The sequence below is a fragment of the Rhizobium sp. SRDI969 genome, from assembly GCF_025152725.1.
In the GTDB taxonomy this organism is placed as follows: Bacteria; Pseudomonadota; Alphaproteobacteria; order Rhizobiales; family Rhizobiaceae; genus Rhizobium; species Rhizobium leguminosarum_I.
The window spans coordinates 899,673-1,120,859 of the sequence record NZ_CP104035.1 but is presented as its reverse complement, the minus strand read 5'-3'; the positions used below and the strand labels follow the sequence as shown (position 1 = coordinate 1,120,859).

The window sequence follows — 221,187 nt, the reverse complement described above, 5'->3', positions numbered from 1 at the left end:
ATATTCGCGCTGGCGGTCGTTTTCGAACTTGCCGAAATATTCACCGATCAGGATATCGGAAAAACCGAGAATGGCGTTCAGCGGCGTGCGCAGTTCATGGCTGACGGCGGCGAGGAAGCGCGACTTGGCGTCGTTTGCGGATTCGGCATCGGCCGCGCGGTTCTGGGCCTCGTCACGCAGCTGCTGCTCGACGGAGACATCGCGCAGCTGGGCAATGATGGCGGCAAGCTCGCCATCGGCATCGCGCCGGGCGGTCATGTCCATTCTGAGATAGGCGAACTGGCGTTGATCGCGCGAGACCGAGGGCCGATCGAGGCGCAGATCGACGCTCTGAGCATCCTCGCCCCGGCGCAGGTCATCAAGCGCCTGCAGGAAAAGGATGCGGTCGGAGACATGCACCTGCTCGAGGAAGCCCCTGCCCTTGGGATCGCGCATCCAGGCAAGGAAATCGCGCCGGTCGCGGCCGCCGACCGTCGCCACACTGCCGTGCGGGTCCAGGAAGAAGACGAGGCCGGGGGTGGCTGCAAGGAAGAAATCCTCGGCCGACTGCGTGGCGACACCGGAAGACGAACCCTGACGGGCGAGCGCGATGCTGCCGACGGCGGAAAAGAGAAAGGCGGCGCAGACCACGGCGACACCCGCCGGCAGCGCGACGGCCGGACTTGTGACTGCCGAAAGGCCGATAGGAGCGGCAACGAGAGCGGCCGACGAGAACAGCACGAGGCGGCGCAGGATCGCGAGCTCGCGTTGGCGTACGGCTTCGCCGCCGCCCGTCCGGGAGAGCCAGCTTGTCGCTGCCCGGTCTACGAGGGCCGTCATCCAGCCGCCAATGTTACTCAATACACGCACGCAATACCCGCCCGAAAGGCTGTCGATCGATCCGGACAATAGGCCTTGGCGACTTAAAGAAAGGATAAGGCAAAAGCGCTGTTCACAGGCTGAAACGGCCGAAATTCCCGTTTTGAAGCATCTGGAAGGCTCTTTGCCTTTTGTGGTTAATAGCAGGTAAGCGACGGATTTTCCTCATATTTCAGCATTGCGTTAACTCTTGTGGCAAGGCGAGCTAGCAAAAGCCCTGCAATTGCAAGCAGGTGTTGCCCTGATGCTTAACGGCGATCGCTCGCATTCGACTAAAATGCGGCTCAAATACCGTTCGCTAAAATTTGAACTAAATTTGCCGCAAATGCGCGTGAGTTTCGAAAAGCGGCATTCGCAACTTGGCGGTAGGGTGAAAACACACCGGACAACCGGCCTGATTCGGCGACAAGAACCGGACGGGGAAAACAGGATGGGCGACGACAATGTGGTTTCTGATCAAAGGATCCTTCTGGTTTGGCCTCGTGCTCGTGCTTCTTTCCGTCTTCAGCACGGAGAGTTCCGACAAGTTGGCCAACGGCCCGCAATTGCAGCTTTCCGACGCGTTCACGGCGGCAAGCGGCGCCTATGACTATCTCACAGGCATGTGCTCGGAAAAGCCCGAGGTTTGTGCCAAGGGCGCCGAAACCTTCACCGCGCTCGGCTACCGGGCCCGCGAGGGCGCCCGCGTCGCCTACGAACTTCTCGACAGCCAGTTCAAGGACGAGGCGCCGGCGACCGCAAAGCTTGCCGAACCGCAGATGCCGGTGGCGCTCAACATGCCTTCGCTGGCAGCACCTGCTATCCAGGAAAAGGTGCGCGAGGCCAAGGCTGCGCTCAACCAGCCGATGCCTTACCGTCCGCCGGTCGAGGATGATGCCGCCCCTGAGACGGTGGTGACCGGCGCGATCCCGCTGCCGACGCCGAAGCCGGCGACCTGACGAAATTTCGCGGGCATTCGTCCGCAATGCCTTTCGGTTTTATAGCTTGCATCGGTCGTCCGCATGACGCGGAGAGGCCCCATGCCTGACGTGCCTGCCCTGTTTAATTCAGCATGTTGCTGCGCCGTGAGGATGCTCATCCCTCACGGCGTTTCTTTTTAGCGGTTCAAATCCGCCGGTCTTTCACCTATATGCAGTGTTAGAGCACTTCCTGACGCATTCCGGACGCAAAACCGCTGCGCACTTTTGCTGGAACTGCTTTAATAGTGAAAGGCTACCATGGCATCCCTCGACCAGATCATCGACGACTTCGCTTTCCTGGACGATTGGGAAGACCGCTACCGCTATGTCATCGAACTCGGCAAGGCGCTGCCCGACTTAGCCGAGGAGAAGCGCACCTCGGAGAACAAGGTGATGGGCTGCGCCAGCCAGGTCTGGCTGGTGACGCATACGACAGGCGATCCCGACAACCCGGTCATGAGCTTCGAGGGTGATTCCGACGCCCATATCGTGCGCGGCCTCGTCGCCATCGTGCTTGCCACCTATTCCGGCAAGACCGCATCCGACATCGCCGGGCTCGATGCCTTCGAGATATTCTCGAAGATCGGCCTGGTGGAGAATCTGTCATCGCAGCGCTCGAACGGACTGCGCTCGATGGTGAACAGGATTCGCGAAGAGGCAAGAGTCCGCGCCGCGGCTTGACTGGGATGATTGCTGATCGGAAGGGCCACAGCCGATCGAGCTGGACAGCGCCTGCCTTGGCACATCGAATACATTAACACTTGCTGATAGTATAGGAATACATTCTAAGCCTGTCGGCGAAGCATAAGACGGGGTCGCTCAGACTATCTTGGCGCCCGTCCGAATCATCTGCGAAAGGTTGGATCACCGGCGCGATTCAGCTTTTGATAGAAGCGCAGAACCGCTCCAACCTTTCGTTTACCCAACTCCCGGCAAAACCGCTTCGCGCTTTGCCGGGAAAACCATTTCGCACTTTCCTGGAATAGCCCCATCGAGATTATTTTCCATGCCTTGAAAAGGCACACAAAAAAGCCGGGCACAAGACCCGGCTTTTTGTCGTCGATGCTTTCGAAAAAGCTCAGCCGCGGCCGCGCTTGCGGCGTTGCCCGAGGCCCATCTCCTTTGCCAAGCGCGAACGCGCTTCGGCATAAGCGGGCGCTACCATCGGGTAATCGGTCGGCAGGTCCCACTTCTCGCGGTATTCTTCCGGCGAGAGGCTGTGATGCGTCATCAGGTGACGCTTGAGGGACTTGAAGTTGCCGCCGCATTCCAAACACGTGATCTGCTCGTCCTGTACGGACTTGCGGACAGAAACTGCAGGCTTCTGCTTTTCGACGATCGCCGCAGCAGGCTGCGGTACGGACGTGTTGCTCAGTGCCGAATGCACGTCGGAAATCAGATTGGCCAGGTCGCTGACCGGTACAACATGGTTGCTGACATAGGCCGCAACGATGTCGGCCGTCAGTTCCACAAGCAGCTCCGGCGCATTGCCGGTCGCTATATCCGTCATATTTTTTCTCCTGTTAGCATGCACAAACGGTCTTTGACCGACACGTCAAAGACCCGCCTCGTAGAAGCGAACAGCAAAAGCACCGGAAGCGATCTTCTGTTTCGAAAAACGCGAAATCCACCCCTAGATTCCGAAGAGCGAGACCTGTCCTTATACTGCCTGATTGGAAACCACTACGTCATGCTCCGGGCTATGGCCTCAGTTTAGACATTGAAAATCAAAACTGAGGGACTTGGAAGCAGTACGATTGCAATTCACAATCAGAACTCTACTTGCATTTTCAAATACCATCGTTTGACCAAAAGGCCAATTATTATTTGTCGTTTTTCTTGAGAAAATGTGACAGATGAAGAATTGAAGGACTTTCCGCCAAGCTTTACTCACAGCTTCCTGTGCATAAGTTTTGCATAAATCTGGTAATGTCGGCGAACAGCATAGGCTCAAAGATCTCTGATATCGTCACGGACCGAGAGTTCACCGAGATCATATCCTGAACGGTGGGCAGTTCTGGCAAGGAGATGGGCAGACACCGGCGCCGTCAGCAGGAAAAAGATAAAGCCGGCGATGGCGCGGGCGAGAATCGCCAGATCTTGCGAATAGAGGCCGGCGGCGAGGAGCAATAGGCCGGAGCCGACTGTCCCCGCCTTCGAGGCCGAGTGCATGCGCGTGTAGAGATCGGGCAGCCTGACAAGGCCGATTGCCGCTGCAAGAGCAAAGAGCGCTCCGACGATCAGCAGCAGGGCGGTGATGGCAGCCACGATATAATCGATCATCGCTTCTTGCCCCCTGCCCGCTTTTGCGTGTTGCCATTTGCCGCAGATGGCTTCGATTTGATGTTGCCGCGCGACAGCACAAAGCGGGCGAAGGCGACAGTCGCCAGGAAACCGACGAGGCCGAGCGAGATGGCGATATCGATATAGAGCGAAAAGCTGGTTTTGACCGCGATGACCGCAATGAAACCGATGGCGATACCGGTCAGCATGTCGAGGGCAAGAATACGATCCGGCAATGTCGGGCCGGCAACGACGCGCCAGACGGTGAGGATCAACGCCAGGCCGAGAATGACGAGTGCGGTCGAAGATGCGACCGCGATAATGGCGGCAGGCGTGATCACCGGAAAGCCTCCATGATCTTGCGTTCGAAACCGTTGGCGATATCACGCTTGGTGGCCTCAGGATCGGAACAATCGAGCGCATGGACATAGAGCATGCGGCGATCTGTCGAGACGTCGACCGAAAGCGTGCCGGGTGTCAGCGTGATCAGGTTTGCGAGCAAAGTGATCTCGAAATCGCTCGTCAGCGTCAGCGGGAAGGCGAAGATGCCGGGCTTCAGCTTCATATCGGGCGAGAGGACGGTGACCGTGACCTTCCAGGCCGACAGCGACAATTCCTTCAGGAACAGAATGGCAAGCGAGAGCACCGGGAGGACGCGGGGGATATGTCCCTTGCCGCCGAAGGATTCGCGGATGATGACCAGCGCCAGGGCGCCAAGCAGCAAGCCGAAGATGAGGTTGTGCGGTGAGGCACTGCCGGTGACGGCGATCCAGGCAACGGCCAGCAGCAGGTTGAAGAGAACGAAGATCACGGCGCGCCTCCTTCCGGGAAGACCGAGTGAAGATAGGCCTGGGGATCGGCAAGGCCGGCAGCTGCCGATTGCGACAGCGCCAGCAAGTGTTCCGGCAGGATGCCGAAGCCGACGACCAGCGCTGTCAGCGCGGCGAGCGGCAGACCGGTGCGCCACCTCGATCCGGACGGTGTCAGGACTGTCGGCGTCAGGGCTATCGCCGCCGGGCGCCAATAGGCGAGCAGGAAGAGGCGGCCGAAGGCAATCGTCGTCAGAAAACCGCCAACCAGGATCGAGGCCGCCAGCCACCAGGCGCCGAGATCGAGCGAGGCCTTGACGAGGATGACCTTCGGCCAGAAGCCGGAAAAGGGCGGCAGGCCACAGGCGGCAAGGAAGAGCACGAGGGAGAGCGCGGTGAAGCCACCGCTTTGCCTGTAGAGCCCGCCGAGGGCCGATAGCGAAAAGCCGCCGCCGCGGCGGGCGATCTCGCCGGCGGCAAGATAAAGCGCCGTCATCAGCACCATGGAATGGAGCGCATAGAAGACCGAGCCGCTGATGCCGCCAAGGCCGCCAAGCGCGACGCCCGCAAGCACGTTGCCGATGCCCGATATGACGACATAGCCGAACAGCCTGCGGATATCGTTTTCGGCAAGCGCGCCGAGAGCGCCGACGAGAATGGTCGCGGCGGCGGCGAGTGCGATCACCAGGCTCAATTCCTGCCGCTCCATCGGCAGCAGCATGACCATCACCCGGATCAGCGCGTAGATGCCGACCTTGGTCAGCAGGCCGGCAAACAGCGCCGACACGGTGATGCGCGGCGTATGGTAGGCGGCCGGCAGCCAGAAATTGACCGGAAAGGCCGCCGCTTTCATGCCGAAGGCGAGCAGGAAGAGGCTTGCCAGCGTCATCAGAGGCGCCGTGCCACGCAAATCCGCGGCTTTTGCAGCTATATCGGCCATGTTGAGGGTGCCGAAGGCGGCATAGAGGATGCCGACGCCTATCAGGAACAACGTCGTGGCGATGAGATTGAGTACCGCATATTTCAGGGCGCCGTCGATCTGTTGGCGCTCGGAGCCAAGGATGATCAGCCCGAAGGAGGAGATCAGCAGCACCTCGAACCAGACATAGAGATTGAAGACATCGCCGGTAAGAAAGGCGCCGGTGACGCCGGCCATCAGCAGCATCAGCAGCGGGAAGAAACCATATCGCCGGCCGCTCTCACCAATATCGGCCAGCGCATAGATGCCGCCGGCGAGCGCGGCAAGGGCTGCGGTGAAGGCCATCAGCGCACCGAAGAGATCGACGGTGAAGGCGATGCCGAAGGGCGGCAGCCAGCGGCCCATGACCATGGTGAGCGGCCCTTCGGCGGCGACCTTGGCGAGCAGTGCCGCATCGATCAGCGCCAGCGCGGCAAGGCCTGGGATGGCGAGCCAGGCCTGCAGGCGGGGATAGGCGCGCAGCATCAGCAGGACGGCACCCAGCGTAATGCAATGGGCGACCGGCAGGATGGCAAGCCAATGACCGATCGGCACCGGGACGGTGATCAGGGCGGCGGAGAGATCGACGGTAGAGGTTGGGGCGGCCATTAGATGGCGCCTCCGCTATCGCACGAGAGGGTTTGCCATGGGGTGAGCATCCGCACCAACATCCTTAATACCCCAATGGCGGCAGCGGCCGGTCGTCGGGCTCGGCGGCGCGCATGTCGCTGGTGTTGTCGGTGCCGAGGTCCTGATAGGCGCGGTAGGTCAGCACCAGCAGGAAGGCAAGGAAGGAGAAGGAGATGACGATCGCCGTCAGGATGAGGGCCTGCGGCAACGGGTTGGCCGTGCCTGCGGGCAAGCTGTCGAGACCCACCGGGATGATCGGCGGCACCTCGCGCGTCAGCCGGCCGCCGGTAAAGAGCAGCAGGTTGACGGCATTGCCGAGGATGGCGATGCCGAGCATGATGCGGATCGAGAATTTCGACAGCATCAGATAGATGGCGGCGGCAAAGAACAGGCCGACGAGGATCGCGAGAAGCGGCTCCATCATTCCACCTCCTTTTCTTCCAATGCCAGCGCGATCGAGGTGATGGCGCCGAGCACGACGAGATAGACGCCGACATCGAAGAGCATGACGCTCGACAGCGGCATCTCGGCGCCGAAAAGCTTCGGATAAATCCAGAGGCCGGTCATGAAGGGAACGGCAAAGAGGATGGAGAGAAGACCCGCCATGGTCGACAGGAGCAGGCCGAAGCCGGCAATCGACAGCGGATGGAAGTACAGCGCGCGGCGAACGGCGCCAACACCGCGGGCAATGCCGTAAATTGCCAGTCCGGAGGCAGCGATCAGCCCGCCGATGAAGCCGCCGCCCGGCTCGTTATGGCCGCGCAGCAGCACGAAGACTGAAAAAAGCAGCATCAGCGCGGTGAGAAACGGGGCGACGGTGCGGAAAATGAGGGTGTTCATGCGATCAGCCCTCCGCCGTGGGATCATTGGCGGCAAGCTTGCGCTCGCTGCCGGCGCGGATGCGGATCAACGCCAGAATGGCAAGGCCGGTGACCGCGACAACGGCAATTTCGCCGAGGGTGTCGGTGCCGCGGAAATCGACGATGATGACGTTGACGACGTTGGCGCCGTGGGCGATCGATTTGGAATAGGCGTTGAAGAAAGCCGTCAGCGCATCGTCGAACGGCGCCTCGGTCGCCCGCATCAGCAAAAGCATGAAGCCGAGGCCGCAGACAAGCGCCAGCGCACCATCGAAGAGCTTGCGGCCGAGCGGCCGCCGATCGGCGGGAGAAAGGCGGAGCCTGGTCATGACCAGCGCGAGGATGACCACCGAGAGCGTTTCCACCATGAACTGGGTAAACGAGAGATCCGGCGCGCCGAACAGCAGGAAGATGATAGCGACGGCGAAACCCTGGATGCCGAGCGAGACGATCGCCGTCAACCGGTCGCGGGCGACGAGCACGGCGGCAAGGCCGAAGGCGGCGATCAGAAAGACCGCCCATTCATAGAGCCTGACATCGGCCGGCCAGGCCGGAAGGCGCGGCAGTTCACCATAGACGACCGGGGGGATGATGAGGATGGCGGCAACGCAAAGGAAGCTGCAGGTGACATAGATCTCCAGCCGCCCCGGCTGGAGGACACGCATGAGGCGGCCCGAGAGGCGGACAAGGCCCGATATAGCGACATCAAAGCCATGGTCCGGCCCGGGTCCGGCCGCGCGCAAGAAGATGGCCATCAGGAAACGGGCGCGCGCCAGCTGCCAGTAAACGCCGACACCGAGCAGTATGGTCAGGGCGGAGAGCGCCAAGGGCAGGCCGATATGCGGCGTCAGCGAAATGTCGATGTCGACGGATGTCTGGCGGATGGCGGCTGCGAGCGGGGAGGACAGCACTGTATGGGTGAAGGTCGAGAAGATCGCCGCGAGCAGGCCGAGGACGGCGAGAACGGCCGGGCCGAGCCAAAGCAGGACGGGTGCTTCGTGCGGAGGTTTCGGAGTCTCCACCGGCCGTCCGAGAAAGGGTTTCAGCGCCACGGCGAAGGCGACGGCGAACATCAGCGCATTGCCGAAGACGGTTATCGCGATAAATGTGATCGCGCGGACATCGGCACCGACGAGTGCCGTGTAGATCTCCTCCTTGGCGAGGAAACCGAAGAAGGGCGGCAGGCCGGCCATGGAGAAGGCCGCCGCAAGCGCGATCATCCAGGTGAGCGGCATCGCCCGCATCAGGCCACTGAGCCTGGTGATATCGCGCGTGCCGGTCTCATGATCGATGATGCCGGCGACCATGAAGAGCGCGCCCTTGAAGAGAGAATGCGCCACCAGATAAAGCGCCGCCGCCTCGACCGCATGGTCCGAGCCAAAGCCGATCAGCAGGACGAGCAGGCCGAGCGAGGAGACAGTAGTATAGGCAAGCTTGAGCTTCAGGTCGGTCTGGCGGATGGCGAGTGCGGTGCCGACCACCAGCGTCAGTCCGCCGAAAAAGGGCAGAAGGATTTCCCAGGGAGGCGTTGCCCCCATGACGGGATTGAGCCGCATCAGCAGATAGACGCCTGCTTTCACCATGGTGGCCGAATGCAGATAGGCCGAAACCGGCGTCGGCGCCTCCATGGCGTTCGGCAGCCAGAAATGAAAGGGAAATTGCGCCGACTTGGTGAAGGCGCCGCCCAGGACCAGAAGGAGGGCTGCGAGATAGAACGGGCTTTCGCGCACGACATCGCCCGCTCCGACGAGCCGCGACATCTCTGTGACGCCTGAGATATTCCAGAGGATCAGCAGGCCGGCCAACAGGCAGAGCCCTCCCCCGCCGGTCACAACAAGTGCCTGCAGGGCAGCGCGGCGAGCCGCCGCACGCTCGTGATCGAAGCCGATCAGCAGGAAGGACGTGATCGACGTCAGCTCCCAGAAGATGAAGAGCATCAGGAAACTGTCGGAAACGACGACGCCGAGCATCGCGCCCATGAAGAGGAAGATGAAGGAGAAGAAGCGCCCCTGATCCTTGTGTCCCTTGAGATAGCCGCCGGCATAAAGCACGATCAGGGTGCCGATGCCGGTGATCAACAGCGCGAAAGCCAGCGATAGGCCGTCGAGGAACCAGGAAAAGGAGAGATGAAAGCTCGGCACCCAGGAATACCCGCCGGTGACGACCTCGCCGAGCGCGATCTTGGGAACGAAACGCAGAAAATGCAGGAAGGCAAGCAAGGGAGCGATCGCCAGGAGCCAGGCACCGTTTGCGCCGAAAATGCGGATGACGAAGGGAGCGGCAAGAGCGCCGACGAGCGGCAGACACAGGGCCAGAAATGTCAGAGCCGTGACATCGGCCATGTCTCCTCCTCCACTGCATAATTCAAAATATTACAGTCCTTTGCACGTCCGACAAGACACGCGGCGCTGTAAAGGCAACAGACGAAAAAGCCGAAGAAAACCGGCCCGTGTTCTGGCTTAGGCGAAATGGGGGAGCGTCTCAAGCGATTTCGGCCGCAGGCCGCACTGCATTACGATGTTCGAAGCCGATCAGGCCATCGGTCGGGAAAGGCGCGTCAGCAGCCGGGTGATGCAACCATGCAGGATAAAGACCAGAAGCGTCAGCGGCCAGAGCAGGCAGGCGAAGAGCCCGGCGAGACGATGGAGCGTCAAGCCGGCATGGTTGGCCCAGCCTTCCAACAGCGTGACCGCCATGGCGGCCACGGCCACCAGGCCGTAAAGCAGGACGATTGCCGCCTCAAACACCAGTGATTCTCCAATGCACGTAACATTAACCCTAACAGAAAACCCCTAACGGATGTAAAAGCAAGCGTCTTACTCCAATTGCGGTATGCCGCCAATCTCATGGCGCGGCGCTGGAGACTTGATGAAGTGAACGCGGCGCACCACATTTTGCGCAAACGGAAACGCCCCTCGGCGAAAGGAGCACCTCATGTCCGAAACTGCGACCACCGCCAAGATCCATAAGACCGATGCCGAATGGAAAGAGCAACTCACCCCCGAGCAATACCGCATCACGCGCCAGCACGGCACCGAACGCGCCTTCACCGGCCCTTACTGGGATTCGTTCGAGACGGGGCTTTACCGCTGTGTCGGCTGCAACGCGCCGCTTTTCCGCTCCGACACGAAATTCGATGCCGGCTGCGGCTGGCCGAGCTATTTCGAAGCGGTATCGCCCGGTGCGGTGACCGAACATCGCGACACGGCCTTTGGCATGCTGCGCACAGAAATCCGTTGCGGCAGCTGCGAAGCCCATCTCGGCCACGTCTTTCCGGATGGTCCGCCACCGACCGGCCTGCGCTACTGCATCAACGGCCACTCCATGGTGTTCGAGCCCGGGAAATAGGCCTGAACCTGCGATCGGCATCTGCCGATCCAGCGGCCATGAGGAGACTAAGCGCGACGGAAATTTCCGTGCCGCCATCGACGACATGGCAGCGGCGGCCGCCAGGTGGTCGGCCGCCGCGCACTCGTTTCGATCAGCTTCTGATGGCGATGCGCTTGACCTGTGACTGCGCCTTTTCGGTCTTGGGCAAGGTGACAGTCAGGACGCCATTCTTGAAGGTGGCGTCGACCTGATCTTCCTTGACCTCGGTGCCGAGCGGGATGCGTCGCTCGAAGCCGCCATAGTAGCGCTCCGAGAACTGCTTCTCCTTGTCTTCCGTCTCCGAACGCTTTTCACCCTTCAGCGTCAGAACGCCGTCATCGAGGAGGACATCGATGTCCTTTTCCTCAAGGCCGGGGACTTCGGCGGTCACCTTGATATCCTTATCGGTGTCGGAGATCTCGACACTCGGCCAGCCGGCACCGAAACCGCTGGCGCCACGCAGTGACGGCAGGCCAGCGCCGAAGCTGCGGAAAGCATCGTCGAACAGGCGGTTTACCTCGCGATGGAGCGACAGGAAAGGATCATGGTCGTCCTCGCAGAGGAGACTCGGAACTTGGTGGCCGTTGCTGCGGCCCCAGGGAATCAAATCACGAACACTCATGGCTTACTCCTTTCTGGTGGTTCTTGGGCATTCCTGACGGTTCAGGCTGCCTGCGTCTCGGCCTCGATCTGCCGGGTCTCGGCCTTCGGCATTGCATTCCCAGTTCCGATCTCGATCTGGCGCGGCTTCATCTCTTCAGGAATTTCACGCTTGAGATCGATGGTCAGCAGACCGTTGACGAGGCGGGCATCCACGACCTTGACGTGGTCAGCCAATTCGAACCGACGCTGGAAGCTTCGACCAGCAATGCCGCGATGCAGGTATTGAACATCTTCGCCGTTGGCCTTCTGCCCTGAGACGACGAGCATGTTCTGCTCGTGGATGATCGCTAGCTCGTCCTGCGAGAAGCCCGCCACCGCCATGGCGATGCGGTATTCGTCCTCGCCGGTTTTGACGATATCGTAAGGCGGCCAGTTGTCGATTGTCTCGGCGCGGCTTGCAGCCTCGAGCGCGTTCAACATCCGCTCGAAGCCGACGCTCGACCGGATCAGGGGAGAGAAATCGAGGTTTGTCCTCATAGCCATATCCTCCTTACAAGCAACATGGATACAGGAAACGCCAAGAGCGACAGGCGTCTCCTGGAACTGTCGATCCCTGCTCGGCGATCGACAATACTGATATAATTCAGCAGTTTACCGTTTCAAGAAGACGGAATTTCTCAACGGAAAAATTGCTTTTCTTCGAAGGCGCCACCATATCTGGGCGTAGCTTGAGAGAGGAGCAATGGTTATGACAATGACTTCAAAGGACGTCATCGCCGTCCTCGGGCCCGCCGATGAAACGCTCGTGGCCGAGGTTATCGCGACAGGTGCCACCCAGGCTGAACTCGCCGAGGCATTTGCGTGGGCCAGCAACGACGAAGCCTTGATGAGTGAAGGCCGGCCCCTGCCAACAGGTAGGGTTGCTGCGCTTGTTGATCTGCTGAGTTCCGATGAAGAGGAGCCGGAATAGGAGAGGCGGATGACCCACCTCCCCCACTGATCCGTCATGCTGTCGTGAGCACCTGAACATTGCCGTGGCGATCCATCACATCCACCACGACCTGGCGTCCCGATCGGCGAATGGCGACGTCAGCCGAGCCATTGCCGATCAACAGGCGTCGTAAGATCACTTCGTCCAGGAACGGGGGAAGTTGCGGCACGTTGAAGCTGATGCGCAAGCCATTCGGGTCGAAGTCGAGGCCGAGACAGGATTGCAGCAGCGACAAAGGAGCGGCTGCCGCCCATGCTTGAGGCGAGCAGGCGACCGGATAGAAGGTCGGCCCCCGTGCCCGCTGGCGCGGCAGGCCGCAGAGGAGTTCGGGGAGCCGCCGCAGGTCGATATAGGTCGAGGCGGCAAACAATCCCTCGAATATCCGCGCGGCTTCGGCGCGATAGCCATAGCGGGCAAGGCCGCTGGCGATCAAGGCATTGTCATGTGGCCAGATCGAGCCGTTGTGGTAGCTCATCGGATTGTAACGCGGTTCCGTGGAGGGAATGGTGCGGATGCCCCAGCCACAGAAGGACGAGGCACTCATCAGAGTGCGGGTAATCTGTGCGACCCGTTCAGGATAAGCAATGCCGGCGAACAGAGCATGGCCGGCATTGGAAGATCGAACCCGGCAGGGCCGCTTGTCTCCGTCGAGGGCCAACACATATGTGCCAAGTTCCTCGTCGAAGAAGCTGATGTCAAAGGCACGGCGCAGTCCCTCCGCCCGCGCGAGAAAGCTCGCCGCTCGTTCCGGCCTGCCGGTCCGCCGGAAGATTTCGGCAGCACTTTGCCATGCGGCGTAGACATAAGCCTGGACCTCAACGATTGCGATCGGCCCCTTGGCCAATGTGCCGTCGGCATGGAAGACCGAATCGTGGCTATCTTTCCATGCTTGATTGATCAATCCTTCTTCCGTCAGCCGTCCATATTCAATGAAGCCGTCGCCGTCACGATCGCCATGTTCGTCGACCCATGTCAGTGCCGCTTCCAGATGTGGCAGGAGACGGTCGATCGTCGCAAGATCACCGGTTCGTTTGAGATATTCGCCGGCCAGTATTACAAACAGCGGCGTCGAATCGATGCTGCCGTAATAGCGCCGGAACGGAACCTCGCCAAGTTCGGCCATTTCGCCAAAGCGGATTTCGTGCAGGATCTTGCCTGGCTCGGCGTCAGAGGCAGGATCGATGTCCGTCGCCTGGTTGGCTGCCAGATGGCCGAGAACCCCGCGGGCGATCTCCGGATCGAGCCAAAGTGTCTGAAGCGCCGTGATCAGGGCGTCACGGCCGAAGACGGTGCTGAACCAGGGAATGCCGGCGTAGGGATAAGGACCTTCCGGCTTGTCGGTCATCAGCATGTAGAGGTCGGAGACGCTGCGCCGCGCGGCTTCGTTGAATATCTCGTTGGACGTTGCGATCGACGCCGCGCGCGAGGAAGAGGCTCGCAATGCACGCCGGGCATCCCGCAGGGCCAAGAAGAAGGAGCGGTTGCTCGGTGGATCGGCGGGGGTCTGATCGCAGCCGATCTTGATGAAGAGCGATTTTGTCTGCTGCGGCTCAAGATGGAGATCATAGGTGAGGAGATTGCTGCGGATTTCGGCCGGTTCCGGTACGAAGGAAAACCGCGTCGACCGCTTGCGGCCGTCCAGGCCGATATAGGAAAGCAGGACGCAATCCTGCTCTATGATGGCGGGAAGATGGCGCCCTCTCCTTGCTCTTACGGTTCCACGGACTTCGAAAAGGTCGGCGAAATCGGCTTCGAAGGCGATTTGGATTCGGACATGTTGCCGCCGGTCGTCGTAATTCCTCACGGCCACCCGCTCATAACAGCGAGCATTCCAGAGAAACCGTGACCTGCGCAAATGAATCAGGTCATGAGCCAGAGCCAGCTTTCCATTCTTATCGAATAGATCAGGATTGGTGAGATCGCAGGTCAGCGTGGCGTTGTCATCTCGCAGCGTCGACGACAGGAGCATCGGCCGTTGCCCATTGATCGTCAGGTAGAAATGCGAGAGATAACGGGTATCGCAATGGAAAAGACCTTCCGGGCTGCCGGGACCGGACAGAGCGTCGCCATTGTAATCGAAGACGGCGAAAGTATCGCCGTGCTTCAGGGTACGCGGCCGTCCCTCCTGCAGCGACGCGGCCGCCGGAATGAAAAACTGCGCGACCGGTGCCGCCGGGCCTGGCAATGCTGCGGCGGGGTTGCTGTCCGCAGAAATGTTCGACATGTCTCCTCCTTGACGTCAGGCGACAGCCTGCAGGTCGCGCGCTGGACCATTCGACCGACGGATAGGCGCGGCTTTGGTACGAACGCCCGGCAAGTTGCGATAGATGTCGAGATAGCCGCGCGCCATCCGTTGCGCGGTGAAGCGCTTTTCGAATGTGGCTCGCACCCTGCGCCGATCGAGGCGGAGCGCCCATTCGACGTTCTCGGCCGCTTCGGTGACGCTGTCGACCAGGATGCCGGAGATGCCGTTGTCAATCACCTCCGGGACGGAGCCACAGCCGAAAGCGATCACCGGCGTGCCGCAGGCCATCGCCTCGATCATCACCAGCCCAAAGGGCTCCGGCCAGTCGATCGGGAACAGCAGAGCGCCCGCATTTCCGAGGAAGTCAGCTTTCTGTTGTTCATTGATCTCACCGATGAATTCAACCTGCGGGTGCCTCCTCACCATGGGCTCTATAACAGCTTCCCAATAGGCCTTGTCGGCATTATCGATCTTGGCGGCGATCTTCAGCGGCATTCCGACCTTTGCCGCGATTTGGATAGCGCGGTCGGGGCGCTTTTCCGGGGAAATACGCCCAAGGAAGGCGAGGTAATTGCCCCTAGGGTTCTCGGTGAAGGGAAGAATATCGGCCGGCAAACCGTGATAGACCGTTCCGCGCCAATCGACCGGTGGCATCGGACGCCGCTGGTCGTTGGAGATCGACACGAGCGGAATATCCGGGAACGCCGTGTAGAATGGCTTGAGATCCGGCAGGTCCAGCCGCCCGTGCAGCGTCGTGACCGTGCGATCGGCGAAATCGCGGATCAGCGGAAAATGCAGAAGATCGATGTGGAAATGTAGCACATCGAACTCATCCGCCCGCCGACGGATCTCCTCCAGCATCACGACCTGATGCGGCAGATGGTCCTTGACCGCCGGGTTGAGCCGCAGGGCGACGTCCGCACACGCCACCAGCTTCGCCTGGGTGACGGAATCGCCGCTGGCAAAGAGCGTGACGTCATGTCCCTGTGTGACGAGTTCTTCAGTAAGATAGGAAACGATCCGCTCGGTTCCCCCGTAGAGCTTCGGCGGAACGCTTTCGGCGAGCGGTGCAATCTGAGCGATCTTCATCGGCAAAACCTCCTCTGTTGAGCAAAGAGTCGTCGGCAAAAATCATGCCTGCGTCCTCAAGAGGCACGCGGCAGGTAGAGAGAGGATCAGGTTTCGAATAGCTGTCGGCGGCGTTCTCCTTTCCAGTAGCTGCACAAGCCAAGGCCGGGGAGCCGGCGTGGCGGCAGCTTTCGACGGCGGATCCTGTGGGCACGCGAGGAAGCGGGCGAATCTTGGTTGCCAGATTGCTGGTCGCCCTTGTCCAACGTTTTCAGCGCTTCAACAATCTCGTCATAGGAGACGGCTGTTTCCGCACCGGGATAAAGGCGAAGGGCAGGTGCGGAATCGATCGCGAAAATATCCGATGCCCATGACGCGAGAATGGCGCGCTTCTCGTCATTGCCGATGTCGTCGGCGGTGAGCACGTCACGCGGGTGACCGAAATGTTTGGCCGGATAAAGCAGATGCGCCGCGCTGATAGCCGCCGTCGCTTCCTGCTGTATGGAATTGCTGATGCTTTCCTTTCTCATAGCTTGGCTCCACTGATGTTGACCGATGGAACTTGGTTCATTCGCTCGTGCGTGGGGAGGCCCGCCCTTAAGAGCAGGGCGGGCCGATCGCTTAGAAGTCCATGCCGGGGCCGGCGGGCATGGCCGGAGCGGCCTCCTTCTTGGGCTTCTCGGCGATCATCGCTTCCGTCGTCACCAGCAGACCGGCAACGGAGGCTGCGTCCTGAAGCGCCGCGCGCACCACTTTCGCCGGATCGATGACGCCCTGCGCATAGAGATCGCCATATTCGCCGGTCTGAGCGTTCCAGCCATAGGAGAATTCGCTCTTCTCCCGCAGCTTGCCGACCACGATCGAGCCTTCTGCACCGGCATTTTCGGCGATCTGCCGTACCGGGGCTTCGATTGCGCGGCGCACAATCTCGATGCCGACGCGCTGGTCCTGGTTGGCCACGCTGAGATTATCGAGCGCCTTGACGGCGCGCAGAAGGGCAACGCCACCGCCGGGCAAGATGCCCTCTTCGACTGCGGCACGGGTTGCATGAAGCGCGTCGTCGACGCGATCCTTTTTCTCCTTCACTTCGACTTCGGTCGAGCCGCCGACGCGGATGACGGCAACGCCGCCGGCGAGCTTGGCAAGCCGTTCCTGCAGCTTCTCGCGGTCGTAGTCGGAGGTGGTTTCTTCGATCTGGGCGCGGATCTGAGCCGTGCGACCGTCAAGCTCCGTCTTCGAGCCAGCACCGTCGATGATTGTGGTGTTTTCCTTCTCGATCGACACCTTCTTGGCACGGCCGAGCATATTGAGCGTCACGTTCTCGAGCTTGATGCCGAGGTCTTCGGAGATGACGGTGCCGCCGGTCAGGATGGCGATGTCTTCGAGCATGGCCTTGCGGCGGTCGCCGAAGCCAGGCGCCTTGACGGCGGCAATCTTCAGGCCGCCGCGCAGCTTGTTGACGACGAGGGTAGCAAGCGCTTCGCCTTCGACGTCTTCAGCGATGATGAGGAGCGGCTTGCTGGATTGGACGACGGCTTCGAGAACCGGCAGCATCGACTGCAGGTTGGAGAGCTTCTTCTCGTGGATGAGAATGTAGGGGTCCTCGAGTTCGACCCGCATCTTGTCCTGGTTGGTAACAAAATACGGGCTCAAATAGCCGCGGTCGAACTGCATGCCTTCAACGACTTCGAGTTCGGTTTCGGCGGTCTTGGCTTCCTCGACGGTGATGACACCTTCATTGCCGACCTTTTCCATCGCTTCGGCGAGGTAACGACCGATCTCGGAATCACCGTTGGCGGAGATCGTGCCGACCTGGGCAATTTCGGAATTGTTGGAGATCTTGCGGGCGTTGGTTTTCAGTTCTTTGACGACAGCGTCGACGGCCAGATCGATGCCGCGCTTCAGGTCCATCGGGTTCATGCCCGAGGCGACCGCTTTAGCGCCTTCCTTGACGATCGCCTGGGCGAGCACGGTCGCAGTCGTCGTGCCGTCGCCGGCGAGATCGTTCGTCTTGGATGCAACTTCACGCAGCATCTGAGCGCCCATGTTTTCGAACTTGTCTTCGAGTTCGATTTCCTTGGCGACCGAAACGCCGTCCTTGGTAATGCGCGGAGCGCCGAAGGACTTATCGATCACGACGTTACGGCCCTTCGGACCGAGCGTCACCTTCACGGCATTGGCCAGGATGTCGACGCCACGCAACATGCGTTCACGGGCATCGGTATGGAATTTGACTTCTTTCGCAGCCATTCTTTCACTCCTTCGATAGGCAGCTTTTCTTGACTAATGCGCTGAGAACGCCTCAGGCGGCGATCTTTTCGGCGGCCTGGGCCACGATAATGCCCATGACATCGCTTTCCTTCATGATCAGCAGATCTTCGCCATTGATCTTGATCTCGGTGCCGGACCACTTGCCGAACAGGATGCGATCGCCGACCTTGACGTCGAGCGCCTGGATCTGGCCTGCATCGTTGCGCGCGCCGGGGCCGACGGCGATAACCTCGCCTTCCTGCGGCTTTTCCTTGGCGGTATCAGGGATGATGATGCCGCCCTTGGTCTTTTCCTCGGAATCGACTCGGCGGACAAGAATGCGATCATGAAGCGGTCGGAACGACATGTTTTCCTCCAATGGACAAACAATGATGACGTTGTTCCCCTGGCCGGACCGGATGACCGGTCCGGGCGGGTGCAAACCTCTGTCGAGCGTTTTGCGCGGAATGATCTGGTTTTGCGGTTTTTCCATTTCAAGGGGCTGGCGAAAAAAAATAGCACTCGCAATGGATGGCTGCTAACACACTGAGAAGGAACAACAAACACTGTTCCTGCGTTGAGAATCAGTTGATTGACGCAAAGATTTGCGCCACCTTCTCGTTGTCGTGAAACGGAGATGAAGCATGGAATTTTCATCGGACATAGAGCGCCAGCTCAACGGTTACGGTCTTACCACTGCGCACATCCTCTACCGCATGCCGGATTTCGAGTCGGTCCTGCAGACCTATGTCTGGCAGGATTACGATCTCGCCCCGGACTTTCCGGAAATGCACAGATTCCTGGATTTCTGGCAGTCCAAGCTTGACGGGCCGCTGCATTCCGTTCGCTATAGCCACCAGCGGCTGATCGGACCGAACGAATGGCGTCGCGTCGCGGGCGAGTTCCGATTGCACTAAATCGAATCCGACAGTCCCCAGCCAGATGGTTGTGTGCCCGCCAGCCATTGTTGCCCCCTAGGGCCTTACCAGCCGGTATGGCGCGAAGCCCAATCAATCGTGATCGGCAGGGCATGGCCAGGTCGAGGGTGCCGAAAGGCCGGCCGGCAGCTTGGTCGAGGCATCGCCGCAGGCAAGGTCGATCTGCGTCTGCTCGAGCCCGGCGGCGCCCGAGAGGTCGAGGCCTTCGATGCGGGTCAGGAACATGAAGGCGCGCTCGAAGTTCGCCGGGCCTTCGAAGGTGGCCTTGGAGAGATCGGCGCGGGAGAGGTTGGCGAAAGAGAATTTCACCCCCGTCAGCACCGCCTTGTCGAAATCGGCGCGGCCGAGTTCGGCCTTTTCGAAGCTCGCGCCGGCGAGCTGGGCGCCGGCGAAATTGGCACGCTGCAGCTCGGCGCCGGCAAAGGACGCGCCCTCGGCGGCGATATTGGCGAAGCTGGAGCGATAGGCCTCGATCTTGGCGAAGTTGGCGCCTTCAGCATGTGCGCCCTCCAATGAGGCACGCACCAGCGTCGCTTTCTCCAGATTGGCGGATTTGACATTGGCGCCGGCGAGATCGGTCAGCGAAAAATCGGTGCCGACGAGATTGGCGCCCTCGAGATCACTGCCCTGCAGCATCAGGTTTTTCTTGGTGCATTCCTGCCAGTCGAGCTTCGGCTCGGCCAGACTGCTGCAATCGGCGGCCCGTGCGGCAACTGGCGGAAATGCTAGAAGGACGAGGGCAAGGAGACCGAACGACGATCTTTGCATTGCCATGAACTGTTCACCCCCATGATGCTTTCAGGCCGCCTCCGGCGAAGCAGGCCGTCCACTTTCTTACACAGCTCAGACTACAATAAAAAGATGGCACGCGCCGTTCACAATGGCTTGCTGATCAGTCCGGACGATTGCCAGGCAGGCGGATCAATCCACCTTGCCGGGCAGGCGAAGTTCCATACAGGTGAGGTCCAGCCAGCGGCCGAATTTGATGCCGACCTCGGAAAATCTGCCGGCGATACGGAAACCGAGCTTTTCGTGCAGCCTGATCGAGGCCGTGTTCTCAGCCTCGATGCCGGCGATCATCACATGGACGTTCGCGGCTGCAGCACGCGCGATCAGTTCCCGCATCAACCGCTCTCCGATGCCCGCACCGCGGCAATCCTTGTCGACATAGACGGAATGCTCGACCGTGTGGCGGTAGCCGTCGAAGGCTCGCCAATCGCCGTAAGAGGCGTAGCCTGCGACCTTGCCCGATAGTTCGGCGACGACGACGGGAAAGCCGCGCGCCTTGCGCGCCCCGAACCATTCCAGCCGATTTTCGAGATCGACCAGCGTGTCGTTCCAGATCGCCGTCGTGTGCTCGACGGCGTGATTGTAGATATCGCGAATGGCGGAAAGATCGGCTTCGGTGGCGTCGCGGAGGAAGACAGCGTCTGTCATGATGCTCCGGTTCATATTGTTTGCGAAGGCGGGCATACGCCCCGCCTGAAAAGATGTAAACGACGGATGCGAACCAGGAACGACTTCGGGCCCATCAGTCGTTCAGAGGCCTGGTGGCGACAGGCTGAAACAGGTGAAGACGGCCGAATAATGCACCGCCGCGGCGGTGACGACGAAGCCGTGCCAGATGGCGTTCTGGAACCGCAGCTTCTCCCAGACATGGAAGATGACGCCGAGCGAATAGATGACGCCGCCGATGACGATCAGCAGCATCGAGGCGGCGGGAATGCGCGAGGCGACGGGCTCGGCCACCAGTACGCCGCTCCAGCCCATAGCGAGATAAAGCAGGATGGCAAAGCGGTCGTAACGCCCGGGAAAGACGCATTTCAGGATAATGCCGATGGCGGCGAACAGCCAGATCGCGACCAGCATGAACAAGAGCAGCGGATCGTCGGCGCCGCGTTCAAGGAAGGGCGTGTAGGTGGCAGCGATCAGCAGGAAGATCGCCGAATGATCGAAGCGGCGCAGATACCATTTGGTGCGCGAGACCGGCCAGGCATTGTAGGAAAAGGAAATGGCAAGCGTCAGCACCAGCCCGACGCCATAGATCCAGGCGGCGGCGAGCGCGCCGTAGGAACTCCAGACCGTGGCGTAGAAGATCAGCACAGTGGCGCCGATCAACGCCAGCACGAGACCGACGCCATGGACGATACCGTCGGCGATCAATTCGTATCTGTCATAAGCCCAGCGAATGCCGTTGAACTCGGCCATGCACGCCAATCCGTTTCATACCCCGATTGCAATCGTCGCATCGAACCGGCAGGCGCGCAACTGCGGCAAAGCGCACGGGCGGTAAATCTTCGTGACAGGCTGCAGTTGCGCAAGATCAAACCTTCTGCCGGTCGACCAGCACCGAGCATTTGGCATGGCGCACGACCCGGTCGGCGGTGGCGCCGATGAAGTAATTGGAAAAGTCGGGAACGTGAGAGGCGACGATAATCAGGTCGGCGCCGTGGCTTTCAGCCGCCGAGATGATGGCTTTGGCGGGCGGGCCGTTGCGGATCTCGACGGTTGCCGCAACACCGGCTGCGGCGATCAGCGCTTCCAGTTGCTCGCGGCTGTCCTTCATGGCGTCCTCGACCATATTGGCCGGCAGTTCGATCGCGACATAACTCGGCACATCCTCGACGACGTTGAGTGCGATGATCTCGCCGCCTGCGTCGAGCAAAGACGCGGCCTTGCGAAGGATTTTTTCTCCCTTGTCGATGCCGCCGAGCGCGATCGCTACGATGATCTTCCGGTACATGGCTTCCCTCCACGACTGAGATGCATAAGTTTCCTCTTAAGAAGATATGGGCGCATTGATCGCGATCAAGTGGACACAAGTCATCGTCAACAGCTGCTCAACGCTTCATCCTCAAAAGCGGATCTACTGTGAACAATCGGAATGCGCCATATAGGGATCAAGTACGGCGGCCGAGGTGCGCCTTTTATCTTACAGGCCAATTCAGAGGCAGGAGAACAATCCATGACGACCGAAACTTCCTATGCGCTGACGCGGCCCGCTTATATCGACCAGTCGCATCTCGTCGTGACCGACCTCGGTCTGGTTTCCGGCTTCTATCAATCGATGCTCGGCCTGAAGGTGATCGAGAAGACGGCGAGCGGCGAAGTGCTGGGTGTCGGCGATCTCCCTTTGCTGACGCTGACCACTGCAAAGAATGCCATGATCGCGCCGCGCAATGCCGCCGGCCTTTTCCACACCGCTTTCCTGATGCCGAACCGGACGGAGCTCGCCCACTGGCTGCGCCATGCGGCGCAGAACAATGTCGTCCTCGACGGCGCTTCGGATCATCTCGTCAGCGAGGCGATCTATCTGTCCGATCCCGAAGGCAACGGCATCGAGATCTATGCCGACCGGCCGCACGAACAGTGGAAATTTCATCAGGACGGCATGATGGAGATGGCGACCCTGCGTCTCGACCTGCAGGCGCTCTATAACAGCGCGCCGGGTGAGCGCTGGGACGGCATGGCTGCGGGGACGGCGATCGGCCACTTGCATCTGCAGGTCGGGGACATCCCGCAGGCAGACGCCTTTTACCGCGACGTGCTCGGCCTCAAGCTGATGGCGCGTTATCCCGGCGCGAGCTTCTTTGCGAGCGGCGGTTACCACCACCATCTCGGCGCCAATATCTGGAACAGCCGCGGCGCCATGGCTCGCGCCGGCAACATGACCGGGCTTTCGGACTATAAGATCCGTTTCAACGACAAGGCGACGCTGGATACGGCGGTCTCCAAGCTCGACGCGCTGGAGATCAACAGCGAGAAGCGCGACGGCGGCGTCTTCTTGAAAGATCCGTGGGGCATCGGCCTAACGCTGTCGGCCTGATCCGAAGAGGCTATCGGACCTTCTCGGCACCGGATGGTGTCGTCACCTGCGTCGGTCCACCCCCGTTTCCACTCGGCGATGGTGAACGGTCCACAGCTTCCGGAGGCCTTACCGGGCCGGAGGCAGGATCGTTGTTGAAGGTGCCAGGGCCCGATGGTTGCGCATTGATCGGATCCGGCTTGGTCGAGGCTGTCGCCGTTGGATCATTATTGCTGGGGTTGGGCCAGATCGCGACACTGACGCCGGCGATGATGAGGACTGCCAAGCCGGCCGCGATGATCCCCCAGACCCACCATCGCCGCTGGTCGGAGGCGTCAAGCGTCGCCTTGTCCGCATAGGGCGGCTCGGTGCGGTAAGTCTCGGTGGCATTGATCTGATCTCGATCTGCAGTCATGGCTGTAACTCCTTCCGAGCCCGAACTCCCGTGACCGAAAACTTGTTCCGGCGCGAAAGCCTCACATTCACATGATGACCGCTCGTGCGGTCGCAGGCTCCGGGTGCGACAATTGTGCGATAGCGGACACAGCGGTTCGATTGACGGCGGAACCGGAACCGCACCGGCGCGTTTCCGTCACGAAGCAATGGGGCTTCGGGGACCTCACCGCATGGGCATCGCCAATGGCATCCGCAAACACGCAAAGAAGATCGCCATCGGCGAGCGCCATACCAGCGCCTGGGCACAGTCATTGAAGGAGGCGGCCGAGGAGCTGCCGCCGCCACCGCTGCACCGGCTGGAAAAGGACGGGCTCGATGTCAGCATGGCCTGGGCGATCATCGGTATCTTCGGCATTCTCTTCCTTGCCGCCGTCTATCTGATGTCGCTGATCCTCATTCCGATCACACTTGCCGTCGTCGTCGGCATGATCCTCGGCATGGCGGCAGAAAAGCTCAGCAGGATGGGGGTTCCGCGGCTTGCCAATGCCTTCATCCTGTCAAGCAGCGTGGCGCTGGTGATCTTCCTGCTGATCAACTCGCTCGCCGACCCACTGACGACGCTTGCCAATGAGGGCCCGGCCTTTGCCGAGCGAACCATCAACCGCGTCATGCCTTATCTGGAGCGTATCAGATGGCTGCATATCACGCCGGCGACATTCGAAAGCGGGTCGATGTCGATCGGTGCGCTGCTCGAGAACACCGGCAACGTGCTGCACGTGGTGACCACCAGCCTGACGCCGGCGCTGGTGCAGGGGATGATCTTCTTTGCGGCGCTGCTTTTCTTCCTCGCTGGTCGGGTCAACCTGCGCAAGATGATCATCATGACCTTCCGCACCCGCACACAGCGCCTGGCGGCCATCCGTGTCATCAATGCCGTCGAGCAGGTGCTCGGCTTCTATTTCGCCACGGCCTCGCTGATCTATGTCGGGCTCGGCGTGGTCATGACTGTCATCGCCTATGCCGGCGGGCTATCGGCGCCGGTGCTCTGGGGCTTCTTTGCCTTCCTGTCGAGCTTCATCCCCTATCTTGGCATCACGCTGATGACACTTGCCGTCGCGGTCGCCGGGATCATCACCTACGATGACTTCATCATCGGCCTGATGCCGGCCGCGGCCTTCTTCACCGTCCATCTCCTCATGGAGAACCTGATCTTCCCGGCGGTGATGGGACGGCGGCTGGAAATCAATCCCTTCGTCGTTTTCCTCGCCATCCTGTTCTGGACGTGGATGTGGGGTGCCGTCGGCGCCATGCTGGCGCTGCCGCTCTCGCTGATCGTCATGACTGTTATCGAAGAATTGCTGATCGAGGAAAAGCCGCAGCCGCAGTTACCGAAATGATCAACCGTGGAGCCGTCAGTGGCATCTGATATCGATCTTGCCGAATCCGATCACGACCAGATGGTGAGTGGCCGCTCTCTCTGGGGCAAAAGCGGCATAGGGCCGCAATGGCGGCCGATCGGTCAGAGTTTTACCACCGACATCGCCGTCATTGGCGGCGGCATCACCGGCGCATTGGTTGCCGAACATTTGACGGCGCGCGGTTTTTCCGTTGTTGTCATCGACCGGGAGGAGCCCGGTTTCAGCAGCACCGCGGCGAGCACGGCGATGCTGCAATGGGAAACCGACAGCACGCTCACCGAACTCGAGGATTATTATGGCTTCGAGCGCGCCGCCGGCATCTATCGCCGCAGCGGCGCAGCAGTCGCCGGCCTTGCCAAGCTGATCGCCGCAAACGGCATCGCCTGCGGTTTCCGGCCGCGCAACACGCTCTATCTCGCCGCCAATCGCGAAGGCGCGCGGGACCTCTTGGAGGAGCGACAGCTCCGTCGCCGGGCGGGTCTGCCCGGCGTCTATCTCGAACATCCCGATCTCTTCACGCAGTTCGAACTCGACAGGGATGGCGCGATCTATTCGCCGGGTTCGGCGGAGGCCGATCCGCTGCTTCTGACATGGGCCTTGATCGAGATGGCGGTGCGGCGCGACGCGCGACTGGTGAGCGCCTCCGTGACCGCGCTCAACAGCGAAGGCGATCGCGTGACGGCGGAGACGGACAGCGGTCATCTCATCGACGCGCGTCATGTCGTGCTTGCGACCGGCTATTCGTTGCCGGGTGTCGACATGCCGAAGCTGCACCGCGTCAGTTCGAGTTGGGCGCTCGCCACAGTGCCGCAGGACCCGGCAAATTTCTGGCGCGACAGGGCACTGATCTGGGAGAACAGCCACCCCTATCTCTACATGCGAACGACGGCGGACAATCGCATCGTCGCCGGCGGCGAGGACGACGAGACGAGCGATGCGGCGGCGCGCGATCGCAAGCTGCCGGCCAAGATCATCGCAATCCAGGAGAAAATGAAGCGGCTGTGGCCGAAGGCGGATACGCGCGTTGCTCATGCCTGGTGCGGAACCTTCGGCGAGACGGCCGATGGCCTGCCGCTGATCGGCCCGGTGCCGGAGATACCGCATGTGTTCGCAGCCTGTGGCTACGGCGGCAACGGCATCACCTTTTCCTACCTCGCCGCACAGATGATCGGCGCCATGCTCGCCGGCATGCATCGCGACTGGTTCGAGGATTTCGCGCTCGACAGGGATGGGCCGGGTTTAGCACGCTTTCATTCTGGAATGTATAGAAACGAGACGGAAAGCCAAAGGCGCTAAAATTTCAGTCGTCTAGCTGGCTTGCTTTCTTGCACTCATTCGCAATTCTTCAACATGTTTAGCCACTTCGCGAACGTTTGAGATGCCGATAAAGGCGAATTTTTTGACGCTATCCCCTTCTCCCTCCCGACGGAAAGTGAGGGTTCCCGAGCGGTCCCATTTTTCCCGTACCTCCACGACGTTGATGGCCGTTGGTGCTATCGTCGTCGCTTGTCGTCTGATTAGATTTCGAACGATGAGAAGCCTGCGATCGGTGGCGGCGTAAGCGGTTCGGCCCGTAGCGATCATATCGAAAACCGCGCCCGCTATGGCCGCGACACCGGCCAGTAAAAAGACTCCGGGGAATATGATGCCCATTATTCCATCCGCCTTTTCGACGACGGCAAGCGCATTGTCAGCCGGCAGAAAGCCAACGCACCCGGAGATCACACAAATGAGGCCGATAATTAATTCAGGACACTTGGAAACGAAAGTTCCCCAGGCACCTGGTTGCCCTGTCCAGACAACAATTTCGGAGGGATGAAGCTCATTTTGAATTTCGCCTTCGACATTCCAAATCGCACGAGACATGCGCTCCCCTACGTTCCCGCAACCGAACAAACAAAAACAGCATTATTCGTTTTCCGGGGGTAAACAAGCAAGAGATTCGGACGCTCTATTCGGTCGTCTTGTCGTCACCGGTGTCCTCGACATCCTCGAGGCGGACGAACTCCGTGCCCTTGGCCTTGAGATCGACCAGCGCCTTCGCCACCCCCTCGCCGGCCGCATGGGTCGGCTGGTTGATGTGGGAGATGACGACGTCGCCGTCCCTGGCGGAGGCGATGCGCTTTTCGGTGATGACAGCCCCGAGCAGCGAGCCGCCGTCGCCGTTTACCGAATAACCGGCAATGCGATAGCCCATGGCGCGGATCGCGCCGATGGCGGAAAGATCATATTTGGCGGTCGAGCCGCGGAACCAGTGCGGCGCCGGGATGCCGGCCGCGACCATGGCGGCAGCGCCGCCTTCGACCTCCTGCCGCACCGCCTGCGGCGAGCCGGCAGAGGCGATGCCATAGACCAGCGTCGGCGTGTCGACGGCCGGAACATGGTTCTGGCCATGATTTTCGAGTTCGAAGAGATCGGGATTTTGCAGGAATACGGCAAGTGCTGCGGGATTGCGCTTCAGCCAGCGGGCGGTGACGAAGATCGTTGCCGGGATGCGTTCACGCACCAGCGTCGAAAGGATGCGCTCGTCCGCCTGCCCCATGCAGGCATCGAAGGTCAGCGCAATGCGGGGATGGCGGGCGACATTGGAACGGGCGATGTGCAGATGCGGCTCGACGAGCTTTGGCGCCGGCGCCTTCGGGGCCGGACTAACCGCAGCCGGTACCGGACTGACCGCGGTCGGCACGGCTGACGGAATTCCGTCCGCGAATGCAGCGGAGATGCTGACGACAAGGAAAGCCGACGCGAACAGGATGCGGTTCATATACTGGGTTTCTATGATTCGAACTGCCGATTTTAGCGGTAGCTCTCTCCCGGCGCCATGCGGCCGGATGTCACCGCAGCCGCTTGGGCGGACAGGGTCGTATCAGTCATAGAGATAATACTTGTCCCACTTCTCGCGCGGTACCTTCTCGCCGATCTCGTAGTCGAGTTCGCGCACGTTGATATGCTGCGGACCGGTGATGCAATTGTAGGAGAGATGGTACCAGTCGCCCTTGCTGCGGAAGACAGCACCCGGCGCGTCCAGCGAATTGTCGCCGGGGATCGGGTCCTTGAAGGTGTAAGCGATCACCTTGTCGGGCTTGAAGCCGGTGCTGTCATTGTTGATGCGGCTCATCGCCTCGGTGTCGCAGCTCTGTTCCAGCCGGGTCGAGGGATCGAGTTTTTCCAGTTGTTTCTTGATGGCGGGATCGACGGCAAAGGCGGGAGCAGCAAGGCTTGCGAGGGATACAAACAGGATCAGACGTTTCGGCATTGCGGAGAGAATCCCTTACTGTTCTGCAATTTCCACCCTACCGCCGACAGCTTGCCGGGAGCTTGGCACGTGCAAATTCACTGAGATAGCGGACTTTGTTAAATATTGTGGTGACATCAAGGCAAGGTGGGCTCGGAGTCCTCCTTGTCTGTGGAAGGGCATCTGCGCCCTTGCCGCACCCTTGCCGCTTGATCCAGCGGCGGCGCGCCTCTATCTCTTGCCAACCCGACATTCCCACCGGAGCCGTTCCTTGACCGTTTTTAAGAGCCTGCCGACACCGCCTGCCGCACCGAAGAAGCCCGTCTCCGATACGCGGCACGGCATAACCCGCACGGACGACTATGCCTGGCTGCGCGCCGACAACTGGCAGGCGATGTTCAAGGATCCGTCGATCCTCGACCCTGAGATCCGCCGCCATCTCGAAGCCGAAAACACCTATATGAACGCGGCGATGGAGGACACCAAACCGCTGCAGAAGGTGCTGTTTTCCGAAATGCGCGGCCGCATCAAGGAAGACGACAGCTCGGTGCCGATGAAGGACGGCGCCTATGCCTACGGCACCTTCTATGTCACCGGCGGCGAACAGCCGCGTTATTTCCGCATCCCACGCGACGGCAATGTCGCCGACGAAACGATCCGCACCGTGCTGCTCGACGGCGACAAAGAGGCTGCCGGCAAGGCCTATTTCCGTCTCGCCGGCCTCGACCATACCAGCGACCACAGTCGCGGCATCTGGGGTTATGACGACAAGGGCTCGGAATTCTTCACGCTGCAGGTGCGCGACCTGCAGACCGGGCAAGACCTTGCTGACCGGATCGAAAATACCGGCGGCGGCGGCGTCTGGGCGCCCGACGGCAAGAGCTTCTTCTATTCGGCGCTCGACGAGAATCATCGGCCCTCGAAGGTGTTCCACCATATTCTCGGCCAGCCGCAGTCGGAAGACCGGCTGGTCTATGAGGAAGCGGATGCCGGCTTCTTCATGGGCGTCGGCGGCTCGCTACTCGACGATTTCATCTATATCGACATTCACGACCACGAGACCAGCGAATACCGGCTGCTGTCGACCAAGAACCTCACAGCCGAGCCGAAGCTGGTGGCGGCACGTGAGGAAGGCATCGAATATTCGCTGGCCGAGGGCGGCGACGTCTTCTACATCCTCACCAATGACGGCGGTGCCAAGGATTTCAAGATCATGGAAGCGCCGGTCGACAATCCGGTCAAGGAGAACTGGCGCGAAGTGGTCGCTCACAAGCCCGGCACGCTTGTTATCAGCCACATGGCCTATGCCCGCCATCTTCTGTGGCTGGAGCGCAAGGACGGGCTGCCGCAGATCATGATCCGCGATCGGGCAACCGGCGAGGAGCATGCGATCGCCTTTGCCGAGGAAGCCTATTCGCTGGGACTGCAGGGTGCGGCGGAATACGACACGGATATCATCCGCTTCTCCTATTCGTCGATGACGACGCCGTCGCAGCTCTACGACTACAACATGGTGACGCGCGAGCGCACGCTGCTGAAGACGCAGGAGGTGCCGTCCGGTCACGATCCCGACGACTATGTCACCCGCCGCGTCTTTGCCCCGGCATGGGATGGCGAGAAGGTGCCGGTCACCCTGCTCTATCGCAGGGATACCCCACTCGACGGCAGCGCCCCCTGCCTGCTCTACGGCTACGGCGCCTACGGCATCACCATTCCAGCCGGCTTCAACACCAATTGCCTGTCGCTCGCCGACCGCGGCTTCGTCTATGCCATCGCCCATATCCGTGGCGGCAAGGACAAGGGATTTTCCTGGTACGAAGACGGCAAGATGGACAAGAAGACGAATACCTTCAAGGACTTCGTCGCCGCGGCCGATTATCTGAATCAACAGAATTTCAGCTCTTACGCGAAGATCATCGCCGAGGGCGGATCGGCCGGCGGCATGCTGATGGGCGCGGTTGCCAACATGGCGCCGGAGAAGTTCGCCGGTCTCATCGCCGCCGTTCCCTTCGTCGACGTGCTCAACACCATGCTCGACGACACTTTGCCGCTCACCCCGCCGGAATGGCCGGAATGGGGCAACCCAATCGACAGCAAGGAAGAATACGAGCAGATCGCCTCCTACTCGCCCTATGACAATGTCGGTGCAAAAGCCTATCCACCGATCTTGGCGCTCGGCGGCCTGACGGACCCGCGCGTCACCTATTGGGAGCCGGCCAAATGGGTGGCGAAGCTGCGCGACAAGACGACGGGCAACGCGCCGATCCTGCTCAAGACCAACATGGACGCCGGCCACGGCGGCGCCTCCGGCCGCTTCCAGCGGCTGGAAGAGATCGCGTTTGAATATGCGTTTGCGATCAAGGTGGCTGGGAAGATGTGAAGGGTTGGGGCGTGCCGTGTAGCACCCCCCTCTGCCCTGCCGGGCATCTCCCCCACAGGTGGGGAGATCACAAGTGGGTTGACCATCCTGCTCATCTACCGTTTTGCCGTGCTGAAGCATTAATTGTTTGGGGAAGCCGATGCGCCCAGCCAATCTCCCCACCTGTGGGGGAGATGCCCGGCAGGGCAAAGGTGGGGCGGCACGGCACACAGGCCTAGGGAGACACCGAAATGCCCGTCTATATCGCCCTACTCCGCGCGGTGAACGTCGGTGGCACCGGCTCTTTGCCGATGGCCGAGTTGAAGGCGATCTGCGAAGGCCTCGGCTTTTCCGACGTCAAGACCTACATCCAGAGCGGCAACGTGCTTTTCCGTTCGGATGAAGCGGAAAAGACCGTGGAGGAGCGGCTCGACGAGGCGCTCGGCAGGACGATGGGCAAGCGGCCAGGCGTGATGGTGCGCACCCGCAAAGAACTCGACGGGATCGTTGCCGACGTACCCTTTCCCGATGCCAAGCCGAACTTCCTGCTCGTCTATTTCCTGCCTGAAAAGGCGCCCGGCGATGCACTGGAGACGATGGTGGCGCCCGACGGCGAGGAGGCCAAGCTCGCCGGCCGCGAAATCTATGTGCATTATCCCAATGGTTCCGGCCGCTCGAAGCTGAAGCTGCCGGCGCTGAAGCCAGGAACGTCGCGCAACCTCAACACCGTGCGCAAGCTCGCGGACATGGCGGCGGCGATGGAAGACGGGGACTGAGGGGCAAGTCGTGGGGACCATGACGTCGTATAGAATTTGATTCAAGCGACGTGCTTCATCTCCTTGATTTCTTGCATATAGTCATCGCAGGACCGCCGCGCATCTGTGGCCGTATTCATCAGGTCGCCAGCATCTCTCCGGGCTGCCGGGAAAGCCTGCGTCAGCCTTTGGCGACGGCGCCTTTCGTCTGTTTGGCCTTGTAGCCGGTAATCTCCTCTCCGGCGGTCGGCGAGAAGCGCAGGTTCCAGAAGGTCGCGGTGATCGAGATGATCGTGACGACCACGAAGGCCGCCGAGAAATCGCCGAGGGCCGGCGTCTCAGTGCCTGACAGGGCCATGGAGCCGTGCAGCGCCAAGGCGCCGATGCAGATGCCGAGTGACAGCATGAGCTGCTGGAAGGTGGTGTAGAAGCTGGTGGCCGAGCTCATCCGCTCCCTGCTGATCTCGTCATAGGCAATGGTGTTATAGGCGGTGAACTGGAACGACAGGAAGAAGGCGCTGAGCACCAGGACGATAAAGATGAGCGGCATCGGCCAGTCCGGCCGGAAGGCGGCACAGAGGCCATAGCCGATCGTCCCGAGGATGCCGTTGAGGACGAGGCTTCTGCGGAAGCCCAGCCGGCGGAAGACAAACTTCGCCATCGGCTTCATGGCGAGAGCGCCAAGCGCGGTCGCGATGATGATCTGGCCGGCCGCAGCGGCAGACAGGCCGAAGCCGATCTGAAAGAGCAGCGGCAGCAGGAAGGGCTGCGCGCCCTGGGTGATGCGCGTCAGCGAACCGGCGATAACAGACGTGCCGAAGCTCGGTACCTTCATCAGCGAAAAATCCATGATCGGCGACGGGTGCTTGCGGGCATGTCTGAGATAGGCGATGCCGAAGAGCAGGCCGAGGGCGATCAGGAAGATCGAAAAGGCGCCCTCGCCTTCATGGCTCGACATTTCGAAGCCGAAGAGCAGCGAGCCAAGCGAGATGCCCGAGAGGACGAAGCCGATCGTATCGAACGGACCGCTTGCCTTGCCCTTTATCTCGTCGATGTAGGTCGAGACGAGGATCACGCCGATGATGCCGATCGGCACGTTGATATAAAAGATCCAGCGCCAGTCGAGATAGGTGACGATGAAGCCGCCGAGCGGCGGGCCGACGATCGGGCCGATCAGCGCCGGCACGAGCAGCCAGGACATGGCGCTGACCATATCCTTGCGGTCGACGCTGCGCATCAGCACCAGGCGCCCGACCGGCATCATCATCGCGCCGCCGATGCCCTGAAGCAGCCGCGCCAGCACCAGGAAGGACAGCGTCGGCGCCAGCGCGCAGAGGATGGAGCCGACGACGAAGACCGCGATGGCCGAGCGGAAAACGGTGCGGGAGCCGAAACTGTCGGCCATCCGGCCGCTTGCGGGAATGAAGATCGCAAGGCTCAGGAGATAGGAGGTCAGGGCGATCGACATCGCCGGGGCGCCGACGCCGAAATCGTGCGCCATGGTGGGCAGCGCGGTCGCGAGCACGGTCGCATCGATGTTTTCCATCAGCATCGCACTGGCGACAATCATCGCGATCACCCGGAAATTGGGCGTGGCGCGCCGAACCATCGGCGCCTGGTAGATCTGATCCGACATCGTCCGGGATCACTCGCGGTGGCGCGGCGGAGCACACAAGGCAGCAAGGCCGCGGGGGATGACATGGCGCGAAGCCAAGGGGAGACGATTTGCTATACGCCCGCGATCATGGCGGCGCTATGTCGTTTATGGCAAAGCTGCTTTGACGAGAGGTAAAGGCAGGTCACGATTCCTTGCATCGGGCTCGATCTTCGTGAAGGTCCGGCTTGCGCCGCGGGCACCCCGGCCCTACCTATGAACCATGACCTCCGCCCTGCAGAAAAACCGGCCCGGCGCGGCCTTTCCGTTCGACAACAGCTATGTCGGCTTGCCCCAGCGCTTCTTTGCGGCGCAAGCGCCGACCGCGGTGGTGGAACCCCGGCTGATCAAGCTCAACGAGCCGCTCGCCGCCGAACTCGGGCTCGACGTCGAGGCCTTGCGCCGCGACGGCGCTGCGATCTTTTCCGGCAATCTTCTTCCCGAAGGGGCCGAACCGCTGGCGATGGCCTATGCCGGGCATCAGTTCGGCGGCTTTTCGCCGCAGCTCGGCGACGGGCGGGCGATCCTGCTCGGCGAAGTGGTCGACCGCAGCGGCAAGCGCTACGATATTCAGCTGAAGGGCGCCGGACCAACACCGTTTTCGCGCCGCGGCGACGGGCGGGCGGCAGTCGGGCCGGTCTTGCGCGAATATATCATCAGCGAGGCGATGTTTGCGCTCGGCATTCCGGCCACACGGGCGCTGGCGGCGGTGACGACAGGCGAGCCGGTCTATCGCGAAGAGGTGCTGCCTGGCGCGGTCTTCACCCGCGTCGCGGCCAGCCATATCCGCGTCGGCACCTTCCAGTACTTCGCGGCCAGGGGCGACACCGACGGCGTGCGGGCTCTGGCCGATTATGTGATCGACCGACATTATCCCGCGCTGAAAGAGGCCGAGAACCCCTATCTCGCGTTGTTCGAAGCGGTCGCAGACCGCCAGGCGGCGCTGATTGCCTGCTGGCTGCATATCGGCTTTATCCATGGCGTGATGAACACGGATAATATGACCGTCTCCGGCGAGACGATCGATTTCGGCCCCTGCGCCTTCATGGATACCTATGATCCCGCCACCGTCTTTTCGTCGATCGACCAGCATGGGCGTTACGCCTATGCCAACCAGCCCGGCATCGGCCAATGGAACCTCGCAAGGCTCGGCGAAACGCTGCTGCCGCTGATCGACGCCGAGCCCGACAGCGCGGTCGACAAGGCAAATGTCGTGATAAAGAGTTACGGTGAACGCTTCCAGGCGCATTGGCTGGCCGGCATGCGCCAAAAGATCGGACTCTCCGGCGAAGAGGACTGCGACCTCGACCTGGTGCAGGCGCTGCTGTCGCTGATGCAGGCGCAGGGTGCCGATTTCACCCTCACCTTCCGGCGGCTGTCCGATCTTGTCGGCGATGACGCCGCAGGGCCTGAATTTGCGGCGAGTTTCCGCGAGCCGGATGCCTGCCGCGCGTGGCTCACGCAGTGGCGCGAGAGACTGTCCCGCGATCCGCAGACGGCCACGGAGCGCTCGACTGCCATGCGCAGCGTCAATCCGGCCTTCATTCCGCGCAACCACCGGGTCGAACAGGCGATCAAGGCTGCCGTCGAGGACGGCGATTTCTCGCTATTCGAGGCGCTGCTGACCGTGCTTTCAAAACCCTATGAGGACCAGCCAGGCTTTGCCGCCTATCGGGAACCGCCGAAGCCCGACGAACGGGTGCTTGCGACCTTCTGCGGAACCTGACGGGCGCTCTCGCCCGTTTTGTGCAGCAGTTATGCCATAGCGATCGCTTCCATCCGGCCCGACGCCCCGTTCGGTGCATCGGCACCCTGCGGCAATTGTGGCCGTTGAAAGGCATCTCCTTCGCGCTATCTGGCTGATCGGCGGGACTTTTCCGCCGATCCTTCACCCCGGCTAACCTCAGCGGGAGACAGCCATATGGCGATCGCCATCACCTCCATCTTCTTCATCATCATCGGGCTGGCACTCGGCGGCGGCGGCCTGTGGCTCGTCACGCTCGGCGGCAGCGTCTTCTATTTGTTCGCCGGGCTGATGTTCCTAATTACCGCCGGGCTGCTGTTGATGCGCAAGGCGGTGGCGCTCTGGGTCTATGCGGTACTCGTCGTCGCAGCACTCGCCTGGGCGATCTGGGAGGTTGGCTTCGACTGGTGGCAGCTGGGTCCGCGCGGCGGCATGATCATCCTGCTCGGGCTCTGGTTGCTGACGCCATGGATCCGCCGGCCACTCGGCCTGCGCAGTCCGACGGGCATCACCTATGCCGCGAACCCCTGGCCGCTCGCCGTGCCTGTCATCCTCGCCATCCTCGTCGCCCTTTATTCGATGACGACTGACCCGCATGATCTTGCCGGCGAGCTGCCCAAGGATACGGTTGCCGCCAATCTCGCCTTCGGCGGCAGCGTGCCGGATGGCGAATGGCATCAATATGGCCGCACGGCCTTCGGCCAGCGCTACTCGCCGCTCGACCAGATCACCGCCGAGAACGTCTCCACCCTCAAGGAAGCGTGGCGATACCAGACCGGCGACGTCAAGCGGCCGGACGATGTCGGCGAGACGACCTATCAGGTGACGCCGCTCAAGGTGAAGGACACGCTCTATCTCTGCACGCCGCATAACTGGGCGATCGCGCTCGACGCCAAGACCGGCAAGGAGAAATGGAAATACGATGCCAACTCCGGCATGAATCCCGACCGGCAGCATCAGACCTGCCGCGGCGTCACCTATTATGCCGATCCAACCGTGGCGGCCGGCCAGCCCTGCGCCGAGCGCGTCTACCTGCCGACCTCCGATGCCCGGCTGATCGCGCTCGATGCGGCGAACGGGAAGGTCTGCACCAGCTTTGCCGACCAGGGCGTGCTGCATTTGGAAACCGGCATGCGCTACAACCCGGCCGGCTATTATTATTCCACCTCGCCGCCGGTCGCGGTGGCGGGCAAGATCATCGTCGGCGGGGCGGTGAACGACAATTATTCGACCGAGGAACAATCCGGCGTCATCCGCGCCTTCGACATCAACACCGGCGCGCTGGTCTGGAACTGGGATTCCGGCAATCCCGATGTGACGACGCCGATCACCGGGGACCAGACCTACACGACCAACTCGCCGAACAGCTGGTCGGTCTTCAGCGTCGACGAGGCGCTCGGCATGGTCTACATCCCGCTCGGGAACCAGGTGCCCGACCAGATCGGCATCAACCGCAGCGACAATGTCGAGAAATTCTCGTCGTCGATCGTCGCGCTCGATATCGCCACAGGCCAGCTGCGCTGGGTGCGCCAGACGGTGCACCACGATCTCTGGGACATGGACGTGCCGGCGCAGCCGGCGCTGATCGACCTGACGAAGCAGGACGGCACCGTGATTCCTGCCTTGGTCGGCCCGACGAAGCAGGGCGATATCTATGTGCTCGACCGGCGCAGCGGCGAGCCGATCATCCCAGTCAAGGAAATCCCGGCGCCTGACGGAGCAGTCTCCGGCGATCATACCTCGCCAACGCAGCCGATCTCGGACCTTACCTTCTCGCCCGAACCGCTCCAAGAAAAGGACATGTGGGGCGTGTCGCTGTTCGACCAGATGGCCTGCCGCATCGACTTCCACCGTTACAACTATGAGGGCCGCTACACGCCGCCTTCGCTTAAAGGGACGATCGTCTATCCCGGCAATTTCGGCACCTTCAACTGGGGCTCGGTGGCGGTGGACCCGGAGCGGCAGATCATGTTCGGCATGCCGACCTATCTCGCCTTCACCTCGCGACTGGTGCCGGCCGCCGATATTCCGCCGAGAGGCCAGGACGAGAAGGGCAGCGAACAGGGGCTCAACCGCAATGACGGTGCGCCCTACGGCGTCTTCATGGGTCCCTTCCTCGGACTGCTCAAGATCCCCTGCCAGGCGCCGCCATGGGGTTATGTCGCCGGCGTCGACCTGCGCACCGGTAAGATCGCCTATATGCACAAGAACGGCACCGTGCGCGACATGACGCCATTGCCCCTGCCCTTCAAGGTGGGCGTGCCTGGCATCGGCGGACCGATGCTGACCAAGGGTGGCGTCGCCTTCCTGGGGGCTGCGGTCGACAACTACCTGCGCGCCTATGACGTGACGAATGGCCGGGAGCTCTGGCAGGGACGGCTTCCCGCCGGCGGCCAGGCGACGCCGATGACCTATACCACTGATGACAACAAGCAATATGTCGTCATGGTCGCCGGCGGCCACGGCTCGGTCGGCACCAAGGCCGGCGATTATGTGATCGCCTATACGTTGCCGTGACGCGAAGCTTCTCGCAAGCTCTGCGCAGGATTGCCGCGCCATTCTCTCCCTGTTTTTCGGGGTGAGTTTTTATGGAAATTTCCAGTAATATTCGCAATTATTACGGCATCGGCAGTCTTTTCGATCGGTCGGCCAAATCCAAGAATCAGCAGACGACGGACTTCGACAGCACTGCGCCCAATACCGCGCCCGGTCTCCAGACCAGCAGCACGCCGCCGTCGATCGCCAATACCATGTGGGCTCTTCAAAGCAGCGAAGGCCCCTATATCAACCCGCCTTCCGAGGAAGAAGTGGCGGCAAGGACGGCGCATGATTCCGTGGTCGACGAATTCTCCAAATGGGGCAACATGACGCCGGCGGAATATATCCGGGCTCGCTATCTCGAGCAGCACGATCTGTCCGAAGCCGATCTGGCCGCCATGCCGGCGGACCAGCGCGCCGCGATCGAGAAGGAAATCGCTGACCAAATCAAGCGCGAGATGGCCGGCATCGAGGATGACGGCACCGATACGGCGGACGACGTTCCGGCTGCTTGAGCGGGAGCATTTCGAATTGCCCGCGTTTGAGAAAGACCCCTCCCCAACCCCTCCCCACAAGGGGGAGGGACTGCCGTGTAGCGCCCGTTGCATTTCGTTCCTGACGATGCAACGTGTGGTAGCGTATTTTGGTGGCAGGATCTCGCCTCAGGTTAGTCCCTCCCCCTTGTGGGGAGGGGTTGGGGAGGGGTTTTCCGACGCGAACCGGACAACTGTCGATCACGCCGTTCGCCATTTCCTGATTCACACCATCTCGACGATCATCCGACCGACCTCCGCAAAGAGCGGGTTGAGTTCCTTCACCGGCACAGTCGCCTCGCTGATATAGACGGCGGCGACGATCGGGCCGCGATCCGGCGGCCAGATCACCGCGATATCGCCGAGAGAGCCATTCGGTCCGGTTCCGGTCTTGTCGCCGACCTTCCAATCCGCCGGCAGGCCGGCCCTGAGTCGCTCCTTGCCTGTCGTGCTCGCTACCAGCCAAGCGATCAGCCTGTCTGAGGAGGCCTCGGTCAGGACCGAGCCGAGCGTCAGGTTGCCGAGCGTGTCGAGCATCGCATCGGGGGTCGTCGTGTCGCGCGGATCACCCTTCCTGCCCTCGTTCAACGTCGGCTCGTTGCGGTCGAGACGCGTCGTACCATCACCGATCGAGCGCAGCCAATCGGTCAGCCCCGCCGGACCGCCGAAACTTTCGAGCAGCAGATTACCGGCCGTATTGTCGCTGACGGTTACCGCCGCCTCGCAGAGTTCGGCAAGGGTCATGCCATCGGTTCCGGCGTGTTTTTCGCTGATCGGCGAATAGTCGACGAGCTTGTCCTTGCCGTAGCTCACGCGCCGGTCGAGGTTCTCCTCGCCCTTGTCAGTCCGGGCAAGCACGAAAGCGGCCGCCAGCGCCTTGAAGGTGCTGCACATCGGAAAGGCCTCGCTGCCGCGATAGCCGAAGGAGATGCTCGTCTCGGTGTCGAGCACCGAGACCCCGAGGCGACCGCCGGTGCGTTTTTCCAAAGCGGCAAGGCGATGTTCAATATTGTCTTCGCCCTCGCCCGCACTCTCTTTGGCACTCTCCTTGGGCCCCTCCTCGGCATTGGCGGGAAGCGCCAGCGCGGCCAAGCCCATTGAAGCCAGACACAATGCCGAGCCCATCAGCATGCGGCGAGTCAAACTGAGATCCATGAAATCCTCCGGCGAATCAGGAGGACAGAGCTAAGCAGCGATTGCGGCGACTTGTCGTCCGCGCGCCTCGATCATGCGGCACGCGTGACCTCGACCGTCACGTGCGACAATTCCTCCAGCGCCGAGAGCCTGCCCTTGTAGAAAGCCGGATCGCGGGGCTGCGAGGTGAGGACGGCGACGATTGCGGCATGATGGCCAGGGCCGACCTGCCAGACATGCAGATCGGTGATCCGGTCGTCCTCCGTCTCGATGGCGCCACGGATCTCGGCCGGCAGCGTCTCGCCTTCGGAAATGACATCGAGCAGGACGCCGCCGGAAGATTTCATCAGGCTCCAGGACCAATTGGCGATCACCAACCCGCCGACGAAGCCCATCAGGGGATCGAGCCAGAGCCAGCCGTAAAGACTGCCGAGCGTCAGCGCCGCGATGGCGAGCACCGAGGTCAGGGCATCGGCGATGACATGCAGATAAGCAGCGCGGATATTGTTGTCGCTGGTCTTTGCGTGGTGGCCATGTCCGTGATGCGCATGATCGCCATGCGCGACGTGGCCTTCACCGGCCAGCAGCCAGGCGCTCACCAGATTGACCGCAAGGCCGACGACCGCGACGGCGATCGCCTGGGCAAAACCGATCGGCACGGGATTGGAAAGGCGCAGCAGGCTTTCCCAGGCCATCAGCAGGGCGATCAGCGCAAGGATGATGGCGCTGGCGAAGCCGGCGAGATCGCCGAGCTTGCCGGTGCCGAAGGTGAAGCGTGGATTGCGCGCCTGCCGGCGGGCAAAGAGATAGGCGAGTGCGGAAATCAGCAGAGCACTGGCATGGGTCGACATGTGCCAGCCATCGGCGACCAGGGCCATGGAGCCATAGACAGTGCCGGCGGCGATTTCCGCCACCATCATCACCGCCGTCAGCGCGATCACCAGCCAGATGCGCCGCTCGTTGCGCCTATGATCGGCGCCGAGGAAGACATGATCATGTTCCAGGGCATCAATTCCAGCCTTCTCGATTCCGGCACTCATTGCAGGCTCCTTCGCCACCGCTAAGCTTATGTTTCTCGGCAAAATCGCTTCACACTTTTCCTGGAATTGCTCTAGCGTATATAGGTTCTCAACACTTCCGATATTTCCTCGACCGCCTCCGCCCTTGCGGCATCGTCGGCCGCATTCAGCACATGCTCACGCAGATGATCGTCGAGAACCTCGCCGGTCAGCCCGGTCAGCGCGCCGCGGACGGAGGCGAGCAGTTGCAGGATCTCGCCGCAGGGGCGCTCTGCCTCGAGCGCGCGCTCGACCGCCTCCATCTGCCCCTTCAGGCGGCTGATACGGGCGACGAGCTTCTTTTTCTGCAGGGTGGTGTGGGACATGATGGACCCGCTTATAGTATAGGGGGGTATAGTATCAAGAGTGAAGCCCGAGCTCAATGCCTGTAATGGGCTTGAATCCGCCATTGACAAAGCCCGCGTTTCCGACGATCTATGATCCATGATCAAGAACGCGCACCAGAGCCGCTCGTATTTTTGGCTGTACCTGTAAAGGGCGGCCGGACAAGATCATATTGTCATCAAGCCGCCGTCAGGCGGCTTTGTTGTACCAGCAGCGTCCTGACGGCAGACTATCAAAGGACGCGAAGACCATGACCGAAATCGAAGACAGCGAAATTTCACTGATGCGCCCATCGGTGGTAACCATCCGCGCAGCCAAGCCGCGCGACCTGCCCGAACTCGGCGAGATGATCGCCCTGCTTGCCGCCCATCACGGCGATGCTGCTGCGACAACGGCAGAGCAGCTGGAGCGCGATCTGTTCGGCCCGCTGCCGTGGATCCATGCACTCGTCGCCGAGACCGACGAAGGGCTTATCGGCTACGCTATTCTCGTGCCGCTCTACAGGGCGCAGGAAGGCAAGCGCGGCATGGACCTGCACCATCTCTTCGTGCGTGACGGCCATCGCGGCCACGGCACCGGCCAGCTGCTCGTCGACCGGGCGCGCGAGACCGCCCGCAACGCCGGCTGCGGCTACCTCTCCGTCAGCGCCGCGACCGGAAACGTGCTGGCGCACCGCTTCTACGAACAGCTGGATTTCACCCCGCGTCCGGTGACCGGCATGCGCTACATGCAGTCGATCGCCTAAAGCGCGCCGCGATCTTTCAGATTCGCTTGATCGGCGCTTTAAGTCTTTATTTTTGTTAGGAGCTTTCATGCCTGATTTCAAACTTCATTGCTTCGCTCTCTCCGGGAACTGTTACAAGGTCGCACTCTTCTTTGCGCTTTCCGGCATCAAGTGGGAAAGCATTTTCGTTGATTATCTGGGCGGCGAAACGCGTACTGAAGAATGGCGAAAAACCATCAACGAACAGGGCGAGGCGCCTGTGCTCGAACATGGGCAAACCAAGATCAGCCAATCGGGGATTATCCTGGACTACTTGTCAGAGGTGACAGGCCATTTCGGGGCGCAGACGGCCGAAGAACGGCGCGACGTCATGCGCTGGATCCTTTTCGACAATCACAAATTCACGAGCTATTACGCGACGCTGCGGTTCATCTATGGCCTCCAGAAGAGCGGCGAGACGCCAGTCGTCGAGTTTTTAAGACTGAGGGCCAAAGCTGCCTATGCCATTGTTGACGAACACCTCGCCGGTCGGGCCTTCATGGTTGGCGACCGGGTGACGATCGCAGACCTCTCTCTGGCGGGCTACGTCTTCATGCCGGAGGAAACCGGGATCGATCATAGCGCCTTTCCGGCAATCGCAGCCTGGAAAGATCGTATCAGCAACATGCCCGGCTGGCGCCATCCCTATGACCTGATGCCAGGTCCCACCTCCCTGTAGATAGGGCGTGGGATCTTGCGAAGGTGCCAAGCAACCAAGTGACCGTGGCAGCAACCCTCGCGCGACTTCCATCGCTAACGGCCCGGTACCGCCTTCAGATAGGCGGCGATCGCCTCGCGGTCGGAGGCGGGCAGGCGGGCGATGTTCCGTTGCACATCAACCATCGAGCCGCCGACGGAATCGAAATCGGGGGTGAAGCCGGTTTCGAGGTAGCTGGCGATATCGGCCTCGCTCCAGGAGCCGATACTCTTGGAGGCCGGGGTGATATCGGGTATGCGGCCCTTGCCTTCCGGATTCGGCGCGCCGGCAAGCCACATATCGGCCTTGAAGCCGCCGAGCGCATCACGCGGCGTATGGCATTCGCCGCAATGACCGGGGCCTTCGACGAGATACTGCCCGCGCTTGATCTTGTCGTCGCCCTTGGCGAGAGCCACGCGCGGCTGATCGTTGAGATAGAGGAATTTCCAGCCGCCGAGCGCCAGCCGGATGTTGAAGGGGAACGGCAGCTCATGCGGAGGCGCGACATTTGTGCTTTTCGGCAGGGTTTTCAGGAAGGCGAAGAGATCGTTGACGTCCTTGTCGCTCATGCGGGAATAAGAGCCATAGGGAAAAGATGGGTAAAGATGCTGCCCACCCGGGCCGACGCCGCGTTTCATCGCGTTGCCGAACTCGGCAAGCGTCCAGCCGCCGATACCAGCCTTTTCATCGGGTGAGATGTTCGGCACGTGGAAGGTCCCGAAGGGGCTCTTCAGCGCCAGCCCGCCTGACAGCGTCAGCTTTGCATCGCCTTCGGAACCGGGTGCCGCATGACAGCTGACGCAGCCGCCTGCCCAGAACACCATCTGGCCGTTGGCCAGGTCCGGCGCGCCGAGACCCGCCCAATGGCTCTCCGGCAGCGGGTCGGGCGCAGTGACGAGATAGAAGGCGCCGCCGCCGAGCACGGCGACGCCGATCAGACAGAGCAGTAACCGGATGAACCTGCGGACCATGCGCCGCCTCCCCTTTTGCCAATGTTGCCGCCGTCGGTCCCACATAAAGCGATCCGCGCCGGCGGCAAGCCGGGCACGGATCGTGGATCCCCAGCATTCCATTTCCCCCGCGTCACGCGGAAGCAAGCCGCGCACCTTTGCTGGAGTTGCTGTCGTTTGTTGAGCAATTCCGGGCGCAAAACCGCTGCACACTTTTGCTGGAATTGCTGTCGTTTGTTGAGCAATTCCGGGCGCAAAACCGCTGCACACTTTTGCTGGAATTGCTCAGTCGGCCTATCACTCCTTGATACGATAGGCCTTGTGACAGCCCGCGCAGTTGGCGCCAAGCGTGTTGATCGTGGCGCCGACGGCGGCAGGATCGGCCGGAAGCTGGGCGAGCGCAGTTTCGGCGTCAGTGGAGAGCTTGGCGGCGCGCGCCTTGAAGTCATCCATGTTTTCCCAGATCTTCGGGCTCGCCTCTTTGTCGCCGGTCTCCGTGCCCGGCTTGAACTGATCGGGAAAAACCTTGGCCGTTGCGGCAATCTTCGTCAGCGCCGCCTTCACCGCCTCGGCGTCGTAAGGCTTCGTGCCCTTGGCGATGTCCGCCAGCGCGCCAGCCGAACCGCCGATCTGCTTCATCAAGGCAATGCGCGAATCATGGGTGCCGTCGGCGGCGGTCACCGAACCGAAGGCCATGCCGGCCATCGCTACAGCCGCAGCTATTGCTTTCCAATTCATATTCCTCTCCATTTTTCCTCGGCCAAGATGGCCGATGGCCAATCTGCACCGGGAGCATGACAAAATCCATGCCTCTGGGCAGTCACGTTTTGCCGGATCATCATAAAGACAATGTGATAGGCAGTTCTCTGCTTTTATGCATGTCGTTATCCCGAAACCGCTGCACACTTCCGGGCGACATGCAGTGGCGCTCAAGCGCTTTTCCACCCCTGCCAGAGGCTGAAGGCGGAGACCGCAACCAGCAGCAGTCCGGCGAAGCGGCCGACAAAGGCCGTGACGTCAGGGTTGGCGACGAGCAGGTCGCGGCTGCGGCCGGCCGTCATCGCCAGGGTGCCGTAGATGGCAAACTGGGTGACGACAGTCATGACGCCCATGATCAGCCCCTGCATCCAGATCGGGCCATATTCCGGTCTCAGGAACTGCGGATAGACGGCAAACATGAAGATATAGGCCTTCGGATTGACCAGACAGGTGACAGCGCCCTGGCGAAAAGCGCGCCAGCCGGAGCGTGCCGTTCCCGGCCCGACCGCCTCGACGGTGATCGAACTGCGGATCAGCGAGATGCCGATCCAGATCATGTAGGCAACGCCGGCAAAGAGCAGCACGTTGAAAAGCTGCGGCAGCATGGTGACGAGCACGCCGACGCCGGCCGCGCCATAGGCCGAATGCACCGCGCCGCCGGCCATGATGCCGCCGGTCGCCGCCAGCCCGCGTTTGACGCCGCCGGTCAGCGAATTGGCGAGCACGAAGAGCATGTCCATACCCGGCACGATGATGATGCCGAAGAGAAGGGTGAAGAAGAGCCAGAGGTTTTCATGGTAGTTCATGTCAGTTACCGCCTTCGGTTCTGCAGGCCGTTTTCAAAGACCCTGATTGATTTCAATCTGATAGGCGGGTCTATACGCAAACCCAACTGACAGTGTATTGTCAGGAGCGTTGGGATGGGAGGGGTAAAATGCGCAAGGCCTCCAGGCTTTTCGAGATCATTCAGATCCTCAGGCTGGCAAGAAAGCCGATGACGGCGGCGGCGATGGCCGAGACGCTCGAAGTGACCGTGCGCTCGATCTATCGCGACATCGCCGCGCTTCAGGCGATGCGGGTGCCGATCGAGGGCGAGCGCGGCATCGGCTACATCATGCGGCCGGGCTTCGACCTGCCGCCGCTGATGTTCTCGATCGAGGAGATGGAGGCGATCGTGCTGTCGCTGGCGCTGCTCGAACGCACTGCGGACGAGGAGCTGAAGCAGGCCGCGCGCCGGGTCAACCGGAAGATATCAGGCGCCGTGCCGGCGCCGCTGCGCCAGGCGATGGACAACAAGGCGCTTTATGCCTGGGGCTCGATTGCGCAGCCGGCAGGCTTCGACCTTGCTATCGTGCGCCGCGCGATCCGCGACGAACGCAAGCTGATGCTCGGCTACCGCGACGAACTCGGCCGCGCCAGCGAGCGGACGATCCGACCGATCGCGCTGATCTATTATTCGCAGACCGCCAATATCGTCGCCTGGTGCGAGTTGCGCCAGGCGATCCGCAATTTCCGCAGCGACCGGGTGGAGCACTGCGCGACGGCTGAGGATTTCTTCAAAGGCGACGGCGACCGGTTGCGGGAACTCTGGACCAGCGGTTGGACGGAGAAACCGATCGCCGTCTAGCCATTCGCCCAATCGCGATTATTCAGAGCGACATGCCGCCCGAAACCTCGATGCGCTGGGCGTTGACCCAACGGTTGGCATCGCTCAACAGGGAAGCGATCATCGGCCCGATATCGTCGGGCACACCGGCGCGGCCGAGTGCGGTCATAGAAGCGACTGCACGGTTGATCTCCGGATTGTCCCGCACCATGCCGCCGCTGAAATCGGTTTCGATGGCGCCCGGGGCGACGGTATTGACTGCAATGCCGCGCGGGCCAAGCTCCTTGGCCATGTAGCGCGTCAGCACCTCGACTGCACCCTTTATCGAGCCATAGGCCGAGGCGCCAACCATGGCCATTCGGGCGAGGCCGCTGGAGAGGTTGACGATGCGGCCGCCGTCGTCGATCAGCGGCAGGAGCTTCTGCGTGAGGAAGAAAACCCCCTTGAAATGCAGGTTGTAAAGCTTGTCCATCTCCGCTTCGGTCGTCTCCAATATCGAGGCGTGGTAGCTGGTGCCGGCATTGTTGACGAGAAAGTCGAAATGCTCACGCCCCCAACCCTTGAGGATCTCGCGTACACTTTCGACAAAGGCATCGAACGCCGCCACATTGCCGGCATCGAGTTGAAGTGCGGCGGCCTTGCGGCCGAGCGCCTCGATCTCGGCGACGACCTTCTCCGCCTCGTCGCGGTTCGAGTTGTAGGTCAAGATCACGTCGACGCCGCTCCTTGCCAGATTGACGACCGTGTTGCGGCCCAGGCCGCGGCTTCCGCCGGTAACGATTGCGACTTTCGAGGTTGAGTTCTGGTTAGGCATTTCATGTACTCCTGATGTTTTGACAGGCCAGTTTTATGCGCCGCAAGCCTGGAATCCTGAATGCCGAAATCCCGCAATTTCTTGCCTATTCCTCCAAACGCCTTGCCCAGGCGGGCTGAGGGATTAAGATCATCCTCACCGGCGCGGCAGACAGACCCGCGTTCACTGGAGGCGAAGATGTCCGCAGATCTGAAGCAGGAGCTCAATGGGTACATGGATGCACATGGCGGAGGTGACGGGCTCTTTGCCACCGCGATCGACGGTTTTTTCCTGATGCGTTCCAGCACTCTCTCCATGCCGAAACCGGCGATCTACCGACCGGCGCTCTGCATCATCGTCGATGGCGCCAAGCAGCTCATGTTCGGAGAACGCCTTTTCGATTACGAAGCGATGCAAGCGCTGATCATCAGCGTCGAGATGCCGGCCTTCGGACAGGTGACGAAAGCCAGTGCCGAACGGCCGATGATCGCCATCAACCTGGAACTCGACGTCACTATCCTGCGCGAGGTGCTGGAGGAGATGGATGCACCGCCGAAGCCGGCAGGCGACGGCGGGCCGGGTGTTTTCGTACAAGAATTCGGCCCGGAGTTGCAGGACTGCATACTGAGACTGATCCGGACGCTCGCGGCGCCCAAAGCGATCCCAATCCTTCATCCGGCAATCATGCGAGAGATCAGTTTCTGGTTGCTTTCCGGAAAAAATGGCGATGAGATCTGCAAGCTTGCATTGCCCGACAGCCATACGCGCCGCGTGGCCGAGGCCATCTACCTGTTGCGCGGTAATTTTGCGCACGCCGTTCGGGTGGAAAAGCTTGCGGCGGCAGCCAGGATGAGCCCTTCCTCCTTCCACCAGCATTTCAAAATGCTAACCGCGATGACGCCGCTGCAGTATCAGAAGCAGTTGCGGCTACTCGAGGCCCGGCGGCTGATGGTGACCGATGGGTTCAACGCCGCAAACGCGGCCTATCAGGTGGGTTACGAGAGCGCCTCCCAGTTCAGCCGCGAATATGCCCGCATGTTCGGGACACCACCGAAGCGCGACATCAGTGAAATGAAGGCGATGCCGGCTGAGCCGGCAATCAGCTAAATGGAAAGCGTGCGGCTCGGCTCCCGGCCGAAGCCCCGGATTTCGATGCTGGAGGCATGGACCTCGACGATCGCGAAGGCATTTTCCGTCTCGGTGTCGACCACGCCCTTGAAATTGACGAAGTGGCAGGCGCCGGCGATGCCGTAATTGCCGACGTGGTCGTGGCCGTTGAGATAGGCGACGACATTGCGCTCAGAGGCGAGCAGCGCGACGATGCGCTCGCTGTCCCACATGCCGTGCTCACTGGGCGGATGCACCGGATAGTGATTCATGACGATCACCCTCTCGCCGACCTCGGCCGCTTTTGCGAGTTCATCGCGGAGCCAGGCAAACTGCTCGTCGCTCAGCGCTGCATTCCAGCGATGGGCATTCCTGGCACCCTTGGCCTGCAGCTCCGCCAGCATCTCAGCGGCAAGCGCACGATGAGGATGGCCTTCGGGCGGCGCGAAGATGCTGACCTCATTGCCGTCAAGGACGATAAAGCGCCAGCCATGGCGGGAGAAGCTGTAATAGGGCGCCGGCATGCCGAGGCGCGCAGCGACGTCGGACAAGTGTCCTGCAGAGACCGAGAAATCGTGGTTGCCGAGCAGGAAGAGCGCCTCGTGCCTGAGCTTCTCGTAGACCGGCAGGATATCGTCGAAACTTGAAAAGCTCCGGTCGATGACGTCGCCGAGCGTCATCACGAAGCTCAATTCCCAGCCGTTGAAGACCTCGATCGCCGCGGCGACCTTGGCGAGGCTGTTGGCGTAATAGCGGTCTATCGCCACGTGCGGCGCGATGGCCGCATATTGTGGGTCGGCGATGATGCCGAAGCGGAACAGGGGAGAAACAGAAGAAGACATGGGGCGTGACCAGAGCATGATGCCGAAAAGTGTGCGCGGTTTTCGGACGACATCATGCTCTAACCATTTAATTAGAACAGGATTCAGACTTTAGGCCGACCCGGCCTAAAATCATCCTGTTCTAGGAGCGGCCGATGACAGGCATGTGACGGCTTCGCGTGAAAACAAAACACCCGGCGCTTTCGGAGCGCCGGGTGTGAAATTCAAACAGGCTGACGACATCGCCGCCATGGCGGCGAGTCTGATCCCGCTTACTTCGTGGCTTCTTCGTAGCGTTCCAGGACGTAGTCCCAGTTGATCAGGCTATCGACGAAGGCCTCGAGATATTTCGGGCGGGCGTTGCGATAGTCGATGTAGTAGGAGTGTTCCCAAACGTCGACGCCGAGGATCGGGGTGGCGCCGTGAACGAGCGGGTTTTCGCCGTTCGGGGTCTTGGAAATTTCGAGCTTGCCGTTCTTGACGGAAACCCAGGCCCAGCCGGAGCCGAACTGGGTGGCGCCGGCATTGGCGAAATCGGCCTTGAACTTGTCGTAGCCGCCGAGATCGGAGGCAAAGGCCGCTTCGAGCTTGCCCGGCAGCTTGTTGCCGCCGCCGCCCTTCTTCATCCACTTCCAGAAATGGATGTGGTTGTAATGCTGGGCCGCGTTGTTGAAGAGGCCGGCATTGGTGCCGAAGGACTTCTTGACGACGTCTTCGAGCGAAAGGTCCGAAAGACCGGCTTCGGCGGCGAGCTTGTTGCCGTTGTCGACATAGGCCTTGTGGTGCTTGTCGTGGTGGAACTCCAGCGTTTCCTTCGACATGAAGGGAGCAAGCGCTTCGTAATCATAGGGAAGTTCAGGCAATTCGAAAGCCATGTCAGATCTCCTCTTGGCAATAGATTGCGTCTCGGCAGGTGAGGCGGAACATAGGAGGGGAAAGGGGGAGAGGCAACCGGCGAATTATCAAAAAACGACCCGGCCGGAGGAAAATTTGCCTCAGTTGCGGATTGGAGTCGTGCGTAGAAATCGCCTGGGCAAATCATTGGGAATACCCACCCCGAAAACCACTTTGCCTGTTATGGAGATCAACGGAGCCCCGATATGAACAGGAATATAATCCAGCCTCTCGCCGCGGTCGCCTTGCTTTCGCTGGCAGGTGCGGCGCATGCCTCCTCCGATGACGCCTGGAAGCAGCTCGCCGCCGACGTCGAGGCCAAATGCAAGAAGGCGGCCGTCGCGATCGAAAAGCCCAGCGCCACCGTCGATCCCTTCGGCAGCTCGCATTACGGGCTTGCCCTGGTGACAGGCAAGCCGAAGGGCGCCAAGGGGCTGATCGCCCAGATCTGCGTCTACGACAAGCAAAAGAAAACCGTCGAGATCGGCAGCGAGCTGGATGTCACAAAGCTCGGGCTCACGCCGGCGAAATAGGCCGCTATGAGGTTACTCACCGTGCTGGTTTGTGCCTGCGTCACATTTCTGGGGAACCGAAGCCTACGCTCAGGAGTTGAAAGCCTGGGCTTTAGGGAGGTGCAGGCATGTCGGAGCTTCGCAGCAGGGCGGAAGATCAGCAGAAAATCTATCAGCGCTGGGCGCCGGTCTATGACCGGGTCTATCGCGGCATCCTGCGCGACGGCCACCGCAAGCTTGCTGCCCTCGCCGCCGCGGCCGGCACCGATATTCTGGAGATCGGCGTCGGCACCGGCCTGACGCTCGGGCATTACCCACGCCACTGCCGCGTAACCGGCATCGATATTTCCGAACACATGATCGCGCGGGCGCGCGAAAAGGCGAGACGCGAGAAGCTGCAGCATGTGCAGGCGCTTGATGTGATGGATGCGCATGCGCTCACCTTTGCCGACCAGTCTTTCGATGCTGTCTGCCTGCCCTTCGTCATCACGCTGATCCCCGAGCCCGAACGCGCGCTCGACGAATGCGCAAGAGTGCTCAGGCCGGGCGGCGAGATCATCCTTGCCAGCAAACTTGGCGACGGCGCCGGCCTGCAGGGCGTGATCGAGACGGCGGTGGCGCCGCTGGTGCGTCACATCGGCTGGTCCTCCGCCTTCCGTATTCACCGCATCGTCGCCTGGGCCGAGCGCCGCGGTGATTTCGCTCCTGCCGGTATTCTGCCGGTCTTTCCGAACGGCTTCTTCAAGATTATCCGGCTGAAGCAGCACGGAATTGCCGGCTGAGAACGGAAACTTTTTCCCGGCGTCGCGGGTTCTGCCGCATAATTCCTTAAACCGGAATCGACTTAAGGAGTTATGCGGCAATTCAAAGTGTTACAACGTCCTTTGCGCGTCTAAAGACGCGCGGCGCTGTAATGCTACCGTTTGTCTGAGGGGAATGCATGACATTGGATTTCTTCGTCTTCATCGTCGTGGGTTTCTGCGCGCAGATCGTCGACGGCGCACTCGGCATGGCCTTCGGCGTGCTGTCGACGACGAGCCTTCTCGCTTTCGGGGTGCCGGCCGCCAATGCCAGCGCCATGACGCATGTGGCGGAAATGTTCACGACCGCCGCTTCGGGCCTGTCGCATGCCTATCATCGCAACGTGGACTGGCGCCTGGTGGCGCGGCTTGCACCGGCCGGCATGATCGGCGGCGCAATCGGCGCCTATCTGCTTGCCAATATCGACGGCAAGGTGATCGAGCCCTTCGTGTCGGCCTATCTGATCGCGATCGGACTGGTGATCCTCTACAAGGCCTTTCGGCCGCCGCCGAAGCGGGATGTTCGCGACTGGATGGTGCCGCCCGTCGGCTTCTGCGGCGGCGTGCTCGATGCGATCGGCGGCGGCGGATGGGGGCCGATCGTCACTAGTTCGCTCGTCAGCCGCGGCCATGACCTGAAGCGGGTGATCGGCTCGACCAACTTCACCGAATTCGCCGTGACACTGACGATTTCCCTGACCTTCCTGCTGACGCTTGGCTGGTCGGAGCTCAATTCGGCGATCGGCCTGATCATCGGCGGCGTCATCGCTGCCCCCTTCGGCGCGATCCTCGTCAAGCGGCTGCCGGTGCGGCCGCTGATGGTGGCGGTGTCGATGATCATCATCGGCACTTCGGCGATGCGGATCCTGTGAAGATCTGCGTTTTAGGGTCACAGATTCCGGCCGAAATAGACATCCACGGATTCGATCTTGTCGCCGCGGAAGCGAAGGCTCTCGATATTGCGGAAGCTGCCGCCATCCCGTTTTTCGGCGCGGTAGCGGACAACCGCCTCGTCGCCGTGGATCGCCAGGAATTCGATGTCAAAACCGCGGAAGACCGGCTCCTTCGGCCAGCAGCGTTCGAAATAAGTCGCCCGGTCGATGTGGTCGTCACGCGGACTGGAGAAGGTGAAATCCTCGGTCAACATGGCGCCGACGATATCCTTGCGGTCGTCGAGATAGGCGGCGTAGAGATGACGGACGGTCTGTTCTCGGGATGTGCGCATGTCGCTCATGGCAATGTCCTCGGATTAACCGATTGCGTAATGCAATCGGTCTTCTTCTAGCACTTTTGCCTGAGAAGGTCCAGATTGCAGCGGCAATTTCCAAAAACAGGCCGCCGATCCCGGAAGCGCCGTCTTGAAGGACGGGCCACAGCGCGGCTATATCAGCGCGTGCCCGCCCTGGAACGACGGGCGCATCCGCCGCTAAGGCCCATGCGCTCGACATCGAAAGCTCGATCTCAGGACAGATTCACTGCGCCGATCTCCTCGCCGCGGTAAAGAACACATCGTTTCATTAGGCGCGGCGGAACTTCGCCTGCCGCATATTTCCTCAAATCGGAACCGATTTGAGGAAATATGCAGATTTCAATGTGTTACAGCGTCCTTTGCGCGCCTTAAAAGACGCGCGGCGCTGTAGAATCAATGCCGAGGCCGAGAGAATGACCGATACGCAATTGGACGCCGCTAGCGCCAGGCCGGGCTCGGTCTTCTGGAAGCGCAACCTTACCATCTCGCTGATCGGCTCCTTCACCACGATCGTGGCGATGACGCTGCTGCTTCCCTTCCTGCCGCTTTATGTCGAGGAACTCGGCGTCAGCGACCATGCTGACATCGTGCAATGGTCGGGCATCGCCTATGGCGCCACCTTCTTCGCCGCGGCTCTCGTCGCGCCGCTCTGGGGCCGGCTCGGCGATATTTACGGCCGCAAGCTGATGCTGGTGCGCGCCAGCCTCGGCATGACGCTGGCGATCTCGCTGATGGGCATGGCCGGCAACGTCTGGCAGCTGGTGGCGCTGCGCCTTTTCGTCGGGCTTGCCGGCGGTTATGCCTCCGGCTCGATGGTGCTGGTGGCGACGCAGACGCCGAAGGACCGTTCGGCCTGGGCGCTCGGCGTGCTCTCCTCCGGCATCATGGCGGGCAATCTCGTCGGGCCGCTGATCGGCGGGGCGCTGCCGCCCGTCATCGGCATCCGCGGCACGTTTCTTGCCGCCGGCGGCATGATCTTCCTTGCTTTTCTCGCCACATCCTTGCTGATCAAAGAGGAGAAGTCGCCAGCCCGCAAGCAGGCGGCTAAGGCCAGCGGCGGCTGGAAATCGATCGCCGACAAGCGGCCTGTCATCGCCATGCTGGCGACAGGCATGCTGCTGATGTTCGCCAATATGTCGATCGAGCCGATCATCACGGTCTATGTCGCGCAGCTCGTGCCCGTCGAATCCCAGGTGACGATGATATCGGGCATCGTCATGTCGGCGGCTGCCCTTGGCAGCATTCTGTCGGCCTCATGGCTCGGCAAGCTCGCCGACAGGATCGGCCATTGGCCGGTGATTGCAGGCGCGCTCGCCGTCGCCGGGCTGCTGCTGATACCGCAGGCCTTCGTCACCAGTTCCTGGCAGCTGATCATCCTGCGTTTCCTGATGGGTGTGGCGCTCGGCGGGCTGCTGCCCTGCATCGCCGCGGTCATCCGGCACAGCGTGCCGGATAGTGCGGCCGGCAGCATTCTCGGGCTTTCGATTTCCTCGCAATATGTCGGCCAGGTGGCCGGCCCCATCCTTGGCGGCTTTGTCGGCGGCCATATCGGCATGCGGGCGGTTTTCCTCGGCACCTCCGTGCTGCTTGTCGTCGGCGCGGCCTATGCCTGGATGGTACGGCCGCGGGATCCTAAGACATCCGGCTAAAGGGCTTTCCCACAGATCAGCTCGACGCCCGAGCGGGCAATCGCTTCCAGCGTCTCGCGGCTGTCGCCGGCACGGGCGCGGACGGCGAGCGAATGCATGACGGCGGAGGCAAGCCTGGCAAGCATCTGCGGATCGGCGCTTTGGGGAAGCTCGCCTCTTTCCATGCCAAGGCGCATGCGCTTTTCAATCTCGTCGTCGAAATCGTTGAGACTGCGGCCGAGCACCTCGCGGACCCGCTCATGCTGGACCGCCTCGGCCGATGCCGTGCCGATCAGCAGACAGCCGCGGGCCGCGGTTTCGCCATGCAGATAGATCGCCAGCGCACCGGCATAGACGCGGGCGATATTGTCGCGCAGCGGCAGTGACGGGTCGAGCGCCTCGGCGAGCGTATTCATGCCGTCCTGCCGATAGCCCTCCAGCGTATCGAGATAGAGATCCTCCTTGTCGCCGAAGGCGCCGTAAAGGCTCGGGCGGTTGAGGTTGGTCGCCGCACTCAGATTATCGAGCGAGGCGGCGGCAAACCCCCTGTCCCAGAAGACATCCCGTGCCTTGCCGAGCGCCGCCTTGGCATCGAAGGCCCGCGGGCGGCCGCGCTTCTTCTCGTCCTTCATATTTGTACCGTTTCGCATTAAATTCTTGACGAGGGTTATTTTATACGAAACAGTACAAATGTTCAACGCTATCGACGGAGTCGGCATCGACCGCCTCCATAAGGAGAGGAAACCGCAATGAAACTTTATATGCACGCAGCCGCCTGTTCGCTTTCGCCGCACATCATCTGCCGGGAGCTCGGGCTCGATATCGAGCTCGTTCCGGTCGACCGGCAGACCCACAGGACGAGCACCGGCGAGGATTATCTCGCGATCAACGGCAACGGATATGTGCCGGCGCTGATGCTCGACGATGGCAAAGTGCTGACCGAGGGGCCGGCGATCGTGCAGTTCCTCGCCGACAGTGTGCCCGAAGGAGCAGCCCTTTTGCCTGAGCTCGGCAATATCCGCCGCAACGAGGTGCAATCCTATCTCAACTTCATCACCGCCGAGCTGCACAAGCCGATGGTGCTGCTCTTCAATCCGATTTATTCCAGCGTTCATAGGGAGGTCCGCGCGCTGATATCGAAGCGGCTGACATGGCTGAACGGTCGTCTTGCCGAACCCTATCTCACCGGCGATGCATTCACAGTCGCGGATGCCTATCTCTTCGTCTGCCTGAACTGGTCGCCCTGGACCGATATCGATCTCAAGCAATGGCCGGCGCTGCACGGCTTCATGGCCCGTGTTGCGGCACGGCCGAAGGTGCGCGAGGCGCTGCAGGCCGAAGACCTCGAGGCCTTCGATGCCGACGGCGTCTATTTCGCGCCGCATGCCTATCTCGCTTCGTCAGGACGGACGGGCGAGCCGGTCAGGCCGTAAATCCAGGTCGCGTCCGCGCGCATCCCGCTTGGGCGACCGTCAGAGGGCGCTCACAGCCACCGGCAAAGCGCGCTTGTGGGCTGTCGCCCGATAGGCGGCGAGGATGCGGCGGCGGGCGATCTCGCCGACCGGCTTGCCTTCGAGGAAATCGTCGATCTCGTCATAGCTGACGCCATAGGCCTCCTCGTCGGGGCGCAGCGGCCGCTGGTCCTCGAGATCGGCTGTGGGCACCTTGAACACCAGTTCGTCCGGGGCGCCGAGCCGTTTTGCCAGCAGGCGGACGCGGCGCTTGTTGAGGCCGGCGAGCGGCAGGATATCGGCGGCGCCGTCGCCGAACTTGGTGAAGAAACCCATGACCGCCTCGGCCGCATGATCGGTGCCGATGACGAGGCTGCCAAGCGCCCCGGCAAGGGCGAACTGGGCAATCATCCGCTGGCGCGCCTTGATATTGCCGAGGATGAAATCCTGACGGCCAGCATCGGCAAAGGCGAGGCCGCCGTTTAGCGCAGCGGCAAGCATCGCATCCGCCGGCGCCTTGATGTTGACCACCATAGAGCGGTCGGCGCCGATCGTTTCCAGCGCCCTCACCGCATCGGCCTCATCCGCCTGGACAGCATAGGGAAGGCGCACGGCGATGAATTCGGCCGCATGGCCGCCTTCCCGCAGCTCGCGCACCGCCTTTTGAGCCAGCAGCGCCGCCGTCAGCGAATCGACGCCGCCGCTGATGCCGAGGACGTAGCCGCGCATGCCGGAGGCGACGAGATAATCCTTGAGGAAAGCGGTTCGCCGTTCGATCTCCCGCTCAGGGTCGATATCGGCGGCAACACCCAGTTCACGGATGATCTCGCCTTGTTCGTCGAACAGCACAGTCATAGGCCTCTTCCTCCCCGCTTACGGAATTTCGGTGTCACTATGGCGAAAAGATGGGGGAGGACGAAGCCGTTTTGGGCAAACCTGCCATGCATTTTATGCAAGTGGGCGTTGGGGGTTTGGGAATGAACTGCCTGACCTCACAGCAATAAAGCTGCCCCTCACCCTAGCCCTCTCCCCGTAAAACGGCTAGGGCATATACATATCTCGCAAAGCCCATCCATCGGCGACGGCTCGAAAGTATTTGAGGCAGTTGAAGAAGGTGATTGGGCCCGGCGGCTTGGCCGAGGCGTAGCCGTTCCAGCCGCCGAGCTTGGCGATGATCCAGGCGGCCCAAGCCAGCGAGGCCTTAGAGTGGGGATTGGACTGCAGCTTGGTTGTGCCCTTGAAACGGCTTTCGAGGGCGGCGAGGGTATCGATCTCGGCTGCCGTGAAGGTCAGGCTTGCCGGCTGGTGATCGCCGCCGCTGCGGGCTTGGACGAGCTGGAGGACGATTGCTGCGGCCTTGGCGGCGATGGCGACGAGCTTTTCCAGCCGTGCCGCCAGATGCAACTGGCTGTCCTCGATCTTGAAGCCTTGGTTCTTCATCACCCGAAAGAACTGCTCGATCATCCAGCGCTGCTTGTACCAGGCGACGATCTGCCAGGCATCGGCCGGGCTGCTGAGCCAATGGGTGGTCAGGAGCAGCCAGTGCAAGGGCTCGACACCGTCGGGGGCGGCCGGTTCAACGATCTCGACCCAGCTCAGCCTGACGCCATCGGGCAGGCCGGCCTCGCGCAGGTTTTGCGGCCGCCGGATCGTCGCTTCGCCGAAGCGCAGGCACACCGTCGCCTGCCGCGCCGGACGGTCGGCGCGCTCGCGCAGATCAATCGTCTGAGTATCGCAAAACGCCACCGTTTCGACCGCGCGGCGCAGTTTGGAACCGTCGATGAGCGCATGGTCATGCATGACGCGCGACAAAAGATCGAAGCGCCGATCGGGCAGGCGCGCCCACATGATGAAGAAGTCACCCTCCCGGTCGGCGATCGCCGTGACCCGGGCCGCACGCGAAAGCACCAGTTTGGCCGCCTCTGCCGTCTCCACCCAGCGCCGCGATTCCTTTTCGTTCAACGGCCGCTCGGCATGCGGCGTAAGCTCTTCGCTACCCCGCGTCCAGACCCGGCCGCCCACCAGGCCAAGGCAGCTGCCGGTGTCGGCATCGAGCGCCAGCATCGGATGCAGCAAAAGGCCAAAGCAATTGCCTTTTTTGATCTTGCCCAATTCCCGCCGGCTGTCCGGCGTCGTCGCAAACTTGATCTCGCTGGTGTCCTGCAGCGCCAGCACGTGGCGACCCTCAACCGCAGACCGGGTCTCCTGGCTCCAGCCGGCAATGATCTCTTCCACGCTCACCGCACTGTTGTTGAGAAAACGCCCGAACCGGATCTCCTGCGAATGGTTGCCCTCGGCCAACTGGCGAAGGCAAACCGTCTCGCGCAGCACAATGCGACGGAGCAGCACCGCCCCCCTTTATCGAGACGACGATCTCCAAACCGGCCCAACGAAAAATCATGCCCTACATCCATCGGCGACGCTCCCAAATCAAAACGTCGCCAAAACAATCATACGGCCCGCAGTAAAGGAATCCGACCCCCGCAAACCGAGTCAATCCGTCGCACCGACTTATGTATATGCCCTAGCGTTCTGACGGGGAGAGGGGACGTGCCTCAAGCAACGGTGGAAGGCAGTAGAGACGTCGCGGCATATCCCTTCTCCCCGCGAGCGGGGAGAAGGTGCCGGCAGGCGGAAGGGGCGGACCAGAAATCTGGATTCTGCCAGCTGGGTGGGCTCACCTACCGCACAATCGTGAACAGCTCGACCGCATCGGCAAAACCCTTCAGCCTGTGCGACCCGACCGACACCACATCCCCTGCCCGCGCTTCCTCACGGAACGGCGCCGACATCAGCAAGGCTTCTCCGAGTTCGCTGCAGGCGGTCTGGATGCGGCTGACCAGGTTGACGTCGCCGCCGATCAGGGTGAAGTCGAGGCGGCGGCCGGAGCCGACGTTGCCGTAGCTGACCTCGCCGTAGTGCAGAGCGATTCCGGCCTTCACGCCGATGCCCTCGTATTGGAAATGGTCGATCTCATCGAGGATGGCGCGGGCCGATGCCAGGGCCGCACCGCAGGAATGGGCGGCATCATAACCCGGGAAGAAGGCAAGCACGGCGTCGCCCATGAATTTCAGCACTTCGCCGCCCTCGCGGGTGATGGCCGGTACGATCCTGTCGAAATAGGCGTTCAGCAGCCCGAGCACGGTGCTGCCGGGCAGCCGGTTCGACAGCTCGGTGAAGCCGCGCAGATCGCAGAGCAGCAGCGCTGCCTCCATCGATTCGATCTCGTCGCGGCGGATGCGGCCGGCCAGGATGCGGCTTGCCGTCAGCGGGCCGATATAGGTATCGAGCAGGCTGAGCTCGACCTGGCGAAGGATGCGCAGTTCGCTGGTGTTGCGCAGCGCCGGCAAGATTCGCTCGATCACCTGACGCTCGGAGGCGGTGAAGCCGCCCGGCCGCTTCGTGCCGAAGACGGCGGCGCTGACCGGGCCGTCGACATTGCAGAGCGGCGCGATGACGAGCTGCATCAGGCCGCGATCGGCGAAGACATCGATATGCTGCCAGCGGCCATGCACGCTTTCGCCGGTATCGACGACCAGCGGCTCGCGAGTTTCCATGACCTTGCGCAGCGGCGTATTTGATATGGCGACGCGCGCGCCGTGTTCCCGATCATGGATCTCGACCGGTTCACCCGGCGCCCAGGCGATGGTGCGGCCGATGAACTCGGGATGCAGGGTCATCAGATGCAGCGTCAACCGGTCGATCGGAAGGCCAAGCGCCTGAAGCCGGCGGCCAAGGCCGGAGACGAGGCCGACTTCGTCGAGCGCGTGGCATTCGTCGCCGGAGAGCCATTCGATGATGGAGAGCAGTGCGCCGACACTGACGGCATAGCCGGCGGCCTTGGGCTGGAGCCTGTCGATATCGGGGGCATGGATCGCTGGCGTCATGGCTTTCTCCTCCTTGAGGGCCGCAAGGCGCTAGTGAGCGCCGCCGCCGGAGAGTTGACCGGGTTTCCTCAGAAGCAGGCTTGCAAGCAGGGCGACGACCAGGGCCACGCCGAGCAGGAAGAACGTGTCGCTGAAGGCCATGATATTGGCCTGCTTACGTATTTTGAGCGCGATGGCGACGACGGCCTTGTGGCTGGCAAGCGCCTGATCGCTGACGCCGTGGCTCATGAAATAGCCGGTGAGCCTGGCAATGCGATCGCGGGTGGCTTCCTCGAAGACCGAGACCGAATTGGTCAGGATATTCGAGTGGAACTGTTCGCGTTTCGACAGGAAGGTCTGCAGCGAGGCGATGCCGACGGCGCCGCCGAGATTGCGCATCATGTTGAAAAGCGCCGAAGCCGAGCCGGCATTCTCCTGCTCGATGCCTGCGGTGGCGATCGCCGAGAGGGGCGTGAAGACGAGCGCCTGGCCGATAGCTCGGACAATGTTCGGCCAGAACAGCTGGTCGCTCGCATAATCGCCGGTCATGTGCACGTTCATGAAGTTCGAGGCGGCGAAAAGTGCAAAGCCGATGATGATCAGCAGGCGCACATCGAAACGCTTCATCAGCCGTGGCACCAGCGGAATCAGCAGCAGCTGCGGAATACCGGTCCAGGCGAGAACCATGCCGATCTGCTCGGAATTATAGCCCTGGATGCGGGTCAGATAGATCGGCAGCACGAAGACCGAGCCGTAAAGCGCAATGCCGAGCAGGAAATTGGCGACGATGCCGAAGCCGAAGTTGCGGCGCACCAACAGGCGGAGGTTCAAGAGCGGATGGGCGGCATGCAGTTCGATGATCAGGAACAGCGTCAGCGAGACGGCAGCAATGACCGAAAGGCGGACGATGAAATCGGAGCCCAACCAGTCTTCCTTGTTGCCTTCTTCCAACACCGTCTGCAGGGCCGCCAGGCCGATCGCCATGGTGACGATGCCCGGCCAGTCGCCCTTGGCGAGCAGCTTCAGGTTCATCGGCCCGCGATCGAGCGAAGCCCAGAGCATGCCGACCATCAGCGCGCCGGGCACCAAGTTGACATAGAAGATATATTCCCAGCCCAAATTCTCGGTGAGGTAACCGCCGATCGTCGGGCCGATGGCCGGTGCGAAGGTGGCCGACAGGGCAAAGAGGGCAAGGCCGATCGGCTGCTTGGCCTTGGGCAGCAGCGTGATGATGATGGTAAAGGCCATCGGGATCAGCACGCCGCCGGAAAAGCCCTGAATGGCGCGCAGGATGATCATCTGCTGCAGATTGGCCGCGAAGGCGCAGGCAACGGAAAAGATCAGGAAGAGGATGGCGTTAGCAAGCAGATAATTGCGGACCGAGAAGACGCGCGCCAGCCAAGCGCTCAAGGGAATGACGACGATTTCGGCGATCAGATAGGAGGTGGAAATCCAACCACCGTCATCCGTGCCGGCGCCGATCGCTCCCTGGATATCGGCCAGCGAAGCATTGACGATCTGAATGTTGAGGACCGCCATGAAGGCGCCGAGCGTCGAGCCGACAACGGCTGCCCACATGCGCAGCGGGCTCAGCGCGGCAGGTGTCGCGGGCGCTGCGGCGGCGGGGCGCGCCAGCGCATTGCCGTTTGCGGCGATCTGAAGAGCGGCCATGACCTATCTCCTTCCGGCTCTTGCGGAAACTTTCTCATGACGGGGTTCGGGTGATCATTCGGGAATGATCGGGATAATTGGGCGAACAAGGGTAGGATCATCCAGCGTGGCTGGGTAATCCGGCTGTTCCAGGGGCTTGGGCAGGCTTGGTCTCGGCAGCTTCGGTCTGGGCAGCCTTGGTGTCGATTTCGGGCTCGACCGACATGCCCGAGCGCAACAGGCCGCTCAGAGCCTCATCATCAATGACGATCTTGACCGGGATGCGTTGGACGATCTTGGTGAAGTTGCCGGTGGCATTGTCCGGCGGCAGCAGCGAGAATTCCAGCCCGCTTGCCGGCGAAACGCTGTCGACATGACCCCTGATCGAGATATCGGGAAAGCTGTCGACCTTGATCTCGACCGACTGGCCGGGGCTGATATAGGTCAGCTGCGTCTCCTTGAAATTGGCGACGATATAGACCGCGTGCAGCGGCACGACCGCCATCAGCTGCGTGCCCGAGGTGACATATTGGCCGACTCGGATCGAGCGGGCGCCGACCGTGCCGTCGACGGCGGCGACGATGTCGGTATAGGAGAGGTTGAGTTCTGCCTGATGGGCGGCCGCCACCGCACGGTCACGCTGGGCAACCGTCTGTTCGCGCTCAGTCTGAAGCACCGGCACCCTATTCTGAGCCGTGACGAGGGCCGCCCGGTCGCGCTCGAGGGCGGCAGCGGCCTGGTCTCGGGCTGACTGGGTCTGCTCGGCGCGAGACTGGGTGCCGGCGCCGTTGGTGATCAGGCGGGCCGAGCGGGCGGCATCGGACACGGCGAAATCCAGCGAGGCCTGCGAGGCATCGATCGTCGCCTTGGCCTGCTCGATCACCGACTGCTGCAGGGCGATCTGGGCGTCGATATTGGTGATGGCGGCTTCGGCTGCCTTCACATCGGCCTTCGCCTGCGACAGTGCGGCCTGGAAGTCGCGATCATCGATGCGAGCGAGAACCTGGCCGGCCTTGACAGCGTCATTGTCGTTGACCAGCACTTGGCTGACATAGCCGGCGATCTTCGGGGCGGCGGTGGTGTAATCGGCCTTCACATAGGCATCGTTGGTGGATTCGATGAAGCGGCCGACCGTCCAGTAGCGGTAGCCGAAATCGCCTGCGAAAGCGACGCCGACAAGCAGGGCGGCGGCAAGGACGGCGCGCTTGACGATGCGGCGGCCGGTCTTTTTGGGAGTTTCCGCAACCGGTGCTTCGGTGGCCGGTGGTGCAGCAGCCGGCGCTTCGGAGACAGGCATGGGAGCCGCCTCGGCGGAAGGCGCCCTGGCGGCTTCCTCGGCCAGCATCTGCTCGGCTTGCCTCGCACTTTCGAAAACTTGCCTGTGGGGTAACTCGACCATCCTAACTCTCCTTCAGCGTTGGCCTCCTCTGTGAGAGGCCCCGTTCGATGCGAAGGAAAATGCACCCTGACATTCATTTTGATAATCTGCTTAAATCGGGAAGGATCATCAACTCTCAGCGGATAATCCGAGGGCAATATGGATCGGCTGACAAGCCTCACAGTCTTTGGCCGCGTGGTCGAATGCGGCGGTTTTTCCGCCGCCGCGCGCCGGCTCAACATGTCCGTCACGATGGTCGGCAACCACGTGCAATCGCTGGAGGACCGGCTCGGTGTGCGGCTGCTTAACCGCACGACGCGCAAGGTCAGCCTCACGGAAACCGGCAAATATTATTATGAGCGTTCGTCACAGATCCTGGCCGAACTCGATGAGGCGGACCGGACGGCGGGCGCGCTGAGCACGACGCCGCGCGGCACGCTGAAGGTCTACACCAGTAGCGCCATCGTGCGTTTCCTGCTGCCTGTCGTCAGCGAATTTATGGAGCTCTATCCGTCGATCGCACTCGATTTCAGCGTCGGCGAGCGGATGGTCGACATGATCGAGGATGGATACGACCTGGTGATGCGCACGGTACCACCGCCGGATTCATCGCTCGTCGCCCGCAAGCTGACGCCCTGGCGCCATATGCTCGTCTGCTCGCCGGCCTATTTCGAGAGCCATCCGATGCCGAAGACGCCGGCCGAAGTCGCCGATCACAATTGCCTGCAATATGCCTATTACCCCTATGGCGACGAATGGCGCTTCGAGGATGGCGAGGGCAACAAGGAGAGCGTCAAGATCAGCGGCAATGTCGTCTCAAACAGCGCCGAGATGCTGCGTTTCCTGACGCTGACCGGGCGCGGCATCTTCCTGGCGCCGAGTTTCGTGGTGTTCGACGACATCGCCGAGGGGCGGCTGGTGAAGATCATGCCGGACTACCGGCCGGTGGAATTCAATATCAACGCGGTTTATCCCAACCGCAGCCATCTGCCGACGAAGGTGCGGCTGTTCATCGACCTCTTGGCGGAGAGATTTGCGGAGCATCGGAAGTGGATGACGTGAAGGGTGCGTGTGGGTAGGCCTGCTCTTGGCGTCGGGCTCGGTGTAAGGTGGCACCCCCTCTGCCCGGCAGGGCAGAGGGGGTGGATGCGGATCTCAGTTCTGCGAGAGGCGGCCGCCCCGGCCCTGCGCTTGCGCTTCGGGCGTTCGTCGCTGCAATCGATTCACTGGATCGATTGCTTCGGCTTCGCCGAACCGCCCCTGCCCTGCGCTTGCGCTCCGGGCGTTCGTCGTTGCAATCGATTCACTGGATCGATTGCTCCCGCTTTGCGGGACCTCTCCTCACTCTTCACTCTCGCTGCGGCCGAAGGCCCAGTCCATGTAGAGTTCCAGCGCCTTGCGGGTGACTGGACCTTCCTGGAGGTCGCGGTCGTCGAGGCGGATGACGCCGACGACTTTGGAATAGTTGCCGGTGGTGAAGATCTCGTCGGCTTGCATGAAATCTTCAACGGAGAGCGTTGCTTCATGCACGTCGAAGCCGGCCTTGCGCAGCAGGCCGATGACGCGGGAACGCGTAATGCCGGCGAGGAAAGTGCGATTGGCGGCGGGTGTCATCACCACGCCGTCCTTGACCATGAAGACGTTCGACGAGGCGGTCTCGACGACGTTGCCGTTGAGGTCGCGCACCAGCGCGTTGTCGAAACCGCGGCTGCGCGCCTCGGCGATCATGCGGCCGCTGTTGGGATAGAGCGAGCCGGTCTTCGCCTCGGTCATCGCCGTTTCCGGCGACGGGCGGCGATAGGGCGAGACGGTGAGGCTGGTGCCGCCATGGCCGCCCATCGGCGCCTCGAACAGGCAGAGCGCGAAGCGGGTCGATTCCCCATCGACCGAGACGACGCTGCCCGGAGAACCGTGTTCGCCCCAATACATCGGCTTGATGTAGATCGGCGTGTCGCCATCGAATTTCGCAACACCTTCCCAGGCAAGTGCCACGATCTCCTCGGCTGATTTCACCGGCTTCAAGCCCATGGCGAGCGCCGAGCGGTTGATACGCTGGCAGTGCAGGTCGAGATCCGGCGCGATGCCGTCGAACCAGCGGGCGCCGTCGAAGACCGTGGAGCCGAGCCACATGGCATGCGAGGTCGGCCCGATCAGCGGCGGATTGCCGGGCAGCCACTCCCCGTCGACATGAGTCCAAGTGGTTGAACGGGGTGATGTATCGACGGCCATGATGGTTTCCTCCTGAAGGCGGAGAAGGAAAAACCGCCGCGGCAAGGCGGGTCAAGGACAAATCGGGACAAGAAACGCGGAAGCAAGAAAATGCCGGAAGCGGGTGCGATGCCGCAATATTCGTGCGCTATCACACGGGCTTCATCGATGGGTCCATCAGCAAAAATGATGGAATGGAATGTTGGAATGGCCGCTCGCCGCATGCCATGATGGGTGCAATCTCGGAATAAGCAGCAAGGGAAGACGCCGATGAAAGCCATGTTTTATGAAGCCTTCGAACAGGCGCCGGAGATCCGTACCGTTGCCGATCCGACGCCGGCCGAGGACGGTGTGGTCATAGCGGTCGGCGCCAGCGGGCTCTGCCGCAGCGACTGGCACGGCTGGATGGGCCACGACCCCGATATCCGGCTGCCGCATGTGCCGGGACACGAGCTTGCCGGGCGGATCGTCGCCACCGGCCGCGGCGTGATGCGCTTCAAGGTCGGCGACCGGGTGACCGTGCCCTTCGTTTCCGGCTGCGGCCATTGCAGCGAATGCCATTCCGGTAACCAGCAGGTCTGCCCGAACCAGTTCCAGCCGGGCTTTACCCATTGGGGGTCGTTTGCCGAATATGTGGCGATCGATTATGCCGACACCAATCTGGTGCACCTGCCCGATACGATCGACGATGCGACGGCGGCAAGCCTCGGCTGCCGCTTCGCCACCTCGTTTCGCGCCGTCGCCGACCAGGCGCGCACCGGGCGCGGCGAATGGATCGCCGTGCATGGCTGCGGCGGTGTCGGCCTGTCGGCAATCATGATCGCCACAGCGCTCGGGGCGAATGCGATCGGCATCGATATATCCAAGGAGAAGCTCGCCTTTGCGCGGGAGTGCGGGGCGGTGGCGACGGTCAATGCGTCAGGCGTCGCCGACGTGGCGGAGGCAGTCCGCGAGATCACCAAGGGCGGCGCGCATGTCTCGATCGACGCGCTCGGCCATCCCGTCACCTGCTTCAACTCGATCAAGAACCTGCGCCGGCGCGGGCGGCATGTGCAGGTGGGGCTGATGCTCGGCGAGCACGCTACGCCGCAGATTCCAATGGCGCAGGTGATCGGCCACGAACTGGAAATCTACGGCAGCCACGGCATGCAGGCCTGGCGTTACGACGCCATGTTGTCGATGCTTTCGGCCGGAAAGATCGCACCGCAGAAGCTGATCGGACGCCGCGTCAGCCTCGAGGAAGCCGTGCCGGCGCTGATGGCGCTCGACAAGGCTGAGGCGACGGGGATCAGCGTGATTACGCGGTTTTCGTGAGCGAGTTCCGCCCTGCCCGCTCGTGGCGAGTAGGGGAGGAGCAAAGCGCCGCCACTGTCCTCTTCTCCCCAGCGGGGAGAAGTGCCGGAGCGTTAGCGAGGCGATGAGGGGGTGAGCGGCAAAGCCGCGAATGCGCTGAGCGCAAGCGAAGGGCAATAGTAAATGTTCTGCCGTGCGGCCCCCTCATCCGCCCTACGGGCACCTTCTCCCCGAGGGGAGAAGAGGGAGCCAGGCCGCTTTGCAACAGACCTTATTCAGCCAGACCGATCGAGGCGAGATAGGCAGCAGAAGCCGGGATCTTCGACTTGTCCTTGATCTCGATGATGAGGCGCGGGTTGCTTTCGAGCTTGGCAAGGGCCGCGAAAACGGCATGCCAGCGGATCGTGCCTTCGCCGAGGCTCCAGTGGCGGTCGGCATAGCCGTCGGCATCCTGCAGGTGGACATGCTGGAGGCGATTGCCGGCGGCCTTGACGTAATAATCGACCGGCGGCGCACCGGTATAGCCATGGGCATAATGGGCGTGGCCGGTATCGATCGAGACGGCGACGGCAGGCGATTGGAAGCTCTCGGCAAGCGCCACGCGACTATGCGGATCCTTGTCCTCGATGTTCTCGATGACCATGGTGCAGCCGATATCCTCGGCGCGCCTGACGGCGTCGCGCAGGGTCACGTGCGTGCGCTCGGCCAACGCTTCACGGGCGCCGGCATTGTCGTCGAGATTGTTGTAGGACCAGGACGTATAGGGGCTGTGGATGACCATATGAGTCGCGCCGATGGCGGCGCAGACATCGAGGCCCTGCAGCAGGCGTTTTGTGACGATGGCGCGGATATCGGGATCTTCCGAGGCGATGGTGAAGCCCCAGAAGGGGCCGTGAATGCCGAGGCGGCCGCCATGACCGTCGAGAAGCCGCCTGGCGCGGGCGGCAAGCGGCGCCCAATCGCCGTTCAGAACCTCGGCATCGATGAAGCTCTGCAATTCGAGATCGCGGGACTTTTCGAAGAGCCACTCACGGTGAAGTTCGACTTCATCGAGCGTCATGGCGGCGCCGACGACGGGAAGAGAGGACATGGATGCGCTCCATCAATGTGAATGATCAATGTAAATGCCGGGACGGCGTGGAAGGACGGCCGCAGGGAAGGCCAAGAACAGCCGCCGCGTTCTATGCACCCCTTCTGTGTCGGCGGTATTACAGGCGCAGAACCTTTCGAACCCCTCCGGCCTCAGTCATTTCCGCATAGCTGATGTGGCATTGGCGGACTTGCGGAAACGCCCCGAAGTACCGATATCGGCCCCGACAGTCTCGTGACGCAGTGGCGCGCGAGCGGCGTTGAACCCTGGCAATGGAGCCGTTTGTTCAGCGCTTCGGCTGATATAGCGCGCTTCTATGAAAGCGCTCGGCGATGTTACCCCCAACGACAGGGCGGGTTGTCAAAGGCGTTGCAAAGGTCTAACGGCTGCGCCCGCAAGAAAAAGCCCGTAAGAAAAAGCCCGTAAGAAAAAGAAAGAGACATGATGTCCAACTCATTTGTGAAAATGCCAGCAAGCGACGAGGCCAAGCGGTTTTTCGTCCTCGGCGACCGGGTCGAGCGGCGGCTTAGGATCAGCGGAACCTGGCTCAATATATTCGATGTCACCGTGCCATCAGGCAGCCGAACGCCGAAACATGCGCATGCGAGCCCCGAAGTGTTCCGCATCATCGAGGGAAACCTAACGATCTGGCGCCTGAGCGACAGCGGCCCCGAAGAGATCGAGGCCAGCGCCGGCGACATCGTCACCATCCCGCCCTTCATGGTGCACGGCTATTCCAACCGCGGAACCGTACCCGTGGTCTTTTCCGCGGTCGTCGATCGAGATATGGCCGAGTTCATCGAAGCGGAAGGCGCGACCGAGCCCCCGAAGGCCAGCCCTTCGGCGGAAACCATTGCCCGCATGACGGCGGCGGCCAATGCATACGGGATTACTATTCTCGCGGCGTGACGGCGTGAGCGCATGATGCCGTTTTTCGGACGGCATCATGCGTTCCTTCGTCGGTTATGCTAGGCTTTTGGCAGGAGCCGATTTCAATCGGCTCACCAGTTCGTCCAAAACGGCGTCGACCGTTTTCGAAGCTGTATCGATGACGATTGCATCGTGCCATTCGTCATAGGCTCTTTCGGAAATCTCCTGCCATGTCGGCTTCACCAGACCTTCGACGTCGGTGAGGCGCGTTTCAGCACGCTTGCGGTGCTCGGCTTTGTCCGAGCAAACGATCTCGACCTCCGCCGCTGCCACCCCGGCAGCCTGCGCGACCGAACGCCATGCTGACCTGGTTATCCAGAGCGGATTGACGGAGTCGGCGATAACGGTCCTGCCGAGGGTCAGATTGTCTCCGGCAATACCATAAGCCGCGATATAGCCGGCAGGCCCGGCATCATCGGCTATTCCGGAGGCACGGATTGCCTGCTCGATGGTATCGACGCGCACATGGACCGCATTCAACCGCTCGGCCAAAGCGCGGGCAATCGTCGTCTTTCCACTGCCAGGCAGACCGCCAAAGATAATGAGCATCGTGACCTCGGCGTTGATTGGAGAAGCTTCCCGAGAACGTCAAAGCAGCTCACGGTCGTGCAATACTTCACCATTAAGCCCCGGTTCGCAATTCCTTCGTCAGCATTGGGTTTTCACCACCAGCCTCAAGACTAAAACTCTTCCCAGTTGCCCTCGGTCGAAGCCGGTGCGGCCGACGTGCCGAAGGCGGCTGCGAGCTTGCCGCCGAGTGCGCGGGCCGGTGACGGAGCGGGCCTGGCGTGGTCGGTGGCCGAGGCGGGAACCGATCTGCGCGCCGCAGGCGTCGCCGCGACCGGGCGCGCCAACGGCCTGGCAGTCGTCCGCGCGGCAGGAGCCGCGTTGGCCGCCTGGCCGAGATTGAACTGTGCCAGACGCTCCGAGAGGGCAGACACCTCCGTCACCAGCGTGTGCGAGGCGGCATTCGATTCCTCGACCATTGCGGCATTCTTCTGGGTCGACTGGTCCATCTGGTTGACCGCCGTGTTGATCTCCAGAAGACCCGTCGACTGTTCACGGGCGGCCTGGACGACCGCCTGGACATTGCTGTTGATCTGCTGGACCTCGGCAACGATCGCCTGCAGCGCCTTGCCAGTCTGGCCGACGAGATCGACGCCACGCTTGACCTGGGCGCCGGACGAGGTGATCAGCGCCTTGATCTCCTTGGCGGCGGTCGCCGAGCGCTGCGCGAGCTCACGCACTTCCTGTGCGACGACGGCAAAACCCTTGCCGGCCTCCCCCGCGCGCGCTGCCTCGACGCCTGCATTGAGGGCCAGCAGGTTGGTCTGGAAGGCAATATCGTCGATCACGCCGATGATGTTGGAGATCGACTGCGAGGATTGCTCGATGCCGGTCATGGCATCGACGGCATTGCGCACCACCTCTCCGGACTTTTCCGCACCATCCTTGGTGCGGCTGACGAGCGTTCCCGCCTCCTCGGCGCGAAGGGTGGAGTCCTTGACCGAGGTGGTGATCTGCTCGAGCGCGGCGGCAGTCTCCTCGACGGAAGCGGCCTGCTGTTCGGTGCGGCGGGCGAGATCGTCGGCGCCCGAGCGGATTTCTTCCGAACCGGCCTGGATGACGGCAGCGTTTTCGGAGAAGGAAATCAGCGCCGCCTGGAGCTTTTCGACAGACGCGTTGAAATCGACGCGTATTTCGTCAAGGGAGTCGGCGAATGGCTTTTCCAGCCGGATGGTCATGTCTCCATTGGAAAGGCTGGCCAGTCCGTTGCCGAGTTCGCTCACCGCGAACTTGATCGAATCCTCGCGGGCGGCGTGGAGGACGGAACGTTGCTGTCGTTCAATCTCTTCGCGGGACCGGAAGGTTTCTGCATCGGCTTCGAGCTTGATCTTCTGGCGATTGTTTTCGAGCAGGATGGCGAGGGAACGCGAGAGGTCGCCGATTTCGTCTTTGGCATTCTTGTCGTTCAATTGCACGTCGAGCTGGCCATGGGCGATACGATCGGTCTCGGCGATCACGCCCTCTATGCGGCGGATGAATTTGCGGGCAATGAGCCAGCCTGCGAGACCGAGCAGGAGGGCAGCGATGGCGGTGATCGCAACGGCGCTCCAGGCCATGTTGTTCAGTTGGGCAAAGACGGTGGATTTAGGCACCGAAACGACGGCATACCAGTTGAGGTCAGCCGTGAGCTTTACCGGATAGGCGACCGAGAAATAGGTCTGGCCGTCCGGGCCTGCGATCTCCTGCTCTATTCCGGGCTTGGCGATCAACTGATCCCAGCCGGCGGTCAAATCACCGCCGTCCTTGATATTCTTGCCTGCGAGTTCGGTGGAGGGATGGCTGATGATGCTGCCGGCGCCCGTCACCAGGCTGAGATAGCCGGTCTCCATCGGATGGACTGCCGAGATCGCCTTGTTGGCGTCGTCGAGCGAAATGTCCATGCCGGCGACGCCGAGCGCCTTGCCGGCGACGATGATCGGCTTGGCGACCGAGGTCATCAGCACGTCCTTGCCGTCGACCGCGTAGACATAGGGCTCGATGACGACGGTCTTCTTCTGAGTAAAGGGAAGCTGGTAGTAGTCGCCGGCGCCCGACACGCCATAATCGACCAGCGGCGTGTGCTGGATCTTGTCGCCACTCCTGACCCAGTAGGGCAGGTAGCGGCCGGTCGTGTCGTGGCCTTCCTTGCCGACGAAATCCTTGTCCTTGCCGTCGAAAGCATTCGGTTCCCAACCGGTCCAAACACCAAGCGCCATCGGATTATCCTGCAGCATGTTTTTCAGCAGGTCGTCGGCAGCCGCACGATTGGCGTTTCCGCCGTCCTTCATCGTCGACAGCGACGTTTCCAACGCATTGACGATGCCGAGCGCCACGCTCATGGATTTCTCGATGTTCAGCGCGTTGGCGGCAGCGATCTGGAGCATCCCGTCGAGGCTCGATTTGCGCATATCGTTATAGGCGATGTAAAAAAGAACGCCCGATGCCGCGATCGTGGCGATGACACCGCAGGCCGCCACGGAAAAAATGTTGCGTCCGGTCGCCGATTTGAACTGCATGCGCTTGACCTCCTCGAGCGGGCAGGTCATCGATCGCGCACCGATCTATTCCGTCCCGGCTTCCCCCTGACCGAGAACTGATTTCGGGACGTGCCAGCACGTCGCGCAAATCGTTCGCAATTTAAAGAAAATACGAAGAGGCTGTTAATTTACGGTGTATTGCTCCGGCTTTACTTATGACCGGGCAGCCTGCTGCGCCTCTTTTAAGACGCGCAAACGCGGTGATGCTGCCGTTGTCGAAACTGTCACATCAAGACGCTACAAGGATTTTCGCCCGGCACCTCTTGCGTCGGCACTGTTTCACCGTCAAAATTGTGCCATGCCTGACAGCGACCCATCCAGTACAACCTCCGCCCCTTCCAACCGGGATCTCCCGGCCGAGGAAGCAGGCGACCACTGTAGACCGTGCGATGACCTCCGCCCCGCCTCAGGCATATCAAGGCTCCCGCAGAGAGGGCCGTTTTCCAGACCATTGTCGATGACGGGTGGCCGCGGCTCACTTCAGAGGAGTGGTCAGATGGAACCTCAGCTGATGTCAACACGATAGTGGAAAGACGATCGGCGATGCGTCTATTCGTCTATAGAGCGTCCCTTCGAATGCCTCGCCGCTTCGCCTGATAAATGCGGCATTCCAACCTCAACGAATAGGGTCCCTGTGTTTCTGGAAATTGGAATTGTGGCGTTTCTCACCATCCTGAACGGTGTGCTCGCCATGTCGGAGTTGGCCGTTGTGTCTTCTCGAACGGCCCGCCTGAAGGTTCTCTCCGACGATGGAAGCAAGGGTGCAGCTCAAGCGATCAAACTTGCCGAAAACCCCGGTCGTTTTCTCTCTACGGTGCAGATCGGCATTACGCTGGTCGGCGTTCTATCCGGCGCTTTCTCAGGGGCTACGCTCGGCGCCCGCCTGAGCGGATGGCTGGAAGCCCAGGGGATGTCATCGACGGCCGCTGATGCCATGGGCGTAGGTTCAGTCGTCGTGGCAATCACATATCTTTCGTTGATCGTCGGCGAACTTGTTCCCAAGCAGATCGCATTGCGGGAACCCGAAGCGGTTGCGGCTAAGGTCGCACCCGCTATGGCGGTCCTTTCAAAAGTCGCGCTGCCCCTCGTGTGGCTTCTCAACGCCTCCGGAGATCTTGTGCTCAAGCTCTTGGGCCAAACAGGAAAAGGTGGCGACAATGTCTCTGACGCGGAGATCAAAACTGTTCTGGCCGAGGCGCAGTCGGCCGGCGTGATCGAAAGCGAAGAGTCCGCGATGATATCAGGCGTCATGCGGCTGGCGGACCGCACCGCCCGAGCGCTTATGACGCCCCGGCGAGACGTCGAAATTATCGATATCGACGACAGCCTTGATGAAATTCGGACCCAGTTGCACAGGACGAAGCGGTCGCGGTTGCCCGTACGAAAAGGCAGTTCGGACGAGGTGATCGGCATCCTTCCGGTCAAGGATTTTTACGACTCGATGTCCGAACACGGCAGTGCCGACATCAAGGCTCTGACGCAAGACGTCCCGGTGGTTTCAGACCTTTCAACTGCCATCAATGTTATTGAAGCCATCCGGAAATCGCCCGTTCACATGGTGTTGGTTTTCGACGAGTACGGCCATTTCGAGGGGATTGTCTCGTCGGGTGACATTTTGGAAGCAATCATGGGGGCTCTTCAGGAGGGACCTGCCGATGAACAGGCCATCGCTCGTCGAGATGACGGCTCTTATCTCGTGTCGGGCTGGACGCCGATTGACGAGTTCGCTGAATTCTTAAACCTCAAGCTCGATGGCGATCTGGAGTATCAGACTGTCGCTGGGCTGGTGTTGGAAGAGTTGAAACATCTGCCGGAATTGGGCGAGAGCTTCACGAGAGATGGATGGCGCTTCGAAGTCGTCGATCTCGACGGGAGGCGCGTGGACAAAATACTTGTGTCGGCTGAGTGAAGCTTCGTCTCAGCCGACTTCGCCGATGAGATCGTCAAGCTCGATGGCCGCAACATAGACAAGATCCGCATCCGCCACATGGAAGATGTGGCCTGACAGTAGGAGCGAGCATCATGGCATGGTCCGCCAACCAGTATGTGAAATTCGAGGACGAGCGCACGCGACCGGCGCGTGACCTGTTGGCACAGGTGCCGCTGCAAAACATTCGTCATGCCATCGATCTCGGCTGCGGCCCGGGCAATTCGACCGAGCTGATCATCGGGCGCTATGGGGCGGAGGGCGTCTCGGGCGTCGATAGCGACATGAACATGCTGGAGGCAGCGCGCAAGCGGCTTCCAGGTACCGCCTTCGTCGAGGCCGATCTCACCCGCTGGCAGCCGGCCCAACCCGCCGACCTTTTGTTTGCCAATGCCGTCTTCCAATGGCTTCCCGATCATCTCGATATCTTCGATCGGTTGATGGACGGGCTTTCCGAAGGCGGCGTGCTGGCCGTGCAGATGCCCGACAATCTCGGCGAACCCTCGCATCTGGCGATGGAGGAAACGGCGCATGCCGGCCCGTGGAAGACTGCCTTCGAGGCGAAGAGCGTGCGCCGCAGGGCGCTGCCGCCGCCGTCCACCTATTACTCCAGGCTGATCGCCAAAGCTTCACGCGTCGATATCTGGCACACCATCTACAATCACCCGATGGCGGATGCCGCGGCGATCGTCGAATGGGTGAAGGGAACCGGTCTGATGCCCTATCTCGCCAATGCCGGCGAAAAGCATCGCGACGCCTTCCTGGCGGATTATCTGGAGCGGTTGGAAAAGGCCTATCCAAAGATGTCGGACGGACGGGTGCTGCTGCGGTTTCCTAGGATTTTCATGGTGGCGGTGAAGGGGTAAAGCCGGCCGCTGCCGGCATGTCCGGTTCGCGCCGATGGTAGCCCTCACCTAAACCTACCGTGTGGCTTGCCCCTCACCCTAACCCTCTCCCCGTAAAAACGGGGCGAGGGGACGTGGCCCGCGAGAGGCTGGCGGGGAACGGAGAGGTCGCGGCATATCCCCTTCGCCCCGCCTGCGGGGAGAAGGTGCCGGCAGGCGGATGAGGGGCGGCCGAGAGCGCCAGAGGATGTCAAATGCCTGTTACCCCTCACCGCCTATGTTGCGGCAAAGCCGGCGCGCAGTATAGTCGGCCGGAAAATCCAAGGAGATGACACATGGACGCTGCCCCTACCCCGCCGGTCACCCTCGTCATCTTCGGCGCCACGGGAGATCTGACGCGCCGGCTGCTGGTGCCGGCGATCATCAATCTGACGCGCAGCCGCCTCGTCGGCGAGGATCTCCACATTCTCGGCATCGGCATAGAGCCAGGTGACGACGAGTTTCTGCGCGGGCGGCTCGACCAATTCCTCAGCCATCTGGGCGGCGAAGAGCCGACGGTGAAGGACGAGGCCTGGGAGAGCCTGCGCCGGCGCATTTCCTATACGTCCGGGGATTTCACCAAGGACGATATTTTCGTCGAGATCCGCAAGCGGCTGGGGCCGAATGCCAATGCCGCTTTTTATCTCGCGGTGCCGCCATCCTTTTTCGGCACGATCGTCGAGAAGCTCGCCGCCCACGGGCTGACCGATGAAAGCGACGGCGTCTTCCGCCGCGTCGCGATCGAGAAGCCGTTCGGCACCGATCTCGCCTCGGCACAGGCGCTCAATGCGCAGATTCTCGCCCAGGTCGAAGAAAGCCAAGTCTACCGGCTCGACCATTTCCTCGGCAAGGAGACGGTGCAGAACCTGATGACGGCGCGCTTTGCCAATATGATGATCGAGTCCTTGTGGAATAACCGCTATATCGACCATGTGCAGATCACCGCCGCCGAGATCGTCGATGTCGGCAGCCGCGGCAAATTCTATGATGCAACCGGCGCGCTGCGCGACATGGTGCCGAACCATCTCTTCCAACTGCTGGCGATGATCGCCATGGAGCCGCCAAACAGCTTCGATGCCGAAGCAATCCGCAACGAGAAGAGCAAGGTGCTGAAGGCGCTGCGCATCTATACGCCTGAGGAAGCCAAGACGCATGGCGTGCGCGGCGCCTATGGCGCAGGCCCGCTCAATGGCGCCGAGCTTCCGGCCTATCGCGACACAAAGGACATCTCGCCCGACAGCAGGACTGAGACCTTCGTGGCGCTGAAACTCTATGCCGATACCTGGCGCTGGGCCGGTGTGCCCTTCTATCTCAGGACTGGCAAGGCGCTGACGGCGCGCGACACCGAGATCGTCATCACCTTCCAGCCGGTGCCGTTTGCGCAGTTTCGCGAGACCGAGGTCAATAGTCGCCTGCCGCCAAACCGGCTGGTGATCCAGGTGCAGCCCGACGAGGGCATGAGCATGGAAATCTCGATCAAATCGCCGGGGCTTTCCGTCGATACCGTGCCGGTCTCGCTCGATTTCCGCTATGCCGACAAATTCGATATCGCCAAGACGACCGGCTATGAATCGCTGCTCTACGATCTCTTCATCGGCGACCAGACCCTGTTCCAGCGCGCCGACGGCATCGAGGCCGGATGGGCGGCGGTGCAACCCTTCCTCGACATCTGGGCTGAGGATCAGAGCGTACCCGACGCTTACGCGCCGGGCAGCATGGGACCGGCTTGCGCCTACGAACTGATCCAGCGCGACAGGCGGCAGTGGCATGAACTCGGCGTTTTGTTGCATAGAAACGGCAAATAAAGACGGTTCTGCTTTCCAATCCGGGACTATCCCGTCAGCGGCAGGCGTCGCTTAGCGTACCGTTGCGCTCGGCCGCGCGGTACTGACGCGTTCCGGGCCGTGGGCAAGTGGGCCGATCCCGCGGAATGACGACGTTGATGTCACCGGTTTCGACTGGATCGAGTGGAATCATCAGTGCGCCATTGGATTCCGCCCCCGGCACCGTGCCGGGCGGCATACCGCCGAAGCGGCCGCTATAGTCCATATCAGCAAGCGCCTGGGAAAAGGCCGGCGCGGCGAAGCCGAGGAGAATGATCGAGGCTGCTGCGAGAAACATACGCATGATGCTATTCCCTATGGTTTCAGCGATGCGGCAGAAACAGCATTATAACCTCATTGTTCCCAAGGAGCGAACGCAGGCGATCAAAGTTTGGCGATCGGACTACACGGCGTCGAAATGGTGTCGTCTCGGCTCAATCGCGCCAGCGCGACAGCAGTTTGTCGAGGCCTGTCGGATAGAGATCGATGCCGGCGTTACGCAGCCGGTCGCGGCCGAACCAGCGCGCTGTCGCCGCCGTCTCGTCGAGTTCGCAGTAGCGGATTTCGTCGCGTTCATAGAGCGATGCATTGGCCAGTTCGATGTCGGCGGCGAAGATGAATTCGTGACCGGTCGCGCCATGATGCTCGTAGATGTTTTCAAGCAGATGCCAGGGGCCGACGATCCGGATATCGGTCTGGAGTTCCTCGCCAAATTCGCGGTGCAGGGCCTCTTCGCGGCTCTCACCGAATTCGATCGCGCCGCCGAGCGGGCGAACGCCCTTGATGCGGCCACTGTCATCCTCCACTTCAGCCGCAAGGAGCTGATCTTTCCGCCAGGCGAGGCCGATCACCTTCACCCTGATCTGCTGCGATGGGCGCCAGATGGCCATCTGCTCTCCTTCCATAGGGACAGTGCTTGCTTTTCACCCCGGTGTGGCGGGAACAGTGAGCCCCGCAACAAAGCGAGGCTCCTGCCGATCCCTTGTCTCAGACGAACTGGCTGAGGCCCGGGACGGAAGCGACGACCTCGTCGACGACCTCTTCGCCGGCATATTGTTTGGCAATCGCGATGGTTTCCTTGGCAAGCGAGGTGATCTCGCCCATGCCGAGGCCTTCGCCCATCAGCTGCTGGCCGAGCCCCATGATGCCGCCGCCGCCGAGCGAGCTCATCAGCCCGCCGAGCAGACCGCCGCCGCCGGCACCTGCGCCGTTGAACTGGGCGACTAGATCGGCGCCGCCGGGGATCGCTTCGATCATCTTGGCAACCGGGCCATCGGCGGCCTCGCGCTGCAGGAAACCGAGCATCATGCCGAGCGCCTTTTCGGCCAAATCAGGCGCAATACCTACGCGATCGGCGATCTGGGTCACAATTTCATTCATCGTTCAGCCTCCTGTTTTTTTGACGTTAACGTCAGCGTTAATCGAGATTTTGACAGCAACTCAAGCCAGCCCCTCGCCGGGCGCCACTTTGTCCGGTTTTGCTTTCAATGCAAACAGTTGTCCGCATGCGCATGCCTGCTTATAACAGGGAAACGATGGTTCGATGAAGGCAGCAGAAGCAAGCCTTCTCATACAAATGGCGGCAGAGCCCCAAGGGAGCATTCCGGATGATCGAGGAAGGCAAGATTTTCATCGGCGCGAGCCGCAATCCCGATGACAGCATCAACAAGCCGGAATATCTCGACCTGAAATTCGGCAACCGCCACGGCCTCGTCACCGGCGCTACCGGCACTGGCAAGACGGTGACGCTGCAGGTGCTGGCCGAAGGCTTCTCCCGCGCCGGTGTTCCGGTCTTTGCGGCTGATATCAAGGGCGATCTTTCCGGCATCGCCGCCAAGGGCGAGCCCAAGGATTTCCTGACGAAGCGTGCCGAGCAGATCGGCTTCACCGACTATGAATTCGACCAGTTTCCGGTGATTTTCTGGGATCTGTTCGGCGAGAAGGGCCACCGGGTGCGCACCACCATCGCCGAGATGGGACCGCTGCTGCTCGCCCGGCTGATGGATGCCTCCGAACCGCAGGAAGGCGTCATCAACATCGCCTTCAAAATCGCCGACCAGGGCGGCCTGCCGCTGCTCGATCTCAAGGATTTCAGCTCGCTGCTCAACTATATGGGCGAGAACGCCAGCCAACTTTCCAGCCAGTACGGGCTGATCTCCAAGGCCTCGGTCGGCTCGATCCAGCGGGCGCTGCTCGTACTCGAACAGCAGGGTGCGGAGCATTTCTTCGGTGAACCGGCGCTGAAGATTTCCGACATCATGCGCACCAGCAACAACGGCTACGGCCAGATCTCGGTGCTGGCTGCCGACAAGCTTATGATGAACCCGCGGCTTTACGCCACTTTCCTGCTCTGGCTGCTCTCCGAGCTTTTCGAGGAATTGCCCGAGGTGGGCGACCCCGACAAGCCGAAGCTCGTCTTCTTCTTCGACGAGGCGCACCTGCTCTTCAACGATGCGCCGAAGGTGCTGACCGAACGTGTCGAGCAGGTCGTACGGCTGATTCGTTCCAAGGGCGTCGGCGTCTATTTCGTCACACAGAATCCGCTCGACGTGCCCGAAACGGTGCTCGCCCAGCTCGGCAACCGGGCGCAGCATGCGCTGCGCGCCTATTCGCCGCGCGAGCAGAAGGCGGTGAGGACGGCGGCCGATACATTCCGTGCGAATCCGGCCTTCGATTGCGCCACCGTCATCACCAATCTCGGCACCGGCGAGGCGCTGGTCTCGACGCTGGAGGCCAAGGGCGCGCCTTCGATCGTCGAGCGCACGCTGGTGCGCCCACCCTCCGGCCGCGTCGGCCCGGTGACCGATGACGAGCGCCGGCAGATCATGGACAAGAGTCCGGTTCTCGGCGTCTACGACGAGGATGTCGACCGCGAATCCGCCTTCGAACTGCTGGCCGCACGAGCGAAGAAGGCGGCCGATGCCGAGGCCGCCAAGCGAGCCCAGGAAGAAGCGCCTCCGCAGCAGGGCAACTCGACCTCCGGCTGGAACCTGCCGGGCTTCGGCGGCGGCAATGACGATGACAACCAGGGCCGCGGCCAATCGCGCGGCCGGGCGTCCGGCTATCAGCGCGAAACGGTGGTGGAAGCGGCAATGAAGAGCGTTGCGCGCACAGTGGCGACTCAAGTCGGCCGGGCTCTGGTGCGCGGGATCTTGGGGAGCTTAAAGCGGTAGGTCTGCTGACTGCCGTAAGCCCCTCATCCGCCTGCCGGCACCTTCTCCCCGCTCGCGGGGCGAAGGGGAATAGCAGCAACCTCTCCGTTCCTCGCCGACGTCTCGCAAGGCACGTCCCCTCGCCCCGTTTACGGGGAGAGGGTTAGGGTGAGGGGCAACTTCCTACGCCTTCTCTGATCGTTCCCCTTCTTGAACCTTCAGCCTTCATTCCCTAAATTACCTGCCATCGACCATTTCAACAGGATGTGTGCCGCAATGGATTTCAACCCGATCGCAACGCCAGTTCGCCTTGCCAACGGGGACATCCATATCCATGCCTGCATCCATCATTCTTTCTCAAATTTCATGGTCCGCGCCTGACGGGCGGCCGCTTTTTTCCAATCTTGACCTGAGTTTCGGGGCGGAGCGTACCGGTCTCGTCGGGCGCAACGGCGTCGGCAAGACGACGCTGCTCAAGCTCGTCTCCGGGGAACTCCAGTCGCATTCGGGGACGGTATCCGTCAGCGGCAGTCTCGGCGTGCTGCGGCAGAGCGTTCAGGTGACGTCTGACGAAACGGTTGCCGATCTCTTCGGCGTGACCGACGCGCTCGCTATTCTTCGCCGTGCCGAAGCCGGCGAGGCAACGGCCGACGAGGTGGCATCCGCGGACTGGGTGCTGGAGGCGCGCATCGCCGCAGCGCTCAATCGGACAGGGCTCGACGCGCTGCCGGAGACGCCGCTTGCCGTGCTCTCCGGCGGGCAGCGCACCCGTGCCGGGCTTGCGGCGCTTGTTTTCACCGAGCCGGACTTTCTGCTGCTCGACGAACCCACAAACAATCTCGACCGCGAGGGCCGCGACGCGGTGATCGCGCTGATGTCAGGCTGGCGGGCCGGCGCCATCATCGTCAGCCATGACCGGGAACTGCTCGAAAGTGTCGACGCGATTGTCGAACTGACGTCGCTCGGTGCCGCGCGCTACGGCGGCAACTGGAGCTATTATCGCGAGCGCAAGGCGCTTGAGCTCGCAGCGGCACGGCATGATCTCACTGAAGCTGACAAACGCATGGCCGAGGTGGCAAGGAAGGCGCAGGCGACGGTGGAGCGCCAGGCGCAGCGGGACAGCGCTGGACGGAAGATCGCCGCCAAGGGCGGCATACCGCGCATCATGCTCGGCGGCATGAAGGAGCGGAGCGAAACGACCGGCGGCGACAATGCCCGCCTCGCCGAACGCCGGCGCGCCCAGGCGCTGGAAGAGGCAAGGGTGGCGCGCGAGAAGATCGAGATCCTCCAGCCCTTGACGGTCACCCTGCCGCCGACCGGGCTGCCGGCCGGCAAGATCGTGCTGAAGATGGATGGCGTGACATCGGGCTACCAGCCGGGTGATCCCGTCATCCGCAATCTCTCCCTCGACGTGACGGGACCGGAACGTATCGCCGTCACCGGCCGCAACGGCTCGGGCAAGACGACCTTGCTGGCGCTTATTGCCGGCGAGCTGAAACCCTGGGCCGGCACGGTCAACGTCATGACCGACCTCTCGATGCTCGATCAGAAGGTCAGCCTTCTCGATCCGTCGGCCTCGATCCGCGACAATTTTCGCCGGATCAATCCGCTGGCCGATGAAAATACCTGCCGGGCGGCGCTTGCCCGCTTCATGTTCAGAGCAGACGCTGCGCTGCAGGCCGTATCGACGCTGAGCGGCGGGCAATTGCTGCGGGCGGGCCTCGCCTGCGTCCTGGGATCATCACCGCCGCCGCTGTTGATCCTCGACGAGCCGACCAACCATCTCGACATCGACTCGATATCAGCGGTCGAGGCAGGACTGCGCGCCTATGACGGCGCGCTGCTGGTGGTCAGCCACGACGAGACATTCCTCAGGAGTATCGGGATAACGCGGCGGCTGGAGCTGCTTGGCGGCGAGCCGGCCGGATAAATCAGAAATTGGGTCGCAACTGCGCCAAAGACAGGCGGACGCATGCCAATTGTCGGCCAGCCATATGCGGCCACTGGCATCGCCGATGCCGGCACCACGGCGGTTATTTCGAAAGAACGACTTCGGCCCAGGCTGCGAACTCTTCGAGGCGCTCGAGGGCGCGTAACGCGTCGTCGCGCGTCTTCGCCCTCGAACCGTACTGCACTTCGTCCTTCTGTTCGAGAAGTGTCTTGAGATTCGCTTCCTGTCTGTTCGGCAGTTCGTTGCCCAGTGCGCCACGAAGGAGTTTGACGACCGCCTGATGATCTCCTTGGTTGATCTCGCCCTTAAACTTAGCGGTGACCGCGTCTGCATAGGCGATCACACAGTTGATCACGGTGGAGATCGAGGGGTTTCCAATGTCGCCGGGATCGGCGACCGCATTGCTGTTGCGAGCATCCTTGAGATAGCCACGAGCGACGGCGAGCCTTCCAGCAACATAGGTGCCGTCCTTTTTCTTCGTGGACCCGGTTCTAACCATCCGCGCGCCCCCTGACCCGTGCCGCAAGATCCTCTGGGCGTGCTCCCTGCAGGACGATGGCGTCTTCGAGCATCGAGTTCCACCAACGATCCCTATCGCGGTCGAGGCGACTAACGTCATCGAGGTCCAAGCCAACGACCGAAGGAGTGAATCCTAGCGACCTTGACGACTGCCGCAGATTCTCTCTCACCTTTTCGACAATTCCCGCAAGGACTTCCCGGCGGGCGATAAGGCCGATATCCAGATCGCTGCCGAGGTGATCCTCACCCCTTGCCACACTACCGTAGACAAAGAGACTCGAAAGATCCGGCGTCTGTTCTCCCGCGCTGAGACGTACGGCATCGAGCATCTTCTCGAACCTCACGGATTCGGCGCCGAACAGCGCCTTGATCTGCGGCGCCAGATAATAATCGTGATTGAACCGGTGCAGGCGACTGTGCCCCGAACCTTCGGTGACGATCGCACCACATTCTTCCAGGGAGATCAGACCCTGTCGCGTGCCGGTCTTCGAGAGCTTCGCTCGCCGTGTGATGTCCGAACTGGAGAGCGGTCCGCCGTGGGCAGCGAGGACACGCAGAACGCGAACGTTGGAATCGACCCCAAACACGGTGTCGAGCGGCGCCCGCATTGCACTCTGTGGTTCTGATCGTGCCACATCTTTCTCCAGACGGATATCAAATCGGTTGATCCGATATCCGATCAAATCATTTAATATTAGATTGCTTGATCCGATATTAAACCATCATAAGACTAGGGGCAATCGTCTGGATCGTCCTCAGAACTATCGGCACCGGTCCGGCGCCGGGAATATCGGAGACTCCGAGCTCCCTTGCCTCCTTTTGCGGGCAATGTTATTGGAATCTCACAACCCTTCGAGAAAGGAGGATCACGCAATGCAATATTATTTTCGGTTTAATCGCCAGCGTGGTCCCGTCGACGCCCTGCAAATGCGTTTGCAGGGCTGACCAGAGACCGTTTCTCGACATCTCTTCCTGGTCTGCCCTTCGTGGCCAATGCGACGCCGTAGCTGACAGCGCGCATTCCTCTCATTTTCCGGCTCGAACCGCGCAATCCCGTGATGGCTGAACGCCCCGGACCGCGCCTGATACCCGGTCAAGACCAGAGAACGATCATGACACTCATCAATATCCGCAATCTCGGCGTGACGCTGGGCAATCCCTTGTTTTCCAAGCTCGATCTCGTCGTCAATGCCGGCGACCGCATCGGCCTCGTCTCGGCCAACGGACGGGGGAAATCAACGCTGCTTGCCTGCATCACCGGCGCGCTGGAGCCGAGCGAGGGCGAGATCACCAAGGCGCGCGGGCTGACCATCGGCCATGTCGCGCAGAATGTGCCGCCTGCCCTTTTCGACACGCCGTTCTACGATGCGGTGCTGCAGGCGCTGCCGGCCGATCAGGCCGAAAGCGAGAGCTGGCGGGTCGACGTGGTGCTGGACTCGCTCGATGTGCCGGAGGCCATGCGCGGCCGGCCGCTGAAACAGTTGAGCGGCGGATGGCAGCGGCTTGCCATGCTTGCCCGAACCTGGGTGAGCGAACCCGACGTGCTTCTGCTCGACGAGCCGACCAATCATCTCGACCTCGAAAAGATCACGCAGCTGGAGGGCTGGCTAAATGCGCTGCCGCGCGACGTGCCGGTCATCCTGTCCAGCCACGACCGCGCCTTTCTCGATGCGACGACCAACCGGACGCTGTTCCTGCGGCCGGAGCAATCGCCGGTCTTCGCCCTGCCCTACACACGAGCGCGCGCTGCCCTCGACGCGGCCGACGCTTCCGAGGCCCGGCGCTACGAGCGCGACATGAAGGTGGCGGAGCAGTTGCGGAAGCAGGCGGCCAAACTCAACAATATCGGCATCAATTCCGGCAGCGATCTGCTCGTCGTCAAGACGAAGCAGCTCAAGCAGCGGGCGGAGAAGCTGGAGGACGCGGCAAAACCGGCGCACCTGGAGCGCTCGGCCGGCGCCATCCGGCTTGCCAATCGCGGCACGCATGCCAAGGTGCTGGTGACGCTGGAGGATGCAGCAGTGACAACGCCGGATGGAACGCTGCTGTTCAAAACCGGCCGGCAGTTCATCTGCCAGGGCGACCGCATCGTGCTGCTCGGCCTCAACGGCGCCGGCAAGTCACGGCTGGTGTCGATGCTGAAGCTGGCGATCGAAAGACCGGATTCCGCACGCGACAGCATCAAGGCGACGCCTTCGCTGGTGCTCGGCTATGGCGACCAGGCGCTTGCCGATCTCACTGACACCGATACGCCGATCGGCACGATCATCCGCCGCTTCGATGTAGGCGACCAGCGGGCCCGCGCCTTGCTGGCCGGTGCCGGCATGACGATCGACATGCAAGCAAAACCGATCGGCCAACTCTCCGGCGGCCAGAAAGCGCGGCTCGGCATGCTGGTGCTGCGGCTGACGGAACCGAACTTCACCCTGCTCGACGAGCCGACCAACCATCTCGACATCGAGGGACAGGAGGCGCTGGAGAGTGAGTTGATGGCGCATGAAGCGAGCTGCCTGCTGGTCTCCCACGACCGCAGTTTTGTGCGGGCGGTGGGAAACCGGTTCTGGCTGATCGAGAGGAAGCGGCTGGTGGAGGTAGAGAGCCCGGAAGGATTTTTTGCTTCGGTTGCGGGGTGAACGGATGGTGGGGCGTGCCGTGGGGCATTGCCCCTCACCCTAACCCTCTCCCCGTAAACGGGGAGAGGGGACGTGCCCTGCGAGGGGTGGGCGGGGAACGCAGAGGTCGCGGCATATCCCCTTCGCCCCGTTTACGGGGAGAAGGTGGCGGCAGCCGGATGAGGGGGCCGCACGGCACGCCGCCAACGATGCGCTAAACCCTACCGCTTCGGTGCCACCAGGCAGAAGAAGGCGCCTTGGGGGTCGGTGGCCTGGATGATCCAGCTGCCGCCGGGGACTTCCATCGGGCCGTGGACGACCTTGCCGCCGCCTGATGTGAGGCGTTCGGTTGCGGCGTCGAGGGTCGGCACGATGAAATAATAACACCAGAACGGCATCTGGATGTTTTCCGGCTTGGTCATCATGCCGCCGATCTGCTTGCCGTTATGGGCGAAGAGATAATAGACGCCCATCGGTCCCATATCCATCTCGCTGTCCTTCGTCCAGCCGAACAGCTTGGAATAGAAGGCCAGCGCCTCTTTGCCATTGCCGGCATAGAGTTCGCGCCAGCCGATATTGCCGGGAGCGTCGACGGCCAGTTCCGGCATGGGCTTCTCCATCGGCGCCGGCGTCATGATGCAGAGTACCGCGCCATGCGGATCGGCGACGACGGCGAAGCGGCCGATGGTCGGGATGTCTTCCGGCGGACGGCGGACCGAACCGCCATTGGCGGCGAAATCCTTGGCCGTCTGGTCGACGTCGTCGACGTCGACATACCCCGTCCAGTTCGGCGGAATGCCCTTGCCTTCGAGTTCGGCCGGAAATTCCATCAGGCCGGCGACGCCGATGCCGTTCGCCTCGAAGATCGTGTAGGTGGGCATGCCCTCCATTTTCATCTCGGAGGTGGTCCAGCCGACGACCGAGCTGTAGAATTTCGCGGCAGCTGATGTGTCGGGGGTCATCAACTCGCACCAGATGAACTTTCCATGCGTCTCAGACATCATACTCTCCCTATTTCGACGCCCCTCTTCCGAGGCCTCCTATGAGGCCTCTTTTTCGAGGATGGGCGCCGTGATTGTCAGATCCTGCGGGCGTATTGCGCTTCCGTGAACTGCTTCCAGGAGCCATCCGGCTGCCTGGTGCTGGAGATAAAGCTGCTTTGATCGGCATCGACGAAGATGATCTGCTCGCGGTAATCGGCAAGGCCCTCGCCAGTGAAGTCGGGACCTCTCGTATAGAGGTCCAGCACGTTGCCCGACGCGTCGACCTCGCCCTCATAGACCCACATATAATCCATCATGCTGCCGATCCAGCTGCCGATGTACTTGCCTTTTGCGGCGTTGTAGCCAAGCGTCAGGATGCTGGTGGCCTCCTTACCGTCCGGCATGCGGCCGGTTCCTTCGGCGACGAACCAGATGCCGTGCAGCGAGCGGACGGTCTCGGCCCAGGGTTCGCCGCCCGTCATGTCGGGTGCGGTGACGGTCCAGTCGCCAAGCAGTCTCTCCAGGAAGGAATGTTCCTTCAGCACTTCAGCGGTCTTCATCATCTCTTCTCCCTTGAGTGATGGCGGCCTATGTCAGTGACAGCAGGATGGCGCCTTCGGGGCCTCCTCATATTCGTCGTGGCGGCGCACGAAATTCATCGTGCTGTCCTCGTTGCGGCCCTTCGGCGCGCGGTCGAGGATCATCAGGGTTCCGATCAGTTCTTCCGGGCCGCGGGCATAACTCGAATAGGTGTGGAAGACCTCGCCCTTGTCGTTGCGGTAGAAAGCGCTGAGGCCGGGCAGTTCGTCATTGGCATCAGCCGGCTGCATCGGGGTGAAATTGTAGAAGACCTTGTCTTTGGCAAGGTCCTCCGGGCTGAAAGAAACGTGATAATCGAAATTAAAATCGCTGCCGAAGGAGGAGACCCAGGGAAATTTCCAGCCCATGCGCTGTTTATAGGCGACGATCTTATCGAGCGGCGCGCGCGAAACGGCGACCCAGGTGACGTCGTGATGGTTCAGATGCGGCAGGGCGCCATCGACATGATCCGACAGGAAGGAGCAGCCGGTGCAGCCGGCATCCCAATCCGGGCCGAGCATGAAATGGTAGATCAACAGCTGGCTGCGGCCGTCGAAGAGATCGGCGAGAGACTTCCTGCCCTCCGGCGTTTCGAAGACATAGTCCTTGTCGACCTTCACCCAGGGCAGCGCCAGACGGGCAGCGTTGACGCTGTCGCGCAGCCGTGTCGCCTCCTTCTCCTTTGCCAGCAGGGCACGCCGGGCTTCGAGCCATTCTTCGCGGGAAACAACCTCATTCTGCATGAAATACGCCCTCCTCCGGCGCTTGCCGGTGAAGCCGGCCAATCTCCTTCTCCTTGACTAAATACATTGATATCAATAGAAATGGAGCATGTCAAATTCGATCGAGATTCCCTTTTCCACGACGCTGATGGTGCGCGACACCTGCCTCTGCCTGCATGTGCAGCGGGCGGCGCGCGCGCTTGCTCGGCTGTTCGACGACGCGCTGAGGCCGGCCGGCCTGACCAACGGCCAGTTTTCGCTGATGATGTCGCTGAACCGGCCGGAGCCGCCGCCGATGGGGCCGGTCGCCGCCCTGCTCGCCATGGACCAGACGACGCTAACGGCGGCGCTGAAGCCGTTACAGCGCAAGGGTTGGGTGAAGGTGATGGAGAACCCGAGGGACAGGCGCGGCCGGCTGCTGAGCCTCACCACTGAGGGCAAGGCGGTGCTGGCAATGGCGCTACCGATCTGGCAAAGCACGCATGCGATGATCGACGGGGAGCTGCCGGAAGGCGGCGCCGCCCGACTGCGGCAGGATCTGCAGGCACTGTCATGAATGACGATAAAAACGCCGAAGCCGGCTAGGCTGAACGCCGACCTCGTCACAGCGGACAGGTAACGGCCGAATAGAGCAAGCCGATGGCCATCCAGTTCGCGCCGATGGCTGCCCCTCACCCTAGCCCTCTCCCCGTAAAACGGGGAGAGGGGACGTGCCCTGCGAGAGGTAGCGAGGGACAGAGAGGTCGCGGCATGGTCCCTTCGCCCGTTTACGGGGAGAAGGTGCCGGCAGGCGGATGAGGGGCCGGTGTCGGCGAAGGCCCTCTCCCCGCATTTTGCTGGAAACGCCTGGATCAGGCTACGGTGACCGGGACCTCGGTCGAGGTGCGCATGGCGTGGCTGTAGGGGCAGACGATGTGGGCTGCGGCTGCGAGCTTTTCAGCGGTTTCGCGGTCGAGGCCCGGAATGTTGACTGTCAGCGCCACTTCGATGCCGAAGCCGCCGCCATCTTCACGCGGGCCGATCCCGACTTTGGCGGAGACCGTCGTATCTTCCGGAATCTTGACCTTCTGCTGACCCGCGACAAATTTCAATGCACCGAGGAAGCAGGCAGAATATCCGGCAGCGAAGAGCTGTTCGGGATTGGTGCCGGTCGCACCGTCGCCGCCGAGTTCCTTGGGAACGGTCAGGGTCACGTCCAGAACGCCGTTTTCGGAAACAGCGCGGCCTGCGCGGCCGCCGGTGGCAGAGGCTTTGGTCGTATAGAGAATAGGCATGACGATCTCCTTTGGTTGGCCCTTCGATCGGGTTGGATTTTTAATATCGCGCAATTAAATTGCACGCAAGTGAATTTTGCAAATTGCATTTCGAATTCGAAAGGAGGACAATCCGGCCTTGGAACAGGATGATTTTAAGCTGCATCGGCCTAAAATCTGAATCCTGTTCTAAATTAAAGAGTTAGAGCATGATGCCGCCCGAAAACCGCGCACACTTTTCGGCATCATGCTCTAGAGCAATTCCAGCAAAACTGCGCAGCGGTTGGCGCCCGGAATTGCGTGAAAACAAAGGGAAAGAGGATTTCCGTGATTCGAAGAAAAACGGAAATGCTCTAGCGCATCGGCCCGAAAATCGGAATCGATTTTCGGAAAGAACGATGCGTAGATTCAAAGAGTTAGAGCGTCCTTTGTGCGTCCAAAAGGACGCACGGCGCTCTAGGGATGATGGATATGAGAGCGCAAACGACGAAGACGATGGAGATACCGGAAGAGGAGAAGCGGCTGGAAAAGCAGTTGTGCTTCGCGGTCTACGCGACGGCGCATGCCTTCACCCGCGCCTACAAGCCGATCCTCGACAGGGTCGGCCTGACCTATCCTCAATATCTGGTGATGCTGGTGCTGTGGGAACGCGGCGAGCTGCCGGTGAAGATGATCGGCGAGCAACTCGACCTCGATTCCGGCACGTTGTCACCGCTGCTGAAGCGGCTGGAACAGGGCGGGCTGATCAAGCGCATCCGCGACCTGCGCGACGAACGGCAGGTGATCGTGTCGCTGACCCTAAAAGGCCAGGCGATGAAGGGAGAGATCGATACGATCATGACGGCGATCGGGCAAGCCGCAGGCTGCACGCTTAAGGAAATGGCCGAGATGCGCGACATGCTGCATCGGCTGCGGGGGAATCTCGGGCGGACCGGCACGGGCGACGGCTGAACGCATCACCCGTCAGAGCCGGCGTGCGCGCCGAGAATCAGGGCTGCGGCTTAGCCGGTGACCGGCGCTTCTTTGCAGGCGCCGCCTTAGGTTCGGCCTCGGCCTCCTGCTGCAAGCGCAGCGCCTTCAGCTTCTCCGTCTTCTTGTCACGGGCCGATGCCTCAGCGGCGATGATGGCGCGCGCCGTGTGATCGGTCGCTTCCGCCTTGTCGCGAGACGACAGCTTGGCAGGATTGAAGAATTCTCCCTTGGTGGCGGTCATGTGCCCCTTTCCCAGGTGATGGCGGCGCTGTCGCATAATTCCTCAAATCGGAATCGGTTCAAGGAATTATGCAAAAATTCAAAGCGTTACGGCGTGCCTTTGCGCGCCTGAAAAGACGCGCGGCGCTGTAAGCCATGGCTCGACGGCAGAAACCTTGATTCACGGCTGAACCGTGATTGCACGGTGGGGCCGTGATGCCACGGTGGGGCCGTGATGCCACGGCCGGATTAGCGGGTCGGGCGGAGAACCTTCTTCGGTGCCGGCAGCAGACCTTCGCGCTGCAGCTTCTTACGGGCGAGCTTGCGCTGGCGGCGAATGGCCTCGGCCTTTTCGCGGGCGCGCTTCTCGGACGGCTTCTCAAAGGCGCTACGCGCCTTCATTTCCCGGAACAGGCCTTCCCGCTGCATCTTTTTCTTGAGCACGCGGAGCGCCTGATCGACATTATTATCTCTGACGAGTACCTGCAAAACGATATCCTTCCTGTCGCGGCGGCCGCCGCACTGTCCAAATTAAAAACCCGGGTCAAAATAAAAACCCGGGACTACTTCCCGATTTTGATGCTCGAAAACTTCAGCCAGGGCTCGGCGCCGTCGGACTTGGCCGCCGCCTCGGGAGAAGCCCTCGACGGAGTTTCACCGGTATCGATGTCGGCCTCAGTGATGCGGCGCTCGAAATTCTCTGCGTCGAACTGGACGCGATACTGCACATGCCCATGGTCGTTGGGCAGGATGCTGGAGATCCGGCACCGCTTATCGGCTTTCGCCGTGCGGGTGAGGCCGGATTTCAGCACGATCATGTCGCCGACTTTATAGTTTTGTCTGCCCATTTCAGCGTTCCTTCGACTCTTCGGCTGCTCAATCTGTCGCTCACAAGGCCTGCGCAAAGCAAAAAGGCCGGGCTCGAACCCGACCTCTTCCAGTCACTCAGCCCGCTGCCAGTTTGGTCAGCCCGCTGCCAGTACATCCGTGGTCAGCGTAGGCGAATGACAAAATTATGCGGCCTGAAGATTGTCAGCCGAATTCTTGCCGGACTTCTTGTCGCGGACGAGATCGTAGCGGATCTTCTGACCTTCAACGAGTTCGCGCATTCCGGCGCGTTCAACCGCTGAGATATGGACAAAAACGTCCGTAGAACCATCATCGGGCTGAATGAAGCCAAAACCCTTGGTGCCATTGAACCACTTGACGACGCCTGAATTCATAACGATCTCCTTTTCAACCGTTTGTGTTCGCCTGCGGAACAATCCCCGACAAGCCGTATCGATGTTGAGAGGATATCTGACGGAGCGCTCAAGCGCGTGGACAAAGGTCGCAAGCAATTCGATACGCACCATGTAGGATATTTACCGAATTAAGCAATGGTATTTCGGAAAATAATTCTCTTGCGGGCGCAAAATGAAGCTCTTGCCTGGGAGGCAAAGCACTGCTTGCCTGGGGCAAAGCAGCCGCTTGCCTGGGGCAAAGCACCTGCTTGCCTGGGGAAAAGGGATTGGTCCGAGGCGGCCGGATCGCGACCGCCTCGGTGAAAATTACTGCCAGACGACGATCGGCGCCTTTGTCGGAACGCGGTCGTAGAGATCGATGATATCCTGGTTGAGCAGCCGCACGCAGCCCGACGAGACGGCCTTGCCGATCGAGCGCCAGTCCGGATTGCCGTGCAGGCGGTAGAGCGTGTCCTCTCCATTCGAGAAGATATAGAGGGCGCGGGCGCCGAGCGGGTTCTTCAGGCCCGGCTCCATGCCACCGTTGTCGATCGAATATTTGACGAGTTCCGGCTGGCGAGCGACCATCTCGTTCGGCGGCTTCCAGCGCGGCCATCTCTGACGCCACTGGATGACGCCCGACCCCTGCCAGGCGAAACCCTCGCGGCCGATGCCGACGCCGTAACGCATTGCCATGCCGTCGCCCTGGACGAGATAGAGGAAGCGTGACGGCGTATCGACGACGATGGTGCCGGGGGCCTGGCCGGTAGGATCGACGACGCGCTGGCGATAATAGCGCGGATCGATCTGTTCGTAGGGAACAGCGGGAATGAGAAACCCGCCGTCCTCGACGGGGCCATACATGACGGCAAGCTCGGCGCCGCTCGGTACGCTCGACGTTTCCGGCGACTGGAACAGGCGCATGGGCGAACGGTAAATGATCGTTTGATCGCCTGATGTCACGGTGTTGGCCGAGGAGGCGCAGCCGGTGAGCGCGGAGGCTGCGGTCAACGCCGAAAAGGAAAGAAAGCTACGGCGGGAAAGATGTCTATCGAAGCTCATGACGCGGGACTGATTTCCTTTGATACGGGAAGCCGGACGAGACATCGACTAAACCGATGATTCGTCCAATGCCGGTAACGACAATAGGAAATCTATCGGCTTGCGCTAAATAAACCATAGGTTCACGCAGACGTGTCCGACCCGCAGCGGACGATATGGGCTGCGCTGTTGCAGCGCTACATCACAACGATCTCGGCCCTGGCAGGAATGCGGTTATAAAGATCGACGACATCCTGGTTTAGCATGCGTACGCAGCCCGACGAGGTGGCCTTTCCGATCGACTGCCAGTCGGGGGTGCCATGGACGCGGTAGAGCGTATCCTGCCCGTCCTTGTAGATATACATGGCGCGCGCGCCGAGCGGGTTCATCAGCCCCGGATTCATGCCGCCATTCTCCGCCCCGAAGGGACGAACCTCAGGCTGGCGCGATACCATTTCGACCGACGGTGTCCAGCGCGGCCATTTCTGCTTCCACTGGATGACGCCACGACCGGACCAGGCGTAACCGTCGCGGCCGAGGCCGACGCCGTAGCGCATCGCCTTGCCGTTGCCCTCGACGAAATAGAGGAAATGCGCCTTGGTATCGACGATCACGGTGCCGGGACGCTCGGCCGTCTGATAATCGACCTCCTGGCGCAGGAACTGCGGCTGCACGCGGCTGACCGGGATTGCCGGCAGGGTGAAATCCTCGTCACGAAGCTCACCATACATCGCCATATGCACGGGATTGCTAACCGGCAGGCCATAGGTCTGATGGAACTGCGTCTTGTAGAGCTCGCGCGTCTGCGGCACCGGCTGATCGGGGATCGGCCGCACCCGGCGCGGATCGACGCCGGGCGGCTGATAGAAGACCGGCGAGGTTTCCTGGACGAAGCGGGCGGGCGAATCGGCGGCGACATCGGGAATGAGGATGTTGCAGCCGCTCAGCGACGCAACTGCAATCACGAGCCCGGCAATCGGGAAGACCCGGCGCAGAAAATTCATGGAACCACCCTTATCAACGATCGGCAGACAGCGATATCTGCCGGAACGATGGCATCCGCGGCTGGCGCGAGGCTGGCGTCGAGGTGGGAAGGCGGGGGGCCAAGACGACCAGAGCCGTCGGGCTTCGCCGCGAAGCGCAGCGATCGCCCGCACGGCAAGGTCGCCGTCCATCTGCAGGACGCTTGCGGCATGTCTCAACTCGGTGTCGTCCTCAAGTCTGGCGAGGACCCAACCGATCTTGCGCTCAATGTCTTGCCCATAAGCTTCCGTCGCCTTGAGAACAGCGACAGCGGGAATTTCCACGTAACGGGTGAGAAGCTGCCGAGATCGATAGCATCACGATAGGCGACGGCCCTGTCCTGGCAGCGGTCGGCATTGGCGAGCAGCTTTTCGGCGAACATATCAGGCAGCGACAACATGGGAACACTCAGCCGAGGATCGACAGTGCCTTCAAGAGCAATCCGCGCCTCGCGCACGATTTCGAAGCGAATCGGCTGCGCGTCGAGGGTAAGGACCGTGCGGATGCCGTATTGGTCTGTCCTGAAGTCTCGGAGTCCGGCAACCGGCCTTCCGAAAAAGGCTCCTACTCCGCTTTCGACCGCCGCCATACGCAAGGCGCGATATCCCTCGCCATCCGCACCGAGAAAATGGACATCGAGCGACAGTCGGTATTCGTCGAGATGAATGACAATGGCGGTTCCGCCGGCAAACCAACACTTGTTGGCCAGAAGAAAATCAGTCGCCATCAGCCGAAGGGCCGCGGCGATGATGCGATGTTCCGGACGTCTGAATTCCATGGTGGCCACCCAATTTCGCCCAAGCCTAAACGCGAAGGATAAAGAAACGGAAAATTAGGAAACGAGCAGGACGCCGTTACCATAGGTGGCGGCCAGATCGCGGATCAGTTGCACCTCCCGCTCGGTCAGCCTGCCGGTATCGACGAAACGCCAGTTGCGTTCATAAAGCGCGAAGGCCTCGCGGGCAGGCATGGCGCGCGCAAGATCACGATTCCAGGCGAGCGATTTCAGCTCGGGGAAGTCGTTCGGCACAATCATGCTCTCTGGCATGCTCTTAGCGTTCGTCGTCATGACAGCAATATAGGCCAATGGCCCTCTATTTGAAGCGGCTGGAAATTCAGGCCGCCACCCCATGGAAAAAGCGGATGCTCTGTTCGATCTCGGTCGGCAGCGCCGAGGTGTGGTTGCCGGCGACGGTTTCAGTCTCGATCTGAACGCCGGCGCCGCGGGCGCGGCGGGCAAGCAGATCGGCGCGATCGTTGAAATGCGGCTCCTCCGTACCGTGGACGACGCGGACCGGACATTTGAAGCTGTGGGCGTAGCACAGCGCCGAACGCACCTCGAATTCATGCGTATTGCTGTCGTCGAAGCGGATATCCTGCGGATAGCGGTTGAAGAAGCGGAAGGCGTCGGGGTTGCCGGAAATCGGCGCGGCGGCGCGGAATTTGTGGGTGGTCATCGCCGTCAGCATGGTCAGCGTGCCGCCGATGCTATGGCCGGCGATGAACAGGCGTTCGGGATCGACACCCGGCAGATGCTCCAGGCGCTCGGTGGCAGCGAGCACGTCGTCGACCTCGTCGTAAAAGCCGGAGAAATTGCCCATCTGGCCGTTTTCGCCGCGCAGCGACGGCATCATCACGACATAACCGGCATCCATATAGGGCTTCATCAGCTGCCAGTGGCCGATGCCCATGGCATTGCCGCCGTGCAGGAAGAGCACGGCAGGCTTGGCGGCGCGCTCGCGCTTGTATTTCGAGACCCAGGCCGCCAGTTCCAGCTCGCCGTAACCGGAACGGTAGAAGATCTTGTCGGCATCGGCAGGCGCATTCAGCGATTCGTATTTGTCGGGCGCCGGGCCCTTCTGCAACAGCTTGGTGCGGAAATGGTGGCGGACCTTGGCGTAGTCGTGCTTGGCAAGGCGCGGCTCATCCGGGACATCGAAAGCTGCCGCCATGCGCGGCAGGACAAGTGCACCGGCAACACCCGCCAGAACGGCACGGCGTTGATGGAAAAAGGAATTTTGTTCACGCGAGCTCATAACGCAGCATCCATCATTTCCCCGGCCATTCTAAATGAGCATGATGCCTTCCGAAAACCGCTTACGCTTTTCGGCATCATGCTCTGGAAAATCTGCACCGGAAGATCGCTGCCGCCAATACACATCGTGTTGAAAATATTGCCCTGCGTCATTTTGCGCAGCATCACGCCGGCTTGGCCTCGATCATGGCGATCAGCGTGCGCAGCCGGTCTGCCTCGTAGGAGGGTTTGTCGGGGCGAAGGCGGGCGATGCGGGGGAAGCGCATGGCGACCCCCGACTTGTGCCGAGTCGAGCGGTTGATGCCCTCGAAGGCCACTTCGACGACGAATCCGAAATCCTTGTCGGCGCGCACGGCCCGCACCGGGCCGAAGCGCTCGGTGGTATTATCACGCACGAACTTGTCGAGCACCTCGAGTTCGGCATCGGTGAAGCCGAAATAGGCCTTTCCCACCGGCACCAGCTGTTCGCCGTCCTGGTCATCAGCCCAGACGCCGAAGGTGAAATCGGAATAGTAACTCGAGCGCTTGCCGTGGCCGCGCTGGGCATACATCAGCACCGCATCGACATTATAGGGGTTACGCTTCCACTTGAACCAGGGACCCTTCATGCGGCCGGCCTGATAGACGCTGTCGCGGCGTTTGATCATCACGCCTTCGATGACCGGATCGGGCGGGGCGGCACGCAGAGCGTCGAGTTCTTCCCACGACGAGAACGGCACGAGCGGCGAGAGATCGAAACGGTCATGGGGGGCGCGGTCGATGATCTCGGTCAGCCGGTCGCGGCGATCGATATAGGTGCGGCCGCGAACATCTTCCTCATCGTCGAAGAGCAGATCATAGGCGCGGATGAAGGCTGGGTAATCGCCAAGCATCTTCGACGTCACCGTCTTGCGGTTCAGGCGCTGCTGCAGGTCGGAGAAGGTGCGGGTCGGGCTGTTGGAGCGGGCAGTGCCGCCGACCAGCAATTCGCCGTCGACGACACCGGAAAAATTGATCGCGTCGAGAACATCGGGAAAGGCGCCTGAAATGTCGTCGCCCGAGCGGGAATAGATCTTGCGCGTGTCTCCGGAGCGTGAGAGCTGGACGCGGATGCCGTCCCATTTCCATTCAGCGGCGTAGTGGGCCGGATCAAGGCCGGTAAGGTCGCCCTCCTCCACCGCATTGGCGAGCATGACGGAATGGAAGATCGCCGGTGTGGCCAGCACCGGTTTTTCGCCGCCACCTGCCAGCCATTCGAACAATGTCTGATAAGGCGGCTGCAGGCCGTGCCAGAGGGTTTCGATCTCGGTGACGTCCTTATCGCCGAGATCGGCCAGCGCCTGCTTGGCGAGGCGGGCGGAAACGCCGATGCGCATGGCGCCGGTCGCCAGCTTGATGAAGGCGAAACGACCGGACGAATCCAGCCGGTCGAGCAGGTCGCGAACGAAGCTGCGCACTTCTGTGCGGCCGAGTGCATTCATGCCGGTAACGACCTCGCCGAGACGCGGCTGGGCGAAAGCCGAACGGTCGATATCCCGCTCATTGTCCCAGACGAGCGAGATGGTTTCGGCGAGATCACCGACATAATCATAGGAATAGCGGAACAGCACCTCGTCCATACGCTCGAGTACCAGCTCGCGCAGCATGGCGGGCTTGACGTTGCGCACCTCCAGCGTGCCGGCGATGGCGGCAAGGCCATAGCCGCGGTCGGGATCCGGCGTGTCGCGGAAATAGTCGGTCAGCAGCTTCAGCTTGCCGTTGCGGCTGGGGGTGAGCACCAGGCGGTCGAGGAGGTCGGCGAAGGCTTTCATGGGCGCCTCCCGACTCTTGAGGAAGACCCCTCCCCAACGGCGTATGGAAAAGGCCCCTCCCCAACCCCTCCCCACAAGGGGGAGGGACTAAGCTGTGGCACCGCCTCGCAAACCAACAAGCCGACCGCATGCTCCGCGCTGGAAGATGAATGCAGCGAGGGCCCGGTGTTAAGCCCCTCCCCCTTGTGGGGAGGGGTTGGGGAGGGGTTTTCAGCAAGAAACTCCATCCTCAATCGCCCTCGTCCTCATAACCCACCAGATGCAGCGGTTTCGCCTTGATGCCCTGCAATTGGCACCAGCGCACCAGGGCCTCCTCGCGGCCATGCGTCACCCAGACCTCGGCCGGGTGCAATTCCCGGATGGTTTCCGTCAGTTCCGGCCAGTCGCAATGATCGGATATGACGAGCGGCAGTTCGACGCCGAGTTGTTTGGCGCGCTGGCGCACCATCATCCAGCCGGAGGCGAAGGCCGGCAGCGGCTCGTTGAAGCGCCGGGCCCAGCGATCGGCGAAGGCCGATGACGGGCCGATGACGACCGCGCCCTTGAAGGCGGACTTGTCGCGGCTTTCGATCGTCGCCGGCAGCAGTTCGCCGAGATCGATGCCCTGCTCGATGTAATAGTCGCAGAGTTTTTCCATGGCGCCATGGATATAGATCGGTTCGGCATAACCGGCATCGCGCAGCAGCCGGATGACGCGCTGGGCCTTGCCGAGCGCATAGGCGCCGACGAGATGGGTGCGCTCGGGAAATTGCCTGAGCGATGCCAGCAGCTTGGCCGTCTCCTCCATCGGATCGGGATGATGGAAGACCGGCAGGCCGAAAGTCGCCTCGGTGATGAAGACATCGCAGGCAACCGGCACATAGGCCGCGCAGGTCGGGTCGGGGCGGCGTTTGTAATCGCCGGAGACGACGATGCGGGTGCCGTTCTTCTCGATGGCGATCTGGGCGGAGCCGAGCACATGGCCGGCCGGATGAAAGCTCACCTTGACGCCGTTGGCCAGCAGTTCTTCGCCGAAGGCGGCGACCTGCTCGCTGGCGCAGAAACCGTCGCCGTAACGCAGGCGCATGATGTCGAGCGTCTGGCGGGTGGCAAGCACGTTCACATGGCCCGGGCGGGCATGGTCCGAATGGCCATGGGTGACGAGCGCCTGCTCGACTGGCCGCACCGGATCGACATAAAAGCCGCCTTCCGGGCAATAGAGCCCCTCCGGGGCGGGATAGAGCAGCGCATCAGGTCTCATGGAAGGAGAGATAGCGGGAAATGGGCGCGAGGCCAGAGGGCGGGAAGAAGGGACTGGCGAATGCACCGGAAGCGACCACTGCGCAAGCTCGTCTCCGTCGTGACGTTGGTCGAAAACACTCGGACAGTACCGAGCATGGCCGCCTTTCCTGAAGACGGCCATGCTGACCCTCCGTGGCTGCGACAGAAGGCCGTTGCTCAGGCGATCGGCGTCATCAGCAGGCTCGTTCCGTCGTGGCCAACCAGCATGTCCACCGAGCTACCTGCATGGACGTCGACCGGCTGCGGGAAAGTGTGAAGAACCTGGAGCCATCCTCCATCATGATAGCCGTCGGGGTGGTTATCGAAAACCACACCCTCGATCAGATCGACCTTCATCCACTGGACGACCCCGACGGCGGTGCCGTTTGCCTGCACAGGCACCGTTATCTTACGCAGCGCTGCAGAATGTTTGCGGGCGGTGAGATCCACTGCAGCGATCTCGAAATCGTCCGAAAGCCTGGTCCACTCGGTCATCGTGCCGTGAACGGGCAGGCGCAAAGGGGCAAGCGCATTGAACTGCGACATGTCGAAGCCGGAGACGTCGCCGACATGGGCATAGTTGGAGAGCGTTTCGCTGGCAACCAGGCAGCCGATGGCGGAGGCGGCGCGTGGAATGACGATCGCGTCCTCGCGGACCAGCCGGGCGTGGGCGTCCTCGAAGGTTTTCAGCACGCCTTCGGCAAGGAGATCGCTCGAAAGAATCTCGGAAATCAGGATGTCGGCGCGGGCTTTCATCTCTCTGCCGACGGAAAGTTCGGTCGAGGGCTTTTCGAAGATGTCGATCTGTTCGCGATAACCATTGGCGGCGATGATCCTCTCCGCCGTCTGCGCTATGGCCGGCACACTCTCACAGGTCGCGATATTGGTGGCGCCGGCGCGCGCCGCCATCATCGACAACAGGCCGCTCCCCGCGCCGATATCGAGGATCTGCGCATCGGCTCCGCGCAGCTCTATGGCAAGGCGGATTGCCGCTTCAAAGGCATCGTTGCGTCGAGTGTCGTTCATCATGGCGATGTGCCAGAAGGGCACGATCAACGAGGAGATCCGTCTTATCTGATGCCGGGCATTGATATTGTCCCGCTGCAACCGCAGAACATGACGGAATTCCGCCAGCGCCTCCGGCTGCCGGCCGGAATCGGCCAGTGCGACGGCGAGGTTGTTGCGCACGAGAGGATTTTCCGGTGACAGGCCACGTGCCATCTCATAGCAGCCGACCGCTTCCGCCGACCGGCCGAGCTGACGCAGCAGCGCACCTTTTTCCATCAGGGCGACGAGATGGCCGGGATTGAGGCCGAGCAGCTTGTCCCAGTAGTAAAGAGCGGTTTCTGCATCACCTCTCTTTGCGACGACATTCGCCAGCAGCGGTAGGATGTCTATCGTGCGATAGTCCTTGTGGAGGACTCGGACATAGGCTTTCTCGGCGCTTTCGAGATCGCCCGAGGCCTGAAAACTCATAGCGTCGCTCAGCGATTTTCGCGCGATGGAAACTCGCTCGTCAATATCGATACTGATCATTCCTGCTCCGTGGCCTTCTCAAGACAAGTGGAGGAGCCGCGGATCGAGCACACGCCATCGGGCCGCGCAACCTACCCATGCACAGGAAATCACCTGAGCGGGCGGCGGCTCGAAGGTCTTCGTGAGCGAACGACAAAACGAATCCTTCCTACAGGACCCTACGTTTGCCGTTCCGAAAAAGTTACTGAATTCTTATGAAATTGCGCTGCCGCGGCTCAACGCCGCAAGTCTTCATTTTTTCGTGTGCCGATGTCATCCAGGAAGGCGACCACCGCGGCGTTGAAATCAGCCGGCCGCTGCAGCGGCGCGAAATGGCCGACGCCTTTGAGATAGATTATCTCGGCGTTCGGAATGCTGCGGGCAAGATATTCGGCATGGTCGGGCTTGATGAATTCGTCGTGCTCGCCAAGCACGATCGCGACCGGCACGCGGATCAGGCCCAAGTCGGCGGCCTGATAGTTCGGCTCCGTCCGCATCATCAGGCTGACCGCCTCGACGAAGGCATTGAAATCGTCCGGAGTGGCGGACAATGCGGCATAATCCCTGGCATGACGGCTGAAGCAACGGTCGATGACCGGTGTCGGCGCGAATTCCCGCGTGCCGCTCGGATCCATGTTGCAGGCGAAGAAAAAGACACCCTCGACACGGGACGGCGCCGTCATGGCGAGAATCAGAGCGATGCAGGCGCCGTCGCTCCAGCCGACGATCGCCGCCTTGTCGAGATGCAGCTCATCCATGACGGCGAGCACGTCTGAAGCCATCAGCTCATAAGTATAGGGACGGTCATCGCGGCTGCTTCTTCCATGGCCGCGGCTGTCGATCAGCACGACGCGGCGGCCGCTGCGCAAGAGTGCCGGGACCTGATAGCCCCAGTTGCCGCTGTTGCCGAGGCCACCATGCAGCAGGATGACAGGAGGGCCGGCGCCGTAACTTGCGTACCAGATACGGGCACCGTCATGCGCGACATGACCGTCGACCGCTGCCGGCGGCAACGGAGCGGCGCCGTGCGCTTCGAAATGGATGAGCTCGCCGTCGTCAAATTCCATAGCGATCAGTCTCATTGGCGTCGCAGCATAGAAAAACCGGAAAACAGCCCAAGAACAACCGGAATCGCTTTCTAGCACTTGCTCGTCGATACAACCAGAGGGGGATCAACTTTGGGCAGGAAGCTCTTCTATTGTGCGGCGGCAATCGCCGTCGCCGCGGCGGGCATCTACCTCAACAATACCAGCCTGCTGGCGCAACATCGGCCGGGAAAACCGGTGCTGCTTGCGCATCGCGGCATCGCACAGCGGTTCGACGAGACCGATCTCAAGAACGACACCTGCACGGCGAGCCGCATGCTGGCGCCGAAACACGGCTATCTCGAAAACACGCTTCCGTCGATGCAGGCAGGCTTTGCGGCCGGCGCCGATATCATCGAGATCGACGTGCATCCGACGACGGACGGGCAGTTCGCAGTTTTTCACGACTGGACGCTCGATTGCCGCACCGACGGCCATGGCGTCACCCGCGAGCATTCGATGGCCGACATGAAGAGGCTCGACATCGGCTATGGTTATAACGCCGATGACGGCAAGACTTTTCCCTTTCGCGGCCGGGGCGTCGGCATGATGCCAACCCTAGCCGAGGTACTCTCGACCTTTCCGGATCGGCGCTTCCTCATCAACGTCAAGAGCCGCGATCCCTCCGAGGGCAAAAAGCTCGCCACCGTGCTCAACGGGCTTTCCACTGAGCGGCGGGCCGAGATCATCGTCTATGGCGGTGACGAGCCGATCGACGTGCTCCGCCGGCTCGTGCCCGATATCAAGACCGCCTCGCGCAAGAGCCTGAAGGGCTGCCTCACCGGCTATATCGGCTATGGCTGGACCGGCCTGCTGCCGAACGAGTGCAAACATGCGATGATGCTGGTACCGATCAATATCGCGCCATGGCTCTGGGGCTGGCCGGATCGTTTTCTCAACCGGATGGCAGATGCCGGGACCGAGGTTTTCGTGCTCGGCCCCTATCGCGGCAGCGATTTTTCCACCGGCATCGACGACCCCGCGCAACTGGCGCGGCTGCCGCCAAACTATGCGGCGGGCATATGGACGAACGAGATCGAGGCGATCGGCAAGCTTGTAAAATAGAGCTCAGAGGCTCCGCGCCCGCAGCAATGCCGGGATCTCCTCCGGGGAGACCGGTTTAGAGAAGCGGAAGCCTTGCGCCTCTTCGCAGTGCGCCTGGCGCAGGAAATCCATCTGAGCGTCGGTCTCGACGCCTTCGGCGAGAACCGAGAGCTTCAGCGTCCGCGCCAGCGAGATGACTGCCGAGGCGATTGCGACGGCGGTTTTGTCACCCGGCAGCGCCTCGACCAGCGAGCGGTCCATTTTCAGGCGATCGAAGGGGAAGGTCTTCAGCGCCGCCAGACTGGAATAGCCGGAGCCGAAATCGTCGATCGACAGGCGGACGCCCAGCCCCCGCAGCGTTTCCATCATGGCGAGCGCGCGTTCGGCATCCTGCATCACCACGCTTTCGGTGACTTCAAGCTCCAGCCAGCGGGACTGCAGGCGGTGGCGCTCCAGCGCTTCAGTGACATGGGTTGCGAAATCCGGATCGGCGAACTGCTTGGCAGAGACGTTGACGGCGATCGTCAGCGGCGTCAGGCCCATGTCCTGCCAGAGGCGTGCCTGGCGGCAGGCCTCGTTCAGCACCCACAGACCGAGGGAAACGATAAGGCCGGTCTCTTCGGCAAGCGGTATGAAATTAACCGGCGGCACCCTGCCCTTTGCCGGATGGTTCCAGCGCACCAGCGCCTCCAGCCCGGTGATGCGGCCGGTGGAGACATCGACCTGCGGCTGGTATTGCAGGAACAACTGCTGGCCAGTGATCGCCTGGTGCAGCTCCCCCTGCTCGCCGAGTGGCATTCCCACAGGCGTGCCGCCGCCATCGTGATGTTGCAATGTATTGCGACCGAGCTCCTTGGCGCGGTACATGGCGCGGTCGGCATTGGCGAGAAGCTCTTCCGAGGTCGCTCCATCGAAGGGGAAGGCGGCAACGCCAATGCTGGAGGTGACGGTGATCTCGCCGTCCGCGCCGCGGATCGGCCGGTTGATCGCCTTTTGCAGATCGCGAAGGCGGCGCGTGATGCCGGCATCGTGGCTCGACTGATGGACCAGCACGACGAGGAATTCGTCGCCGCCGAGACGCACCACCATATCGGACGCCCTGACGCTGTTGGCCATGCGGGCGGCGATCTCTTTGAGAACCTCGTCGCCGGCGGCGTGGCCGCGGCCGTCGTTGATGTCCTTGAAATTGTCGAGATCGATATAGGCGACGGTCACCTTGCGGTTGTTGCGCCGGGCCTGGTCGAGAATGCTCGCCAGCCGTTCCTTCAGGAAAGCGCGGTTCGGCAGGCCCGTCAGATCGTCATGATGGGCCATGAAATGAATGCGGTCATCGACACGCTTGCGTTCGATGGCGATGCCGGCGATATGGGTGGCGAGCGCCACCAGCGTCATTTCTTGCTCGGTGGGACGGCGGACTTCCCTGGAATAGAGCGCAAACGTGCCGAGCACATTGTTCTGCGATGTGGCGATCGGCGTCGACCAGCAGGAGCGGAAGCCGAACGGCGCGATCAACGCGCGAAAATCCTCCCAGAGCGGATCGCTCATCACGTCGTCGACGATCACGGTCTGACCGCGCCACGCGGCGGTGCCGCAGGAGCCGACCTTGGGCCCGATCGTGACACCATCGATGAGGCGGCTGTAGCCGCCGGGGAGATTGGGAGAGGCACCGTGATAGAGCCTCGTGCCCTCGCCGTCGAGCAGCAGCACCGATCCGTCAATCCCATCCAGCTGCGCCTCGATCATCAGTACGAGCGCCTCGAGGATCATCGGCAACGGCTCGTTGCGGGCGATCATTTCGAGCAGGCTCGCCTGGCCGCGATGCAGATCCTCCTGGCGCTTGCGTTCAGTGATATCACGGGAAACACCGATCAGACCAAGGATCTCGCCGCGATCGTTGCGCAGTGGTATCTTCGAGGTCAGTCGGCAAATCGGCCTTCTGCTGCCGGGAAGGACGTAGGATTCCTCCATGTCGATGCGGGCTTGGCCCGTCGCCATGATCTGCTGCTCGATGTCGAAATGGCGGCACGCCGTCTCGAAATCGAACAGGTCGAAATCGCGCTTGCCGGTGATCAGTGCAGCGCTCTCCAAGCCAAGGCTGCTGGCGGTGACGGCGTTGGCGAAGACGAAGCGGCTGTCACGATCCTTGACGTAGAGGAAATCCGGAAGTTCGTGGAGGATCGCCTTGAGGCGCAGGTTCTCGATGCCCTCGGAAAGCTGGTGGGCGGTCGATGCCATCATTGCCTCCGTCGCGGCGACGATGCGTCGCGTTTCGGCCGTCAGGGCATCGGTTGATTCCCATCGCCTGGCAGCCAATTCGTGCATGATGCTATTCCCCCTGCGGCCGAAGGCCGTTTCCCGCACTCGCCATAGAATTTCCCTTAAAAGTAGTCCTCATTTCCTTCGGCTTGCTTAAATGAAAGAGTGAACAAGAGGACAATAAAAGCGGCGAGATCCTGCTGTCAGCCTCGGTCATAAACGGCTATTTCATCGGCCTTTGCCCAGCTTGCGCCGAAAAAACACATGCCCGCCTGGCACGTTTCCTGCTACGGACGCGTTGTAACAAGAGATCCCGGGATGCCCTCACGCCGCGACATGCTTCTCTTTCTTGCCGCCTCGGCCGTTGCGGGAGCGGCATCGCGCGCGCTTGCCTCGCCGCTGACGGCGACCGCTCAGCCCGATCTGCGCGGGGCAATCGACGGGGTGGAATATCGCGCCATTCCCGAAAGCGGCGACCGCAAGACCCGCAACCTGCAGCCGATGATCGAGCAGGCGGCGCGCGAGAACGTACCGGTCTTCCTGCCGCCCGGTACCTACCGGGTCTCCAATCTCACTTTGCCGGATAATACGCGTATCACTGGCGTGCCCGGCGCCTCCCGGATCGTCTATACCGGCGAAGGCCATCTGTTTGCGGCCGAGAACGTGCGGCGGATCGAGCTTTCCAATCTCGTCATCGACGGCGGCAACCGCTGGCTTGGCGACTATGCCGGCGGGCTGTTGCAATTTACCGGCGTCGACGAGGTGCTGATCGACAATTGCGAGATCGGCGGCAGCCGCAAGCACGGCCTGCAACTGGAGCGCTGCGGCGGGCGGATCGAGCGCAGCCGCATTTCGGGGGCCGGCCAATCCGGGCTTTACGCGGTGGACTCCACCACCCTCTCGGTCACCGGCAACACGGTCTCGGATTGCGGCAATGGCGGCATCCTCGTACATCGCTGGAAGAAGGCGGAGGACGGCACCGTTGTCTCCGGCAACCGGATAACCAACATCCGCGCCAATGATGGCGGCACCGGGCAAAACGGTAACGGCATCAACATCTTCCGCTCCGACGGGGTGATGGTGGCGAACAACCACATCTCCGACTGCGCCTTCACGGCGATCCGCGCCAATTCGGCCTCGGACATTCAGATCAGCAGCAACCAGTGCCGGCGTTCCGGCGAGACGGCGATCTATGTCGAATTCGCCTTCGAAGGCGCCGTCGTTTCCGCCAACATGATCGACGGGGCGGCAAACGGCATTTCGATCGCCAATTTCGACGAGGGTGGCCGGCTGGCGAGCGTCACCGGCAATGTCGTGCGCAACCTGACGCTGAAGGGACCTTACAAGCACGAAGTCGGTTTCGGCATCGGCATTGCGGCGGAGGCCGATACGCTGATTTCGGGAAATGTGATCGAAGGCGCGCCGCGCTGGGGCCTGCAGATCGGCTGGGGTCCGTATCTGCGCAACGTCGTTGTGACGGGCAACGTGGTGCGCAAGGCGCCTGTGGGATGCGCCGTCTCGGTCGCCGATGGCGCCGGGACCGCCGTCATCACCGATAATGTTTTCCAGGAGACCGCCGAAGGCGCGGTTTTAGGCTTTCAGTGGGAGAAGAAGGTCTCCGGCGAGATGGCGGGCGGCGGTTCGCCCTATGCGCAGTTGACCGTCGAGAGAAACCGCATTTCCTGAAGGCCATCAAAAGCTTTCATCATCCCATCAGCCACAAGGACTTTTCCCACGCCGATCCGCCATTTACGCTCTCCCGGACACATCGAGGGATATGGGCATGCTGACAATCTACGGAGTTTATCGCTCGCGCGCCTCCCGCGTCTATTGGATGGCGGAGGAGCTTGGGGTCGAATTCCGCTCGGTGCCGGTGCTGCAAGCACGGCGGCTGGCGGATCCGCTAGCGCCCGGGGCGCCGCTCAACACGCAGTCGTCGGAATTCATCGCCGTCAACCCGATGGCGCAGATCCCCAGCATTCGGGATGGCGATCTCGTCATGCACGAGTCGCTGGCGATCAATCTTTATCTCGCGCGTCGATATGGCGGACCGCTTTCCGGCCAAACCGTCGAGGAAGACGGATTGCTGACGATGTGGACGGTCTGGGCGGCTTCGCAGGTCGAGCCGCTTACGGTGAAGATCGTGCTGACCTATGATAACGGGCTCGAAAACAGCGAAGAGGGCAAGCAGACGATCGCGGTTTCCTGCCGCTCGCTGCGCAGGCCGCTGGCGGTTCTCGAAGGCCATCTTGCCGGCCGGCAATGGATCGTCGGCGACCGCTTCACCGTCGCCGATCTCAACCTCGCCGAGGTGTTGCGCTACGCCCAGACCGAGGAGGCGCTTTTCCAAACGCATCCGAATATCAAAGCCTGGATCGAGCGCTGCCAGTCCCGCCCGGCCTACAAGGAGATGCAGGCGACCCGCGGCAAGGAGCCGATCGAGGTTTGAGGGCTACTGGAAGAGCGTGAGCGTGCCGGCCATTTCCTCGCGGATCCAGGCCTTGAAATCCTTGACCTTCTTCGGTTCGCGCGTGCCTTCAGCAGTGACGAAGTAATGACCGAAGCCGGTCGGCGCGCGAATGCCGAAAGGGGCGGCGAGCCGGCCTTCAGCAAGAGCAAAGGCGGCAAGGGTCTGCCAGGCGAGCATGACGCCCTGGCCGGCGATCGCCGCATCGAGGCAGAGCGAGGCATCGTTGAAGACGTGACGGGTCGAAAGCGTAGCACCTGATAGTCCGACCTCACGCATCCAGACCTCCCAGGTGAACATGGCATGGCCATCGATGATGGCAGGCAGTTGAAGGATATCGGCGGGCTCTTTCAATGTCGCCGCCATCTCCGGGGAACAGACGGGAAAGACCTCCTGTGCCAGCAGCAGTTCGGCCTTCACGTCAGGCCATTTGCCGCTGCCGACGCGGATCCCGATATCGACGTCGCAAAGGGCCGGATTGACGAGATTGGTCGTCGCGTCCAGCCGCAGCTTGATGTCGGGATGACGCTCGGCGAAGCGATCGAGCCGATAGACGAGCCAGCGGGCGGCGAAAACCGGAGCCACCGAGATCGTCAGGATGGTATCGTCCCTGCGGCTCGCAATCGACACCGCCGCCGAAAGACGGGCGAACCCCTCGTCGAGCGCGAGCAGCACCGGCCGGCCGGCTTCGGTGGCGATCATGCCCCTGGCGGTGCGCTCGAAAATCACCTGACCGAGCTGGGCTTCGGCCTTGATGACCTGCTGGCTGACGGCGCCGACCGAGACGCCGAGTTCGTCGGCGGCGGCCTGGAGCGAGCCGAGACGACCGACGGCTTCCAGCGCGCGCAGGCCGTTGAGATGGACCATATTCAGGTTCTTCATATAGTTTTTCTATAGCGCCGCCGCACTAATCTCAATTGAAAATCTGCCTGTTGAGGCCGACATTGCAAGCATACGCAATCAATTCGAACATGCAGTCTGCGGGAAATACGATGGTTCAGCGGGCGTTAGCCACTGCACTATCTGTTCCGCGCCACTGAGAAAGCGAGGCATGCCATGTTGTTGCTGAAGTTTTTCTTGAGACCAGTTCTTCCTGTAGGCACCGCGGAAATTGGCGATGCTCCCGCCTGGAAGGACGATCCGTTGCGGCATCCGGAGGTCGAGCGTATGTCGATGCGCGAAATCGCCGATCTGCCGCTCGGGATGCCAGCCGGCTTTCCCAAAGAGGCCAAACCGCCGCTGGCGAAATGCGCCTGAAGATATGGTAGGTTCGCCCTGGCAGAAAGGGCGGAACCATGGCCTGTGATGTCGATGCGATCTTCGAACGTCTGAAGCGGCTGGCGGCGGAAGCCGGGTTGCCCGATGTCGAGGAGAGCACCTCCTATGGCAGTCCGGCACTGAACGTCGGCGGCAAGAGCTTTGTCGCGGTGAAGAATGCCGAGACGATCGTGATCTCGATTTCGCTCGACGACAAGGATCACCTGCTGGAGATGGCGCCCGACGTCTATTTTCAAACCGATCATTATGTCGGCTGGCCGCATCTGCCGGTACGCGCCGCCGTGATCGGCGACGAGGAATTGCGGCTGCGGCTGGTCGGCGCCTGGCTGTTCCGGGCGCCGAAGAAGCTTGCCGCCGGATTTAAGGATCAGACCCGATCGTAGGCCAGCGCCCGCTGCACGGCGGGACGCTGCAGCATGCGGGCGTGATGGTCGCTTGCCTTTTCGAACCGGGCGGGATCGACGCCATCCGACGGCAGCCAGTCGGTCATCACGAAGAGATAGGGATCGGCGAGCGAATAGGCTTCGCCCATCACCCATGGGCCTTCAAACATGGTCTGCTCGATCAGCGTGAAACAATCGGCCATATTCCTAGGCACCTTGGACTTCATCGCCTCGATTGCCAGCGGCTCGTCCGCCCAGCGCGAGCCGCGCGGACGATGGGCATGGTTCACATGCACGGTCGAGCAGATATAGCTGTTAAAGGACTGGAGCCTGGCAAATTCGAAAGGATCGTCAAGCGGCGCCAGCTTCGCGGCCGGCGCGCTCTGGGCGATATAGGCCAGGATCGCCGGCGTTTCCGTCAGCACGCCATAATCGGTGACCAATGCCGGCACCCGGCCCTTCGGGTTGATCTTCAAATAGTCCGGCGAACGCTGCTCGCCATCGCGGAGGCTGATCTTCTTGACTTCGAAGGCCAGGCCGGATTCTTCCAGGGCAATAAGGCTTGCGAGCGCGCAGGTTCCCGGCGCGTAGTACAATGTCAGCATGGTTCTCGACTCCCTTTCGGCAAGGGTTATAGCGTAGCGGTCGGGGCGCCGGAACTGGGGAGATTGGGTTTTGATCGTCCTTGGCACACCAGGACAAATGGGGTGCGTTGGGCGCGAGCGAAGGGCAATGAATGGTGTGGCGTGTGGCCCCCTCATCCGCCTGCCGGCACCTTCTCCCCGCTGGGGAGAAGAGATTCGTGGCAGCACCTCACTTCCTCTGAAAGCGTCTGTTGCGGAAACGAGGGCGATCGGCTTGCTCCCTCTTCTCCCCAGCGGGGAGAAGGTGGCCCGAAGGGTCGGTTGAGGGGGTGAGTGGCAAAGCCGCGAATGCGCTGAGCGTAAGCGAAGGGCAAAGCGCGGGCGCAGCAATCCGCTCAACCGCAGCCCGGAACGTCTTCCAGCCGGTGCCAGACCGGGATACCGCGTTCCCTGGCGATGCGGACGTCGTTGTCCGCTCCCTTGGAATCGCCGGGTAAGCGCAGCACACCCTCGCAGAGCTGCAGCAGCCGGCCGGCGACCGGGTGGAAGATCTCTTCGTAGAGCGCGTCGCCGACCGACCGGCCGCCGGCGGCGTGCCAGATCGGCAGCGCCACCCATTCGCCGATCATCGGCACATGGCCGGCCTCAAATAGCGCGTGCGAAGGCGCTTCCAGCCGCTTCAGGTTGGCGGCCATCTTTTCCGGGTCGTCGCCCGTTCCGGACCGATAGGGCCCGGCAATCAAAATCAACATGATCCACTCCTTCGCTCCGCTTCTGCGTGAGCACTCCCGGCCTCATGCACGGGATTTCGTGAAAATGCACGATATTTCTTGAATGTCGAGTCATTTCGTGCAATATCGGGCTATTATGTTTGATTTCGTGCAGAGAACCGATGCTGACAACCCAACGCAAGACCCTCATCCTCGACATCCTGCGCCGTGACGGCCAGGTGATCGCCAAGCGCGTGGCCGAGGATTTCGCCCTTTCGGAGGACACGATCCGCCGGGACCTCAGGGAAATGGCGGCGGAGGGGCTGTTGAAACGGGTGCATGGCGGGGCGATGCCGCTGGCGCCTGATTTGCCTGACTTTACCGCACGGCGCAGTGTCTCGTCTGAGATCAAGGCGCGGCTCGGGGCAGCGGCGGCGGCGATGGTCAAGCCGGGCCAGATGATCTTCCTCGATGGCGGCACGACGACGGCGGAGATCGCCAGACACTTGCCGCGCGACATGCCGCTGACGGTTGCGACCCACAGCCCGACGATCGCCGCCGAGCTCGAACACCACCCGACGGCCGAGGTGATCCTCACCGGCGGACGGCTTTACAAACATTCGATGGTGGCGACGGGGGCAGCGGCTATGGCGGCGATCTCGCAGCTTCGCCCCGACCTGTTCTTCCTCGGGGTGACGGCCGCCCATCCAGTGCACGGGCTTTCCACTGGCGATTTCGAGGAAGCGGCGATCAAGCGGCACATCGCGCGCTGCGCGGCCGAAACGCACGTGCTGCTGACCGAGGAGAAGTTCGACCTCGTCTCGCCCTGCCCCGTGCTTGGCATTTCCGAGGTGGCGGGGCTGATCGTGCCGGCGGAGATGACGGCCGAACAGCTGAAACCCTATCGCGATCTCAACGGCGTGATCGCCGCAGCATGATGGTGCTGCGGGAGGGCTGCGGCACAGCAGCATGCGGCAGAAGGCTAGCGGCAAGGGCCGCGATAAAGGTTGCCAATACGGCATAGGTCGGCGCCATGCTGCCGGTTCCAAAAGTCAGCACCGTCTGCAGATATGGCTGCGCCAGCGCGATGACGACGGAAAGTGCCGGCATGTCGAGCAGCGTCCCGGCGATCCGCGACAGTTCCGGCATGAAGGCCACGCCGGCAAGCGCGCCGTAGACCGCCGTCAGGCGGAGTGTGAGGCGCAACGGCACCGACGCTGCAAGCGGGTGCGTGTCTCCGTCCTCGATGACAATCACGAGATAGGCGACGAAAGCTGCCAGAAACAACGAGGCGATGGGGAGCGCCGCCAGCGTGTCGAGTTGCGTCAGAGCCCTTGCGTCCGCCGCCAGGAAGAAGAGGATCGGCGTCGAGGCAATGAACCAGATGGCGACGATCGGCCCCCAGAACCAGATGAGCGAGAGCGTGTGAAGACGGAGCAGGGTCGCCATGAAGAGTATGCCGATCGCAGCCCAGATGCAGGCGGGTTTGAGCACGCCCGATATCAGCCGGAGAACCGGCTCGCAGGTGCCGGCCATATCGCCGCAGCCGGACAGTTGGATCGTGAGCCAGGTGATATAATCGAGGCTCAACGTGGCGAACATGAAGATGCCGATGCCTATCAGCATCCACCAGAGATAGCGGCCTGCAAACATGCCCTGCCCCCATGGCTTCCAGGACTGTGCTCACGTCGCCGCGAAAGGGTGCATCCGCGATCGCAGGACGTACCCTTTTATATTAGGTAATTCTTATTTTTCTAATAACTTATATATGCCAGTTCCCACTCACCCGACCAAGGCGGAGGTGACCCTGACATCGCCGACATGGATGCCGTTCCAATTGCGCATCGGCGTTGAGGCATAGGCCATCAGGCCCGCATGCACCTCATCGTCCATCTCGAAGAAACGGGCGAGTGTCGCCGCCACCATGGCTTCGGCGGCGCGGGTCATGCCATCCTCGCATTTGAGAGCGATGGCAATGCCCTTTTCCGGGATCGCGGCGCAGAAGACGCCTTCGGCACCTGTCTTGCAGAAGATACGGCCGGGGGCGATCTGCATCAGCGCCGTGCAGGCGCGGCCGGACCCCGCGACATAGAAGGGCTCGGCCATACAGGCCTCGATCAGCCGGCGGCATGCCTTGGCGCGCAAGGGTTCCAGACCAATGCCAGTCGTCATTTTGGCAAAACCGTGGGCAAGGCTGCGCAGCGGCACGGCATAGGTCGGGATAGAACAGCCGTCGGTGCCGCAGCTATCGGCGCCAAGCACGGCGCCTGTCAGGCTTTCCATCGCCGCGCGGATCTCGACCTGCAGCGGGTGCTGATAGCCAACGTAACCCTTCGGATCGAGGTCCTGATGGCAGCAGGCGCAGATGAAACCGGCATGTTTTCCCGAGCAATTGTTGTGCAGCGCGGTCGGCGCCTCGAGCGTCCGGGCCTGCTGGATCAGGATCTTCTGGCTCATCGACCAGTGGGCGCCGCATTCCAGCGCTTGGGCATCGCGACCCGCGCGCGTCAGCATGGAGTGGGCCAGCGCCACATGCTCGTCCTCGCCATTATGCGAGGCGCAGGCCAGCGCCAATTCCTTGTCACCGAAGCCATAGGCATCGGCCGCACCACTCTCGACCAGCGACAGCGCCTGCATCGCCTTGCAGGACGAACGCGGGAAAATGGCGGCCTCGATGTCACCCAGCGAGAAGACGAGCTTGCCGTCGCCATCGACCACAGCCACCGCGCCGCGATGACGACTTTCGACGAGCAGGCCGCGGGTGACTTCGACGGTGACGGGATTGGTCATGAGCTTTTATCCGGATGCTGGCGGGAAGAGGCAGCCATAACGCGTCACGCGGGGAAAGCCAACGGGGTTGACGTTTTGCAAGGCTTAGGCTTAGGCGCATGCGCGAGTGCCCGCCAGATGGAGCACCGGGTCGATATGTGGCTGGACGTCACCCCACTCTCCGTCATCCTCGGCCTTGTGCCGAGGATCCATGCCCGGTGCTGATGGATGCCAGCGTAGATCCTCGGGTCAAGCCCGAGGATGACGGAGGGTGGGGTGAGCCTCGCTGCGAGCTCGTTCGGCAATCACATCGTCCAAATATTCATCACATAAATTGACCGAAGCGATCGGAAACTATCGTTTCTCTGATAGGTCAGATGCAGCTAAGAGTGGTGCATCAGGAATCATCCCCATGCCATCCACCTTTTCCTTGATCCTTCGCGATAACAGGATCCGTATTCCGACCGTGACACTCGTCGCTCTCGCCTTCACCTATGCGTCGACCGCGCCCTATCAGTCGATCATCGGGATCAATGAACTCGGCTTGAGCAATGGCGCCTATTCGGCGCTGGTGTTCTTCTCGGCAATCGTCAACGTCACGACGAGCCTGACGCTCGGCATCTGGTCGGACAGGCTGAAAGAGCGCCGGCCGCTGGTGCTCGGGCTTTCCGTCGCCGGCATGCTCGGCTTCGGGTCGATCGCGATCTTTCATAGCCCCGTGATCTTCATCTTCTCGACGCTGTTGCTGGTGCCGATGAGCAATTCTACCTATTCGCTGCTGTTCGCCAGCCTGCGCGCCAGAACCAACCAGATGGGTCGCGGCCAGGGGGCGGCGATCACCGCAACGGTGCGGGCACTCTTTTCCGGCTCATGGGCGCTGGCGCCGGGGTTGATCGGCCTCTATCTCGTCAGTTCGCCGTCGATGACGCCGGCCTATGGGATCGCGGCATTGGCAAGCTGCACCTGCTTCTGCCTGTATTTTTTCTTCGCACCCGGAAATGGCTCAGGCGGCCCTGCCCCCGATCCAGCCGGCTTCTTTGCTTCGCTAAAGCGGATTTTCGTGCCGCATGTGCTATCGCGCGTCATCGTCATGGCGATGCTGTTCGGGCTGCAGCGGCTGAACAGCATGCTCCTGCCGCTGATCATCACCCATGCGGCCGGCGGCACCGTGGTCGATGTCGGCTTCATGGCCGGCTTGACCGCCCTGCTCGAAATGCCGTTCATGATGGCGTGGGGCTTTGCGCAGTGCCGCTTCCGAACGGTGCATGTGCTCGCCTTTGGCGCGTTGATCTATTGCGTCTATCTGCTGCTGCTCGGTTTTGCTTCCGCGCCCTGGCACATCTATGCACTCCTCCTCTTCAATGCCTGCGGGGCGGCAGCGATCCTCAGCGTGCCGATCACCTATCTGCAGGACCTGATCGCGGACCGGCCGGGGCTTGGAACCTCGCTGATCTCGCTGAACACGTTCATTGGGGTTGGCATCAGCGCCGGCCTCTTCGCCTTCGGCACCGCAATCACCGATTATTCCGGCACCGCCTTCGTCGGCGCGGCCGCGGGTCTCGCATCGATTGGAGTGCTGCTCTATCTCGAAAGCAGCCGGCGGCAGGCGCGGCAACTGGCGTGAAGTGCAAGCCGCTTGCGAGCGATACGGTCACGCGGCGGGGAGGTGTTCCGCGGCGCTTGAGACACAACTCGGCCCAGGAGATTGCCGAAACCGGCCCCTCATCCGCCTGCCGGCACCTTCTCCCCGTAAACGGGGCGAAGGGACATTGTCGCGCCCTCTCCGTTCCCACCTCGCTCTCGCATGGCACATCCCCTCTCCCCGTCAGAACGGGGAGAGGGTTAGGGTGAGGGCAGCCATTGGCACCAGCCGGCAGTAACTCGAGGCCGAGAATGACTGAGGGTGGGAAGCTACTGGATGGGCGACATCGCATCACGACGCCTCAATGCGGCTTAATGCGATAGGCGCAGCGGCGGGCGCCGAGGAGGATGTGTTCGCTGCGCTCGATATCGGCGCCGAGGACGGCGCGGAAGGTTTCGAGTTCGGAGCGGCAGAAGCCGGCGCAGGCGGTGGCGGCGGCGCAGATCGGGCAGTGGTTTTCGACCAGCATGAAGGAGCCGTCGGCCTCCTGCCACTGATCGGCCATATAGCCCTCGCGGGTGCGGATCGCGGCAAGGGCCTCGACGCGCGAGGCGAGGTCATGCGCCTTGCCGAGCTCTTGGCGATAGCGCTGCAGCGTCTCGGCCTCGCGGGCGGAGATGACGGTATCGAGGGCTGCGGGGCCGAGCTGTTCGACGAGCGTGCCGAGGAGATTTGCCGTCAGCTCGGCATGGCCATCCGGGAACTGGCGGTTGCCGCTGGCTGTGAGGTGCCAGAGCTGACGCGGCCGGCCCCGGCCCGCGGCGGCAACGGTGACCGGCTCCACCAGGCCCTTCTCCGCCATCTTCGACAGCTGCTGGCGGGCAGCTTCGCCTGATATGCCGAGCGCATCGCCGATCGCGGCGGCAAGCTGCGGGCCGTCGGTCTTTATCAGGATCAGGATCCGGTTGGCTGGGGACTGACGCATATTTTCCAAGTCAAGTCTTGTTTAATTCGAGGCGGCATGTAATTTTCCAATTTATAACTTGGAAAATAATCGTTCGCCAGCAAAAATCTCGGGGTCCTCCCATGTCGAATCTCGACCAGACAGCAGCCATCCCGAACCCCAGCTCCGTTTTCCGCCTCTTCCTGCCCGAGCACCTCCCGGCAACCTTGATGCTGGCCGGCGGCGTGACGCTTTATGCGGTGGAGAGTTACATCATGGCGACGATCGCGCCTTCGATCGTGCGCGATATCGGCGGCCTCGCGCTGTTTTCCTGGGTCACCAGCCTGTTCGTCGCCGCCGCGGTGCTCGGCTCGATCTTCGTCGCCATGCGGCCGCGCGGGATCGGACTTCGCTCCGTCTATGTGATCGCAGCACTGGTCTTCGGCGTCGGCAGCCTGATTGCCGCAGCCGCACCGTCGATGCCGGTGGTGCTGATCGGACGCGCGGTGCAGGGTCTGGGAACAGGCGCGCTTGCAGCACTCGGCTATGCCTTCATCCGCTTCGTTTATCCCGAGCCGCTATGGCCGAAGGCCTCGACGCTCTATGCGGCGATCTGGGGGGGCTCGACCGTCATCGGGCCGACGCTCGGTGGCTTCTTCTCTTCGGGTCACGCCTGGCGCTATGCTTTCATCGTGCTCGTGCCGCTCGGCCTTCTGATGGCGTTCCTGGCGCCGCGGCTTCTGCCCGAGGTCGAGGACGACCGCGAGCAGAAGAAGACCCCGATTGCCCAGATCGGACTGCTGCTTGCCGCCGTGCTGATGGTGAGCGCGGCCGGCGCGATCGAGACGACGGGCGCGAAAATCGCTTTGATCGCGGCCTCGGTCGTCGCGGTCGCCGGCATGCTCTTCATCGAGGGCCGAAGCCCGAACCGGCTCTTGCCGTCCGGCGCCGTCAGCCTTTCCCGGCCGATTGCACGTGTCTATCTGACGATGCTCGCCATGACCGTCGTGCTCGTCAGCGACGTCTTCATTCCCTATTTCCTGCAGACCCTGCATGGGGTGGCGCCACTCCTGTCGGGCTATTTGGTGGCGCTCGTTGCCCTCGGCTGGACATTCGCTGCCTTCCTCAGCGGCTCGCTGACCGGCAGACGGGCCTATTGGGCAATCGTCATTGGCGCCCTCATCGAAGCGGCGGCGACCGCTTGCCTCGCCGTCTTCCTGGCCAAGGACAATCCCGAGGGGCATATGCTCCTCATCGTGCCGGCGGCGATCGGCATGCTCATGATGGGCTTCGGCATCGGGCTCGGCTGGGCGCATCTCGTCGCCATGGTGCTGAAACTCGTCGCCGACAACGAGAAGGACAAGGCTTCTGCCGCGATCCCGACAATGAGTTCGCTCGGCGGCGCCTTCGGTGCGGCCTTTGCGGGCGTCATCGCCAATGGCGCCGGCCTCGTCGAGCCCGGCGGCATATCAGGCGCGCTGTCGGCGGCGCACTGGCTTTATCTATTGATGGCGCTGCCCGGTGTTCTTGCCGTCGGCATCTCGCTAACGCTCACCCAACGCGCAGCATGATCTTGCCGACATGGCTGCCGTCTTCCAGCAGCCGGTGGGCTTCGACGACCTCGTCGAAGGCAAAGACCTTGTGAATGACGGGAGCGACGGTGCCGGCGGCGAGCAGCGGCCAGACCTCGGAGAGCAGATCGTCGCGAATGGCGCGTTTTTCTTCCGCCGTGCGCGGCCGCATGGTGGAGCCGGTGACCGTCAGGCGCTTGACCATGATCGGCGAGAGATTGACCTTTTCGGCGATCGCGCCGCCAAGGAAGGCGATGATCGACAAGCAGCCGTCCCTCGCCAGTGAGGCGATGTTGCGCTCGAAATAGGCCGCGCCGATCATGTCGAGGATGATATCGACGCCGTGGCCGGTCTCGGCCTTGATCACCTCGGCGAAATCTTCGGTCCGGTAGTTGATCGCGCGTTTGGCGCCAAGCTTTTCGCAAGCCTCGCATTTCTCCTTCGAGCCCGCCGTCGCGTAGACCTCGGCACCGAAGGCGCGGGCGAGCTGGATCGCCGTCGTGCCGATGCCGCTGGAACCGCCATGGATCAGCACCGTCTCGCCTTCCGTCAGCCCGGCCATCTGGAAGAGGTTGGCCCAGACGGTAAAGAAGGTCTCAGGCAAAGCTGCCGCCTTCACCGCGTCATAACCCTTGGGAAAGGGCAGGATCTGGCCTGCCGGCAGCGGGCAGTATTCGGCGTAGGCGCCGCCATTGGCGAGCCCGCAGACCTTGTCGCCGACGCCATAGCCGCGGACGCCGGGGCCGACGGCAACGATTTCGCCCGACAATTCCAGGCCGAGGATCGGGCTCGCATCCTTGGGCGCGGGATAGCTGCCCTGGCGCTGGGCAATATCGGGGCGGTTGACGCCGATCGCCTCGGCGCGCACCAGGACCTCTCCGTCGCCGGGCACAGGCAGCGGCCTCTTGCCGATTACCATCACCTCCGGTCCGCCGAAGGACGGCAGATCGACGAAACGCATATCCTGAGGCAAAGGCATGACCGGCTCCTCCCTAATCGGAAGCAACCGGAATAAATCAGCCCCGCAGGCTTTGGAAGGCACGACGTGGCAAAGGCGTCAATTCGCCTCGCCCAGCAAATGGAAGACGAGACCTTCCTCGCTGTCCTTGGCGGCCGATTTGATGATGGCGATCTCGGCGCTGACGCGGTTGATATCGTCGATGACGAGGCCTCCCGGCAGTTCGATGACGCCGATCGAGCAGCGCATCAGCGGGAATAAAGCTTCAACACCGGTGCGGTCGTGACCGAGGATGCGGCCGGCGGCGCGGTCCTCGTCGGAATAGAGATCGCGCACGTCGTCGTGGAAATCGCTGATCAGCCGGTCGAGGATCTCCGTCAGTTCCTCCTTGGTCCAGCCGACAATGCCGATGAAGAAATCGTCGCCGCCGACATGGCCGAGGAAATGGCGCTCGGCGAAGAAATAGCGGCGCATCAGCGCGGCAAACAGCGAGATTGCGTGGTCGCCGAGATGGAAGCCATAGGCATCGTTGAACGGCTTGAAATTGTCGAAGTCGCAATAGCAGAAGTGGCGGAGCTCATCGCCGTCGCGGCCGGACTGACGCATGAAATCGCGGATGGCGCGATTGCCCGGCAGGCCGGTCAGCGGGTTCTGGTCCTGCGCGGTCTTCAGCTGTTTCTCGTTGATGACCTTGATCAGCGAGGCGGCGGAGACGACGCCGGCATAACGCATATTGTCGGTCAGGATCAGGCAGTTGCTGCCTTCCATGTTGGCGAAGATCGCCATCAGCTGTTCGGCGTCGCTGTCGAGGCCGACGATCGGCGCCATCTCGACGAAATGCGAGATGCTGCGCTCATACATCTTGTTCTTCAGGAGATCGCGGCCGAAAGGCTGGTAGATATATTCCTTGAGGTGATGCTCGTGGATGATGCCGCGCGGCTCGTCATTGGCATTGAGGACAGGAAAGAAGGCCTGGCGCGGATTGCGGCGGAAGAGTTCGAAGACGTTGTCGATACTGTCATTCTCGTAGACCGTAGGCAGCAGCTCGATCTGCTTGCGGATGAGGATTTCGTCGAGCGACTGACTGCCCCGCTTGCTCTTGCCGAGCTCCTGCAGATGCGGGAAGGACGGCGCCAGCTCCGATATATGCGTTGTCGGACGGGCGATGAACCAGCCCTGGACGAGGTCGACGCCATATTCGCGGCAGGCGATGAATTCGGCCTCGGTCTCGATGCCTTCGGCGACGACGCGTGTGCCGAGCACGTGGGCAATGTTGACGATGCTTTTCAAGAGATGACGCTTGCGCGGGCTGCGGTCAATCTCGGCGACGAAATGACGATCGATTTTGAGATAATCGACGGGATAGTCGCAGAGCAGCTTCATCTCGCCATTGCCGACGCCGAAATCGTCGATCGCCAGCTTGAAACCAGCCTTGCGCAACCTGGAAACCAGGCCGGAAAATTCCGGCACGCTGGTATTGTCGAAACGCTCGGAGAATTCGAAGCAGACGGAGGATGGCGGAATATTGGCCTTGCGCAGGTGTTGCAGCAGGGTCTCGACCAGGCTTTCGCCATGCGGGATGAGCCGGACATCGAGATTGAGGAACAGCGTCGAGGTGGAGAAATTCGACAGCGTCGCGAATTTGGCGAGAGCGCGGCTGGCGACCATCTGTTCGAGCTGCAGCAGCTGGCCCAACTGATGGGCTTCATCAAGGATTTCGAGCGGCGTATCATAGCCGATGCGGTCCTGGCCGCGCATCAGGGATTCGTAGCCGAAGACCGTGCCGGTGCCGGCCTCGACGATCGGCTGGAAGGCGTTCTCGACCACGAGCTTGGCAAGGGTTACGATCTGATCGCTGGCGTAGCGGCGCAGGACATCCGGCGCGACGGTGGCAGCCAAGGACATCCCGGTTTTCATTGGGGCTGATCTCCACTGTGACTTGTTCTTTTCGTCCGGAACATGCCGCAGAACGGTCAATGAACTCTTTCGCCAGTGTGAAAGTTTTATGAAACGGGCAAGGGCGTCCTACGCGCTCCGCGTTTATTCCATTTTTCCAATGCAATCAGATGCTTGCTCAGGCGGAGCGACGGCGCTCCGCCTCGTGATCGGCGAACATGTCGGCGACGCATCTGCCGCCGGATGGAGCGTCGTCGTCTAGCATATCGTCCCGGAACTCATTGAGCTTGCGGGCGGTATCCCAGAGACGAAGCGCCTCGCGAACGACCTCGCTGCTCGAGGCATAGCCGCCATTATCGACGGCGGCGCGGATGCCCGCTGCCTGTTGCGGAGAGATGGAAACGGTGACCATCGGCATGAACTTCCTCCCTTTTCTGATCAGGCAGAACCCTGTCTCTGGGGGATGCATGACCATCTTCAGCATTCTCGGCGATCTCGCCGGTGCCTTGGTGCATTCGCACATCGGACCGTCCGCGTGCTGGATCGGCCCATAACCCCTTAAGTCTAATCCCCTGTCCTAGTCTTGTCAAAAAAGAACGGGTCTTGTCAAAAAAGAGCGGTCAGCGGCATCAGTTTCAACTGCGGATGCCGAGGCCGAAGGCGATCATCGTCGAGCCCTGGACGATGAGATCGGCGGCCAGGAACAGACCGAGGATCCAGAGGCTGTTCACCGGCCAGCCGAGCGCGATGACGAAACCCGCAAGGGCGGTGATGACGCCGCTTGCGACGATCCAGCGCCAACCCTTGACCGGCTTCATGCGCATGCCGACCCAGGTGCGGAAGACGCCGGCGATGACCAGTGCGAGCGAGAGAAACAGCGTCAGCGCCGCCGAAGTGAGGATCGGATTGACGAAGGCGCAGATGCCGGCGAGCACGTAGAGCAGGCCGCTCAGCATCCAGAACAGAACATGATCCCAGCCACGCACCTGGAAGGCATGGACGAGATAGATCACGCCGCCGAACAGCATCAGCATGCCGACATAATAGACCGAGACGACGGTGGCGAGCATCAGATTGCCGAGCGCGATCAGACCGCAGACGAGCAGCAGCACGCCGAGGCCGGCGAACCAGATCCATTTCGACTGCAGCGAAGATGTCGGCGTTCCCTCGAAGACATCGGCCATGACGCACCTCCTGTTGGATTCAACATATGCTGCAGCAATTTTTCAGGAAAAGATCTGCGCTGAATCAAATCGAGAAAGATTTTTATTGATTGATCAGTCAATCAAAAATAACCTGCTGCTGATTTCAAGGAGTGGTCTGTTGCCGAAAGTCGGAATGGAGCCGGTGCGCCGCAAGGCGCTTGTCGACGCGGCGCTGCGGGTGATCGGCGATCACGGCTCGCTAACCGTCACGATGTCCGATATCGCTCGGCAGGCCGGCGTATCGGCAGCCCTGGCGCATCATTATTTCGGCAGCAAAGAACAATTGCTGATCGAGACGATCCGCTCGCTTCTGAGACAATTGCGCAGCGACACGCTGGCGGCGCTTAAGGCCGCCAGAACGCCGCGCGCGCGGCTTTCGGCCATCATCCGCGTCAGCTTCCACGCCGACCAATTCGCGCCGGACACGATTGCCGCCTGGCTTGCCTTTTACGCCGAAGCGCAGCGCTCGGAAGAGACCCGCCGCTTTCTGGTGATCTATGCCAGGCGGCTGCGCTCCAATCTGCTGGCCGATCTCAAGGCGCTGCTGCCCGCCGACGCCGCAGAACGCATCGCAGAAGGCGCTGCGGCGATGATCGACGGGCTCTATATCAGGCAAAGTCTGAAATCGGCGCCGATCGGCATTGAAGCCTCGATCGCGCTGACGGAAGATTATCTGAATGCGCTTTTGGCCACCACCTCCCCTCTCCCGGCGGGAGAAGTGACGACCACATCGAACCACCCAAGGGACAAATGACATGAAAGCCCAGCCGAAAGCCTCGCACTTCATCGACGGCGAATATGTCGAGGATACCGACGGCACCGTCATCGAGAGCCTCTATCCCGCGACCGGCGAGGTGATCGCCCGGCTGCATGCCGCAACGCCCGCGATCGTCGAACGGGCGATCGCCGCGGCCAAACGCGCCCAGCCGGAATGGGCGGCGATGAGCCCAATGGCGCGCGGGCGGATCCTGAAACGGGCGGCCGAGATCATGCGCGAGAGAAACCGGGCACTTTCCGAACTCGAAACGCTCGACACCGGCAAGCCAATCCAGGAGACTGTTGTCGCCGACCCGGCCTCGGGTGCGGATGCCTTCGAATTCTTCGGCGGCATTGCACCGGCCGGTCTCAACGGTTCGCATATCCCGCTCGGCCAGGATTTTGCCTATACCAAGCGGGTGCCGCTCGGCGTCTGCGTCGGCATCGGCGCCTGGAACTATCCGCAGCAGATCGCCTGCTGGAAAGCGGCGCCGGCGCTCGTCTGCGGCAATGCCATGGTGTTCAAACCGTCCGAGAACACACCGCTCGGGACGCTGAAGATCGCCGAGATCCTGCACGAGGCGGGACTGCCGAAGGGGCTGTTCAATGTGATCCAGGGCGACCGCGACACCGGGCCGCTGCTCGTCAACCATCCCGATGTCGCCAAGGTGTCGCTGACCGGCTCGGTGCCGACCGGGCGCAGGGTGGCGGCGGCTGCCGCCGGCAACCTCAAGCACGTGACGATGGAACTCGGCGGCAAGTCGCCGCTCATCGTCTTCGACGATGCCGATCTCGACTCGGCGGTCGGCGGCGCGATGCTCGGCAATTTCTATTCGACCGGCCAAGTCTGCTCGAACGGCACGCGCGTTTTCGTGCAGAAGACCGTCAAGGCCGAATTCCTGAAGCGGCTGAAGGTCCGCACCGAGGCGATGCTGATCGGCGACCCGATGGACGAGGCGACGCAGGTCGGACCGATGGTCTCCTGGGCGCAGCGCGAGAAAGTGATCTCCTACATCGAGAAGGGCAAGGCCGAGGGCGCGCGCCAGATTGCCGGCGGCGGCATTCCGAACAACGTCTCCGGCGAAGGCTATTACGTGCAGCCGACTATCTTTGCCGACGTCACCGACGACATGACCATCGCCCGCGAGGAGATCTTTGGGCCGGTCATGTGTGTGCTCGACTTCGACGCCGAGGACGAGGTGATTGCCCGCGCCAATGCCAGCGAATTCGGTCTTTCCGGCGGCGTCTTCACTGCCGACCTCACCCGCGCCCACCGCGTCGTCGACCGGCTGGAAGCGGGCACGCTCTGGATCAACACCTATAATCTCTGCCCGGTGGAAATCCCCTTCGGCGGATCGAAACAATCCGGCTTCGGCCGCGAGAATTCGCTGGCCGCGCTGGAGCATTATTCCGAGCTGAAGACGGTCTATGTCGGCATGGGGCCGGTGGTGGCGCCGTACTGAAGGGATTGAGACCCCTCCCCAACCCCTCCCCACAAGGGGGAGGGACTAATATGGGGCACCGGTTTTATCCCTCTTCAATCTCATCGCTTGTGGCGCTGATTGTCGAGTGAGGCGGTGCAGCAAGTTAAGCCCCTCCCCCTTGTGGGGAGGGGTTTGGGGCGGGGTCTTAATGCCCGGGGTTTTCGGGACCGTTGCAAAAGAATCTAAGGGAACGTCATGCAACAAGCAGATTTCGTCATCATCGGCTCGGGCTCCGCCGGCTCCGCCCTCGCCTACCGCTTGTCGGAAGACGGCAAGAACAGTGTCATCGTCATCGAGGCGGGCGGCAGCGATTTCGGACCGTTCATCCAGATGCCGGCGGCCCTTGCCTGGCCGATGAGCATGAAGCGATATAATTGGGGTTATCTGTCCGAGCCGGAGGCGAACCTCAACAATCGGCGTATCACGGCGCCGCGCGGCAAGGTGATCGGCGGCTCCTCCTCGATCAACGGCATGGTCTATGTGCGCGGCCATGCCGAGGATTTCAACCGCTGGGAGGAGCTCGGCGCCAGCGGCTGGGCCTATGCCGACGTGCTTCCCTATTTCAAGCGGATGGAACATTCGCATGGCGGCGAAGAGGGCTGGCGCGGCACAGACGGGCCGCTGCATGTCCAGCGTGGCGGCTTCACCAATCCGCTCTTCCGCGCCTTCGTCGAGGCCGGCAAACAGGCGGGTTTCGAGGCGACGGAGGATTATAACGGCAGCAAGCAAGAAGGCTTCGGCCTGATGGAGCAGACCATCTTCGGCGGCCGCCGCTGGTCTGCCGCCAACGCCTATCTGAAACCGGCGCTGAGGCGGGACAATGTCAAGATCATCTACGGCTTTGCGCAGAGGATCGTGATCGAGGACGGGCGTGCCACAGGCGTCGAGATCGAACGCAAGGGCAGAATGGAGGTGGTGAAGGCGAACCGCGAGGTGATCGTCTCGGCCTCCTCCTTCAACTCACCGAAGCTCTTGATGCTGTCGGGCATCGGTCCCGGCCAACATCTGCAGGACATGGGCATTCCGGTGAAGGCCGACCGGCCGGGGGTCGGCGCCAATCTGCAGGATCATATGGAATTCTACTTCCAGCAGGTCAGCACCAAGCCGGTGTCGCTCTATTCCTGGCTGCCGTGGTTCTGGCAGGGCGTGGCCGGCGCACAATGGCTGCTCTCGCGCGGCGGGCTCGGCGCCTCCAATCAATTCGAGGCGTGCGCCTTCCTGCGGTCTGCAGCAGGGCTGAAGCAACCCGATATCCAGTACCATTTCCTGCCGGTGGCGATCAGCTATGACGGCAAGGCGGCGGCGAAGAGCCACGGCTTCCAGGTTCATGTCGGCTACAACCTGTCGAAATCGCGCGGCAGCGTGAGCTTGCGCTCCGCCGATCCCAAGGCCGATCCGGTGCTGCGCTTCAACTATATGAGCCACGCGGAGGACTGGGAGAAATTCCGCCACTGCGTGCGGCTCACCCGCGAAATCTTCGGGCAGAGCGCCTTCAACGACTATCGCGGGCCGGAGATCCAGCCGGGCGAACGCGTGCAGAGCGATGATGAAATCGACGCCTTCCTGCGCGAACATCTGGAAAGCGCCTATCACCCTTGCGGCACCTGCCGGATGGGCGCCAAGGACGATCCGATGGCGGTGGTCGATCCGCAAACGCGGGTGATCGGCGTCGATGGCTTGCGCGTCGCTGACAGCTCGATCTTTCCGCACGTCACCTATGGCAATTTGAACGGACCCTCTATTATGACCGGCGAGAAGGCGGCCGACCATATCCTCGGCAAACAGCCGCTGGCGCGCTCGAACCAGGAACCGTGGGTCAACCCGCGCTGGGCGGTGAGCGACCGCTGATCCGGTTATCCGGTTTCAGAGAAAACCGATCCACCGTCCGGCTATGAGGGCGGCGATCCAGATCGCGGCCGACAGGGCGGCGGAGAAGCGCAGGCCGGGCCGGACGATGCCTGTCGACACCGCCGTTTTCCAGGCTCGCCCGAAATGAACGATCGACAGGTTGAGAAGGCCGATGGCGATCAGGCAAAGCTTGGCAAGGAAGGCGGGATTGGCGACATATTCGACCGCCCGGGCGCTGAAGAGGCAGAAGCCGGTGGCAACAGCCGCGGCAAGGCCGACAGCGGCGGCGCGTGACAGAAACGGCGCGACGATCTCAACCGGAACCTTGCGGAAGAAGCCGGCGAGCCTCAGATCAAGCGGCAGGATGGCGCCGACCAAGAGGCCGATCGCCAGGATATGGGCTGCGTTGACGAACATGTAGAGCGTTGCGGAGCGCCGGAGCGCGAGCGCAGGCGTGGTCGCCGACAGCCATTCGAGAGTGTCCATCACGACAGGTCAGTTCGCCCAGAGGTCAGTTCGTCTTGATGCGGTCGGGATAGATATCATAGCGCTTCTCGCCGATGGTGAGGCGCACGGCCTTCAGCCGCTTCTCTTTTGCATCCTGCGAACGATTTCCAAGGGCCACCACCTGGTCGCCGGGCTTGGCCACAGCTTCGACGAAACCGGAGCGTTCCGTCTGGCGCGGATTGCCGAGTTCGACGAGCCAGACGCCGTCATCGGCGGTGGCGACATCGAGCGTCGGATGCGGGCCACCCATGGAGATCTTGTCGATCGTGCCGCGCAGTTCGATCTGATCCGCCTCGGCCCAGGACCAGCCGTGATGAGCGGCCGCGCCTGTCGCTACGGCCGCCGAGAGTATGGCCGCAGCCACTACTCGCTGTGGTGAAATTCCAAACATGATATTCTCCCTACCAGCATGAGCAGGCAGGTGGAGCATCGGAGCCGGAGGAAAAGGTATTTCACCAAATCTTGAAGAAAGAGGCGGGCGTATGCTCAGGCCAGCAGCCGGGTGACTTCGGCGCCGTGCTTTGGGGCGATGGCATCAGCGATCGTTGTCGAGAACAGCACCTTGCGGGTGGCGTCGGCGACTTTGGCGAAGACGTGGCGGATCTGGCAATTCTGTTCGCCGTCGCAATCGTCGCATCTGCGGTAAGCAGTGATCGAGAGGCATGGCAGCGGCGCGATCGGGCCGTCGATGATGCGAAGGATCTCACCGAAGGTAATCGTGTGGGCGGGCTTCAGCAGGAGATAACCGCCCTGCTTGCCGCGACGGCTGACGACGACGCCGTGATGTTTCAGGTCGAGCAGGATCTGTTCGAGGAACTTTTTCGGGATCTTTTGCTGCGCCGCGATATCGGAAATCATCACCGGTTCATCGGCATCGGCATCAGCCAAGACCGTGAGCGCGCGCAGCGCATATTTCGCCTTTTGCGTAATCATTTTTGACCATCGACACACACAGGCGGCGCGAATTCCCGCACCGCTACGGAAGTACTTTCACCTCTATGGCACAACCAGCATGAACGGAATTTGAACGCACCGGAGAAAGCCTTGAGAGACAAGCGTTTTGGCCTTGTTTTTCGCCCTCGGCCAAGCGCGCTTAATCTATGCCAAAACCGCGCCTTCTGCACGATTTTCGGCATCACTTCAGATTTCCGATTGACAGGCTGCGTGTAACTCTACTATTTCTATAGACATTCGAGCTGCCGATGTGGATTTTCATCCGCAGGCGGCTGCTTTTCTGCATCGCGGCAGCTTCGGAGAGATATTTGCTCCTCCGGCCACAGCTTTCGAAATCCCTTTTTCTGTCCGATCCATGCGTGAACTGCGATACTCCTGATAACAAAGGACAGGATTCTCATGACTGCTATCAATAGGATTGCGGAAGAAGGGCCGATTGCGGAAGCTGCGGCGCTGAACGACAGACTGGCGGGTCTCGACCTTGCCGGACGACTGTCGCTGGTCTCCGGCCTTGGCGGCCGCGTGGTATTCACGACGTCACTCGGCATCGAGGACCAGGTGATCACTGCCGAGATCGGCACGCACCGCCTGCCGATCGATATCGCGACGCTGCAGACCGGCCGGTTGTTTGCCGAGACGCTGTCGCTGATCGATGAGACCGAAAGCCAGTACGACATCCATATCCATCGTTTCGAGCCCGAGAAGGCCGATATCGACGCCTATGCGGCGCAATACGGCCTCAACGGTTTCTACGAGAGCGTCGAAGCCCGCCACGCCTGTTGCGGCATGCGCAAGCTGAAGCCGCTCGCGCGTGCCCTCGAAGGTGCTGCAATCTGGATCACCGGCCTGCGCCGCGGCCAATCGGCCAACCGTGCCGAAACGCCCTTTGCCGAATACGACGCGGAACGGCATCTGCTGAAGGTCAATCCGCTCGCCGATTGGGACCTGGAGGCAATCAAGGCCTTCGTTTCCGCAAACGGCGTGCCGGTCAATCCGCTGCATGCCCGCGGTTATCCCTCGATCGGCTGCGAGCCCTGCACCCGGGCGATCAAACCCGGCGAGCCGGAACGTGCGGGTCGCTGGTGGTGGGAGCAGGACGAGACGCGCGAATGCGGCCTGCATGTCGCCGAAGAGGCCGCAGCGATCGCCGCACAGTAAATCACCCCACGGCTTTCCCAATCAGGGCGCGGCGACCGCCGCAGCCTTGGGAAAGTCAACATTCCCTGGGAAAGCCAACAATCCCGGGAAAGCCGACATCAAGGAATTGCTTTGCGGGCACCCGCAAACGACCGATAGCCTGGAGTAACACATGCCCGATAGCCGTCCGGATACGGAACTCAGCAATCCGCAGAGCGCCAAGGCGCCGCTCGACCCGCATCTGAAAGCGCTGGAAAACGAATCCATTCACATCTTCCGCGAGGTTGCGGCCGAATTCGAGCGTCCCGTCATGCTCTATTCGATCGGCAAGGACTCCTCGGTGCTGCTGCACCTGGCGCGCAAGGCCTTCTATCCCGGCCGCGTGCCCTTCCCGCTGCTGCATGTGAACACCGGCTGGAAATTCTCCGAGATGATTGCCTTCCGCGACGAGACCGCGAAGAAGTATGATCTCGATCTGATCGAGCACATCAATCCGCGCGGCAAAGCCGAAAACATCACGCCGTTTACACATGGATCGGCCGCCTTCACCGACATCATGAAGACCGAGGGGCTGCGCCAGGCGCTTGATGCCGGCCAGTTCGACGCCGCTTTCGGCGGTGCGCGGCGTGACGAGGAAGCCAGCCGCGCCAAGGAGCGCATCTATTCCTTCCGCACGCCCGACCATCGCTGGGATCCCCGCAACCAGCGGCCGGAACTCTGGAACATCTATAACGGCATGATCCGCAAGGGCGAGAGCGTGCGCGCCTTCCCGCTGTCGAACTGGACCGAGGTCGATATCTGGCGCTACATCCAGGCCGAGGACATTCCGCTGGTGCCACTCTACTACGCCAAGAAGCGGCCCTTCGTGGAGCGCGACGGCATGATGATCCTGGCCGAAGATCCGCGCCTCGAACTGCTGCCCGGCGAAGTCCGCCAGGAAGGCATGATCCGCTTCCGCACGCTCGGCGATTTCCCGCTGACCGGCGCCATCCGCTCACAGGCCACCACCCTTGAAGAGGTGATTGCCGAACTCGAAATTGCAACGGTGTCCGAACGCCAGGGCCGCGCCATCGATCGCGACCAGTCCGGCTCCATGGAAAAGAAGAAGCGTGAAGGATATTTCTGAGATGACCGCAGCCCAAACCGCCGTCTCGGCCGCAACCGTCGTCAGCCTGCCCGCCGCCGAGCCGCTCAAGGCTCAGCGCGATACCAGGCCGCTGCGCCTCATCACCTGCGGCAGCGTCGATGACGGCAAGTCGACCTTGATCGGCCGCCTGCTCTGGGACACCAAGGCGGTCAAGGAAGACCAGGCCGCCACCCTGCAGCGCGATTCCACCGGCAAGCAGAACGATCTCGGCCTGCCCGACTTCGCATTGCTGCTCGATGGCCTGCAGGCCGAGCGCGAACAGGGCATCACGATCGATGTCGCCTATCGCTATTTCTCGACCGACAAGCGCTCCTTCATCGTCGCCGACACGCCCGGCCATGAGCAATATACCCGCAACATGGCGACCGGCGCCTCGACCGCCGATCTCGCCATCCTGCTCGTCGATGCGCGCCTCGGCATTCTGGAACAAACGCGCCGTCACGCGACGATCGCCTCGTTGCTCGGGATCAAACAGTTCGTGCTTGCCGTCAACAAGATCGACCTGACGGGCTACGACCGCGCCGGCTTCGACAAGATCAGCCATGACTTCCGGGAATTTGCCCTGTCGCTCGGCGTCAAGCAGATCACCGCCATTCCGATGTCGGCGCTGAAGGGCGAAAACGTCGTCTATTCCGGCCAGGCCGCCATGCCCTGGTATACCGGCCCGTCGCTGGTGGAGACGCTGGAACTTGCCACCGTGCGCTCGTCGCAGACGGTCGGCTTCCGCCTTTCCGTGCAGCGCGTGTCGCGTCCGGGCGAAAGCTTCCGCGGCTATCAGGGCACGGTTGCCGGCGGCTCGGTCAAACCGGGCGACAGCGTCATGATCCTGCCGTCGGGCATGGTCGCCAACGTCTCGAAGATCGTCACCTTCGATCTCGTCCGCAACGCGGCCGTTGCCGGCGACGCGATCACCCTGGTGCTCGACCGCCAGGTGGATGTGGCGCGCGGCGACATGATCGTCTCGATCGACGCCCAGCCCCAGGTCGGCCTTGCCTTCGACGCGCAGATCGTCGCGCTGCAGCCGGAGGGAATCGAGCCCGGCAAGCGCTACTGGCTGAAGAGCGGCAGCCGCCGCCAGCGTGTCCAGGTGCAGCCGCTCAGCCAGTTGGAGCTGAAGACCGGCGCCTGGAATTCCGCCCAGCGGCTCTACATGAACGCTATCGGCAAAGTCCGGCTCGTCTTCGACGAAGCGGCGATCTTCGACCCCTATGAGCAGAACCGGCTTTCCGGCTCCTTCATCCTGATCGATCCGGAGACTAACAACACGGTCGCCGGCGGCATGGTGACCGGCAAGCGCAGCGAACTCGGCGGCCTGCACAATGGCGAAGCCCGCGTCATCCTCTCGCTTCCGGCCGATCTTGCCGAGCAGATCATGGCAAGCGAACTCTTCGCCAGCCGCAGCCACGAGGCCGACGTACGGCGCATGACGGCAGCCGAAGCCGCCGACGTTTGGTCGAGTGCCGCAAGCGATATCTGATAAAGGACTAGGGGCCAGCAGGACTGGCCCCTCACCGCAGCCGAATCTGCTGGCTGCGGGCTGGCGATGCCTGTCGGCCTCTACGGCCGCTAAAAAAATCAGAATTTGCAGAAAACGGACTTTTTCAATTCACGATTCGCTGTTTACCGCTTGCCGGCGGACCGATGTGGGGCCATTCTTAGGTAGGATCCTGGCGGTGCGGTAAAACGAGAGGTCAGGCTTCGCAACGCTCAATCTCGACCTCGAAGCAGTTAACGTGGCGCCTTTTCTCGACTGATCCCCGAGCGAGGAGGTTGTCCATGTCCACGCGCTATGTCGACCATCCGCTACAACCGGGCGACCGGGCCCCGAACGTTGTGTTTGATGCGATCTCGCACGAGGGGAAGATCGCACTTGATGATTTTCGCGGCCGCAGCCCATTGTTGATCGGTCTGTTTCGAGGCCTGCATTGTCCGTTCTGCCGGCGCCATGTCGCGGCCATGGCATATCTCAACCCGATGCTGCGTGAGAAAGGCGTCCAATCCCTGGCGGTGGTAAATACGCCGGTCGAACGCGCGCGGCTCTATTTCCGTTACCATCCGATACCCGATCTTCTTGCTGCATCCGACCCGGGACGGGCTTCGCACCAAGCCTTCGGCTTACGCGAGGTCGGGATCGACACGGTCATGGCGATACGGATCGATCTTCAGGGCGAGTTGCCCGAGCCCATGGGCGTGATGGCAATGGACGAATTTCTCAACGAGAAGGAAGGATATCAAATGACGGAAGCCGATCAGCAGATGATGACTGCCGACCACGGGCAGCTTGTCGGTCAGTTCCTAATCGACCGGGAAGGCATCGTACGCTGGAGCTTCACTGAAGTTCTGGAGGCTGGGCTCGAGACATTCACGGCACCGAATTCCCAGGAATTGATGTCGGCAGCTTCCCAAGTCGCACATTAACAACGAAAAACTCGCTCGAGGACCTACCGCCGGGGTGGTGCTCGGTGTTGACGCATCGTTCAAGATGCTCATCGACTCGCTGTTTACCGCTTGCTTTCTGGCGCCTCCACTCCACCCTTGGCGATGGATCGCCGGTGGAATTTGAAATCCAGCTTGCCGCAAAGAACCGATCAGAACCTGAGACGGTGCGATAGGGCTCCGGATCCGATCCGAGCCTGAAGCGGTCAGATGGCTTTCCTCTAGACTTTAGTATTTCCGCGATCTACATTTGAGCCTCTGTGAGCCTGAAATTATATCAGGTCTCAGCCCCTTCGCATCGCCCACCTTCACCATTTGCGGTTCGGGCCTGCGTTTCACCCCCATTCAACGCAATTTCACCGCGCAAGCGGGAGGAGTTTCCATGGCCAATGCCCAATGCGCCTGCGGCGCTCTAAAACTGATGCTCAGCGAGCCGCCACAATTGACTGCGCTGTGTCACTGTTTGGCTTGCCAGCGGAGAACTGGCGCGCCGTTCAGCGCAAATGCTTTCTACGCGATCGGCTGTGTCGAAATATCCGGAACATCTACAGAATTCATTCGTACCGCCGAGAGCGGTCGCAAGGTCCGAATGCACTTTTGCCCAACGTGCGGCTCGACCGTCTATTGGAAGGCCGATGCTGCGGCGTTTTGGATCGGGGTGGCGGTCGGCTCCCTTGCCGATCCGGCCTTCGCGCCACCTGCCATGTCAGTCTTCGAACAATCCAAACATAATTGGGTGCAGCTTGACGAAGCGGTAGAGCACTTTCAAAGCCATCCAACCCTCCCATTGAAATGAATTGACGCGGGAAGGTCGGTGAGCGCACGGGCTTTCAGTCCGAATGCCACGCTGCCGACGCGTTCAATGACTGCCTCTCCCTTTGCTGCCCCGGCCAACTGAGCACTACTTCCCGAGAGCGCTCTTCAAGGCATCGACGACGACGCGGACAGAGGGGACGTCTTTGATATCCGAATGGACAACCAGCCAGATCTCTCTTGTCAAAACCTGTTCGGTCTCGATGCGCTGGAGACCGCTGGGCTCCGGGGCGGCGAAATCGGGGAGCATGACGACACCGGCGCCAAGGCTTGCCGTTGCGGCCTGGAACTCCAGAACGGACGACCGCAGCGCGATCGGCCGGCCGGCGGCCAGTTCGATCAGCCGCAGTTGTTGCGGTGAGGCGTTCATGGTTTCGTCGTAACCGATGAAGGTCCAGTCCGACGGGGAAACCGTTTCGAGATAGGTCCTTGATGCGTAGAGATGGAAGCTCATTTCGCCGAGCTTGACGATGGCGTAATCGCCGTCCTCGGGACGCGACATGCGCACGGCGATATCCGCCTCTCGTCTATTCAGCGACGCGAGGCGCTTTTCTCCGACGAGCGTGATCTCAACACCCGGATGGTCTCGCCTGACGGCGGCGATCGGCTTTGCCAGCAGCACGCTTGAGAGAGCGGGCGGCGCGCTGATCCTCACATGGCCACGCAATTCCGTGGCGCTGCTGCGGCCAAGCTGCTCGATTGCCGCAGTCTGCGCGGCGACAAGAGCTGCGTGCCTGGCAACCTGCTCCCCGTCCGAGGTCAACATGATGCGCCGTCCGCGGCGGTCTACCAGCTTGCGTCCGAGACTGGCTTCAAGCGACGAAATGCGCCGGCTGATCGTCGCATGTTCGACGCCGAGCTGCTTTGCGGCGCCAAGCAAGGTTCCCGACTGCGCGAGCGCCAGGAAATGCCGAAGGTCGTCCCAGTCGAGTTGTGTGAATTCTCTCTCAATCATTGTGAAGTAATAGGGAATTTTCACACATCATGCCATCGGTTAATTTGCGCCCATGAAGGAGCACGAGAGATGACCGACCAAATCATATGGCTGAACGCCCCCGGTGACGTCACCCAGTTCCATGTCGAGGAGCATCACCATTCTGAACCTCCCGGCGATGGTGAGATCAAGATCCGTCATCAGGCGATCGGAACCAACTTTCTCGACGTCTATCACCGCAAGGGCATCTACCCCATGCCTTCCTACCCCTCGGTGATCGGCGCCGAGGCGGCGGGCATCGTCGAAGACGTCGGTCCTGGCGTTTCCATGTTCCAAAAGGGTGACCGGGTTGCCTATGCCGGGCCTCCGGTTGGAGCCTATCGCTCAGCCAGGAACATTGCCGCTGAAAGGGCGATCAAGCTTCCGGATGCCGTTTCGGCGAAAACGGCAGCGAGTTCGCTGCTCAAAGGCATGACCGCCTACATGCTGTTGAAAAAGACCTATGATGTGCGTGCAGGAACACAGGTTCTGATCCATGCTGCTGCGGGCGGGCTTGGAAGCATCCTCGTTCGCTGGGCCAAATCGCTCGATGCCACGGTGATCGGGACGGTTGGCTCTTCCGAAAAGGCCGCAATCGCCGCATCTTATCGAGCCGATCACCTCATTGTCGGACGAGGCGCCGATATCGTCGCGGACGTGAAGCGGCTGACGAACGGGCTTGGTGTCGACGTCGCCTATGACGGGATCGGCGGCGACACGCTTCTCAAGAGCATACGCTCTGTCCGCCCATTCGGCATGGCCGTCACCATCGGCCAGGCCGCCGGTGCTATTCCACCGGTGCCCGTCGAGGAACTGCGCCCGGGCAAGGCGCTCTGCCATCCGAGTATCATGGCCTGGTGCGCTGACATCGGACAGTATCGCGAGGCTGCTTTCGCTGCCGTCGGCGCGATGGAAACAGGGATCGTCGCGCAGATCGGTGCCGAATATCGTTTGGCCGATGTTGCGAAGGCGCACGAAGAGATGGAGTCCGGACGTTCGGCGGGCAGTATCCTGCTGATACCCTGATTGGTCAGCGATATTTATTTTGGCTTACGCAGATGGAGAGATCCAGTCGGAATAGGAACCACACTGGCAAGTCGTTGGCCTACTACCGTACCGATTGTGGCAACGCCGGGCGTGTTCCTGGATGCGGGTTCGATCTGGCGAAGAAACAGTCCGGTATCATCTGCAAGAGATCCGATGGTAATCATCGGCTCATCGTCGACGAAAAGTATCAATCCAATGCCGGATCCAACCTTATCCTCCACCCTGCATGGAACGGCTCGCAGTTCGGTCTCCGCGTTTGTCGAAAACAGGGATTTCACAAGCCCGCCAAGTGCTTCGATATTATTGACGAACGGCCGCACGACAAGCGTGACCGCCTCTTTTTCAGATAGGGTGAGTTCGACGGAAAACTGAGCCGGCGCAGATCCGGTTGGCAGGCAAGCACTATAGAGCTGAAAAATCGCGGCGCGGGCGAAATTCAAGCGTGTATCTTGGGATTCGGCTTCGACGATTGATTGAAGAAAGCGTGAAGAGTTCACTGCCGCAATCCCTATTTCGAATCGGGCTAGCCCGATGATGATTTACGATATCGCATCTGGGAGCGAGCCGTCCGCATTATTCATATTGCCGACTGCTGACCTTCGAAAAATCTCCGGTTTGTCCCCGATATCCCGGATATTCCGCGAATATTTGGCGAAGCTGCAGGCCCAGTTTAGATCGCAAGAAAATATGGAAGCATTTAGGTCAATACGCCGTTGAGATCGCTATCCCTTGTGCGTTCGCGCGACCATCCCGGTTCGCGGGCGCGCTTCCGATCGTCGTGTCACGCCCGTTTTCGTCTTGAAATCGGTTTCCGCCGTCGAGCGATATGCCACATGTTGTTGGCAGCCATCAAATCGAATGGCAACACCCGGTGCCGTACCCGCGACATGCGTTAATGCTGGACGGCGGAATGGCTTCGGTGGACCGATTATTGAAGCTTGAGGGCGGCGTCGCGCAGAGCCTGCCAAGCAGGGCTCCCATCGTTATGGATGTCGAATTTGTCGTAGTCGTCCTGGGGATAGAGGCCCGAATCCTGCGTGCTGGTGAGCCGCCAGACCACCCAACCTCCGCAATCCGAGGTGGCGATCGTATTCAGCCAAGTTCCATAGGCGTTTGCCTGATCGGCATCGGATCGCGGAACTCCAAACTCCTCCAGGATCACCGGTTTTCCGATGCTTCGCCCGATCGCGCAGTATTCGCGAATGCGGGCATCGAAATCGGAATGGCTCATTTTGGCGTAGGATGGGTAGCCATGCCACGTGCCGAAATCAACGCTCGGAATATTCATATCCGCCAGCTTCTGATCCATGTTCCCATGGCCCGTCGTGACGAGCTGTTTCGGCGCCAGGGATTTGACATAGGCTGACATTTCCGACACCCACTCATAAAGGAGCGGTTTGGGATGGATGTCAGGTTCGTTGGCCAGATCCCAGGCAAATATGGTGGGGTCGTCGGAATAGCGCACACCGGTAATCGTGTTGACGCGCGACAGAACATGCCGAACCCATTCCTTGTAATCGCGTCGGGTTCGCGGATCAGCGGCAAAAAAGGTGTATTTGTCCGAACTCCCGTACCAGGCGTTCATCTGCTGGGCACCGCCCGTGTAGGCCCAGAAATCGACGAATGCGAGGATCAGCTTAAGCTTGCGCTTCGCCGCTTCCGCGATGAGGTAATCGACCTTTTGCAGGCCGTCAGGTCCGTCGTTGGGAACCATCTCGTTGGTTATCGGATCCCAACTCATCATATAGATGCCCTTGGTTCCGAGGTTGCCGGAATCGGCCGTGCTCTTTGAATTCCAGATCGTCGGCACCTGGCCGTCCAGCGACCCTATAACCGGTTGCAGGAAGGTGCGCACCACATTGGCGCCCATTGCCGTGGCATCGTCCAATACGCGGGTGACTTCGCCTGACGAGCCAAATGTCAGATAATGGTTGTTCACGCCGGCCACGCGAAATGGCTTGCCGTCCAGCAGGAAGCCCCCCTCTTTCGTCGTGACGAAAGATTGCTGCGCGGATGACTGCGCGTCCGCAGATCCGACTTGAGCAGACCAAAAAAGCGCCAGCGCCGCAGCGCCGATAGCGAAATCCCGGAAACGGTGAATACGCCTCATGCTAAGAAACTCCCTTTCAAGCCCGTGACGCAATTCCGATTTGGTCTGTCTGGTCGAGGGAATTGCCGTATGTCGAGACACCGCCAGCCGTTGATGGCGCGGCGATGGACGGCGTCGCAGTGCGCCGTGTGGCCCAATACAATGCCGGGCACAGAAGCAGGCCTTCCAGCGAAACAGCAATGACCCAGAAGTCGGCTGTGGCTGCGATCCCGAATCGCGCACCGCCGGCGGCGGCCACGATCTCCAACACCGCACCGCCGATCAGAACGAGCGTGGCAAAGCCCAGGCGCCGTCGGACACGTTGAACCGCCAGATAATGATACTTCGACGCCATTCCGAAAGCGGCAACGCCCAGAAACTGAAGGCCATTTCCTGCAATCACAGCATAGGCCGGATTGAATATCCAGAGCATGAAGCGCGACAGGAAGAGGAACGCCAAGGCGGTCGCCGCGCAGACCAGCATCGACAAGCCGAGCGACAGGCGCAGGCGCGCGGGAAATAGCTCCGGCTCCCGCACAGCGATGGCAAACAACACCGAGGCGAGTGACGCAGGGACGAGAAGCGCAACGTTCAGCACCGTCCAGGCGGCATAGAAGGCGGCGTTGATCTCAGCAGACAGCATCACCGTGACGACGAAAGGCAGCAGCAGCGCCGGCGCCTGAACAGCCATGCTGAGCGCGTGATGGCCGAAAACCTGTCCGAGCATCGGGCGGAAGGCGCGGATCTCCGGCCGGTGGAAGACGCGCCTGCCGGCATAGACAAGAAGCCCGGCCACGACGACCAGCGAGACAAGCTGCCCGGCAAACCAGGTGGTGAAGATCGCCAGTTCGTTGGTCGCCCGGCCAATTGTCAGGCCGAGAGCGATCAGGAGAAGAAGCTTGCTGGCGGCGAAGACGACATTCCGGGCCAGTTGAAGGCCGCTCCGCAGGAGGCCGACCATGGCTTGGTCGAGCACGAGCGTCACAGCCGTCAGAGCGCAAGCCGCGACGAAGAAGAGATCGGTCGCGGAGGAACCGACGATCGAGCCAAGCTGGGTCGATGTACAGGCTGCGATAGCAAGATAGATCAGCCCCACCACGATGGAGGCGCTGAACGAGGCCAGGAGGGCGCCCGTCAGAAACGGGCCTGCTCTTTGCTGACGGCCCATCTCGCCCATCAGGAAGGGTCCGAGACCGACTTCACCGAGATTCGCGAGGAGATTCATCAACGATATGGCGGCGGCGGCGAGCCCAACAGCTTCGGCCGAGAAGGTACGCGCTGCGAACCACCAGTAGACGAAGCCGAGAATGGCCGTCATCAACGTTCCAAGCCCCAGCATGCCTGCATTGAGGAGCAAAACCGCCTGGTTCATCAGGAGGCTGCGGACGTTAGCGATGGCGGCGCTGACGGTCATCATGCCTATTCCACCCGTTCGAGCGCGCGAGCAGGAACGGAGGTGAACCGTCGCGTAAGGGCCGCGCGGGTCCTGCCGAGAGAGAATCCGGCCGCGGTGGCCCCTAGGCCGGCGGCCAGGGCGACGGCGCGAAGAAGGCCGCTCGGCTGGCCAAGCAGCACATCAGCAAATCCCCGCATAAGCCCTTGGGGCAAGGTCCTCGTCATATAGGTCTTTTCCGACGCCAGCGCCTCGCCGGAGCCTGCCATCAACGATAGGCTGGCCTTTGAAAGCCCTTCGGCCCAGCATCGATGAAGGAAATATTTCCACGTCGCACGATCAGCGGGTATGGCGTGATCGCTGCCGCTGGACGGCTCGAAGACGAAACGGCCATGCGGCAAGGCCTTGGTTGCACGGATGCAGAGTTCGGTTTCCTCGCATCCGAGCGGCAAAGCCTTGGCCGTTCGGCCCAAGCCGGAATCGAAGCCGCCCGTATGATCGAAGACGGAGCGGCGGATGCACATGGACGCGCCGATGAGGTTGCGCACCGGCCCCGGATGAAGGCCGCGATAGGTGCAGCCAAGGGTCCACAGGAATTCGTCGGGAAACCAGGACGGACGATCTGTTTCCCACAACGGGCGGATAGCGGAGACGGCGCCCAGAACCGAGGGATCCTCGAGTTGCCGCACCAAGGTTGCCAGCAAATCCCGATCTGACACGGCGTCGTCGTCGAGAAACAGGATGACCTCGCCGCGGCTGGCTGAAATCCCGGTGTTGCGGGCGCCGGAGAGGCCGGGCGGATGAATATTCTCGACGATCCTGACGGGGGTTTCAAAGCGCTTGGCGCGCAGACGCAGCGCCAGTGCCGGATTGTGATCGACGATGACGACGATCTCGTCCGCGGCCGGGACCTGACGCGTTGCCGCCTCCATTGCCTTGTTGAGGACGTCCCAGCGCTTGTCGGAATAGCAGCAGATGACGATTGCCGTCGTGAGCTTACCGGGCACGGGAGGCTGGAAATTATCCATTTTTCGTCTCCGGATCAGCGAACTGAAGGGTCATTCCGGTCGGTGCCGGGGACTGGAGCGTGTCGATGGTCATCCAGACCTTGCGGTAGATCGTTCCCCTGTCGCCGCTCTTGTAGAGCCAGGCTTCCAGCCGTGCGGGGGCGCGCGTTTTCGTTGGTACGGAGAATTCGAAAGTTTGGCTGGAGGAAGGTGCCAGCTCGAAGGTTGGCATCTGTCCAATCAACGTACCGCCCAGAACGAGGTCAAGACTGTAAAGCGTCTTGGTGTCTTCCGAATTGCGCACGCCGACCGTTACCACATTGTTCGTCCAGTTCCATTTGGGCACCATCCAAAACTCGGTGAAATGAAACGGCTTACGTTCAAGCGCGACCGGGCGCGCCATGAGGACGGAACTCGTCGCCAGGATCATGGAAACTGCGAAGATCAAAAAACGGCGGCCGGGCCAAGTCCAGGGAATGGCTGGAACCGCCCTTGCGAGCGGCAAAACGACATTCAGGCACCGAAGGGCGATGGTCGTCAGGCCCAGGGCGTAGACCCAGCCGCGCGCATCGAGATGCCCGGCGACATGCAGCAGAAGCCCCAGAAAAATGCAGGCCGCGAAGCTCAGGAACACCGCGAGCGTTCCCCTTGTGACCGTATCGCCCTCTATGCGCAGGGTATCCACCAGCATGCGGCCCGGGAGATATAGGATCAGCGGCGCGCAGAGCGCCAGGCGAACCGCCTTCTCCGAGGTCGAAAAGGTTCCGGGCAGCCACGTTACGGTCAAGACAGCGGCAAGAATCCACAGCGGAATGATCCCCAGAAAGACACGGCGGGCCATCATCGGGGGCGAGCTCCTGCATCTGCCCATGCCGTCGCGCCGACGATCTGAGCGGCGCCCGGGTTCACCTTCATCAGCTTCTGCCGGATCACGTTTGGGTCGAAGGATTTCTGGACGAGATGAACGATCTTGCTGTCCAGCCGGCTCAGCGTGAGGCCGAGGCGGCTATGGATCTGCGTCAGATAGGCCCCGCGCGCATCGCGCATCGTCGGCGACTGGTGCATCACATCGAGCAGAAAGACGGAATAGAGCGTCCATTCCCCGAACCGTGTCTGGTCTTTTGACGCGCTGAGACCCTTGAGCAGCTCGACGTAGGGTTTCGAGCCGTATTTCGACGCGATATAGTCATTCAGCGCGATGAGCCATTCGCGCTTGAAGCAGAAGAAATCGTTGATGAAATCGACGTAGCGAAAAGACCGGGCCGGCTCGACGCCGAGGATCTTTGCAACATTGCGCAACCGTTTCTTCTCGAAACGGTAGTGCAGATCGGGAAGCCTGTGGCTGGAATAATAGAGAACCGGTTGGCGCCGGTCGATCAGATCGGTCGTCTCAATGGGCCGCAGCAGCAGTGTATCCGCACCGAGATTACAGAAATGCTCGGTCCGGCAGAATTCGAAGGCGCGCAGCTTGATGATCTGCTGCCGAAACCAGCCGGGAAGTTCCAGTTCGCTGGCCGAAAGCCAATCGTTGTCGCCGGTGACGGCGGCGCCAGGCACGAGACCCTTCGCGTCGAGGAAGGCTCTTAAAGCGGCCGGGTTGTCGGTGACCATGGTCAGGTTTCCCTTGTCGGGGAAATGCTGCTGGTAGGAGCGAAGGGACGCTTCGAGTAGATATTCGATGTCCCGCGAATGGACGCACATGAAAGCGTCGATACGGCTATCGATCATTGTAAATCTCCGTCAGTTCGTCCCAAGGATTGTACCGGCTCTCCGGTCCGCTTGCGAGGGGCGGCGGGCTGCCGTGTTTTCCCGAGCCGCCCCACGTCGAAAATGACCATGAAGCCGTTGTCGAAGGTGCGGTCGACATCGGGCTCGGAATTGAACTTAAGCAGCGACGACGCCTGGAGGGGGACCATGTGGTTTCGGTCTTGCGCGCCGCCGTCGAAATAGACGCCGACGCCGGGCAGGCCGGTGGTCATGCGCAGGTCGACCATGACGAAGCCGATGCCCTGGTCAATCAGCAGCTGACGTTCCATCGGGCCGAGATCGGCTGCGGTGATGGCCATGCTCGTATCTTGCCCACTCTCAAGCGTGGTCGAGACCTTTTGACGGCCGTAGGTGGACAGGAGCAGGCGATTGATCCGATCGGTTGCGAAATTCTGGTCGCCGCCCAGCCATTCCTTGGTCCACCTTGCGGCGCTGATCCCCATCGGTTCTATCGACGAGGAGTCGGCTGACACTTCATAGGCGGCCGGAACCAGGATACGTGGTCCCTCGGAGCTGATGACGCCAGCAATCAGCACCGTCGTTGCGGCGGCGGCAAGCGCCGTTGCGCGCAGCCAGCCACGCGACGTGCCGTGCCAGAACGCCGCGACGGCCACCGCGACGACAATCGCGACGCCGAGGAAAGATAGCGAGCCGATGCGGTTGCCGATCTCCCACCCACTGCGCGTCAGGCGGAAGATGATACTGACGGGATAGGCCAGCGTCGCCAAAACGAGGATCTCGAGAAGACTTGAGCGCCATAGCCGCCATCTGGTCGGCGGCCAGAGGATGCTCGCATCCCGGTGCTGCCCATTGAAAACGAGCGAGCGGAGAAAGCCGGTGAGAAGCCCCAGGCAGATCAGCGCGACGCCTGCCATCGTCAGGTAACGTTGCCAAGCAGGCGCCAAGGCTCCCGTGTCCGACACGAAAAGCCTACGCGTCGCGGTCGAATTCGATACGAGTTGCGCTACCTCGTTTATGCCGCCTTCCAGTACGGGAAGGATGTAGCCGCCGGTGGGGTTCCCGACGATCTTCGACCAGGCGACCGGAGCAATCACGGCGATCGAGGCCAACAGGATCGCCTGCCGCCTCTGCATGGCGGACGCGCCCTGCCGCAGGCATTCCATCACCGCCGTGCCGCACAAAAGGGCCGTGCAAAAATAGGAGGTGAGATGATGAGTAACCGCGAGCGCCACGATCAGGACCATGGTGGCGATGACCGTCGGCCAGGCTGCCGTGTCGCTTGGCTCCATGCGTCGGCTTTCCGAAGCCAACAGCACCGCCACAAGCATGGGGATCGCCAGGCTTTCATAGGAGTAGTGGACGTCGAACAGCAAAAACGTGGACGAGCCCATGTAGATCAGGCAGGCGATGGAGGCGATCCGCGCAGAATCCGTGATCTTCTCGAAGAGCAGGAATAGCGTGAGCATCAGCACCATCCGCGCTGCCGCCAACACGATGAGGCCTGCCGCGAAGACGGACAGTCCGGACAGGTTGACCAAGGCGGACGTTATGAGCTCCAGTCCGGGATAGAGCGGGCTGACCGGCAGAAGGGGATTGGGCAGGAACAGTCGCCGCGCCTCCAGAATGTCGTTCACCGTCGCCCAGTGCAGGAATTCGTCATGATCTATGAATGCGACGGGTGCGCGGATGACGCGTACCACGAAGAGGGCTGAAGTGACGATCACTATGAGCGCCAAGCGCTCCAGGCGGCTGGCTCCCGGATGGATGATCCGCGCCGCTGGCGGGAGAAAGATCGCGGCGATGGCGGTATAGAACGTCGAAACCGCCCAGCCCTCCCCCAGCCGACTGGCATTTGCGGCAAGTGCGATCACGACAAGGGCGCAACTGCATAGCAAGGCAAAGACCGGCGACATGCCCAGCGACGAAGGATCGGCAATGCCCCCGACCGCGCTGTCCTGCCTGCGCAGGCCCAGAAATGCCGCGATCCATAGATCGATGCGTGGAATGGAAACCCTCTCTGTATAGCCGTGACGATAAGCTCCCTCCTGGTAGGCCTTCTGCTGGCTTGGAGAAGCCCGTCCCTTAACAACGGTCATCGTGCTTCAAATCTCCAAGCAGTGCTGGACCGGTTCGCAGTTCAGGCTGCGGATGCGAAAATACGCGTCTGTACACCGTCAGCAGCCGGTCCGTGCAATCGTCCCAGTCCGGCAACCTCGTCTCAATTGAGATCGGCCCGGCGTCCATGGTGGCGAGCATTTCACGTGCGGTGAAGTCTGGCGAAGCGTTGAGCGGAATGGATCGCACGAGGCCCTCCTCAACCAGCTCCCGAAAGCCTGATGTGTCGGTGGTCAGGACGGGAGCCTTGACCGAAAGCGCCTCCATAACCGCGACGGGATGAGCTTCATAATCGCTGAGGAGCACGACAAGTGCGGCCGAAGACAAAAGATCGGCCATTGCGGACCGGTCGGCCGGCGGAATTGCCCCGATCTCGACGCGGTTGCCGAGCCCGAGCTCGGCCACCTGCTGACGCAGCTTCGCCTCATAGGGGCCTTCTCCCAGGATTCGAAGGCGCATATCAGGGAATTTCGTTGCCAGCACATTAAAGGCAGCAAGCGCCCGATGATGACCTTTATAGCGCTCCAGCCTGCCGAGCGAGACAATCAGCGGCTTGTCGTGAGGTGAAGGGGATCGCCGCCCGGACTTTTCCGGCAGGCGCGCGCCATTGGGGATAACGATGAACCGGTCTCTCGCGATTGTCATATTCTGGCTGAATAGGTCCGCTTCGAATCGCGACACGCCAATGAGTTGCCCTGCCCTGGCAGCCAGAGGCGCAAGCATTCTGTGTTGGAAGCGCCGGATCGAGGATCGAAATGGTGACGAATGACCACCGCTGTGAAAGGTGACTACAAAAGGAAGCCCCTTGCGCGATGCGGCGGCCATTCCGAGCGGTGCCAGGAACGTGTGGTAGCCCTGAACATGCATCAGGTCCCAATCACCTTCGGCGACCGCCTTGAAGACGCCGGGGGCGAAGCACCAATCCCGCCCACGGGGAAAGGTCTTCAGCCTGATAATCTGCACGCCGTCTCGGGTTTCCTCTGCCGGAAGAAGGCCATCGGGATTGCCCGTCAATACCGTCACCGCATGCCCCTTGGCCACGAGCCGGGTTGCGACCTCGCTTACATGGGTTTCCGTTCCTCCGGCATAAGGCAGGTATCTCGCGCTGAGCATCAAAATGCGCATCATGCGGCCTCGCCAATTACATCCAGACCTCAGGACATGCCCTGCTCGAGGACTTGGACGCCCGTCGGCGTACTGACGCGTTCCCGGAAGATCGTCTTCAGCACGCGCCAGCCGTCCGGAAGGGCACGCAGATTGCTGACGCCGTAGATGCGCTCCGATTCAAAGCTCGCGACTTCCATGATTTTGAGCTTGTTCTTCAGGGCCCGCAAATTGATCAGCGTCTCGATTTCGAAGCCGTCGCAATCGGCACGCAGCAAAGGAACATGCCGCCTCCAAAAGCCCATGTAGCCGTAGCACAGATCGCTGAAAGAGCTACCATACAGCATCCGGACCAGCAGGGTCAGGCCCAGATTGCCGAACCGGCGGATGACCGTCATGTCGCTGGTTCCGCCACCCTGCATAAAGCGCGAACCCTTGACGAAATCCGCACCTGCAACAAGAGCCGCGACGAACAGGATGATTTCGTAAGGATCCATCGAACCGTCAGCATCCAGCATCACGATCATATCACCAGATGCGGCTTCGAAGCCCGTCCGCAATGCGATGCCTTTGCCCTTCTTAGGCTGAAGTACGATCTTGACATCATCGCGCATGCTTCGCGCTATGTCAGGCGTTCCGTCTGTCGATCGCCCATCGACGATGATGATTTCATGCACCCATGTCGGTATGCGGGGCAAAAGCAGCTTAATGTTTTCCGCTTCGTTCAAGGTTGGAATGACGAGCGAGGTCCTTGGCAAATTGAACATCGGACCTTGGACCGGCATCGAGGAATGCGAGGCTTCTACAGCTTGTATTGCAGACATAAGCTCTCCTTGGCGTTTTGGACCGCGTGACAAATCGCAAATCGACGATGCCTCTGAGCTCTTTGGCCGAGAGGAGGACTAAACTCTCCCCAGTCGGGGAAGGGTATGTGGCTGCGTCTCAATGTACTTTGATTAGATCGCCAGGCTGTAAGACCGTTTCTTCGGTAGCAGGTTCGACTGTGACTCCATTCGGTCCAGGCCGAACGATTTCAAATTCAACACCGGCGCTATCATTCGACGATACCATCGACCGGAAGATTTCAAGATCGCTCTCGGTCGTCTTCAATGCCGTAGATAGGCCTCTTTCCGCATCCGCTGCCGACTTCTCGATCTCGATCTTGCGTTCGATACGATCGCGCTCAACGTCCTGTTTCGCTGCCGCCAGCCGCTGCTTTGCGCTCTCGACATCGATGACGGCTTGCTGCTTTCGATCTTCCGACTCGGTCAGTTCGCTTTGCGCCCGGGTCAATTCGATGCTGGTGACAAGCTTGTTTTTGGCCAAATTCTCGATACTTGCCAGCCGATCCTGACGGACCCGAATGGTGGCATCATAATTGCCGACGCGGGCCTGACGCAGATCGAGATCGGCCTGAGCATCGGCAACAGATTTTGCGTAAGCACTGCTCTGCGCATCCTTGCTCGTCGTTATCAATTGGCGCTGCCATGTCTCATCATCCAGCAACCGTTGGGCATCGGGATCGGGACCGAGAATTGGTGCACCAATGCTGGCAATTTGCACGGAATCGCGCTTCGCCCTGAGCACCTCGGTTCGCGACGCAAGCCGCTTCAGATCGGCCAACTCAGTCTTCAACCGCTCGATCTGGCGTGTAATTTCCACACTCTGCCACGGCTCAATACCCTTCGCCGCCATGCCACCCGCTTGCGCAACGGCATGCAGAACGGTCATGCCATCAACATATCGAAACGAGCCGGGATTACGAACCGGGCCGGTAATATAAACAGGCTGGTGCTCAATCTTGACGATATTCACGAACCCCTTTCTGCCGACCAAATTTTCGTACGAAGGAAGAATTATCGCCTCCACATCCGCCGGAGGAAGCCCTCGAACCCGGAAGCGTCCCAAAAGCGGAAGCGAAATCGTTCCGTCCGCTTCAACGACGTATTCGCCAGTGAGTTCGGGGCGCTGATAAAAGTTCCAGGGAACCGTGCCCCGTGAACCCGTCCAGCGGTCTTCGACGGAGGCCAAGCTTTCGTAAAATGCCAGATTCAATTTATCGCCTGAGCGAAGACCGTCACGCAACAATTGAGGCTGCCGGGCCAAAGTCTCACCAGGTGTCACAACCGAGACCGCTTCCGTAGGCGAAGGCAACTCTTCCGCTGCTGGCGTCAATGGAACAATTGCTGCAAACACCATGCACAGTATTGTTTGATGTAGGCGAGAACGGATTCTCGACCTATATTGAGGTATCTTTGGAGATGCTATCTTCGAAAGCTTCATGTTTCGAATTTCCGCTTTTAAAGCGATGAACGCCTCGTAATCTCTTTAAGATTAACATAATATTAATCATATTCAACAGTACTTAACAATGATTAATACATCTGCCAGACAGGCTAAGATCCCGAGTCGAAAAGAATTCAATAAAAGTAATATCTTGCGGCCACCGGGCAGCACTTCAAAATCCTTGGCTTTATCGGTTTATTTGTCGATCAGCAGGGTGAAATTTGCAATGTAGCTCTCAGCTTTAGTCCATTAGAGCCGCCATTGGCGAAGAGATGTCTGAGCCAACGCCGGCACTTGAGAAATGGTTTCGAGGACGACATTTGCGCCGTCGCGATCCGCGATGTCGGCATCATTCAGGCGCGGGTTTCGGCGTTGTGATCCGGGATGGCGAACCGATTTGTATCCGCGGCTGGCCGGCCACTTATCCATAAAATGGAATTATATTATGCATTTCAGATATCTACAGCCATAGAACCTGCTGCGATAAGGTGCCCGTCATCGAGGTGGGCTCTCGGCACTGGCCGACCGTCCTCCCCCGCAAAATGACACCGCAGTCGGTGTCAATGACAGGGAAAGGTTTAAAGCTCTATGTCTGTACATGAAAAGCCACTGATCGCGATTGCCGGTGCAACGAGCAAGCAGGGGCGCAGCGTCGCGGCGGCCCTCCTTGAGAGCCAGCGTTTCCGGGTGCGTGCTTTAACCCGGAAAAAGGATTCGCCTGAAGCGTTACGTCTGGAGGAACGCGGCGCTGAAATCCTAGCCGTCCCTCTCGAGCTTGGCCGTCAAAGGGACCTCGTTGCCGCCTTCAAAGGCGCGGATGGCGCATTTCTGATGACGCCGCCGATCGCCCCGCCGGAGACGATCGAGGCTCCTCTCGGGCGGCAACTGGCGGATGCCGCCGTGGAGACCGGCGCCGGGCATATTGTTTTCAGCACGCTTGAGAATGTCGACAAGATCACCGGCGGCACGAAGTATGCGCCGCATTTTACCGACAAGGCGCGCGTTGCAGACTATATTCGCAGCCTGCCGATCTCTCATTCCTTCATCATGCCGGCATTCTTCTACACGAATCTGCTCGAATATTATGTGCCGCGCATGGAGGGCGATACGCTGCTCCTGCCGGTCTATCTTCCTGAAGATTTTCGAGCGCCCTTTGTCGATCCGCTGACGGCGACCGGGCCGGTCGTGCTTGAAATTTTCTCAAACCCCGAGCGTTACCACGGCAAGACGCTGCCGATCGTTGGCGACATCATTTCTCCGCGGGAGATGGTCGAAACCTTTCAGCGCGTGACCGGGCTCAAGGCCGCGTATCGAAACGCTTTCACCCGGGATGGCCTGCTGCACTTTTTTCCAGAGTTTGCCGCCAACGAACTTCTCGTTCGAGAGATTCTGGGGATGGTCGAATATGCTGTCGACTATGGCTATTTCGGCAAGGAGCAAGACCTCGAATGGAGCCGTCGCCTGAACCCCGACACGTTCAACTGGGAACAATATCTGCGAACGACGAGGTGGCGTGGCGATAAACGGTCATTCGGACTCTAAATCATGACGGCCGGATTCCCGGTAATTTGGAAACCTCGGCGACAAGAAAGTCGACGAGAAGCCGAACGCGGGCAATGGCGGCACGCTCTGGAACGATCAGCAAGCTCACCGGAACCGGTAAAGGACGATAGTCGCCAAGCACGACCTCGAGCTCCCCGTCATCGAGAAGATCGTGGACCAACCAGAGGTGTGCGGGACCAATGCCCCGTCCGGCGGCAAAGGCTTCGCGCGCCGCAAGCCCGTGATCGACGCGCAACTTGCCGCTGACAGGGATCATCAGGCTTGTGCCATCGGGAGAGGAAAGAACGAGTTGATCGCTGCCGGCCACATTGGACATTACGACGGTTTCGTAGCGTGACAGATCGGCAGGGCGTTCGGGCCGTCCATGGGCCGACAAATAGGCCGGAGCGCCGACCAGCAGACGATGGCTTTCTCCGAGCGCATGAAGTTTCATTGCGCTGTCGGCGAGAGGTCCAAGACGGAGTGCGACGTCGACGCCTTCGCGAACCAGGTCGATCCGCTCGTCCGTCAGGTTGAGGTCGACCCGGATGTCCGGATGCCTGTCCTGGAAATCAAAGATCAGGCGCGTGATGTGCATCACGCCGAGCGCTGCCGTACAAGAAAGCCGAACAGCGCCTGCGGGGGCCTGACGGGCATCTCTTGCTTCTTCAGCAGCCTGTTCGACCAGCCGCAATATCTGCAGGCAATTGGTATAATAGCGGCTGCCCTCGTCGGTCAGGGTGACGCGACGCGTGGTGCGGCTGAGAAGCGGTACGCCGACAGCCTCCTCAAGTTCATTGAGGTGCCGCGTCACGGTGGATTGACCGACACCCAGCTCTCTTGCGACCATCGACAGGTTGCCGCGTTCGGCGACGCGAACGAAGGTGCGCATTCTGTCGAGAGACAGTCCGGTATTATCCATTTTTCAGCACAGCGATCGTCATTCATTCCATATAGGGAACAATCTGGATGGTGCCTAGTTCGGAGCATACGCCGACAGTTCAGTGGGAATTCATTCGGCAGATCGTCTCGGATTATCGCGTCGAGCCGCGCGGGATGATCGAGAAGCCGCAATCGACCTTGCCTTCGCCGGCCGGTTCGTCGCGGACCGCGCGCAGCAGCATGTCGGCGACACGGTAGCCGATTTCGTAGCGTGGAATCTGCACCGTCGTCAGCGTCGGCTGGGTGAAGGCTGAAAATTCCAGATCGTTGAAGCCGCAGATGCCGACATCCTCCGGCACGCGGATGCCGCGCGCGGCACATTCGATGAGCACGCCCAGCGCCAGATCGTCGCTTTGGGCAAAGACGGCATCAATATCCGGCACGCGCTGCAACAGGCGGGCAAACAACTCCCGGCCAAGGCCGGTGCTGCTGCTGCTGCTGCTTCCCTCATTTCCGCCAATGGCAAGATCGGGATCGAAACGTCCGGCTTCCCGCATCGCGGCCTGATAGCCTTCCTTCCGTCGGCGCGAGCGAATATCCGTGCCGCGGCCGATGAAGCCGATCCTCTCGTAGCCCCTCGACAGCAGGAAGCGGGTGGGTTCTGCGCCTGCAGCATGATGATCAAGGCCGACGACCAGCCTTGCCGGCTCCTGGCTGAGATCGGTGATATGGGCGATCGGACAGGTGGCATTCTCGATCAGCGGCAGGAGATCACCATAGGATTCGGCGCCGGCGATGATGACGCCGGCCGGCTTCTGCGTCAGGAAGGATCTGAGCTCGCCGGCCTCACCGTCGGCATGGTGGAGCGTACTGGAATATTGCACGCGGAATTCGGTGGCGCGCAGGCAATCCTCGATGCCGATCATCAGGCCGGCAAAGCCGTGCTGGTGCAAAGCGGGCGTGATGACGCCGATGATGCCGTTATGGCGGCCGGCCAGAGCCCGGGCGGCAAGATTGGGGATGTACCCCATCTCGGCTACCGTGCGCAGGATGGTCTGGCGCAGATCCTCAGAGACAATTTCGGGATTGCGAAGCGCGCGCGAAATCGTGATCGGGCTGACCCCCACCTTCTTCGCCACATCGCTCAACTTCACATGCGCGCCGCGCCTGGCTTTCCGCCCCCGCTCCACTGCTGCCCTCATCCCCCCTTATTCTTCGCCCGCGAGACTCGCCTGCCCTCGAATCGCGGCCGTTACTTTTTGAAGAAGAAATAATTTAGAGTCTACTAACATTTTATATTTGCAATGGGATCCGGAATACAATTCCAGAAAGAGCACAGGATCGTCTGCCGGCAAATTACGGACGCATGCGGCGATCGGATCACCGCCTCCAGGAATAAGTCCATTTATTGTCGAATAAAAACATGGCGGCGGCCGCCAAAGGAGGCAAAATCAAGCCGGAATTTTTGAGAAGCTCAAACGCTGCATGAGCGAAGATTAAATTCCAGTCATTTCTTACAAATCGGCAATATAAACATGTTCAAACTTTAATTTGTAAATCCGCTTGGTGGGATCATATGTATCCCGGGCGCCAATTCTTCTCTCCCACGGTCGCCGCCCCTCGACGACTGCGCGTTTCCAGAAGGAATTGGCGCCAAACGCCATCCGACGCCAGGTCCCAGGACATGGAACCACGACGCCATCCAAGCCAACGCTCTCGCCAGGGACCACCGCCCAAGGGATCACCACCATGTCACACATCCTCCGCAATCATCGCACCGCAGCCCTTGTGGGGGCCGCCATCATCGCCGGCGCGGCATGCCTGCCCGTCGCCATCAACGCCTCCAATGCCGTTGCCGCGCCTTCGGATACCGGAGGCGTTCTCGCCCCCAGCGGCTCCTTCGCCTCCATCGTCGATGCCGACAAACCTGCCGTCGTCACCGTCACCACGACTGTCAAGACAACCGATGTCAGCGCAGACCAGCAGGAGTCGCCGATGGACGAGCAGTTCCGCCAATTCTTCGAGGACCAGGGCATCCCGCTGCCGCGCCAGGCGCCGAAAAACCGGCCGTCGCAGCAGGCAATGGCGCTCGGCTCCGGCTTCATCATCAGCCCCGACGGAGTGATCGTCACCAACAACCATGTCATCGACAATGCCGTCGACATCAAGGTGACGCTGGATGACGGCACCGAACTGCCGGCCAAGCTGATCGGCACTGACCCGAAATCCGATGTCGCCGTGCTGAAGATAGAGGCGGGCAAGCCGCTGCAAACCATTGGCTGGGGCGATTCTGACAGGCTGAAGCTCGGCGACCAGATCCTGGCGATCGGCAACCCCTTCGGCATCGGCACCACAGTAACGGCCGGCATCGTCTCGGCGCGCGGCCGCGACCTGCACAGCGGCCCCTATGACGATTTCATCCAGATCGACGCGCCGATCAACCATGGCAATTCCGGTGGCCCGCTGGTCGACCGCAGCGGCAATGTCGTCGGCATCAACACCGCCATCTATTCGCCGAACGGCGGCAGCGTCGGCGTCGGTTTCGCCATTCCCTCCGATGAGGCGAAGGCGATCGTCGCCAAGCTGCAGAAGGACGGGTCGATCGATCACGGCTATCTCGGCGTGCAGATCCAGCCGGTCACCAAGGATGTCGCCGATGCCGTCGGCCTCGACAAGACCGGCGGCGCGCTGGTCGCCGCCATCACTGCCGATACGCCGGCCGCCCATGCCGGCCTGAAGCCCGGCGATATCGTCACCTCAGTCGGCGGCGAGACCGTCAAGACGCCGAAGGACCTGTCGCGCCTGGTCGCCGACCTTTCGCCGGGCGCCAAGGAAGCTCTCAGCATCTGGCGCGATGGCAAGACCATCGATCTCAACGTCACCGTCGGCACCAATGAGGAAGGCCAGAAGCAGGCCGCGGCCGAAAGTCCCGCCAGCAAGGGCGAGAGCACCGGCCAGCCGAGCCTCGGCATCGGCCTTGCCGACCTCACGCCCGACGTGCGCCAGCAGCTCAACCTGCCGCGCTCTGTCAACGGCGCGGTGGTCGCCAAGGTCGCCCCGGACAAGTCAGCGGCTGCCGCCGGCATCCAGTCCGGCGATGTCATCGTCTCGGTGAACGATAGACCGGTCCATAACGCCCGCGACGTCAAGACCGCAATCGCCGATGCCGGCAAGGCCGGCCGCAAGTCGGTGCTGCTGCTCGTCGAACGCGACGGCAACAAGACCTTCGTCGCCGTGCCGCTTGGGGCTGCTTGAGGCGACCGGACCTCGGGAAAGCGGACGCGCCGATGGCTGCCCCTCACCCCAACCTTACCGGGACCGAGTCACTCGTCTCGACCCCGGTTGGTGGCGGCAGCCGGTAACGTCTTAGAACCGGCCTGTGGCAGCAGACCCGTTCACGGGATCTCGGACATTCGTTCAGGCAGTCTGGTTTTAGGAAAACGATAGCCTGACGACCGCAGCGATGCGTCCGCACGCCCGGACGCCGTATACCGCGCGATCCGATAGGCTTTCACCGGGGCGCCGCCGTCATCCTGCCATCGGGCAAAGGAGGCGTCTTCCATTGCCTGCGGAAGCGGGCCCGAACTCAACTGTGTCGCCAGATACATTTTCAGCGACGACCTCAACGCGGCCTCGTCGATGATGCCCATCTGGAAACAATGAATGAGGAAACTTGTGGCGGCAATCTCACCCTCATCGGCCGCGTGGGTTTCACCGCCGCGAAAGCCGGCCTTTCGCAGAATACGATCGAGCATTCTCAGATTGGCAATATCGAAAAACTGATCTGAAGTGGAAGACATGATGTCCTCCTTCGTTGGGGCTAGGGTTCACTGGCGCTAACATCACTGGCGCGCCCCAAGCAGCGGTGCCCGTATCGTGCCCGCCGATAAATTAGCTTGCGCTTATTGCCAGCTGACCGCAACCTCATTCGGCTACGGCCATTGATAATGGCGTGGCGGAACCCATTTCAGTGAGAGGAGGATTCGCATCATGCGGTTCAACGATGAAGCGACCCTCACAAAGCCGTCGGCACTGCCGGTGGAAAGGCGTGCACTGGTCAATCACCTGAGAGAGGCAATCGCGCGGTTGACGCACGGGCTGGCAGCCGCCGGATTGGTGGAATTCGTGCCGCCACTGCTCGAGATCAACAAAGTTCTCCGTGATATGACGGACGAAATTTCCCGTGCGGATTCGCTCTATTCCGATGAGGTTATCACGGGTACGATGCGCTTGATCAAGACATCGGAAGCTTTGCTTGAAAACCGGGTCATCGTGCAGACCATCCATTGAGATCTGCTGAACGCTCCGACATGCAGGCAGGCTGATCGCCGGACATCCGGCATCAAGCTATTCGCCCTTCCTGCATCCATCATCACCGGTGCCCGAGCTCCGCAGGTCGGCCGCGCCATTTCCAAGGATAACCGCAATGACGCTTATTTTCCCCAACAGAAGCCGCAGCTTCGACGAAGCGCGAAAAGGTGTCCGCTTCACCGGCTATGACGGCATGTTCGAGGTCAGGTTTCTGGTCGAAGAAGCAGCCCTCGGCAGCACGATTACCCATAATTCTTCCGAAGCCGCCTACCTCAATGCATTTGATGCAGCGCGTTCTTCGATTCAGGAAGCCGCATCGCGGGCCTATCAGCATAGACGCGGAAATAACTTTACGCTCACGGCCGCAGATTTTCGCTGACCGATGGAAGGCGTGCGGTCGGCGAACTGAAACTGCGACCATCCTGCTACTGCCGTATGAGACAGGGGAGCAAAGCATATGGTTTCGACACGATACCGCCCGAAAGACCTGAAGCTGGCACGTCGCCATATCGTGAAGGCGGCGCATCGCGTTGCTGATCAGGAAATGGTGATCAGGAAACTATTGCGCAAAGGCAGACCCTCCGGATCGGCCTATGCGCTGCTCAGCAGGCTCTACGACGATCAACGGCGGAAGCTCGATCGGCTGAAACTGATCGAAGCGATGGTTGAGGTAGACGCGCAATCCTGCATGGACGTGCCCAGCAATCCTGGGACATCCGCGCCGCCCCTTGCGATCATGCACAGCAGCGGGATCACACTGCCGGACCGGCAATCCGCCACGCCTTGCAGCGCAGATGTTTGGCGCCCATATCTGGTGTAGTGGCAGCTTGTGAACGGGCGCTGCTTCCCGGGTGGTCAGAATTACCCGGCCCCAACCAAAGGAGGGCATGATGTCTTCCACGGTAAACATCCATTCGTGGAAACGCCTGGCTCAGCATATCGGCAGGCTCCGGTACATCGACTTTCTAGTGAAATCGACACCGGCAATCTGTCTGGCCTTTATCGTCTATATTATCTTCAAGGATGTCTTCTGGTAGGCGCTGGAAGACTGTTGCGGCGGGCCAAGACGCTCGGCTGCCAATCGAACGAGGGGCTGAAACGCTGACGGAATTGGATAATGCGATGCAGCTGCGAGAAATGGGTCAACAAGACTGCCTCGCCTTTCTGGCAGGCCACACCCGTGGCCACTTGGCATGTCTCGGCGAAAAATATCCCTATATCGTTCCCATTCAGTATGCCTATGAAACAGACCGGCTCTTCATATTTTCCATGCCGGGCCTGAAGATTGATCTATTGCGGGCCCATTCACCCACCTGTGTTCAGGTTGAGGAATTCGGCGAAAACCGAACGTGGAAGAGCGTGCTTGTTCAGGGCACCTATGATGAGCTGACCGATACGCCGGCCCGGCATGACGAACGCCTCCACGCCTGGTCTCTCCTGCAAAAGCAACCGTTTTGGTGGGAACCCGGATCGCTTGCTCTAAACTCGGAGAGCGAAGACAACCCTGCTTCCACCATATTCTTCGGCATTTCGATTGACGTGGTATCGGGACGGCAAGTGGTTTAAGGTGCCGTCTTCAGACCTGCCGCGCCTCCACCATCGATTCTTAGCGCGGCTTTGCTGCACGATATATGGAACTCCAGACAGACACGGCTAAGCGCTGTCCGATACCAGCCTTCCCATAGGGGCGCGGATTGCTTGATGCATCTTACCAACGCGGCTTGCTGAACCAGCATCGCGTTCAATGCCACACGACCACCCACAGGGAAAACGATGACAGACACACCCGAGAATGAAACCCTTTTCAACATCACCGGACACTATGTGCAGGAATTGAAGGCCGTTCTTCAAAGCGAGAGCATTGTCGAAGGCTCCGACTACGAAAACAGCGCCTTCGACGAAAAACGACGCAATGAAGGACTTCACCTGCTGCGCTTCCACAAGACCGGGATCGCAGCGCAGGCGACGCAGATCTGGGAAAAACACAAGACGGCCCGGGCGCATCGATAAAACGGCAGGAAGCCAGTTCTTCGACCGATGCCGGTTTGAGAGTGCCGGTTCTCCGATCCTCGTTGCGGAGAGAATAGGCGCCGAGATGACCTGATGTCCGGCGCCACATTGCCTTGAAAGGAAAAATCATGACCAATGACACAACGAAAAAGGCCCAGCCGGCCAAAGCGGCCGCGACTGACGGGCCCTACGACGTCATCTACTTCGCGAAGAAACACCGCATTTCCAACGAGGATGCCAAGGGCATCATCGAAAAGCACGGCGCCAATCGCAAAGAGGCTGACAAGGCCGGCCGGCGCATCAGCGTCTGAAGCCGCGCAGGCGTCAATGCATGCCGTCGTCCCAAAACCACTGCACAGTTTTGAGCGACATGCATGACAGCGCCGCGCGTCTTTTCAGACGCGCGGCGCTGTAACACTTTGGATCGACGCATCGTGCTTCCGAAGATCGATCCCGATTTTCGGGCCGATGCGTTAGCCGCGGCTGGCCTGCATCTGCTTTCGATGCCACGATGCAACATCAGCGGACGAATTAACCCTACTGGCTTACCTTAATATCAGCATGCGCTTGAATACATCGGGGCCTATGCCATCGTAGCTTCAGGAAAACACTTCTGGTTCCTGAAGCAGCTCGCCGGAATCGTTGCCTGCCTTTTCGTGGAAAGGCCGGCTTCCATGCATAGGGGCCGAGCTCAATCAAAATGGAGGGTATGTCATGAACAATGTCTTGGAATTTCGTGCAAAATGCCCGCATGTCGAAAGTCTGTGCGACTGTCGGGAAGCGCTTGAGCCGGCCGTCATGAAAATCGTCAGCGACGCCATCGGCAAAGGATATACGGCCGCTGAAGCCGCCATGGTGATTGCCGATATCGCCGACGACTACATCCTCATGCTGTCGCGGCGCCCACGGCATTGACACGCTTTCCTGGCCCGCACCTGTGCCTTCGTGTGCCAGCGCAGGTGCTGAGGTCGGGGCGTCTTCGACGGTGGGAACTTTCAACATCAAGGTGACGAGTGACTGCTGCATAGCCCACTGGCAACAGCCGGGAGCAAAGCGCCCATCATCGCGCTTGCATCAGTGGATCGCGCAGCAACTGCAGGGGTAGCAGTGGTACAGGAGACGAGACCTGCCGCGCGATCCGCCGCCAAAACCCCTGATCTTGTCGGAAGTTCCCCGGCAAAAATGCGACGCCACGATCCCGGAAAATCCGCCGAGAGATCGTCAACAACCTGCCCGGGCACGTTGCGACCGCCACACCGATAAACTCCCGCAGGGCGAAAACCGACAGGCGCATCGCAACGCCAACAAAAACCCCGCCGGAGCGGGGCTTTCAGCGAATCCAGATGGAGCAAGCCGAGCAGTTATGTCCAGGTCTCAAACAAAATCGATTATTGAAAATCCGGGCAACAGAAGCTCTTTCACCCGCCTTCGCGGCACCTTCCGTTTCGCTCAATCTTTGAGTCATTGCCGTAATGCGGCGTGAAGCACTCATATGCCCCGCCTGTCGCCCCCCCACAAACGAGAGCGGTTCAGCTTTCATGGACCGAACCGCTCTCACCTTTTGTTTGATGCATTCCTGGAGAACCGCGTCGCACGTCTCCTGGCCTAACGCCACTTGGGTTGGCGCGGCGGAGCGTTCGCGTGGATTTCATGGAGCGGCGCCCGGGGACCGAGAAGCTTCTTCAGCTTCTTCTCCTCCGCCGGGCCGATCCCGAACTTGCGGCAATGTTCGGCAACATCATGCTCTCGCGGTCCGGGAATGCGAACTTGGCGATTGTTCATGGTCTTCATGACTGTTTCCTCCTTGAGAGGAAAACCGACACGCCGCCATTTTGTTCGTTAGCAGATGCTAAATTTGATCTTTACAGAAGGTGGCAAGAGTTTCGTGCGGCCAGGTTCCGTTTGCTCCGTCTCGTGAAAGCTCGTGGGCTTCGCCGCTTTCTGGAAAATTTCAGAGATTGTATCGGTAGCTGGAACTTTTCCGCCGCCGCCGAGTTACGCGCGAGGATGATGGGAATGCACGCCCCAATCCGCCTTTCCATCCTTGCCCCGCTCACGCGGGGCTTTTTTTGCGCCGGCGCGACGCCAGGCGACAATTGCTGACGTCGGTGCGTCGGAGATCGGCAGCCTGCAAATCGTTGAGGCTATCCCCGGTGCATTTGCCGGCGGCAGCAGAACGATTGGTGCGATGAATGGAAAAATGCGGTCGGCCGGGAACAAGAGCCTTTCGCCGGCGTAAGGGCGCCGGGTCGTGCGGAGGAAGGTTTAACGACCATGCACTTCGATTTCTCCGTGCGGCCCGCCAACTCCCAAGAAAACCCAACTCGCCCCGCTTTGGTGGGGCGTTTTTTGTAACAACGCTCGGTCCCCTGGGGTGGCGCTCGTCTGAAGACCGGGAGGAACAATTTGTCGCAAGCGGAGTTAGGCGGGCCATCTCAATTGATGGAGGAACACAAGTTGCCAAGATATTTTTTCCACGTCCGCAGGAATGATGTCTTCGAGGAAGATTCGGAAGGCATTGACCTCGCTTCACCTGAACTTGCTTGCGAGGAAGCAACCCTTTCCGCCCGCGAGATCATTGCGGAGAGGATCCGTACCGGCGATCCGGCAGACGGAGGTGCGTTCGAGATCATGACTGAGGACGGCTCGCTGGTCGCGACAGTCCCCTTCCGATCCGCTATTCGCCTGGACTAGATCACAAAAACGCGCGGCAGCGGGCAGCGCGCTGCAGGAGATTGGCTCGGTGTCGCGCTGCGCGCTCTCCAAGACATTGTCGGTCGTTGCAATTGTCAAAACCGCACAGAAGGTGAAATCCCTGAACCAAGGGATTAACCTCGCGTTTGTCATTCAGCAGGCGGTTTGGAATCATGACAATGATGATGCAGAGCGGAGTGAAGAACAGGCTGTTGCGCTCGTTTCCGCGAGATGCCTTCGAGCTTCTCGCGCCGCTTCTCGAGCCCATCGACCTTCCCGTCAACCGTTCGCTCGTGCGGCCGCGCCAGCCGATCGAGCATGTCTGTTTTCTTGAAAGCGGCCTCGCCTCGATGGTTGTGGAAAGCGCCGACGGCAAAAGCGTTGAAATCCGCCACATCGGACGCGAGGGCATCGCCGGATACCCCGTCGTCCTCGGCGTCGAGCGAACGCCGAACAAGACCTTCATGCAGGTGGCCGGTCACGGGCTTCAGGTAGCCACGGAGGATTTTCTTCCGATCCTTGACCATCCCGAGGCGCGGCAACTGCTGCTGCGCTATGTGCATACCTGCGAGCTGCAGCTTGCCCACAGCGCGCTGGCAGCGGCGAAATTCAACATGCATCAGCGGCTGGCCCGCTGGCTGCTGATGTGCCACGACCGCATTGACGGCAATGATCTGCCGCTGACGCACGAATTCCTGGCGCTGATGCTCGGCGTCAGGCGGGCGAGCGTCACCGATGAGCTGCACATTCTTGAAGGCATGCACGCGATCAGATCGACACGCGGCAACGTCCGCATCACGGACCGCAGCAAGCTGATCGAGATCGCAGGCGGCTGCTACGGCGTGCCGGAGCAGGAATACGAGCGGCTGATCGAAGGCTACGGCAAGCAGCTGGTTCATTCCCTCGAGCTGAATTTGAAGGGGGGGGGGGACAGAACCGGGGATCGCATCTAGCAAACTCCGCTGAGCAGGCTTCGCCCGCTGATTGATGAGGTGGCTGCTGGCGCGGCTCTGAACCGCCTCGCAACCTTTCAGATTGCTCCTCTCGCTTCAGTCTTTGTTTTTACAGCTGTCGTTGTCGCAAAACCGACGGCCGCGGTTCAATTGATCTTCAACCAGTGCCTGAGCGCCGCTACCGCGCCGTCGCTCGCATAGGCGATCACGCCGCCAACGGTCAGGCCGGCAAAGGCGATCAGCCCCGATATGCCGTAACCGATCGTCTTCATCCGCTTCCACTCTTCAAGCGCCGGCGCGACCGCGTCGTGGTTCTTCTCGACGGTCTCCTTGAGGGTTTTGATTTCCTCACGGATCTGCGCATCCGCACCGCCGCTGATCGCCACCCTTGTGTCGAGGTGGGCGATCTGCCTGGCCTGCTCGTCGAGCCGCTTGTGGAGCACGGCGCGGCTGTCGTGGGCACTCACCTTTTCGTCGCTGACCTCCTTGCGCAGAAGCGCGACGTTGTCCTCGATGCCGGTCAGCCTTCCCTCGACACGCCCGAGGGCGCGGAGGATATCGTCATTGGATGTCATCTATCTCCCCTCTGGGGATGGAACGTTTTCAACCGGAGAATGTTGAATCCTAGAATTTTGCGTAAAAGTTTACATGCCGCAAGATAGCGTCGATCGGTATGGCGCGAGGCAAGGCCATGAGAATGTTATTGATGATCATCATCGGGGTAATGGTCGCGTCGATCCTGAGCATTCCGGTGATCAAGCCGTTCATTCAAGGCAGCGGCAAGAGCGAGACACCGCCGCCGGTCATCCAGCAGCCGGAGCCGAAGTGACGAGGCGAAAAGCCTCTTTCGCTTGCCCGCTCAAGGATTGAGTTTCAGCTTTTCGGATTGGGGAATGCCGTTGACGACACGGTCGATCACCGCGCCATAGGGATGGACGCCATCCGGCGTGACACTCGGGCGCACGATGGAGCCGACCGGCAGGACCGTGGAGCGCGGAATCGAGATGGTCAGGGTGTTGCCGGAGATGCTGCCGATCGACGTGGTCGACAGGCGGGTGATACCATCCGGCCCGGCATAGGTGTTGATCTCCTGCTCCGGCGCGAAGATGCCGGCATCCGCCACTTCGATCGTCGTGTAGGTCGCAACCCCGTCCGTTCCCGACTGCAGGGTCACCGCCGTGCTCGGCAGCTCCAGCATGCCGGGCCAGGCGCCATCCCTTTCACCGGAGACCCAGGCCGCATAGGTATCGATCGCATCGTCGCAGCAGGCCGAGGTCTTCGCCAGGATATCGGCGCGCAGCCGCCATTTGCCCGAGGCATCCGTGCCATCCGCCGGCCAGGTGTTGTTGGCCGAAAAGCTCTGGTAGGCGGCCCTGAGATAGAGATCGTTGGCGGTGATCGTGCCGGTCGCGGGCGATGTCGCCGATCCGGCAAAATTATAGGTGAAGCTGTTCGGCCCGGTGACCGTGATCACCACATTGCCGTTATACTCCGTCTGCGCAGCGCCCGAGATCGACAGCGTCTGGCCGGTCGCAAGCCCATTGATGCCCGAGGCGATCGTTGCCGTGACGACGGTGCCGACCGATGTCAAGGTGACCGTGCGGGTGGACACGGTGCGGCCGAGCGGCGGCAAGGCGACGATCTTGACGCCGGGGTAGCGCGCCCGAAGCCTGGTGATCAGGCTTCTGTAATTGGTGTTGAAAAACTGCGTGTAGGTGGCGGCCGTGTCGTTCTGTCCCATCTGGTTGGCGATGACGGTGAACGGCTTCTGATTGTTGTTGAAGGCGGTGATCTCGTCGAGAATGGCCCAGCGCCGGGTCGCAATCGCCGCACCGGTGCCGGTGAGCTCGCGCACGGACCCGTTTCCCGGCATGCCGATCATCAGATGCGGAATGCGGCCGATGCCGCCGTCCCTATCGAGCCAGCGGCGAAACCAGCCGAGATTGCCGCGCGCATCGGCGGCGGCGGAAAACTGCTGGCGCGCTTCCCCCAGGCTGTCGACAACAGCAAGGGCGACCGGCCTTCCATCCCAATCGCCCTTGGCGACCATGAAGTCAGGCCCGTAATATTGCGGCTGGGTGACGGTCGCGTAATTGCTATCGAGTGCGGCCGTGCTGTCGGCAAGCGGGGTGTCCTTGAAGGCGAGCAGCGTGGCGAGATCGCCCGCACCCCAGACGCGCTCGCCGCGGTGCTTCTGGATGCGGTAGACCGGCCAGATCTTCTCCCCGACGGCGGTATGATAAAACAGCCAGATTTCGATTTCGCTTTCCGGTGCGACATCGGGAATGGTCAGCTCGTCCGTCCAGGCGCCGTTCGTCTGGTCAGCGACGGTCACCATGCTCAGGCCGGCGAAGGTGCATTGGTAGAAGACGCCTGCGACCCTGATGAACATCGCATCGGCAACCACGGCATTGCCCGGCGTGCCGATCGTGCCGGTGACGACCGTTTCCTGCGGCGCGTTTCCGCCTTCCGTCGAGGCGAAGCCCGAGAGGTGAAAGCGGAAGCTCCTGGTCTTGTACTGCGGCGTGTTGACGACAATCTTGCTGCAGACATAATTCGCGCCGGATGCGGCGGTGACGATGTTTCCGGACGGCATGCGGTTGCGGGTCGCGAAGAACATGTAGCGATCGGGGTCGCCGCCCGCCCCGCCTCCACCGCTCAGCATCGGATTCGCAAGGGCAAGCGAAATGGCGTTCATCATCATTGGCGTGTTCCATATCTGCTGGTGAGGTCGTCGTAGAATTGCACGATGCGCCCCTGGCGGGCATTGGCGCGGTCGAGCGCCTGGCGCTCGCGGGCGAGGATGGCGATGACAGGCTCGCCTTCGACAACAGGCGCATGCGCTTCCTGCCGGCGCAGATCGTCCGGCAGCGGCGGCAGAGTGACGCCGGCCGCCGCCTGCCCCTTCGTCACCGCCGCCTTGTTCAGCCGCTCAGTGACGGAGCAGCCACTGACGATCAGCAGCAGTGACAGCGCAAGCGCGGTTCTTTTCCGAAAGCTGAAGCTCATAGGATTGGATCTCGATTTCCAGTGTGTCTCTGGCGGCCTGCTCGGCGGCTTCTGCGGCCGCAAGGCGCTTGCGGTGCTCTTCGCCGGCCTCAGCCGCCGCATTGCGCTGGCGCTCCATCTCGGCGGCCTTGGCCTCGGCTGCGCTCTTTTCGGCAACAAGGACATAGCCGGCGCGCGCCTGCCTTGCCGCCGAGGGATAACCGATCGAGACGGCGTAGAGGTGATAGAGCATCAGGCCGGCGGCGATGCCGGCGCCCATCTTGAGCGTGTCGAGGATAGAGAACATCAGATGCCCTCGAGGCAGAACTGGCGCTCTTTCTGCCGGCGCCGCGTCAGGCCCGGAAAGGCGATGCCGGCGGCGCGGTTCCACTTCAAAAGCGCCTCGCAGCCCTCGGCCGCCCTGCCCTCATTGATGAGCTTGATGGCGCTCGAGTCGCAGGCGGCCTTGACCCCGACATTATAGGCAAAGGAGGTCAGCGCCACGAAACGCGGATCCGGCAGGGCGACGCGCACGCAGCTTTCGATGCCGTTCGCATAGGTCTTAAGCTCCAGCGCCAGGAGCGCCTTGCACTGCTCCACCGTCTTGTGATCCCCCGGCTTCACACCGTTGGTGCTGCCGTAGCAGATCGTCCAAGGCTGCCCTTGGGTCGCGGGATCGGGATAGGCATTCTGGCGCAGCCCCTCAAAACTTCCAACGAGCGCCACGGCCATGGCCGCGGCGGCACTACCCTTCTGCAGGCGGTTTGCCATTCAAGTCTCCTGAGATTTGCTGGACGAAAATGCGGGCGATGATCGCCGCAACGGCGAGAAGCCCTGTCGCCACCGACATGGCGAGCTGGATGTAGATGTTGCGCGACACCCAGGTGGCGGCGACGAAGGTGTAGACGGGCTCGATGATGATGAAGAGCAGCGCCAGCGCCATGAGGCGCACCGACCAGGCACGCTTCAGCACGGCGCGCCAGTTATGGACGAGCATGGAACGTCTCCGATGTTTGGAGGGGTTAAGTCGTGATCACGTTCTGAAGGCGACGAAGAGCAACAGCCGCAGCGGCGTGCCGTCGATGTTCATGAAATCGCCTCGTTAAGGTGGATAAGTTTTGTGGAAGGTTGCAAATCTCCGCAGCCGGAGTCATTCATGCGGCGCTGGTCGAGCGGCAAGCCCCGCTAAAGCATTTGCGAATATTCTGCCCAGAACCACGAGGCCTTCCGAAGGAGGAAAGCGAATGCGTGTCTTCGTTCTGACTTTTGTTCGTCTCGGACCTGCTTTGGTCTATGCCATCGGTGCGGTATTTGCCGCCAGCATGCTACTGCTGGCCATGTATCCATCACGCCCGTTTGCTTGGGCGCTGTACCTAACGATGCTGCCGGTGTTGCGCTTACCCCTTATGTTACTTAGCGCGGCGGGGATGGGGGCGTGGGAACTTCTCATTGCGTTTGCGTCAATGGCGATTTTCGGCGTCTATCTTGCTTTTCATCCGAAACGGTTTCTTAGGACACGCTTCGTTCATGCCCATGTTGCGCTGCTTGGGCTGGTGCTTGCCAATGCCGCTGCAAGCACAGCCGAAGCAGGTCGCAGTGGGGCGTCACTCCCCGCCGGTTATATCGACTGGTCACTGCCGTTGCCTACAGCGCTGCTCGGAACCGCGTTGATCGTCGTGGCCGCCCTCGCCTGTCTTTTCACTCACGCCGAGATCATCCGCCGCATCCGCATCCGGGCCAGAATTGATCGGCTGCTGGCGCATCGCGCGTCGTTGCATTGACAGACGCCGACGGCGGCGCGTCGGTGTAAGTTACATCCCCAATAGTTGGTATTCACCAATTTTGCCGGTTGCGATTGCCATTTTCCGCAACCGTGCGAAGATGCGTTCAAACAACGCGGGGGCACCAATGAGCAATCGACACTTGATTATTGCAGATGTCATCGGCCGGATTGGCATTTGTTCCTATTCAATACTAGTTGTGTGGACCAAGATTGCGCGGACGATGACGACCGGCGACTATCCGTCCCGGGGCGTCGTATTCCTGATAGCTGAGATCGCTGCGGTCTTATTTATCGGCATGATGTGTGTCGTGACCTTAACGAGAATGCCCCAAGTACGATCTGCGCGCGGCGTTGAACCATACCTGACGGCGATCGCAGGCACCTTCCTCTTCCTGCTGATCGCCTTCCTGCCTCCGCCAATGGTGTTGCCAGATACTGCGCGCCTTGCCGCAATGGTTTTGATGATCATTGGCTTCTTTTCATCGGCATATATGCTTGCGATCCTCGGCCGCAGTTTCAGCATAGCACCGGGTGCAAGAGCTCTGGTCACAACGGGGCCGTATTCCATCGTCCGGCACCCGCTCTATCTGACCGAGGAGATATTCATTATCGGAATGATCCTATTCAGCTTTTCTCAGTGGACGGTACTTCTCGGAATCGTGCATTGGTGCCTGCAACTTCGCCGGATGAGTAACGAAGAGACGGTGCTCCGGGCGGCATTTCCAGACTACCGGTCATATGCCGAGCGCGTCCCCAAGGTGATTCCGTTTTTGCCCATGCGCGGCAAACGCGCCACGGCCACTGGATGATTTCCTCGCTAGGTTCCGGCCGAGAGGCGACAACGCCAGAATGGAGATGATCAGCCGTCATGGCGGCAAAGGCCGGGGCGTCATCGGTCACACCATCCCCGGTCGCTCCATAATCATCTGGTTGTAAATCGTCATGGGTCTTTATCCTCTCTCGAACGATCCGACGAGCGCCACGGCCATGGCCGCGGCGGCACCACCCTTCTGCAGGCGGTTTGCCATTCAAGTCTCCTGAGATTTTTTGCTGGACGAAGATCCGGGCAATGATCGCCGCAACGGCGAGAAGCCCTGTCGCCACCGACATGGCGAGCTGGATGTAGATATTGCGCGACACCCAGGTGGCGGCGACGAAGGTGTAGACGGGCTCGATGATGATGAAGAGCAGCGCAAGCGCCATGAGGCGCACCGACCAGGCACGCTTCAGCACCTCGCGCCAGTTATGGACGAGCATGGGGTGGGCTCCGCACTTTGGACGTGGCGAAGCACCCGGCTCCTGGGTGGAGACGGGCGACGTGTTTTGGTTATTCAGCAAGGCGACATGTTCAACGAACGCTATCGAGTGGTCGGATAGATCCGATCACGAAGCCTGAATATCGGCTGCTCAATGTATTTATAGGACAGGGCTGCGAGCAGCAGCGTTATTGCCGTGAAAGCTAAGAACTCACCGGGACCATGCAATTGAGGCTTCACGCCGAAACTTGGCTCCAGCCAATAGGGTGTCACGAAGAAAAAGAACGTGTAGTTCACGACCTGATGATAGACATAGGCACCATAGCTACGCTTGCCTATGAACACTAGAACCGGGGTTTCCATCACCTTCGCTGCGCTCGTCGCCCTGCCGACAGCCAAGAAAAATATTAGCGATGAGGCGATCATATAAACCGGCACGTCGGCAAGCACTCTGCCAACAAAACTCGTCCGAAACGCGAATAAACCTTCACTCATCTCCGTGAATGACAGCAGGCAGAGTGCCGCGATGCCAACCGTCAGAATTGCGGAGAAACATCGCGACACTGCGGGCGTGATCCGGCCTGTCGAAATGATGATGGCGACCGCTGCGCCAGCAGCCAGCGAATCCAAATTTCCGAATGTGACGAGCACATTCGCCTGCCCAAGATCGGCATACCAGGCAAAAGCGCGCCAGCCGATCGCAAGAGCAAGTGCTCCCAAGAGAGAAAGCCTCCAAGCATTCGGCCGGAGAAAGATGACGATTGGCGCCCAGAAAACATAGAACTGCTCTTCAACCGCAAGCGACCACCACGGGGCGGCTGGTCCATAAATTCCGATATCGCCTCGTAGCAACACATTTGAAAGATTCTGCACGAAGAAGACGTGATAAATCACATCCTCCCGCACAGCGCCATTCAGCCCTATACAGATGACAAATGCGAGAGCCAGATAATAGATGGGTTGAATGCGGAAGAATCGGCGGCCATAGAAGCCCTTGAGAAGCTGTATCCCCTCAACCTCACGCCTTCGGCCGGCTAGGTCGACAAGTATTCTCGTGATCAGAAAACCGCTGATGACGAAGAATACTACGAGCCCGCCTCGCCCCCATTCGGCGACATTGTTAAGATAGGGAAGCGGTGACCAATGAGCCATCAGCACCATAAGTAGCGATATTGCTCTAAGTCCATCTAAGCCGCGTATGCGACCGCGCGCCTGTATGTCTAACTCTCGATATGCAGGAGCATCCAACGTCCAATCCCTCCGTCTCGCGGCGGAATAGCGCAATCCTGCCGGGATTGAAAGCGCTCCTAAACGTTACCCGCGTCAGAGTTTATTGTATGCGGTGCATCACGATGGCCAGTTGACGACGTTTGTTGCCCATATGGCCGCCTCTGCATCGGCTGCCGCGTCGATCGCCCGCTTAGTGCCGAGGCGTGTGGCTTCGATCGCCGCCCCGATCGTCTGCCAGGCGGTAAAGCTTGGATTGATGACGTTGGCGACCACTGCGGTCGTTGCTCACAATCCGATTTAAGTGCGATACTTGACGACTTTCGCCGGTGAACCCACCGCGATCGCATAAGCGGGAATATCGGCCGTAACCACGGAATTTGCTCCGATCACGGCACCCGTCCCTATCGTGACGTTCATCAGTATTTTGGCACCGGCACCAATCCAGACATCATCACCAATTTCGACAAAGCCGATTTCGGCCTTCTGAAGCCTGATCGGCACGTCTCGCCTCATGCCGTGGCCGTGATCGATGATCTGGACATCGGAACCGATCAGCACATCATTGCCGATGGATATGCGGTTCTTGGCCGTGATAATGTTGCGCCGGCCGATTACGGTGTTGTTGCCAATGAAGACTTTGGGCTCTGGCATTGTAAGTTGAAAGAACGACTGATCTTGTATGGTGACGTTATCGCCGACCTCAAGGACGGCATGGCCGACCAGGCGGAACTCAGCGCTGCGCTTCACCACGAGATTTTCGCCGGCGGCGGTGAAGTAGCGGAAGCGCTTATAAGCAGTAACGAGCCGCTGGATTACGCCGCCTCGATTGCGATATGATGCCTTGTCGACCTTTGCCATTTCTGCTCCTGGCGTGATGGCAGCATGTCAAACACAGGTGTGGAGCTTATTCAAGAGCTCCTTCCGCAAGGGAAATGGAAGCCATCGGTCCAGATCCAGATGCTGCCGGTAGAGCCGCCCAATGCCATGCGAATTTGCCGACTTGTATTTGTCCATATCTCCTGCGATCCCACTGCGAACCCGCTTGCTACTTGGATAGTGCCGACGTTAGCGCCATCACTGCCGGCGCCGGCAACAAGCGCACCTTGTGCAGGGTCGGATAGCAGAGCTGCGTTAGTCGTTGCCGACGATGTGAACTCGAAACGCAACTTCGCTTTGACTTTCACCCCATTTGGCACTGTTAGCGCCAGAAGCGTCGAGGTCGTAGAGATAGCGGCACCGACAGCATCCTTGACCGGCGTCACGAAGGTATATTCGTCCCTCGGATACATGACAAAAGACCGAATGTTCGAATTTCCATCGGTCAGCACGACGCCGATGCATTTCACGATGGTATAGCCGGCGAGCAGCGTCGTGGTGATGCCGCCGATCGTTGGGGAAGTCGAAAAAACCACGTCGAAAGACAGGTCGGCGTCCTTGCGCAGGGCATAGGCAAAATAAGCGGCGTTCGCCGCAACGCCGCCGGCGTCGAGGCCGCCCGCGCCAGTTCCGGCCGCAAATGTTCCAGTCACCCTTTTGGTGAATGACGCTGCGCTGGAAACGAAGCTTGCCCCCGATCTGGCGGAACCGGCGGCGAAATCGATATGGGTGTTCGGGTTGCCGCCGCTGTTGGAAAGGATGAGCCCGGCGACGAAATCGCCTACCGCCGAGCTGTCAGCTTTACTCTGTATCCTGGCGAAGAGCTTGTTGGTGAAGAAAGCGGCACCGGAACATATGATGTTGACGCTATAGCCGTCCTTGACGACGAGCGTGGTCGCGCCGTCGATCGTCTCCACCCCGTTGGGATCGATCGTCACGTCCCCGCCGTCGGCGATGACGCAATAGTGCCAGTTTGCGCCGAGCGTCGACGCTGCGGTCAGGGTGAGCGTCGCGGCTGCGGTAAAGCGATGAACCGCGTTGCTGTCGGATGCAAGCGCTGTGTAGTCGCTCGACTTGGCCGCATAGACCAGAGCCTGATCGAACGAGATGTCGACGCCATTTTGCGTGAAGCCGAGAAGACCGCCGCCCTTCAGATAGAGGCCGGTCTGCGGGGTCGAGGCGAAGCCGAGGCCTGGGGCGGACACCGTTCCGCCTGCGGCCTTGAAGGGTGCGACCATCGGCGCCGAGCCATCGCGCGGCAGCGAGTTGGTGATCTCGTTGCCGAGGTCGGTGGTCAGCGCATTCCACGGCACCGGGTCGATAACCTGGCCGACCGAAGGTGTGGTGCCGGCGGGTTTAGAATAGACGCCGGTTGATGGGTTTCTGGGCATTCATCGTCTCCAAAGAAAAAAGCCTCGCGGGATTGCGAGGCCATTGTGGTGGTGTGGCGACGGCGGGTGCATGGGCGGCCGTATTTGAGTTGAGCACCTGGAAATCGACAGCGTCTATCTGCCGCCTCCAGATCGCGGATATGGCAATGCACCCCTCTCTTCTAAGGCGGTATTTCAATTTGTCCGTTGTTGAGATCGGGCAACGGGGGAAGGCCGGGCCCGAGAGAACCACCCGGCTTTCGGCTGTCCTGACCCTCAAAGCGCCCGCAGCGTTACATTTACCAGTTCAGCCAGATAATTTTTCAAGCCACCAGGCTCGATGAAGCGGTAATAGAGGTATGCAGATGCGACGGAGGCATTGTTCCATGGTCTTTGCGTGGGTGCAATTTCCAGTTCCGCTTGCGGACCGCTCAAATCAATATCTTTTGCGCTGGCCCAAGCATTGCAGAAATATGCGATGCGATGGGGAAATTTGGAATGGACGGGTCTCACGCCCGGCTGTGTGTCAATCCCGAAAAATGAGATGTGCCCGGGTGTAAAAGCCATTCTGGTCTGTCCGCCCCAAAGCATGCGGAATTTGGAGGTATAGTCAGCAAATCCGTATTCCGAGGCTTCCGGAGACATCGGAAGTTTGTCGGCTATCCAATAAACGGAAAAAGCAGACCATTCAGGATGATCAGCGAGATACTGAGACACAGCCAGGTCCTTCGCTGCCCGTGCTTGCCATGCCGCGTAGCTCTCCCACCACCGGCCGGTGAAGACGGTGAGAAGTGATACAAACAATACAATTGCAACGCTAGGACTTTGAAGGTTGGTCGACCTGAATTTGACAACTCGCCATATCCCGATGCCCACCACGGATATTGGCAACGGCATAAGCATGGCGTTTCTCATCAATACGCCGGGTGCAGGGCTCTTATTAACAAGGATATAAGGGAGCGTTCCACATAGCAGCAAAAAGAGCCCAAAGCCGATAATCTTGAAACCGTCGCCACGTCGTTCATCCAGTTCAGCGTTTCGAGCATCTCCCCTGTTCACGAGCACGAAGCACGCGACAAAAAGTATCGAACAGACCGCAGCTCCCAGGTAAAGATAAGAATTCCACTCATCAAGGCTCTTTGCCAAAGGAAAGATTATTCCATTAACAATGAATTGGTAGGAATTCTTTGCAATGCTTTCAGCATCCAAGGTGAAGCTATTGTAGTTACTGTATAACCCTGATCTTTGATAGGAAATTGCCTTATAAACCCAGTACACGAGAGGCAGAACGGTGAAATCCGCTCGGGCTAGGCAGAATGACCAAAATGTCGAGATCAATTCCCGCGCATGACGAACTCGGCGCCCTGTCCTTTTCAGCCACACCGCATAGACGAGAGCGAAACCAGCGGCGTAGAGCACCAGCAAGGAGTTGAGGGTGAATGCAATGAAATAAATGCAAATTGCCAGCACGCGGAGGAGATAGCGGCTCCTACCGCGCATCCATTCGATTGATAGAAACAAATATGTAGCCAACAGAAAAAGGGTATAGGCAGTAAAATATATCGAATATGTGAAAATAACCGTGATTGTGGGGATTGGCAGCAATTGCGTGAATATTGCGAGCACCAAAGACTCTCGCTCCGACAAAAATCCAGACTTTGAAGCGAGAAGATAGGAGAAGATCGCAATAAAGTAGACGCCGATTATGACAGCGGATTTTAAAAGAAAAACATTCCCAGCGAAGGCCATCGGCCAAACGTAATACGTAAAGACCGGAACCCCTGCTGAGGAAAACATGTCCGCGATGGCGATCCAATCATTGTAGATCAGCGTTGGAAATAAACCAGAATCCTCGGCAAAGATTCCTTCATTGAAGAAGGCCATCCAATGGGTGAAGAGAACAGCAATTGTCAGCAAAAGCAAACTACTCAGTTTCGGCTTGGCTTGAAGCTGATCACGCATCTCATTTCCCATGCTCTGGAATTTTCGGATATCGAGCCTTTGCGGAGCGATTTTCTAAATCAATCACTGTCGTAGGCAAGAGCAAAATCCCGCTCATCCATGTTTGGTATTTAGCTGCCCTGGTTCGCGCCTACCTGGCGAACCAACTGATACAGCTTGCTTAAGCTCCTCTTTCGCAGAACGGTACTCAGGCAACGAAAACCAATTCGCCGCCGCGCGATGGTTCGGCTCCGTTGGCCGCGCCGGAATAAACACGCCTGCGTGCGACCCGGAAATAGGAAACCTGTTGGTACCGTAAATTGAGTTGGCGCTGCAATAAAACTATTGGTAGCGGGCCGCCCGTTAGTGCTGTAGACGGTCAATTCATCCTGGACTCGCACTTGTCGCCAATTGAGACGCAGACTTTTTATGCTCAAACGTCCCGTCAAAACCGCTCTACCTAGTTCGGCAGTTGCAGCCGTAAATCACTGGCGGATTCGTGAGAGGTTGCATAAGACATGGAGCAAAGCAGCAGCGGCGGCTCCCGCGTATCAACGCCTGCAGATACTTATAGCCTCGGCAATAAGTATTGTCCTCCTGATATTCCTGCTAAGGGCGGTTGATTGGGAGGAAGCCATCCGCATTTTTCGTAGCGGAATATCCGTCACATCGCTCCTGTGGTTTCTGCTCGTTACCTTCGGTATCGCTGTAGGTTATGCGGTGCGATGGCGCCTGTTGCTGGATGGTAAGATCGGCTACGGAACGTCCCTCATGGCCTCCCTACTCGGTCTGGGCGCCAACATGTTCCTTCCTGCGAGAGGTGGAGACCTTTTGCGTGTACATTACAGCCGAGTTGTCGCGACAGTCCCCTACGCAGACGCTCTTGGTAGGCTTCTGATCGAAAAGATGGTTGACTTGGTGACGATCATTTCTGTCGGCATATTTTCTTTGGTTTTATTGAGCCATACATTGAATTCCGAATACCGAAATGTTCTTCTGGTCATCATGTTTGCTGCAATAGTTGGGATATTTCTATCGGCAGTGCTGGTAAGGTATTTCGGCGATCGGCTTGTTCCGATACTGCGGCCCGTCTTCAGTCTCCTGCGACTGCGGGATTTCTTTGACCGTCACGTTATTCACTTCATTCGAAATTGCGCACAAAGCTTATCTCTTTCCGTGACCATCTTTCCGGCCGTTCTCACGCTGGTTTTGTGGCTTTCTGTATACGCCCTTGCGTATATCTTCGTCGCTCGGTTTGTCGGCGTCGCGCTGAGTTATCAAGAATCGTTGTTCGTGTTGTTTGTCGGCGGGTTGGGCCTGATGATCCCAGCTGCGCCATCCGGGGTCGGTACCTTTCATGCATCCGTCGTTTCGGCATTCGTACTACTAGGGCGTTCGCCCTCGGAAGGGTTGCTCTTGGCGACAGCCGTTCATTTTCTTTTTTTTGTGGTGTACGTCGTGCCTGCAGCCCTCATTCTGGGACATTGGCGCTTGAACCGTTTGGCGCCGAGGTAACTGATGAGGGACTATTTCTATTCTCAATTGAGAAGGTACATTGGCCTCTTTGTCTTGGGCCAGAATTCCGTGGTCGAGATCGATCCGACGACGCCGCTGCTGATCGGAAGATTTCCTCAGGGCAAGGTAACTTTTCGCTCGAGAATGCAACCTGCAGAACCTGTGAATGAGTTTGACGAGCACAAGGTCGTCGAGATCGAAGACGTCACTGACATAAAACCTGATTACCTGGTCATCAGCGGCCTCATCCATTACGAACGAGACATACAGAGTATGTTCGCTCAGGCACGTGCATTGTGTTCGCCGGAGACACGCCTTGTTCTTACCTATTACAGTAGTATGTGGCGGCCGCTTGCGACTCTCGCATCGAAGCTCGGTCTGCGCCGGCGGGTTCCTGAATCAAACTGGCTTGCCCATGAAGACGTGCAGAATCTTCTGACGCTTGAAGACTTCGAATTGATACGGCTGGACCAGAAGATCCTGATCCCGTTCTATATCCCACTTATCAGCGGCTTCGTTAATCGCTGCCTTGCTCCTCTTCCGCTTCTTCGAACTCTTTGCCTTCTCAATATTGCGATTGCTAGGCCGATTGGCTACGCCGCTCCGAAGGCCGAACCTTCGGTGTCGATCGTCGTTCCAGCGCGAAATGAGGCCGGTAATATCGAGGATATCGTCAAGCGGCTCCCGGATATGGGGCCGGATGACGAACTCATTTTTATCGAAGGCAATTCTACGGACACGACTTGGAACGCGATCCAAGAGGTGCAGCAGCGTTATGGGAGTGAACGGTCCATCCTGATTGCCCAGCAGGACGGCAAGGGAAAAGGCGACGCCGTCAGGAAGGGTTTCTCCATCGCCACAAAGGATGTCCTGATGATTCTTGACGCGGACATGACCGTTCCGCCCGAGGATTTGCCCAAATTCTACAATGCGATCAAGGACGGGAAAGGCGAGTTCATTAACGGCACTCGCTTGGTCTATCCCATGGAAAAGGAAGCGATGCGCTTCTTCAACCTTCTGGGCAACAAGTTTTTCGCATTGGCTTTCTCCTTCGTTCTCGGCCAGAGATACAAAGATACGCTATGCGGAACTAAGGTAATCAGCCGCTCCAACTATCTGAAGCTTCAGGCGAACAGATCCTACTTCGGCGATTTCGATCCTTTCGGCGATTTCGACTTGATCTTCGGTGCAGCGCGGATGGGCCTTAAGATCGTCGAGGTTCCGATCGGTTATCGTGAACGAGTCTATGGTGAGACAAACATCTCGCGTTGGCGCCACGGTGCCATTCTGTTGGCCATGCTGGTTTTTGCCGCAAGACGGATAAAGTTTCTCTGACATGGAAATCGAAAGCGCTCTTTATGAGGCCGATCTTGCTCAAACGCTGGCAAATCGCGAGCGGCTGGGCGGAAATCCGAACCTGATGCACTGGTATGCTGAGCTCTACAAGGAGATGTTTCGGCAGGAACCGGATATCGCCACGAAGACCGTCCTGGAAATCGGAAGCGGAACATCGCCTCTCAAGCGCTTCCTGCCGAATGTCATCACTTCCGATGTTCTGAAGCTAGATTATCTGGATATTGTCTTCGATTGCCACGAGATCGGGATGCTGCCTGATATTGCGGACCATAGCGTCGATGTGATTACCATGACCAATGTTCTGCATCACCTGAAGGATCCCCTCATGTTCCTGCGCGGTGCGACGCGCAAGCTCGCAAAAGGCGGCAGGCTGTATGCGACGGAACCTTACCTGTCCTGGCTATCCTACCCGATGTATAAACTGCTGCATCATGAGCCGGTGGATCTCAACATCCGTCGTCCGGTTCTGGATACCGTGCAGGGGCCTCTTTCGACTTCAAATCAGGCTATGCCGCATATGATTTTCTTTCAGCGCCCGGATTGGCTGGCTGAGCTTGCGGATTGTTATAGCCTGGATAAGACAAGAATCAGTTATTTTAGCTCGCTTTCCTATATGGCAACCGGCGGAATATCGAAGAAATTTCCGGTGCCTGGTTGGGCTTATAAGCCGTATTTCGAGCTCGACAGGGCAATGGGCAGAACGCTGCCTAAGGTATTCGCCTCGTTCTTCACAGCCCGTCTCACTTCACGAGACCAGGTTTAAAGATGGTCCTGCTTCGCCTCGCCGATTGGCTCTACCGATATTGTTATCCCGTTTACTACCCGCTCTACTCCCTGTGGAAAGCGGTCTCGGAACGACGTGAGCGCGCACTCATGCGCAACATGATTTCACCGGGCATGATCGTCGCGGATATCGGTGCAAACATCGGAATATACACCCGCATGTTCTCCGCGCTGACGGGAGCAACCGGCCAGGTGCATGCCTTCGAGCCCGCACCGGCGAACTTCGAGAAGCTTGCAGCGACGGTAAACGGCTTGTCGAATGTATCGCTGCGGCACGCGGCGGTAGGAGCCGGCAGCGGCACCATAAAGCTGTATGTTTCGAACGAGCTGAACGTCGACCACCGAACATTCGATAGCGGCGACGGGCGAGCGAGCATCGACGTCCCATTGGTGAAACTCGACGATTATTTTTTGCCGGGGCAGCAGGTCGATTTTATCAAGATCGATGTTCAGGGCTACGAGCTGAGCGTTCTGAAGGGCGCGGAGCGGGTTCTGCGGGAAAATCGCGACATCAGGATATTCATGGAATTCTGGCCTTACGGCTTGTCGAAGGCGTTGGTGAAGCCGTCCGAGCTCACGCAATTCCTGGAGATGTTAAATTTCGAGTTTCACAATATAGCCGATCCACCAGGCACGGCATTCGATAATGGAAGCCTCGATCCGAGTAACGCGGGCCAATACTGCAACCTTATTGTTGCAAGAAGAGCAGCCGCTAAACATGATATCAGTTAAAGGCGGCGTGATGACGATGTTATCCACCAGCAACAAAATCCTGATTGCTCGTTACCTATCCAATGCGGTCTTGTTCGTCCGCGGTTGCCTTGGCTTGCCTGCAGCCGTCATAGCGAAGCGTCGCGGGATAAGCTGGTCGCTGGACTTGAGGGACGGTGTCGATTTCGCGATCTACCTCCTGAGCGGGTTCGAGGTGCGAACGCTCGATAGATATAGAGAGCTGATAGGGGACGGAGACATAGTCCTCGATATCGGCGCCAATGTCGGTTCTCACACCTTGCCTTTGGCTCAGTTGGTGGGCGAAAAGGGCAAGGTGATCTCCTTCGAGCCCACGGCTCACGCATTTTCGAAACAGAAGACAAATATCTCGCTCAACCCGACGCTCGCCCAACGAATTGACCCTCACCAGATGATGCTGATGGCAAGCGCGTCCGAAACAATGCCCGAAGCGGTCTATTCGAGCTGGCCGCTTGAAGTCGCAGACGATTTGCATAGCGAACATCACGGCCGTTTGATGTCGACGCAGGGCGCGCGGCTCGGTACCCTGGACGAAACCCTGCGGGATCTTGGGGTCGACAAAGTCGATTTCATAAAACTTGACGTTGACGGCAATGAGCTTGAGGTTTTGCTTGGGGCGACGGCTACCCTTGAAAGATCCAAGCCGCGCATAATGCTTGAATTAGCGCCGTATGTTTATGCCGAGAATCCCGGAGACTTCGATCGATTGTTGAAGCTTCTCTGGGACGGCGGCTACCAAATTGGAGACGTGGCATCCGGTAGAAAACTGCCGCAAGACGCCAGCAAGGTACGCGCCATGATAGCTGACGGCGGTGGTATGAACGTGATGGCTTTCGGTAAGAGTCAAAAGGATTCTGGGTAACATGTCTCAGCTACCGCTTGTTGCTATGCGTCCATCTCAAATGTGGTGTATTAATCCGGCGCCGGGCGCCGCAAGCAAGCGATACAGCCGACGGGGTGGAGAAGCGTCTTCGTCGCGCGATTTCATCGTAAGACTCAGCAGTTTCGATATCGGCCTTTGGGCTGGCGCTTGCAGATGCAGTTAAATCTTCAAAATCTGAGAATTGGTCACTGAATGGATGCGCAGTTCAATGAATGCATGAAGGTAGCAAGAAAGCTTGTTGACCCGAGTTTCCTTGAATCGTTGAAAAAGCCGCAACCGCGCGCGATCATCGTGGCGACCACGATGATCTGGCTTCAAATAGTTGTCTCCTGGTCGATCGCACTCCTCGGCCCTTGGTGGCTCCTATGGCTGCCATTCCTGATCAACTGCGCAGTAACGCAGGGCATGTTGCTCTGGGTTCACGAGGCATCGCATTTCCATCTCTACTCCGACCGCCGTAAAAACGATATTTGGTGCGACATGTTCTTTGCTGCGCCTGTCGGAATGTCGGTCGCCGCGTATCGATTCCGCCACATGAGCCACCATGCACATCTGGGTACAGAGAATGATGCAGATGGCTATCCCTATCGCGAACCGATCAAGGGGTTCCGGGCGCTTGCCTGGGTCATGGTGAAGGCGTTGAGCGGGGGTATGGGTGTGTGGCTGGCGGCAGACAAATATGGTGGTTCGGCCCGAAAGCAGGCAGCGGGGAACTCACTGTCGCCTTCCTGGTTGGCGCCGATGGTGACTATCGTCTTCAACGGCTTGCTGTTTGCGCTCTGCATTGTGACAGGCCGCTGGTATCTCTACATTCTGCTATGGGGTTACCCTATCGCGGCGGTAGCAATCGCCCTGAATATCGTGCGCACCATTGCGGAGCATCAGCCTGAGGACTATCCACTTTATAAGGATGGACGGGAGCAGGCCATGATGCCGCTGGCTCGGACGACGGCGCCCAATTGGTTTGAAAAATGGTTGATGTACCAAGCAAATTTCAACTATCACATCGAACATCACCTATTCCCCGCCATTCCGCAGCACAATCTTGCAAAACTTCATAGGCACCTCTTCGAAAGGGGGTTCTATGAGCATTTTCCGGGGTGCCTGCAGCGCAGCGGTTTTGCAAAATTCATCCGGCTCTCGAGAAATCGTAAGAACGATGATTTCTCGGATTCGGTTCAAGATGCGTTGGCTCTCTAAGGTTTTGCAGGGGAAATTGAATTCTCAAATGACAAACCAGATAAGATCAACGTCCACGACATGCTCCGGTTGTGGCAGTGAGAGCTCCACCGTTATCGCTACCGGGCAGGACTATATATATCACGGCAGTGCGGACACCTTCAGATATGTCCGTTGCGATAGTTGCGGTCATTTCTATCTCAATCCGAGACCCGACATCAGTGAGCTGTCTTTGATGTATCCGGCCAACTACGGCACCTTCTCAAATAGATTTCAGGGCCGCGCAAATCTTCTTGGCCGAATAAAGACCATCGTCAATCGAAAGCGCCTGAAGGGTGTCGTCGCGCATCTTCCTTCGAGGGGAAGGGTGCTCGATGTGGGATGCGGCAACGGCGAGCTTTTGATCGCACTTCGTCAAGCGCGTCCCGATCTTGAGCTCTTCGGTCTGGATTGGCATTTCCCGGCTGAAACGCGCAGCACTTTGGAAAGCCAGGGAATAGGTCTAATCGAAGCGCCGCTTGAGGCTGCGGAACTGCCGGCACAACCCTTTGATTTCATCATCATGCTCCAGCTTATAGAGCATCTTTGGGAGCCGGAGGAGAGCTTGCGACGCCTCGTCCGTGACTTGGCGAACGATGGCCGGCTGTTGATCGAAACGCCTAATACTGACGGCTGGGACAGACGGCTCTTCGCGAGCGGTGCGTGGGGCGGGTATTATTTCCCGCGCCACTTGAACCTTTATAACTTCGAGCGACTGGCTGAACTCCTGCACAGAGTGGGGTTGGCCGTTGAATCTCAACGCAATCTTCCCGCTCCATTGATCTGGATTTACTCGCTCCAAGGAGCTGTGCAGGCCCGTTTCGGCTGGAAGAGTTCCTTGACGAAGATTTTCGGCGTCAAAAATATACCTTTGATTGCTGCCTTTGCTTTTCTTGATATCGCCGCCATCGCGATGAGGTTTAAAACGTCAAACCAACAGGCAATATCGAGGAAGATTTAGCCGGCGATATGTGCCTCGTTTTGCGAGGAGGCAAATCCGGTTCAGAATTCTCCGCGTTTCCATTGGTCTCCTTTTACCGGGTCGCACCAAGGCCTGTTTATCCGGCGCGGCCATCGGCGCCGAGCCGCGCGCGGCAGCGAGACGGTGTCGTTCCGGCGGGCTTGGAATAGACGCCGGTGGATGGGTTTCTCGGCATTCACCTTCTCCGAAAAGAAAAAGGCCGCGCGAATTGCGAGGCCTCGAATCGTATAGTATCGGTTGCGGCATGCAGAGTGATCACAAGCCGAACCAACCGTCACACAGAGCGATCAAGATCGTCGCGATGCTCATCGCCGTCGTGACGTTTGCCTCATGATCCCCGCTCAGGACAGGCCCCACCAGGTGGGTGGTTGGTCAGTTTCCGATCGAGTTGACCATGTTTCTCGCCGGCGCTTTGACGGCAGGGCCGGCCTGTTTTTTTATATGGAAGCAGGCGCGGGCTAATTGCGAGGGACTTTATTTCAACGGCACCACCTGCCTGCCCGGCGCCACCCTCGGCCTGATGATCACGCTGGCAACATTGCTGCTGGTCGCCATCCGGATCCAGATCGTCCTTGATAACCGCTGACATCATGCACCCCTCACCCGCAAGCTTCCAGGAAGGATTTTTAATGAGGAAATTCATATCCATGACACTAGGGGCGATGATGGCCATTGGCGGAGCATCAGCGGCCGCTTACATGTTCCTGTACGCCGGCCAACCCGTCAAATTGATCATCTGGGCCATACCGATAAGCGTGATGGCACTAGGGGTTGCCATTTTGTGGGAAGATCTGCGGGGATAGCTCACCAGCCACGACCGCTATTTTTGCTGCTGCCGAGCAAGCAACAGCGCGCGTACGAGTGCAGCCGCTTTCTCGGCGGCCGGTACCGCAAGCTGTTCGCGGAGATGGTTCATCGTCCCCCGCGGGTCTCGAAATCCCGGCCTCGGGGTCGATGACCTGGCCGACAGAGGGTGTCGTTCCGGTGGGTTTGGAATAGACGCCGGTGGATGGGTTTCTCGGCATTCACCTTCTCCAGAGGAAAAAGCCGGCGGATTGCGAGGCCCCGAATCGTGTAATTTCGCTTGCCGCATGCGCGAGCGATCACGAGCAGAACCAACCGTCACACGGAGCGATCAAGATCGTGGCGATGCTCACCACGATGTGACGCTTGCCTCATGATCCCCGCTCAGGACAGGCCCCGCCAGGTGGGCGGTTGATCAATTTCCGATCTTCGAGGGTGGCGGAGATTATTTATGCTCCTCGCCTGGCAAGAGCGGATAGGCAGCTCTCCCCCCACCACCCTGGACGAGCGCGTTGATCAGCGCCATGCGTTGCTGGTCGATGATGTTTTCGGGTCCCAGGCGGCTAAGCGCCTCCATTAGCGCATCACGCTGGTCCCCGCGAAGCACACTCAACGGAGCGACTTCATCGGCAACGCGAGCTGCGTGGGCGCCTGCATTCCCCTCAATGAGGGATCGCGCGAGACGGCGAGCCGCGGTCAGGCCGAGGTCGGTCCAGCTCTTATCCGTTGGAATTTCTGGAGCCTTGGATACCTCGCCGAGATATTTCTCAAACCCAGCCTGCCTTGCCGTGTCAGCTGCGCTGGTTACACCATTTGCCGTGTCGGCAAAAAGGGCTTCGCGATCGATGGTATTGAGTGACGCATCGGCTTTTTCTGGCCCGAACATCATGCCCAGTTTTTCGCGATTCCAGTCGCCTTTGCCGCGAACGATCTTGCGTAGCGCGTTCATATCACTGGCTTCGGTTCCAACCGCACGATAGATGTCGCCAAGCGTTCCCTGCCGCATGCGCGCCGACTCCGCAGAAGGACCTATCAGCGTACCCTGCGGTTCGGCACCCGCCACCAGTTTCTCCTGAAGCTCTGTGGGGTGCATGGCGCGCGGCCCATCGGCGAGAACGGATTGCCCCTGGGCCAGCCCCGCCCTCTGGCGGCCCAACTCGTCAACTTGCGCATCGATGGCCTTCATCTCAGGGACAGCTCGAGCAAGAGCGTCGTCGATCGTCCCACGGGCATTTTTGAGCACGCTGATGACTTTTGAATTTTTCTCACTCGCCAAGATACCGTCGATTGCGTCGCGTGTCGCGAACGCTATCGCTGGATCGGAGGCGACGGTGTCTTTCCCAAAGTCATTGAGCATGTTCCTGACGCGAACAAGCTTACCCTGGGCATCATCGCGCAGGTACGGGATCGAGTTATCCAGATCATTCGCGATCGATGTGAAATCGTAAGGCGGCTGCCCGCGAGCCGCCGCAGGGCGAAGGTTTTCCACCTGTTCCCGAGCCGCGTCCAATTCGCTGTCGATAGCAGACGGGACAGGATCTGGCCCAAGGTTTGTCTCGAAGTCCGACCTGAGACGGGCACCTGCCATAGAGCCACGCTCATTCAGAGGATCCACGACCTTGCTCCGCGTGGGTTCCCGGGTTGCACCGCTCTTGGCGGCGCCGCGCCATTCTGGCGAGACGTCTGCTGGCATCGCCTCAGATCCGAGCTTGTCGAAACGGTCACGACTCGCCGCAAGCTTATCCGCATCAGAAACGTTCTTCGCGAGCCAATTGCGAGCATCCGTGGTCAGGTCTGCTAGCATATCCCGCGCCGGCTTTGAGGCCACCTCGTCTCCAAGGAGCGCGCGCGTGAGAGCCTTTACGCCCTGGGCACTTGCTTTGACACCGGCTCCGATGACTTCCCCTGCTAAGGGACCAGCTAGTCCAAGCAGTCCCCCTTCAATTGCACCCCGGCGAGTTTTTTCGGGATCGCCGCCACTCCTCACGTGAGCGTCCGCGGCACCAATACCGCTGCCGGTCAAGCCCGAGACCAGCGAGCGCGCCAACATGCCGCCCCCGGCAGCGCCGAATGCTTCGGGTGCAGCCACGACGGCCGGAATAGTTCCACCAACCGCACCGACTATCTCCCCTGCTGTGTTGACATTAGGATGCGCAATCTTGGCCTCTTGATCACGGGCGTTCACAACCCGGAGCTGATCCTCATAACTCCCTCCATGTAGGAGGGGACGGAGATGAGCGGCTGCCTTTTTCACTCCCCCGAGAAGATATGGGCCGGCAATAGGTATGCCATCGACGACGCCAGCCAGGCCGGTTAAGGCTTGGCCGTAGAGCCCCCCAGTTTCGAGAGCCGCCAACCCCTCCTCATACGTTAGATGACGCCCGGAAGGTAGTTGCGGCGGCTGATCTTGGGGTTCCCTGTGCTGCACCCGGGCTCGCGCGCGGGCAATGGCTTGCATCTGCTCAGGTGTCAATTCTGTCATAGTTTACGCTCCGCTGGCGTCATCGCGCCCATACATCAACCGGGACCCCTGCCGGGGCTAGGAAATTCTTGGGAGGCCGACATTTCCTGGTAGCTTCGTTTTCGGGATCGACGAGCCAGTTGCGCCAGGTGCCGTCTCTTTAGATACACCGAACAGTGATGGCAGGAGGCCGGCAGCCTTCGCCGGCGGAGTTGAAGGCGCGCCCATCGGCGCGGCGGGAGTTGCGGCAGCCCCCGCCCGCTGCTCCTCATTCTGATGCCTGATCTCCAGCCCACCCATCAGCGCTTGCGCAAGCCGCGCCGCGCCCTGCCACGGCGATTGCACCGGGCTCGTATCCATGCCCTGCTGCAACATCGCGTAGGCCAGCCGCTTGCGCTGGTCGCTGAGGTCACCCTGTGTCTTGCCGGTATCGCCACCGAAGATGAAGTCCATCAGCTCACCGCCCTTTCGTAATCGACGCGGTCGAAACCGTCTGCGTGTTCGAACACCGCGTCCGGATGGAGCTCGCGCACATCGTCGGACATCAGGCCGATCTGCGTCGGGCCGCCGTCCTTGTAGCGGAAGGCGTAGACCGGCAGGCCGTTATCCAGCGTGCCGACGCGCTTGATGTCTTCCTTCAGCCGCCGGTCGGATTTCGCCCAGCCGCCGAGCAGCGAGCCGCCAAGGCCAAACAGGCCACCCATGGCGGCGTTCGACTGGGCGAGCTGTTGATTGTAGAGACCCATCTTCTGATCGAAATTCTCATTGATGAGGCCTGCCTGGTCGACGGTCGGCAGTTGCGTCGTCGGCGTGTTGACATAGCTCGGCTGGTGGACCTGCGAGCCCGACATCAGCGCCGAAATCTCGTTCAGCGGCTGGTTTCGCTCGGTCAGGATCGAATTCTGGGCATTCGAATACATGTCGCCAAGATACTGGTCGGATGCGGCCTGTTTGCGCGTCGAGAAATCGCGCAGCGCATTGTCATAGGCGGCCGAACCCATCGAGATGCCCTTGTCGGCCAGGCTCTGGTCGAGGCTCGCCTGGTCGCGGTCCCACTGGTTGTTGAAGCCGGACTGCCAGTGATCGTTGACATATTTGTCGACATTGCCGGCGCTGAGATCGACATTGGTGCCGAGCACACCGGAGATCTTGCCGGTCTGGTCGTTGGCGAGCCTGGCAAGGCCGAGTTGCGTCTGCTGCGTCTGGTCGTAGATCGCCTGGTTCTCGGGCGAATAGGTCTGATAGGCCGAATAGGTCGGCAGCCGATAGGTCTTGCCGTTCTGGTCGGTCATCGTCTGGTAGCCGCTGACCTTGTATTCCAGCGCGCCATCCGGCGTGTACTGGTTGGTGTGGCTGAGCCCCGCATTGGCGATGGCGGTGTCGACGTTGGTGGCCGTCTGCGCCGCTGCGGTCTGTGTCGGATCAGGCGCCTTTGGGGCCTTCGGCGTGGAGACCATAGGGAAAATCCTCTTTCATGATTGCGTAAAGCAGCGCGTCGCAGTCGCCGAAATAGGCGTGCTGGCGGCCTTCCAGACGGGCGCCCAGTCTTGCCAGAACCTGCTGGGATTCGGCATTGTCGGCGCGGGTTCTTGCGGTTGCGCGGCGGCAGCCGAGCTGATGCACGACATAGCGAAAGACCGATCGCATCAGCGTCAGCGTCAGCCGGTCGGCGGCCAGCGAAACCTCGACATCATGCTCGGTCCAGACGTTGAAGACGAAGCCGGCGATGATCCGGCCGCGGTCGATATGGGCAAGCGTGGTGTAAGGCGGATGAAAGTTCACGCCGATCCTGTTGCCGACCCAGGTCGCGATCTCCTCGCGCGGTTCGGAGACGATCAAATCGGCGCGCCCTTTTCGTAAAGCACCGAGCCGCCGACGACGGCCGCTTCCGAGACGGAGCCGGATGAGCCCGAGATCAGCGCGCGAATCGTCGGCGCCAGGGCCGAACCGGCGCCGCCGGCGGAGGCGAATTTGCGGACAAGCGAAATCCCGGGGAATTTCGCGACACCCCAGACCGCCGTTCCCCACTTCGCCGCCGCATTGTTCTCGATCGAGGAGAGAAGGACTGTCGGAATCTTGGTCTGGTAGTCCACCGAGATCCCGGCATACATCAGCGTCGACACCCCGATCTGCGCCGTCACCCCGATCAGCTTCGAGAGCTTGGTCGAGAGGCCGTCGCCATAGCGGCTCCAGGCGCCGACCATCAGCGCGTCGATCGCCACGCCGTTGTCGTTGGCGCCGACCTCGGCCTCATAAACCGTGCCGTCGCCCGCCCCGAAAAACAGCCGGTCCTGCCATGTCGCCCAGCAGGAGGCCGGCATGCCGACGAAGCGGCACCAGGCCCCGGTTTCGGTGTTCATCACATATTGATAGGGGCCGAAGGAGGACGGCAGATTGACGATCGCCATCTGCCTGGCCGGGAAGCTCGAAAGCTGCCACTCCTCAGAGGTCGTGCCGGTCGCCGCAACGGTCTCGCGCCAGGTCGGGCCGATCTTGGCGGTGATCGCGCCGAGGCTGGTGGCGCCGCGATCGAGCTGCACGGCCTTGGTGATCGGCACGATGCCGTCGGTGGTCATGATCGCCAGATCGGCGCCGACCGACAGCAGGCATCGATCGGTGCCGAGCGGCCGGCCAAGCTTGAAGGTGCCGATCAGGCCCCAATTGGCAGCACTCGAAGGATCGGACCCTTGAAAGACGATCACTTCGCCTTCCGAGGAGATCAGCACCAGGCACTGCTGCAGGCCCGTCGAAACCGGGATGGTCCAGACGTTGATCGCAATCAGCGTGCCGCCATATTTCATGTTGCCGCCGACCGGCAGCACCGTCGCCGTGCCGCTGACGGCGTCGGTGGCGAGATACCAGACATTGGTCGAATTCTTCTCGATGAACCAGAGCCGCGAGCGATAGGCGGTGACGGCGATCAACAGCGAGGCGTCGGGAATGCCCGTGATCATCGTCGAAGGGACGTAAGGGGTTGCGACCGCGCCCTTTTCAAGCTGCGCATTGGTGACCGAACCCGAGACAGTGACGACAAGCGTTCCGGCCGCCGGCGTGAAGGTGAGCGAAACCCGGTTGGCGACGCCTGTCCCGCTCAGCGAGCCGGTGAAGGCGCCGGACAGGGTGACGGAGCCGGTGCCGAAGAAACTCAGCGTATAGGCCGTGTTCCGGACGGCGACGTTCTGGGTGAGGAGCGTTGCGGTACCCACCAGAAAATTATTCGTCCAGGCGGTGCCGTTGAAGAGCAGCGGCGTGTCGAGGCCGTTGACGAGGCGCAAAAACTCCTGGCCGGCCGGGTTGGTATATTGCTGCACCGACCAGTGGGCGCTTGCCATGCCGGAGACGACGGGCGCACCGACGGCACCGCCCGCCGTCACGTCGAAAATCTTGTCGCGGGCCGCGGCAAACAGCCTGTTGCCGACACCGGAATAGGGAATGACCGTCTGCACGCCGGCGCCAAGCCCGGTGGCAAAGGCGAGGAAGCCATAACGGGCGCGCACCCGGTTGGCTTCGGGAAAGAAATTGTCGAGCTGGAACGCCGCATCTTCAGGCATGTCCGCCATCTCGACATCGGTTCGCCAGCCGCCGATCGGCGCGATCCAGTCTTTGCCTGGCGAAACGCGGCCGGTACGCCCGTTTTGAGGGACAGGTCTGCGGGTCATGGGTTGGACACCGTGATTGTGCCGGGCCAATAATTCTCGGGCGCCTGCCCCCTGCCCGGCAGCGAGAGGTCGACGGCGCTTGCGGCGCGATCGGCGCCGATCGCGGCTTCCTTGGATCGCTCGAAACTGGCGATCTCCTCGCCATAGTCGAGGCCCTTGGCCCGCTTCCAGCGCCAGATCAGCGAGAGTTCGAGAAGGTCTTCCGGGAAACGGGCGCTATCGGTGTCACCAGCCCAATTGGCGGCATAGGTCGCCTCGCCATTCACCGCCACCCAGAAGCCGGAAATATATGCATAAGCCATCGTCTCGCCTGCGGCGTTCGGATAGATGTCGAGCTTGCCGCCGGCCATGCGCCAGATCTCAGGCACCGGGTTCGAATTGATGATCCTGTTGCGTTGCCAGGTCTGCGGCTCCACCGGGCCATTCAGTTGCCAAAGGCGCGAAGCGTTCCAGATCTTCGAATTGGCAGCAAAACGGTCCCAGTCGGCGGGCGGCTCGGCCGGTTCCGGGTTGGCGCCGGTCGTTGCGAATTGGCGCTGCACCATCAGCGTCGACCAGTCATGCTCGCGCATCAGGTCGCGGCCGGCACGGGTGGAGAGGATGCGCAGCTGCATGATCTGCGGATCCGCCGAAGACATGACGGCCGTCGGCGGATCGAGATCAATTTCCGCGCAGACATTCTGAATGATGGTCAGGAGCGACATGCGCGGATCTCCGGTTCAGAGCAGTTGCTATGGGCGTGGCGAGGTAGGTGAATTTGCATGAGGGTTGTGCCGCGTAGCCCCCTCATCCGCCCTACGGGCACCTTCTCCCCGCTGGGGAGAAGAGGGAATCGAGACGCTGCGGCATAACCCCTTCTCCCCAGCGGGGAGAAGGTGGCCCGAAGGGTCGGATGAGGGGGCCGCTTGCTTTGAGGCTTCATCAGGCCGCTTGCCGGCTGCGGCCCTTACCGCCATCGCCTTCTCTTTCGAGCGCCTCGAAGCGCAAGGCCATCTCCTTCATCTGCTCCTGCAGCCGCCTCACCTCGTCCTTCAGCCGCTCGTTTTCGGCGGCAAAGGCCGAGGCGGCACTCGAGTTTTCGGCGGTGGCGAGATAGGCCTTGGCGGCGGCGACGAGTTCGTTGGCGCCCATGCCGATCTTCTGCTTGCTGGTATCGGAGAGGGCTGAGAGCTGTTCGACGGTATAGATATTGACTGCCTCCAGCTCCTTGATCTGGCTCGGCTTCAGATAGGGCCATTGCGAAAGCGGCGTGCCGGTCAGCTGCTCGCGGGCGGCAGCCCCCTCCTTGAAACGCTTATAGGCATCGGCAAAGCGCTGTTTGTCGTTGTCCGTCACCTCGCGATAGACTTCGGTGTGTTTGTCGCCGGAGATGAAGATTCGGACGAATTCCTTGTCGGCAAAGATCGGCCGGCCTTCCTTTTCCGTCAGAAAGGTCTGTTCGACCGGTTCGAGGCTGAAGGAGGCATATATTCCGGTGCTGCTGTCGGGCATGGTGCGTGTCTCGCTGTTGATGGCGGGGAAATGAAATGGGCGTCGAAGCGCCTCGGGCGTGATTGGTGACCAACGATACTCGGTGTCGTTCTCGACGCAGGAGATCGCCGACTGCCCCTCATCCGGCTGCCGCCACCTTCTCCCCGCAGGCGGGGAGAAGGGGATATGCCGCGCCGGCTTCGTCAATCTCGACGTTGCGTTTGGCACGTCCCCTCTCCCCGTTTTTACGGGGAGAGGGTTAGGGTGAGGGGCAGCCATCAGAACGAACTGGATGAGGGGCAGTCGCGTATAGAGAGGTCGACGAAACGGGCGCCAAAGCGCCCGTGGATTGCTTTCCGTTTAGTTCACCTTCGACAGGAACGGACGCATCAGCGTTGCCTCGATCACGCCAGTCGCGGTGATGGTGATGCCGGTGCCGTTGGCGGTGGCGTTGGCCGAGAGGGTGATGCTCTGGACGACGGCGCTCGGGCTGTAGGTGATGCCCGAGATGGTGGTTCCGCCTGCAATGCCGGTGCCGGAAATGGCCGCACCGATGAACGGGCCGGAACCGGTATTCAGGCCGGAAAGGCTCGTCAGCAGGTTGGAGCCGTTGACCGTGGTTGCCGTGAACGTCTGGTTGGCCGCCGCGAAGTTGACGTTGGCGATGGCCTTGGTGGTTGCCGTGGCCGATGCCGGGGCGCTCGCCTGGCCTGCCGTGGTCGTGGTTTCGGCAACGACGAGGGCCGCCGTTGCGGTTGCCACCTGGGACGGCGCCTGACCATTGCGCTGCAGCCAGACGTAATAGGTGCCTGCTGGAAGGGTGATGGCACCGACCGGGCCGCCGGTCAGTGCCGGAGGCTGGGCAGCACCCGAAAAGACGCCGCAGCGCTGGCCGACGACGGCAGTTGCCGTGGTCAGCAGCGAGGCGACATAATCCCGGGTCCACTGGAACCACTGACCGGGCTGAAGGGTCGTCTGCGAGGCCAGCACCAGCTGGCAATAGACCCATTCGGATTCGCGGTCCCCGCCGGCGACAGCGCCGAGGGAGAAATTCGGGCCCGGGATACCGGAGCCGGAAACGATCGGGCCTTCGACGACGAACGGGTTCGCGCCAAGACGATCGGACTGGATTGAAGCGACCGACATTTGCTTTTCCTTTCGTTGACGATCAGGCGAACAACACGCCCTGCAGGAAGGCGTTGTTCATGGTGAGGTTGCCGGCGAAGCCCATGAGCTGCACGAAGGCATCCTGGTTGGTGTTCATGCGCTCATCGCCGATCGGCGCCATGTCGCGGTCACGGTGCGGGCGGTAGAACAGGTACTTGGTGTTCAGGAAGAACATCTGATTGAGCGGCGCACCGCCGCCGAAGCCGCCGTCGAAGATCACATCGGCGCCCATGTACTGCAGCGACTGGAAGCCGGCCATGCCCTTGTCCGCCGAGGTGATGCGCTGGATTGCCTGCAGCGATTCCCAGTAAAGGCGGAAGAAGTTGTTGTCGGCGACGACAAGATCAGGCGCGTCGGAGCCGCGAACGCAGGACATATAGAGCCGGTTCATGTAGCTCTGGATGTTGGCGTTCGAGGCGGCGGCACCGCCATCGGCCGAGGCCGAGAATTTCTGGTTGCGCCAGAAACCCCAGGTGGCGCGCGAGATGCCGCCGACGGTGCCTGATGTCGGCGAGGTCGAGATCAGCAACTGCAACCCGCCGATCTGACGCCCGCCATCGGCCGTTCCGTCGGAATAGCAGTCGAGCGCGATGTTGTTCTTCAGCGTCGTTTCGGCGTTCTCGATGCGCTGCTCGAGCAGATCGAGGATCGCATCCTCGCCTGAGTTCTGCAGCTGTTCGAGGCCCGACATGGAGACGGCGACCGCGGCCTGCTTGAGGTCGTATTCGGCGGCGGTGATGACGTCGGAGGGCTGAACGTTGAGGATATCGTAGCCGGAATAGCGCTTGAAGCTGCCATTTTCTTGATATTGCAGTTCCTGGACGATGGTGCGGCCGCCGGAGATGGGCTTCTTACGGCCGCGGCTGTTCAGACGGGTGAGAAGTCCGTTGTTCTTCGTCACATCGTCGGCGACCGTGCCGCTGCGGTTGCGCAGCGTCGTGGTCACGATTTCAGAGAGGTTGGGCGAGATGGGCATTGATCATTCCTTTGATCAGACTTGACCGCGCGAAAAACGCATGGCGTCGCGCAGCGAGTCTCGGATTGAGGTGGGCTGGCCTCTTGCCGCATCGCGGGTCGGGCCCGGCGCGGAAGAACCAGAGATGGATCGCGAGGCGCGGCGGGCTTGATCTGCCGCTGCTGCCCTCTGGGCTTGCTGTTCTCGGACGGGTGCCTGCGCAGTCTGGCTGATCAACTGCCGGCGAATGTCCGGGCGCATCCAGCATGCGGCGTCGTAGGCGTCCTGAAGCGATGATGCCCGCCCTGCATTGATAAGGGCGATCATGTCGTCAAGCACGTCATCGGCATGCGCGTTTGCCGGGTCGGAAAGGAAGGCATCGACTTGAGTTTCGGTGTCCCTTTTCCGCAGAACATGTTCGACCGTCGCCTCGACATTGACGTGTCGCGGCTGCGGTCCTCCTTGCTGTAGTCCGGGCTGTGGTCCGGGCTGCTGCGCGTTGCGCTGCAGGACCTGTTCCGTCTGGCCATTGACCAGGGCGTGAAGATTGACCCCGGCCATCCTGGCGACGTGAACGACGGTGTTGACGGGATCGTGGATGAGCGCCTTTTCCCAGTCGATCGCCCGGCGCATGACATCGGCATGGGTCATGCCGGCCTGGCGGATGAGCGGCGTGAACTCCTCGAGCCCCTTGTAATCCTGCAGGACGCGAAAGCCGTTATCGACCTCCTGTTCCCGCTTGGTGATGGCCGCCTGCACTTCACCCGGAAGGGTCGCGAATTGCGCCTTGGCTTCCGCCGACCAGCCGGGCGGAACCCGGTTGCCGATAGCTGCCGGCTGTTCCCGGGTCTGCATCTGGGTCTGTGCCTGGGGTGTCTGCTGAGCGGCGTTTGCCGCGGGCGCCTGCCCTGCCCTCGCCGCTGCGGCTTGCTCCTGCCCCTTGGCCAGGAAGCGGCCGTTTTCCCCGTCGCGCGGCTGGCCCGCAATATCGCCCGGTCCATTGCCCTCGGCGGTGTCGATCGCCGCCTTCAGGCTGTCGCGGATGCTCACCGGCCTGTCATTCAGGGGCTTGTCGTCGAACGCGCCAAAATCTTCGCTGCCGTTGCCAGCCTCGTTCAAGTCTTCCATATCCATGTCGGAAACTTCCTTTGTCGGGGATTGATGCCCGTAAAAACAAAAGGTTAGAGCTGTTTGTTCTAAAGCATGTCGCGCAAAAGTGTGCAGCGGTTTTGCGCTAACGACATGCGTAAAAACAAAGACCTAAAGCGCGAGGAGCAATCTGAAAGATTGCGACGCGCTTTAGGCGTTATATTCGGCGTGAACTCGCCGCAATTCGTTTCGGATCGCCTTTCGATCCGTCTTCGGCGTCTCGATCGGCTGCGGCTTTTCGTTGCCGATCTCGACCACGCCGGCCGCCCGGTAGGCGGAGCGCAGCTTTGCTTTCGAGGTGTAGTGCCTGCCGTCATGCATCGACTGGATATCGATGCTGTCGCTGACGAAATGCGGCGCCGGCAGATCGGACTGCGCCTCGCTCTTTACCGGCATGCAGTTGCGCGGCCACTCGTCGAGTTGGTGCCAGCCGCCGCAGACGCGGCAATAGCGTTCTCTCATGTTCGATCCTATCGATCTATAACTCTGGTCGTGCGGCTGAGATAAGTCCCAATAACGTCCTCAGGGCTGTCAAGACGTACTCGCGAACCAATTTCTGTGAAAATTTCGGGATTTACACCGCCGCCCGCGAATCACCTATATTAGAATCTCCAATTAGAAGGAGATGCGGATATGCCTATGGCGCTCGGACTTGGGCTCGGGATTTCGTTCGTGCAGAACTCTGTGGGGAAGCCAGTCGCAGATACTCTTTGCCAGGCGATCGCTACCCAGGTCATGATAACGGCGATTTACGATGGCGTAGCGATCACGTTTGCTCCGTTGATCGTCTATGAACTTGAAGGCGTTTCTTACGTGGACGGCATCCTTGAAGAAGACTTGCCTGCACTTGGTAATCGTCCGCCAGCAATCACGTCCCTCGAAGTTTCAGCCCTTTCGGCTGTAAGCCCTACGCAGACAGCCTTTACTATTCACCCACGTATTGTCCCACTCCTCAGGCGTTACCAAAACGTCAAGTGCGTCGTCAGCGCGATCCAGAGCGGACAGGATTTGGGTTAGACGCATCTTTGCTTGATCGTAGCCTTTAAGCAGATCAAGGCGGTCGAAATTGTTTAGAGCAATTTCGGCATGCCACCTTATCTCGAAGATCGCATCGCGAAGCGCGTCAGGGCGCATGCTGCAACTGCTGCAAGGCCTGCGCCGCCGCCTCACCGCGCGCCTGTTCCACCAAGGCGCGATGCTCGATCTCGGCTTGCGCCACACCAAGCTCGGCCTTGCGCTGTTCGGCGCCGGCCTTCACCTCAGCCGTTTTCAGCTTGATCATCTGCTCCGCCGGCGGCTCCGGCGGTTGCTTCGGCGCGGTCGCCGCTTCGGAGAGTTGGGCGCCGACCTGCTCCAGTGTGCTTTCGAGCTGGCGGCCGGCCCTGAAGCCGCGGGCGGCAAAGAGCAGCGTCTCGACCATCACGGGCACCAGCATCGGGTTCTGCTGCGCCATGGCGCCCGCCTGCTGCAGGAAGCCGCCGATCATCTGCACGAACTCCATGCGACGCTGCTTTTCGGCGTCCTCATCGGGCTCGATCGTCGAATCCGTTTCGATGTCGATCTGGAAGCCGCGAATGCTGTCATTGCGCAGGAGCTGCACGACCTCGTCGATCGTCGGTTGCTGCATCATCTGCTCAAGCTGCGGCGGCATCTGCGGCGGCGGTGGTGCGGGTTGCCCCATCTGCTCGGCGCGCGCCGCTGCCTGCTGGGCGGCCATCTGCATCTGCTGCATCTGCATTTGGACCTGCTGCTTCTCGGCCATGCTCGGCAGCTTGATGCCGCTCACCAGCATCAGCGTTTCCGGCTGGAACTGGTCGCAGATGATTTCGCCGGCAAGGCGGATGATGTCGCGGGCGAAGCGGGCAAGCTCGGCCTGCCTGTCGCGGATGCGGATCGAGCCCCACTGGCTCTTGATCCGCTGCGCCGTCGCCGTCTCCGACGCCTGCGTGTCGCCGCGGACGATGTCGGAGATGCCGGTGATCTGGTAGACGTCCTCGATCAGTTGCTTGCGGGCCTGGATGCAGGCGATGATGACCTTCTGCACCTCGTCGATCGGCAAAGTCACGATGGCTTTCGAGCCGCCCTTGTCGGTGAAGGCAGCCCATTCCGGGATCGGCACCATCACGGTATCGTTTTCCGGCCGCATCGCCTTCTCGATTGCCGGCGAGATCGCGCCGTCGCCGGAGGGATAGAACACTTTCAGGCGCAACTGATCGGTCAGCTTGTTGACGCGCTTCGTCAGCAGATCGATCTCGTCGCATTGCTGCTGATAATAGACATAGTCGGGAACCGGGATCAGCGAACTTGTCGACATCGTGCCGTAGGCCGGGCGCGGGCAAGGCCAGAAATGGGTGAGATCGAGCGGCGGCTCCGACACTTCGAGCGCCACCGGCGCGCCATCGGCGATCCAGACGGTATAGTTTTCGCTCTTGCACCAGATCTCCCAGACATGGGTCTTGCCTTCGTTTTCGGCGCGCTCCGTCTGATTGCTGCCCTTGTTGCTGCCGGCCGCCTGAGCTGAGAGCGATGTCATGGCATTCGGGCCGAAGCGCTTCTCCATCTCCTCGTCGGTCATCGGCACGCGGCGCGCCACCCATGTCACATCCTTCCAGCGGCGGGCCGGCGAATGCAGGAAATCCGACCAGTGCACATAATCGATGCAGACACGCTCGTCGCTGATGACCTCGGGCGGGGCTCCGCCATCTTCGCCCACGCCGTCGCCGGACAAGCCGCCCAGGAAGCCGTTGGGGAGACCTTCGGGAAAGCCGCCATTCGCCGGCGGGTCGGAAGGCTGGACGCCCATGTCGAGCGGCTCGAAATCGGCTTCATAACGCAGCCATACCGTGCCGCGGGCGCAGAGCAGGAAATCGTCGCGCACCGCCCGCATGATCGAATCGATATCGGCTTCGTCGCCCATATAGGCGAGGTTGCGTTCGACCAGCTCCGAGGCCATGCGCGCCACCGGCTGGGCATCCTTGAAGCGGCGCTCGACGACGGGCTGCGGCACCCGGGCGTAGACCGCCGGCTGCAGCACCGAGGTGTTGGCCCAGAGCATCGGAAACCTTCGCTTGGCCGCATTCGCCTGGTCGGACTGCTGGTCGAGATAGATCTTCTCGATCTTGACGCAGCGGTCATGCCAGGACCTGAAATAACGCTGAGCACGCTCGAGCTCCTGCTGCCACCGGGCGCCGACCTTTGCGAGGTCCCATTGCTGCCCGTCCGCCAAAGCCGTCGTTTCGTCTTCCATCAAACACGCTCGCTATGTCTAGGGGTGGCATCGGCAAATTCGTTGAATGTCATCGTCTGGAAGGTCGGCAGGGCTTTGGCCTGCGGCTTCAGCGGTTCAGGCGCCAAGCCGGTGAAGATGATCGCCAGCCCGCCGAAAGCGTCCGCACCGTGCGAAGCCCAGTTGTGCAGCGGCGCGTCGCGGAAGACGCTCAGATCCTCGTCCCAGTCCTTGCGGTAGTTCCGCAGGCATTTGATGCCCTGGATGCAGCCGGCCTGATCGAACTCGATCTTTGCGAGAATGCGCCTGGTGCCGTTGATGCGGTCATGGACATAGGCGCGCTCGATCTTGCGGACCGTGCCGAGATCGCGGGCCTTGACCTCTCGCAGCATGACTTCGATGCGGGTCATGCCGCCGCGCGTCCATTCCCTGACCTTGATGTCATGCGGCATGTTGTGGACGCCATAGACATAGCCGTGCTCGGCGCCGCGCCGCTCCAGCTCGTCGAGCATGCCGTCCATCCCGGTGCCGGTATGCTCGAAATAGCCGATCATCCGGACACGGCCGGGCAGCACCTGAAACAGCCAGACACTGTTGGTATCGTCCATGCCGATGTCGGAGATGGTGTGGACGGGATAACCTTCGACATGCGGGAAGACCCCGATCCGCTCTTCGGCGTCGGCCACCGCCATCTGGTCGGCGTAATAGGCGCCCTCGACGCTCGCCTCGAACGCTTCGGCCGGCGTCGAGGGATATTCGCGCTTCATGTCGCCGAGCTGGGTTTCGGCCTTCTTGACGTACCAAGCCTTCTGCCTGTCCGTCAGCGTGATGCCATGGTCGGCCAGATTGCGGAAATACTTTGCGAAAGCATCGGTGATGATGACGCCTTCAGGCGCGATCGCATATTGCGGCTCCTTCCACCAGGGAAAGAAATGGAACTTGAAATCCAGTTCGGTCAGTTTCGCCGCCTGGCGCTGCTTGACCTGGCCATCTTCGCAGAGCGTGTAGAAATGCCCTTCCTGGCCCTCCGCCGTGCTTTCGACGAAGACCAACTGGCCGGCCTGCACCGTATTCAAAGCGCCGGTCCGGACTTCCCTCGCCTTCTCCGGATATTTCGCGCAGAGCTTTCCATATTCGGAAATATGCAGATATTGCAGCGTTCCCGAGCGCAGCGAGGTGCCGACACGAATGCTCGAATTATTGCCGAGCAGCAGCTCGGTCTGGTTGGCCCTGACAACAGGCACGGCGTTGCGGATACGATCGGGCAGATTGTCATAGGGGTATTTGATCTTGTCCCTAAAAATCGTCTGCACGTCGCCCAGCGTATGGGCGATGGTGCCGGCGCGGATATCCCGGTTGAAGACGCAGGCATCGAGCATGAATATCTGAATGAAGGTCGTGAGACCCAGCTGGCGGGCCTTCAGCAGCACGTTGAGATAATGCATCTCTTCGAAAAAGGTCATCTGCGTCCAGTTCATCTCGAACCTGACGCGTTTGCCCGCCTTGTCGGTGATCCAATAGAGGTTGTTCAGACGCCAGCGCCAGTCGGAAAACTGGTCAACCGCCGTTTGGAAGTCCGCGCGTCTTGCCATTGATATCTTCCAGCAACTGCGAAACCTCGCTCGCGACGACGCCACGGTCAGGCTCGACCTTGGAACCGTATTTCTTCGGCTTCAGCTTCTCGGCGACCCACTGACGGGTGGCGATGCGGAGTTGCGACCGCCTTATGGCCTCGCCATTCTCCTGCCAGCCGGTGGTCTCGCCGCTCGCATTCTTCTTTTCGATCCAGTCGTCTGCACGGTCATCGGCAATCTCGACCATCTCATCGACGAAGCCATCCGCCTGGATCTCGCGCGCCAGGGCGTATTTGGCTCGAAACGCTGCCTTGTTGTCATCGGCGAGCCACGACAGCACACTCGACATCGCCGGCATCTCTTCATCCCGGCAGATCGACCGCAGGCTTTCCCTATCGGCGATGCGCTCGCAAATCCTGTCGGCAATCGCCTGGGTGAACTTGATCGGTCTGCCCATATGGCCGCCTTCTGGACGGTTCTAGAACAGTGCGACGATGTTGGAGGCCGTGGTGCCGGTCAGCGCCACGATGGCGGCGTGAACCGGCAGGATGGTCCCGGCCGGCACGTTTCTGAAGATGACCGGATCCATGTCCCGGCGCGGCGCAATGGCAACATCGCCCGTCGTGCCGATATAAAGCGCACGCGCACCGACAATAGCACTATCGTTCGGCGTCACCACTGCGGCCCGCGAGGCCGGAGCAATCGAAGGGTCCATTACAGTTCTCCTTGAAAGAGGCGCGCGCTACCCGGCCCGATCCCGATGTGATCGAAGATGAGAGGTCAGCGGAAGAGGATGGGGATCAATGATGATCTGGAAGCTGGCCGGACGGTGATAGATACACCGATCGAAGGGCGGCGCCGACTTGGTCGACATCCCCTTCTGGATTCAAATTTCGCAGCTTGGATTTACGGTAGTCATAACTGATTTGCCGGGGGGTGATCAACGGCTAATCGTGAGTCTCGCGTCAGTTCGAAATCGAACCTGCCCGACCCAATGGTGCCAGATTGCTCTACCCGCTCTGGCGGCGAGTTTGGCAAAAAGCGCTCCCCACCCTCCGTCATCCTCGGCCTTGAGCCGAGGATCTATGCCCGCTGCTGTTGGAGGCCAAGGTGGATCCTCGGGTCAAGCCCGAGGATGACGGAGCAAGGGGTGAGCTCAGTGGCAAATCCATGGTGGTGGCTCAGTGACACTGTTGGCTTGGTCTTCATGGCATTGGGCGGCCCGACTTGGGTCGACATCACCTCTGAATTCAAATCTCGCAGCTTGGATTTGCGGTAGTCATAAATGATCCGCCAGGGGGTGATCAAGTGGTTTTGATTGAGGTTATTCGTCGGTTTGAAATCGCCCGATCGGCAGACCCCTCACCGCTTTTCGAGCCTACAGCTCCGGCGTAGAATGAGCAGGCTGTTGATCAACGGTGGAGAAGTTCAGTGAAAACCACGAGACTTTTTCTTTGCCTCGTCGCTTTTCTCAGCCCTACGCTCGCTGGAAACCCAGCTGATGCCGACGAAATGGTTCACTTCGAAAGCGCGCCCGTCAAGCTCAGCCCTTTTCGAATCCGCAAGGCCAATGAACAAGGAGAGAACCTCCCTCAGCCGCAAGGCACGCCCCTGCTCGGATATGTGTCCCGCCCTGGGGGTGACGGTCCCTTCCCAGCGGTCGTCGTCATGCATGGATGCGAGGGCATGCGGTTGAGCATCAAAGACCTCTGGCCGAAACGGCTGGTCTCATGGGGTTATGTCGTGCTTGTCGTCGATAGCTTCAGCACCCGCAATATCAAGGACACGTGCCAAAGCTATCTCCCCGATCGCGTCTTCGATGCCTATGGCGCTTTGGATTTTTTATCGAAACAAAGCTTTGTCGATCTCAGGCGCGTCGCGCTGATGGGCTTTTCAGCGGGCGGCACTGCGACATTGGAGGGAACAAAAATCGAAGGCAACGAACAACTCATGGACCGCAAATTCAGGGCAGCGGTTGCCTACTATCCCCTCTGTGCCGGAAGTCAGGGCGATGCGACAGTACCGACTTTGATCTTGACTGGCGACCGAGACAATTGGAGCCCGGCCGAACGATGCCGGAAGAGGCTTGCCGGTCTGAGCGACGATAGCCCGCCGATCGAGCTCAATATCTACAAGGGTACCTACCATGATTTCGATGCCCCGGAATTCAAGGTCGGAAGGAAAGTGTTAGGGCACATCGAAAAATACAATCCGGACGCCGCCGAAAAGTCCATCCGCAGCGTTCACACATTCCTTCAGAAATACCTCTCGAACTAACGCGCGAACTCGGAGCCTGTCGCCGGCGGCACGTCTGGCGGGAACATACCCCAACCGCCGTCATCCCGGGTCTCGAGCCTGGGATCCATGCCGCCGCCGGCCGAGGCCGGCGTTGTTCGTCGGCAAGCCCGAGCGCCGGATGAGCTCGCGGGCGAATACAGCGATGGCAGACGCAGTGGCGTGGGACGCGCCACTGGGTCGATATCAGATGGTGCTCGGCCGCGCGGAGGTGGTGGATTGGCTGGCGGAAGACATAAACTCTTCGGCGGTCGGCAGTTTTCCCTGTGGGGTCAGGTCGTCGACGGCCTTGGGAAGATCGCGGCTCAGTCGATCGAGAATCTGCTGATGTGAAAGGCCGGTATTCGAAGCGATCTCGTTCAGAACGTCCGGGCCCAGTGCTTCGGCAAGCTGGCCGTCATTGATGTCGGCATTCTGGCCGGGCTCTACCCACGAGTCGATCTTGTCACCGTGTCCGTTCTGCTGAAACGTCTTCAGGAGATCGCCCAGACCGCCGCTGACGATGCCGCCGGAGGTCAGCCCGCCGAGCAGGCCGCCGAGACCGCCCGAACCACCCAGTCCGCCAAGGATGCCGCCAAGCCCACCCGGCTGCTGGTTTCCCGCGCCAGACTGCTGAGGGTTCTGGATGCCCCGCAGCAGTTCCCCGATCTTGTCCCTGTTCTGGTAGCCGGCAACGGCAAGGACGGCGAGAAGCGCCTTCAATTGACCGCTCATCATGATGAATCCTCCAATGGTGCTTCAACGATGCAGGCGGCCCAAAGCAGCGCGCTGCATGGGCAGCAATGTTCGGATTGCTCAAAGGTTCCGCGCCGGCTGCATTCGGTCGACGATCGCGAAGGCCGGCCGACTTATTGCTCACGCCGCGGCTCAGATTTCCGGGCAGCCTCGCTGGTTGGCGAAGGTCATTCGCTCCGGTCCCCGGCGCGTCATCCCCTGGACAACGATGCTGCGGGGAGACATGCGTATGATCTGCGCCCTGCGAAGTCCTTCGCTGCGTGCGATGTCGAGAGCATCGTCCGGATCGCAGCCTCGCCGTCCGCGCCGGTCATATCGATCATATCGGTCATATCGGTCATATCGGTCAGGGTCGCGATCACGATCGTAGACGCCCAGTCCGCCGGGGCCGACACGCAACTCCAAGTCCTGCGCCGCGGCGATCGTCGGCGCGATTGTCAGCCCGCTTATCGCGGCCAAGCCGACCAGGACAAACTGAAGAGATTGATGCATAACTTCCTCCCACGGTGCTATCACCATTCGAGTAGCAACATCGGCATGCGCGTTTTGTTCCTCATGGCACGAGGGCGTTGGATCATTCCGTAAGAACAGCCGAACGCGCCGCCACCTGAGCGGCGTTGCGACCGGGCGTCGATCAAACAGATTAGTGTTGACTCATCAATTAGCATACGCTATTGGTTTCTTCATGACCGAAGCCGTTTCCATCACCGCCGTCATGCGCGCGCTTGCCGATCCCACACGGCGGGCCGTGTTTGAGCAGATCGTCAACGCCGATGAAATCACCGTCGTCGAACTGACGCGGGCAAGCAGCGTCACGCAGGGCGCCATTTCGCAGCACCTCAAAGCCTTGAAACAGGCTGGCCTCGTCACTGAGCGCCCCGAAGGGCGGAAGGTCTATTATCGCGCCGAGCCGGAAGGCCTGGAGCCGCTTGTCGACTGGATGAGTCATTACTGCCTCTTCTGGCGCGACCGTTTTGCCAATCTCAGAACATTGCTGAAGGAAATCGATCCATGAACGACGCCGAATTGAAGCCCGACACGCAGGAGATCGTGGTCGACGAGGTTTTCCCGCATCGGCCGGAGACGCTCTGGAAAACGCTGACCACGGCCAATCTGATGGGCCGCTGGCTGATGATGCCGGCGGGCTTCGAGCCGGTGGAAGGCAAACGCTTCACCTACCAGACGACGCCCGCCGGCGCCTGGGACGGCACCATTCACTGCCAGGTGCTGGAGGTGAAGCCGAACAAGCGTCTCTCCTATGCCTGGAAAGGCGGGCATGAGGGAAACGCCGGCTACGGCTCCCCGCTCGACACTGTCGTCACCTTCATCCTGTCCGAGGTCGAAGCCGGCACGCGGCTTCGCCTCATCCATTCCGGCTTCATCCTGCCCAGGAATGAAACGGCCTTCCAGAAGATGGGCGAAGGCTGGAAGAAGGTCGTGAAGAACATCGGCGCCATCAGCGACGCAAAGAATTGAAACGACCGAACGCGGTCGCCAGTACAGCATTTCATCAGGAGACAGACATGAGCAAGCCTTACACCGGCGGATGCGCCTGCGGTGCGATCCACTATGAAATTTCAGCCGAGCCGATTGCGATGAACGACTGCCAATGCCGCGACTGTCAAGCTTCAAGCGGCACCGGGCACGGATCCTATCTGACTTTCCCGAGCCGGCAGGCGGTGAAGCTGGAAGGCCAGGCGACGCATTGGCAAATGGTCGCCGACAACGGCAACGTCAAGACGCGCGGCTTCTGCCCCGCCTGCGGCGCACCCGTCTACATGACCTTCTCCTACATGCCTGACTTTTTCACCATCCACGCCGCAAGCCTCGACGAGCCCGGCCGATACCAGCCGCAGATGGTGACCTACACTGCGCGCGGCCTTGCCTGGGACAGGGTCGATCCGGCGGCGCAGACATTCGAAGGAATGCCGCCGCTGTGAGGCTCCTGCATAAATCCGGTGCAGTCGCCCGTTGATCGTCATATGCAGTGAACCCGACGCTCAGATGAGCTGACGCAGGCTATGCCAGGAGAGTTCAATTTCCGGCGTGGTGAAAAGGCGCCGCGCAGCAGCACGGCGCCGGTGCATCAGGCGCGCGTCATGCGGCGATGGAGGGATAATCGATATAGCCTTCGGCGCCGCCGCCATAGATGGTCGCCGGGTTCACCTCTGCCAGCGGAGCAGCGGTCTTCAGTCTCTCGACGAGATCAGGATTGGCGATGAATGGCCGGCCGAACGAGAAGAGATCCGCTGCGCCCTCCGTCAATCGCAACGTTGCGCGGTCGAGGTCGTAGCCGTTATTGGCAATGTAGGTGTTTGCGAACTTGGCCCTGAGCTCGGCGTAGTCAAAGGCAGCAGCCTCATTCGGCCCGCCGCGCCCTGCTTCGACGACATGGAGATAGGCAATCCCCATCTGGCCAAGCTTCTCGGCGATATAGTTGAATTGCGCCTGCGGATCACTCGAGGTGATGCTGTTGACCGGCGAAATCCGCACCCCCGTCCGGTCCGCGCCGACCTCGGCAGCCACGGCGGCAGCGACTTCCAATATCATCCGGGCGCGATGTTCGACCGAGCCGCCATAGGCGTCGGTGCGGCTGTTGGAGCCGTCCTTGGCAAACTGTTCCAGCAGATAACCGTTGGCGCCATGGACTTCGACGCCATCGAAGCCCGCGGCAATCGCGTTGGCGGCGGCGCGGCGGAAATCGGCGATGATCGTCTGGATCTCATCCAGTTTGAGCGCGCGAGGTTCGGAGACGTCGACGAAGGCATTGTTGACGAAGACCTTGGTCTCGGCCTTGATGGCCGATGGCGCGACCGGCGCCTGCGCATTCGGCTGCAGATCGACATGCGAAATACGACCAACATGCCAGAGCTGCAGGAAAATGTGTCCGCCTTTGGCATGCACCGCGTCGGTGACTTTCCGCCAGCCGTCGATCTGGGCTTGCGTATAAATTCCCGGTGTATCCTGGTAGCCCTGCCCTTCCTGCGAAATCTGCGCGCCTTCCGAGATGATCAGGCCGGCTGTCGCCCGCTGGGCATAATATGTCGCGGCGATATTGCCCGGCACGAAGCCGGCGCCGGCTCTGTTGCGGGTCAAGGGCGCCATCACGATCCGGTTCGCCAGCGTCAGCTTGCCGAGCCTGTAGGGTTCAAAAATTGCGTTGTCCGTCATTGCGTTTCTTTCGTCTGATTTCATGGATCTCTGTCAGGTCTCGGAGTTTCGCGCCGAAACCCGGCACAGGCCGGCCTTGCGACACAGCCTGTGTTGGTGCAGCGCGTTTCTTCGGGAAGCGCTAGGAGGCGGCGCGATAACGCTCTGCAGGCTCAGCCTGCGAAAAGCCCGGGATCATCGCCTGGCGCGCGCCCTGATAGGCATCCCATTGGGCGGCATCGTGCAGCGGCGGGATGGTGATGGGCTCGCGCTTGTCGAAGCCTGCCAGGGCGGCGTCCACGAGTTCGCCCACTTCCATCACGCCGGAGAGCGTGTTGACGTCGATGCCGGAAAGCTCCCAGATCTCCGTGCGCGTTGCCGCCGGCAGGACCGCCTGGACGTAGACGCCTTTGGGACCGAGTTCGAGGCTAAGCCCCTGGGAAAGAAAGGTCACGAAGGCCTTTGTGGCGCCGTAGACCGTCATTCCGAATTCCGGGACGAGCCCGACGACCGAGGAGACGTTGACGATGGCGCCCGAGCCCGCTTCGACGAAGCGTGGCGCAACGGCGCTGGAAAGGCGGGCAACCGCCGTCGCGTTGAGCGCGATCAGCTGGGCGATATCATTGACGGGCTGATTGACGAACGTGCCTTCGAGGCTGGTGCCGGCATTGTTGACGAGAATTCCGATCCGATGGTCGTCGCGCAGACGGCTTTCCACCGCAGAAAGCTCGTCGGATTTGGTGACATCGGCCTGCAGGATGTCGATCGTTACACCGGTTTCTTCGCGAAGTCGTGCCGAGAGAGCCTCCAGCCTTGCCTTATTGCGCGCAACCAGTACGAGATTGTGCCCACGACGGGCGAAACGGTCTGCATATGTCGCTCCAATACCCGAGGAGGCGCCGGTGATGAGGACGGTGGGAGTGTCAGCCATTGTCTTGTTCTCTTTCGAATGAGCGTTATATAATTATGATGACTATCCTAATTACTGGCTTAAAGTGATGGCTATCATAAAAAAGTCAATGGCAGAGAGGGAGAAATCTCAACATGAAAATCAGCCGTGAGCAGATGGCCGAAAACCGCCAAAGGATCCTCGAAGTCGCAAGCCGGCTGTTTCGGGAGAAAGGATTCGAGGCCGTCGGCGTTGCCGAGGTGATGAAGGCCGCGGGCCTGACGCATGGCAGTTTCTACGGTCATTTCAGCTCGAAGGACGAGCTGATCGTCCAGGCGCTGGCGCATGCGCTTGGCCAGCGCAATGGCGCGTCACTCCCGCTTGGCGCCTACATCGAAGAGTATCTGTCGCCGCGCCATCGCGACAACAGGGCCGGTGGCTGCCCGATTTCCGGACTTGCCGCCGACACGCTGCGCCAGACCCCTGAGGCCCGTGCGGCGGTGACGGAGGGTGTGCGGGCGCAGATCGACTGGATGAGCGAGAAGGTCGAAGGGTCGGACGCCGACCGCCGACGCCGGGCAATCGCCAACTGGTCGGCGATGGTCGGAGCAACGATCCTCGCTCGCGTCATAGTCGATCCCGCCCTGTCGAAGGAAATATTGACGGAGACGCTGGCCTGGATCGATGACGGAGCCGACCGACCTGCTTCGCCACCGGCAAAAGCCGAATGAGGAAATGCGACGGCCAGCGGCCGCGTCGCGCCGCAGCTGTCATCCCATCGCCGGATCCAAGAGGAGCGAATCCGAACGATCGCGACGCGTTTTAGTCTCGATCGTAGCTCGGCCGCCAGCCGCGGGTCATGCCGCCGCCCCTGGCCCTTCTGCCAAATATCAACTGCCGCGCAAATGGCGGACGTCCTCCAGCAGCGTGCCGATTGCGGCCCGCATATCGCCCCCGCATATCGCCATTGTGATAGGCGACCACCTCGGCAAGCTCATTTTCGACCGGCGGTGACGATGTTTCGGCTTCCATGGCGGCGCTCAAGGGAAGATGCCGGCCATTTTGAGCTTATCGCAGAAGCTCGCTATGGCTTTCGCGGCGCCCTGGCCGCAGGGAAACTTGAACGGTCGCGTGGCTTCCTGGGTCAGAATCGGCTCGCCGGTTGCAGCGTCACGGCCGGTGACATGCGTCGTCAGCAGGATGCCGCAGGCCTCGCGGCAGCCTCGTCGATCGCCATCTGGACATCGCCCAGATAGGCATCGCTGGGGATGTCGATCACGAAGGCCGTGAAAAATCGCACACCGCGGCTCCCCGCCACGGCCTTGGCCAGGCTTGCATGCACCTCGGAGACCCCAATCTCCTTCTCCGGCGGCCACATCACATCACTTACAGGCCACGCATCATCTTCCACAGCTTCGCCGATCGGCTGCTCACGCATATCCGCTCTCCATATCTTCGGTTTTCAGATGGCGGCCGCCGCGCCGATGTTCTTATTATGTTCTGATAACGAAGAGAGTCAAGACGGGTGTTTTGCTGTGAGTGTCCTTTCAGTGTCTCAATGCTTGAGCACGACCTTGACCCGGGGGAACCGAACCATGTTTGCCTCGAGCCGGCTTGATGCGAGGCTGATCCGGGCGTAATCCAGAACGCAGCCACCCTCTCCTTCGACACCAATTTGAAACGACCCCCATGGCGCACTCTCTCAACACAGCCCTATCGCCCGCCGGCGGCCCCAACCAGCTGAAACTTGACACGGACGACATCTGGCAGGCCCGCGTCGATCTGGCGGCCTGCTTCCGGATGGCGGCAAGGCTCGGCATGGAGGAAGGGATCTGCAACCATTTCTCGGCCGTCGTTCCGGGCTATGACGACCTGTTTATCGTCAACCCTTACGGCTACGCTTTCGCCGAACTGACGGCCTCGATGTTGTTGATCTGCGACTTTCACGGCAATGTCGTGTCGGGCAGCGGGCAGCCTGAGGCCACCGCTTTTTACATCCACGCCAGGATTCACAAGAACGTTCCCCGTGCCAAGGCGGCGTTCCACACCCATATGCCTTATGCCACCGCCCTTTCGATGACGGAGGGCGATCCCCTGATTTTTGCCGGGCAGACCGCATTGAAATTCTATGGACGCACGGCCGTCGACCGCAACTATAACGGCCTGGCGCTCGACGCGCGCGAGGGCGATCGGATTGCGGCTGCGATCGGCGATGCCGACATCGTCTTCATGAAGCACCACGGCGTGATGGTCTGTGCACCGAATATCGCCGAGGCCTGGGACGACCTCTATCACCTCGAGCGCGCCTGCGAAGTGCAGACGCTCGCCCTGTCGACCGGGCGTGAAGTCCTTGCCGTCGCGCCTGAGATTGCGGAGGCGGCATACCGGCAAATGCGCGAAGGAGACCCGGAGTCGGCCCGGCTCCATCTGGAGTCGGTGAAGCGCGCGCTCGATCGCAGCGAGCCGGAATACAAGCGCTGAGCCGCAGACCGTAGTTTAGGCGTGCGCCGGTCGCCAATGCGGATAGGTGACATAGGCGGTGAGCGCGCCTTCGTCATGCGAGCGGATGGTCACCGCTTCGCCCTTGGGCATGTAGACGATCTCGCCTGGCCCGGCGGTAACTGTTCCCAAGTCCGTCGAGACCGATAGCCGCCCTTCCAGAACGATCATGACGTCGTCGACTTCAATCGTCTCGGTGAGGCTCTGGCCGGGCGCGTAGCGTCCATAACCGATGGTGATCGGCCCGCCCTGCCGCTCGTCGACCAGATTGCCGACGAAGATGTCCGCCTGCTGCCCGGGGGAACGCTCCAACGCCACATCGGTAATCGTGAACTTACGGATTTTCATCGTCTTCCTCCATTGCCGCGTGCAGAGGTAGCGCGGAAATCCCGCGCGCCAAGAGGCGCTCGTCTATCAATGGCGAAAATGCGGGTGGCTGCTTTGTGGGCTTCGATGGCGCTGATGATTGCCACCGCGAGTTCTTCAGCGATTTAGCGAAGATACAACCGTACATATTTGCCTTTGGTTTATAATTTCGCTGTCAGTCCCACCGAAGGTATTGAAGACGCCATGGAGGCCTTGTTCCGGAAGATCGTCAGCGCACCTCGGATAACCAGCTAAAACATGTCGCGCGCTGTGCCGCGGTTTGCGATAACGACATGCGTAAAAACAACGACCGAAAGCGCGAGGAGCGAATCTGAAAGATCGTGACGCGCTTTAGCTCAAGCGCTATGCCTAACCGTGATCGTCACCCGTTTCGCCGAGGTGGCGCTGGACCCACTTGATCTCTTCCGATGCGGTACGCCCGAAATGCCGCTTGAAGTCGCGGCTGAACTGCGCCGGGCTGGCGTAGCCCACCGAAACCGCGACCTCGGCAATCGTTCTCGTCCGGCGGGCGATCATCAATCTTGCTTCGTGAAGCCGCATCGCCTTGACGTATTGCATCGGAGTGTTGCCGGTCAGAGCCTTGAAATGGACATGGTAGGAGGGAACGCTCATGCCCACCTCTCTTGCCAGATCGGTGATCGCAATCTCCGAGCCATAGTTTTCCCGCAGCCAGGCCAGGCTCCGAATGATCTTTCCGGATCTGCCTTTCTGCTGGAGGGCGGCGATCATCGCGCCGCCTTGCGGACCGACCAGGACCCGGTAGTGCAGTTCGCGCAGAATGCCGGCGCCAAGCACATCCGTCTCGACGCTGCTGCCGAGTGCCGTCAGCAAGCGCAGCAGCACATCCTCGATATCGCCGGACATCCTGCTCGACACGAGACTTCTCGGCTCGTCGCTGACCAATTCGGCATGTTTTCCCACCTGCAGTGCAATCTCGGCTGCCATCTGCATATCGAACTCGACATAGACCGCAAGCAATGGCCGCTCCGGACTGGCCGTCGACGTCATCCGGAATGGGACGGGCAGCGACACTGCCAGATAGTGCTCCTCATCATAGAGGAAGACCTCGCCTTCGAGGATGCCCTGCTTGCTGCCCTGCAGGACGAAAACCGCGCCCGGTCTATAGAGCACCGGGATGTCGTGGAGCACGGCTTCGGTGCGCAGGATGCGGACGGAGCTAAGCGCCGTCGGATTGTATCCGTGACGGGCGGCGAGACGTCCGGCCAGCGCGACCATCTCCCCTCGCCTGGATGGGCCGCGATCACCTTGCATAGGATTTGGCAACATATTCAGACAATCCGCCATCGAAGCACGGGGTTCTTCATACTATTTGTCAAACCCCATCCTCAATCAAGGAATCTTCGCTCATGTCACGAAAGACCTTCTTCATCACCGGATCGAATTCCGGCTTCGGGCTCGCCATTGCGTCTGCGGCGCTTCAGGCGGGCCACAGGGTGATTGGCACCGTGCGCTCGCGAGCGTCGCTGACAGCGCTCGCCAAAACCCTGCCCGCCCTGCGGCCGGTCCTTTGCGACGTCACCGAGTTCGACCGTATCGACAATGTCGTCGGCCACGCGGAGGAGGAGCATGGGCCGGTCGACGTGCTGATCAACAATGCCGGCTACGGCCATGAAGGCGTGCTCGAGGAGTCGCCGATCGAAGAGATGCGGCGGCAGTTCGAGGTCAACGTTTTCGGCGCCGTCGCCATTGCCAAGGCATTTCTGCCGAGGTTTCGCGAGCGACGCCGCGGCTTCATCGTCAATGTCACGTCGATGGGCGGCATGATCACCATGCCCGGCATCGCCTATTACTGCGGCAGCAAGTTTGCGCTGCAAGGCATATCGGAAGTGATGCGTTCGGAAATGGCGCCGTTCGGTGTGCATGTGACCACCCTTTGCCCCGGCTCCTTCCGGACGGACTGGGCCGGACGATCGATGGTCCGCACGGAGCGGTCGATCGCCGATTATGATGCCCTGTTCGATCCGATCCGTGAGGCGCGACAGGCCGTCAGCAGCAAGCAGCGCGGCGATCCCGCCAAACTGGCCGTGGCGGTCCTGGCGCTCATCGAATCCGATGATCCGCCGCCGCAGCTTCTGCTCGGCAGCGACGCCCTCAAGCATGTGTCGGACAGGATCGTTCGCATGCAGCAGGAGATCGAGGTGTGGAAGCCTGTCACCTTCTCGACCGACGGCTGATGGAGGAACATCAATCAGCCACTCTCATTGGATGATTTTCCCGCCCTCGGCCGCCTCTTTCGCCTGAGCGCCTGTTCCTGTTCGTATGACTTATGCGGGAAATGCTCAAAGCACCACCAGCGCGTTGGTACGGCCGGGGATGGGCTGTGGCCCCAGCCTCCCCATTCCCTGCAGCGTGTTCCGTCAGCATGCCGGTGCTCGCAATAATGCTCTACGATCACATTGGCGCCCGGCGCACGCGAATGGCCTTCGATGCTCATGGGTGCACCGTCCTCCGTTTCCCGCTCTTGATGCTCTCATAGATCATTTCGAGCCGCCTTGAGGCGACGTAGGCACTGTCCTCGTATCCAGCCGACGGCCAATCCAGTCGATGGCTGCCGTCTGTCGCCACGATCCAGAACCATCGATTATCGATCCCTCCGCCAGCCTGTGACCGGAATATCCTTCCGATTTGGGTATCGCCGTCAAATGCGACGTAATCGTCGCCGGGTTTCTCCTTCCAGGCGTGCCGCCATTTATATTTGATGTCTCGGCCGCTGACATATTCCCATGATTTCCAGGTGATTTGTTCTGGCATGCGTCGTCCTGTCCTCTCGCGAGGTATCTCTTTGACCGCATGGTTGATGGATGGCTCCCGCCCGAGCCGGTGAATTCAGATCAGCGTCGGTTCCGGATCGGGGTCGATCGGATCGATGATGTCAGCCGTGTCATTCTTGGGCGAACCCACATTGCGGCCGATCGGCCACATGGTCATCAGTTCCGCCGGGAACGGCTTCAGCAAATCGACCGGATCAGGCTCCGGCGATAGCCAGCGCTCGTAATCTTCGCGGTGCAGGACGACCGGCATGCGGTCATGGATCTGCGCCATCATCGCATTCGGCTCACAGGTCACGATGGCGAAGCTCCGGGTCTCTATGTCATTGTCGCGCCGCGTCTCCCAGATGCCGGCGAGCGCAAAGGGCGAGCCGTCAGCCATGGCGATCGCATAAGGCTGCTTGTTCTTGCCGGTGCCGAAAATATCCTTCCACTCGAAGAAGCCGTTGATCGGCACCAGGCAACGGCGCGACCTGTAGGCCGAGCGGAACAGGCCGTTGGTACCGATACCCTCGCAGCGCGCATTGATCGGCGGCGGCCGCCCTCCCGGCTTCATCCATGCCGGCATCAGACCCCAGCGAGCGCTGGCGAATACCGGCCCCATGATATCAGGCTCGCGGACCATGTCGCGAATGATGATGGGATAATCCAGCGTCGGCGCGCCGTTGTAGCGCGGAAATCGGTTTCCGAGCGCATCGATCGCACCACGCTCGGCGAAGGCGAAATTGCGCACCAGTTCCTCAAGCGAGGTCTTGATATAGACGCGGCCGCACATCCAGAACTCCATCCCGCATATTAGATGTTCCGATTATGTTCTGGTGTTTCGAGGCGAGTCAAGGCCGGTCGCTACAACCAATGCCGTCATCACTTTCGCCCGTCAAGAGTGAAGCCGGTCACCGCCTCAACGACGGCCGATGGCAGAAAACTGCATTTCGCTTGACAGCCTTCCTACTGGAAGGTAGACAAAACCTCATGAGCAATCTTTTGACGACGTCCGACGAGATCCTGACTTCTGCCCGAGCATTGATCATGACCGGAGGCTATAACGGCTTCAGCTATGCCGATATCGCTGCCGTCGTCGGCATCCGCAAGGCGAGCATCCATCACCACTTTCCGAGCAAAACCGATCTGGTGCGCACGCTTGTCGTGCGCTATCGCGAAGATGCCGAGGCGGGTATCGCCGGCCTGGAGCAGCAGGTGCGGAATCCGCTAGCACTCCTCCAGGCCTATGCGGGCCACTGGGCCCAGTGCATCGAGGACGCCAGCCGGCCGTTTTGCGTGTGCGCCCTGCTGGCAAGCGAACTGCCGGCGCTGCCGCCGGAGGTCGCAGCCGAGGTCAAGGCTTTCTTCCGCTTTGCATCGACATGGCTGACCTCGGTCATGGAGCGAGGCTTGAAGGACGGCAGTTTGAAACTGTCGAGCGAACCGCGCGTCGAGGCTGAAGCCTTCATGGCCTCCGTCCACGGCGCCATGCTGTCAGCCCGTGCCTACGGGACCCCGGAGATCTTCGCCACCATTCTCGCCCCCACCTTGCAGCGGCTCACTCCGACCGCCGCTCTATAAAGTTCCGGGCGGAATAAAAGCCCGGAGCGACAACCACGTTCAGCGACACTACCAACTAGTAGGAAGAACGATATGATCAAGACCACTCCCCGCCCTCGTGCTGGGGTTCAGCGCTATCACGTCGGCGGCTATCTTGACGGCGCCTGTCCATGCCGAAGACCAGAAACCCGAGCAGATCCATGTCAGGGGCAGCATCGTCAGCTACAGCGGCTCTGCTCTCAAGGTGAGGACCCGAGAGGGAGAGACTGTCGATGTGACGCTTGCCGACGGCTGGAAACTGGCGAGCGTCGCAAATGCTGCTGTCACCGACATCAAGCCGGGCGACTTCGTCGGCATTGCATCGCTGCCGAGCGCAGGCGGCGGCGACGGCGCGATTGAAGTGCTGATTTTCCCGCCGGCAATGAAGGGTGCCGGTGAAGGCAGCTATGGCTGGGACCTCAAGCCCAACAGCAGCATGACCAATGCGACCGTCGCCGACGCCGTCAAGGGCGTCGATGGCCGCACCGTCACCGTCTCCTATCACGGCCAGGAAAAGAAGATCGCCATTCCGGACGGCACGCCGGTCGTGACCATCGCTCCGGCCACCAAGGACGATCTCGTTCCCGGCGCCGTCGTCTTCATCCCCGCCGAGAAAGCTGCCTCAGGCCCCCTCGCCCATCAGGTGCTTGTCGGCAAAAATGGCGTGGTCCCGCCCATGTGACCACGTCGTCGCCGGTCGGCCAGGCCGCCCCCGGTTCGACCGGCGATTTGCCAGGGAATGCCGCCTGGCCGGCAGTCGATCGACCCGAATGACGGAGAACGTCGTCTCGACAGCAGCCCGGCGGTGCCGGGCGGTTCCGAAAGCCCAGGAAATCCAATCGCGATGACCGACGCCGCCGCTCACGACGGTGAGCCGCCCCTATCAGATCAACACCATCACACACAGGAAAGAGATCATGATGACCACCGATCAAACCACCATCGCGTCTGGCGACAGGGAAGAGTGGCTGACGCGCTATTACTTCTCGCGAGCAGCCTTTTCCGCCATCTGGGTCGCAGCAGCCTTGACCACCGGCCGCCAGTCGCTTGCCTTCGCGGCCGCCTTGCTGATCGTCTACCCGGCCTGGGATGCCGCCGCCAACCTCATCGACGCAGCGCGGAACGGCGGCCTGGCAAACAACCGCAGTCAGGCAATCAACGTCGCCGTCAGCGCGGTGACGACAGCTGCCGTGATCGTCGCGCTGACGATGAGCATGAACTGGGTTCTCGGCGTCTTCGGCCTCTGGGCGATCTTTTCCGGCCTGCTGCAGCTTGGAACCGCTGCGCGGCGCTGGAAGACGAATGGCGGCCAGTGGGCGATGATCCTCAGCGGCGGACAATCCGCCGTCGCAGGCGCCTTCTTCATCGCCCAGGCGCAAATGCCGGAAGCGCCGTCAATCGCCAATATCGCCGGCTATGCCGGCCTCGGCGCCTTCTATTTCCTGGTCTCGGCCGTCTGGCGGAGCGTCGCGCAGATGCGGCGGAAGCGGGCGTGAGGTGATCGAAGCGGGAGTCTCCAAGTTCGTGGCGGGCGGCGTCGGAATGGCTCGCCCGCCGCCCCTACTTCCTGTCATGTCATGATTGGTCGTGAGACGTCGTCGTGCTTCTAGGTATTTGCCTCTAATGACTCTCCTGATCTCCAAATTCATCCTATCAGGCGCATCGGAACGTCTTCCGCGCGGAAGCAACCGGATTCGCCGATCGACAGCGATGTCACGCCTAAACCTCGATCTTCGCCTTCGACCTAAGAAAAGGATGTTCACCGACGTATCGGCGGCCACCGGCAATTGCAGCCCTCCCTCCGTTGCTAGGCGCTTGATGAATGTCCGATTGCGCACAGACGGCGACAGAGCAGGAACTGCGACGCAGCAGGCAGGTTCGTTTGGTTGGCACGTAAGCAGCTAACAAGGGAGCTCATCATTTTGGAGAAGCTTATCGAAGGTGACTTCGACATCACATGGGCAGTTCCCGTGTTCGTTCGTATCGGCAACGGCTTCCGCGAGCGTATCGACGGACCCAGGGCTGCACTGGAAGCTTTAATATATCGTTGGCCGTCGCAAACGCAGGCGGAATACGCCATTGCCAAGTGCAGATGCTCAGACGCCATCATACACCATGGAAGCGCTGAGCTTGCTCGCAGGACATTCATAGATGCTGCTGTCGCTGCGGAGGTGTTCTCATGAGTGTTCCTCCAATAGATACCGCGCAATTGGCGATAATCCTGGGAGCGCTGACGCTCGTATGTTGGATGGCGGCGGGGTTGATGGCCGTTCTTGGCGCTGCCGAGGAAATCAAAGACGTTAAGATAGGCCGGACCTCTCAGCTTTTGATCTCCGCCTTCACGGGTGCGGGCGTTACTTCGGCGGTCGCGATGATCGCGGTGCTGGTATTCGTATGACCATAGCAGCCTCTGGCAGTCTGGATCCGTTGCGGTCGCCTGAAACGGCCCTTTCAGCAAAAAGCTTTCACGCGCCGGAACTTTTCATGGTCCGCAGGGTTGCGGTGTAAAATTGAGGGGAGCGCTATGTTTCGATACAAGAGGTCATTCATTCTCGCCGCGTGCTCGATCGGTGCCGGCTTCTGCGTGTTCGCCGTCGGCGCTTTTTCCGACCCGCTGCCGCCTGACACCACCTACCGACCGCTTCCAACGATGCCGTTTTCCGACGCCCGGCGAATTGACGAGGCGCAGAAGCCGGACGTCATGAAGCGCCAACTGGATCTCCTTCAGAGGCGGTACGATCTCTCTGATAAGCCCATGCCCGGCGCGATGATGTCAGGCGGCATGAAACCCGTTCAAGCTGACACCCGCGTCAGGTTGCCTGCGGGCGTGACATGGGGTGAGCTGACCGCGATGAAGCCGGCGGAGATCAAGCAGAAAAATCTCCTGCCCGAAGGCTTTCTCCCTCTCCCCCATGTCAAGCAGGCGACTGGCGGACAGGTCTTTCCCAATCGGCAGATCGACGAAATCCACGCGCAGGAGATGCGCGACCTCCGCAGGTTCGACGTCGACTTTGACCTTCCCGACAACCTGACGCCCGAGTTTCCGCCTCCGATCTTCCTGACGACGCACCCAGAACTCGGCGACGTCTCACGCGGGCAGCTTCTGACGATCAAGAACTTTTATGAAATCATGAATGGCATCGTCACCCCCGTACAAATGGAGGGTCTGAGGCTCCTTCTGACGCCGTTCCCGCAGGAGGAATTCAATCAGACCGAGGATCGCAAAGTGGCGGACCAAAGCACCGGTGTCGCCTGCCTCGACTGTCATTCCAACTTCCATACCAATGCTGCCTTTCATCTCACGCCCGACGTTCGTCCGCAGGCAGACCGCTTTCGCCTCGACAGCACCAGCCTGCGAGGTCTTTTCAACCAACAGATCCACGGTTCCAAACGTTCGCTTCGCTCCGTCGAAGACTTTTCCGAATTCGAGCAGCGCACCGCATACTTCAACGGCGACCATGTCAGCGCGACGAGGAAGGGCGCAAACCTTCCCGACCGCACCAACCAGGTCGCGATGATGGCGCAGATGCAGAACATCATCGATTTTCCACCCGCTCCCAAGCTCGACGTCTTCGGAAGACTCGATCCTGAACTTGCGACGCCGCAGGAACTGTCGGGCGAGCGAATATTCATGGGCAAGGGTCGTTGCGCCGACTGTCACGTGCCGCAGACCCAGTTCATGGACAACGACATGCACGACCTGAAGCTGGAGCGCTTCTATAAAATCGGGCAGGTCTTCAACGACTTCGTCGCCCTTCCCGACGGTCCGATCAAAACCTTCACCTTGCGCGGCATCAAGGACTCGCCGCCCTATCTGCATGACGGCCGTCTGATGACCTTGGCCGACACCGTTGAATTCTTCAATCTCGTGCTCGGCGTCAAGCTTAATGAGCAGGAGAAGAAGGACCTGGTTGCTTATCTGGTGACGCTTTAGAGGGAGAGACGCCATGTTTCGCAGGGTGCTTTTTACCGTCGCTGTCGTTCTGGCCGGCTCGTCGGCGCTTGGCCAGATCGGCAATCCGGCCGGAATGGGCGTCGACACGCGAATGGCTCGGCCAGGCGTTCCAGCGCCACACCAGACCAACAATCAGGACCGGCTTTTTGCGCAGCTTGCAACCGCCGGGGGGCTTGCTGAAGTCGAGCTCGGAAATCTTGCAGGCGGCAAGGCGAAAGCGGATGCTGTCAAACAGTTTGCCGACATGATGGTCAGCGACCATTCCGACGCAAACAGGAAGCTCAAGGAGCTTGCAGACGCCGCTAAAATCCCACTGTCAGACCAGCTCGACCCCGAACATGCCCTGCTTCGCGAGCGGCTGCGGACGTTGGAGGCAGATGCCTTCGACGCCGCCTATATCAAGGCACAGATCGTTGACCATCAAAAGACCGCGCAACTTCTAGCCTGGGAGATATCGATGGGCGAGGACGGCGATCTGCAGCGGCTGGCCTCATCCCTGCTTCCGGTCGTCCTCGATCATCTGCGGCGAGCACAGGAGATCCATGGACTGCTGACCGGTGCCTCTGTTCGTCTCCCGCCGGAGACGCTGGCCGAGATGGAGCATAGGCAGTAGGCAATGCTTCGGGAGCGGCCTGGTGCAAGCATAGCGACAGTCGTAAATGGAACCATGGAACGACACGCGTCCATTTCGCCCCCACGCCTTCAAGAACGCAACGTTCGTTCGTGGCGCCTGACTGCCGAACGCCGGGCATCAGCGCCAGGAATTCGGGCTTTTGTCGGACATGCTGTATCTGAGGAATAGCATCAACCGGCACTGGAGCGAATTGTGCACGCACAAGTTAGAGCCGTTGAGCACGAGGGTCGTCAGTATGAAAATCCTTGTCATCGGCGCGACCGGACTTGTTGGCAGTGCCGTCTGCACCCGGCTGGCGACAGGCGGACATGATATCATCCGCGCCGTTCGCCCTGGAAAACAGCTCGCAGGTGGGCTCGGCACCTGGGTCGAAGTCGACGTGGCGAGGGCGGTGGAGCCCTCTGATTGGCTGCGTCATCTCGAAGGAACAGATGCTGTCGTCAACTGTGCCGGCGCGTTGCAGGACGGACTGAGGCACAACATGACGGGCGTCCATGCGCAGGGACCGCGAGCGTTGTTCCGCGCTTGCGAGCAGTCTGGTGTACGCCGAATTATTCACTTCTCAGCAATTGGAGTGGATCGGCAGCAGCCGTCGGCGTTCTCGCGCACAAAGCTTTCCGGCGACATGGCTCTGATGGAGACGGATCTCGACTGGGTGATACTGCGTCCCGCCGTGATCCTAGGCGACGCCGCCTTCGGTTCCAGTGCATTGTTTCGCGGCCTTGCCGCGCTGCCGTTTCTGCCATTGATGCCGTCGACCGGCAAACTTCAGGTGGTGCAGGTCGATGACGTCGCCGAAACCGCCGTTCGCCTTGTCGACAAAACTGCCCCATCGAAAATCTCGCTCGAAATCGTCGGCCCGCAAGAGCTCGAATTCGACCAGATTGTAGCTCGATATCGGAGATGGCTTGGCTGGCCTCCCGCCAAGCGCTATCTGCTGCCCCGCCCCCTCGCCAACCTTCTCTATCGGCTCGGCGATTTCGCAGGACTGCTGGGATGGCGCCCGCCGGTTCGAAGCACTGCCGCAAGGGAGATCGTCCGCGGCGCCGTGGGTGATCCAACGAATTGGAGTGCCGCTACGGGAATCCGGCCCTTATCGTTGGACGATGCTTTGGCGCGTCGCCCGGTTTCGGTTCAGGAGCGTTGGTTTGCTAAACTCTACTTTCTAAAGCCCGTCATTTTCGTGCTGCTGCCACTGTTTTGGATATCGACCGGAATAGTTTCTTTGACATCAGGTTTCGACCAGGGTGTCCAACTGATGTTGGCCGGCGGCGCAGGTCGTTTGGCGGCACCGAGCGTGATTGCCGGAGCTCTTGCAGACATTCTCGTCGGATGCGCCATCGCCTTTCGTCGCACTGCACGATGGGGGCTATATGCGGCCATCCTGTTGTCGCTCTTCTATGCGGCAGCCGGCACGGCAATATTGCCTCAGTTGTGGAATGAGCCCCTCGGCCCGCTGACAAAGATATGGCCGATCCTTGTGCTGCACCTGGTTGCTCTCGCGATTCTGGAGGAGCGATGATCTATTTCGTACTGAAATTCCTGCATATTATCGGCGCCACCGTTCTTCTCGGCACCGGCGCGGGGATCGCCTTCTTCATGTTGGTCGCGCATCGCTCCGGCAATGCGACGACCGTGGGCGCAGTAGCGCGGATTGTGGTGATCGCCGACTTCGTCTTTACCACAACGGTCGTGATTATTCAGCCGATCACCGGCGTAGCGCTTGCCTGGAATATCGGCTATTCCCTTTGGGAGCGGTGGATCTTTTGGTCGATCGTTCTCTATCTGTTCACCGGCGCTTTTTGGTTGCCGGTTGTTTGGATGCAGATGGAGATGCGAAACATTGCGACGGAAGCAGCGGCGAAAGGCGAGCCGCTGCCGGCGCGATACCATCGGCTATTTTGGACTTGGTTTTATTTCGGCTTTCCGGCTTTCGCTGCGGTGTTGGGAATTATCTGGCTGATGATTACGCGCCCGGTTTGATGATAGCGTGGCATTGTCTGGCTCTCGGCATCGGTATCTTTCCTTATGCATAGGCATGTCTATTTCGCCTCGGCAGCGTGAGGCTGAAATGGACATCCTCATTCAAACCCCGCCTTATCCTCGATCTTGCGAGGGCCCTTATAATTGGCATGTCCCGAACCTCCGCCATATCCAGCCCTGAGCCTGCTCCTCACGCGCGCGGCAGCGCGTACGGCGAGTCCTTCGCCCGCGCGGCATTCTGGGTGAGGAAGGAAACGGCGAGCGCGACCAGGCGCAAATGCCGGAAGCGCCGTCCATTGCCAACATCGCCGGATACGCCGAAGCGGGCCTGAGCTGATCGGAGCGCGAGTCTCCAAGTTCGTGGCGGTCGGCGTCCGCCGGCCCGCCCGCACGGCTTATCTCCCGCCGTCTCATGAATGGCGAGTGAGCCGACGTGCGCCAATTGCGATGTGACCCCGTCGATCAGCGGGGAGCAACTGCCCAGTCGGGGAATTTGTGATAGCTGCAGGCGTTCATTGAAAACAACGCCACATCATTACCGATTTCGTGGCGCGAAAGCTCCCATTCGAAGGTGTCACGGTCATCGAGACCGTAAGATAACGCCATCGCGGTCAACTCCATGAAAGGCCCTGGGGGATACAGGATACCGTACACCGTCGCCTCCTTTCCCAGGAATTTGCCTTTGATAACTCTCTTGATCTCCAAATCTGCTCTCACCATCCGCGACGGAAAATTTTCTGTCAGAAGCAAACCGGATTCGCCGATCGATCGCGATTTCACGCGCGCCTCAACCACGATCTCCGCTTTCGCCAGCAGTTCATCCTGAGGAGGGCATCGCGGCAATCCGGCTGCTGGCCTGAGACCCATAACCAATAAAGCAAAAACTGCTGTGAAGCCCAGTCGCATGTGCGGATTCAGGAACGCTCTCGGCATCGGTATCTTTCCTTATGCACAGGCGTGTCTATTTCGTCTCGATTGCGCGAGGCTGAAACGAATCCTGGGGATCCGGCCAAGACGCCCCCACCCTCTGTCATTCCAGGCCTTGAGCCTGGAATCCATGCCGGCGGCTGAGCGAGGCCAGAGCGGATCCTCGGGTCAAGCCCGTGGAGGACGGAGTGCTGCGTGGCGTCTGCAGGGGGAACAGCGACGTATCCCCACATGATCGGGTGCCATCAACACCGATTTTTGCCCGTAATTTCGCCCATGAAGGCCTCGCCGAGGTCTCGAACACGCGCTTTCAGTTTCCAGTCATCGCTTCTGCCACCGCAGCGTCGGAGATTTCCTTTGCCACCTCTGATATCAACGACCTCAACCACCGATGGGCCGGATCGTTTCGATAGCGGACATGCCATGCCAGCTCGACCGGGAAGCTGCCGAGATCGACCGGTGCGCGCAGGATTTTGAGACGTGGGTCGCGGGCAAGGCGATGGCAGATCAGCCGTGGCAGCGTCGCGCAATAGTCGGTGACGGCCACCATTTCCGGGACCGCCAGGAAATGGGTGACGGAGACCGAGACGTCGCGCCTGAGGCCGGCCTGCTGCAGCATCTGGAACAGGCCGACGCGCATCCGGCCGGGCGGAAGCACGTTCACATGCCGCAGCCGCTGATACTGTTCCTCGGAGATGCTTTCGGCGATCTCGGGATGATCTTTGCGCACGACACAGGCCAATCCATCATCCATGAGATGCTGCACGACCATGTTATCCGGCGGCTCGACGATCCGTCCGAGCACCATTTCCGTCGCGCCCGATATCGCGCCGGTCTCGGCCAGATCATTGCCGAAGGGCGTCAGGCGCAGCCTGATCCCGGGAGCGCATTCGCGCAGCCGCGCCACGATCACCGGCATCAGGACGAACTCGACGTAGCTGTTCGGGGCGATGGTGAACTGCCGTGTCGCCCGCGCCGGATCGAACGCCTGCTGACCGAGAATGACGTCATCGAGGCTCGCCAAGGCCCCGCGGATCACCGGAGCAAGTGCCTCTGCCATCTCAGTCGGCTTCATGCCGTAGCGCTCGCGGATGAAGAGCGGATCGCGCAGCGTATCGCGAAGGCGGTTCAAGGCGTTGGAGACGGCCGGCTGCGTCATGCCCAGTTGTTCAGCTGCGCGCGTGACATTGCGCTCTTCCATGAGCGCCAGGAAGACAGGTAGGAGGTTGAGGTCGTACTTCATCAAGATATATTGCCAAACGCATATCTTAAATCAAAGAAATAAATTTCCGGAATGAGAATGGCCAAGGCATAATCCCCTCATCGAAAGCACCCGATCACATCTGCCTCGAAAGGATCTCCAGATGAAAATCCTCATGGTTCTCACCTCGCACGACCAACTGGGCAATACCGGCCGGAAGACCGGCTTCTGGCTCGAAGAGTTCGCCGCTCCCTATTATGCCTTCCTCGAAGCCGGCGCCGACATCACCGTCGCATCGCCGAAGGGCGGACAGCCGCCTCTCGATCCGAAGAGCGACGAACCGGACTTCCAGTCCGACCAGACCCGCCGCTTTCATGCCGACCCGGATGCCCAAGCCGTGCTCGCCTCGACCGTAAAGCTCGCTTCGGTCTCCCATGCCGACTACGACGCGGTGTTTTATCCGGGCGGCCATGGCCCGCTGTGGGATCTCGCCGAAGACAAGCATTCGATCGCCCTCATCCAATCGCTCTATCAGGCCGGCAAGCCGGTCGCCTTTGTCTGCCACGCACCAGGTGTGCTGCGCCACGTCAAGGCTGCCGACGGCACGCCGCTGGTTCAGGGCAAAAAGGTCACCGGCTTCAAGAATTCCGAGGAAGACGGCGTCGGCCTCACCCAGGTGGTGCCGTTCCTGGTCCAGGACATGTTGAAGGAGAATGGCGGCATCTACTCCAGCGGCGATGACTGGTCGTCCTATGCCGTGCGGGACGGCCTCCTGATCACCGGTCAGAACCCCGGTTCATCGGTGCAGACTGCCGGCATCCTGCTTGCCGCCGTGGCGGCGGCAAAGGCCGCCTGATCAACATGCCTGGCGGCGCCGGTGTTTCCGCGGCGCACGAATCGAAAAAAAGCCCCCGCCGAGACGGGGCAAGTTCATGGATCGCGCAGGAGGAACACCCGTGCTTTCCTACCGATCTAACGAGAAAGGGGCCGGCTAGGTTCCCGGTGCTCTTTCCGCACGGATCGCACCACTCATTGCTCGCCGCAGATCGAAAATGAGCCCCGCCGAAACGAGGCAGAGGCAAATTGGGAAAGGTGGATCGCACAGGGCGAAAGAAGGGATGGCGGACGGCCCCGCATGGGGCCACCTGTGCGATCCTATATGCCTAACGGCAGATAGCCGGAAAAAGTTGCTGCGCGGTTCCGTACCGTTGGGTGGATAGATCTCTAATATGCTCGGTTAGCGGAGGTTAACCGAGCCAGAAAAAGAAAACCCCGCAAGAGCGGGGATCAAGAAGAGGGGTGGTTTTTAGGAATAACGCGTCCTAGCGTTGGAATGACTACTCGCACAACCTCAGGGTCCTTGCAATAAATATTACTTTTATGAAATTCGTTATCCACAGATTTGATATTTCAACTACAGGATACATTGTTCGATTTCGCACGAAAATAGAAATTTACTTCAACTTTGAGTCATATTTTGTATCATTGGGGCGGGGCCGCTCAGCGATCACTTGCTATACCCCAAGCATTGCGTCTCCTGTACGTTGGGCGGCCACTCTGGATCTGACGATCATCCGAACCAATCATTCCGCTGCTTTGAGCTCCACTTGCTGGCGAACCCTTTCCGAAGCAGGTCTTTGAGGCACTTCGCAGGGTCGCCAGAAGCGGAGTGGCAGCCGGTTGAATGGGTTTCAAGGCGGTTTCAAAACGTCGCGAAATTCCGCATCCGGGAGGTCACTTGCACATATTCGCTCGCCAGCGGAGCGCATGCAAAAAGGTCATTGGAGTGGAGATATCGCCCGCTGGATAGAGGCCGACGCTCGCGAAGGAGCGAAAATCGGTTCAGGCAAGACTATCGAGAGCTTTCCAGGCGGCGATCGCCGCGCAGAAGGTTCAGCCAGGCCCCCGACACTTTCTCCGCGCCTGAGCCCCCGATATGACAATCGTCGTAGCGGTCTTCTCCATCGAGCAACGCGTCATAATTTACCCCCTCTCGGATGCCGTGGCCGCTTTTTGACAGGGCCAGTTGCGCCCGTACGATCGGATTGTCTGGAATATGCTCCTTGAAGCCGCCGTTGCTCGGTTCGAGGCATTTCGATGCGATCGAAATGTAAACGGGTGCTTCGACGCCGTGCTGACGCAACGTGTCGACCATCGATGTGAAATGTTTCTGATAGGCCTCCGCAGTGGTGCCCATGACGAGATCCTTCTCTCCTTGCACCCAGAGGACGCTCGTTATCCGATAACCGGAATCCTGAAGCTGTTTCATTGTGTCGACCAGCACAGGATTGAGGTCACCGCCTGTCGCCCATCGTGCGACCTCAGATCCGGAATATGCGAGAGGTGCGAGGATGACGCTGTCATTTTGTCCCGATGCGATCAAATTGTTCCCAAGAAGCGTCCAGTACTCTCCCTTTGTATCGGTCGATCCAAGAAGTGGCGACGCCGCGACGAAGCACCGTTTGTCAAAGGCGTTTACAACGCGGGCGGCATAATTTGACGTGTGCCGTTGCCCACCGTCGTTGGCCGCGTTCGATTGGCCAAGAATGAGTAAGACAGCCGTTCGGTCAGTCTGAGCCGGACAGGTCACAGGCGTTTTTGATTCATCCCCGATGAGTCGCGCCTTGTCGTCGAAAGTATAACGGCTTGGAGCCGCCGGCTTCTCTCCGCCAACCATTTTCTTCAGCGCGGAAAGTTGTGGCCACGGAAAGATCTCATGTCTCGCGCTCATGCCGCCGAGAAAATAAATGGCGATCAAGGCGGCCAGGCCGGCTGCCATCGTTTTGCGCATGTCGTTGCCCTTTAATCATCATCCGATGACATGAAGCCTATCGGAGCGCTCAAGGCTGCTCCAGCCATGAAGGTTCCTTTACGCCAGCCACATCTGCTTGCTTCCGGCGAGCCCCAATCGACGACAATTTCGCGTGGGCTCGCCGGAAACCTGCTCTAAACTATAGACCGTACGAGTGATTGCAATTCATCCGGTTGGGTGAGAGATCGTGCCTGCCATGCGGCATGCAGCGCCATGGAGAAACTGCCGTTGCCCGTCCATGGAAAGGCGATCACCGATTGGGCAGCGAGACCCCCGTGGGAGCGGAAGACCGGTTACGAGGCATTTCCACCGATGTTGCACAAACCACCAACCGCTCTTGCGCGCTGGACCTGACGCATCTTTCGCAATCGACCGCACCATTTTGTGCGACGCGAGGCAGGGCGCCTCGTCAAGAGGCCACCCTGTTGTTTGCGTTCCGGCGGCGTTCAGAGCTTTCCCTCTGCCAGCAGTTCGCGGGTCCGCTTCAGTGTCGATAGAAGGGCGGCCTTGTAGCCCGTTTCGCCATCGAATTGTGCCTGCTCGGCCTGCTCTTCCGGGCCGTTCGGCCGTTTGCCGCGCAGGCCGAGATAGCAGTAGAAGCGCAGCTGCAGCTGACCGTCTTCATCCTCGAACAGCTCGTTGACGATCGCTCCCTCGCGCGGCCCCGTCGCCTGGAAGAAGGTGACCTTGCTTTGCGGCTCCAGGGTGATGATCTCGCGCAGATCCTGCCCGGCAATCGTCGCCTCGCGCACGAAATGGGTCGGGCTTTCCTCGACGACATCGCAGCGGGTGCAGAGACCGACGGGAAGAAAGAGCCGGGCGTCGCGTGCCTTTCGTTCGAGACCTTGCCAGGCCTCGGCGCGTGTCAAAGGGGTTTCGCCGTGCGGGTTCACCGGAACTGTGGCTGTGGAATAAATCATGGTGATACTCCTTTTGGATTAGATCGCCGTTGCTGCCTCAGGAGGAGGCAGCGGTTTCCAACGCGAAGGCGCGATAGGAGCGCAGCGGCCGGCCGAGCAGCTTTGTCAGGCGCTCGACGTCGCCCGTCTCAGGCAGCATTCCGTCAGTCAGGAAGCGCTCGCCCATCAGGCGCATGTCGTAAGCCATCCAGGCGGGCATGAACTGCTTGAGGTTCTGCTCGAAGCCCTCGGTATTGTCGCCGCCATAGGCGATCGGACGGGCGAGCACGTCAGACCAGATGGCGGCAATACCAGCCCCAGTCAGCGTCTCCGGACCGACGAGATTGATCCGGTCAAGTGCCAGCGGCTCTGCAGCCTGTTCGCGGCGCAAGAGTTCAAGGGCGGCAATCTCGGCGATATCACGGACGTCGATCATGGCGAGACCCTTGGCGCCGACCGGCATCGGGTAGGCGCCGTAGCCGGTGATGACGTCCTTGACCGTCAGATCGTTCTGGATGAAGTAGGCCGGGCGCAGGATCGTCGCCTTGAAGCCCATCTGCTCGATCATCCGCTCGACGCCGAACTTGCCGGCGAAATGCGGCACGTTGACGTAGAGGTCGGCGTGGATCACCGAGAGATAGACGATCCGCTCGATGCCGGCCGATCGGGCGACGTTCAGCGCAATCAAAGCCTGGGTGAATTCGTCCGGCACCACGGCGCTGAGCAGGAACAGCGTCGACACGCCCGACATGGCGTTGCGCAGCGAGTCGACGTCGAGGAACTCGCCCTGCACGACGCTGACGCCAGCCGGGAAATCGGCTTTCGACGGGTCGCGGACAAGAGCGCGGACATCGGCGCCGTGCTTGACGAGGTGTTCGACGACTTGGCGGCCAACATTGCCTGTGGCGCCTGTAACGAGAATGGTCATGGTCTTTCTCCGTGTTGGGTTGCTTGACACCCCGAATATGTGTGGTTCACTGACAGTCCGATAGACGGCGATTTTAGACAGACCGTCTCACTGGTGGAACGAACATGGATCTTCTCGCGCTTGCCGATTTCAACCTCGTCGCCCGCCATGGCGGCTTCGGCAAAGCGGCACGGGCGACCAGCCGGCCGAAGGCGACATTGTCGCGCCGCGTCGCCGAGCTGGAAAGCGCTCTCGCTCTGCGGCTGTTTGAACGGGGTGCGCGTAACCTGAAGCTCACCGAAGAAGGGCGGGCGCTGTTCGAGCGGACGGCGGCACTGCTCGCCGAACTGGACGAGACGGCTGCAGCGATTGCCTCCGGCGGTCAGAAGCCCAAAGGGAGATTGCGGATCAGCGCCCCTTTACATTTTTCCCAGACCGCCATGGGGAGGATTGCCGCGGGCTTTGCCCTCCAATATCCGGAGGTTAGGCTCGAGGTGACGAGTGAGGACCGACCTGTCGATATGATCGAGGAAGGCTACGATCTGGTCATCCGGGTCAATCCGGATCCCGACGAAAGCCTGGTCGGACGGGTGTTTCTGCGCGACCGCCTGGTGGTGGTGGCAAGCCCCGATCTTCCCCGCCCGACCGGCGGACGCGCCGCGCCCGGCGTTGCGCGTGGCGCATCCGAAGCGCAGACATGGCAGGTGAAGACATCAGGCGGCCGGGCGACGATCAAAATCGAGCCGGTCCTCACCTTGTCAACGCTGATCACGATCCGCGATGCGGTGCGCGCCGGTGTCGGCGCAGGACGCCTCCCAATTTCGCTGGTGAGCCATGACCTGGCGGACGGCACACTGGTCAATTGGGGGGAGATCGACGCCCCTGAGGTCACCCTTTGGACGCTCTACCCCTCCCGGCGGCTGCTCAGCGCGCGCGTGTCGGCGTTCCTGGACTTTCTGAAACAGGCTTTCCCCAATGGGACGGCTGACGAACTGGCCGCCTATATCGGCAGGTGATGGCGGCGCTTTGCCGGCTTCGTCGGCGGGCTTACTCCGTCAGGCTCTTTTAGCCCGCATAAAGGTTGTAGAAAGCAACGCTCGAGCGGGTCGCTTCGCGTTAGTCGATGCGCGGTTTATAAGCCCGGCAATCATTTATTATTCCCTTCTTGTTGTTCCGAAATCACCGCGAAACATAGCCGATGACGATGTTGGCGCCGCGGTGTCCACATTTGCATTTCAGGCGCGGACCTATTGCCGAAATCTTCGTATCCTTGCCGAGCCGCTTCTGTAGCGCCCATCGATCAAGTGGTCGCTTCCGCTTGCAATCCGCGTTCCTGCAAAAGGCCACTAACCCCTCCCACTCGGCCAGATCACCAAGGGCGCGATCAACCTTGCGCGCGTGCTCAGGCTTCACATAGCCATGCCGCCGCGCCCATTCTTCGGGGCCATGGTGGTAGGTGAGCTTGCACCGCTCGTAATATTTGTTTTCGGTGCGCTGGCATCCGAGGCCTTCTTTTGCGAGCGTCGCGAGGAGCGAAGGCATAGAAGCATTGCCATGCTTTACAATGAGCTCGTCCCCGTCGAAGAATTTCAAAATCTCGCACTCCTCGCAGATCACGCCCACCCGCTTGCCTGCATATGATTTTAGCCCCGTGCCGGCGTCGGACGAATTCCAATCATCGACGGTCATAGTCCGGCCGCCATCCGCGGGTCATGCCTCGGCTCATGGCGCCTTCTGCCAACGCCAACTGCCGGCGAAGGTGGCGAATATCCTCCAGCAGGGTGTCGATTGCTGCGTGGGTATCGCCCCTGTGGTAGGCAATCACCTTGTCACGCTCATCGTCTTCCACGGCTTCGCCGATCGGCTGCTCTCGCATATCCGTGCTCCATGCTTCAGTTTTCGGATTGGCGGCCGCAGCGCCGATGTTCTTATTATGTTCACGTGCGCGATGGAGTCAATAATCCTCCATTTCTTTTTAAGGGCGGCTGACGTCGTGGCAGCATGGACGGCGGTTGCGGCCCCTCAGCTAAGCCAACAATTCCAACGCTGCGGATCAAGAGCAACCGGGTTGATGATTTCGGGGCCGGTGTTCTTCAGGCTGTCAACGCCCGTTCCGGTCGGCCACATGGTCATAAGCTCCGCCGGGTATGGCTTCATCAGGTCGGATGGATTTGGATCAGGAGATAGCCAGCGTTCATAATCCTTTTGACGGAGGATGACGGGCATTCGTTTACTGATGTTCGCCATCAACTCATTCGACGGGCAGGTGATGACAGCGAAGGTGCGGATATCGATGCCAGCCGGGTGACGCCAGACCTCCCAAATGCCGGCAAGAGCGAACAGAACGTCGGTCTTCATCGCGACAGCATAAGGTTGTTTGTCCCGGCCGCTGGCGTACTTCCACTCAAAGAAGCCATTGACTGGGATCAGGCAGCGGCGCGACCGATAGGCAGGTCCGGAAAGTCCATGCGTGGCAATGTTTTCGCAGCGAATATTGATCAATGGGAGACGCCGGTCGCTCGGTTTCATCAATGCGGGCACCAGGCCCCATACCGCCATTGCAAAGACCGGCGCCATGATATCCGTCTCCGGCCCTGCGTCTTGGATGATGATCGCGTAGACCAGCCGCGGCGCGCCGTTATATCGAGGGATGCGGTCAACCAAGCCGTCAAGGTCGCCTTGTCCGGCGAAAGCGAACCTACGCGCAAGCTCGTGAAGCGATTCCTTGATATAAACGCGACTACACATTCGACCATGCCATTGGGAACTACTTATTTAGATGTAATCCTGCCTCGGCAGGTCAAGGCAGCAGAACCGTTCCCGTGCGGAACCGAACAATCGATACCCAATCTGGGTCAATTGCCTTTTAAGATGGTGCTGATGAAGTTGCGGCATGACAAAGCCGCCCCGCACGCGTTCAAAGCCGCTACTCGGTGAAGCCGACGCGCCGCTTCGCAGCCGGCCGCGCCGCCGCCGAGATCCCGCGCAGCCGAACCTTCCCCTCGACCCAATGCCGGATCGTATCGAGCCGTGCCTTGCGCTTCTGAAGGCCAGGCCGCCGAGGGGCGACAAATGGGTTTATGAGATCAAATGGGATGGCTACCGTCTGGCGGTCCACATCGAGCCTGCGGGCGTGCGCATTCTGACGCGCAGGGGCCTGGACTGGACGCACCGCTTCCCACTGATAGAGGCCGCCGCCAGAGCGCTTCCCGTCTCCACCGCCATCGTGGATGGAGAGGCCGTCGTGCTCGACGAGCGCGGTCGATCTGATTTCGGCCTGCTGCAACAATCGCTCGGCGGCCGAGGCGGCACGAAGAGGTCGAGCAACGCCGTCTTCATGGCTTTCGATCTGCTTTATTTCGACGGTCACGACCTCAGGAATTCGGAACTCGAGG

Annotated in this window: 231 protein-coding genes and 6 pseudogenes (2 of these 237 running past the window's edge); 92 read left to right on the top strand and 145 right to left on the bottom strand. The window is 60.7% G+C overall.

Annotation, left to right across the window (positions count from 1 at the left end; genetic code table 11):
* Positions 1–888, bottom strand: partial view of a sensor histidine kinase gene (locus tag N2A41_RS05675; RefSeq protein ID WP_017963543.1) — the 5' portion only. It extends 693 nt beyond the left edge of the window; the window shows 888 of its 1,581 coding nt (coding positions 1–888); it begins with the start codon at positions 886–888; the stop codon falls past the left edge of the window.
* Positions 889–1,301: 413 nt separating this feature from the next.
* Here N2A41_RS05675 and N2A41_RS05670 point away from each other — a divergent pair, with 413 nt between their 5' ends.
* Positions 1,302–1,796, top strand: coding sequence for a DUF5330 domain-containing protein (locus N2A41_RS05670; RefSeq protein WP_017963542.1), 495 nt, complete (start codon positions 1,302–1,304; stop codon positions 1,794–1,796).
* A 279-nt stretch (positions 1,797–2,075) separates the two neighbouring features.
* The gene (locus N2A41_RS05665) at positions 2,076–2,498 is read left to right on the top strand and encodes a SufE family protein (protein ID WP_017963541.1); all 423 of its coding nucleotides are present in this window, start codon (positions 2,076–2,078) and stop codon (positions 2,496–2,498) included.
* 397 nt (positions 2,499–2,895) lie between these two features.
* On the opposite strand, the gene N2A41_RS05660 is transcribed toward N2A41_RS05665, so the two are convergent.
* From N2A41_RS05660 to N2A41_RS05620, 9 genes are all read right to left on the bottom strand, one after another.
* Positions 2,896–3,327: a MucR family transcriptional regulator gene (locus tag N2A41_RS05660; protein WP_003557810.1), complete on the bottom strand. Its 432-nt coding sequence runs from the start codon at positions 3,325–3,327 to the stop codon at positions 2,896–2,898.
* Between the two features lie 440 nt (positions 3,328–3,767).
* On the bottom strand, positions 3,768–4,100 hold the full coding sequence (gene mnhG, locus N2A41_RS05655) for a monovalent cation/H(+) antiporter subunit G (RefSeq protein ID WP_017963540.1): 333 nt from the start codon (positions 4,098–4,100) through the stop codon (positions 3,768–3,770).
* Positions 4,097–4,441: a cation:proton antiporter gene (locus tag N2A41_RS05650; protein ID WP_017963539.1), complete on the bottom strand. Its 345-nt coding sequence runs from the start codon at positions 4,439–4,441 to the stop codon at positions 4,097–4,099. Before N2A41_RS05650 ends, mnhG begins: the two co-directional genes overlap by 4 nt.
* The gene (locus N2A41_RS05645) at positions 4,438–4,911 is read right to left on the bottom strand and encodes a Na+/H+ antiporter subunit E (RefSeq protein ID WP_170280396.1); all 474 of its coding nucleotides are present in this window, start codon (positions 4,909–4,911) and stop codon (positions 4,438–4,440) included. Before N2A41_RS05645 ends, N2A41_RS05650 begins: the two co-directional genes overlap by 4 nt.
* Positions 4,908–6,476, bottom strand: coding sequence for a Na+/H+ antiporter subunit D (locus N2A41_RS05640; RefSeq protein ID WP_260110482.1), 1,569 nt, complete (start codon positions 6,474–6,476; stop codon positions 4,908–4,910). The genes N2A41_RS05645 and N2A41_RS05640 overlap by 4 nt, the downstream gene beginning before the upstream one ends.
* A gap of 64 nt (positions 6,477–6,540) precedes the next feature.
* A complete protein-coding gene (locus tag N2A41_RS05635) occupies positions 6,541–6,918 on the bottom strand; it encodes a Na+/H+ antiporter subunit C (RefSeq protein ID WP_032985038.1) in 378 nt (125 codons plus the stop codon).
* On the bottom strand, positions 6,918–7,337 hold the full coding sequence (locus N2A41_RS05630; RefSeq protein ID WP_017963535.1) for a Na(+)/H(+) antiporter subunit B: 420 nt from the start codon (positions 7,335–7,337) through the stop codon (positions 6,918–6,920). Before N2A41_RS05630 ends, N2A41_RS05635 begins: the two co-directional genes overlap by 1 nt.
* Before the next feature lie 4 nt (positions 7,338–7,341).
* The gene (locus N2A41_RS05625) at positions 7,342–9,699 is read right to left on the bottom strand and encodes a putative monovalent cation/H+ antiporter subunit A (RefSeq protein WP_260110481.1); all 2,358 of its coding nucleotides are present in this window, start codon (positions 9,697–9,699) and stop codon (positions 7,342–7,344) included.
* A 189-nt stretch (positions 9,700–9,888) separates the two neighbouring features.
* Positions 9,889–10,104: a hypothetical protein gene (locus N2A41_RS05620; RefSeq protein WP_260110480.1), complete on the bottom strand. Its 216-nt coding sequence runs from the start codon at positions 10,102–10,104 to the stop codon at positions 9,889–9,891.
* Positions 10,105–10,291: 187 nt separating this feature from the next.
* On the opposite strand from N2A41_RS05620, the gene msrB reads away from it, so the two are divergent.
* Positions 10,292–10,705: a peptide-methionine (R)-S-oxide reductase MsrB gene (gene msrB / locus N2A41_RS05615; RefSeq protein WP_260110479.1), complete on the top strand. Its 414-nt coding sequence runs from the start codon at positions 10,292–10,294 to the stop codon at positions 10,703–10,705.
* 133 nt (positions 10,706–10,838) lie between these two features.
* On the opposite strand, the gene N2A41_RS05610 is transcribed toward msrB, so the two are convergent.
* Together N2A41_RS05610 and N2A41_RS05605 are read right to left on the bottom strand one after the other, a co-directional pair.
* Positions 10,839–11,348, bottom strand: coding sequence for an Hsp20/alpha crystallin family protein (locus N2A41_RS05610; RefSeq protein WP_260110478.1), 510 nt, complete (start codon positions 11,346–11,348; stop codon positions 10,839–10,841).
* Between the two features lie 41 nt (positions 11,349–11,389).
* Complete coding sequence (locus N2A41_RS05605) at positions 11,390–11,866, bottom strand: Hsp20 family protein (RefSeq protein ID WP_162118084.1); 477 nt, start codon at positions 11,864–11,866, stop codon at positions 11,390–11,392.
* A 211-nt stretch (positions 11,867–12,077) separates the two neighbouring features.
* On the opposite strand from N2A41_RS05605, the gene N2A41_RS05600 reads away from it, so the two are divergent.
* A complete protein-coding gene (locus N2A41_RS05600) occupies positions 12,078–12,299 on the top strand; it encodes a hypothetical protein (protein ID WP_162118085.1) in 222 nt (73 codons plus the stop codon).
* Positions 12,300–12,333: 34 nt separating this feature from the next.
* Here N2A41_RS05600 and N2A41_RS05595 read toward each other — a convergent pair whose 3' ends face one another.
* From N2A41_RS05595 to groES, 5 genes are all read right to left on the bottom strand, one after another.
* The gene (locus tag N2A41_RS05595) at positions 12,334–14,544 is read right to left on the bottom strand and encodes an amylo-alpha-1,6-glucosidase (protein ID WP_260110477.1); all 2,211 of its coding nucleotides are present in this window, start codon (positions 14,542–14,544) and stop codon (positions 12,334–12,336) included.
* 15 nt (positions 14,545–14,559) lie between these two features.
* On the bottom strand, positions 14,560–15,654 hold the full coding sequence (locus N2A41_RS05590) for a glycosyltransferase family 4 protein (protein ID WP_162118087.1): 1,095 nt from the start codon (positions 15,652–15,654) through the stop codon (positions 14,560–14,562).
* 86 nt (positions 15,655–15,740) lie between these two features.
* On the bottom strand, positions 15,741–16,163 hold the full coding sequence (locus N2A41_RS05585) for a hypothetical protein (RefSeq protein WP_260110476.1): 423 nt from the start codon (positions 16,161–16,163) through the stop codon (positions 15,741–15,743).
* A 91-nt stretch (positions 16,164–16,254) separates the two neighbouring features.
* Complete coding sequence (gene groL / locus N2A41_RS05580; protein ID WP_017963526.1) at positions 16,255–17,883, bottom strand: chaperonin GroEL; 1,629 nt, start codon at positions 17,881–17,883, stop codon at positions 16,255–16,257.
* A gap of 52 nt (positions 17,884–17,935) precedes the next feature.
* Positions 17,936–18,250, bottom strand: coding sequence for a co-chaperone GroES (groES, locus tag N2A41_RS05575; protein ID WP_026154071.1), 315 nt, complete (start codon positions 18,248–18,250; stop codon positions 17,936–17,938).
* A 277-nt stretch (positions 18,251–18,527) separates the two neighbouring features.
* On the opposite strand from groES, the gene N2A41_RS05570 reads away from it, so the two are divergent.
* Positions 18,528–18,800, top strand: coding sequence for an usg protein (locus tag N2A41_RS05570; RefSeq protein WP_017963524.1), 273 nt, complete (start codon positions 18,528–18,530; stop codon positions 18,798–18,800).
* Positions 18,801–18,893: 93 nt separating this feature from the next.
* Here N2A41_RS05570 and N2A41_RS05565 read toward each other — a convergent pair whose 3' ends face one another.
* The 4 genes from N2A41_RS05565 to N2A41_RS05550 all read right to left on the bottom strand — a co-directional run bounded on the left by N2A41_RS05565 (position 18,894) and on the right by N2A41_RS05550 (position 21,564).
* On the bottom strand, positions 18,894–19,595 hold the full coding sequence (locus N2A41_RS05565; RefSeq protein WP_162118090.1) for a pentapeptide repeat-containing protein: 702 nt from the start codon (positions 19,593–19,595) through the stop codon (positions 18,894–18,896).
* 147 nt (positions 19,596–19,742) lie between these two features.
* Positions 19,743–20,294 (bottom strand): GNAT family N-acetyltransferase, encoded by a 552-nt coding sequence (locus N2A41_RS05560; RefSeq protein WP_260110475.1) that lies wholly within the window; start codon positions 20,292–20,294, stop codon positions 19,743–19,745.
* 66 nt (positions 20,295–20,360) lie between these two features.
* Entirely contained in the window at positions 20,361–21,029 is a 669-nt protein-coding gene (gene trhA, locus N2A41_RS05555) for a PAQR family membrane homeostasis protein TrhA (protein WP_026154070.1), read from the bottom strand.
* Between the two features lie 115 nt (positions 21,030–21,144).
* Positions 21,145–21,564 (bottom strand): universal stress protein, encoded by a 420-nt coding sequence (locus N2A41_RS05550; RefSeq protein ID WP_017963520.1) that lies wholly within the window; start codon positions 21,562–21,564, stop codon positions 21,145–21,147.
* Between the two features lie 222 nt (positions 21,565–21,786).
* On the opposite strand from N2A41_RS05550, the gene N2A41_RS05545 reads away from it, so the two are divergent.
* The gene (locus N2A41_RS05545; protein WP_170257679.1) at positions 21,787–22,647 is read left to right on the top strand and encodes a VOC family protein; all 861 of its coding nucleotides are present in this window, start codon (positions 21,787–21,789) and stop codon (positions 22,645–22,647) included.
* A 10-nt stretch (positions 22,648–22,657) separates the two neighbouring features.
* Here the strand turns inward: N2A41_RS05545 and N2A41_RS05540 are convergent, their stop codons facing one another.
* Entirely contained in the window at positions 22,658–23,041 is a 384-nt protein-coding gene (locus N2A41_RS05540) for a hypothetical protein (RefSeq protein ID WP_017963518.1), read from the bottom strand.
* 211 nt (positions 23,042–23,252) lie between these two features.
* Here N2A41_RS05540 and N2A41_RS05535 point away from each other — a divergent pair, with 211 nt between their 5' ends.
* Together N2A41_RS05535 and N2A41_RS05530 are read left to right on the top strand one after the other, a co-directional pair.
* Positions 23,253–24,419, top strand: coding sequence for an AI-2E family transporter (locus tag N2A41_RS05535; protein ID WP_260110474.1), 1,167 nt, complete (start codon positions 23,253–23,255; stop codon positions 24,417–24,419).
* An 18-nt stretch (positions 24,420–24,437) separates the two neighbouring features.
* On the top strand, positions 24,438–25,736 hold the full coding sequence (locus N2A41_RS05530; RefSeq protein ID WP_260110473.1) for an NAD(P)/FAD-dependent oxidoreductase: 1,299 nt from the start codon (positions 24,438–24,440) through the stop codon (positions 25,734–25,736).
* A 12-nt stretch (positions 25,737–25,748) separates the two neighbouring features.
* Here N2A41_RS05530 and N2A41_RS05525 read toward each other — a convergent pair whose 3' ends face one another.
* From N2A41_RS05525 to N2A41_RS05515, 3 genes are all read right to left on the bottom strand, one after another.
* The gene (locus N2A41_RS05525; RefSeq protein WP_170262832.1) at positions 25,749–26,306 is read right to left on the bottom strand and encodes a PH domain-containing protein; all 558 of its coding nucleotides are present in this window, start codon (positions 26,304–26,306) and stop codon (positions 25,749–25,751) included.
* Positions 26,307–26,391: 85 nt separating this feature from the next.
* Positions 26,392–27,204: a polysaccharide deacetylase family protein gene (locus N2A41_RS05520; RefSeq protein WP_170257682.1), complete on the bottom strand. Its 813-nt coding sequence runs from the start codon at positions 27,202–27,204 to the stop codon at positions 26,392–26,394.
* A 102-nt stretch (positions 27,205–27,306) separates the two neighbouring features.
* The gene (locus tag N2A41_RS05515) at positions 27,307–27,696 is read right to left on the bottom strand and encodes a DUF930 domain-containing protein (protein WP_017963513.1); all 390 of its coding nucleotides are present in this window, start codon (positions 27,694–27,696) and stop codon (positions 27,307–27,309) included.
* Between the two features lie 250 nt (positions 27,697–27,946).
* Between N2A41_RS05515 and N2A41_RS05510 the strand changes: the two genes are divergently transcribed.
* Positions 27,947–30,055, top strand: a complete 2,109-nt coding sequence (locus N2A41_RS05510; protein WP_260110472.1) for a S9 family peptidase — start codon at positions 27,947–27,949, stop codon at positions 30,053–30,055.
* A 230-nt stretch (positions 30,056–30,285) separates the two neighbouring features.
* On the top strand, positions 30,286–30,810 hold the full coding sequence (locus tag N2A41_RS05505; RefSeq protein WP_222281929.1) for a DUF1697 domain-containing protein: 525 nt from the start codon (positions 30,286–30,288) through the stop codon (positions 30,808–30,810).
* Positions 30,811–30,970: 160 nt separating this feature from the next.
* Here the strand turns inward: N2A41_RS05505 and N2A41_RS05500 are convergent, their stop codons facing one another.
* The gene (locus N2A41_RS05500) at positions 30,971–32,425 is read right to left on the bottom strand and encodes an MFS transporter (protein WP_260110471.1); all 1,455 of its coding nucleotides are present in this window, start codon (positions 32,423–32,425) and stop codon (positions 30,971–30,973) included.
* 241 nt (positions 32,426–32,666) lie between these two features.
* Here N2A41_RS05500 and N2A41_RS05495 point away from each other — a divergent pair, with 241 nt between their 5' ends.
* The 3 genes from N2A41_RS05495 to N2A41_RS05485 all read left to right on the top strand — a co-directional run bounded on the left by N2A41_RS05495 (position 32,667) and on the right by N2A41_RS05485 (position 37,240).
* Positions 32,667–34,169, top strand: a complete 1,503-nt coding sequence (locus tag N2A41_RS05495) for a protein adenylyltransferase SelO (RefSeq protein WP_260110470.1) — start codon at positions 32,667–32,669, stop codon at positions 34,167–34,169.
* Between the two features lie 195 nt (positions 34,170–34,364).
* Positions 34,365–36,704: a glucose/quinate/shikimate family membrane-bound PQQ-dependent dehydrogenase gene (locus tag N2A41_RS05490; protein ID WP_260110469.1), complete on the top strand. Its 2,340-nt coding sequence runs from the start codon at positions 34,365–34,367 to the stop codon at positions 36,702–36,704.
* 71 nt (positions 36,705–36,775) lie between these two features.
* Positions 36,776–37,240 carry a hypothetical protein gene (locus N2A41_RS05485; RefSeq protein ID WP_260110468.1) on the top strand — a complete coding sequence of 155 codons (465 nt, stop codon included), beginning with the start codon at positions 36,776–36,778 and terminating at the stop codon, positions 37,238–37,240.
* Between the two features lie 243 nt (positions 37,241–37,483).
* Here N2A41_RS05485 and bla read toward each other — a convergent pair whose 3' ends face one another.
* The 3 genes from bla to dmeR all read right to left on the bottom strand — a co-directional run bounded on the left by bla (position 37,484) and on the right by dmeR (position 39,776).
* Positions 37,484–38,413, bottom strand: coding sequence for a class A beta-lactamase (bla, locus tag N2A41_RS05480; RefSeq protein ID WP_260110467.1), 930 nt, complete (start codon positions 38,411–38,413; stop codon positions 37,484–37,486).
* 71 nt (positions 38,414–38,484) lie between these two features.
* Positions 38,485–39,432 carry a CDF family Co(II)/Ni(II) efflux transporter DmeF gene (gene dmeF, locus N2A41_RS05475; RefSeq protein ID WP_170258865.1) on the bottom strand — a complete coding sequence of 316 codons (948 nt, stop codon included), beginning with the start codon at positions 39,430–39,432 and terminating at the stop codon, positions 38,485–38,487.
* A 71-nt stretch (positions 39,433–39,503) separates the two neighbouring features.
* Positions 39,504–39,776 carry a Ni(II)/Co(II)-sensing transcriptional repressor DmeR gene (gene dmeR / locus N2A41_RS05470; RefSeq protein ID WP_017963504.1) on the bottom strand — a complete coding sequence of 91 codons (273 nt, stop codon included), beginning with the start codon at positions 39,774–39,776 and terminating at the stop codon, positions 39,504–39,506.
* A gap of 269 nt (positions 39,777–40,045) precedes the next feature.
* Between dmeR and N2A41_RS05465 the strand changes: the two genes are divergently transcribed.
* Both N2A41_RS05465 and N2A41_RS05460 read left to right on the top strand, forming a co-directional pair.
* Positions 40,046–40,540, top strand: coding sequence for a GNAT family N-acetyltransferase (locus N2A41_RS05465; RefSeq protein ID WP_170258867.1), 495 nt, complete (start codon positions 40,046–40,048; stop codon positions 40,538–40,540).
* Between the two features lie 67 nt (positions 40,541–40,607).
* Entirely contained in the window at positions 40,608–41,237 is a 630-nt protein-coding gene (locus tag N2A41_RS05460; protein ID WP_222281923.1) for a glutathione S-transferase family protein, read from the top strand.
* Positions 41,238–41,311: 74 nt separating this feature from the next.
* Here N2A41_RS05460 and N2A41_RS05455 read toward each other — a convergent pair whose 3' ends face one another.
* The 3 genes from N2A41_RS05455 to N2A41_RS05445 form a co-directional block, all read right to left on the bottom strand.
* Positions 41,312–42,226 carry a cytochrome c gene (locus N2A41_RS05455; RefSeq protein ID WP_222281922.1) on the bottom strand — a complete coding sequence of 305 codons (915 nt, stop codon included), beginning with the start codon at positions 42,224–42,226 and terminating at the stop codon, positions 41,312–41,314.
* A 276-nt stretch (positions 42,227–42,502) separates the two neighbouring features.
* Positions 42,503–42,943 carry a c-type cytochrome gene (locus N2A41_RS05450; RefSeq protein ID WP_017963500.1) on the bottom strand — a complete coding sequence of 147 codons (441 nt, stop codon included), beginning with the start codon at positions 42,941–42,943 and terminating at the stop codon, positions 42,503–42,505.
* A gap of 191 nt (positions 42,944–43,134) precedes the next feature.
* Positions 43,135–43,770: a LysE family translocator gene (locus N2A41_RS05445; RefSeq protein ID WP_017963499.1), complete on the bottom strand. Its 636-nt coding sequence runs from the start codon at positions 43,768–43,770 to the stop codon at positions 43,135–43,137.
* A 128-nt stretch (positions 43,771–43,898) separates the two neighbouring features.
* Here N2A41_RS05445 and N2A41_RS05440 point away from each other — a divergent pair, with 128 nt between their 5' ends.
* Positions 43,899–44,591 (top strand): helix-turn-helix transcriptional regulator, encoded by a 693-nt coding sequence (locus N2A41_RS05440; RefSeq protein ID WP_017963498.1) that lies wholly within the window; start codon positions 43,899–43,901, stop codon positions 44,589–44,591.
* Positions 44,592–44,613: 22 nt separating this feature from the next.
* Here the strand turns inward: N2A41_RS05440 and N2A41_RS05435 are convergent, their stop codons facing one another.
* The gene (locus N2A41_RS05435) at positions 44,614–45,384 is read right to left on the bottom strand and encodes an SDR family NAD(P)-dependent oxidoreductase (protein ID WP_260110464.1); all 771 of its coding nucleotides are present in this window, start codon (positions 45,382–45,384) and stop codon (positions 44,614–44,616) included.
* 177 nt (positions 45,385–45,561) lie between these two features.
* Between N2A41_RS05435 and N2A41_RS05430 the strand changes: the two genes are divergently transcribed.
* Complete coding sequence (locus N2A41_RS05430) at positions 45,562–46,470, top strand: AraC family transcriptional regulator (protein ID WP_260110463.1); 909 nt, start codon at positions 45,562–45,564, stop codon at positions 46,468–46,470.
* On the opposite strand, the gene N2A41_RS05425 is transcribed toward N2A41_RS05430, so the two are convergent.
* Positions 46,467–47,312 carry a metallophosphoesterase gene (locus N2A41_RS05425; protein ID WP_260110462.1) on the bottom strand — a complete coding sequence of 282 codons (846 nt, stop codon included), beginning with the start codon at positions 47,310–47,312 and terminating at the stop codon, positions 46,467–46,469. The two genes, N2A41_RS05430 and N2A41_RS05425, sit on opposite strands and share 4 nt — an antisense overlap.
* Positions 47,313–47,563: 251 nt before the next feature.
* Positions 47,564–48,166, bottom strand: coding sequence for a superoxide dismutase (locus N2A41_RS05420; RefSeq protein ID WP_003569477.1), 603 nt, complete (start codon positions 48,164–48,166; stop codon positions 47,564–47,566).
* A 225-nt stretch (positions 48,167–48,391) separates the two neighbouring features.
* Between N2A41_RS05420 and N2A41_RS05415 the strand changes: the two genes are divergently transcribed.
* The 3 genes from N2A41_RS05415 to N2A41_RS05405 all read left to right on the top strand — a co-directional run bounded on the left by N2A41_RS05415 (position 48,392) and on the right by N2A41_RS05405 (position 50,369).
* Positions 48,392–48,718: a hypothetical protein gene (locus N2A41_RS05415; protein WP_260110461.1), complete on the top strand. Its 327-nt coding sequence runs from the start codon at positions 48,392–48,394 to the stop codon at positions 48,716–48,718.
* A 107-nt stretch (positions 48,719–48,825) separates the two neighbouring features.
* Positions 48,826–49,479, top strand: a complete 654-nt coding sequence (locus N2A41_RS05410; protein ID WP_017963493.1) for a class I SAM-dependent methyltransferase — start codon at positions 48,826–48,828, stop codon at positions 49,477–49,479.
* Between the two features lie 158 nt (positions 49,480–49,637).
* Positions 49,638–50,369, top strand: coding sequence for a sulfite exporter TauE/SafE family protein (locus N2A41_RS05405; RefSeq protein ID WP_017963492.1), 732 nt, complete (start codon positions 49,638–49,640; stop codon positions 50,367–50,369).
* A gap of 17 nt (positions 50,370–50,386) precedes the next feature.
* Here the strand turns inward: N2A41_RS05405 and N2A41_RS05400 are convergent, their stop codons facing one another.
* A complete protein-coding gene (locus tag N2A41_RS05400; protein WP_170280373.1) occupies positions 50,387–50,731 on the bottom strand; it encodes a nuclear transport factor 2 family protein in 345 nt (114 codons plus the stop codon).
* 428 nt (positions 50,732–51,159) lie between these two features.
* Between N2A41_RS05400 and N2A41_RS05395 the strand changes: the two genes are divergently transcribed.
* Positions 51,160–52,395, top strand: coding sequence for a multidrug efflux MFS transporter (locus tag N2A41_RS05395; RefSeq protein ID WP_222386180.1), 1,236 nt, complete (start codon positions 51,160–51,162; stop codon positions 52,393–52,395).
* Here the strand turns inward: N2A41_RS05395 and N2A41_RS05390 are convergent.
* Entirely contained in the window at positions 52,392–53,006 is a 615-nt protein-coding gene (locus tag N2A41_RS05390) for a TetR/AcrR family transcriptional regulator (protein ID WP_222386179.1), read from the bottom strand. The genes N2A41_RS05395 and N2A41_RS05390 overlap by 4 nt on opposite strands.
* A gap of 117 nt (positions 53,007–53,123) precedes the next feature.
* On the opposite strand from N2A41_RS05390, the gene gstA reads away from it, so the two are divergent.
* The gene (gstA, locus tag N2A41_RS05385; RefSeq protein WP_260110460.1) at positions 53,124–53,807 is read left to right on the top strand and encodes a glutathione transferase GstA; all 684 of its coding nucleotides are present in this window, start codon (positions 53,124–53,126) and stop codon (positions 53,805–53,807) included.
* A 39-nt stretch (positions 53,808–53,846) separates the two neighbouring features.
* Here gstA and nadE read toward each other — a convergent pair whose 3' ends face one another.
* The 5 genes from nadE to N2A41_RS05360 all read right to left on the bottom strand — a co-directional run bounded on the left by nadE (position 53,847) and on the right by N2A41_RS05360 (position 60,740).
* Positions 53,847–54,680: an ammonia-dependent NAD(+) synthetase gene (gene nadE / locus N2A41_RS05380; protein ID WP_017963487.1), complete on the bottom strand. Its 834-nt coding sequence runs from the start codon at positions 54,678–54,680 to the stop codon at positions 53,847–53,849.
* 186 nt (positions 54,681–54,866) lie between these two features.
* The gene (locus N2A41_RS05375) at positions 54,867–56,174 is read right to left on the bottom strand and encodes an IS4 family transposase (protein WP_260110459.1); all 1,308 of its coding nucleotides are present in this window, start codon (positions 56,172–56,174) and stop codon (positions 54,867–54,869) included.
* Between the two features lie 332 nt (positions 56,175–56,506).
* Positions 56,507–57,712, bottom strand: a complete 1,206-nt coding sequence (locus N2A41_RS05370; protein ID WP_222386177.1) for an adenylate/guanylate cyclase domain-containing protein — start codon at positions 57,710–57,712, stop codon at positions 56,507–56,509.
* A 30-nt stretch (positions 57,713–57,742) separates the two neighbouring features.
* Positions 57,743–59,362, bottom strand: a complete 1,620-nt coding sequence (locus N2A41_RS05365; protein WP_260110458.1) for an MDR family MFS transporter — start codon at positions 59,360–59,362, stop codon at positions 57,743–57,745.
* Between the two features lie 97 nt (positions 59,363–59,459).
* Positions 59,460–60,740 carry an HlyD family secretion protein gene (locus N2A41_RS05360; protein ID WP_260110457.1) on the bottom strand — a complete coding sequence of 427 codons (1,281 nt, stop codon included), beginning with the start codon at positions 60,738–60,740 and terminating at the stop codon, positions 59,460–59,462.
* 138 nt (positions 60,741–60,878) lie between these two features.
* Between N2A41_RS05360 and N2A41_RS05355 the strand changes: the two genes are divergently transcribed.
* Positions 60,879–61,781 carry a LysR family transcriptional regulator gene (locus tag N2A41_RS05355; protein WP_130661227.1) on the top strand — a complete coding sequence of 301 codons (903 nt, stop codon included), beginning with the start codon at positions 60,879–60,881 and terminating at the stop codon, positions 61,779–61,781.
* Positions 61,782–62,060: 279 nt separating this feature from the next.
* Here the strand turns inward: N2A41_RS05355 and N2A41_RS05350 are convergent, their stop codons facing one another.
* Positions 62,061–62,948 carry a branched-chain amino acid aminotransferase gene (locus N2A41_RS05350; protein WP_017963482.1) on the bottom strand — a complete coding sequence of 296 codons (888 nt, stop codon included), beginning with the start codon at positions 62,946–62,948 and terminating at the stop codon, positions 62,061–62,063.
* A 249-nt stretch (positions 62,949–63,197) separates the two neighbouring features.
* On the opposite strand from N2A41_RS05350, the gene N2A41_RS05345 reads away from it, so the two are divergent.
* Positions 63,198–64,241 (top strand): zinc-dependent alcohol dehydrogenase family protein, encoded by a 1,044-nt coding sequence (locus N2A41_RS05345; RefSeq protein WP_017963481.1) that lies wholly within the window; start codon positions 63,198–63,200, stop codon positions 64,239–64,241.
* Positions 64,242–64,491: 250 nt separating this feature from the next.
* Here N2A41_RS05345 and N2A41_RS05340 read toward each other — a convergent pair whose 3' ends face one another.
* Positions 64,492–65,310 carry a sugar phosphate isomerase/epimerase family protein gene (locus N2A41_RS05340; RefSeq protein ID WP_260057785.1) on the bottom strand — a complete coding sequence of 273 codons (819 nt, stop codon included), beginning with the start codon at positions 65,308–65,310 and terminating at the stop codon, positions 64,492–64,494.
* A 441-nt stretch (positions 65,311–65,751) separates the two neighbouring features.
* On the opposite strand from N2A41_RS05340, the gene N2A41_RS05335 reads away from it, so the two are divergent.
* Entirely contained in the window at positions 65,752–66,219 is a 468-nt protein-coding gene (locus N2A41_RS05335) for a cupin domain-containing protein (protein ID WP_222386175.1), read from the top strand.
* Between the two features lie 54 nt (positions 66,220–66,273).
* On the opposite strand, the gene N2A41_RS05330 is transcribed toward N2A41_RS05335, so the two are convergent.
* Complete coding sequence (locus N2A41_RS05330; RefSeq protein WP_222386174.1) at positions 66,274–66,789, bottom strand: AAA family ATPase; 516 nt, start codon at positions 66,787–66,789, stop codon at positions 66,274–66,276.
* 131 nt (positions 66,790–66,920) lie between these two features.
* Positions 66,921–69,302, bottom strand: a complete 2,382-nt coding sequence (locus tag N2A41_RS05325) for a methyl-accepting chemotaxis protein (RefSeq protein ID WP_260110456.1) — start codon at positions 69,300–69,302, stop codon at positions 66,921–66,923.
* Positions 69,303–69,957: 655 nt separating this feature from the next.
* Here N2A41_RS05325 and N2A41_RS05320 point away from each other — a divergent pair.
* The 3 genes from N2A41_RS05320 to zwf all read left to right on the top strand — a co-directional run bounded on the left by N2A41_RS05320 (position 69,958) and on the right by zwf (position 73,939).
* Entirely contained in the window at positions 69,958–71,232 is a 1,275-nt protein-coding gene (locus tag N2A41_RS05320) for a hemolysin family protein (RefSeq protein WP_260110455.1), read from the top strand.
* A gap of 113 nt (positions 71,233–71,345) precedes the next feature.
* Positions 71,346–72,116: a trans-aconitate 2-methyltransferase gene (gene tam / locus N2A41_RS05315; protein WP_260110454.1), complete on the top strand. Its 771-nt coding sequence runs from the start codon at positions 71,346–71,348 to the stop codon at positions 72,114–72,116.
* 314 nt (positions 72,117–72,430) lie between these two features.
* Positions 72,431–73,939: a glucose-6-phosphate dehydrogenase gene (zwf, locus tag N2A41_RS05310; RefSeq protein ID WP_260110453.1), complete on the top strand. Its 1,509-nt coding sequence runs from the start codon at positions 72,431–72,433 to the stop codon at positions 73,937–73,939.
* A gap of 34 nt (positions 73,940–73,973) precedes the next feature.
* Here the strand turns inward: zwf and N2A41_RS05305 are convergent, their stop codons facing one another.
* The 3 genes from N2A41_RS05305 to N2A41_RS05295 form a co-directional block, all read right to left on the bottom strand.
* Complete coding sequence (locus N2A41_RS05305) at positions 73,974–74,261, bottom strand: hypothetical protein (protein WP_222386169.1); 288 nt, start codon at positions 74,259–74,261, stop codon at positions 73,974–73,976.
* A 130-nt stretch (positions 74,262–74,391) separates the two neighbouring features.
* On the bottom strand, positions 74,392–74,847 hold the full coding sequence (locus N2A41_RS05300; RefSeq protein WP_222386168.1) for an NUDIX hydrolase: 456 nt from the start codon (positions 74,845–74,847) through the stop codon (positions 74,392–74,394).
* A gap of 97 nt (positions 74,848–74,944) precedes the next feature.
* Entirely contained in the window at positions 74,945–75,337 is a 393-nt protein-coding gene (locus N2A41_RS05295; protein ID WP_003546502.1) for a hypothetical protein, read from the bottom strand.
* Between the two features lie 227 nt (positions 75,338–75,564).
* Here N2A41_RS05295 and N2A41_RS05290 point away from each other — a divergent pair, with 227 nt between their 5' ends.
* Positions 75,565–77,130 (top strand): helicase HerA-like C-terminal domain-containing protein, encoded by a 1,566-nt coding sequence (locus N2A41_RS05290; protein WP_222386167.1) that lies wholly within the window; start codon positions 75,565–75,567, stop codon positions 77,128–77,130.
* 313 nt (positions 77,131–77,443) lie between these two features.
* The gene (locus N2A41_RS05285) at positions 77,444–79,039 is read left to right on the top strand and encodes an ABC-F family ATP-binding cassette domain-containing protein (RefSeq protein WP_260110452.1); all 1,596 of its coding nucleotides are present in this window, start codon (positions 77,444–77,446) and stop codon (positions 79,037–79,039) included.
* Positions 79,040–79,142: 103 nt separating this feature from the next.
* On the opposite strand, the gene N2A41_RS05280 is transcribed toward N2A41_RS05285, so the two are convergent.
* Positions 79,143–79,559 (bottom strand): hypothetical protein, encoded by a 417-nt coding sequence (locus N2A41_RS05280; protein ID WP_222386165.1) that lies wholly within the window; start codon positions 79,557–79,559, stop codon positions 79,143–79,145.
* Positions 79,552–80,214 (bottom strand): helix-turn-helix domain-containing protein, encoded by a 663-nt coding sequence (locus N2A41_RS05275; RefSeq protein WP_260110451.1) that lies wholly within the window; start codon positions 80,212–80,214, stop codon positions 79,552–79,554. Before N2A41_RS05275 ends, N2A41_RS05280 begins: the two co-directional genes overlap by 8 nt.
* A gap of 477 nt (positions 80,215–80,691) precedes the next feature.
* Between N2A41_RS05275 and N2A41_RS05270 the strand changes: the two genes are divergently transcribed.
* Positions 80,692–82,212, top strand: coding sequence for an ABC-F family ATP-binding cassette domain-containing protein (locus N2A41_RS05270; RefSeq protein ID WP_260110450.1), 1,521 nt, complete (start codon positions 80,692–80,694; stop codon positions 82,210–82,212).
* A gap of 200 nt (positions 82,213–82,412) precedes the next feature.
* Here N2A41_RS05270 and N2A41_RS05265 read toward each other — a convergent pair whose 3' ends face one another.
* The 3 genes from N2A41_RS05265 to N2A41_RS05255 all read right to left on the bottom strand — a co-directional run bounded on the left by N2A41_RS05265 (position 82,413) and on the right by N2A41_RS05255 (position 84,496).
* Positions 82,413–83,192, bottom strand: coding sequence for a VOC family protein (locus tag N2A41_RS05265; RefSeq protein ID WP_170258757.1), 780 nt, complete (start codon positions 83,190–83,192; stop codon positions 82,413–82,415).
* Between the two features lie 77 nt (positions 83,193–83,269).
* On the bottom strand, positions 83,270–83,737 hold the full coding sequence (locus N2A41_RS05260; RefSeq protein WP_260110449.1) for a DUF1579 domain-containing protein: 468 nt from the start codon (positions 83,735–83,737) through the stop codon (positions 83,270–83,272).
* 30 nt (positions 83,738–83,767) lie between these two features.
* A complete protein-coding gene (locus tag N2A41_RS05255; RefSeq protein WP_170279163.1) occupies positions 83,768–84,496 on the bottom strand; it encodes a DUF899 domain-containing protein in 729 nt (242 codons plus the stop codon).
* A gap of 88 nt (positions 84,497–84,584) precedes the next feature.
* Between N2A41_RS05255 and N2A41_RS05250 the strand changes: the two genes are divergently transcribed.
* A complete protein-coding gene (locus N2A41_RS05250) occupies positions 84,585–85,031 on the top strand; it encodes a MarR family winged helix-turn-helix transcriptional regulator (RefSeq protein WP_260110448.1) in 447 nt (148 codons plus the stop codon).
* Positions 85,032–85,326: 295 nt separating this feature from the next.
* Here the strand turns inward: N2A41_RS05250 and N2A41_RS05245 are convergent, their stop codons facing one another.
* Positions 85,327–85,749, bottom strand: a complete 423-nt coding sequence (locus N2A41_RS05245) for an organic hydroperoxide resistance protein (RefSeq protein WP_003546481.1) — start codon at positions 85,747–85,749, stop codon at positions 85,327–85,329.
* A gap of 441 nt (positions 85,750–86,190) precedes the next feature.
* Between N2A41_RS05245 and N2A41_RS05240 the strand changes: the two genes are divergently transcribed.
* A complete protein-coding gene (locus N2A41_RS05240; RefSeq protein WP_260110447.1) occupies positions 86,191–86,679 on the top strand; it encodes a MarR family winged helix-turn-helix transcriptional regulator in 489 nt (162 codons plus the stop codon).
* Positions 86,680–86,716: 37 nt separating this feature from the next.
* Here the strand turns inward: N2A41_RS05240 and N2A41_RS05235 are convergent, their stop codons facing one another.
* From N2A41_RS05235 to N2A41_RS05170, 14 genes and pseudogenes are all read right to left on the bottom strand, one after another.
* Entirely contained in the window at positions 86,717–86,941 is a 225-nt protein-coding gene (locus N2A41_RS05235; RefSeq protein ID WP_170258767.1) for a hypothetical protein, read from the bottom strand.
* A 227-nt stretch (positions 86,942–87,168) separates the two neighbouring features.
* Complete coding sequence (gene rpsU / locus N2A41_RS05230) at positions 87,169–87,408, bottom strand: 30S ribosomal protein S21 (RefSeq protein ID WP_003546477.1); 240 nt, start codon at positions 87,406–87,408, stop codon at positions 87,169–87,171.
* A 74-nt stretch (positions 87,409–87,482) separates the two neighbouring features.
* Positions 87,483–87,767, bottom strand: coding sequence for a hypothetical protein (locus N2A41_RS05225; RefSeq protein ID WP_017963461.1), 285 nt, complete (start codon positions 87,765–87,767; stop codon positions 87,483–87,485).
* Positions 87,768–87,932: 165 nt separating this feature from the next.
* Complete coding sequence (locus N2A41_RS05220) at positions 87,933–88,142, bottom strand: cold-shock protein (protein ID WP_003546468.1); 210 nt, start codon at positions 88,140–88,142, stop codon at positions 87,933–87,935.
* A gap of 327 nt (positions 88,143–88,469) precedes the next feature.
* Positions 88,470–89,204, bottom strand: a complete 735-nt coding sequence (locus N2A41_RS05215) for a L,D-transpeptidase family protein (protein ID WP_017963459.1) — start codon at positions 89,202–89,204, stop codon at positions 88,470–88,472.
* Positions 89,205–89,380: 176 nt separating this feature from the next.
* On the bottom strand, positions 89,381–90,187 hold the full coding sequence (locus N2A41_RS05210; protein ID WP_260110446.1) for a L,D-transpeptidase: 807 nt from the start codon (positions 90,185–90,187) through the stop codon (positions 89,381–89,383).
* Between the two features lie 102 nt (positions 90,188–90,289).
* Positions 90,290–90,984 (bottom strand): annotated as a pseudogene (locus N2A41_RS05205) (nucleotidyl transferase AbiEii/AbiGii toxin family protein); the annotation flags it as partial.
* A gap of 54 nt (positions 90,985–91,038) precedes the next feature.
* Entirely contained in the window at positions 91,039–91,242 is a 204-nt protein-coding gene (locus N2A41_RS05200) for a hypothetical protein (RefSeq protein WP_246726254.1), read from the bottom strand.
* A 79-nt stretch (positions 91,243–91,321) separates the two neighbouring features.
* The gene (locus N2A41_RS05195) at positions 91,322–92,242 is read right to left on the bottom strand and encodes an alpha/beta hydrolase family protein (protein ID WP_260110443.1); all 921 of its coding nucleotides are present in this window, start codon (positions 92,240–92,242) and stop codon (positions 91,322–91,324) included.
* On the bottom strand, positions 92,239–92,409 hold the full coding sequence (locus N2A41_RS05190; protein WP_260111137.1) for a hypothetical protein: 171 nt from the start codon (positions 92,407–92,409) through the stop codon (positions 92,239–92,241). Before N2A41_RS05190 ends, N2A41_RS05195 begins: the two co-directional genes overlap by 4 nt.
* A complete protein-coding gene (locus tag N2A41_RS05185; RefSeq protein WP_260110442.1) occupies positions 92,406–94,031 on the bottom strand; it encodes a cisplatin damage response ATP-dependent DNA ligase in 1,626 nt (541 codons plus the stop codon). The genes N2A41_RS05190 and N2A41_RS05185 overlap by 4 nt, the downstream gene beginning before the upstream one ends.
* A 229-nt stretch (positions 94,032–94,260) precedes the next feature.
* On the bottom strand, positions 94,261–95,271 hold the full coding sequence (locus tag N2A41_RS05180; protein WP_222386155.1) for a ligase-associated DNA damage response exonuclease: 1,011 nt from the start codon (positions 95,269–95,271) through the stop codon (positions 94,261–94,263).
* A gap of 197 nt (positions 95,272–95,468) precedes the next feature.
* On the bottom strand, positions 95,469–96,827 hold the full coding sequence (locus N2A41_RS05175; RefSeq protein WP_260110441.1) for a tetratricopeptide repeat protein: 1,359 nt from the start codon (positions 96,825–96,827) through the stop codon (positions 95,469–95,471).
* A 215-nt stretch (positions 96,828–97,042) separates the two neighbouring features.
* The gene (locus N2A41_RS05170) at positions 97,043–97,873 is read right to left on the bottom strand and encodes an alpha/beta fold hydrolase (RefSeq protein ID WP_260110440.1); all 831 of its coding nucleotides are present in this window, start codon (positions 97,871–97,873) and stop codon (positions 97,043–97,045) included.
* Positions 97,874–97,984: 111 nt separating this feature from the next.
* Here N2A41_RS05170 and N2A41_RS05165 point away from each other — a divergent pair, with 111 nt between their 5' ends.
* Positions 97,985–98,956 carry a glycerophosphodiester phosphodiesterase family protein gene (locus tag N2A41_RS05165; RefSeq protein WP_260110439.1) on the top strand — a complete coding sequence of 324 codons (972 nt, stop codon included), beginning with the start codon at positions 97,985–97,987 and terminating at the stop codon, positions 98,954–98,956.
* Between the two features lie 3 nt (positions 98,957–98,959).
* Here the strand turns inward: N2A41_RS05165 and N2A41_RS05160 are convergent, their stop codons facing one another.
* A complete protein-coding gene (locus N2A41_RS05160) occupies positions 98,960–101,257 on the bottom strand; it encodes a sensor domain-containing protein (protein WP_222386152.1) in 2,298 nt (765 codons plus the stop codon).
* A 252-nt stretch (positions 101,258–101,509) separates the two neighbouring features.
* Between N2A41_RS05160 and N2A41_RS05155 the strand changes: the two genes are divergently transcribed.
* On the top strand, positions 101,510–102,877 hold the full coding sequence (locus N2A41_RS05155) for a TIGR03808 family TAT-translocated repetitive protein (RefSeq protein WP_260110438.1): 1,368 nt from the start codon (positions 101,510–101,512) through the stop codon (positions 102,875–102,877).
* 97 nt (positions 102,878–102,974) lie between these two features.
* Positions 102,975–103,640: a glutathione S-transferase family protein gene (locus tag N2A41_RS05150; RefSeq protein WP_222386150.1), complete on the top strand. Its 666-nt coding sequence runs from the start codon at positions 102,975–102,977 to the stop codon at positions 103,638–103,640.
* A 3-nt stretch (positions 103,641–103,643) separates the two neighbouring features.
* On the opposite strand, the gene N2A41_RS05145 is transcribed toward N2A41_RS05150, so the two are convergent.
* Positions 103,644–104,540 (bottom strand): LysR substrate-binding domain-containing protein, encoded by an 897-nt coding sequence (locus tag N2A41_RS05145; protein WP_170279089.1) that lies wholly within the window; start codon positions 104,538–104,540, stop codon positions 103,644–103,646.
* 174 nt (positions 104,541–104,714) lie between these two features.
* Here N2A41_RS05145 and N2A41_RS05140 point away from each other — a divergent pair, with 174 nt between their 5' ends.
* Positions 104,715–104,915 (top strand): hypothetical protein, encoded by a 201-nt coding sequence (locus tag N2A41_RS05140; protein ID WP_260110437.1) that lies wholly within the window; start codon positions 104,715–104,717, stop codon positions 104,913–104,915.
* A 38-nt stretch (positions 104,916–104,953) separates the two neighbouring features.
* Complete coding sequence (locus tag N2A41_RS05135; protein ID WP_260110436.1) at positions 104,954–105,319, top strand: MmcQ/YjbR family DNA-binding protein; 366 nt, start codon at positions 104,954–104,956, stop codon at positions 105,317–105,319.
* Here N2A41_RS05135 and N2A41_RS05130 read toward each other — a convergent pair.
* Positions 105,304–105,924 carry a glutathione S-transferase family protein gene (locus tag N2A41_RS05130; protein ID WP_260110435.1) on the bottom strand — a complete coding sequence of 207 codons (621 nt, stop codon included), beginning with the start codon at positions 105,922–105,924 and terminating at the stop codon, positions 105,304–105,306. The genes N2A41_RS05135 and N2A41_RS05130 overlap by 16 nt on opposite strands.
* A 374-nt stretch (positions 105,925–106,298) precedes the next feature.
* A complete protein-coding gene (locus N2A41_RS05125) occupies positions 106,299–106,655 on the bottom strand; it encodes a hypothetical protein (protein ID WP_003546432.1) in 357 nt (118 codons plus the stop codon).
* A 140-nt stretch (positions 106,656–106,795) separates the two neighbouring features.
* Here N2A41_RS05125 and N2A41_RS05120 point away from each other — a divergent pair, with 140 nt between their 5' ends.
* Positions 106,796–107,551, top strand: a complete 756-nt coding sequence (locus tag N2A41_RS05120; protein WP_222386146.1) for a DeoR/GlpR family DNA-binding transcription regulator — start codon at positions 106,796–106,798, stop codon at positions 107,549–107,551.
* Here the strand turns inward: N2A41_RS05120 and N2A41_RS05115 are convergent.
* Positions 107,526–108,266 carry a hypothetical protein gene (locus tag N2A41_RS05115; protein ID WP_222386145.1) on the bottom strand — a complete coding sequence of 247 codons (741 nt, stop codon included), beginning with the start codon at positions 108,264–108,266 and terminating at the stop codon, positions 107,526–107,528. The two genes, N2A41_RS05120 and N2A41_RS05115, sit on opposite strands and share 26 nt — an antisense overlap.
* A gap of 129 nt (positions 108,267–108,395) precedes the next feature.
* Positions 108,396–109,403: an asparaginase gene (locus N2A41_RS05110; RefSeq protein WP_222386144.1), complete on the bottom strand. Its 1,008-nt coding sequence runs from the start codon at positions 109,401–109,403 to the stop codon at positions 108,396–108,398.
* A gap of 391 nt (positions 109,404–109,794) precedes the next feature.
* On the opposite strand from N2A41_RS05110, the gene N2A41_RS05105 reads away from it, so the two are divergent.
* Positions 109,795–111,006: an MFS transporter gene (locus N2A41_RS05105; RefSeq protein WP_260110434.1), complete on the top strand. Its 1,212-nt coding sequence runs from the start codon at positions 109,795–109,797 to the stop codon at positions 111,004–111,006.
* Between the two features lie 319 nt (positions 111,007–111,325).
* Here N2A41_RS05105 and N2A41_RS05100 read toward each other — a convergent pair whose 3' ends face one another.
* The gene (locus tag N2A41_RS05100; protein WP_260110433.1) at positions 111,326–111,949 is read right to left on the bottom strand and encodes a helix-turn-helix transcriptional regulator; all 624 of its coding nucleotides are present in this window, start codon (positions 111,947–111,949) and stop codon (positions 111,326–111,328) included.
* Between the two features lie 101 nt (positions 111,950–112,050).
* Here N2A41_RS05100 and N2A41_RS05095 point away from each other — a divergent pair, with 101 nt between their 5' ends.
* Positions 112,051–113,478, top strand: coding sequence for an MFS transporter (locus N2A41_RS05095; RefSeq protein WP_260110432.1), 1,428 nt, complete (start codon positions 112,051–112,053; stop codon positions 113,476–113,478).
* Here the strand turns inward: N2A41_RS05095 and N2A41_RS05090 are convergent.
* The 4 genes from N2A41_RS05090 to N2A41_RS05075 all read right to left on the bottom strand — a co-directional run bounded on the left by N2A41_RS05090 (position 113,459) and on the right by N2A41_RS05075 (position 117,516).
* Positions 113,459–114,457 carry an NAD(P)H-quinone oxidoreductase gene (locus tag N2A41_RS05090; protein ID WP_260110431.1) on the bottom strand — a complete coding sequence of 333 codons (999 nt, stop codon included), beginning with the start codon at positions 114,455–114,457 and terminating at the stop codon, positions 113,459–113,461. The genes N2A41_RS05095 and N2A41_RS05090 overlap by 20 nt on opposite strands.
* Before the next feature lie 78 nt (positions 114,458–114,535).
* Complete coding sequence (locus tag N2A41_RS05085) at positions 114,536–116,353, bottom strand: GGDEF domain-containing protein (protein ID WP_260110430.1); 1,818 nt, start codon at positions 116,351–116,353, stop codon at positions 114,536–114,538.
* A gap of 157 nt (positions 116,354–116,510) precedes the next feature.
* On the bottom strand, positions 116,511–116,750 hold the full coding sequence (locus N2A41_RS05080) for a ribbon-helix-helix domain-containing protein (RefSeq protein WP_017963432.1): 240 nt from the start codon (positions 116,748–116,750) through the stop codon (positions 116,511–116,513).
* A gap of 217 nt (positions 116,751–116,967) precedes the next feature.
* On the bottom strand, positions 116,968–117,516 hold the full coding sequence (locus N2A41_RS05075) for an HdeD family acid-resistance protein (protein ID WP_017963430.1): 549 nt from the start codon (positions 117,514–117,516) through the stop codon (positions 116,968–116,970).
* A gap of 139 nt (positions 117,517–117,655) precedes the next feature.
* Between N2A41_RS05075 and betI the strand changes: the two are divergent.
* The 3 genes and pseudogenes from betI (at position 117,656) to betA (ending at position 121,625) form a co-directional block, all read left to right on the top strand.
* Positions 117,656–118,296 (top strand): annotated as a pseudogene (gene betI, locus N2A41_RS05070) (transcriptional regulator BetI).
* Complete coding sequence (betB, locus tag N2A41_RS05065; RefSeq protein ID WP_260110428.1) at positions 118,293–119,756, top strand: betaine-aldehyde dehydrogenase; 1,464 nt, start codon at positions 118,293–118,295, stop codon at positions 119,754–119,756. The pseudogene betI and the gene betB overlap by 4 nt, the downstream one beginning before the upstream one ends.
* 216 nt (positions 119,757–119,972) lie before the next feature.
* Positions 119,973–121,625, top strand: coding sequence for a choline dehydrogenase (betA, locus tag N2A41_RS05060; RefSeq protein WP_260110427.1), 1,653 nt, complete (start codon positions 119,973–119,975; stop codon positions 121,623–121,625).
* A 15-nt stretch (positions 121,626–121,640) separates the two neighbouring features.
* Here betA and N2A41_RS05055 read toward each other — a convergent pair whose 3' ends face one another.
* The 3 genes from N2A41_RS05055 to N2A41_RS05045 form a co-directional block, all read right to left on the bottom strand.
* Positions 121,641–122,114: a DUF6644 family protein gene (locus N2A41_RS05055; RefSeq protein WP_170258681.1), complete on the bottom strand. Its 474-nt coding sequence runs from the start codon at positions 122,112–122,114 to the stop codon at positions 121,641–121,643.
* Positions 122,115–122,136: 22 nt separating this feature from the next.
* The gene (locus N2A41_RS05050) at positions 122,137–122,523 is read right to left on the bottom strand and encodes a DUF6152 family protein (RefSeq protein WP_260110426.1); all 387 of its coding nucleotides are present in this window, start codon (positions 122,521–122,523) and stop codon (positions 122,137–122,139) included.
* Positions 122,524–122,618: 95 nt separating this feature from the next.
* A complete protein-coding gene (locus tag N2A41_RS05045) occupies positions 122,619–123,065 on the bottom strand; it encodes an RrF2 family transcriptional regulator (protein WP_170258683.1) in 447 nt (148 codons plus the stop codon).
* Positions 123,066–123,485: 420 nt separating this feature from the next.
* Between N2A41_RS05045 and N2A41_RS05040 the strand changes: the two genes are divergently transcribed.
* The 5 genes from N2A41_RS05040 (at position 123,486) to N2A41_RS05020 (ending at position 128,602) form a co-directional block, all read left to right on the top strand.
* The gene (locus N2A41_RS05040) at positions 123,486–124,244 is read left to right on the top strand and encodes a phosphoadenylyl-sulfate reductase (protein ID WP_222282062.1); all 759 of its coding nucleotides are present in this window, start codon (positions 123,486–123,488) and stop codon (positions 124,242–124,244) included.
* Between the two features lie 151 nt (positions 124,245–124,395).
* Entirely contained in the window at positions 124,396–125,349 is a 954-nt protein-coding gene (cysD, locus tag N2A41_RS05035) for a sulfate adenylyltransferase subunit CysD (protein WP_003546395.1), read from the top strand.
* 1 nt (position 125,350) lies between these two features.
* On the top strand, positions 125,351–126,847 hold the full coding sequence (cysN, locus tag N2A41_RS05030; protein WP_260110425.1) for a sulfate adenylyltransferase subunit CysN: 1,497 nt from the start codon (positions 125,351–125,353) through the stop codon (positions 126,845–126,847).
* Between the two features lie 299 nt (positions 126,848–127,146).
* Positions 127,147–127,788, top strand: coding sequence for a peroxiredoxin-like family protein (locus N2A41_RS05025; protein WP_170263321.1), 642 nt, complete (start codon positions 127,147–127,149; stop codon positions 127,786–127,788).
* Positions 127,789–128,188: 400 nt separating this feature from the next.
* Entirely contained in the window at positions 128,189–128,602 is a 414-nt protein-coding gene (locus N2A41_RS05020) for a GFA family protein (protein WP_260110424.1), read from the top strand.
* A 105-nt stretch (positions 128,603–128,707) separates the two neighbouring features.
* Here N2A41_RS05020 and N2A41_RS05015 read toward each other — a convergent pair whose 3' ends face one another.
* Positions 128,708–129,574: a LysR family transcriptional regulator gene (locus tag N2A41_RS05015; RefSeq protein WP_260111113.1), complete on the bottom strand. Its 867-nt coding sequence runs from the start codon at positions 129,572–129,574 to the stop codon at positions 128,708–128,710.
* Between the two features lie 69 nt (positions 129,575–129,643).
* On the opposite strand from N2A41_RS05015, the gene N2A41_RS05010 reads away from it, so the two are divergent.
* Positions 129,644–130,618, top strand: a complete 975-nt coding sequence (locus N2A41_RS05010; RefSeq protein WP_260110423.1) for a quinone oxidoreductase family protein — start codon at positions 129,644–129,646, stop codon at positions 130,616–130,618.
* 14 nt (positions 130,619–130,632) lie between these two features.
* Here the strand turns inward: N2A41_RS05010 and N2A41_RS05005 are convergent, their stop codons facing one another.
* The 10 genes from N2A41_RS05005 to N2A41_RS04960 form a co-directional block, all read right to left on the bottom strand.
* Entirely contained in the window at positions 130,633–131,136 is a 504-nt protein-coding gene (locus N2A41_RS05005; RefSeq protein ID WP_170263328.1) for a hypothetical protein, read from the bottom strand.
* A gap of 431 nt (positions 131,137–131,567) precedes the next feature.
* Positions 131,568–132,749 carry a glycoside hydrolase 5 family protein gene (locus tag N2A41_RS05000; RefSeq protein ID WP_260110422.1) on the bottom strand — a complete coding sequence of 394 codons (1,182 nt, stop codon included), beginning with the start codon at positions 132,747–132,749 and terminating at the stop codon, positions 131,568–131,570.
* Between the two features lie 16 nt (positions 132,750–132,765).
* Complete coding sequence (locus N2A41_RS04995) at positions 132,766–134,145, bottom strand: hypothetical protein (protein ID WP_170263332.1); 1,380 nt, start codon at positions 134,143–134,145, stop codon at positions 132,766–132,768.
* A gap of 2 nt (positions 134,146–134,147) precedes the next feature.
* On the bottom strand, positions 134,148–135,149 hold the full coding sequence (locus tag N2A41_RS04990; RefSeq protein ID WP_260110421.1) for a glycosyltransferase family 2 protein: 1,002 nt from the start codon (positions 135,147–135,149) through the stop codon (positions 134,148–134,150).
* Positions 135,142–135,972: a hypothetical protein gene (locus tag N2A41_RS04985; RefSeq protein WP_260110420.1), complete on the bottom strand. Its 831-nt coding sequence runs from the start codon at positions 135,970–135,972 to the stop codon at positions 135,142–135,144. Before N2A41_RS04985 ends, N2A41_RS04990 begins: the two co-directional genes overlap by 8 nt.
* Complete coding sequence (locus tag N2A41_RS04980; protein ID WP_260110419.1) at positions 135,969–136,856, bottom strand: DUF6492 family protein; 888 nt, start codon at positions 136,854–136,856, stop codon at positions 135,969–135,971. The genes N2A41_RS04985 and N2A41_RS04980 overlap by 4 nt, the downstream gene beginning before the upstream one ends.
* Positions 136,853–138,952, bottom strand: coding sequence for a hypothetical protein (locus N2A41_RS04975; protein ID WP_260110418.1), 2,100 nt, complete (start codon positions 138,950–138,952; stop codon positions 136,853–136,855). The genes N2A41_RS04980 and N2A41_RS04975 overlap by 4 nt, the downstream gene beginning before the upstream one ends.
* Positions 138,939–140,099, bottom strand: coding sequence for a glycosyltransferase family 4 protein (locus tag N2A41_RS04970; protein WP_441005715.1), 1,161 nt, complete (start codon positions 140,097–140,099; stop codon positions 138,939–138,941). Before N2A41_RS04970 ends, N2A41_RS04975 begins: the two co-directional genes overlap by 14 nt.
* A 26-nt stretch (positions 140,100–140,125) precedes the next feature.
* Positions 140,126–140,842 (bottom strand): glycosyltransferase family 2 protein, encoded by a 717-nt coding sequence (locus tag N2A41_RS04965; protein ID WP_246726267.1) that lies wholly within the window; start codon positions 140,840–140,842, stop codon positions 140,126–140,128.
* A 175-nt stretch (positions 140,843–141,017) separates the two neighbouring features.
* On the bottom strand, positions 141,018–142,274 hold the full coding sequence (locus N2A41_RS04960; protein ID WP_260110417.1) for a polysaccharide biosynthesis/export family protein: 1,257 nt from the start codon (positions 142,272–142,274) through the stop codon (positions 141,018–141,020).
* Between the two features lie 675 nt (positions 142,275–142,949).
* Here N2A41_RS04960 and N2A41_RS04955 point away from each other — a divergent pair.
* Positions 142,950–143,903, top strand: coding sequence for an NmrA/HSCARG family protein (locus tag N2A41_RS04955; protein WP_260110416.1), 954 nt, complete (start codon positions 142,950–142,952; stop codon positions 143,901–143,903).
* Between the two features lies 1 nt (position 143,904).
* Here the strand turns inward: N2A41_RS04955 and N2A41_RS04950 are convergent, their stop codons facing one another.
* Complete coding sequence (locus tag N2A41_RS04950) at positions 143,905–144,825, bottom strand: LysR family transcriptional regulator (RefSeq protein ID WP_222295978.1); 921 nt, start codon at positions 144,823–144,825, stop codon at positions 143,905–143,907.
* A gap of 112 nt (positions 144,826–144,937) precedes the next feature.
* A complete protein-coding gene (locus N2A41_RS04945; RefSeq protein ID WP_260110415.1) occupies positions 144,938–145,987 on the bottom strand; it encodes a LacI family DNA-binding transcriptional regulator in 1,050 nt (349 codons plus the stop codon).
* A 547-nt stretch (positions 145,988–146,534) separates the two neighbouring features.
* Here N2A41_RS04945 and N2A41_RS04940 point away from each other — a divergent pair.
* Positions 146,535–148,040, top strand: a complete 1,506-nt coding sequence (locus N2A41_RS04940) for a DegQ family serine endoprotease (RefSeq protein WP_260110414.1) — start codon at positions 146,535–146,537, stop codon at positions 148,038–148,040.
* 140 nt (positions 148,041–148,180) lie between these two features.
* Here N2A41_RS04940 and N2A41_RS04935 read toward each other — a convergent pair whose 3' ends face one another.
* A complete protein-coding gene (locus tag N2A41_RS04935) occupies positions 148,181–148,585 on the bottom strand; it encodes a hypothetical protein (protein ID WP_260110413.1) in 405 nt (134 codons plus the stop codon).
* 190 nt (positions 148,586–148,775) lie between these two features.
* Between N2A41_RS04935 and N2A41_RS04930 the strand changes: the two genes are divergently transcribed.
* The 7 genes from N2A41_RS04930 to N2A41_RS04900 all read left to right on the top strand — a co-directional run bounded on the left by N2A41_RS04930 (position 148,776) and on the right by N2A41_RS04900 (position 152,021).
* A complete protein-coding gene (locus N2A41_RS04930; protein ID WP_170280312.1) occupies positions 148,776–149,075 on the top strand; it encodes a hypothetical protein in 300 nt (99 codons plus the stop codon).
* Between the two features lie 136 nt (positions 149,076–149,211).
* Positions 149,212–149,475 carry a DUF1488 domain-containing protein gene (locus N2A41_RS04925; protein ID WP_170279068.1) on the top strand — a complete coding sequence of 88 codons (264 nt, stop codon included), beginning with the start codon at positions 149,212–149,214 and terminating at the stop codon, positions 149,473–149,475.
* A gap of 78 nt (positions 149,476–149,553) precedes the next feature.
* Positions 149,554–149,916, top strand: a complete 363-nt coding sequence (locus N2A41_RS04920; protein ID WP_222282052.1) for a hypothetical protein — start codon at positions 149,554–149,556, stop codon at positions 149,914–149,916.
* 302 nt (positions 149,917–150,218) lie between these two features.
* Complete coding sequence (locus N2A41_RS04915; protein WP_222282051.1) at positions 150,219–150,662, top strand: pyridoxamine 5'-phosphate oxidase family protein; 444 nt, start codon at positions 150,219–150,221, stop codon at positions 150,660–150,662.
* Between the two features lie 207 nt (positions 150,663–150,869).
* Positions 150,870–151,106, top strand: coding sequence for a hypothetical protein (locus N2A41_RS04910; protein ID WP_170263237.1), 237 nt, complete (start codon positions 150,870–150,872; stop codon positions 151,104–151,106).
* 128 nt (positions 151,107–151,234) lie between these two features.
* Positions 151,235–151,417, top strand: a complete 183-nt coding sequence (locus tag N2A41_RS04905) for a hypothetical protein (protein ID WP_017963406.1) — start codon at positions 151,235–151,237, stop codon at positions 151,415–151,417.
* 403 nt (positions 151,418–151,820) lie between these two features.
* Entirely contained in the window at positions 151,821–152,021 is a 201-nt protein-coding gene (locus N2A41_RS04900; protein WP_162119611.1) for a hypothetical protein, read from the top strand.
* Positions 152,022–152,711: 690 nt separating this feature from the next.
* Here the strand turns inward: N2A41_RS04900 and N2A41_RS04895 are convergent.
* Complete coding sequence (locus N2A41_RS04895; RefSeq protein WP_017963404.1) at positions 152,712–152,897, bottom strand: hypothetical protein; 186 nt, start codon at positions 152,895–152,897, stop codon at positions 152,712–152,714.
* Between the two features lie 666 nt (positions 152,898–153,563).
* Here N2A41_RS04895 and N2A41_RS04890 point away from each other — a divergent pair.
* Both N2A41_RS04890 and N2A41_RS04885 read left to right on the top strand, forming a co-directional pair.
* The gene (locus N2A41_RS04890) at positions 153,564–153,800 is read left to right on the top strand and encodes a DUF6894 family protein (protein ID WP_026154058.1); all 237 of its coding nucleotides are present in this window, start codon (positions 153,564–153,566) and stop codon (positions 153,798–153,800) included.
* Positions 153,801–153,973: 173 nt separating this feature from the next.
* Positions 153,974–154,753 (top strand): Crp/Fnr family transcriptional regulator, encoded by a 780-nt coding sequence (locus tag N2A41_RS04885; protein ID WP_260110412.1) that lies wholly within the window; start codon positions 153,974–153,976, stop codon positions 154,751–154,753.
* Positions 154,754–154,899: 146 nt separating this feature from the next.
* Here the strand turns inward: N2A41_RS04885 and N2A41_RS04880 are convergent, their stop codons facing one another.
* A complete protein-coding gene (locus tag N2A41_RS04880) occupies positions 154,900–155,328 on the bottom strand; it encodes a hypothetical protein (RefSeq protein ID WP_017963400.1) in 429 nt (142 codons plus the stop codon).
* Between the two features lie 128 nt (positions 155,329–155,456).
* Here N2A41_RS04880 and N2A41_RS04875 point away from each other — a divergent pair, with 128 nt between their 5' ends.
* Positions 155,457–155,582: a hypothetical protein gene (locus N2A41_RS04875; RefSeq protein WP_257785316.1), complete on the top strand. Its 126-nt coding sequence runs from the start codon at positions 155,457–155,459 to the stop codon at positions 155,580–155,582.
* 30 nt (positions 155,583–155,612) lie between these two features.
* Here the strand turns inward: N2A41_RS04875 and N2A41_RS04870 are convergent, their stop codons facing one another.
* From N2A41_RS04870 to N2A41_RS04850, 5 genes are read right to left on the bottom strand one after another with little or no spacing between them, the layout of a single operon-like run.
* A complete protein-coding gene (locus N2A41_RS04870) occupies positions 155,613–157,454 on the bottom strand; it encodes an SGNH/GDSL hydrolase family protein (RefSeq protein WP_260111111.1) in 1,842 nt (613 codons plus the stop codon).
* Entirely contained in the window at positions 157,454–157,666 is a 213-nt protein-coding gene (locus N2A41_RS04865) for a hypothetical protein (RefSeq protein ID WP_017963398.1), read from the bottom strand. The genes N2A41_RS04870 and N2A41_RS04865 overlap by 1 nt, the downstream gene beginning before the upstream one ends.
* Positions 157,667–157,685: 19 nt before the next feature.
* A complete protein-coding gene (locus N2A41_RS04860; RefSeq protein WP_017963397.1) occupies positions 157,686–158,048 on the bottom strand; it encodes a hypothetical protein in 363 nt (120 codons plus the stop codon).
* Entirely contained in the window at positions 158,048–158,512 is a 465-nt protein-coding gene (locus N2A41_RS04855) for a lysozyme (protein ID WP_260110411.1), read from the bottom strand. The genes N2A41_RS04860 and N2A41_RS04855 overlap by 1 nt, the downstream gene beginning before the upstream one ends.
* Positions 158,487–158,738: a hypothetical protein gene (locus N2A41_RS04850; protein WP_017963395.1), complete on the bottom strand. Its 252-nt coding sequence runs from the start codon at positions 158,736–158,738 to the stop codon at positions 158,487–158,489. Before N2A41_RS04850 ends, N2A41_RS04855 begins: the two co-directional genes overlap by 26 nt.
* Before the next feature lie 247 nt (positions 158,739–158,985).
* On the opposite strand from N2A41_RS04850, the gene N2A41_RS04845 reads away from it, so the two are divergent.
* Both N2A41_RS04845 and N2A41_RS04840 read left to right on the top strand, forming a co-directional pair.
* Positions 158,986–159,522, top strand: a complete 537-nt coding sequence (locus N2A41_RS04845) for a hypothetical protein (RefSeq protein ID WP_260110410.1) — start codon at positions 158,986–158,988, stop codon at positions 159,520–159,522.
* Positions 159,523–159,649: 127 nt separating this feature from the next.
* Positions 159,650–160,333 (top strand): methyltransferase family protein, encoded by a 684-nt coding sequence (locus tag N2A41_RS04840; protein WP_017963393.1) that lies wholly within the window; start codon positions 159,650–159,652, stop codon positions 160,331–160,333.
* A 150-nt stretch (positions 160,334–160,483) separates the two neighbouring features.
* On the opposite strand, the pseudogene N2A41_RS04835 reads toward N2A41_RS04840, so the two are convergent.
* The 7 genes and pseudogenes from N2A41_RS04835 to N2A41_RS04805 form a co-directional block, all read right to left on the bottom strand.
* Positions 160,484–160,552 (bottom strand): annotated as a pseudogene (locus N2A41_RS04835) (lysozyme); the annotation flags it as partial.
* Positions 160,530–160,781: pseudogene (locus tag N2A41_RS04830) on the bottom strand (hypothetical protein); the annotation flags it as partial. The pseudogenes N2A41_RS04830 and N2A41_RS04835, both read right to left, overlap by 23 nt.
* Before the next feature lie 101 nt (positions 160,782–160,882).
* A complete protein-coding gene (locus tag N2A41_RS04825; RefSeq protein ID WP_260110409.1) occupies positions 160,883–161,941 on the bottom strand; it encodes an acyltransferase family protein in 1,059 nt (352 codons plus the stop codon).
* Between the two features lie 186 nt (positions 161,942–162,127).
* Positions 162,128–162,283 (bottom strand): hypothetical protein, encoded by a 156-nt coding sequence (locus N2A41_RS04820; RefSeq protein WP_260110408.1) that lies wholly within the window; start codon positions 162,281–162,283, stop codon positions 162,128–162,130.
* Positions 162,284–162,307: 24 nt separating this feature from the next.
* Entirely contained in the window at positions 162,308–162,868 is a 561-nt protein-coding gene (locus tag N2A41_RS04815; protein ID WP_260110407.1) for an acyltransferase, read from the bottom strand.
* Positions 162,869–162,918: 50 nt separating this feature from the next.
* Positions 162,919–164,277 carry a hypothetical protein gene (locus N2A41_RS04810; protein WP_260110406.1) on the bottom strand — a complete coding sequence of 453 codons (1,359 nt, stop codon included), beginning with the start codon at positions 164,275–164,277 and terminating at the stop codon, positions 162,919–162,921.
* Between the two features lie 255 nt (positions 164,278–164,532).
* Entirely contained in the window at positions 164,533–166,218 is a 1,686-nt protein-coding gene (locus N2A41_RS04805; RefSeq protein WP_260110405.1) for a hypothetical protein, read from the bottom strand.
* A gap of 408 nt (positions 166,219–166,626) precedes the next feature.
* Between N2A41_RS04805 and N2A41_RS04800 the strand changes: the two genes are divergently transcribed.
* The 8 genes from N2A41_RS04800 (at position 166,627) to N2A41_RS04765 (ending at position 174,270) form a co-directional block, all read left to right on the top strand.
* Positions 166,627–167,712: a lysylphosphatidylglycerol synthase transmembrane domain-containing protein gene (locus tag N2A41_RS04800; protein ID WP_260110404.1), complete on the top strand. Its 1,086-nt coding sequence runs from the start codon at positions 166,627–166,629 to the stop codon at positions 167,710–167,712.
* Between the two features lie 3 nt (positions 167,713–167,715).
* Positions 167,716–169,047: a glycosyltransferase family 2 protein gene (locus N2A41_RS04795; RefSeq protein WP_260110403.1), complete on the top strand. Its 1,332-nt coding sequence runs from the start codon at positions 167,716–167,718 to the stop codon at positions 169,045–169,047.
* A 1-nt stretch (position 169,048) separates the two neighbouring features.
* A complete protein-coding gene (locus N2A41_RS04790; protein ID WP_260110402.1) occupies positions 169,049–169,831 on the top strand; it encodes a class I SAM-dependent methyltransferase in 783 nt (260 codons plus the stop codon).
* A gap of 2 nt (positions 169,832–169,833) precedes the next feature.
* Complete coding sequence (locus N2A41_RS04785; protein WP_260110401.1) at positions 169,834–170,583, top strand: FkbM family methyltransferase; 750 nt, start codon at positions 169,834–169,836, stop codon at positions 170,581–170,583.
* Positions 170,498–171,463: an FkbM family methyltransferase gene (locus tag N2A41_RS04780; protein WP_260110400.1), complete on the top strand. Its 966-nt coding sequence runs from the start codon at positions 170,498–170,500 to the stop codon at positions 171,461–171,463. Before N2A41_RS04785 ends, N2A41_RS04780 begins: the two co-directional genes overlap by 86 nt.
* A gap of 213 nt (positions 171,464–171,676) precedes the next feature.
* Positions 171,677–172,684, top strand: a complete 1,008-nt coding sequence (locus N2A41_RS04775) for a fatty acid desaturase family protein (RefSeq protein ID WP_260110399.1) — start codon at positions 171,677–171,679, stop codon at positions 172,682–172,684.
* Between the two features lie 214 nt (positions 172,685–172,898).
* Positions 172,899–173,663 (top strand): class I SAM-dependent methyltransferase, encoded by a 765-nt coding sequence (locus N2A41_RS04770; protein ID WP_260110398.1) that lies wholly within the window; start codon positions 172,899–172,901, stop codon positions 173,661–173,663.
* Between the two features lie 415 nt (positions 173,664–174,078).
* On the top strand, positions 174,079–174,270 hold the full coding sequence (locus N2A41_RS04765) for a hypothetical protein (RefSeq protein ID WP_260110397.1): 192 nt from the start codon (positions 174,079–174,081) through the stop codon (positions 174,268–174,270).
* Positions 174,271–174,933: 663 nt separating this feature from the next.
* On the opposite strand, the gene N2A41_RS04760 is transcribed toward N2A41_RS04765, so the two are convergent.
* From N2A41_RS04760 to N2A41_RS04710, 11 genes are all read right to left on the bottom strand, one after another.
* Positions 174,934–176,292: a hypothetical protein gene (locus N2A41_RS04760; protein ID WP_260110396.1), complete on the bottom strand. Its 1,359-nt coding sequence runs from the start codon at positions 176,290–176,292 to the stop codon at positions 174,934–174,936.
* A 735-nt stretch (positions 176,293–177,027) separates the two neighbouring features.
* Positions 177,028–177,402, bottom strand: a complete 375-nt coding sequence (locus N2A41_RS04755; RefSeq protein ID WP_260110395.1) for a hypothetical protein — start codon at positions 177,400–177,402, stop codon at positions 177,028–177,030.
* Complete coding sequence (locus N2A41_RS04750) at positions 177,402–178,406, bottom strand: tail fiber domain-containing protein (RefSeq protein ID WP_260110394.1); 1,005 nt, start codon at positions 178,404–178,406, stop codon at positions 177,402–177,404. The genes N2A41_RS04755 and N2A41_RS04750 overlap by 1 nt, the downstream gene beginning before the upstream one ends.
* On the bottom strand, positions 178,372–178,788 hold the full coding sequence (locus tag N2A41_RS04745; RefSeq protein ID WP_260110393.1) for a GNAT family N-acetyltransferase: 417 nt from the start codon (positions 178,786–178,788) through the stop codon (positions 178,372–178,374). Before N2A41_RS04745 ends, N2A41_RS04750 begins: the two co-directional genes overlap by 35 nt.
* A complete protein-coding gene (locus N2A41_RS04740) occupies positions 178,785–180,608 on the bottom strand; it encodes a hypothetical protein (RefSeq protein WP_260110392.1) in 1,824 nt (607 codons plus the stop codon). Before N2A41_RS04740 ends, N2A41_RS04745 begins: the two co-directional genes overlap by 4 nt.
* Positions 180,605–181,312 carry a phage adaptor protein gene (locus N2A41_RS04735; RefSeq protein ID WP_260110391.1) on the bottom strand — a complete coding sequence of 236 codons (708 nt, stop codon included), beginning with the start codon at positions 181,310–181,312 and terminating at the stop codon, positions 180,605–180,607. Before N2A41_RS04735 ends, N2A41_RS04740 begins: the two co-directional genes overlap by 4 nt.
* Positions 181,313–181,529: 217 nt before the next feature.
* Entirely contained in the window at positions 181,530–182,099 is a 570-nt protein-coding gene (locus tag N2A41_RS04730; protein WP_260111110.1) for a hypothetical protein, read from the bottom strand.
* A gap of 339 nt (positions 182,100–182,438) precedes the next feature.
* Entirely contained in the window at positions 182,439–183,224 is a 786-nt protein-coding gene (locus tag N2A41_RS04725; RefSeq protein ID WP_260110390.1) for a hypothetical protein, read from the bottom strand.
* 22 nt (positions 183,225–183,246) lie between these two features.
* Complete coding sequence (locus N2A41_RS04720; RefSeq protein WP_027664943.1) at positions 183,247–184,221, bottom strand: phage major capsid protein; 975 nt, start codon at positions 184,219–184,221, stop codon at positions 183,247–183,249.
* 15 nt (positions 184,222–184,236) lie between these two features.
* Positions 184,237–185,334 (bottom strand): hypothetical protein, encoded by a 1,098-nt coding sequence (locus tag N2A41_RS04715; protein ID WP_260110389.1) that lies wholly within the window; start codon positions 185,332–185,334, stop codon positions 184,237–184,239.
* Between the two features lie 165 nt (positions 185,335–185,499).
* Positions 185,500–185,811, bottom strand: a complete 312-nt coding sequence (locus N2A41_RS04710; RefSeq protein WP_162119076.1) for a hypothetical protein — start codon at positions 185,809–185,811, stop codon at positions 185,500–185,502.
* 171 nt (positions 185,812–185,982) lie between these two features.
* Here N2A41_RS04710 and N2A41_RS04705 point away from each other — a divergent pair, with 171 nt between their 5' ends.
* Positions 185,983–186,366, top strand: coding sequence for a hypothetical protein (locus tag N2A41_RS04705; RefSeq protein ID WP_260110388.1), 384 nt, complete (start codon positions 185,983–185,985; stop codon positions 186,364–186,366).
* 106 nt (positions 186,367–186,472) lie between these two features.
* Here N2A41_RS04705 and N2A41_RS04700 read toward each other — a convergent pair whose 3' ends face one another.
* Genes N2A41_RS04700 through N2A41_RS04685 form a run of 4 tightly spaced genes read right to left on the bottom strand, consistent with a single transcriptional unit; the run spans position 186,473 to position 190,864 of the window.
* Entirely contained in the window at positions 186,473–188,596 is a 2,124-nt protein-coding gene (locus N2A41_RS04700) for a hypothetical protein (protein ID WP_260110387.1), read from the bottom strand.
* Positions 188,596–190,167, bottom strand: coding sequence for a terminase (locus tag N2A41_RS04695; RefSeq protein ID WP_260110386.1), 1,572 nt, complete (start codon positions 190,165–190,167; stop codon positions 188,596–188,598). Before N2A41_RS04695 ends, N2A41_RS04700 begins: the two co-directional genes overlap by 1 nt.
* The gene (locus tag N2A41_RS04690) at positions 190,133–190,606 is read right to left on the bottom strand and encodes a terminase small subunit protein (RefSeq protein WP_260110385.1); all 474 of its coding nucleotides are present in this window, start codon (positions 190,604–190,606) and stop codon (positions 190,133–190,135) included. Before N2A41_RS04690 ends, N2A41_RS04695 begins: the two co-directional genes overlap by 35 nt.
* A 21-nt stretch (positions 190,607–190,627) precedes the next feature.
* On the bottom strand, positions 190,628–190,864 hold the full coding sequence (locus N2A41_RS04685) for a spike base protein, RCAP_Rcc01079 family (RefSeq protein WP_168345356.1): 237 nt from the start codon (positions 190,862–190,864) through the stop codon (positions 190,628–190,630).
* Positions 190,865–191,580: 716 nt separating this feature from the next.
* Here N2A41_RS04685 and N2A41_RS04680 point away from each other — a divergent pair.
* Complete coding sequence (locus tag N2A41_RS04680) at positions 191,581–192,426, top strand: dienelactone hydrolase family protein (protein WP_260110384.1); 846 nt, start codon at positions 191,581–191,583, stop codon at positions 192,424–192,426.
* A 204-nt stretch (positions 192,427–192,630) separates the two neighbouring features.
* On the opposite strand, the gene N2A41_RS04675 is transcribed toward N2A41_RS04680, so the two are convergent.
* Both N2A41_RS04675 and N2A41_RS04670 read right to left on the bottom strand, forming a co-directional pair.
* Entirely contained in the window at positions 192,631–193,161 is a 531-nt protein-coding gene (locus N2A41_RS04675) for a YidB family protein (protein WP_260110383.1), read from the bottom strand.
* A gap of 150 nt (positions 193,162–193,311) precedes the next feature.
* The gene (locus N2A41_RS04670; RefSeq protein WP_162119070.1) at positions 193,312–193,671 is read right to left on the bottom strand and encodes a hypothetical protein; all 360 of its coding nucleotides are present in this window, start codon (positions 193,669–193,671) and stop codon (positions 193,312–193,314) included.
* A gap of 193 nt (positions 193,672–193,864) precedes the next feature.
* Between N2A41_RS04670 and N2A41_RS04665 the strand changes: the two genes are divergently transcribed.
* The 3 genes from N2A41_RS04665 to N2A41_RS04655 are packed head-to-tail and all read left to right on the top strand — an operon-like array spanning position 193,865 to position 195,119.
* Entirely contained in the window at positions 193,865–194,194 is a 330-nt protein-coding gene (locus N2A41_RS04665; protein WP_260110382.1) for an ArsR/SmtB family transcription factor, read from the top strand.
* A complete protein-coding gene (locus N2A41_RS04660; protein WP_017963368.1) occupies positions 194,191–194,655 on the top strand; it encodes an SRPBCC family protein in 465 nt (154 codons plus the stop codon). Before N2A41_RS04665 ends, N2A41_RS04660 begins: the two co-directional genes overlap by 4 nt.
* A 47-nt stretch (positions 194,656–194,702) precedes the next feature.
* Entirely contained in the window at positions 194,703–195,119 is a 417-nt protein-coding gene (locus N2A41_RS04655; RefSeq protein WP_162119068.1) for a GFA family protein, read from the top strand.
* 157 nt (positions 195,120–195,276) lie between these two features.
* Here N2A41_RS04655 and N2A41_RS04650 read toward each other — a convergent pair whose 3' ends face one another.
* Together N2A41_RS04650 and N2A41_RS04645 are read right to left on the bottom strand one after the other, a co-directional pair.
* Entirely contained in the window at positions 195,277–196,350 is a 1,074-nt protein-coding gene (locus tag N2A41_RS04650) for an alkene reductase (protein ID WP_260110381.1), read from the bottom strand.
* A gap of 121 nt (positions 196,351–196,471) precedes the next feature.
* Positions 196,472–197,260: an SDR family NAD(P)-dependent oxidoreductase gene (locus N2A41_RS04645; RefSeq protein WP_260110380.1), complete on the bottom strand. Its 789-nt coding sequence runs from the start codon at positions 197,258–197,260 to the stop codon at positions 196,472–196,474.
* Between the two features lie 113 nt (positions 197,261–197,373).
* Between N2A41_RS04645 and N2A41_RS04640 the strand changes: the two genes are divergently transcribed.
* The gene (locus N2A41_RS04640; protein ID WP_260110379.1) at positions 197,374–197,949 is read left to right on the top strand and encodes a TetR/AcrR family transcriptional regulator; all 576 of its coding nucleotides are present in this window, start codon (positions 197,374–197,376) and stop codon (positions 197,947–197,949) included.
* Positions 197,950–198,040: 91 nt separating this feature from the next.
* Here the strand turns inward: N2A41_RS04640 and N2A41_RS04635 are convergent.
* Together N2A41_RS04635 and N2A41_RS33295 are read right to left on the bottom strand one after the other, a co-directional pair.
* Positions 198,041–198,250, bottom strand: a pseudogene (locus tag N2A41_RS04635) (hypothetical protein).
* 8 nt (positions 198,251–198,258) lie between these two features.
* A pseudogene (locus N2A41_RS33295) lies at positions 198,259–198,656 on the bottom strand (hypothetical protein).
* A 251-nt stretch (positions 198,657–198,907) separates the two neighbouring features.
* Between N2A41_RS33295 and N2A41_RS04625 the strand changes: the two are divergent.
* Complete coding sequence (locus tag N2A41_RS04625) at positions 198,908–199,699, top strand: aldolase (protein ID WP_260110377.1); 792 nt, start codon at positions 198,908–198,910, stop codon at positions 199,697–199,699.
* A 15-nt stretch (positions 199,700–199,714) separates the two neighbouring features.
* Here N2A41_RS04625 and N2A41_RS04620 read toward each other — a convergent pair whose 3' ends face one another.
* Positions 199,715–200,065: an AraC family ligand binding domain-containing protein gene (locus tag N2A41_RS04620; protein WP_162119062.1), complete on the bottom strand. Its 351-nt coding sequence runs from the start codon at positions 200,063–200,065 to the stop codon at positions 199,715–199,717.
* Between the two features lie 387 nt (positions 200,066–200,452).
* Positions 200,453–201,391, bottom strand: coding sequence for an AraC family transcriptional regulator (locus tag N2A41_RS04615; protein WP_260110376.1), 939 nt, complete (start codon positions 201,389–201,391; stop codon positions 200,453–200,455).
* An 80-nt stretch (positions 201,392–201,471) separates the two neighbouring features.
* On the opposite strand from N2A41_RS04615, the gene N2A41_RS04610 reads away from it, so the two are divergent.
* Positions 201,472–202,299, top strand: a complete 828-nt coding sequence (locus tag N2A41_RS04610; RefSeq protein WP_260110375.1) for an oxidoreductase — start codon at positions 201,472–201,474, stop codon at positions 202,297–202,299.
* Between the two features lie 14 nt (positions 202,300–202,313).
* Here N2A41_RS04610 and N2A41_RS04605 read toward each other — a convergent pair whose 3' ends face one another.
* From N2A41_RS04605 to N2A41_RS04595, 3 genes are all read right to left on the bottom strand, one after another.
* Positions 202,314–202,559: a hypothetical protein gene (locus N2A41_RS04605; protein WP_260110374.1), complete on the bottom strand. Its 246-nt coding sequence runs from the start codon at positions 202,557–202,559 to the stop codon at positions 202,314–202,316.
* Positions 202,556–202,876, bottom strand: a complete 321-nt coding sequence (locus tag N2A41_RS04600) for a hypothetical protein (protein ID WP_222295512.1) — start codon at positions 202,874–202,876, stop codon at positions 202,556–202,558. Before N2A41_RS04600 ends, N2A41_RS04605 begins: the two co-directional genes overlap by 4 nt.
* Positions 202,877–202,951: 75 nt before the next feature.
* Complete coding sequence (locus tag N2A41_RS04595) at positions 202,952–203,668, bottom strand: SOS response-associated peptidase (protein ID WP_222295513.1); 717 nt, start codon at positions 203,666–203,668, stop codon at positions 202,952–202,954.
* Between the two features lie 197 nt (positions 203,669–203,865).
* Here N2A41_RS04595 and N2A41_RS04590 point away from each other — a divergent pair, with 197 nt between their 5' ends.
* From N2A41_RS04590 to N2A41_RS04550, 9 genes are all read left to right on the top strand, one after another.
* Positions 203,866–204,456, top strand: coding sequence for a TetR/AcrR family transcriptional regulator (locus N2A41_RS04590; RefSeq protein WP_260110373.1), 591 nt, complete (start codon positions 203,866–203,868; stop codon positions 204,454–204,456).
* 130 nt (positions 204,457–204,586) lie between these two features.
* Complete coding sequence (locus N2A41_RS04585; RefSeq protein ID WP_260111109.1) at positions 204,587–205,156, top strand: hypothetical protein; 570 nt, start codon at positions 204,587–204,589, stop codon at positions 205,154–205,156.
* Between the two features lie 235 nt (positions 205,157–205,391).
* Positions 205,392–205,970 carry a DUF308 domain-containing protein gene (locus N2A41_RS04580; RefSeq protein WP_260110372.1) on the top strand — a complete coding sequence of 193 codons (579 nt, stop codon included), beginning with the start codon at positions 205,392–205,394 and terminating at the stop codon, positions 205,968–205,970.
* A 426-nt stretch (positions 205,971–206,396) separates the two neighbouring features.
* Positions 206,397–206,657, top strand: coding sequence for a DUF982 domain-containing protein (locus tag N2A41_RS04575; protein ID WP_026154053.1), 261 nt, complete (start codon positions 206,397–206,399; stop codon positions 206,655–206,657).
* Positions 206,654–206,872 (top strand): hypothetical protein, encoded by a 219-nt coding sequence (locus N2A41_RS04570; protein WP_017963350.1) that lies wholly within the window; start codon positions 206,654–206,656, stop codon positions 206,870–206,872. Before N2A41_RS04575 ends, N2A41_RS04570 begins: the two co-directional genes overlap by 4 nt.
* 126 nt (positions 206,873–206,998) lie before the next feature.
* The gene (locus N2A41_RS04565; RefSeq protein ID WP_260110371.1) at positions 206,999–208,408 is read left to right on the top strand and encodes a cytochrome B6; all 1,410 of its coding nucleotides are present in this window, start codon (positions 206,999–207,001) and stop codon (positions 208,406–208,408) included.
* A 13-nt stretch (positions 208,409–208,421) separates the two neighbouring features.
* Entirely contained in the window at positions 208,422–209,042 is a 621-nt protein-coding gene (locus tag N2A41_RS04560) for a DUF4142 domain-containing protein (protein WP_017963348.1), read from the top strand.
* 256 nt (positions 209,043–209,298) lie between these two features.
* On the top strand, positions 209,299–210,585 hold the full coding sequence (locus tag N2A41_RS04555) for an SDR family oxidoreductase (RefSeq protein WP_026154052.1): 1,287 nt from the start codon (positions 209,299–209,301) through the stop codon (positions 210,583–210,585).
* A complete protein-coding gene (locus N2A41_RS04550) occupies positions 210,582–211,046 on the top strand; it encodes a DUF2269 family protein (RefSeq protein WP_017963346.1) in 465 nt (154 codons plus the stop codon). The genes N2A41_RS04555 and N2A41_RS04550 overlap by 4 nt, the downstream gene beginning before the upstream one ends.
* A gap of 462 nt (positions 211,047–211,508) precedes the next feature.
* Here N2A41_RS04550 and N2A41_RS04545 read toward each other — a convergent pair whose 3' ends face one another.
* Together N2A41_RS04545 and N2A41_RS04540 are read right to left on the bottom strand one after the other, a co-directional pair.
* Complete coding sequence (locus tag N2A41_RS04545; protein ID WP_260110370.1) at positions 211,509–211,979, bottom strand: hypothetical protein; 471 nt, start codon at positions 211,977–211,979, stop codon at positions 211,509–211,511.
* A gap of 304 nt (positions 211,980–212,283) precedes the next feature.
* On the bottom strand, positions 212,284–213,216 hold the full coding sequence (locus N2A41_RS04540) for a LysR family transcriptional regulator (RefSeq protein WP_260111108.1): 933 nt from the start codon (positions 213,214–213,216) through the stop codon (positions 212,284–212,286).
* A gap of 121 nt (positions 213,217–213,337) precedes the next feature.
* Here N2A41_RS04540 and N2A41_RS04535 point away from each other — a divergent pair, with 121 nt between their 5' ends.
* Positions 213,338–214,030: a type 1 glutamine amidotransferase domain-containing protein gene (locus tag N2A41_RS04535; protein ID WP_170281643.1), complete on the top strand. Its 693-nt coding sequence runs from the start codon at positions 213,338–213,340 to the stop codon at positions 214,028–214,030.
* Positions 214,031–215,026: 996 nt separating this feature from the next.
* Here N2A41_RS04535 and N2A41_RS04530 read toward each other — a convergent pair.
* From N2A41_RS04530 to N2A41_RS04520, 3 genes are all read right to left on the bottom strand, one after another.
* Complete coding sequence (locus N2A41_RS04530) at positions 215,027–215,965, bottom strand: sialate O-acetylesterase (protein WP_170281642.1); 939 nt, start codon at positions 215,963–215,965, stop codon at positions 215,027–215,029.
* Between the two features lie 467 nt (positions 215,966–216,432).
* The gene (locus N2A41_RS04525) at positions 216,433–216,906 is read right to left on the bottom strand and encodes an AtaL-like protein (RefSeq protein WP_162119052.1); all 474 of its coding nucleotides are present in this window, start codon (positions 216,904–216,906) and stop codon (positions 216,433–216,435) included.
* Between the two features lie 37 nt (positions 216,907–216,943).
* On the bottom strand, positions 216,944–217,813 hold the full coding sequence (locus N2A41_RS04520; RefSeq protein ID WP_222387401.1) for an SDR family oxidoreductase: 870 nt from the start codon (positions 217,811–217,813) through the stop codon (positions 216,944–216,946).
* 104 nt (positions 217,814–217,917) lie between these two features.
* Between N2A41_RS04520 and N2A41_RS04515 the strand changes: the two genes are divergently transcribed.
* Entirely contained in the window at positions 217,918–218,808 is an 891-nt protein-coding gene (locus N2A41_RS04515) for a LysR family transcriptional regulator (protein ID WP_170281640.1), read from the top strand.
* 163 nt (positions 218,809–218,971) lie between these two features.
* Here N2A41_RS04515 and N2A41_RS04510 read toward each other — a convergent pair whose 3' ends face one another.
* The 3 genes from N2A41_RS04510 to N2A41_RS04500 all read right to left on the bottom strand — a co-directional run bounded on the left by N2A41_RS04510 (position 218,972) and on the right by N2A41_RS04500 (position 220,540).
* Positions 218,972–219,481, bottom strand: a complete 510-nt coding sequence (locus tag N2A41_RS04510) for a hypothetical protein (protein ID WP_222282156.1) — start codon at positions 219,479–219,481, stop codon at positions 218,972–218,974.
* The gene (locus N2A41_RS04505; protein ID WP_222282155.1) at positions 219,468–219,668 is read right to left on the bottom strand and encodes a hypothetical protein; all 201 of its coding nucleotides are present in this window, start codon (positions 219,666–219,668) and stop codon (positions 219,468–219,470) included. Before N2A41_RS04505 ends, N2A41_RS04510 begins: the two co-directional genes overlap by 14 nt.
* 146 nt (positions 219,669–219,814) lie before the next feature.
* A complete protein-coding gene (locus N2A41_RS04500) occupies positions 219,815–220,540 on the bottom strand; it encodes an SOS response-associated peptidase (RefSeq protein WP_260110351.1) in 726 nt (241 codons plus the stop codon).
* Between the two features lie 145 nt (positions 220,541–220,685).
* On the opposite strand from N2A41_RS04500, the gene ligD reads away from it, so the two are divergent.
* Positions 220,686–221,187, top strand: the 5' portion of a protein-coding gene (gene ligD / locus N2A41_RS04495; RefSeq protein ID WP_170278683.1) for a non-homologous end-joining DNA ligase. It continues 542 nt past the right edge of the window; 502 of the gene's 1,044 nt are visible here — the first part of the coding sequence; the start codon lies at positions 220,686–220,688; the stop codon falls past the right edge of the window.

What these genes read in the sequence shown, in the direction of transcription:
- N2A41_RS05670 (WP_017963542.1), top strand. Translation starts at nt 1,302, where the DNA reads ATGTGGTTTCTGATCAAAGGATCCTTCTGGTTTGGCCTCGTGCTCGTG.
- N2A41_RS05665 (WP_017963541.1), top strand. Translation starts at nt 2,076, where the DNA reads ATGGCATCCCTCGACCAGATCATCGACGACTTCGCTTTCCTGGACGAT.
- N2A41_RS05660 (WP_003557810.1), bottom strand. Translation starts at nt 3,327, where the DNA reads ATGACGGATATAGCGACCGGCAATGCGCCGGAGCTGCTTGTGGAACTG.
- mnhG (WP_017963540.1), bottom strand. Translation starts at nt 4,100, where the DNA reads ATGATCGATTATATCGTGGCTGCCATCACCGCCCTGCTGCTGATCGTC.
- N2A41_RS05640 (WP_260110482.1), bottom strand. Translation starts at nt 6,476, where the DNA reads ATGGCCGCCCCAACCTCTACCGTCGATCTCTCCGCCGCCCTGATCACC.
- N2A41_RS05635 (WP_032985038.1), bottom strand. Translation starts at nt 6,918, where the DNA reads ATGGAGCCGCTTCTCGCGATCCTCGTCGGCCTGTTCTTTGCCGCCGCC.
- N2A41_RS05630 (WP_017963535.1), bottom strand. Translation starts at nt 7,337, where the DNA reads ATGAACACCCTCATTTTCCGCACCGTCGCCCCGTTTCTCACCGCGCTG.
- N2A41_RS05625 (WP_260110481.1), bottom strand. Translation starts at nt 9,699, where the DNA reads ATGGCCGATGTCACGGCTCTGACATTTCTGGCCCTGTGTCTGCCGCTC.
- msrB (WP_260110479.1), top strand. Translation starts at nt 10,292, where the DNA reads ATGTCCGAAACTGCGACCACCGCCAAGATCCATAAGACCGATGCCGAA.
- N2A41_RS05610 (WP_260110478.1), bottom strand. Translation starts at nt 11,348, where the DNA reads ATGAGTGTTCGTGATTTGATTCCCTGGGGCCGCAGCAACGGCCACCAA.
- N2A41_RS05605 (WP_162118084.1), bottom strand. Translation starts at nt 11,866, where the DNA reads ATGAGGACAAACCTCGATTTCTCTCCCCTGATCCGGTCGAGCGTCGGC.
- N2A41_RS05600 (WP_162118085.1), top strand. Translation starts at nt 12,078, where the DNA reads ATGACAATGACTTCAAAGGACGTCATCGCCGTCCTCGGGCCCGCCGAT.
- N2A41_RS05595 (WP_260110477.1), bottom strand. Translation starts at nt 14,544, where the DNA reads ATGTCGAACATTTCTGCGGACAGCAACCCCGCCGCAGCATTGCCAGGC.
- N2A41_RS05590 (WP_162118087.1), bottom strand. Translation starts at nt 15,654, where the DNA reads ATGAAGATCGCTCAGATTGCACCGCTCGCCGAAAGCGTTCCGCCGAAG.
- N2A41_RS05585 (WP_260110476.1), bottom strand. Translation starts at nt 16,163, where the DNA reads ATGAGAAAGGAAAGCATCAGCAATTCCATACAGCAGGAAGCGACGGCG.
- groL (WP_017963526.1), bottom strand. Translation starts at nt 17,883, where the DNA reads ATGGCTGCGAAAGAAGTCAAATTCCATACCGATGCCCGTGAACGCATG.
- groES (WP_026154071.1), bottom strand. Translation starts at nt 18,250, where the DNA reads ATGTCGTTCCGACCGCTTCATGATCGCATTCTTGTCCGCCGAGTCGAT.
- N2A41_RS05570 (WP_017963524.1), top strand. Translation starts at nt 18,528, where the DNA reads ATGGAATTTTCATCGGACATAGAGCGCCAGCTCAACGGTTACGGTCTT.
- N2A41_RS05565 (WP_162118090.1), bottom strand. Translation starts at nt 19,595, where the DNA reads ATGGCAATGCAAAGATCGTCGTTCGGTCTCCTTGCCCTCGTCCTTCTA.
- N2A41_RS05560 (WP_260110475.1), bottom strand. Translation starts at nt 20,294, where the DNA reads ATGCCCGCCTTCGCAAACAATATGAACCGGAGCATCATGACAGACGCT.
- trhA (WP_026154070.1), bottom strand. Translation starts at nt 21,029, where the DNA reads ATGGCCGAGTTCAACGGCATTCGCTGGGCTTATGACAGATACGAATTG.
- N2A41_RS05550 (WP_017963520.1), bottom strand. Translation starts at nt 21,564, where the DNA reads ATGTACCGGAAGATCATCGTAGCGATCGCGCTCGGCGGCATCGACAAG.
- N2A41_RS05545 (WP_170257679.1), top strand. Translation starts at nt 21,787, where the DNA reads ATGACGACCGAAACTTCCTATGCGCTGACGCGGCCCGCTTATATCGAC.
- N2A41_RS05540 (WP_017963518.1), bottom strand. Translation starts at nt 23,041, where the DNA reads ATGACTGCAGATCGAGATCAGATCAATGCCACCGAGACTTACCGCACC.
- N2A41_RS05535 (WP_260110474.1), top strand. Translation starts at nt 23,253, where the DNA reads ATGGGCATCGCCAATGGCATCCGCAAACACGCAAAGAAGATCGCCATC.
- N2A41_RS05525 (WP_170262832.1), bottom strand. Translation starts at nt 26,306, where the DNA reads ATGTCTCGTGCGATTTGGAATGTCGAAGGCGAAATTCAAAATGAGCTT.
- N2A41_RS05520 (WP_170257682.1), bottom strand. Translation starts at nt 27,204, where the DNA reads ATGAACCGCATCCTGTTCGCGTCGGCTTTCCTTGTCGTCAGCATCTCC.
- N2A41_RS05515 (WP_017963513.1), bottom strand. Translation starts at nt 27,696, where the DNA reads ATGCCGAAACGTCTGATCCTGTTTGTATCCCTCGCAAGCCTTGCTGCT.
- N2A41_RS05505 (WP_222281929.1), top strand. Translation starts at nt 30,286, where the DNA reads ATGCCCGTCTATATCGCCCTACTCCGCGCGGTGAACGTCGGTGGCACC.
- N2A41_RS05500 (WP_260110471.1), bottom strand. Translation starts at nt 32,425, where the DNA reads ATGTCGGATCAGATCTACCAGGCGCCGATGGTTCGGCGCGCCACGCCC.
- N2A41_RS05495 (WP_260110470.1), top strand. Translation starts at nt 32,667, where the DNA reads ATGACCTCCGCCCTGCAGAAAAACCGGCCCGGCGCGGCCTTTCCGTTC.
- N2A41_RS05490 (WP_260110469.1), top strand. Translation starts at nt 34,365, where the DNA reads ATGGCGATCGCCATCACCTCCATCTTCTTCATCATCATCGGGCTGGCA.
- N2A41_RS05485 (WP_260110468.1), top strand. Translation starts at nt 36,776, where the DNA reads ATGGAAATTTCCAGTAATATTCGCAATTATTACGGCATCGGCAGTCTT.
- bla (WP_260110467.1), bottom strand. Translation starts at nt 38,413, where the DNA reads ATGGATCTCAGTTTGACTCGCCGCATGCTGATGGGCTCGGCATTGTGT.
- dmeF (WP_170258865.1), bottom strand. Translation starts at nt 39,432, where the DNA reads ATGAGTGCCGGAATCGAGAAGGCTGGAATTGATGCCCTGGAACATGAT.
- dmeR (WP_017963504.1), bottom strand. Translation starts at nt 39,776, where the DNA reads ATGTCCCACACCACCCTGCAGAAAAAGAAGCTCGTCGCCCGTATCAGC.
- N2A41_RS05465 (WP_170258867.1), top strand. Translation starts at nt 40,046, where the DNA reads ATGACCGAAATCGAAGACAGCGAAATTTCACTGATGCGCCCATCGGTG.
- N2A41_RS05460 (WP_222281923.1), top strand. Translation starts at nt 40,608, where the DNA reads ATGCCTGATTTCAAACTTCATTGCTTCGCTCTCTCCGGGAACTGTTAC.
- N2A41_RS05455 (WP_222281922.1), bottom strand. Translation starts at nt 42,226, where the DNA reads ATGGTCCGCAGGTTCATCCGGTTACTGCTCTGTCTGATCGGCGTCGCC.
- N2A41_RS05450 (WP_017963500.1), bottom strand. Translation starts at nt 42,943, where the DNA reads ATGAATTGGAAAGCAATAGCTGCGGCTGTAGCGATGGCCGGCATGGCC.
- N2A41_RS05445 (WP_017963499.1), bottom strand. Translation starts at nt 43,770, where the DNA reads ATGAACTACCATGAAAACCTCTGGCTCTTCTTCACCCTTCTCTTCGGC.
- N2A41_RS05440 (WP_017963498.1), top strand. Translation starts at nt 43,899, where the DNA reads ATGCGCAAGGCCTCCAGGCTTTTCGAGATCATTCAGATCCTCAGGCTG.
- N2A41_RS05435 (WP_260110464.1), bottom strand. Translation starts at nt 45,384, where the DNA reads ATGCCTAACCAGAACTCAACCTCGAAAGTCGCAATCGTTACCGGCGGA.
- N2A41_RS05430 (WP_260110463.1), top strand. Translation starts at nt 45,562, where the DNA reads ATGTCCGCAGATCTGAAGCAGGAGCTCAATGGGTACATGGATGCACAT.
- N2A41_RS05425 (WP_260110462.1), bottom strand. Translation starts at nt 47,312, where the DNA reads ATGTCTTCTTCTGTTTCTCCCCTGTTCCGCTTCGGCATCATCGCCGAC.
- N2A41_RS05420 (WP_003569477.1), bottom strand. Translation starts at nt 48,166, where the DNA reads ATGGCTTTCGAATTGCCTGAACTTCCCTATGATTACGAAGCGCTTGCT.
- N2A41_RS05415 (WP_260110461.1), top strand. Translation starts at nt 48,392, where the DNA reads ATGAACAGGAATATAATCCAGCCTCTCGCCGCGGTCGCCTTGCTTTCG.
- N2A41_RS05410 (WP_017963493.1), top strand. Translation starts at nt 48,826, where the DNA reads ATGTCGGAGCTTCGCAGCAGGGCGGAAGATCAGCAGAAAATCTATCAG.
- N2A41_RS05405 (WP_017963492.1), top strand. Translation starts at nt 49,638, where the DNA reads ATGACATTGGATTTCTTCGTCTTCATCGTCGTGGGTTTCTGCGCGCAG.
- N2A41_RS05400 (WP_170280373.1), bottom strand. Translation starts at nt 50,731, where the DNA reads ATGAGCGACATGCGCACATCCCGAGAACAGACCGTCCGTCATCTCTAC.
- N2A41_RS05395 (WP_222386180.1), top strand. Translation starts at nt 51,160, where the DNA reads ATGACCGATACGCAATTGGACGCCGCTAGCGCCAGGCCGGGCTCGGTC.
- N2A41_RS05390 (WP_222386179.1), bottom strand. Translation starts at nt 53,006, where the DNA reads ATGAAGGACGAGAAGAAGCGCGGCCGCCCGCGGGCCTTCGATGCCAAG.
- gstA (WP_260110460.1), top strand. Translation starts at nt 53,124, where the DNA reads ATGAAACTTTATATGCACGCAGCCGCCTGTTCGCTTTCGCCGCACATC.
- nadE (WP_017963487.1), bottom strand. Translation starts at nt 54,680, where the DNA reads ATGACTGTGCTGTTCGACGAACAAGGCGAGATCATCCGTGAACTGGGT.
- N2A41_RS05370 (WP_222386177.1), bottom strand. Translation starts at nt 57,712, where the DNA reads ATGACGCCAGCGATCCATGCCCCCGATATCGACAGGCTCCAGCCCAAG.
- N2A41_RS05365 (WP_260110458.1), bottom strand. Translation starts at nt 59,362, where the DNA reads ATGGCCGCTCTTCAGATCGCCGCAAACGGCAATGCGCTGGCGCGCCCC.
- N2A41_RS05360 (WP_260110457.1), bottom strand. Translation starts at nt 60,740, where the DNA reads ATGGTCGAGTTACCCCACAGGCAAGTTTTCGAAAGTGCGAGGCAAGCC.
- N2A41_RS05355 (WP_130661227.1), top strand. Translation starts at nt 60,879, where the DNA reads ATGGATCGGCTGACAAGCCTCACAGTCTTTGGCCGCGTGGTCGAATGC.
- N2A41_RS05350 (WP_017963482.1), bottom strand. Translation starts at nt 62,948, where the DNA reads ATGGCCGTCGATACATCACCCCGTTCAACCACTTGGACTCATGTCGAC.
- N2A41_RS05345 (WP_017963481.1), top strand. Translation starts at nt 63,198, where the DNA reads ATGAAAGCCATGTTTTATGAAGCCTTCGAACAGGCGCCGGAGATCCGT.
- N2A41_RS05340 (WP_260057785.1), bottom strand. Translation starts at nt 65,310, where the DNA reads ATGTCCTCTCTTCCCGTCGTCGGCGCCGCCATGACGCTCGATGAAGTC.
- N2A41_RS05335 (WP_222386175.1), top strand. Translation starts at nt 65,752, where the DNA reads ATGATGTCCAACTCATTTGTGAAAATGCCAGCAAGCGACGAGGCCAAG.
- N2A41_RS05330 (WP_222386174.1), bottom strand. Translation starts at nt 66,789, where the DNA reads ATGCTCATTATCTTTGGCGGTCTGCCTGGCAGTGGAAAGACGACGATT.
- N2A41_RS05325 (WP_260110456.1), bottom strand. Translation starts at nt 69,302, where the DNA reads ATGCAGTTCAAATCGGCGACCGGACGCAACATTTTTTCCGTGGCGGCC.
- tam (WP_260110454.1), top strand. Translation starts at nt 71,346, where the DNA reads ATGGCATGGTCCGCCAACCAGTATGTGAAATTCGAGGACGAGCGCACG.
- zwf (WP_260110453.1), top strand. Translation starts at nt 72,431, where the DNA reads ATGGACGCTGCCCCTACCCCGCCGGTCACCCTCGTCATCTTCGGCGCC.
- N2A41_RS05305 (WP_222386169.1), bottom strand. Translation starts at nt 74,261, where the DNA reads ATGCGTATGTTTCTCGCAGCAGCCTCGATCATTCTCCTCGGCTTCGCC.
- N2A41_RS05300 (WP_222386168.1), bottom strand. Translation starts at nt 74,847, where the DNA reads ATGGCCATCTGGCGCCCATCGCAGCAGATCAGGGTGAAGGTGATCGGC.
- N2A41_RS05295 (WP_003546502.1), bottom strand. Translation starts at nt 75,337, where the DNA reads ATGAATGAAATTGTGACCCAGATCGCCGATCGCGTAGGTATTGCGCCT.
- N2A41_RS05290 (WP_222386167.1), top strand. Translation starts at nt 75,565, where the DNA reads ATGATCGAGGAAGGCAAGATTTTCATCGGCGCGAGCCGCAATCCCGAT.
- N2A41_RS05285 (WP_260110452.1), top strand. Translation starts at nt 77,444, where the DNA reads ATGCCTGCATCCATCATTCTTTCTCAAATTTCATGGTCCGCGCCTGAC.
- N2A41_RS05280 (WP_222386165.1), bottom strand. Translation starts at nt 79,559, where the DNA reads ATGGTTAGAACCGGGTCCACGAAGAAAAAGGACGGCACCTATGTTGCT.
- N2A41_RS05270 (WP_260110450.1), top strand. Translation starts at nt 80,692, where the DNA reads ATGACACTCATCAATATCCGCAATCTCGGCGTGACGCTGGGCAATCCC.
- N2A41_RS05265 (WP_170258757.1), bottom strand. Translation starts at nt 83,192, where the DNA reads ATGTCTGAGACGCATGGAAAGTTCATCTGGTGCGAGTTGATGACCCCC.
- N2A41_RS05260 (WP_260110449.1), bottom strand. Translation starts at nt 83,737, where the DNA reads ATGATGAAGACCGCTGAAGTGCTGAAGGAACATTCCTTCCTGGAGAGA.
- N2A41_RS05255 (WP_170279163.1), bottom strand. Translation starts at nt 84,496, where the DNA reads ATGCAGAATGAGGTTGTTTCCCGCGAAGAATGGCTCGAAGCCCGGCGT.
- N2A41_RS05250 (WP_260110448.1), top strand. Translation starts at nt 84,585, where the DNA reads ATGTCAAATTCGATCGAGATTCCCTTTTCCACGACGCTGATGGTGCGC.
- N2A41_RS05245 (WP_003546481.1), bottom strand. Translation starts at nt 85,749, where the DNA reads ATGCCTATTCTCTATACGACCAAAGCCTCTGCCACCGGCGGCCGCGCA.
- N2A41_RS05240 (WP_260110447.1), top strand. Translation starts at nt 86,191, where the DNA reads ATGATGGATATGAGAGCGCAAACGACGAAGACGATGGAGATACCGGAA.
- N2A41_RS05235 (WP_170258767.1), bottom strand. Translation starts at nt 86,941, where the DNA reads ATGACCGCCACCAAGGGAGAATTCTTCAATCCTGCCAAGCTGTCGTCT.
- N2A41_RS05225 (WP_017963461.1), bottom strand. Translation starts at nt 87,767, where the DNA reads ATGGGCAGACAAAACTATAAAGTCGGCGACATGATCGTGCTGAAATCC.
- N2A41_RS05220 (WP_003546468.1), bottom strand. Translation starts at nt 88,142, where the DNA reads ATGAATTCAGGCGTCGTCAAGTGGTTCAATGGCACCAAGGGTTTTGGC.
- N2A41_RS05215 (WP_017963459.1), bottom strand. Translation starts at nt 89,204, where the DNA reads ATGAGCTTCGATAGACATCTTTCCCGCCGTAGCTTTCTTTCCTTTTCG.
- N2A41_RS05210 (WP_260110446.1), bottom strand. Translation starts at nt 90,187, where the DNA reads ATGAATTTTCTGCGCCGGGTCTTCCCGATTGCCGGGCTCGTGATTGCA.
- N2A41_RS05200 (WP_246726254.1), bottom strand. Translation starts at nt 91,242, where the DNA reads ATGATTGTGCCGAACGACTTCCCCGAGCTGAAATCGCTCGCCTGGAAT.
- N2A41_RS05195 (WP_260110443.1), bottom strand. Translation starts at nt 92,242, where the DNA reads ATGAGCTCGCGTGAACAAAATTCCTTTTTCCATCAACGCCGTGCCGTT.
- N2A41_RS05185 (WP_260110442.1), bottom strand. Translation starts at nt 94,031, where the DNA reads ATGAAAGCCTTCGCCGACCTCCTCGACCGCCTGGTGCTCACCCCCAGC.
- N2A41_RS05180 (WP_222386155.1), bottom strand. Translation starts at nt 95,271, where the DNA reads ATGAGACCTGATGCGCTGCTCTATCCCGCCCCGGAGGGGCTCTATTGC.
- N2A41_RS05175 (WP_260110441.1), bottom strand. Translation starts at nt 96,827, where the DNA reads ATGATCAGTATCGATATTGACGAGCGAGTTTCCATCGCGCGAAAATCG.
- N2A41_RS05170 (WP_260110440.1), bottom strand. Translation starts at nt 97,873, where the DNA reads ATGGAATTTGACGACGGCGAGCTCATCCATTTCGAAGCGCACGGCGCC.
- N2A41_RS05160 (WP_222386152.1), bottom strand. Translation starts at nt 101,257, where the DNA reads ATGCACGAATTGGCTGCCAGGCGATGGGAATCAACCGATGCCCTGACG.
- N2A41_RS05155 (WP_260110438.1), top strand. Translation starts at nt 101,510, where the DNA reads ATGCCCTCACGCCGCGACATGCTTCTCTTTCTTGCCGCCTCGGCCGTT.
- N2A41_RS05150 (WP_222386150.1), top strand. Translation starts at nt 102,975, where the DNA reads ATGCTGACAATCTACGGAGTTTATCGCTCGCGCGCCTCCCGCGTCTAT.
- N2A41_RS05145 (WP_170279089.1), bottom strand. Translation starts at nt 104,540, where the DNA reads ATGAAGAACCTGAATATGGTCCATCTCAACGGCCTGCGCGCGCTGGAA.
- N2A41_RS05140 (WP_260110437.1), top strand. Translation starts at nt 104,715, where the DNA reads ATGTTGTTGCTGAAGTTTTTCTTGAGACCAGTTCTTCCTGTAGGCACC.
- N2A41_RS05135 (WP_260110436.1), top strand. Translation starts at nt 104,954, where the DNA reads ATGGCCTGTGATGTCGATGCGATCTTCGAACGTCTGAAGCGGCTGGCG.
- N2A41_RS05130 (WP_260110435.1), bottom strand. Translation starts at nt 105,924, where the DNA reads ATGCTGACATTGTACTACGCGCCGGGAACCTGCGCGCTCGCAAGCCTT.
- N2A41_RS05125 (WP_003546432.1), bottom strand. Translation starts at nt 106,655, where the DNA reads ATGTTGATTTTGATTGCCGGGCCCTATCGGTCCGGAACGGGCGACGAC.
- N2A41_RS05120 (WP_222386146.1), top strand. Translation starts at nt 106,796, where the DNA reads ATGCTGACAACCCAACGCAAGACCCTCATCCTCGACATCCTGCGCCGT.
- N2A41_RS05115 (WP_222386145.1), bottom strand. Translation starts at nt 108,266, where the DNA reads ATGTTTGCAGGCCGCTATCTCTGGTGGATGCTGATAGGCATCGGCATC.
- N2A41_RS05110 (WP_222386144.1), bottom strand. Translation starts at nt 109,403, where the DNA reads ATGACCAATCCCGTCACCGTCGAAGTCACCCGCGGCCTGCTCGTCGAA.
- N2A41_RS05105 (WP_260110434.1), top strand. Translation starts at nt 109,795, where the DNA reads ATGCCATCCACCTTTTCCTTGATCCTTCGCGATAACAGGATCCGTATT.
- N2A41_RS05100 (WP_260110433.1), bottom strand. Translation starts at nt 111,949, where the DNA reads ATGCGTCAGTCCCCAGCCAACCGGATCCTGATCCTGATAAAGACCGAC.
- N2A41_RS05095 (WP_260110432.1), top strand. Translation starts at nt 112,051, where the DNA reads ATGTCGAATCTCGACCAGACAGCAGCCATCCCGAACCCCAGCTCCGTT.
- N2A41_RS05090 (WP_260110431.1), bottom strand. Translation starts at nt 114,457, where the DNA reads ATGCCTTTGCCTCAGGATATGCGTTTCGTCGATCTGCCGTCCTTCGGC.
- N2A41_RS05085 (WP_260110430.1), bottom strand. Translation starts at nt 116,353, where the DNA reads ATGAAAACCGGGATGTCCTTGGCTGCCACCGTCGCGCCGGATGTCCTG.
- N2A41_RS05080 (WP_017963432.1), bottom strand. Translation starts at nt 116,750, where the DNA reads ATGCCGATGGTCACCGTTTCCATCTCTCCGCAACAGGCAGCGGGCATC.
- N2A41_RS05075 (WP_017963430.1), bottom strand. Translation starts at nt 117,516, where the DNA reads ATGGCCGATGTCTTCGAGGGAACGCCGACATCTTCGCTGCAGTCGAAA.
- betB (WP_260110428.1), top strand. Translation starts at nt 118,293, where the DNA reads ATGAAAGCCCAGCCGAAAGCCTCGCACTTCATCGACGGCGAATATGTC.
- betA (WP_260110427.1), top strand. Translation starts at nt 119,973, where the DNA reads ATGCAACAAGCAGATTTCGTCATCATCGGCTCGGGCTCCGCCGGCTCC.
- N2A41_RS05050 (WP_260110426.1), bottom strand. Translation starts at nt 122,523, where the DNA reads ATGTTTGGAATTTCACCACAGCGAGTAGTGGCTGCGGCCATACTCTCG.
- N2A41_RS05045 (WP_170258683.1), bottom strand. Translation starts at nt 123,065, where the DNA reads ATGATTACGCAAAAGGCGAAATATGCGCTGCGCGCGCTCACGGTCTTG.
- N2A41_RS05040 (WP_222282062.1), top strand. Translation starts at nt 123,486, where the DNA reads ATGACTGCTATCAATAGGATTGCGGAAGAAGGGCCGATTGCGGAAGCT.
- cysD (WP_003546395.1), top strand. Translation starts at nt 124,396, where the DNA reads ATGCCCGATAGCCGTCCGGATACGGAACTCAGCAATCCGCAGAGCGCC.
- cysN (WP_260110425.1), top strand. Translation starts at nt 125,351, where the DNA reads ATGACCGCAGCCCAAACCGCCGTCTCGGCCGCAACCGTCGTCAGCCTG.
- N2A41_RS05025 (WP_170263321.1), top strand. Translation starts at nt 127,147, where the DNA reads ATGTCCACGCGCTATGTCGACCATCCGCTACAACCGGGCGACCGGGCC.
- N2A41_RS05020 (WP_260110424.1), top strand. Translation starts at nt 128,189, where the DNA reads ATGGCCAATGCCCAATGCGCCTGCGGCGCTCTAAAACTGATGCTCAGC.
- N2A41_RS05015 (WP_260111113.1), bottom strand. Translation starts at nt 129,574, where the DNA reads ATGATTGAGAGAGAATTCACACAACTCGACTGGGACGACCTTCGGCAT.
- N2A41_RS05010 (WP_260110423.1), top strand. Translation starts at nt 129,644, where the DNA reads ATGACCGACCAAATCATATGGCTGAACGCCCCCGGTGACGTCACCCAG.
- N2A41_RS05000 (WP_260110422.1), bottom strand. Translation starts at nt 132,749, where the DNA reads ATGAGGCGTATTCACCGTTTCCGGGATTTCGCTATCGGCGCTGCGGCG.
- N2A41_RS04995 (WP_170263332.1), bottom strand. Translation starts at nt 134,145, where the DNA reads ATGATGACCGTCAGCGCCGCCATCGCTAACGTCCGCAGCCTCCTGATG.
- N2A41_RS04990 (WP_260110421.1), bottom strand. Translation starts at nt 135,149, where the DNA reads ATGGATAATTTCCAGCCTCCCGTGCCCGGTAAGCTCACGACGGCAATC.
- N2A41_RS04985 (WP_260110420.1), bottom strand. Translation starts at nt 135,972, where the DNA reads ATGATGGCCCGCCGTGTCTTTCTGGGGATCATTCCGCTGTGGATTCTT.
- N2A41_RS04980 (WP_260110419.1), bottom strand. Translation starts at nt 136,856, where the DNA reads ATGATCGATAGCCGTATCGACGCTTTCATGTGCGTCCATTCGCGGGAC.
- N2A41_RS04975 (WP_260110418.1), bottom strand. Translation starts at nt 138,952, where the DNA reads ATGACCGTTGTTAAGGGACGGGCTTCTCCAAGCCAGCAGAAGGCCTAC.
- N2A41_RS04970 (WP_441005715.1), bottom strand. Translation starts at nt 140,099, where the DNA reads ATGATGCGCATTTTGATGCTCAGCGCGAGATACCTGCCTTATGCCGGA.
- N2A41_RS04965 (WP_246726267.1), bottom strand. Translation starts at nt 140,842, where the DNA reads ATGTTCAATTTGCCAAGGACCTCGCTCGTCATTCCAACCTTGAACGAA.
- N2A41_RS04960 (WP_260110417.1), bottom strand. Translation starts at nt 142,274, where the DNA reads ATGGTGTTTGCAGCAATTGTTCCATTGACGCCAGCAGCGGAAGAGTTG.
- N2A41_RS04955 (WP_260110416.1), top strand. Translation starts at nt 142,950, where the DNA reads ATGTCTGTACATGAAAAGCCACTGATCGCGATTGCCGGTGCAACGAGC.
- N2A41_RS04950 (WP_222295978.1), bottom strand. Translation starts at nt 144,825, where the DNA reads ATGGATAATACCGGACTGTCTCTCGACAGAATGCGCACCTTCGTTCGC.
- N2A41_RS04945 (WP_260110415.1), bottom strand. Translation starts at nt 145,987, where the DNA reads ATGAGGGCAGCAGTGGAGCGGGGGCGGAAAGCCAGGCGCGGCGCGCAT.
- N2A41_RS04940 (WP_260110414.1), top strand. Translation starts at nt 146,535, where the DNA reads ATGTCACACATCCTCCGCAATCATCGCACCGCAGCCCTTGTGGGGGCC.
- N2A41_RS04935 (WP_260110413.1), bottom strand. Translation starts at nt 148,585, where the DNA reads ATGTCTTCCACTTCAGATCAGTTTTTCGATATTGCCAATCTGAGAATG.
- N2A41_RS04930 (WP_170280312.1), top strand. Translation starts at nt 148,776, where the DNA reads ATGCGGTTCAACGATGAAGCGACCCTCACAAAGCCGTCGGCACTGCCG.
- N2A41_RS04925 (WP_170279068.1), top strand. Translation starts at nt 149,212, where the DNA reads ATGACGCTTATTTTCCCCAACAGAAGCCGCAGCTTCGACGAAGCGCGA.
- N2A41_RS04920 (WP_222282052.1), top strand. Translation starts at nt 149,554, where the DNA reads ATGGTTTCGACACGATACCGCCCGAAAGACCTGAAGCTGGCACGTCGC.
- N2A41_RS04915 (WP_222282051.1), top strand. Translation starts at nt 150,219, where the DNA reads ATGCAGCTGCGAGAAATGGGTCAACAAGACTGCCTCGCCTTTCTGGCA.
- N2A41_RS04910 (WP_170263237.1), top strand. Translation starts at nt 150,870, where the DNA reads ATGACAGACACACCCGAGAATGAAACCCTTTTCAACATCACCGGACAC.
- N2A41_RS04905 (WP_017963406.1), top strand. Translation starts at nt 151,235, where the DNA reads ATGACCAATGACACAACGAAAAAGGCCCAGCCGGCCAAAGCGGCCGCG.
- N2A41_RS04900 (WP_162119611.1), top strand. Translation starts at nt 151,821, where the DNA reads ATGAACAATGTCTTGGAATTTCGTGCAAAATGCCCGCATGTCGAAAGT.
- N2A41_RS04895 (WP_017963404.1), bottom strand. Translation starts at nt 152,897, where the DNA reads ATGAAGACCATGAACAATCGCCAAGTTCGCATTCCCGGACCGCGAGAG.
- N2A41_RS04885 (WP_260110412.1), top strand. Translation starts at nt 153,974, where the DNA reads ATGACAATGATGATGCAGAGCGGAGTGAAGAACAGGCTGTTGCGCTCG.
- N2A41_RS04880 (WP_017963400.1), bottom strand. Translation starts at nt 155,328, where the DNA reads ATGACATCCAATGACGATATCCTCCGCGCCCTCGGGCGTGTCGAGGGA.
- N2A41_RS04870 (WP_260111111.1), bottom strand. Translation starts at nt 157,454, where the DNA reads ATGATGAACGCCATTTCGCTTGCCCTTGCGAATCCGATGCTGAGCGGT.
- N2A41_RS04860 (WP_017963397.1), bottom strand. Translation starts at nt 158,048, where the DNA reads ATGTTCTCTATCCTCGACACGCTCAAGATGGGCGCCGGCATCGCCGCC.
- N2A41_RS04855 (WP_260110411.1), bottom strand. Translation starts at nt 158,512, where the DNA reads ATGGCAAACCGCCTGCAGAAGGGTAGTGCCGCCGCGGCCATGGCCGTG.
- N2A41_RS04850 (WP_017963395.1), bottom strand. Translation starts at nt 158,738, where the DNA reads ATGCTCGTCCATAACTGGCGCGCCGTGCTGAAGCGTGCCTGGTCGGTG.
- N2A41_RS04845 (WP_260110410.1), top strand. Translation starts at nt 158,986, where the DNA reads ATGCGTGTCTTCGTTCTGACTTTTGTTCGTCTCGGACCTGCTTTGGTC.
- N2A41_RS04840 (WP_017963393.1), top strand. Translation starts at nt 159,650, where the DNA reads ATGAGCAATCGACACTTGATTATTGCAGATGTCATCGGCCGGATTGGC.
- N2A41_RS04825 (WP_260110409.1), bottom strand. Translation starts at nt 161,941, where the DNA reads ATGGTGCTGATGGCTCATTGGTCACCGCTTCCCTATCTTAACAATGTC.
- N2A41_RS04815 (WP_260110407.1), bottom strand. Translation starts at nt 162,868, where the DNA reads ATGGCAAAGGTCGACAAGGCATCATATCGCAATCGAGGCGGCGTAATC.
- N2A41_RS04810 (WP_260110406.1), bottom strand. Translation starts at nt 164,277, where the DNA reads ATGCCCAGAAACCCATCAACCGGCGTCTATTCTAAACCCGCCGGCACC.
- N2A41_RS04805 (WP_260110405.1), bottom strand. Translation starts at nt 166,218, where the DNA reads ATGCGTGATCAGCTTCAAGCCAAGCCGAAACTGAGTAGTTTGCTTTTG.
- N2A41_RS04800 (WP_260110404.1), top strand. Translation starts at nt 166,627, where the DNA reads ATGCTCAAACGTCCCGTCAAAACCGCTCTACCTAGTTCGGCAGTTGCA.
- N2A41_RS04795 (WP_260110403.1), top strand. Translation starts at nt 167,716, where the DNA reads ATGAGGGACTATTTCTATTCTCAATTGAGAAGGTACATTGGCCTCTTT.
- N2A41_RS04790 (WP_260110402.1), top strand. Translation starts at nt 169,049, where the DNA reads ATGGAAATCGAAAGCGCTCTTTATGAGGCCGATCTTGCTCAAACGCTG.
- N2A41_RS04785 (WP_260110401.1), top strand. Translation starts at nt 169,834, where the DNA reads ATGGTCCTGCTTCGCCTCGCCGATTGGCTCTACCGATATTGTTATCCC.
- N2A41_RS04780 (WP_260110400.1), top strand. Translation starts at nt 170,498, where the DNA reads ATGGAAGCCTCGATCCGAGTAACGCGGGCCAATACTGCAACCTTATTG.
- N2A41_RS04775 (WP_260110399.1), top strand. Translation starts at nt 171,677, where the DNA reads ATGGATGCGCAGTTCAATGAATGCATGAAGGTAGCAAGAAAGCTTGTT.
- N2A41_RS04770 (WP_260110398.1), top strand. Translation starts at nt 172,899, where the DNA reads ATGTATCCGGCCAACTACGGCACCTTCTCAAATAGATTTCAGGGCCGC.
- N2A41_RS04765 (WP_260110397.1), top strand. Translation starts at nt 174,079, where the DNA reads ATGTTTCTCGCCGGCGCTTTGACGGCAGGGCCGGCCTGTTTTTTTATA.
- N2A41_RS04760 (WP_260110396.1), bottom strand. Translation starts at nt 176,292, where the DNA reads ATGCTAGCAGACCTGACCACGGATGCTCGCAATTGGCTCGCGAAGAAC.
- N2A41_RS04755 (WP_260110395.1), bottom strand. Translation starts at nt 177,402, where the DNA reads ATGGACTTCATCTTCGGTGGCGATACCGGCAAGACACAGGGTGACCTC.
- N2A41_RS04750 (WP_260110394.1), bottom strand. Translation starts at nt 178,406, where the DNA reads ATGGTCTCCACGCCGAAGGCCCCAAAGGCGCCTGATCCGACACAGACC.
- N2A41_RS04740 (WP_260110392.1), bottom strand. Translation starts at nt 180,608, where the DNA reads ATGACCCGCAGACCTGTCCCTCAAAACGGGCGTACCGGCCGCGTTTCG.
- N2A41_RS04735 (WP_260110391.1), bottom strand. Translation starts at nt 181,312, where the DNA reads ATGTCGCTCCTGACCATCATTCAGAATGTCTGCGCGGAAATTGATCTC.
- N2A41_RS04730 (WP_260111110.1), bottom strand. Translation starts at nt 182,099, where the DNA reads ATGCCCGACAGCAGCACCGGAATATATGCCTCCTTCAGCCTCGAACCG.
- N2A41_RS04725 (WP_260110390.1), bottom strand. Translation starts at nt 183,224, where the DNA reads ATGTCGGTCGCTTCAATCCAGTCCGATCGTCTTGGCGCGAACCCGTTC.
- N2A41_RS04720 (WP_027664943.1), bottom strand. Translation starts at nt 184,221, where the DNA reads ATGCCCATCTCGCCCAACCTCTCTGAAATCGTGACCACGACGCTGCGC.
- N2A41_RS04715 (WP_260110389.1), bottom strand. Translation starts at nt 185,334, where the DNA reads ATGGATATGGAAGACTTGAACGAGGCTGGCAACGGCAGCGAAGATTTT.
- N2A41_RS04710 (WP_162119076.1), bottom strand. Translation starts at nt 185,811, where the DNA reads ATGAGAGAACGCTATTGCCGCGTCTGCGGCGGCTGGCACCAACTCGAC.
- N2A41_RS04705 (WP_260110388.1), top strand. Translation starts at nt 185,983, where the DNA reads ATGCCTATGGCGCTCGGACTTGGGCTCGGGATTTCGTTCGTGCAGAAC.
- N2A41_RS04700 (WP_260110387.1), bottom strand. Translation starts at nt 188,596, where the DNA reads ATGGAAGACGAAACGACGGCTTTGGCGGACGGGCAGCAATGGGACCTC.
- N2A41_RS04695 (WP_260110386.1), bottom strand. Translation starts at nt 190,167, where the DNA reads ATGGCAAGACGCGCGGACTTCCAAACGGCGGTTGACCAGTTTTCCGAC.
- N2A41_RS04690 (WP_260110385.1), bottom strand. Translation starts at nt 190,606, where the DNA reads ATGGGCAGACCGATCAAGTTCACCCAGGCGATTGCCGACAGGATTTGC.
- N2A41_RS04685 (WP_168345356.1), bottom strand. Translation starts at nt 190,864, where the DNA reads ATGGACCCTTCGATTGCTCCGGCCTCGCGGGCCGCAGTGGTGACGCCG.
- N2A41_RS04675 (WP_260110383.1), bottom strand. Translation starts at nt 193,161, where the DNA reads ATGATGAGCGGTCAATTGAAGGCGCTTCTCGCCGTCCTTGCCGTTGCC.
- N2A41_RS04670 (WP_162119070.1), bottom strand. Translation starts at nt 193,671, where the DNA reads ATGCATCAATCTCTTCAGTTTGTCCTGGTCGGCTTGGCCGCGATAAGC.
- N2A41_RS04665 (WP_260110382.1), top strand. Translation starts at nt 193,865, where the DNA reads ATGACCGAAGCCGTTTCCATCACCGCCGTCATGCGCGCGCTTGCCGAT.
- N2A41_RS04660 (WP_017963368.1), top strand. Translation starts at nt 194,191, where the DNA reads ATGAACGACGCCGAATTGAAGCCCGACACGCAGGAGATCGTGGTCGAC.
- N2A41_RS04655 (WP_162119068.1), top strand. Translation starts at nt 194,703, where the DNA reads ATGAGCAAGCCTTACACCGGCGGATGCGCCTGCGGTGCGATCCACTAT.
- N2A41_RS04650 (WP_260110381.1), bottom strand. Translation starts at nt 196,350, where the DNA reads ATGACGGACAACGCAATTTTTGAACCCTACAGGCTCGGCAAGCTGACG.
- N2A41_RS04645 (WP_260110380.1), bottom strand. Translation starts at nt 197,260, where the DNA reads ATGGCTGACACTCCCACCGTCCTCATCACCGGCGCCTCCTCGGGTATT.
- N2A41_RS04640 (WP_260110379.1), top strand. Translation starts at nt 197,374, where the DNA reads ATGAAAATCAGCCGTGAGCAGATGGCCGAAAACCGCCAAAGGATCCTC.
- N2A41_RS04625 (WP_260110377.1), top strand. Translation starts at nt 198,908, where the DNA reads ATGGCGCACTCTCTCAACACAGCCCTATCGCCCGCCGGCGGCCCCAAC.
- N2A41_RS04620 (WP_162119062.1), bottom strand. Translation starts at nt 200,065, where the DNA reads ATGAAAATCCGTAAGTTCACGATTACCGATGTGGCGTTGGAGCGTTCC.
- N2A41_RS04615 (WP_260110376.1), bottom strand. Translation starts at nt 201,391, where the DNA reads ATGTTGCCAAATCCTATGCAAGGTGATCGCGGCCCATCCAGGCGAGGG.
- N2A41_RS04610 (WP_260110375.1), top strand. Translation starts at nt 201,472, where the DNA reads ATGTCACGAAAGACCTTCTTCATCACCGGATCGAATTCCGGCTTCGGG.
- N2A41_RS04605 (WP_260110374.1), bottom strand. Translation starts at nt 202,559, where the DNA reads ATGAGCATCGAAGGCCATTCGCGTGCGCCGGGCGCCAATGTGATCGTA.
- N2A41_RS04600 (WP_222295512.1), bottom strand. Translation starts at nt 202,876, where the DNA reads ATGCCAGAACAAATCACCTGGAAATCATGGGAATATGTCAGCGGCCGA.
- N2A41_RS04595 (WP_222295513.1), bottom strand. Translation starts at nt 203,668, where the DNA reads ATGTGCGGCCGCGTCTATATCAAGACCTCGCTTGAGGAACTGGTGCGC.
- N2A41_RS04590 (WP_260110373.1), top strand. Translation starts at nt 203,866, where the DNA reads ATGAGCAATCTTTTGACGACGTCCGACGAGATCCTGACTTCTGCCCGA.
- N2A41_RS04580 (WP_260110372.1), top strand. Translation starts at nt 205,392, where the DNA reads ATGATGACCACCGATCAAACCACCATCGCGTCTGGCGACAGGGAAGAG.
- N2A41_RS04570 (WP_017963350.1), top strand. Translation starts at nt 206,654, where the DNA reads ATGAGTGTTCCTCCAATAGATACCGCGCAATTGGCGATAATCCTGGGA.
- N2A41_RS04565 (WP_260110371.1), top strand. Translation starts at nt 206,999, where the DNA reads ATGTTTCGATACAAGAGGTCATTCATTCTCGCCGCGTGCTCGATCGGT.
- N2A41_RS04560 (WP_017963348.1), top strand. Translation starts at nt 208,422, where the DNA reads ATGTTTCGCAGGGTGCTTTTTACCGTCGCTGTCGTTCTGGCCGGCTCG.
- N2A41_RS04555 (WP_026154052.1), top strand. Translation starts at nt 209,299, where the DNA reads ATGAAAATCCTTGTCATCGGCGCGACCGGACTTGTTGGCAGTGCCGTC.
- N2A41_RS04550 (WP_017963346.1), top strand. Translation starts at nt 210,582, where the DNA reads ATGATCTATTTCGTACTGAAATTCCTGCATATTATCGGCGCCACCGTT.
- N2A41_RS04545 (WP_260110370.1), bottom strand. Translation starts at nt 211,979, where the DNA reads ATGCCGAGAGCGTTCCTGAATCCGCACATGCGACTGGGCTTCACAGCA.
- N2A41_RS04540 (WP_260111108.1), bottom strand. Translation starts at nt 213,216, where the DNA reads ATGAAGTACGACCTCAACCTCCTACCTGTCTTCCTGGCGCTCATGGAA.
- N2A41_RS04535 (WP_170281643.1), top strand. Translation starts at nt 213,338, where the DNA reads ATGAAAATCCTCATGGTTCTCACCTCGCACGACCAACTGGGCAATACC.
- N2A41_RS04530 (WP_170281642.1), bottom strand. Translation starts at nt 215,965, where the DNA reads ATGCGCAAAACGATGGCAGCCGGCCTGGCCGCCTTGATCGCCATTTAT.
- N2A41_RS04525 (WP_162119052.1), bottom strand. Translation starts at nt 216,906, where the DNA reads ATGATTTATTCCACAGCCACAGTTCCGGTGAACCCGCACGGCGAAACC.
- N2A41_RS04520 (WP_222387401.1), bottom strand. Translation starts at nt 217,813, where the DNA reads ATGACCATTCTCGTTACAGGCGCCACAGGCAATGTTGGCCGCCAAGTC.
- N2A41_RS04515 (WP_170281640.1), top strand. Translation starts at nt 217,918, where the DNA reads ATGGATCTTCTCGCGCTTGCCGATTTCAACCTCGTCGCCCGCCATGGC.
- N2A41_RS04510 (WP_222282156.1), bottom strand. Translation starts at nt 219,481, where the DNA reads ATGACCGTCGATGATTGGAATTCGTCCGACGCCGGCACGGGGCTAAAA.
- N2A41_RS04505 (WP_222282155.1), bottom strand. Translation starts at nt 219,668, where the DNA reads ATGCGAGAGCAGCCGATCGGCGAAGCCGTGGAAGACGATGAGCGTGAC.
- N2A41_RS04500 (WP_260110351.1), bottom strand. Translation starts at nt 220,540, where the DNA reads ATGTGTAGTCGCGTTTATATCAAGGAATCGCTTCACGAGCTTGCGCGT.